The 230,686-nt window shown below is 59.9% G+C and carries 202 protein-coding genes, 6 tRNA genes and 1 other RNA gene (1 of these 209 cut by a window edge); 71 read left to right on the top strand and 138 right to left on the bottom strand.

The features are described 5' to 3' along the window. From rpoH to ftsY, 4 genes are all read right to left on the bottom strand, one after another. On the bottom strand, positions 1-24 hold the 5' portion of the coding sequence (rpoH, locus tag ACSBQV_RS20115) for an RNA polymerase sigma factor RpoH (RefSeq protein WP_004934345.1). It extends 834 nt beyond the left edge of the window; 24 of the gene's 858 nt are visible here — the first part of the coding sequence; its start codon is at positions 22-24; its stop codon lies beyond the left edge, outside the window. Positions 25-341: 317 nt separating this feature from the next. Beyond that, positions 342-1,295: a permease-like cell division protein FtsX gene (gene ftsX, locus ACSBQV_RS20110; protein ID WP_033636680.1), complete on the bottom strand. Its 954-nt coding sequence runs from the start codon at positions 1,293-1,295 to the stop codon at positions 342-344. After that, positions 1,285-1,956, bottom strand: a complete 672-nt coding sequence (gene ftsE / locus ACSBQV_RS20105; RefSeq protein ID WP_004934337.1) for a cell division ATP-binding protein FtsE — start codon at positions 1,954-1,956, stop codon at positions 1,285-1,287. Before ftsE ends, ftsX begins: the two co-directional genes overlap by 11 nt. A gap of 5 nt (positions 1,957-1,961) precedes the next feature. Continuing rightward, a complete protein-coding gene (gene ftsY, locus ACSBQV_RS20100) occupies positions 1,962-3,581 on the bottom strand; it encodes a signal recognition particle-docking protein FtsY (protein ID WP_099789500.1) in 1,620 nt (539 codons plus the stop codon). Between the two features lie 242 nt (positions 3,582-3,823). Here ftsY and rsmD point away from each other — a divergent pair, with 242 nt between their 5' ends. Both rsmD and ACSBQV_RS20090 read left to right on the top strand, forming a co-directional pair. Further along, positions 3,824-4,444 (top strand): 16S rRNA (guanine(966)-N(2))-methyltransferase, encoded by a 621-nt coding sequence (rsmD, locus tag ACSBQV_RS20095; RefSeq protein ID WP_042783457.1) that lies wholly within the window; start codon positions 3,824-3,826, stop codon positions 4,442-4,444. Beyond that, positions 4,434-4,706, top strand: coding sequence for a DUF1145 family protein (locus ACSBQV_RS20090; RefSeq protein ID WP_004934327.1), 273 nt, complete (start codon positions 4,434-4,436; stop codon positions 4,704-4,706). Before rsmD ends, ACSBQV_RS20090 begins: the two co-directional genes overlap by 11 nt. Positions 4,707-4,709: 3 nt before the next feature. Here the strand turns inward: ACSBQV_RS20090 and ACSBQV_RS20085 are convergent, their stop codons facing one another. After that, positions 4,710-5,066 (bottom strand): DUF2500 domain-containing protein, encoded by a 357-nt coding sequence (locus tag ACSBQV_RS20085; RefSeq protein ID WP_089192358.1) that lies wholly within the window; start codon positions 5,064-5,066, stop codon positions 4,710-4,712. Between the two features lie 166 nt (positions 5,067-5,232). Here ACSBQV_RS20085 and ACSBQV_RS20080 point away from each other — a divergent pair, with 166 nt between their 5' ends. Continuing rightward, positions 5,233-5,859, top strand: a complete 627-nt coding sequence (locus ACSBQV_RS20080) for a lysoplasmalogenase (protein WP_033644998.1) — start codon at positions 5,233-5,235, stop codon at positions 5,857-5,859. Positions 5,860-5,899: 40 nt separating this feature from the next. Here the strand turns inward: ACSBQV_RS20080 and ACSBQV_RS20075 are convergent, their stop codons facing one another. Beyond that, complete coding sequence (locus ACSBQV_RS20075; RefSeq protein ID WP_025304893.1) at positions 5,900-6,277, bottom strand: AprI/Inh family metalloprotease inhibitor; 378 nt, start codon at positions 6,275-6,277, stop codon at positions 5,900-5,902. Positions 6,278-6,331: 54 nt separating this feature from the next. Further along, positions 6,332-7,795, bottom strand: coding sequence for a serralysin family metalloprotease (locus ACSBQV_RS20070; RefSeq protein WP_033652421.1), 1,464 nt, complete (start codon positions 7,793-7,795; stop codon positions 6,332-6,334). A 680-nt stretch (positions 7,796-8,475) separates the two neighbouring features. Between ACSBQV_RS20070 and ACSBQV_RS20065 the strand changes: the two genes are divergently transcribed. After that, the gene (locus ACSBQV_RS20065) at positions 8,476-10,794 is read left to right on the top strand and encodes a zinc/cadmium/mercury/lead-transporting ATPase (RefSeq protein WP_099782453.1); all 2,319 of its coding nucleotides are present in this window, start codon (positions 8,476-8,478) and stop codon (positions 10,792-10,794) included. 80 nt (positions 10,795-10,874) lie between these two features. Here the strand turns inward: ACSBQV_RS20065 and tusA are convergent, their stop codons facing one another. Next, positions 10,875-11,120 (bottom strand): sulfurtransferase TusA, encoded by a 246-nt coding sequence (gene tusA, locus ACSBQV_RS20060; protein WP_025304890.1) that lies wholly within the window; start codon positions 11,118-11,120, stop codon positions 10,875-10,877. 221 nt (positions 11,121-11,341) lie between these two features. Here tusA and ACSBQV_RS20055 point away from each other — a divergent pair, with 221 nt between their 5' ends. The 3 genes from ACSBQV_RS20055 (at position 11,342) to ACSBQV_RS20045 (ending at position 13,121) form a co-directional block, all read left to right on the top strand. Continuing rightward, the gene (locus ACSBQV_RS20055; RefSeq protein ID WP_033652423.1) at positions 11,342-12,001 is read left to right on the top strand and encodes a 7-cyano-7-deazaguanine/7-aminomethyl-7-deazaguanine transporter; all 660 of its coding nucleotides are present in this window, start codon (positions 11,342-11,344) and stop codon (positions 11,999-12,001) included. A gap of 41 nt (positions 12,002-12,042) precedes the next feature. Beyond that, positions 12,043-12,477, top strand: coding sequence for a GNAT family N-acetyltransferase (locus tag ACSBQV_RS20050; RefSeq protein ID WP_099782455.1), 435 nt, complete (start codon positions 12,043-12,045; stop codon positions 12,475-12,477). Positions 12,478-12,557: 80 nt separating this feature from the next. Then, a complete protein-coding gene (locus tag ACSBQV_RS20045) occupies positions 12,558-13,121 on the top strand; it encodes a DcrB family lipoprotein (RefSeq protein WP_099782456.1) in 564 nt (187 codons plus the stop codon). A 34-nt stretch (positions 13,122-13,155) separates the two neighbouring features. On the opposite strand, the gene glpC is transcribed toward ACSBQV_RS20045, so the two are convergent. The 3 genes from glpC to glpA are packed head-to-tail and all read right to left on the bottom strand — an operon-like array spanning position 13,156 to position 17,259. Beyond that, positions 13,156-14,355, bottom strand: a complete 1,200-nt coding sequence (gene glpC / locus ACSBQV_RS20040; RefSeq protein WP_038874129.1) for an anaerobic glycerol-3-phosphate dehydrogenase subunit GlpC — start codon at positions 14,353-14,355, stop codon at positions 13,156-13,158. Then, positions 14,352-15,620: a glycerol-3-phosphate dehydrogenase subunit GlpB gene (gene glpB / locus ACSBQV_RS20035; protein WP_089195354.1), complete on the bottom strand. Its 1,269-nt coding sequence runs from the start codon at positions 15,618-15,620 to the stop codon at positions 14,352-14,354. The genes glpC and glpB overlap by 4 nt, the downstream gene beginning before the upstream one ends. Next, a complete protein-coding gene (gene glpA / locus ACSBQV_RS20030; protein ID WP_099782457.1) occupies positions 15,610-17,259 on the bottom strand; it encodes an anaerobic glycerol-3-phosphate dehydrogenase subunit A in 1,650 nt (549 codons plus the stop codon). Before glpA ends, glpB begins: the two co-directional genes overlap by 11 nt. 364 nt (positions 17,260-17,623) lie before the next feature. On the opposite strand from glpA, the gene glpT reads away from it, so the two are divergent. Beyond that, the gene (glpT, locus tag ACSBQV_RS20025; RefSeq protein ID WP_033645009.1) at positions 17,624-18,979 is read left to right on the top strand and encodes a glycerol-3-phosphate transporter; all 1,356 of its coding nucleotides are present in this window, start codon (positions 17,624-17,626) and stop codon (positions 18,977-18,979) included. Positions 18,980-19,061: 82 nt separating this feature from the next. Then, on the top strand, positions 19,062-20,141 hold the full coding sequence (gene glpQ / locus ACSBQV_RS20020) for a glycerophosphodiester phosphodiesterase (RefSeq protein WP_099782458.1): 1,080 nt from the start codon (positions 19,062-19,064) through the stop codon (positions 20,139-20,141). A gap of 32 nt (positions 20,142-20,173) precedes the next feature. On the opposite strand, the gene yigL is transcribed toward glpQ, so the two are convergent. Then, positions 20,174-20,971, bottom strand: a complete 798-nt coding sequence (yigL, locus tag ACSBQV_RS20015; RefSeq protein WP_033652427.1) for a sugar/pyridoxal phosphate phosphatase YigL — start codon at positions 20,969-20,971, stop codon at positions 20,174-20,176. A gap of 4 nt (positions 20,972-20,975) precedes the next feature. After that, a complete protein-coding gene (gene pldB, locus ACSBQV_RS20010; RefSeq protein ID WP_099782459.1) occupies positions 20,976-22,019 on the bottom strand; it encodes a lysophospholipase L2 in 1,044 nt (347 codons plus the stop codon). A gap of 147 nt (positions 22,020-22,166) precedes the next feature. Here pldB and rhtB point away from each other — a divergent pair, with 147 nt between their 5' ends. Further along, positions 22,167-22,787: a homoserine/homoserine lactone efflux protein gene (gene rhtB / locus ACSBQV_RS20005; protein ID WP_033645013.1), complete on the top strand. Its 621-nt coding sequence runs from the start codon at positions 22,167-22,169 to the stop codon at positions 22,785-22,787. A 48-nt stretch (positions 22,788-22,835) separates the two neighbouring features. On the opposite strand, the gene rhtC is transcribed toward rhtB, so the two are convergent. Both rhtC and recQ read right to left on the bottom strand, forming a co-directional pair. Next, entirely contained in the window at positions 22,836-23,456 is a 621-nt protein-coding gene (rhtC, locus tag ACSBQV_RS20000) for a threonine export protein RhtC (RefSeq protein ID WP_016929486.1), read from the bottom strand. Positions 23,457-23,468: 12 nt separating this feature from the next. Further along, complete coding sequence (gene recQ, locus ACSBQV_RS19995; protein WP_046688049.1) at positions 23,469-25,301, bottom strand: ATP-dependent DNA helicase RecQ; 1,833 nt, start codon at positions 25,299-25,301, stop codon at positions 23,469-23,471. Positions 25,302-25,500: 199 nt separating this feature from the next. Between recQ and ACSBQV_RS19990 the strand changes: the two genes are divergently transcribed. Both ACSBQV_RS19990 and rarD read left to right on the top strand, forming a co-directional pair. Further along, entirely contained in the window at positions 25,501-25,971 is a 471-nt protein-coding gene (locus tag ACSBQV_RS19990; protein ID WP_033645017.1) for a thioesterase family protein, read from the top strand. A 66-nt stretch (positions 25,972-26,037) separates the two neighbouring features. Then, entirely contained in the window at positions 26,038-26,925 is an 888-nt protein-coding gene (rarD, locus tag ACSBQV_RS19985) for an EamA family transporter RarD (protein ID WP_033645018.1), read from the top strand. A gap of 16 nt (positions 26,926-26,941) precedes the next feature. On the opposite strand, the gene corA is transcribed toward rarD, so the two are convergent. Next, positions 26,942-27,892, bottom strand: coding sequence for a magnesium/cobalt transporter CorA (gene corA / locus ACSBQV_RS19980; protein ID WP_004934262.1), 951 nt, complete (start codon positions 27,890-27,892; stop codon positions 26,942-26,944). 446 nt (positions 27,893-28,338) lie between these two features. On the opposite strand from corA, the gene ACSBQV_RS19975 reads away from it, so the two are divergent. Then, a complete protein-coding gene (locus ACSBQV_RS19975; protein ID WP_025160392.1) occupies positions 28,339-28,812 on the top strand; it encodes a WbuC family cupin fold metalloprotein in 474 nt (157 codons plus the stop codon). A 43-nt stretch (positions 28,813-28,855) separates the two neighbouring features. On the opposite strand, the gene uvrD is transcribed toward ACSBQV_RS19975, so the two are convergent. The 6 genes from uvrD to lptM all read right to left on the bottom strand — a co-directional run bounded on the left by uvrD (position 28,856) and on the right by lptM (position 34,533). Further along, positions 28,856-31,018 carry a DNA helicase II gene (gene uvrD / locus ACSBQV_RS19970; protein WP_033652429.1) on the bottom strand — a complete coding sequence of 721 codons (2,163 nt, stop codon included), beginning with the start codon at positions 31,016-31,018 and terminating at the stop codon, positions 28,856-28,858. A gap of 78 nt (positions 31,019-31,096) precedes the next feature. Beyond that, positions 31,097-31,813, bottom strand: a complete 717-nt coding sequence (gene yigB, locus ACSBQV_RS19965) for a 5-amino-6-(5-phospho-D-ribitylamino)uracil phosphatase YigB (RefSeq protein ID WP_033636653.1) — start codon at positions 31,811-31,813, stop codon at positions 31,097-31,099. Then, positions 31,813-32,724, bottom strand: coding sequence for a tyrosine recombinase XerC (gene xerC, locus ACSBQV_RS19960; RefSeq protein ID WP_033645020.1), 912 nt, complete (start codon positions 32,722-32,724; stop codon positions 31,813-31,815). The genes yigB and xerC overlap by 1 nt, the downstream gene beginning before the upstream one ends. Beyond that, entirely contained in the window at positions 32,721-33,434 is a 714-nt protein-coding gene (locus tag ACSBQV_RS19955) for a DUF484 domain-containing protein (protein WP_099782460.1), read from the bottom strand. The genes xerC and ACSBQV_RS19955 overlap by 4 nt, the downstream gene beginning before the upstream one ends. Then, positions 33,431-34,255 (bottom strand): diaminopimelate epimerase, encoded by an 825-nt coding sequence (gene dapF / locus ACSBQV_RS19950; RefSeq protein ID WP_004934244.1) that lies wholly within the window; start codon positions 34,253-34,255, stop codon positions 33,431-33,433. The genes ACSBQV_RS19955 and dapF overlap by 4 nt, the downstream gene beginning before the upstream one ends. Before the next feature lie 71 nt (positions 34,256-34,326). Then, positions 34,327-34,533, bottom strand: coding sequence for an LPS translocon maturation chaperone LptM (lptM, locus tag ACSBQV_RS19945; RefSeq protein WP_080273427.1), 207 nt, complete (start codon positions 34,531-34,533; stop codon positions 34,327-34,329). 78 nt (positions 34,534-34,611) lie between these two features. On the opposite strand from lptM, the gene cyaY reads away from it, so the two are divergent. Beyond that, on the top strand, positions 34,612-34,932 hold the full coding sequence (gene cyaY, locus ACSBQV_RS19940) for an iron donor protein CyaY (protein WP_033645025.1): 321 nt from the start codon (positions 34,612-34,614) through the stop codon (positions 34,930-34,932). 36 nt (positions 34,933-34,968) lie between these two features. Here cyaY and ACSBQV_RS19935 read toward each other — a convergent pair whose 3' ends face one another. After that, a complete protein-coding gene (locus ACSBQV_RS19935; RefSeq protein WP_019452546.1) occupies positions 34,969-37,521 on the bottom strand; it encodes a class I adenylate cyclase in 2,553 nt (850 codons plus the stop codon). A gap of 316 nt (positions 37,522-37,837) precedes the next feature. Here ACSBQV_RS19935 and hemC point away from each other — a divergent pair, with 316 nt between their 5' ends. The 4 genes from hemC to hemY are packed head-to-tail and all read left to right on the top strand — an operon-like array spanning position 37,838 to position 41,863. Beyond that, a complete protein-coding gene (hemC, locus tag ACSBQV_RS19930) occupies positions 37,838-38,779 on the top strand; it encodes a hydroxymethylbilane synthase (RefSeq protein WP_117187653.1) in 942 nt (313 codons plus the stop codon). After that, positions 38,776-39,516, top strand: coding sequence for a uroporphyrinogen-III synthase (hemD, locus tag ACSBQV_RS19925; RefSeq protein WP_033645028.1), 741 nt, complete (start codon positions 38,776-38,778; stop codon positions 39,514-39,516). Before hemC ends, hemD begins: the two co-directional genes overlap by 4 nt. Positions 39,517-39,538: 22 nt before the next feature. Beyond that, the gene (hemX, locus tag ACSBQV_RS19920; RefSeq protein ID WP_033645029.1) at positions 39,539-40,663 is read left to right on the top strand and encodes a uroporphyrinogen-III C-methyltransferase; all 1,125 of its coding nucleotides are present in this window, start codon (positions 39,539-39,541) and stop codon (positions 40,661-40,663) included. 3 nt (positions 40,664-40,666) lie between these two features. Continuing rightward, positions 40,667-41,863, top strand: coding sequence for a protoheme IX biogenesis protein HemY (gene hemY, locus ACSBQV_RS19915; RefSeq protein WP_033645031.1), 1,197 nt, complete (start codon positions 40,667-40,669; stop codon positions 41,861-41,863). Between the two features lie 705 nt (positions 41,864-42,568). Here hemY and ACSBQV_RS19910 read toward each other — a convergent pair. The 19 genes from ACSBQV_RS19910 to trxA form a co-directional block, all read right to left on the bottom strand. Beyond that, positions 42,569-42,645, bottom strand: a tRNA-Pro gene (locus ACSBQV_RS19910). 74 nt (positions 42,646-42,719) lie between these two features. Further along, positions 42,720-42,806 (bottom strand) — tRNA-Leu (locus ACSBQV_RS19905). 42 nt (positions 42,807-42,848) lie between these two features. Next, a tRNA-His gene (locus tag ACSBQV_RS19900) sits at positions 42,849-42,924 on the bottom strand. 63 nt (positions 42,925-42,987) lie between these two features. Then, positions 42,988-43,064, bottom strand: a tRNA-Arg gene (locus ACSBQV_RS19895). Positions 43,065-43,199: 135 nt separating this feature from the next. Continuing rightward, on the bottom strand, positions 43,200-44,603 hold the full coding sequence (gene thrP / locus ACSBQV_RS19890; protein ID WP_004934226.1) for a bifunctional threonine/serine APC transporter ThrP: 1,404 nt from the start codon (positions 44,601-44,603) through the stop codon (positions 43,200-43,202). Positions 44,604-44,968: 365 nt separating this feature from the next. Next, on the bottom strand, positions 44,969-45,709 hold the full coding sequence (gene wecG, locus ACSBQV_RS19885) for a lipopolysaccharide N-acetylmannosaminouronosyltransferase (RefSeq protein WP_033631482.1): 741 nt from the start codon (positions 45,707-45,709) through the stop codon (positions 44,969-44,971). Between the two features lie 14 nt (positions 45,710-45,723). Then, complete coding sequence (gene wzyE, locus ACSBQV_RS19880; protein ID WP_033631481.1) at positions 45,724-47,091, bottom strand: ECA oligosaccharide polymerase; 1,368 nt, start codon at positions 47,089-47,091, stop codon at positions 45,724-45,726. After that, positions 47,088-48,173, bottom strand: coding sequence for a TDP-N-acetylfucosamine:lipid II N-acetylfucosaminyltransferase (locus ACSBQV_RS19875; RefSeq protein WP_099782463.1), 1,086 nt, complete (start codon positions 48,171-48,173; stop codon positions 47,088-47,090). The genes wzyE and ACSBQV_RS19875 overlap by 4 nt, the downstream gene beginning before the upstream one ends. Next, the gene (wzxE, locus tag ACSBQV_RS19870) at positions 48,170-49,420 is read right to left on the bottom strand and encodes a lipid III flippase WzxE (protein WP_033645036.1); all 1,251 of its coding nucleotides are present in this window, start codon (positions 49,418-49,420) and stop codon (positions 48,170-48,172) included. Before wzxE ends, ACSBQV_RS19875 begins: the two co-directional genes overlap by 4 nt. Before the next feature lies 1 nt (position 49,421). Beyond that, on the bottom strand, positions 49,422-50,552 hold the full coding sequence (gene rffA, locus ACSBQV_RS19865; protein ID WP_033652432.1) for a dTDP-4-amino-4,6-dideoxygalactose transaminase: 1,131 nt from the start codon (positions 50,550-50,552) through the stop codon (positions 49,422-49,424). After that, positions 50,539-51,267 (bottom strand): dTDP-4-amino-4,6-dideoxy-D-galactose acyltransferase, encoded by a 729-nt coding sequence (gene rffC / locus ACSBQV_RS19860; RefSeq protein WP_042783442.1) that lies wholly within the window; start codon positions 51,265-51,267, stop codon positions 50,539-50,541. Before rffC ends, rffA begins: the two co-directional genes overlap by 14 nt. After that, entirely contained in the window at positions 51,245-52,126 is an 882-nt protein-coding gene (gene rfbA, locus ACSBQV_RS19855) for a glucose-1-phosphate thymidylyltransferase RfbA (protein WP_042783441.1), read from the bottom strand. The genes rffC and rfbA overlap by 23 nt, the downstream gene beginning before the upstream one ends. Before the next feature lie 49 nt (positions 52,127-52,175). After that, positions 52,176-53,243: a dTDP-glucose 4,6-dehydratase gene (gene rffG / locus ACSBQV_RS19850; protein ID WP_033652435.1), complete on the bottom strand. Its 1,068-nt coding sequence runs from the start codon at positions 53,241-53,243 to the stop codon at positions 52,176-52,178. Next, on the bottom strand, positions 53,240-54,502 hold the full coding sequence (gene wecC / locus ACSBQV_RS19845) for a UDP-N-acetyl-D-mannosamine dehydrogenase (RefSeq protein WP_033652436.1): 1,263 nt from the start codon (positions 54,500-54,502) through the stop codon (positions 53,240-53,242). The genes rffG and wecC overlap by 4 nt, the downstream gene beginning before the upstream one ends. Beyond that, the gene (wecB, locus tag ACSBQV_RS19840) at positions 54,499-55,629 is read right to left on the bottom strand and encodes a non-hydrolyzing UDP-N-acetylglucosamine 2-epimerase (protein WP_004934198.1); all 1,131 of its coding nucleotides are present in this window, start codon (positions 55,627-55,629) and stop codon (positions 54,499-54,501) included. Before wecB ends, wecC begins: the two co-directional genes overlap by 4 nt. A gap of 87 nt (positions 55,630-55,716) precedes the next feature. Next, positions 55,717-56,772, bottom strand: a complete 1,056-nt coding sequence (wzzE, locus tag ACSBQV_RS19835; RefSeq protein WP_033652438.1) for an ECA polysaccharide chain length modulation protein — start codon at positions 56,770-56,772, stop codon at positions 55,717-55,719. Positions 56,773-56,799: 27 nt separating this feature from the next. Next, positions 56,800-57,897, bottom strand: a complete 1,098-nt coding sequence (wecA, locus tag ACSBQV_RS19830) for a UDP-N-acetylglucosamine--undecaprenyl-phosphate N-acetylglucosaminephosphotransferase (RefSeq protein ID WP_025160399.1) — start codon at positions 57,895-57,897, stop codon at positions 56,800-56,802. Positions 57,898-58,193: 296 nt separating this feature from the next. Next, complete coding sequence (gene rho / locus ACSBQV_RS19825; protein ID WP_004934188.1) at positions 58,194-59,453, bottom strand: transcription termination factor Rho; 1,260 nt, start codon at positions 59,451-59,453, stop codon at positions 58,194-58,196. 400 nt (positions 59,454-59,853) lie between these two features. Next, positions 59,854-60,180, bottom strand: a complete 327-nt coding sequence (gene trxA, locus ACSBQV_RS19820) for a thioredoxin TrxA (protein ID WP_004934187.1) — start codon at positions 60,178-60,180, stop codon at positions 59,854-59,856. Positions 60,181-60,311: 131 nt separating this feature from the next. On the opposite strand from trxA, the gene rhlB reads away from it, so the two are divergent. Next, on the top strand, positions 60,312-61,598 hold the full coding sequence (gene rhlB, locus ACSBQV_RS19815) for an ATP-dependent RNA helicase RhlB (RefSeq protein WP_033645045.1): 1,287 nt from the start codon (positions 60,312-60,314) through the stop codon (positions 61,596-61,598). A 5-nt stretch (positions 61,599-61,603) separates the two neighbouring features. Next, positions 61,604-63,100, top strand: coding sequence for an exopolyphosphatase (ppx, locus tag ACSBQV_RS19810; RefSeq protein ID WP_099782464.1), 1,497 nt, complete (start codon positions 61,604-61,606; stop codon positions 63,098-63,100). Positions 63,101-63,132: 32 nt separating this feature from the next. Here ppx and rep read toward each other — a convergent pair whose 3' ends face one another. Beyond that, a complete protein-coding gene (gene rep / locus ACSBQV_RS19805; RefSeq protein ID WP_033645047.1) occupies positions 63,133-65,157 on the bottom strand; it encodes a DNA helicase Rep in 2,025 nt (674 codons plus the stop codon). Between the two features lie 109 nt (positions 65,158-65,266). On the opposite strand from rep, the gene ppiC reads away from it, so the two are divergent. Beyond that, entirely contained in the window at positions 65,267-65,548 is a 282-nt protein-coding gene (gene ppiC, locus ACSBQV_RS19800) for a peptidylprolyl isomerase PpiC (protein WP_099782493.1), read from the top strand. Between the two features lie 25 nt (positions 65,549-65,573). Here the strand turns inward: ppiC and ACSBQV_RS19795 are convergent, their stop codons facing one another. The 9 genes from ACSBQV_RS19795 to bcsR form a co-directional block, all read right to left on the bottom strand. Next, positions 65,574-67,079 carry a M16 family metallopeptidase gene (locus tag ACSBQV_RS19795; RefSeq protein ID WP_033645048.1) on the bottom strand — a complete coding sequence of 502 codons (1,506 nt, stop codon included), beginning with the start codon at positions 67,077-67,079 and terminating at the stop codon, positions 65,574-65,576. A 260-nt stretch (positions 67,080-67,339) separates the two neighbouring features. Further along, positions 67,340-68,626, bottom strand: a complete 1,287-nt coding sequence (locus tag ACSBQV_RS19790) for a dicarboxylate/amino acid:cation symporter (RefSeq protein WP_047025966.1) — start codon at positions 68,624-68,626, stop codon at positions 67,340-67,342. Positions 68,627-68,899: 273 nt separating this feature from the next. After that, complete coding sequence (hmsP, locus tag ACSBQV_RS19785; protein WP_206746836.1) at positions 68,900-70,906, bottom strand: biofilm formation regulator HmsP; 2,007 nt, start codon at positions 70,904-70,906, stop codon at positions 68,900-68,902. 228 nt (positions 70,907-71,134) lie between these two features. Next, positions 71,135-74,608, bottom strand: coding sequence for a cellulose synthase complex outer membrane protein BcsC (gene bcsC, locus ACSBQV_RS19780; protein WP_099782466.1), 3,474 nt, complete (start codon positions 74,606-74,608; stop codon positions 71,135-71,137). Beyond that, entirely contained in the window at positions 74,590-75,702 is a 1,113-nt protein-coding gene (gene bcsZ / locus ACSBQV_RS19775; RefSeq protein ID WP_099782494.1) for a cellulose synthase complex periplasmic endoglucanase BcsZ, read from the bottom strand. Before bcsZ ends, bcsC begins: the two co-directional genes overlap by 19 nt. 5 nt (positions 75,703-75,707) lie before the next feature. Beyond that, on the bottom strand, positions 75,708-77,996 hold the full coding sequence (gene bcsB, locus ACSBQV_RS19770) for a cellulose biosynthesis cyclic di-GMP-binding regulatory protein BcsB (protein WP_099817863.1): 2,289 nt from the start codon (positions 77,994-77,996) through the stop codon (positions 75,708-75,710). Positions 77,997-78,058: 62 nt separating this feature from the next. Then, positions 78,059-80,662 carry a UDP-forming cellulose synthase catalytic subunit gene (gene bcsA / locus ACSBQV_RS19765; protein ID WP_099782467.1) on the bottom strand — a complete coding sequence of 868 codons (2,604 nt, stop codon included), beginning with the start codon at positions 80,660-80,662 and terminating at the stop codon, positions 78,059-78,061. Then, the gene (bcsQ, locus tag ACSBQV_RS19760; protein ID WP_099782468.1) at positions 80,659-81,399 is read right to left on the bottom strand and encodes a cellulose biosynthesis protein BcsQ; all 741 of its coding nucleotides are present in this window, start codon (positions 81,397-81,399) and stop codon (positions 80,659-80,661) included. The genes bcsA and bcsQ overlap by 4 nt, the downstream gene beginning before the upstream one ends. 3 nt (positions 81,400-81,402) lie before the next feature. Then, positions 81,403-81,594 carry a cellulose biosynthesis protein BcsR gene (bcsR, locus tag ACSBQV_RS19755; protein ID WP_047573171.1) on the bottom strand — a complete coding sequence of 64 codons (192 nt, stop codon included), beginning with the start codon at positions 81,592-81,594 and terminating at the stop codon, positions 81,403-81,405. A 189-nt stretch (positions 81,595-81,783) separates the two neighbouring features. Between bcsR and bcsE the strand changes: the two genes are divergently transcribed. Genes bcsE through bcsG form a run of 3 tightly spaced genes read left to right on the top strand, consistent with a single transcriptional unit; the run spans position 81,784 to position 85,197 of the window. Continuing rightward, positions 81,784-83,352, top strand: a complete 1,569-nt coding sequence (bcsE, locus tag ACSBQV_RS19750; protein WP_099782469.1) for a cellulose biosynthesis protein BcsE — start codon at positions 81,784-81,786, stop codon at positions 83,350-83,352. Next, complete coding sequence (bcsF, locus tag ACSBQV_RS19745) at positions 83,339-83,545, top strand: cellulose biosynthesis protein BcsF (protein ID WP_033645228.1); 207 nt, start codon at positions 83,339-83,341, stop codon at positions 83,543-83,545. Before bcsE ends, bcsF begins: the two co-directional genes overlap by 14 nt. Beyond that, on the top strand, positions 83,542-85,197 hold the full coding sequence (gene bcsG, locus ACSBQV_RS19740; RefSeq protein WP_099782470.1) for a cellulose biosynthesis protein BcsG: 1,656 nt from the start codon (positions 83,542-83,544) through the stop codon (positions 85,195-85,197). The genes bcsF and bcsG overlap by 4 nt, the downstream gene beginning before the upstream one ends. A gap of 287 nt (positions 85,198-85,484) precedes the next feature. On the opposite strand, the gene dppF is transcribed toward bcsG, so the two are convergent. The 14 genes from dppF to ACSBQV_RS19670 form a co-directional block, all read right to left on the bottom strand. Beyond that, positions 85,485-86,474: a dipeptide ABC transporter ATP-binding subunit DppF gene (gene dppF / locus ACSBQV_RS19735; protein WP_015376237.1), complete on the bottom strand. Its 990-nt coding sequence runs from the start codon at positions 86,472-86,474 to the stop codon at positions 85,485-85,487. Next, positions 86,471-87,451 carry a dipeptide ABC transporter ATP-binding protein gene (gene dppD / locus ACSBQV_RS19730; protein ID WP_033645058.1) on the bottom strand — a complete coding sequence of 327 codons (981 nt, stop codon included), beginning with the start codon at positions 87,449-87,451 and terminating at the stop codon, positions 86,471-86,473. Before dppD ends, dppF begins: the two co-directional genes overlap by 4 nt. A 15-nt stretch (positions 87,452-87,466) precedes the next feature. After that, entirely contained in the window at positions 87,467-88,369 is a 903-nt protein-coding gene (gene dppC, locus ACSBQV_RS19725) for a dipeptide ABC transporter permease DppC (protein ID WP_033645059.1), read from the bottom strand. 11 nt (positions 88,370-88,380) lie between these two features. Then, positions 88,381-89,400: a dipeptide ABC transporter permease DppB gene (gene dppB, locus ACSBQV_RS19720; RefSeq protein WP_099782471.1), complete on the bottom strand. Its 1,020-nt coding sequence runs from the start codon at positions 89,398-89,400 to the stop codon at positions 88,381-88,383. Positions 89,401-89,568: 168 nt separating this feature from the next. Beyond that, positions 89,569-91,176: a dipeptide ABC transporter periplasmic-binding protein DppA gene (dppA, locus tag ACSBQV_RS19715; RefSeq protein ID WP_042783430.1), complete on the bottom strand. Its 1,608-nt coding sequence runs from the start codon at positions 91,174-91,176 to the stop codon at positions 89,569-89,571. Between the two features lie 601 nt (positions 91,177-91,777). Continuing rightward, positions 91,778-93,469, bottom strand: coding sequence for a glycosyl hydrolase family 18 protein (locus tag ACSBQV_RS19710; protein ID WP_033645062.1), 1,692 nt, complete (start codon positions 93,467-93,469; stop codon positions 91,778-91,780). A gap of 426 nt (positions 93,470-93,895) precedes the next feature. Further along, a non-coding RNA gene (locus ACSBQV_RS19705) (RtT sRNA) lies at positions 93,896-94,024 on the bottom strand. Positions 94,025-94,059: 35 nt separating this feature from the next. Then, a tRNA-Pro gene (locus tag ACSBQV_RS19700) sits at positions 94,060-94,136 on the bottom strand. 120 nt (positions 94,137-94,256) lie between these two features. Further along, positions 94,257-95,588 (bottom strand): MFS transporter, encoded by a 1,332-nt coding sequence (locus tag ACSBQV_RS19695; protein ID WP_033645063.1) that lies wholly within the window; start codon positions 95,586-95,588, stop codon positions 94,257-94,259. A gap of 95 nt (positions 95,589-95,683) precedes the next feature. Further along, positions 95,684-97,228: a signal transduction histidine-protein kinase/phosphatase UhpB gene (gene uhpB, locus ACSBQV_RS19690; RefSeq protein ID WP_099782473.1), complete on the bottom strand. Its 1,545-nt coding sequence runs from the start codon at positions 97,226-97,228 to the stop codon at positions 95,684-95,686. After that, entirely contained in the window at positions 97,225-97,815 is a 591-nt protein-coding gene (gene uhpA / locus ACSBQV_RS19685) for a transcriptional regulator UhpA (protein ID WP_033645065.1), read from the bottom strand. Before uhpA ends, uhpB begins: the two co-directional genes overlap by 4 nt. Positions 97,816-97,934: 119 nt before the next feature. After that, positions 97,935-99,629, bottom strand: coding sequence for a kdo(2)-lipid A phosphoethanolamine 7''-transferase (gene eptB / locus ACSBQV_RS19680; RefSeq protein WP_099782475.1), 1,695 nt, complete (start codon positions 99,627-99,629; stop codon positions 97,935-97,937). A gap of 226 nt (positions 99,630-99,855) precedes the next feature. Beyond that, on the bottom strand, positions 99,856-100,281 hold the full coding sequence (locus tag ACSBQV_RS19675; protein WP_004934114.1) for an organic hydroperoxide resistance protein: 426 nt from the start codon (positions 100,279-100,281) through the stop codon (positions 99,856-99,858). A gap of 160 nt (positions 100,282-100,441) precedes the next feature. Continuing rightward, a complete protein-coding gene (locus ACSBQV_RS19670) occupies positions 100,442-100,906 on the bottom strand; it encodes a MarR family winged helix-turn-helix transcriptional regulator (RefSeq protein ID WP_033645067.1) in 465 nt (154 codons plus the stop codon). Positions 100,907-101,003: 97 nt separating this feature from the next. Here ACSBQV_RS19670 and ACSBQV_RS19665 point away from each other — a divergent pair, with 97 nt between their 5' ends. Then, positions 101,004-101,603, top strand: coding sequence for an HD domain-containing protein (locus tag ACSBQV_RS19665; RefSeq protein ID WP_033652280.1), 600 nt, complete (start codon positions 101,004-101,006; stop codon positions 101,601-101,603). Here the strand turns inward: ACSBQV_RS19665 and ACSBQV_RS19660 are convergent, their stop codons facing one another. The 4 genes from ACSBQV_RS19660 to ACSBQV_RS19645 all read right to left on the bottom strand — a co-directional run bounded on the left by ACSBQV_RS19660 (position 101,604) and on the right by ACSBQV_RS19645 (position 107,427). Next, positions 101,604-102,974 (bottom strand): carbohydrate porin, encoded by a 1,371-nt coding sequence (locus ACSBQV_RS19660; protein WP_410176192.1) that lies wholly within the window; start codon positions 102,972-102,974, stop codon positions 101,604-101,606. 150 nt (positions 102,975-103,124) lie between these two features. Next, a complete protein-coding gene (locus tag ACSBQV_RS19655) occupies positions 103,125-104,528 on the bottom strand; it encodes a glycoside hydrolase family 1 protein (protein ID WP_099782476.1) in 1,404 nt (467 codons plus the stop codon). Between the two features lie 14 nt (positions 104,529-104,542). Continuing rightward, positions 104,543-106,408 (bottom strand): PTS beta-glucoside transporter subunit IIABC, encoded by a 1,866-nt coding sequence (gene bglF, locus ACSBQV_RS19650; protein ID WP_099782477.1) that lies wholly within the window; start codon positions 106,406-106,408, stop codon positions 104,543-104,545. Between the two features lie 260 nt (positions 106,409-106,668). Next, positions 106,669-107,427: an SDR family NAD(P)-dependent oxidoreductase gene (locus ACSBQV_RS19645; RefSeq protein WP_099782478.1), complete on the bottom strand. Its 759-nt coding sequence runs from the start codon at positions 107,425-107,427 to the stop codon at positions 106,669-106,671. Positions 107,428-107,541: 114 nt separating this feature from the next. Between ACSBQV_RS19645 and ACSBQV_RS19640 the strand changes: the two genes are divergently transcribed. Together ACSBQV_RS19640 and ACSBQV_RS19635 are read left to right on the top strand one after the other, a co-directional pair. Continuing rightward, positions 107,542-108,405: a LysR family transcriptional regulator gene (locus ACSBQV_RS19640; protein ID WP_099782479.1), complete on the top strand. Its 864-nt coding sequence runs from the start codon at positions 107,542-107,544 to the stop codon at positions 108,403-108,405. Between the two features lie 92 nt (positions 108,406-108,497). Beyond that, on the top strand, positions 108,498-109,247 hold the full coding sequence (locus ACSBQV_RS19635) for an NAD-dependent epimerase/dehydratase family protein (protein ID WP_099782495.1): 750 nt from the start codon (positions 108,498-108,500) through the stop codon (positions 109,245-109,247). Positions 109,248-109,279: 32 nt separating this feature from the next. On the opposite strand, the gene ACSBQV_RS19630 is transcribed toward ACSBQV_RS19635, so the two are convergent. The 5 genes from ACSBQV_RS19630 to ACSBQV_RS19610 form a co-directional block, all read right to left on the bottom strand. Continuing rightward, positions 109,280-110,446: an MFS transporter gene (locus ACSBQV_RS19630; protein WP_099782480.1), complete on the bottom strand. Its 1,167-nt coding sequence runs from the start codon at positions 110,444-110,446 to the stop codon at positions 109,280-109,282. A 175-nt stretch (positions 110,447-110,621) separates the two neighbouring features. Continuing rightward, positions 110,622-111,134: a DUF962 domain-containing protein gene (locus tag ACSBQV_RS19625; protein WP_099782481.1), complete on the bottom strand. Its 513-nt coding sequence runs from the start codon at positions 111,132-111,134 to the stop codon at positions 110,622-110,624. Positions 111,135-111,224: 90 nt separating this feature from the next. Beyond that, a tRNA-Sec gene (locus ACSBQV_RS19620) sits at positions 111,225-111,319 on the bottom strand. Positions 111,320-111,417: 98 nt separating this feature from the next. Then, on the bottom strand, positions 111,418-112,761 hold the full coding sequence (locus ACSBQV_RS19615; RefSeq protein ID WP_099782482.1) for an esterase-like activity of phytase family protein: 1,344 nt from the start codon (positions 112,759-112,761) through the stop codon (positions 111,418-111,420). Between the two features lie 75 nt (positions 112,762-112,836). Beyond that, entirely contained in the window at positions 112,837-114,036 is a 1,200-nt protein-coding gene (locus ACSBQV_RS19610; RefSeq protein WP_042783416.1) for a cyanate transporter, read from the bottom strand. A gap of 126 nt (positions 114,037-114,162) precedes the next feature. Here ACSBQV_RS19610 and ACSBQV_RS19605 point away from each other — a divergent pair, with 126 nt between their 5' ends. The 4 genes from ACSBQV_RS19605 (at position 114,163) to ACSBQV_RS19590 (ending at position 118,112) form a co-directional block, all read left to right on the top strand. Beyond that, the gene (locus tag ACSBQV_RS19605) at positions 114,163-115,017 is read left to right on the top strand and encodes a LysR family transcriptional regulator (RefSeq protein WP_099782483.1); all 855 of its coding nucleotides are present in this window, start codon (positions 114,163-114,165) and stop codon (positions 115,015-115,017) included. Between the two features lie 128 nt (positions 115,018-115,145). Next, positions 115,146-116,534, top strand: coding sequence for an amidohydrolase family protein (locus ACSBQV_RS19600; protein WP_099817859.1), 1,389 nt, complete (start codon positions 115,146-115,148; stop codon positions 116,532-116,534). A gap of 100 nt (positions 116,535-116,634) precedes the next feature. Further along, entirely contained in the window at positions 116,635-117,186 is a 552-nt protein-coding gene (locus ACSBQV_RS19595) for an isochorismatase family protein (protein ID WP_099782484.1), read from the top strand. Between the two features lie 2 nt (positions 117,187-117,188). Beyond that, positions 117,189-118,112, top strand: a complete 924-nt coding sequence (locus ACSBQV_RS19590; RefSeq protein ID WP_072626480.1) for a GlxA family transcriptional regulator — start codon at positions 117,189-117,191, stop codon at positions 118,110-118,112. Here the strand turns inward: ACSBQV_RS19590 and ACSBQV_RS19585 are convergent. Further along, a complete protein-coding gene (locus ACSBQV_RS19585) occupies positions 118,107-119,099 on the bottom strand; it encodes an acyltransferase (protein WP_033652295.1) in 993 nt (330 codons plus the stop codon). The two genes, ACSBQV_RS19590 and ACSBQV_RS19585, sit on opposite strands and share 6 nt — an antisense overlap. A gap of 217 nt (positions 119,100-119,316) precedes the next feature. Here ACSBQV_RS19585 and ACSBQV_RS19580 point away from each other — a divergent pair, with 217 nt between their 5' ends. Then, a complete protein-coding gene (locus ACSBQV_RS19580; RefSeq protein ID WP_434991479.1) occupies positions 119,317-120,564 on the top strand; it encodes an MFS transporter in 1,248 nt (415 codons plus the stop codon). A 180-nt stretch (positions 120,565-120,744) separates the two neighbouring features. Here ACSBQV_RS19580 and ACSBQV_RS19575 read toward each other — a convergent pair whose 3' ends face one another. From ACSBQV_RS19575 to fdnG, 10 genes are all read right to left on the bottom strand, one after another. Next, a complete protein-coding gene (locus ACSBQV_RS19575) occupies positions 120,745-121,020 on the bottom strand; it encodes a type II toxin-antitoxin system RelE/ParE family toxin (protein WP_033652296.1) in 276 nt (91 codons plus the stop codon). Then, positions 121,020-121,280 carry a CopG family ribbon-helix-helix protein gene (locus ACSBQV_RS19570; RefSeq protein ID WP_033639076.1) on the bottom strand — a complete coding sequence of 87 codons (261 nt, stop codon included), beginning with the start codon at positions 121,278-121,280 and terminating at the stop codon, positions 121,020-121,022. The genes ACSBQV_RS19575 and ACSBQV_RS19570 overlap by 1 nt, the downstream gene beginning before the upstream one ends. A gap of 82 nt (positions 121,281-121,362) precedes the next feature. Beyond that, entirely contained in the window at positions 121,363-123,204 is a 1,842-nt protein-coding gene (gene selB, locus ACSBQV_RS19565) for a selenocysteine-specific translation elongation factor (protein ID WP_099782486.1), read from the bottom strand. Continuing rightward, entirely contained in the window at positions 123,201-124,595 is a 1,395-nt protein-coding gene (gene selA / locus ACSBQV_RS19560) for an L-seryl-tRNA(Sec) selenium transferase (RefSeq protein WP_099782487.1), read from the bottom strand. Before selA ends, selB begins: the two co-directional genes overlap by 4 nt. Positions 124,596-124,664: 69 nt before the next feature. Beyond that, a complete protein-coding gene (locus ACSBQV_RS19555; protein WP_069100544.1) occupies positions 124,665-125,270 on the bottom strand; it encodes a glutathione S-transferase in 606 nt (201 codons plus the stop codon). Positions 125,271-125,310: 40 nt separating this feature from the next. Beyond that, complete coding sequence (locus ACSBQV_RS19550; protein ID WP_033645112.1) at positions 125,311-125,961, bottom strand: DcrB-related protein; 651 nt, start codon at positions 125,959-125,961, stop codon at positions 125,311-125,313. Positions 125,962-126,075: 114 nt separating this feature from the next. Beyond that, positions 126,076-127,005 carry a formate dehydrogenase accessory protein FdhE gene (fdhE, locus tag ACSBQV_RS19545; protein ID WP_099782488.1) on the bottom strand — a complete coding sequence of 310 codons (930 nt, stop codon included), beginning with the start codon at positions 127,003-127,005 and terminating at the stop codon, positions 126,076-126,078. Then, positions 127,005-127,640 (bottom strand): formate dehydrogenase cytochrome b556 subunit, encoded by a 636-nt coding sequence (gene fdoI, locus ACSBQV_RS19540; RefSeq protein ID WP_004934017.1) that lies wholly within the window; start codon positions 127,638-127,640, stop codon positions 127,005-127,007. Before fdoI ends, fdhE begins: the two co-directional genes overlap by 1 nt. After that, positions 127,637-128,539, bottom strand: coding sequence for a formate dehydrogenase subunit beta (fdxH, locus tag ACSBQV_RS19535; protein WP_004934014.1), 903 nt, complete (start codon positions 128,537-128,539; stop codon positions 127,637-127,639). Before fdxH ends, fdoI begins: the two co-directional genes overlap by 4 nt. A gap of 12 nt (positions 128,540-128,551) precedes the next feature. Continuing rightward, complete coding sequence (fdnG, locus tag ACSBQV_RS19530; RefSeq protein WP_099794354.1) at positions 128,552-131,599, bottom strand: formate dehydrogenase-N subunit alpha; 3,048 nt, start codon at positions 131,597-131,599, stop codon at positions 128,552-128,554. A 427-nt stretch (positions 131,600-132,026) separates the two neighbouring features. On the opposite strand from fdnG, the gene sodA reads away from it, so the two are divergent. The 4 genes from sodA to ACSBQV_RS19510 all read left to right on the top strand — a co-directional run bounded on the left by sodA (position 132,027) and on the right by ACSBQV_RS19510 (position 136,353). Next, complete coding sequence (sodA, locus tag ACSBQV_RS19525; RefSeq protein WP_004934003.1) at positions 132,027-132,647, top strand: superoxide dismutase [Mn]; 621 nt, start codon at positions 132,027-132,029, stop codon at positions 132,645-132,647. A gap of 125 nt (positions 132,648-132,772) precedes the next feature. Continuing rightward, positions 132,773-134,701: a methyl-accepting chemotaxis protein gene (locus ACSBQV_RS19520; protein WP_099782490.1), complete on the top strand. Its 1,929-nt coding sequence runs from the start codon at positions 132,773-132,775 to the stop codon at positions 134,699-134,701. Between the two features lie 99 nt (positions 134,702-134,800). After that, positions 134,801-135,472: a 6-hydroxyaminopurine reductase gene (yiiM, locus tag ACSBQV_RS19515; protein WP_033645117.1), complete on the top strand. Its 672-nt coding sequence runs from the start codon at positions 134,801-134,803 to the stop codon at positions 135,470-135,472. A gap of 101 nt (positions 135,473-135,573) precedes the next feature. Beyond that, positions 135,574-136,353 carry a class I SAM-dependent methyltransferase gene (locus ACSBQV_RS19510; RefSeq protein WP_099782491.1) on the top strand — a complete coding sequence of 260 codons (780 nt, stop codon included), beginning with the start codon at positions 135,574-135,576 and terminating at the stop codon, positions 136,351-136,353. 11 nt (positions 136,354-136,364) lie between these two features. Here ACSBQV_RS19510 and ACSBQV_RS19505 read toward each other — a convergent pair whose 3' ends face one another. Together ACSBQV_RS19505 and ACSBQV_RS19500 are read right to left on the bottom strand one after the other, a co-directional pair. Then, a complete protein-coding gene (locus ACSBQV_RS19505) occupies positions 136,365-136,727 on the bottom strand; it encodes a YibL family ribosome-associated protein (RefSeq protein WP_021504152.1) in 363 nt (120 codons plus the stop codon). A 73-nt stretch (positions 136,728-136,800) separates the two neighbouring features. Then, entirely contained in the window at positions 136,801-138,267 is a 1,467-nt protein-coding gene (locus tag ACSBQV_RS19500; RefSeq protein WP_033652304.1) for a PLP-dependent aminotransferase family protein, read from the bottom strand. Positions 138,268-138,415: 148 nt separating this feature from the next. Between ACSBQV_RS19500 and ACSBQV_RS19495 the strand changes: the two genes are divergently transcribed. Further along, entirely contained in the window at positions 138,416-139,024 is a 609-nt protein-coding gene (locus tag ACSBQV_RS19495; RefSeq protein WP_033652305.1) for a LysE family translocator, read from the top strand. Here ACSBQV_RS19495 and ACSBQV_RS19490 read toward each other — a convergent pair. The 6 genes from ACSBQV_RS19490 to glyQ all read right to left on the bottom strand — a co-directional run bounded on the left by ACSBQV_RS19490 (position 139,021) and on the right by glyQ (position 147,392). Continuing rightward, entirely contained in the window at positions 139,021-139,572 is a 552-nt protein-coding gene (locus ACSBQV_RS19490) for an MltR family transcriptional regulator (protein WP_016929575.1), read from the bottom strand. The genes ACSBQV_RS19495 and ACSBQV_RS19490 overlap by 4 nt on opposite strands. Before the next feature lie 94 nt (positions 139,573-139,666). Continuing rightward, positions 139,667-140,812 carry a mannitol-1-phosphate 5-dehydrogenase gene (locus tag ACSBQV_RS19485; protein ID WP_099782492.1) on the bottom strand — a complete coding sequence of 382 codons (1,146 nt, stop codon included), beginning with the start codon at positions 140,810-140,812 and terminating at the stop codon, positions 139,667-139,669. Between the two features lie 58 nt (positions 140,813-140,870). Continuing rightward, the gene (locus ACSBQV_RS19480; protein ID WP_042783401.1) at positions 140,871-142,790 is read right to left on the bottom strand and encodes a PTS mannitol transporter subunit IICBA; all 1,920 of its coding nucleotides are present in this window, start codon (positions 142,788-142,790) and stop codon (positions 140,871-140,873) included. A gap of 542 nt (positions 142,791-143,332) precedes the next feature. Further along, complete coding sequence (locus ACSBQV_RS19475; RefSeq protein ID WP_025304780.1) at positions 143,333-144,052, bottom strand: DUF3053 domain-containing protein; 720 nt, start codon at positions 144,050-144,052, stop codon at positions 143,333-143,335. 343 nt (positions 144,053-144,395) lie between these two features. Then, complete coding sequence (gene glyS / locus ACSBQV_RS19470) at positions 144,396-146,465, bottom strand: glycine--tRNA ligase subunit beta (protein ID WP_099785132.1); 2,070 nt, start codon at positions 146,463-146,465, stop codon at positions 144,396-144,398. Between the two features lie 9 nt (positions 146,466-146,474). Beyond that, positions 146,475-147,392, bottom strand: a complete 918-nt coding sequence (glyQ, locus tag ACSBQV_RS19465) for a glycine--tRNA ligase subunit alpha (RefSeq protein WP_004933966.1) — start codon at positions 147,390-147,392, stop codon at positions 146,475-146,477. A 474-nt stretch (positions 147,393-147,866) separates the two neighbouring features. Between glyQ and ACSBQV_RS19460 the strand changes: the two genes are divergently transcribed. Beyond that, positions 147,867-148,541: an acyl-homoserine-lactone synthase gene (locus ACSBQV_RS19460; protein WP_099785134.1), complete on the top strand. Its 675-nt coding sequence runs from the start codon at positions 147,867-147,869 to the stop codon at positions 148,539-148,541. Here the strand turns inward: ACSBQV_RS19460 and ACSBQV_RS19455 are convergent. Further along, positions 148,488-149,234 (bottom strand): helix-turn-helix transcriptional regulator, encoded by a 747-nt coding sequence (locus tag ACSBQV_RS19455; protein WP_033645125.1) that lies wholly within the window; start codon positions 149,232-149,234, stop codon positions 148,488-148,490. The two genes, ACSBQV_RS19460 and ACSBQV_RS19455, sit on opposite strands and share 54 nt — an antisense overlap. 592 nt (positions 149,235-149,826) lie before the next feature. After that, positions 149,827-151,839, bottom strand: coding sequence for an autotransporter outer membrane beta-barrel domain-containing protein (locus ACSBQV_RS19450; RefSeq protein ID WP_434991478.1), 2,013 nt, complete (start codon positions 151,837-151,839; stop codon positions 149,827-149,829). A 197-nt stretch (positions 151,840-152,036) separates the two neighbouring features. On the opposite strand from ACSBQV_RS19450, the gene ACSBQV_RS19445 reads away from it, so the two are divergent. The 8 genes from ACSBQV_RS19445 to ghrB all read left to right on the top strand — a co-directional run bounded on the left by ACSBQV_RS19445 (position 152,037) and on the right by ghrB (position 159,473). After that, a complete protein-coding gene (locus tag ACSBQV_RS19445) occupies positions 152,037-152,603 on the top strand; it encodes a DNA-3-methyladenine glycosylase I (protein WP_042783395.1) in 567 nt (188 codons plus the stop codon). Next, entirely contained in the window at positions 152,600-153,052 is a 453-nt protein-coding gene (locus ACSBQV_RS19440; RefSeq protein ID WP_033645128.1) for an N-acetyltransferase, read from the top strand. The genes ACSBQV_RS19445 and ACSBQV_RS19440 overlap by 4 nt, the downstream gene beginning before the upstream one ends. Before the next feature lie 248 nt (positions 153,053-153,300). Then, the gene (locus tag ACSBQV_RS19435; RefSeq protein ID WP_033645129.1) at positions 153,301-153,963 is read left to right on the top strand and encodes an OmpA family lipoprotein; all 663 of its coding nucleotides are present in this window, start codon (positions 153,301-153,303) and stop codon (positions 153,961-153,963) included. A gap of 124 nt (positions 153,964-154,087) precedes the next feature. Continuing rightward, positions 154,088-155,122 (top strand): LacI family DNA-binding transcriptional regulator, encoded by a 1,035-nt coding sequence (locus tag ACSBQV_RS19430; RefSeq protein WP_004933951.1) that lies wholly within the window; start codon positions 154,088-154,090, stop codon positions 155,120-155,122. A gap of 165 nt (positions 155,123-155,287) precedes the next feature. Beyond that, the gene (locus ACSBQV_RS19425) at positions 155,288-156,040 is read left to right on the top strand and encodes a sugar phosphate isomerase/epimerase family protein (protein ID WP_033652313.1); all 753 of its coding nucleotides are present in this window, start codon (positions 155,288-155,290) and stop codon (positions 156,038-156,040) included. Positions 156,041-156,047: 7 nt separating this feature from the next. Next, positions 156,048-157,013 carry a sugar kinase gene (locus tag ACSBQV_RS19420; RefSeq protein WP_099785185.1) on the top strand — a complete coding sequence of 322 codons (966 nt, stop codon included), beginning with the start codon at positions 156,048-156,050 and terminating at the stop codon, positions 157,011-157,013. Positions 157,014-157,153: 140 nt separating this feature from the next. Beyond that, complete coding sequence (locus tag ACSBQV_RS19415) at positions 157,154-158,422, top strand: MFS transporter (RefSeq protein ID WP_099785141.1); 1,269 nt, start codon at positions 157,154-157,156, stop codon at positions 158,420-158,422. A 73-nt stretch (positions 158,423-158,495) separates the two neighbouring features. Next, on the top strand, positions 158,496-159,473 hold the full coding sequence (gene ghrB, locus ACSBQV_RS19410; protein ID WP_099785143.1) for a glyoxylate/hydroxypyruvate reductase GhrB: 978 nt from the start codon (positions 158,496-158,498) through the stop codon (positions 159,471-159,473). Between the two features lie 67 nt (positions 159,474-159,540). Here the strand turns inward: ghrB and ACSBQV_RS19405 are convergent, their stop codons facing one another. The 5 genes from ACSBQV_RS19405 to ACSBQV_RS19385 form a co-directional block, all read right to left on the bottom strand. Beyond that, positions 159,541-160,491 carry a hypothetical protein gene (locus ACSBQV_RS19405; RefSeq protein WP_099785145.1) on the bottom strand — a complete coding sequence of 317 codons (951 nt, stop codon included), beginning with the start codon at positions 160,489-160,491 and terminating at the stop codon, positions 159,541-159,543. Next, a complete protein-coding gene (locus ACSBQV_RS19400; protein WP_099785147.1) occupies positions 160,481-161,743 on the bottom strand; it encodes an ATP-grasp domain-containing protein in 1,263 nt (420 codons plus the stop codon). The genes ACSBQV_RS19405 and ACSBQV_RS19400 overlap by 11 nt, the downstream gene beginning before the upstream one ends. 103 nt (positions 161,744-161,846) lie before the next feature. After that, positions 161,847-162,785 carry a phosphotransferase gene (locus tag ACSBQV_RS19395; protein ID WP_080273428.1) on the bottom strand — a complete coding sequence of 313 codons (939 nt, stop codon included), beginning with the start codon at positions 162,783-162,785 and terminating at the stop codon, positions 161,847-161,849. 5 nt (positions 162,786-162,790) lie between these two features. Further along, positions 162,791-163,930: a trans-sulfuration enzyme family protein gene (locus tag ACSBQV_RS19390; RefSeq protein ID WP_099785149.1), complete on the bottom strand. Its 1,140-nt coding sequence runs from the start codon at positions 163,928-163,930 to the stop codon at positions 162,791-162,793. 79 nt (positions 163,931-164,009) lie between these two features. After that, positions 164,010-164,789, bottom strand: a complete 780-nt coding sequence (locus tag ACSBQV_RS19385) for a 2OG-Fe dioxygenase family protein (RefSeq protein ID WP_033645137.1) — start codon at positions 164,787-164,789, stop codon at positions 164,010-164,012. Positions 164,790-165,816: 1,027 nt separating this feature from the next. Between ACSBQV_RS19385 and ACSBQV_RS19380 the strand changes: the two genes are divergently transcribed. The 3 genes from ACSBQV_RS19380 (at position 165,817) to ACSBQV_RS19370 (ending at position 167,742) form a co-directional block, all read left to right on the top strand. After that, positions 165,817-167,067: a valine--pyruvate transaminase gene (locus tag ACSBQV_RS19380; protein ID WP_099785151.1), complete on the top strand. Its 1,251-nt coding sequence runs from the start codon at positions 165,817-165,819 to the stop codon at positions 167,065-167,067. A gap of 73 nt (positions 167,068-167,140) precedes the next feature. Further along, entirely contained in the window at positions 167,141-167,362 is a 222-nt protein-coding gene (locus ACSBQV_RS19375; protein WP_025304767.1) for a ribbon-helix-helix domain-containing protein, read from the top strand. Continuing rightward, positions 167,362-167,742: a type II toxin-antitoxin system VapC family toxin gene (locus ACSBQV_RS19370; protein ID WP_025304766.1), complete on the top strand. Its 381-nt coding sequence runs from the start codon at positions 167,362-167,364 to the stop codon at positions 167,740-167,742. The genes ACSBQV_RS19375 and ACSBQV_RS19370 overlap by 1 nt, the downstream gene beginning before the upstream one ends. A 10-nt stretch (positions 167,743-167,752) precedes the next feature. Here the strand turns inward: ACSBQV_RS19370 and ACSBQV_RS19365 are convergent, their stop codons facing one another. From ACSBQV_RS19365 to ibpA, 3 genes are all read right to left on the bottom strand, one after another. Then, entirely contained in the window at positions 167,753-169,411 is a 1,659-nt protein-coding gene (locus ACSBQV_RS19365; RefSeq protein ID WP_042783386.1) for a putative transporter, read from the bottom strand. Between the two features lie 167 nt (positions 169,412-169,578). Further along, a complete protein-coding gene (gene ibpB / locus ACSBQV_RS19360; RefSeq protein ID WP_004933922.1) occupies positions 169,579-170,007 on the bottom strand; it encodes a small heat shock chaperone IbpB in 429 nt (142 codons plus the stop codon). A gap of 106 nt (positions 170,008-170,113) precedes the next feature. Then, positions 170,114-170,527, bottom strand: a complete 414-nt coding sequence (ibpA, locus tag ACSBQV_RS19355; protein ID WP_004933919.1) for a small heat shock chaperone IbpA — start codon at positions 170,525-170,527, stop codon at positions 170,114-170,116. A 309-nt stretch (positions 170,528-170,836) separates the two neighbouring features. Between ibpA and ACSBQV_RS19350 the strand changes: the two genes are divergently transcribed. Further along, positions 170,837-171,184 carry a YceK/YidQ family lipoprotein gene (locus ACSBQV_RS19350; RefSeq protein WP_016929593.1) on the top strand — a complete coding sequence of 116 codons (348 nt, stop codon included), beginning with the start codon at positions 170,837-170,839 and terminating at the stop codon, positions 171,182-171,184. A 30-nt stretch (positions 171,185-171,214) separates the two neighbouring features. On the opposite strand, the gene ACSBQV_RS19345 is transcribed toward ACSBQV_RS19350, so the two are convergent. Further along, entirely contained in the window at positions 171,215-172,495 is a 1,281-nt protein-coding gene (locus ACSBQV_RS19345; protein WP_099785156.1) for a DUF3748 domain-containing protein, read from the bottom strand. A gap of 462 nt (positions 172,496-172,957) precedes the next feature. On the opposite strand from ACSBQV_RS19345, the gene ACSBQV_RS19340 reads away from it, so the two are divergent. Both ACSBQV_RS19340 and ACSBQV_RS19335 read left to right on the top strand, forming a co-directional pair. Then, complete coding sequence (locus tag ACSBQV_RS19340; RefSeq protein ID WP_042783385.1) at positions 172,958-173,926, top strand: threonine/serine dehydratase; 969 nt, start codon at positions 172,958-172,960, stop codon at positions 173,924-173,926. After that, on the top strand, positions 173,913-174,854 hold the full coding sequence (locus tag ACSBQV_RS19335) for an ornithine cyclodeaminase family protein (protein ID WP_099785158.1): 942 nt from the start codon (positions 173,913-173,915) through the stop codon (positions 174,852-174,854). The genes ACSBQV_RS19340 and ACSBQV_RS19335 overlap by 14 nt, the downstream gene beginning before the upstream one ends. 25 nt (positions 174,855-174,879) lie before the next feature. On the opposite strand, the gene yidA is transcribed toward ACSBQV_RS19335, so the two are convergent. The 5 genes from yidA to dnaA form a co-directional block, all read right to left on the bottom strand. Continuing rightward, positions 174,880-175,695: a sugar-phosphatase gene (gene yidA, locus ACSBQV_RS19330; protein ID WP_025304760.1), complete on the bottom strand. Its 816-nt coding sequence runs from the start codon at positions 175,693-175,695 to the stop codon at positions 174,880-174,882. 124 nt (positions 175,696-175,819) lie between these two features. Further along, positions 175,820-178,234 (bottom strand): DNA topoisomerase (ATP-hydrolyzing) subunit B, encoded by a 2,415-nt coding sequence (gene gyrB / locus ACSBQV_RS19325; RefSeq protein WP_004933898.1) that lies wholly within the window; start codon positions 178,232-178,234, stop codon positions 175,820-175,822. 18 nt (positions 178,235-178,252) lie between these two features. Next, positions 178,253-179,338, bottom strand: a complete 1,086-nt coding sequence (gene recF / locus ACSBQV_RS19320) for a DNA replication/repair protein RecF (RefSeq protein ID WP_004933895.1) — start codon at positions 179,336-179,338, stop codon at positions 178,253-178,255. Positions 179,339-179,383: 45 nt separating this feature from the next. After that, positions 179,384-180,484, bottom strand: a complete 1,101-nt coding sequence (gene dnaN / locus ACSBQV_RS19315) for a DNA polymerase III subunit beta (protein ID WP_004933892.1) — start codon at positions 180,482-180,484, stop codon at positions 179,384-179,386. Between the two features lie 4 nt (positions 180,485-180,488). Further along, complete coding sequence (dnaA, locus tag ACSBQV_RS19310) at positions 180,489-181,883, bottom strand: chromosomal replication initiator protein DnaA (protein ID WP_004933889.1); 1,395 nt, start codon at positions 181,881-181,883, stop codon at positions 180,489-180,491. Positions 181,884-182,565: 682 nt separating this feature from the next. On the opposite strand from dnaA, the gene rpmH reads away from it, so the two are divergent. From rpmH to ACSBQV_RS19265, 9 genes are all read left to right on the top strand, one after another. Further along, complete coding sequence (gene rpmH / locus ACSBQV_RS19305; protein WP_000831330.1) at positions 182,566-182,706, top strand: 50S ribosomal protein L34; 141 nt, start codon at positions 182,566-182,568, stop codon at positions 182,704-182,706. A gap of 17 nt (positions 182,707-182,723) precedes the next feature. Further along, positions 182,724-183,083, top strand: coding sequence for a ribonuclease P protein component (rnpA, locus tag ACSBQV_RS19300; RefSeq protein ID WP_004933883.1), 360 nt, complete (start codon positions 182,724-182,726; stop codon positions 183,081-183,083). After that, positions 183,047-183,304 carry a membrane protein insertion efficiency factor YidD gene (yidD, locus tag ACSBQV_RS19295; protein WP_004933881.1) on the top strand — a complete coding sequence of 86 codons (258 nt, stop codon included), beginning with the start codon at positions 183,047-183,049 and terminating at the stop codon, positions 183,302-183,304. Before rnpA ends, yidD begins: the two co-directional genes overlap by 37 nt. Before the next feature lie 2 nt (positions 183,305-183,306). Continuing rightward, complete coding sequence (gene yidC / locus ACSBQV_RS19290) at positions 183,307-184,944, top strand: membrane protein insertase YidC (RefSeq protein ID WP_033645144.1); 1,638 nt, start codon at positions 183,307-183,309, stop codon at positions 184,942-184,944. 96 nt (positions 184,945-185,040) lie between these two features. Beyond that, positions 185,041-186,405: a tRNA uridine-5-carboxymethylaminomethyl(34) synthesis GTPase MnmE gene (gene mnmE / locus ACSBQV_RS19285; protein ID WP_117188756.1), complete on the top strand. Its 1,365-nt coding sequence runs from the start codon at positions 185,041-185,043 to the stop codon at positions 186,403-186,405. Between the two features lie 111 nt (positions 186,406-186,516). Beyond that, on the top strand, positions 186,517-187,830 hold the full coding sequence (locus ACSBQV_RS19280; protein WP_099785162.1) for a lysine N(6)-hydroxylase/L-ornithine N(5)-oxygenase family protein: 1,314 nt from the start codon (positions 186,517-186,519) through the stop codon (positions 187,828-187,830). 95 nt (positions 187,831-187,925) lie between these two features. After that, positions 187,926-188,651: a 4'-phosphopantetheinyl transferase family protein gene (locus ACSBQV_RS19275; protein WP_033645147.1), complete on the top strand. Its 726-nt coding sequence runs from the start codon at positions 187,926-187,928 to the stop codon at positions 188,649-188,651. 161 nt (positions 188,652-188,812) lie between these two features. Next, a complete protein-coding gene (locus tag ACSBQV_RS19270) occupies positions 188,813-189,379 on the top strand; it encodes an NADPH-dependent FMN reductase (RefSeq protein WP_033645148.1) in 567 nt (188 codons plus the stop codon). 76 nt (positions 189,380-189,455) lie between these two features. Continuing rightward, positions 189,456-190,508, top strand: coding sequence for a hypothetical protein (locus tag ACSBQV_RS19265; RefSeq protein ID WP_099785164.1), 1,053 nt, complete (start codon positions 189,456-189,458; stop codon positions 190,506-190,508). 35 nt (positions 190,509-190,543) lie between these two features. Here ACSBQV_RS19265 and ACSBQV_RS19260 read toward each other — a convergent pair whose 3' ends face one another. Beyond that, positions 190,544-191,881 (bottom strand): NCS2 family permease, encoded by a 1,338-nt coding sequence (locus ACSBQV_RS19260; protein WP_033652325.1) that lies wholly within the window; start codon positions 191,879-191,881, stop codon positions 190,544-190,546. 235 nt (positions 191,882-192,116) lie between these two features. Here ACSBQV_RS19260 and ACSBQV_RS19255 point away from each other — a divergent pair, with 235 nt between their 5' ends. After that, a complete protein-coding gene (locus tag ACSBQV_RS19255) occupies positions 192,117-192,521 on the top strand; it encodes an NUDIX hydrolase (protein WP_099785166.1) in 405 nt (134 codons plus the stop codon). A 46-nt stretch (positions 192,522-192,567) separates the two neighbouring features. After that, complete coding sequence (gene yieH / locus ACSBQV_RS19250) at positions 192,568-193,236, top strand: 6-phosphogluconate phosphatase (RefSeq protein WP_004933845.1); 669 nt, start codon at positions 192,568-192,570, stop codon at positions 193,234-193,236. Here yieH and ACSBQV_RS19245 read toward each other — a convergent pair. The 23 genes from ACSBQV_RS19245 to asnC form a co-directional block, all read right to left on the bottom strand. Next, positions 193,233-193,973, bottom strand: a complete 741-nt coding sequence (locus tag ACSBQV_RS19245; protein ID WP_099785169.1) for an amino acid ABC transporter permease — start codon at positions 193,971-193,973, stop codon at positions 193,233-193,235. The genes yieH and ACSBQV_RS19245 overlap by 4 nt on opposite strands. Position 193,974: 1 nt before the next feature. Further along, on the bottom strand, positions 193,975-194,688 hold the full coding sequence (locus ACSBQV_RS19240) for an amino acid ABC transporter permease (RefSeq protein ID WP_033645154.1): 714 nt from the start codon (positions 194,686-194,688) through the stop codon (positions 193,975-193,977). Positions 194,689-194,769: 81 nt separating this feature from the next. Next, the gene (locus ACSBQV_RS19235; protein ID WP_025304747.1) at positions 194,770-195,609 is read right to left on the bottom strand and encodes an ABC transporter substrate-binding protein; all 840 of its coding nucleotides are present in this window, start codon (positions 195,607-195,609) and stop codon (positions 194,770-194,772) included. Between the two features lie 168 nt (positions 195,610-195,777). Continuing rightward, positions 195,778-196,512, bottom strand: a complete 735-nt coding sequence (phoU, locus tag ACSBQV_RS19230) for a phosphate signaling complex protein PhoU (RefSeq protein ID WP_004933833.1) — start codon at positions 196,510-196,512, stop codon at positions 195,778-195,780. 11 nt (positions 196,513-196,523) lie between these two features. Beyond that, complete coding sequence (pstB, locus tag ACSBQV_RS19225) at positions 196,524-197,294, bottom strand: phosphate ABC transporter ATP-binding protein PstB (protein WP_016929614.1); 771 nt, start codon at positions 197,292-197,294, stop codon at positions 196,524-196,526. A gap of 54 nt (positions 197,295-197,348) precedes the next feature. Further along, positions 197,349-198,239 (bottom strand): phosphate ABC transporter permease PstA, encoded by an 891-nt coding sequence (pstA, locus tag ACSBQV_RS19220; RefSeq protein ID WP_019455481.1) that lies wholly within the window; start codon positions 198,237-198,239, stop codon positions 197,349-197,351. A gap of 1 nt (position 198,240) precedes the next feature. After that, complete coding sequence (gene pstC, locus ACSBQV_RS19215) at positions 198,241-199,197, bottom strand: phosphate ABC transporter permease PstC (protein ID WP_004933822.1); 957 nt, start codon at positions 199,195-199,197, stop codon at positions 198,241-198,243. Between the two features lie 91 nt (positions 199,198-199,288). Then, positions 199,289-200,329, bottom strand: a complete 1,041-nt coding sequence (pstS, locus tag ACSBQV_RS19210; RefSeq protein WP_046898750.1) for a phosphate ABC transporter substrate-binding protein PstS — start codon at positions 200,327-200,329, stop codon at positions 199,289-199,291. A gap of 335 nt (positions 200,330-200,664) precedes the next feature. Continuing rightward, positions 200,665-202,494: a glutamine--fructose-6-phosphate transaminase (isomerizing) gene (gene glmS / locus ACSBQV_RS19205; RefSeq protein ID WP_033652326.1), complete on the bottom strand. Its 1,830-nt coding sequence runs from the start codon at positions 202,492-202,494 to the stop codon at positions 200,665-200,667. Positions 202,495-202,643: 149 nt separating this feature from the next. Next, complete coding sequence (glmU, locus tag ACSBQV_RS19200; RefSeq protein ID WP_033652327.1) at positions 202,644-204,017, bottom strand: bifunctional UDP-N-acetylglucosamine diphosphorylase/glucosamine-1-phosphate N-acetyltransferase GlmU; 1,374 nt, start codon at positions 204,015-204,017, stop codon at positions 202,644-202,646. A gap of 290 nt (positions 204,018-204,307) precedes the next feature. Continuing rightward, complete coding sequence (locus tag ACSBQV_RS19195; RefSeq protein ID WP_004933814.1) at positions 204,308-204,727, bottom strand: F0F1 ATP synthase subunit epsilon; 420 nt, start codon at positions 204,725-204,727, stop codon at positions 204,308-204,310. A gap of 20 nt (positions 204,728-204,747) precedes the next feature. After that, complete coding sequence (atpD, locus tag ACSBQV_RS19190) at positions 204,748-206,130, bottom strand: F0F1 ATP synthase subunit beta (protein ID WP_004933813.1); 1,383 nt, start codon at positions 206,128-206,130, stop codon at positions 204,748-204,750. 32 nt (positions 206,131-206,162) lie between these two features. Continuing rightward, complete coding sequence (gene atpG, locus ACSBQV_RS19185) at positions 206,163-207,026, bottom strand: F0F1 ATP synthase subunit gamma (RefSeq protein WP_004933811.1); 864 nt, start codon at positions 207,024-207,026, stop codon at positions 206,163-206,165. A 59-nt stretch (positions 207,027-207,085) separates the two neighbouring features. Continuing rightward, positions 207,086-208,627 carry a F0F1 ATP synthase subunit alpha gene (gene atpA / locus ACSBQV_RS19180; protein ID WP_033652328.1) on the bottom strand — a complete coding sequence of 514 codons (1,542 nt, stop codon included), beginning with the start codon at positions 208,625-208,627 and terminating at the stop codon, positions 207,086-207,088. Positions 208,628-208,639: 12 nt separating this feature from the next. Continuing rightward, positions 208,640-209,173, bottom strand: coding sequence for a F0F1 ATP synthase subunit delta (atpH, locus tag ACSBQV_RS19175; RefSeq protein WP_025160298.1), 534 nt, complete (start codon positions 209,171-209,173; stop codon positions 208,640-208,642). 14 nt (positions 209,174-209,187) lie between these two features. After that, complete coding sequence (atpF, locus tag ACSBQV_RS19170; RefSeq protein WP_004933804.1) at positions 209,188-209,658, bottom strand: F0F1 ATP synthase subunit B; 471 nt, start codon at positions 209,656-209,658, stop codon at positions 209,188-209,190. Between the two features lie 57 nt (positions 209,659-209,715). Beyond that, entirely contained in the window at positions 209,716-209,955 is a 240-nt protein-coding gene (gene atpE / locus ACSBQV_RS19165; RefSeq protein ID WP_004093904.1) for a F0F1 ATP synthase subunit C, read from the bottom strand. A 49-nt stretch (positions 209,956-210,004) separates the two neighbouring features. After that, positions 210,005-210,784, bottom strand: a complete 780-nt coding sequence (gene atpB / locus ACSBQV_RS19160; protein ID WP_015376132.1) for a F0F1 ATP synthase subunit A — start codon at positions 210,782-210,784, stop codon at positions 210,005-210,007. Positions 210,785-210,806: 22 nt separating this feature from the next. Continuing rightward, positions 210,807-211,190, bottom strand: coding sequence for a F0F1 ATP synthase subunit I (gene atpI, locus ACSBQV_RS19155; RefSeq protein WP_004933796.1), 384 nt, complete (start codon positions 211,188-211,190; stop codon positions 210,807-210,809). A gap of 639 nt (positions 211,191-211,829) precedes the next feature. Next, positions 211,830-212,450 (bottom strand): 16S rRNA (guanine(527)-N(7))-methyltransferase RsmG, encoded by a 621-nt coding sequence (gene rsmG / locus ACSBQV_RS19150; RefSeq protein ID WP_099785173.1) that lies wholly within the window; start codon positions 212,448-212,450, stop codon positions 211,830-211,832. A 138-nt stretch (positions 212,451-212,588) separates the two neighbouring features. Continuing rightward, a complete protein-coding gene (gene mnmG / locus ACSBQV_RS19145) occupies positions 212,589-214,478 on the bottom strand; it encodes a tRNA uridine-5-carboxymethylaminomethyl(34) synthesis enzyme MnmG (protein ID WP_033645158.1) in 1,890 nt (629 codons plus the stop codon). A gap of 380 nt (positions 214,479-214,858) precedes the next feature. Then, the gene (mioC, locus tag ACSBQV_RS19140) at positions 214,859-215,299 is read right to left on the bottom strand and encodes an FMN-binding protein MioC (protein ID WP_099785175.1); all 441 of its coding nucleotides are present in this window, start codon (positions 215,297-215,299) and stop codon (positions 214,859-214,861) included. 100 nt (positions 215,300-215,399) lie between these two features. Next, positions 215,400-215,861: a transcriptional regulator AsnC gene (gene asnC / locus ACSBQV_RS19135; protein WP_004933786.1), complete on the bottom strand. Its 462-nt coding sequence runs from the start codon at positions 215,859-215,861 to the stop codon at positions 215,400-215,402. A 155-nt stretch (positions 215,862-216,016) separates the two neighbouring features. On the opposite strand from asnC, the gene asnA reads away from it, so the two are divergent. Next, complete coding sequence (asnA, locus tag ACSBQV_RS19130; RefSeq protein WP_099785177.1) at positions 216,017-217,009, top strand: aspartate--ammonia ligase; 993 nt, start codon at positions 216,017-216,019, stop codon at positions 217,007-217,009. 6 nt (positions 217,010-217,015) lie between these two features. Here asnA and viaA read toward each other — a convergent pair whose 3' ends face one another. Next, positions 217,016-218,479, bottom strand: coding sequence for an ATPase RavA stimulator ViaA (gene viaA, locus ACSBQV_RS19125; protein ID WP_004933781.1), 1,464 nt, complete (start codon positions 218,477-218,479; stop codon positions 217,016-217,018). A gap of 2 nt (positions 218,480-218,481) precedes the next feature. Beyond that, complete coding sequence (ravA, locus tag ACSBQV_RS19120; RefSeq protein WP_089197564.1) at positions 218,482-219,990, bottom strand: ATPase RavA; 1,509 nt, start codon at positions 219,988-219,990, stop codon at positions 218,482-218,484. Positions 219,991-220,273: 283 nt separating this feature from the next. Between ravA and kup the strand changes: the two genes are divergently transcribed. From kup to rbsR, 7 genes are all read left to right on the top strand, one after another. After that, complete coding sequence (kup, locus tag ACSBQV_RS19115) at positions 220,274-222,142, top strand: low affinity potassium transporter Kup (protein ID WP_015379467.1); 1,869 nt, start codon at positions 220,274-220,276, stop codon at positions 222,140-222,142. 170 nt (positions 222,143-222,312) lie between these two features. Next, a complete protein-coding gene (gene rbsD / locus ACSBQV_RS19110; protein WP_099785179.1) occupies positions 222,313-222,732 on the top strand; it encodes a D-ribose pyranase in 420 nt (139 codons plus the stop codon). A gap of 7 nt (positions 222,733-222,739) precedes the next feature. Further along, positions 222,740-224,245: a ribose ABC transporter ATP-binding protein RbsA gene (gene rbsA / locus ACSBQV_RS19105; protein ID WP_099785181.1), complete on the top strand. Its 1,506-nt coding sequence runs from the start codon at positions 222,740-222,742 to the stop codon at positions 224,243-224,245. Between the two features lie 6 nt (positions 224,246-224,251). Next, positions 224,252-225,220, top strand: a complete 969-nt coding sequence (gene rbsC / locus ACSBQV_RS19100) for a ribose ABC transporter permease (protein ID WP_025304730.1) — start codon at positions 224,252-224,254, stop codon at positions 225,218-225,220. Between the two features lie 24 nt (positions 225,221-225,244). Next, on the top strand, positions 225,245-226,132 hold the full coding sequence (gene rbsB / locus ACSBQV_RS19095; RefSeq protein ID WP_028128068.1) for a ribose ABC transporter substrate-binding protein RbsB: 888 nt from the start codon (positions 225,245-225,247) through the stop codon (positions 226,130-226,132). A gap of 61 nt (positions 226,133-226,193) precedes the next feature. Then, complete coding sequence (gene rbsK / locus ACSBQV_RS19090; protein WP_046898746.1) at positions 226,194-227,120, top strand: ribokinase; 927 nt, start codon at positions 226,194-226,196, stop codon at positions 227,118-227,120. Positions 227,121-227,124: 4 nt separating this feature from the next. Further along, entirely contained in the window at positions 227,125-228,126 is a 1,002-nt protein-coding gene (gene rbsR, locus ACSBQV_RS19085; RefSeq protein WP_099785183.1) for a ribose operon transcriptional repressor RbsR, read from the top strand. Here the strand turns inward: rbsR and mdtD are convergent. Next, a complete protein-coding gene (gene mdtD, locus ACSBQV_RS19080) occupies positions 228,123-229,538 on the bottom strand; it encodes a multidrug transporter subunit MdtD (RefSeq protein ID WP_033645165.1) in 1,416 nt (471 codons plus the stop codon). The genes rbsR and mdtD overlap by 4 nt on opposite strands. Before the next feature lie 67 nt (positions 229,539-229,605). Continuing rightward, the gene (locus ACSBQV_RS19075) at positions 229,606-230,295 is read right to left on the bottom strand and encodes a FadR/GntR family transcriptional regulator (protein WP_033652336.1); all 690 of its coding nucleotides are present in this window, start codon (positions 230,293-230,295) and stop codon (positions 229,606-229,608) included. Positions 230,296-230,686 lie beyond the last annotated feature (391 nt).

The following is a 230,686-nucleotide window of genomic DNA, read 5'->3' as shown; positions in this document are numbered from 1 at the left end:
TAAAGTTTGCATTTCTTTGGTCATTCAAACCCTCTCTATGAGAATACAAAATCATGCAGGTGATTATTACAGCGGGGAAATGATTGATTCTACGGCAGTTGCTGAAGCAAAAGCGGTTCCACACGCCGGGCACCTTAACATTTGCTGCAATTTTTGACCGTACCCCGCCCTAAAAGTTCACCCTTTTTTGCAAGCATTGTTGCTGACAATACGTGACGAGGGTGCAGGCCGATAGGGAATTTGTGCGCTAAGAAGAGAGGGATGGTGCTGACTTCGCTTGAGGTCACTCTTCTCCCGCAACGCGATCAAAAGCAGCAGGAGAAGAGTATACCAAAAAAATCTTACTGTGGTGTAAATCGGCGTAAATGTTGCACCGTCGCCAGCCAGGCGGCGATCCAGCCGATCATCGCGGAGATGATCAGCAGCAGCAGCGCCTCATCCCATCCCAGCCCGTGCAAGGTGAAGGTGGTGCCGAATACCTTGGCCACCCCGGCGACCACCGACTCCAGCTGCCACACCAGCGCGCCGGACAACACCAGCGACAGCAGCGCGCCGGCAAAGCCCAGCATCGCCCCGCCGTTGAGGAACGGCCGCAGGATAAAGCCGTCGGTGGCGCCGATCAGCTTCATCACGTTAATGGTGTCGCGGCGGCTGAAGATGCTCAGACGCACGCTGTTGCCGATCACCAGGAACACCGCCACGATCATCAGCACGCCGATGATCGCCGCGATCTGGCCCGCCAGCCCGGTCAGCGCCGCCAGGCGGGCAAACCAGCTGTCATCCATGCGCACTTCTTCCACGCCCTGCACCGCCGCTACGCGATCGCGCAGGGTGTTGAGGGTATCCGAACTCTGGAAGCTCATCTTCGGCGTGACGATCGCCACCGCCGGCAGCGGGTTCTCTTCCAGCATGTCCAGCGCGCCGCCAAAGCCCGACCAGTTGCGGAACTCGCCGCGCGCTTCTTCACGCGACAGGTAATTGACCTTCTCCACGCCGGCTTCCGCCTTGATGGCGTCGAGCACTTTCAGCGCGGCGTCGTCATCGAGCGATTTATCCAGATAAACGGTCAGCTGCGGCGTTGGATACCACTGGCTGGCCGCGGTGCTGACGTTTTTCCACACGATGTAGCACACGCTCGGCAGCGTCAGGGAAATGGCGATCACCATCACCGTCAGCAGCGTCGCCAACGGCTGACGCAGCATGTCTTTGATGGCGTTCATCCAGGCGTAACGCCACTGTTCGCGCCAGCCGCCGCGCAGCGCCTTGCTCTTGGCGGTTTTTGCGTTATTGGCCATGGTGAGCGCCCCCTTGCATGCGGCCCTGGCTCAGCGTCAGGATGCGGTAATTGCGGCGGGCGATAAGCCCGGTGTCGTGCGTCGCCATCAGTACGGTCACGCCGACGCGGTTGAATTCTTCAAACAGGCGCAGAATGCCTTCCGACAGCGCATCATCCAGGTTACCGGTCGGTTCATCCGCCAGCAGCACCGCCGGCTTGTTCACCACCGCACGGGCGATGCCCACGCGCTGCTGCTCACCGCCGGACAGCTGAATCGGGAAGTTTTTCGCTTTATCCAGCAAACCGACCTTGTCCAGCGCGGCGGAAACGCGGCGGCGGATATCTTCGGTGCTGGCGCCGGCGATGATCAGCGGCATCGCCACGTTGTCATACACCGTGCGATCCAGCAGCAGGTGGTGATCCTGGAAGATCATGCCGATCTGCCGACGCAGGAACGGCACCTCGCGGTTTTTCAAGCGACTGATGTCGTGACCGCCAAACCAGATGTGGCCGGCGCTGGGCCGTTCGATACCGCAAATCAGTTTCAGCAGGGTACTTTTCCCCGCGCCGGAATGGCCGGTCAGAAACGCCATCTCCGCCGGGCGCAGATGGAAATCAACCCCCTGCAGCGCTTGCCGTCCGCCCAGATAAGCTTTACTGACCTGTTCAAAGCGAATCATCCGTATTAATCCTCTCGGGCAAAAAGTGCCTCAATAAAATCGTCAGCCTTAAACGGCCGCAAATCTTCGATGCCTTCCCCGACGCCGATATAGCGGATCGGGATACCGAACTGATCGGCGATGGCGAAGATCACCCCGCCCTTGGCGGTACCGTCCAGTTTAGTCAGCGTGATGCCGGTTAAGCCCACGGCCTCATTAAATAATTTCGCCTGACTGACCGCATTCTGGCCGGTGCTGGCATCGAGCGTCAGCATAACCTCATGGGGGGCCTGGTCGTCCAGTTTTTTCATGACGCGGACGATCTTCTTCAGCTCTTCCATCAGGTGCGATTTGTTCTGCAGACGGCCGGCGGTATCGGCGATCAACACATCAATGCCGCGCGCCTTGGCGGCCTGCACTGCATCGAAGATCACCGAAGCGGAATCCGCGCCGGTATGCTGCGCCACCACCGGAATGCGGTTGCGTTCACCCCACACCTGCAGCTGCTCCACCGCGGCGGCGCGGAAGGTATCCCCCGCCGCCAGCATCACCGACTTGCCTTCCGCCTGGAATTGACGCGCCAGCTTACCGATGGTGGTGGTTTTACCCACGCCGTTCACGCCGACCATCAGGATGACATACGGGGTTTTCCCGCTGACATCCAGCGGCTGATCGACCTTGGCCAGAATTTCGGACATTTCCTCCTTCAGCTTGCCGTACAGCGCTTCGGCGTCTTTCAGCTGCTTGCGGCTGGCGTGCTGGGTCAGGGAGGTGATGATTTTGCGCGTGGTATCCACACCAACATCAGCGATCAGCAGCTGTTCTTCCAGCTCGTCGAACAGATCGTCGTCGATCTTTTTACCGCGGAACAGCCCCATAAAGCCGGAGCCGAGGTTTTGTTTGGTCTTCAGCAGGCTGCGCTTCAGGCGGGCGAAGAAGCCTTCTTTGGTCGGTCTTTCCTGTTCTTGCGCCGCGGCCGGCACCACCGGCTCAAGCGGTTCTTCTTCCACTTCCGGCACGGATTCAGGTTCAACGACCGACACAGGCTCGACGACCGGCTCTGGCTCAACGACCGGCTCTGGCTCAACGACCGGCTCAGGTTCAACGACCGGCTCAGGCTCAACCACCGGCTCTGGCTCAACGACCGGCTCTGGCTCAACGACCGGCTCTGGCTCAACGACCGGCTCTGGCTCAACGACCGGCTCAGGCTCGACGACCGGCTCAGGTTCAACGACCGGCTCTGGCTCAACGACCGGCTCAGGCTCAACGACCGGCTCAGGCTCGACGACCGGCTCAGGTTCAACGACCGGTTGCTGTTGCGCCGCCACCTGTTCAGTGACGCTGACGATCTCTTCGGCCAGCGCTTGCGCCGCCGGCTGTTCAGCCGCCGCCGGCAAATTTTCCGCGATTTGCTCGCCGGCCTGACCGTTATCCCACTCTCCCGGGGTGTCGACGGAGGCGGCAGGTTCAGATTCCTGGGCGGGGAGCTTGTCGTCCAGCTTGGCGGCGGCCGGTGCAGCCGGCGTCTGCGCGGCCTGAGCTTCCGCCTGCTCTACCGGCTGCTCAGGTTGCTGTTGCTCTTCTTCCTTTTCCTTCTGGCCAAAGCCCAGCCAGGAGAAAAACCCACGTTTCTTATCTTTTGCCATGTTATGACTCTACTCCGTACCGAAGGCTCGCTTACCCTACATACCTGAAGGATATATGCTGACAATAATCCGCCGAGTCTATCACTTTCCCTCGCGCAGCAACACGCATCCGGCATGCTTTCCGGTGTGAAATCAGACAACAAAGTTTTACCGTTCCCCCCGACGCCCGTCACCGGTAGAATAGGGACAACTTTTCGTTAACCTCTGCGGCCCCGCGCCGCAAAAGAAATCAAACAACGCTTATGACAAGACTCTCGCCACGGGCGGCGGCCAAAAAACCGCCCCAGGCCGCAGCCGGACAGATCCGCATCATCGGCGGCCAATGGCGCGGCCGTAAGCTCCCGGTGCCGAACAGCCCGGGGCTGCGCCCCACGACCGATCGGGTACGCGAAACCCTGTTCAACTGGCTGGCGCCGGTGATTCAGGGCGCGCGCTGCCTGGACTGCTTCGCCGGCAGCGGCGCATTAGGGCTGGAAGCGCTGTCGCGCTATGCCGGCAGCGCCACGCTGTTGGAATTCGAGCGGCCGGTGGCGCAGCAGCTGGAAAAAAATCTGGCGCTGCTGCAGGGCAAAGGGGTGGTTATCAACACCAACGCGCTGAGCTGGCTGGCGGGCGACGGTCAACCGTTCGACGTGGTGTTCCTCGATCCGCCGTTTCGCAAAGGCCTGCTGGCGGAGACCGTCTTGTTGCTGGAGCAGCGGGGCTGGCTGGCCGACGAGGCCTGGATCTATGTAGAAGCCGAGGCGGAAAGCGCCGCGGCAGACGTGCCTGCCAGCTGGCAGTTGCACCGGGAGAAGGTCGCCGGTCAGGTGGCTTATCGCCTTTATCTTCGTTCGCAAGAGAAAACCGACCATGCTGATTAATCTGGGCCGCCTGCTGATGCTGTGCGTATGGGGCTTCCTGCTCTCTAACCTGTTCCATCCGTTTCCCAAGCCGCTGAAGTATTTCATCGACGTGGCGCTGTTCTTTATGGTGGTGATGCACGGCCTGCAGCTGGTGCTGTTGAAATCCACCCAGCCGAAGGATCAGCCGATCAGCTACTGGCAAGAGGCCAAGATCTTTATCTTTGGCGTGTTCGAGCTGCTGGCCTGGCAAAAGAAACAGCCGCCCATCAAGAAGAAGTGACCGCTACGGCTGAACGGTGAACGAGACGAAGCGCGTGCCCTGCATGTTTAACGTGCCCTGCGCGCCTTTTTCTATCGGGTTGTACTGCCATTGCTTCAGCCGCAGCGTAATGTCTTCACCGCCCTGGTTCGGGCTGAACACCACCTCGTAATACATCGGCTCGTTGACCAACGGCTCGCGCTGCGGCGCACGGGTCTTGGCGACCGGCACCGCGCGTTTGTCGCTCACCGTCACCTGCAGACTGCGCATCGGCGCGCGATCGTTTTCCGCCTCCTGCTGGCGCTGTTTGAAGTAACGTTGCGTGGCCAGCACGGCGATCAACGCAATGACGGCGACAAAAAATAGCGGTGGCTTACTCATCGGTTTCCCATTTCCTTCATGGTCAAATCGGCGTAAACATAGCATTCTCAAGAAAGCATTGTCGATCGTCGGCAGGCTACCTACACTGAAATGAAGAAGTGACATGGGTGACAGTTTGGAGCCGGTGGTTGCGGCTCCCTCCTACATCTACATAAGGAAGACATAAATGAGTTGGCCGTTCCTTGCCGTATTCTTTTCCGGTTGGCTGTTCGTCGACGCCTCTTACCGTGGGCCGCGCTGGCAGCGTTGGGTGTTCAAACCCGTCACGCTGCTGCTGCTGTTGCTGTTGGCCTGGCAGGCGCCGGTGCTCAGCGCCGCGGGTTATCTGATCGTACTCGGCCTGCTGGCAACGCTGATCGGCGATGCGCTGCTTCTGTTGCCGCGCGAGCGGGTGCTGTACGCCATCGGCGCCTTTTTCCTGTCCCACTTGCTGTACACCCTGAGTTTCGCCAGCCAGATGACGTTCAGTCTGTTCTGGCCGCTGCCGCTGGCGCTGCTGGCGATCGGCGCATTGCTGCTGGCCGCCCTTTGGACCCGGCTGGAAGAGATGCGGTGGCCGATCGTCACCTATGTGGCGATGACGCTGCTGATGGTCTGGCTGGCGGGCGAGCAATATTTCCTGCGCAGCACCGATTTCGGCTTCTCGCTGCTGACCGGCACCTCGCTGCTGCTGCTGGCCAACGTGGTTTGGCTGCTCAACCGCTACCGCTTCACCTTCCGCGCGGCGGACGCCATCGTGGCTTTCTGTTACTTTTCCGGCCACTTCCTGATCGTGCGTTCGCTCTACCTGTAGAGACCTGCCGCGGGTTCGGCACGCCGAACCCGTTTCTTCATCAAGCCAGCGCTTTCAACGTCAGGGCATCGCCCGCCCCCAGCTGATTGCGGTACAGATCGCCGTCGCGCGAGAAGAACGCCAGCGTGCTGCCATCCGCCTGCAGCAGGGCGATGCCGTCCGGCGCCGGGCGCCAGCCCACCACCTCGGCCGCAAATACGCTTTGCAGACAACGCTGCCGATCCACCAGCTGGTAGCCGTTGGTCTCGCTTTGCTCATTGGCCAGAAACTCGATTTGGCATTGCCTTTCGCTGTCGGCTACCTGCCATTGCCCCGCCAGCGACTGCGCGGTCGGCAGCGCCAGACTGCCGGCCATCACCGCACTCGTCACCATCATGCCTCCCGCCGCCAGGGCGGCGCGCGTTAAAGTACCTTTCATACCGGCTCCCACATCACGCCCGGCCGAGACTGCACCGGGCGCTCCGTTGCTGCGTTACACGATAAAGTCAGTGGCGACGTCTACCTGACCGACGATTTTCACCAGGAAGTCCGGCGCCTGATGACCACCGATGTTCACCGACAAATCGGTCACGTTGTTGGACGCGTTGTAGCTCAGCAGCGCTTCACCGGCCGCGCCGCTGAAGTGATCGACGAAGTGAATGAAATCGCTGCTCTGCGCCTCTTTGTTGAAGAACGACAGATCAATCTTGTCGATCCCTTTCTGGAAGTCGCGGATCCAGTCTGAAGCGCCCGGCGCGGAATCGCTGGCGGCAGAGAACACGAAGATGTCTTTACCGGCACCGCCCCACAGCTCATCCGCCCCGCCGCCGCCGAACAGCACGTCGTTACCCGCGCCGCCTTTCAGCACGTTATTGGCCGCGTTGCCGACGATCACGTCGTTGCCGGAACCGCCAATGGCGTTCTCGATGGTCACACCGGCGGCGATCGAGACGTTGCCTTTCAGGCCGCCCACGTCGGAGAACGACTTCTCGTTCAGGTTGATGCGCTGGTTAGCGGTGTAACCGGAGAAGTCGAAGGTATCGTTGCCGCCCGCATCCCACACCGCAAAGATCAGTTTTTGCGCGTTGCTGGTGGTGCTGAGGAAGTCACGACCGGTGTTGGAGTTAAAACCGTACACGGTGTCGCCGGTGCGGGTCGACAGGTTGGCGCCATACAGATGTTGAATGGCGGCAATGTCATCCAGCAGCGGAGCTGCGGCGTAATGACCGCCGTTATCGCCACCGGTGTTGGTTTCGCTCCAGTAGCTCATCAGGCTGAACTGGCGGGTGTCTTCCGCATAAGTGACGTCGCGATAGGTCGGGTTGCCTTCACCGGCGTTGTAATCGCCCGGGTGGCTCAGACCCAGCGCATGGCCAATCTCATGGGTGAACGTCTGGCGGCCGTAGTCTTCGGTCGCCGGATGCTTCACGTTGGACTGGTTGACGTTGTACCAGGTCTGGCCTCCCAGATCCTGCCCCTGCCAAATGGTGTTCGGCAGGAAGGCGTAGGCCTGGGTGCCGTAATCATAGTGGCCGGGACGATCCTGGCTGTAGTTACCGAAGGTGATGTTGGCCTTTTGTCCGGCCGCCACTTCGGTAAAGGTGATATTGGCGACGTCGGCCCAGGACTGCAGCGACAGCTTAGCCTGCTGCTGCTGTTCCGCGCTGAACTTGCTCAGCCCGGTGTCGCCGGCGACGTTGGTGGAAGAGAACTTATAGTCCGGGAAGGAGAAGGTTAATTTGACCGGCTGGCCAAATACCTTGTAACCGTTCCAGGTTTGGTTCTCACGGGTAATAAACAGCCCAGCTTGCTCGTTAGAAAATGAATCCTTGCCATTAATCTGAATCCCGTTGCCCCGCTCATGATAATGCAACAGGTCGTCTACAGCATCGTAGCCGGTTGTGGCGGCCGCGAAGTTGGATTCAGTAATTTCAATTGCCTTTTTAGTAGATTGCATTGGTTCGATTCCACTCATTACCTGATTGATATCAATCAGACAGATAGACATAACCTCCCCGTAAGCCACGGTTAATGAACCTTAAGCTTGCTGGAAGGGGCTTATGCGCCGTTACCGGCAGTGTGTTTGGTAGAATTAATGCATATATATCAGCAAATAAGATCACCATTAAAAATGGTAATCGATTCCAATTATAGGCAGGACCGCAAAACTGCACATAAAATAATCAACCATTTATTATCGCAACGAAAGTTTGTTATGCTACTTTTTGCGCTTATTTACAAAACAAATGAAACTTAGAGAGGAGAAGTTGGCACCAAACTTCAATAGCAATGCGGCTTGCAGACACAAGCGAATCATGCTGGCTAATTAGGCGCCAAAAGATAAATTTTGCTAACGCGTTATAGATAAATAACTCTTTATTATTAGACCGGGCGACTTTTTAGTTTCTATAGGAATATTATTTTCTTATTTAAACTAACGGCGGCGAGACTTTTTCTCGAAATAGGTAATAAGAAAAAGCAATAGATTAAAATTCGCATTATTCATTATTGAATGAATCCCCCCATAACGCCTGAACGCCGTTAGCAATAATTCTCATCCGGCGCTTGACTCTGGAGTGGACTCCAGGGTGTAGAGTCAGCTGAGCAAACCCGGTTAACTGCCCGAAGGGGGACGTTATGCACAATCAGCAAAATCATAATCATCAGGAACATCACCACGCCGAAGGCGGATGCGGTTGCAACCACAGCCACAGCAAAACCCAGCATGGCTGCAGCAGCGAACCGAAAAACGCCGCTGCGCAGACCGAACACGCCCATCACCATCACGATCATGGCGAGAGCGGCTGCTGCGCCGCCGCCCACGACGATCCGGACGAGGAAAGCGACAGGCTGGCCGCCGCTCCCCCTTCCGGCAGCCAACGTTTCAGCTGGAAAGTCACCGGTATGGACTGCCCCAGCTGCGCCAAGAAAATCGAAAATGCCGTCACCGCGCTCCCCGGCGTTGACAGCGCACGCGTATTGTTCGCCACCGAAAAACTGGTGGTCGACGCACAGTCCGATATCAGCCTGCGGATCCAGGACGCGGTCGCCCAGGCCGGTTTTACCCTGCTCGGCGCTCAGACCGCCAAAGATGCCGCGCCAAAAGCCTCGCGCTTCGGCGAATTTGCGCCGCTGCTGTTGTTAACCACCCTGATGGTGGTCAGTTGGGTGCTGGATCGGATTAACCCGGAGCTGGGTCGCATCGCCTTTATCGCCACCACGCTGGTCGGGTTGGCGCCGGTCGCCGCCAAGGCGCTGCGTCTGATTCGCTCCGGCACGCCGTTCGCCATCGAAACGCTGATGAGCGTGGCGGCCATCGGCGCGCTGTTCATTGGCGCCACCGCCGAGGCGGCGATGGTGCTGCTGCTGTTTATGGTTGGCGAGCTGCTGGAATCCTACGCCGCCAACCGTGCGCGGCGCGGGGTGAAGGCGCTGATGGAGCTGGTGCCGGAAGATGCTCTGCTGCTGCAAGGAACGGAACGCAAACGCGTGCCGGTCTCCAGCCTGCGCCCCGGCGACGTGATTGAAATCGCGCCCGGCGGGCGTCTGCCGGCCGACGCCGAGCTGCTCAATCCGTTCGCCAGCTTCGACGAAAGCGCCCTGACCGGCGAATCGGTGCCGGTCGAGCGTCAACAGGGGGAAAAAGTGGCCGCCGGCAGCCTGTCCGTCGATCAGGCGGCACAGATGAAGGTGATCTCAGAGCCCGGCAAAAACGCCATCGACCGCATTCTGCAATTGATTGAAGAGGCCGAAGAGCGCCGCGCGCCGATCGAACGCTTCCTCGATCGCTTCAGCCGCTACTACACCCCGGCCATCATGCTGCTGGCCGTCGCGGTGATCCTGGTGCCGCCGCTGCTGTTCTCGCAGCCGTGGGAGACCTGGATCTATCGCGGCCTGACGCTGCTGCTGATCGGCTGTCCATGCGCGCTGGTGATCTCGACGCCGGCGGCCATCACATCCGGGCTGGCGGCCGCCACGCGGCGCGGCGCACTGATTAAAGGCGGTGCGGCGCTGGAGCAACTGGGCCAGATTCAAACCATCGCCTTCGATAAAACCGGTACCCTGACCGAAGGCAAGCCGACGGTCACCGACGTGCTGCCCATCGGCGCGCTCACCGAACAACGGCTGTTGCAGCTTGCCGCCGCGGTAGAGGCCGGTTCACATCACCCGCTGGCGCAAGCGATCATTAACCGCGCCGCCGCCAGCGGTGCCGAGCTGCCGCTGGCGCAGGCGCGCCGCGCCCTGGCCGGGGTCGGTGTGGAAGGGATCGTGGACGGCAAGACCGTGCTGATCAGCGCTCCGGGCAAGCTGGCGCCGGGCCTGCTCGCCACCCAATGGCAGAGCCAGGTAGACAAGCTGGAAAACGCCGGTAAAACGGCGGTGGTGGTGCTGGAAGACGGCGCGCCCATCGGCTTGCTGGCGCTGCGTGATACGCTACGCAGCGACGCCAAACAGGCGATAGCCGAACTGAACGAGCTCGGTATTCGCGGCGTGATGCTGACCGGGGACAACCCGCGCGCCGCCGCGGCGATCGCCGGCGAGCTGGGCCTCGACTATCGCGCCGGTCTGTTGCCGGAAGATAAGGTCGCCGCGGTTACCGAGCTGAACGAACTGCGCCCGACGGCGATGATCGGCGACGGCATCAACGACGCCCCGGCGATGAAAGCCTCCAACATCGGCATCGCCATGGGCAGCGGCACCGATGTGGCGCTGGAGACCGCCGACGCCGCCCTGACCCACAACCGGCTGGTGGGCGTCGCGGAAATGATCCGCATCTCGCGCGCCACCCACGCCAATATCCGGCAAAACATCACCATCGCGCTGGGATTGAAAGGGGTCTTTCTGATCACCAGCCTGCTGGGGTTAACCGGGCTGTGGCTGGCAGTGCTGGCGGACTCCGGCGCCACCGCGCTGGTCACCGCCAACGCGCTGCGGCTGTTGAGAAAGCGCAGCTAAGCTCTGAAACAAACACGGGCGCGGCATACCGCGCCCGTTGTCATTTGGGGGAGGGAACTTTTAACTCGGCCGCGCCGCCGTTAGACACCTTTCCGTAACAGATAACGGTATGGCGCCTGCTCGGTCTCCTGCGCCACCAGCGTGTGCTCCATAAAACGGCAAAACCCCGGGATATCGCGGGTAGTGGCCGGATCGTCGGCGATAATCAGCAGCGTTTCGCCGTTGTCCATATGGCGCACGGTTTTGCGCACCATCATCACCGGTTCCGGGCAACGCAGCCCCAGCGCGTCGAGCGTCTGGTCTGCCTGGGCAAATAAGTCAGTCATGCAATTTTTCTCGTTCAAAAACGATCGGCGAACGCTCGCCGCATCTCATTAGCGCCTAGTTTACGCCGGTAGTTTTTCTGCGCAAGATGCGTTAACGTTTGCGTTAAATTTAACCATTGCATTGGTTGCGCAAACGCGTATCATGCCGCCGCGCAGCGTTTTTTGCTGTTTTGACAAGACACACTGGGTTCCCTCACCCCACTGCTAAAAAGGCTACAAGTATGTATTCGTTTACCGCACAGCAGCGCTTCACGGCGTTGGTCTGGCTTTCGCTGTTTCATATCGCCATCATTACCTCCAGCAACTACCTGGTGCAGCTGCCGATCAGCGTTTTCGGCTTCCATACCACCTGGGGCGCCTTTACCTTCCCGTTTATCTTTCTGGCGACCGATCTGACCGTGCGCATCTTCGGCGCGCCGCTGGCGCGGCGCATCATCCTGGCGGTGATGGTGCCGGCGCTGTTCATCTCCTACGTGATCTCCACCGTCACCTATCAGGGAGAATGGCAGGGCTTCGCCGCGCTGAGCAGTTTTAACCTGTTCGTAGCACGCATCGCCGTGGCCAGCTTTATGGCCTATGTGCTCGGCCAGATCCTCGACGTACACGTCTTCAACCGCCTGCGTCAACGCAGCGCCTGGTGGGTGGCGCCGGCGGCGGCGATGTTCCTCGGCAACATCAGCGATACGCTGGCGTTCTTCTTCATCGCCTTTTATAAGAGCAGCGATCCCTTCATGGCCAACAACTGGGTGGAGATCGCGCTGGTGGATTACAGCTTCAAAGTAATGATCTGCCTGCTGTTCTTCCTGCCGATGTACGGCGTGTTGCTGAACATGCTGCTCAAACGCATCGCGGCGCGCAGCGGCAGCCTGCAGCCGGGCTGAGTCGTGTTATTCTGGGCGGCCTTATCCTTTGGAGGCCGCTCATGACCCCAATCGTCCGCACCGCCACGCTCGAAGAAATCCACCGCCTTTACCAACGCATCCCCGAATTCGGCGGCCTGCACAGCCTGGCCGATCTGCAGCAACGTATCGGCGCCGCCCCCGCCAGCCTGTTGATCGCCGAGATAGGCGGGCAGCCGGCCGGTTTCAAACTCGGTTATCAACGGCAGGAAACGGTGTTTTACAGCTGGCTGGGCGGCGTGCTGCCGGCATTCCGTCGCCACGGCGTGGCGCAGGCCTTGTTGGCCGAACAAGAGCGCTGGGCGCGGGCGCTGGGCTATCGCCAACTGACGGTCAAAACCCGTAACCGGTTCCGCGCCATGCTGACGATGCTGCTCGCCCATCACTATCAGATTGTTCATCTGGAAAAGAAAGGCGAAGTGGCTGATTATCGGCTATTACTGGAAAAAAACTTGTGACAACATCTGCCTTGCATTTCAACCTGGAATAGGTTGCGATACGACAGTGAATCCCTACCGGAAAGGAAGAAGGAAGCCCGATGCGTAAAGTAGCGAAATTGATGGGTATCAGCCTGCTGGCGCTTGGCCTCGCGGCCTGCGACGGCAACACCAAAGACACCAAGGCAGCGCCAGACGGCGCGGCGGCCAGCGCGCCGGCCGGGCAGCAGGTGAGCCTGCTGGACGGTAAACTGGCGTTCACCCTGCCGGTCGGCATGGCGGATCAGAGCGGCAAGCTGGGCAACCAGGCCAACAACATGCATGTTTACGCAGACAGCACCGGTCAGCGCGCAGTGATCGTCATCTTGGGCGACAAGACCGCCGACAGCCTGGAGACCCTGGCCAAGCGCCTGGAGAACACCCAGCGCGCGCGTGACGCCAACCTGCAGGTGATCACCAACAAAGCGCTCGACGTCAACGGTGTGCCGCTGCGTCAGCTGGACAGCATCATCACCAGCGGCGGCGAGAAAGCCTATTCTTCCGTCCTGATCGGTTCGCTGAACAACAACATGCTGACCATTCAGGTGACGCTGCCGGCGGACAATCAGCAGCAGGCGCAGACTGAAGCCGAAGGCATCATCTCCACCCTGAAGCTGAAACCATAATCCCGCAGGGGCCGGTTTGCCGGCCCTTTAGTTTTTATGCCAACGCCTGCGCCAGCAGGGTGATCGGGTGTTCGCAGCGCTTGCTGGTGGACATTTCTATCTGCCATTTGCAGGTCTCGCAGTCGGTCACCACCAGATCCACTCCGCTCTCTTCTATCTGCCGGAACAGCGGCGCGCCAATGCCTTGCGACGTGGCGTAGTTCTCCGATTTGAACCCGTAAGTGCCGGCGATGCCGCAGCACTGCGAATCCAGCACCACCAGCTCCAGTCCCGGTATCTGCCGCAGCAGCTCCAGGGTATAGGCGGTCCAGCCCATCTTCTCCATATGGCAAGGCGTGTGATAAGCCACCCGCAGCGGCGTGCGCTTGAGCGGCAGGCTGCGCCCCTGATTGATCAGGCGATAGAGATAGCGCGTCGCCAGCTCCACCCGATCGCGCACCGCAGTGGTGTCTACGTCCAGCAGATGAGGGTATTCGTCACGCAGGGTGAAGGTGCAGCTCGATGAGGTCGCCACCACCGGAATGCCGCGCTCCAGCACCGTTTCCTGCAGCGATTCGGCATTGACCCTGGCCTGCTTTTTAGCCTGGTCGATAAACCCGTTGGCGATCAGCGGCACGCCGCAGCATTTCTCGCGTTTCAGCAGTTGCACGCCGATATCCAGCGCGTTGAACACCCGGACCAAATCCTTGCCCAGCTGCGGGTGGTTATAGTTGACGAAGCAACCGTGGAAAAATGCCACCTGCTCGGCGTAACGCTGCTGAGCCTGCGCCTGTTGCCGGTACCAGCGGCGGAAGGTGCCGAAGGAATATTTCGGCAGTTCGCGCCGGTGATCGATCTTCAGCGCCTTGTCCAGCAGCTTGCGCACCGGTTTCAACCCGGTGGCGGCGTTGACGATCGGCGCAAACGGCGTCGACAGCGATCCCATGATATCGGTATGGCTGAGGATGGCATCGCGCAGCGTCGGCTTGCTCTGGGCGAAGTCGGCGCGGGCGCGTTGAATGATGTCGCCGATTTTGACGTCGGACGGGCAGGCCACTTCACAACGCTTGCAGTTGGTGCAGTATTTCAGCGCTTCGTCGTACAGCGCCGGGTCTTTCAGCCGCAGCCGCTCACCGTCCGGCCCCGCCTGTTTCGGTCCCGGGTAAAGCGGGTTCACTTTGGCGACCGGGCAGTAGGTGGTACAGACGGTGCATTTGATGCAGCTTTCAAAGCTGTGGTCCCGATGCAGGCTCATACGTTCTCCTCCGCGGCGATCTGCTGCGCGACGTGCAGCGCGCCGATCAATGACACGCCGGCGCCGCAGCCCTGCTGCAGCGGATCGTAGCCGCCGGCGACCGCACCGATGGCGTACAGGTTGTCGAACGGCACTCCCTGCTTCATCGCCCGCAGTCTGCCGTCGGTGCGCACGCCGAACTGCAGGTAAGGCTGCGGCGCGAACAGCTCACGTCGGCTCCAGTCGGCGCGATCCGCCCGGCTGTGAACGTCCAGCCCGAAGATCGGTTCGCGCACCCCGTCGAAATCGGCCACCAGTCCATTGCTGAAGAAGCTGCCGCTGGCCAGCACCACCTGCTGCGCCCGCAGCGGAATATCGCCGTGGTTGCGGGTGTACAAACCGGTGACGCGGCTGGCCTCGCTCTCGGCGCGCAGCACGCTGTCGCCCGGCATGAAAACGCCGCCCAACTGCTGGAAACGCCGCCGCAGCGCCTGATGCAAGCGCATGCCGGGCACCGAAGGCGGCAACGTCGGCAGCAGTCGGATCGGCTTGCCGACCGCATCCTGCAGCACCGCCAGCGACGCGTCGTCCTCCAGGCCCAGACAGGCCGGCAGGAAGAGCGCCTCGGCCTCGCCCGCCAGCCGCCGCAGCTCTTCGGCCATCGGCGGCAGGCTTTCCATCAAATCCAGTACCCGGGCGATGTTCACCGCGCGGAACTCGCTGGGGTTATTGCGCAATCTGTCCAGCGCCGGCATGTGCAGATAGGCCACGTCCGTCTGCACGCCGAGCTCGCGGCTCAGGGCGTCGGCGGCCATCTGCGGTTGGAAGTCGAGGAACCCTTCGATGCCGATCACCGCAATACGCCGCCACGGCAGTTGGCCGGTCAGCGGCAGCGTCGGGATCGCTTGCGGGCTGAGCCAGGTGGCGCGGCGCGTGCCTAGCGGCGTGATGCGCAGATGGTTGTTCACCCCCTCGCCCTGCAGATTCAACCCGCAGCGTTCCAGCAGCCGCTGCGCGGCGGCGGACAGCGCCGCCACCCGGCCGGGCCCGATCAGGGCGTACGGATGCTGCGGCGCCTGTTGCGCCAGCTGCGGCAACGCCGCCAGCGGCATCTCGACCGGCGTGCCGTCCGGCAATCTCGCCAGCAGATCGAGCGAGCCGGAGGAGAAGTAGAGCGCGCTCTGGCCAGAACTGACCACCGCACAGCGCTTGCCCTGTTCGGCCACGGCAATGGCGCAGCTCAGGCCCGCCAGACCACCGCCAATCACCACGACGTCAAATCGCATCATCCGCCTCCTGCTCCTGGTCGGCCTGGGCTTCAAGCCCGCATAATCCCTGGTAAACCCAGCTGGTGAATTCGCTCTCGCGCAGCGCATCGCCCCAGGCGATCGGCCGTACGCCTTTCCAGCGTTCGTTGAGGAACTGCGACAGCTGCGCGATGGATTGCTGCGGCGTGCTGACGTTAAAGCGCGTCAACAGCCCGGCGGCGCGGCAGGCGCAGAGTTCGCCTTGGCAGGTGCCCATGCCAACACGGGTGCGGCGGCGCAGATCCACCAGGTTATTGACGGTCAGCGAGTTGACCGCATAGCGCACTTCCCCGGCGGTCACCGCCTCGCATTCGCACACCAGGCTGGTGTCGAGCCGATCGGCCGCCGGCACCTGGCTGGCGCGATCGCCGTGGCGGTAAATTGCCGAGCCGCGAATGCTGGCGGGCAGAGAAACCACGCTGCGCACCGTTTCCTCCGCCGACTGACGGGATCCGGGCAGCGCGTCCTGCGCGGTGGTGCACGGACTATTTACGCCGAGCTTTTCGCATACCTTGTCGGTGGCCCACTCCGCCATCAGGCGGTAGGTCATCAGCTTGCCGCCGGTAATGGTGATAAACCCTTCCAGCCCGTCGCGGGCGGCGTGATCGAGCAGCACGATGCCGCGGCTGACGTTGCGCCCGCTGGGATCGTCGTCGCTGGCTACCAGCGGCCGCACCCCGGCATAGGCGCGCAAAATGCGGGTCTGCGCCAGGGTGGGCGCCAACAGCGCCCCTTCGCGGATCAGAATGTCCACCTCCTGCGGGGTCACCAGCATGTTGTCAATTTGGTCGTAGTCGATATGGGTCGAGGTAGTGCCGATCAGCGAGATGGTGTCGCCCGGCACCAGGATGTCGGCGTCCGCCGGTTTGCGGCAGCGGTTGATCACCATGTTGTTGATGCGATGGCCGAGGATCAGCAGCGCTCCCTTGGCCGGGAACATGCGGATGCGCAAATCGGCGTATTCGGCGATCTGCTGGCCCCAGATGCCGGCGGCGTTGACCACCACCGGCGCGTGCAGCTCATAGCGCCGCTGATTCTGATGGTCGTAAACGCGCACGCCCGTCACCCGATCGCCGCTGCGCAGCAACCCCACCACCTGATGGTAGGTCAGGATCTGCGCGCCGTGCTCGCGCGCGTCCAGCATATTGGCGGCGGTCAGCCGGAAGGGATCGACGGTGCCGTCCGGCACCCGCACCGCGCCGATCAGCGCCGGGTTAGCCGCCGGCTCCAGTCGCAGCGCCAGCTGCGGGTCGATCGCTTCGGCGTCGATGTCGGCCTGGCGACAGGCGGCGATAAACTGCTGCTGATAGTCCAGCGAGTCTTGCGGCAAGGTGATGAACAGCCCGTCGGTGCGCTCGATACAGTGATGCGCGATGCGTTTCAGGATGCGGTTCTCTTCTATGCATTCGCGCGCCGACTCGCCGTCGGTCACCGCATAGCGCGCGCCGCTGTGCAGCAAACCGTGGTTGCGGCCGGTGGCGCCGGTGGCGATGTCGTGGCACTCCAGCAAAATGCATCGCAAGCCGCGCCGCGCACAGTCGCGGGCAATGCCTGCGCCGGTGGCGCCGCCGCCGATGATGATCACATCCGTTTCGCCGCCGTCAAAATAGCTGCTCATGTCGCTCCCTCAGGATCGGTAGTTATGAGCCTATTGAGCCACGGTTATTAGGGTCTTTGTTTGATAAGGAACAATAACGAACATGAAACGAAATAAAAATGTCCACAAAAAACCATCAATGTGATCATAATCACGATTTTTGGACGTTTTTCTATTTCATAACGTTAACGAATCGCTCAAAATCCGCCGTGGTTTCATGAAAGTGTAACAATTGCGCCATTCGTCACAGCGACACCAGGCGTATTTGATGACAATGGCGCTCGTTATGGAACACAAAAACACCACATTCGATATCCGCTCAATCATCAAATGAACGTAAAAGGTCATATTGATGTGATAACAGATAAAGCCATCGGAGGCGCTCATGTTGAGTATTTTTAAGCCGGCCGCACACATCGCCCGTGTGCCGAGCGATAAGGTAGACCCGCTCTACCGTAAGCTGCGCTGGCAAATTTTCCTGGGGATCTTCTTCGGTTACGCCGCCTACTATCTGGTGCGTAAGAACTTCACCCTGGCCATGCCTTACCTGATCGAACAAGGCTTCAGCCGCGGTGACCTCGGCTTCGCGCTGTCGGGCATCTCCATCGCCTACGGCTTCTCCAAATTCATCATGGGTTCGGTCTCCGACCGTTCCAACCCGCGAGTGTTCCTGCCTGCCGGCCTGATCCTGGCGGCGGCGGTGATGTTGTTCATGGGCTTCGTGCCGTGGGCAACCTCCAGCATCGCCATCATGTTCGTCCTGCTGTTCCTGTGCGGCTGGTTCCAGGGCATGGGCTGGCCGCCGTGCGGCCGCACCATGGTGCACTGGTGGTCGCAGAAAGAACGCGGCGGCATCGTCTCCATCTGGAACTGCGCCCACAACGTGGGCGGCGGCCTGCCGCCGCTGCTGTTCCTGCTGGGCATGGCCTGGTTCAACGACTGGCACGCGGCGCTGTACATGCCGGCCTTCGGCGCCATCCTGGTGGCCCTGATCGCCTTCGGCCTGATGCGCGACACCCCGCAATCCTGCGGCCTGCCGCCGATTGAAGAGTACAAAAACGACTACCCGGACGACTACAGCGAAAAAGACGAAGAAGAGCTGACCGCCAAGCAGATCTTCATGCAGTACATCCTGCCGAACAAGCTGCTGTGGTACATCGCGGTCGCCAACGTGTTCGTCTACCTGCTGCGTTACGGCATTCTGGACTGGTCGCCGACCTACCTGAAAGAAGTGAAGCACTTCGCGCTGGACAAGTCTTCCTGGGCCTACTTCCTGTATGAATACGCCGGTATCCCGGGCACCCTGCTGTGCGGCTGGATGTCGGACAAAGTGTTCAAAGGCAACCGCGGCGCCACCGGCGTGTTCTTCATGACGCTGGTGACCATCGCCACCGTGGTGTTCTGGATGAACCCGGCCGGTAACCCGACCGTGGACATGATCTGTATGCTGGTCATCGGCTTCCTGATCTACGGTCCGGTGATGCTGATCGGCCTGCACGCGCTGGAGCTGGCGCCGAAGAAAGCCGCCGGCACCGCCGCGGGCTTCACCGGCCTGTTCGGCTACCTGGGCGGCTCGGTTGCGGCCAGCGCCATCGTCGGTTACACCGTAGACTTCTTCGGTTGGGACGGCGGCTTCATGGTGATGATCGGCGGCGGCGTGCTGGCGGTTATCCTGCTGCTGCTGACCATGCTGAACGAGAAGAAACACCACGCGGAAATCGCTGCCGGCAAGCGCGGCTAACCGTCACACGACTTTTGCATGATTTAAAGGCCGCCCTGCGGCCTTTTTACTACCCTGCCCCCAACAACACGGAGAAAACGGAATGCGGACTCAAGTCAAAGCCCTGCTGACAGGGATCATTCTCGCCACCTCAATGGTCAGCGCCGCACAGGCGACGGACAAAGTGGTGATCGCCCACCGCGGCGCCAGCGGCTACCTGCCGGAACACACCCTGCCGGCGAAGGCGATGGCCTACGCGCAAGGCGCCGATTACCTCGAGCAGGATCTGGTAATGACCAAGGACAACGAGCTGGTGGTGCTGCACGACCATTACCTCGATCGCGTCACCGACGTCGCCGAACGTTTCCCGAACCGCGCACGCAAAGACGGCCGTTATTACGCCATCGACTTTACGCTGGCGGAGATCAAATCGCTGAAGTTCACCGAAGGCTTTGACATCGAAAACGGCAAGAAGGTACAGGGCTACCCTGGCCGCTTCCCGATGGGCAAATCCGACTTCCGCGTCCACACCTTCCAGGAAGAGATCGAGTTCGTACAGGGTCTGAACCATTCGACCGGCAAAAACATCGGCATCTATCCTGAAATCAAAGCGCCGTGGTTCCACAAGCAGGAAGGCAAAGACATCTCCAGCAAAGTGCTGGCGGTGCTCAAGCAGTACGGCTACACCGGCAAGAACGACAACGTCTACCTACAGTGCTTCGACGCCAACGAGCTCAAACGCATCAAGAACGAGCTGGAGCCGAAGCTGGGCATGGATCTGAAGCTGGTGCAGCTGATCGCCTACAACGACTGGCAGGAAACCTACGAGCAGAAAGCCGACGGCAAGTGGGTGGAATACGACTATGACTGGATGTTCAAACCGGGCGCGATGAAGAAAATCGCTCAGTATGCCGACGGCATCGGGCCGGACTACCACATGCTGGTGGTGGCGGATAAATCCAAGCCGGGCCACATCGTGCTAACCGACATGGTGAAAGAAGCGCACGCCAGCAAGCTGGCGGTGCACCCGTTCACCATTCGCGCCGATGCGCTGCCGAAGTACGTGACCGACGTGAACCAACTGTATGACGTGATTTACAACCAGGCCGGCGTCGACGGCGTGTTCACCGACTTCCCGGACAAGGGCGTGCAGTTCCTGCAGAAGCAGGGCCAGCACAAGTAATAACAAGGGCGCCGCAAGGCGCCCTGATTATTTCAGAGGAACATCTTGCGCAGGTAGTGCGGCACCGCGTTGTCGGCATTGGAACCGATCACTTCCAGCTCCGGCAGCATATCCTTCAGGCGCTGATGCGCATCGCGCATGATGCAGCCCTTGCCGGCCATCGACAGCATCTCCAGATCGTTCATGCCGTCGCCGAAGGCGATGCACTCTTGCAGCGTATAGCCGATGATCTTGGCCACTTCTTCCAGCGCATGCCCTTTCGACACGCCGCCCGCCATCACTTCCAGGCAGGTCGGGAACGAGAAGCTGACGTTGACCCGATCGCCCCAGCGGGCGTTGATGGCGTCTTCCACCTGCAGCAACCGCTCGTGGTCTTCACAGGTGAAGTAAACCTTGCAGACGCCGTCGGTTTCCAGCAGGCCCGGCTCGAACAGCTGATATTTGAACACCGACTCCTGGAAGAACTCTTCCTGCTCCGGGCTTTCGCGGTTGGTAAACCAATCGTCGTTGCGGTAGACGTTGGTGGTGATCTGCGGATCGTCGTGCAGCATGCCGTACAGATCGCGGGCGATATCCCCGTCCAGGTTATGGCTGAAGATCAGCTCGCCGGCCGTGTTGTGCACCCGCGCGCCGTTGGAGGTGATCATAAAGGCGCTGATTTCCAGGCTGTCGCGGATCTGCGCCACGTCGATGTGGTGGCGGCCGGTGGCGAACACGAAATGCACGCCTCGCTGGGTCAGCAACTTCAGCGTTTCTTTGGCGTACGGCGACAGGGTATGGTCGGGAGACAGCAGCGTGCCATCTAAATCGGAAGCGACGACGTGATACATAGCGTTATGTTCTAACCTCTGATGGAGTTGTCGGCGGCAGCGCGCCGCCTAAGTGTTGAGCAAAGAAGCGCAGGATTGCGTTCAGTGCTTCGGCGCGCATCGCGTCCCGCTCGAACAGGATCTCATGGCGTGCGCCGTTGATAACCCACGGAAGCCCCCCTTCGCAAGGGCGCCCCGCGTCTGACAGAGCCTGACAAAAAGCCTGGTGCGAACGGTTGTCGACCACCCGTTCTTCACCGGCCTGCAAAAGCAACAGCGGCGTTGTGATGTTCCCGGCCTGCGCGATGATCTGCCGGCCGGCGCGGATGCTCTCACGCACCCAATGGTAAGTCGGCCCGCCCACCTGCAGCTCGGGATAGTCGGCGTAATAACGCAGGCTGCGCCGGTAGCGCTCGCGGCTGTGGGTCAACACGTTGACCACATAGGGCAGCGGACGCCACTGGCCGGTGCCCACCGCGTAATAATCACGGATCGCCGGGCGTGTCTCCACCCAGTCGAGAATGCGGTCGGCCAGCCAGCCCGGCATCGGCAGCTGGATGCCGAACATCGGCGCGCAAAACGCCGCCGCGTCGAACGCCTGCGGCCGGCGCTGCAGGAACTGCGCCAGGATCGCGCCGCCCATCGAATGCGCCAGCGCGAAACGCTGCCGGTAACCGCGCGACTCGACCTCGCGCAGCCACAGCTGCTCGAAATCGTCCACGTAGTCGGCAAAGTTTACCACATGACCGCGGTGCGTATCCGCCAGTAAACGCCCGGAGCGCCCCTGGCCGCGATGATCGACGATCACCACGTCGTAACCGCAGTGGAACAGGTCGTAGGCCACCTCAGGGTATTTCACGTAGCTTTCGATGCGGCCGGGGCTGACCACCACCACCCGCTGATGCCGCGCGGAACGGAAGCGCACAAAGCGGATCGGCACGCCGTCCACGCCGCGGAACTCGCCTTCTTCGCGCTGCCGCCAGAAATCCAGCAGCGGCCCGGTGGCGAAGGCAGCGAACTGCGTTTCACGCGTTAACCAGTCATCGGAGCTGAGAGTGAACGAGGTCATCGAGAGCGTTTTCCCTGTGGAGCCGGCGGAAAATGTGACCGCTGGCACAAGAAATCATACTAGCGTATTGTGATTCAATTCTGACAAAAAACGGCGCCGCCTCGGCGCATTGTGGCACAAAACGACACTTTCAGGGAGCCGAGAACCATGACCTTGGACTGGTGGTTAACTTACCTGCTGACCACGCTTATCCTTAGCCTGTCCCCCGGATCCGGCGCCATCAACACCATGAGCACCGGCATCAGCCACGGCTATCGCGGCGCCGCCGCGTCAATCGCCGGGCTGCAGGTCGGGCTGAGCGCGCACATCGTGCTGGTGGGCATCGGCCTCGGCGCGCTGATATCGCAATCGCTGCTGGCGTTCGAGCTGCTGAAATGGCTGGGCGCCGCCTACCTGGTGTGGCTCGGCATCCAACAGTGGCGCGCCGCCGGCGCGCTGGATCTGCATGCGCTGGCGGGCAGCATGCCGCGCCGCCGCCTGTTCCGCCGCGCGGTGCTGGTCAACCTGACCAACCCGAAAAGCATCGTGTTCCTCGCCGCGCTGTTCCCGCAGTTCATCTTGCCCCATCAGCCGCAGGCCGAACAGTATCTGGTGCTCGGCGTCACCACCGTGGTGGTGGATATTCTGGTGATGATCGGTTACGCCACCCTGGCGACGCGCATCGCCGGCTGGTTGAAGACCCCGCGTCAAATGCAGCTGCTCAACCGGGTGTTCGGTTCGCTGTTCATTTTGGTGGCGGGGCTGCTGGCGACCGCCCGCAAAGCCTGACAAAAAAGGCCGGGCATCGCTGCTCGGCCTTGGGCATTTCACTGCCGGTTAGCGGGTAAAGATCAGGTGTAACCCGAAGCCGGTAAACAGCACGCCAGCCACCCCGTCTATCCACTTGGCCAACCGCTGATAACCGCGGCGCATCGCCGGCAGCGCGAACACCACCGCCACCAGGCTGAACCAGACGAAGGTCTCGGCGACGATCAGCAAGAACAGCCCCCAACGCGCCCCGGCGCCGACGCTGTCGCCGACGAACAGCGAGAACACGCTGCCGAAATAGATCACCGCTTTCGGGTTGGACAGGTTGGTCAAGAAACCGCGAATAAAGCTGCGCCCGGCCTTCGGCAACGCCACCTGGGCCTCTGCCGCCGGCTGCGCTTGCTGCGCCCGCGCGGAACGCAGCAGTTGCCACCCCATCCAGCACAGGTAAATGCCGCCGCCGACCATGATTATCTGATGCAGCCAGGCCATCTTCTGCAGGATCAGATGCAGCCCCATCAACGCCACGCCGGCCCATACCACGATGCCGAGCGAAATGCCGACCACGCCCATCATCGCCTCGCGGCGCGAGCGGCTGGCGGCGGTCTGCGACACGAAAAAGAAGTCCGGCCCCGGGCTCATCAGCGCAATCAGATGCACCAGCGCCACGGTGAGAAACAGCATCAGCATGATTTATCGCCCTCAGTCTTCGTCATTGTCGAGATGGTCGCGGATCATCGCCATAAAGGGCGCGCCGAAACGCTCCAGTTTGCGCTGCCCCACGCCGTTGACGCTCAGCAGATCGCCGGCCTTGATCGGCATCTGTTCGGCCATTTCCAGCAGCGTGGCGTCGTTGAACACCACGTAGGGTGGAATGTTTTCTTCGTCGGCGATCGACTTGCGCAGTTTGCGCAGCTTGGCGAACAGCTTGCGATCGTAATTGCCGCCGTAGGATTTCTGGTTGGCGCTGCTGCGCGACTTCAGGCTCTGAATGCGCGGCACCGCCAGCTGCAGCGCCACCTCGCCGCGCAACACCGGACGCGCCGCCTCGGTCAATTGCAGCGCCGAGTGCATGGCGATGTTCTGGGTGATAAAGCCCAGGTGGATCAGCTGACGCAGCACGCTGGTCCAGTGCTCCGTGGTTTGATCGCGGCCAATGCCGTACACCGGCAGCTTGTCGTGACCGTATTCGCGAATGCGCTGATTGTTGGATCCGCGCAGCACTTCCACGATGTACCCGAGGCCAAAGCGCTGGCCGACGCGGTACACGCAAGACAGCGCCTTGCGCGCGTCCTCCAGCCCGTCGTAGCGCTTGGGCGGATCGAGGCAGATATCGCAGTTGCCGCAGTTTTCGTGCTTGCCTTCGCCGAAGTAGTTGAGCAGCACCAGGCGACGGCAGGTTTGCGCCTCGGCGAAAGCGCCCATGGCGTTCAGCTTGTGACGCTCGATGTCCAGCTGTTGCCCGGCGGGTTTCTCCTCCAGACAGCGGCGCAGCCAGGCCATGTCGGCCGGATCGTACAGCAGGATGGCTTCGGCCGGCAGGCCGTCGCGCCCGGCGCGGCCGGTCTCCTGATAATAGGATTCGATATTGCGCGGGATGTCGAAATGCACCACAAAACGCACGTTGGGTTTGTTAATGCCCATGCCGAAGGCGACGGTGGCCACCACCACCTGCAGATCGTCACGCTGGAACGCTTCCTGCACCTGGGCGCGGCGATCGTTGTCCAGCCCCGCGTGGTAAGCGCCGACGCTCAGCCCGCGGCTTTGCAGGCGCGCGGCGGTGTCTTCCACCTTGGCGCGGCTGTTGCAATAGATAATGCCGCTCTTGCCGCGCTGATCCTGCACGAAGCGCCACAGCTGGTCGAGCGGTTTGAATTTTTCCACCAGCGTGTAGCGGATGTTCGGCCGGTCGAAGCTGCTGACCTGCACCAGCGGATCCTGCAGCGACAGCAGACGCACGATATCGCCGCGCGTGGCTTCATCGGCAGTGGCGGTCAACGCGATCACCGGCATCGACGGGAAGCGCTGTTTCAACTGACCCAGCGCGCGGTATTCCGGCCGGAAGTCGTGGCCCCATTGGGAGATGCAGTGCGCCTCATCCACCGCCAGCATCGCCGGCGGGCAGTGATCGAGCAGGTTGAGGAAGCTTTCCATCATCAGCCGCTCTGGTGCGATGTACAGCATCTTGATGGTGCCGTTGCGGCAGCCGGCCATGACGTCCAGCTGCTCCTCGCGGGTTTGCGTCGAGTTGTAGCAGGCGGCGGAAACGCCGTAGGCCAACAGTTGGTCGACCTGATCCTTCATCAGCGAGATCAGCGGAGAAACGACCAGCGTCAGGCCGTCCATCACCAGCGCAGGGATTTGGTAACACAACGACTTGCCGCCGCCGGTCGGCATCACCACCAGGCAATCCTGCCCGCCGATCGCGGCATTGATAATCGTTTGCTGCCCCGGACGGAATTGCTGGTAGCCGAAGGTATCGCGCAATACCTGCTCGGCCAGCAACTCTCTGTTAATCACTGCTGCGGTTGACACACACTTCCCCATTTTTTCATCGGTACACACCCACCGGGTATGATTACACAATATCGTTCAGCATGACACCAACGCGCGCGTGACTCTTTTGCCTAAACGGGCTGGCAAGCAACAAAGGTTAAGCATAAAATCAACATTCCATTAACCTGGACTGACCAGTTAGCTCCCTTAAAACGCAAAAGAAAAACGGAAACCCGCTATGTCGACAACACCACTGACCCTGGAAGCCGCCCGCCGCAAGATCGGCGAAATTTTTGTCTACCACATGCCGTTCAACCGCGAGCTTGGCCTGGAGCTGCGCCGCTTCGACGATGACTACGTCGAGCTGAGCTTCACCAACCAGCGCAAGCTGGTCGGCAACGCCGCGCAGGAAATTCTGCACGGCGGCGTGATCGCCGCCGTGCTTGACGTCGCCGCCGGGCTGGCCTGCGCCGGCGGCGTGCTGACGCGCCTGGAGCCGCTGGTTGAAGAGGAGATCGCCGCCAAGCTGTCGCGCATGGGCACCATCGACCTGCGCGTCGACTACCTGCGCCCCGGCCGCGGCGAGCACTTCGTCGCCTCCGCCAGCGTGCTGCGCAGCGGCAACAAAGTCGCCGTCGCGCGCGTAGAACTGCATAACCACGACGGCCTGCATATCGCGACCGCCACCGCCACCTACCTGGTCGGCTGATGATTGTGTGCGGTGAGCGTCTTCAGTACACTCACCGCATCTTAAGTTCCCCACCAGAGTGACGTCATGGACGCAAAGCAAACGCGTCAGGGCATTTTCTTTGCCCTGGCCGCCTATTTTATGTGGGGCATCGCCCCGGCTTATTTCAAACTGATCCAGCAAGTGTCCGCGGATGAGATCCTCACCCACCGGATCATCTGGTCGTTTTTCTTCATGCTGGCGCTGATCACGCTGGGCCGCAACTGGCCTAAAGTGCGCGCCGCCTGCCAAAATCGCAAACGGCTGCTGTTGCTGGCGGTCACCGCGCTGTTGATCGGCGGCAACTGGCTGCTGTTCATCTGGGCGGTGAACAATCACCATATGCTGGAAGCCAGCCTGGGCTACTTCATCAACCCGCTGGTTAACGTGCTGTTGGGGATGCTGTTTCTCGGCGAACGTTTCCGCCGCATGCAGTGGGTGGCGGTGGCGCTGGCGTTCACCGGGGTGCTGGTGCAGCTCTGGCAGTTCGGGTCGTTGCCGATCATCGGTCTGGGGCTGGCGTTCAGCTTTGCCTTCTACGGCCTGCTGCGCAAGAAAATCGCCATCGACGCGCAGACCGGCATGCTGATTGAAACGCTGTGGCTGCTGCCGGTAGCGGCGGCCTATCTGTTCCTGTTCGCCGACAGCCCCACCAGCCACCTGAGCGCCAACCCGTGGTCGCTGAACCTGCTGCTGGTCGCCGCCGGCATCGTCACCACCGTGCCGCTGCTGTGCTTCACCGCGGCGGCTACCCGGCTGCGCCTATCGACGCTCGGTTTCTTCCAGTATCTCGGCCCGACGCTGATGTTCCTGCTGGCGGTCACCTTCTACGGCGAGACCGTCGGCCAGGACAAGCTGGTGACCTTCGGCTTTATCTGGGCGGCGCTGATCCTGTTCACCCTCGACGCGCTCTATACCCAGCGCAAGCTGCGCTGAGCCCGGCGCCGCCGGGTTACAGCCAGTTCTTGCGCTTGAAGTACAGGTAAGGGGCCAGGCCCGCCAGGATCATCAGCGTGATCGCGCCCGGGTAGCCGAACGACCATTTCAGTTCCGGCATGAATTCGAAGTTCATGCCGTAGCTGGAAGCCACCAGCGTAGGCGGCAGGAACACCACCGACACCACCGAGAAGATCTTGATAATACGGTTCTGTTCGATGTTGATGAAGCCCATCGCCGCCTGCATCAGGAAGTTCACCTTCTGGAACAGCGATTCGTTGTGCGGCAGCAGGGATTCGATGTCGCGCAGCACTTCACGCGCCTGCTCCAGCTGGCCGGTCGGCAAACGCGCCTTGCGCACCAGGAAGTTGAGCGCGCGCTGGGTATCCATCAGGCACAAACGCACCTTCCAGCCGATATCTTCCAGCTCCGCCAGCGTCGAGAGCGCGGCGTCGTATTCGTCACCCTGATGCCCTTCCATGATCACACGGCTGAGCTGTTCCAGATCGCTGTAGATATTCTCTATCTCGTCCGCCAGCTGTTCAATCTTGGTCTCGAACAGATCCAGCAGCAGTTCGTAAGCGTTGCCTTCGAGCATCGTCTGGTTGCGGGCGCGCATGCGGTACAGGCGGAACGCCGGCAGTTCGCGCTCGCGCAGGGTATACAGACGCCCGTCGCGGATGGTGAACGCCACCGTGGAGTTGCCGGCGTGATCTTCCGCATCTTCAAAGTAGAAAAAGGAGTGGATATGCAGACCGTCTTCGTCTTCGAAGAAACGAGCGGAGGCTTCGATGTCGTCCAGTTCAGGACGCGTCGCCAGGCTTTGTCCCAGCTCATTCTGCACGCGCTCACGCTCGCCCTCTTCCGGCTCGACCAGATCAACCCACAGCGATGACGTGAGATCATCTGAGTCGTCCAGTTCCAGACGGGACAAGCGGCGGTTATCTAATTTAAAAGCGCTCAGCATGTGCCAAAACTCCGTGAAGGTAACGGGTGCGGACAACGCGTTGAAGCACAGAAACAGAGGGAGATGCGTATCACCGATTTGTTTCAGACCATGAAGAGATCTGACTCATAGCGACACTTTGCGGGGTCGCCGACAACCACGAAGGCTATCAGCAAAAACGGAGAGCCTTAGAAGTTATACCTGCGGCGCAGGTCAGTGAGCCAGTATCTACTGGGTGTGTCCAAGGCGTCTGTCCTCAATGATAATAGTGCGCGCATGTTACGCCGAGAAGAAAAAGCCTGTCAACACGTTAGGCGGGATAATTGCGCAACAAATCATCACGATGATCAATAGCAGAAATGGGGCTTAAACCGTACTGAAAAAGTCGCGGCGATCGCTTACCGCCACCAAGAATGTTGCTAAGATGACATCACCCTAATGGTACGACAAGCATGCGGATTTAAATGATGAAACAGATTACCGCCCATGAACTGACCGCGATGAGCGAACAGGCCGCCAGCGTGGCCCGCCTGCGCGCGCACCGCACCTTACACGAAGAGCTGAGCGACCCGGTGCAACGCCTGGCGATCGCCATGGAACCCGGCACCTATATCCGCCCGCACCGCCACCCGCAAACCTGGGAGCTGCTGACGCCGCTGCGCGGCCGCTTTGTGGTGCTGCAGTTCAACGATGACGGCGTCGTAACACAGCGCACCCTGCTCGGCGAAGAAACTAAAGTGCTGGAGATGCCGGCCTTTACCTGGCATGCGGTGCTGTCGGTCGATGCCGGCGGCGTAGTGTTCGAAGTGAAGCAGGGCCCGTATCAGGCGCTGACCGAAGAAGACTGCATGCAGTGGGCGCCGCAGGAAGGCGGTGAAGGCACCGAAGCGGTGATGCGCTGGTATGCCACCGCACAGGTCGGCGACCGGTACCCTCACTGATCGTGAAAGGTTGCAGGGGCTGGCCCCTGCAACGCCTCTCTCTTTATACCGTTTCCAAACGCGCGTAGGCCGCCACCAGCCATTTGATGCCTTCACCCGGGAAGGCGATCTGCAGCCGGCTGTGCTCGCCGCTGCCCTCCAGATTGACGATGGTGCCTTCGCCAAACTTGGGATGACGCACGCGCTGGCCCAGCTTGTAACCGGTGTCGTTCTCGCTGATCGGCGTGCCCATGCGGCGATGATTGACCGGGCGCGACACGCTGGCGCGCAGGCGCACTTCTTCCACGCACTCCTCCGGCAATTCGCCGATAAAGCGCGACGGCCGGTGATAAACCTCTTTGCCGTACAGACGGCGCGTTTCAGCATAGGTCAGCGTCAGTTTCTGCATGGCGCGCGTCACGCCCACATAGGCCAGACGGCGCTCCTCCTCCAGACGGCCGCCTTCATCCAGCGACATCTGGCTCGGGAACATGCCTTCTTCCATGCCGACGATAAACACCAGCGGGAACTCCAGCCCCTTGGCCGAGTGCAGGGTCATCAGCTGCACCGCGTCCTGATAGGCGTCGGCCTGGCCTTCGCCCGCTTCCAGCGCCGCATGCGACAGGAATGCCTGCAGCGGCATCAGATCCTGATCTTCTTCCTGATAGCTGAACTGGCGCGTCGCCGTCACCAGTTCCTCGAGGTTTTCGATGCGCGCCTGTCCCTTCTCGCCCTTTTCCTGCTCATACATGATGAACAGCCCGGAGTCGCGGATCACCCGATCGGTTTGCACGTGCAGCGGCATATCGGCGGTTTCATGCGCCAGCGACTCCACCAGCTCGATGAAGCGCTGCAGCGCCGACGCGGCGCGGCCGGCCAGAACCTTGTCCTGCATCAGTTCGCGCGTCGCCTGCCACAGCGTCAGCTGGCGATCACGCGCCGCCTGGCGCACCACGTCGAGGGTGCGATCGCCGATACCGCGCGTCGGGGTGTTGACCACGCGCTCGAAGGCCGCGTCGTCGTTGCGGTTGGAGATCAGGCGCAGGTAAGCCAGCGCATCCTTGATTTCCTGACGTTCGAAGAACCGCTGGCCGCCGTAGATGCGGTACGGCATCGCCGTCTGCAGCAGCGCCTCTTCCAGCACGCGCGACTGGGCGTTGCTGCGGTACAAAATGGCGCAGTCGTTCAGCGCGCCGCCGTTGTCTTGCCAGGTCTTGATGCGGTTGACCACGAAGCGCGCTTCGTCGAGTTCGTTGAAGGCGCAGTAGAGGGAAATCGGCTCGCCTTCGCCGCCTTCGGTCCACAGGTTTTTACCCATGCGCCCGTCGTTGTTGGCGATCAGGGTGTTGGCCGCTTTCAGGATGTTGCTGGTGGAACGGTAGTTCTGCTCCAGGCGGATGGTTTCCGCGCCGGGGAAATCCTTCAGAAAGCGCTGGATGTTTTCCACCTGCGCGCCGCGCCAGCCGTAGATCGACTGGTCATCGTCGCCGACGATCATCACGTTGCCGTTGCCGCCCGCCAGCAGGCGGATCCAGGCGTACTGGATGCTGTTGGTATCCTGGAATTCGTCCACCAGCACGTTGGTGAAACGCTCGCGATAGTGGTTGAGGATATGCGGCTTGTTCAGCCACAGCTCGTGCGCGCGCAGCAGCAGCTCGGCGAAATCCACCAGCCCCGCGCGATCGCAGGCTTCCTGATAGGCCTGGTAGATGCGCAGCCAGGTGGCCTCTACCGGGTTGTTGTAGGTCTCGACGTGCTGCGGGCGCAGGCCTTCGTCTTTCTTGCCGTTGATGTACCACATCGCCTGACGCGGCGGCCACTGTTTCTCGTCGACGTTCAGCGCCTTGATGATGCGCTTGAGCAACCGCAGCTGGTCGTCGCTGTCGAGGATCTGGAAATCCTGCGGCAGGTTGGCTTCCAAATGATGAGCGCGCAGCAGGCGGTGCGCCAGACCGTGGAAAGTGCCGATCCACATGCCGCCCTGGCTGGTGCCGATCAGATGTTCGATACGGTGGCGCATTTCCGCCGCCGCCTTGTTGGTGAAGGTCACCGCCATGATCGAATACGGTGAGCAGTTCTCCACCGACAGCAGCCAGGCGATGCGATGCACCAGCACCCGCGTCTTGCCGCTGCCCGCTCCGGCCAGAACCAACAGGTTGCTGCGCGGCGCCGCCACGGCTTCACGTTGTTTTTCATTCAGGCTGTCGAGCAGATCGGAGACGTCCATAGGCACCACTAATGGTTAAGGAAAAACCCGCCGGCGACGGGTTTTTCACTGGAAATTTATACAGAGTTCTGGCAGGGATTATAACAATGCTGTCAGCGATGCCAACTGCGAAATCTCAATATGCGGCAGCAGGCGGCTGTCGGCGGCCTGCATCAGGCTGCGTTGCCGATCGTTGATCCAACAGGCCTGCAGCCCCGCGCGCAGCGCGCCGGCCACGTCGGTGGTCAGATCGTCGCCCACGTGCAGGATCTGCTCGGGCGCCACGCCCAGCCGCTCGACGGCCAGGTGATACATGTCCTGATACGGCTTGGCGCGCCCGTCCGGCCCGGAACGCAGCACAAACTGAAAGTAGCCGTCCAGGCCGCACTGCGCCGGATCGGCGTTGCCGTTGGTGATCGCCACCAGCGGGTAGCGCGCCGCCAGCGCCTTCAGCGTGGCATGGGTCGCTTCCGGCACCTCGATACGGCTGCGCCACAGCGCGAAATTCTGCATCGCCGCATCGGCCCCGATCGCCGCTTCGGCGTCGCGCAGCCCCTGCCGGCTCAACGCCAGATGAATGGCGCGCCAGCGCCACTGGGTGACGTCGTGGTAGATCTCCGGATCCTGCTCGCGCAGTTCCTGGCGCAGGCGGTGGAAATCCGCCGACTGGAAGCCGTTCAGGCCGGGATGGTAGCTCTGCAGGAAGGCCACCGACTGCTGCTCGGTTTGCCGGATCACCGGACGGTTGTCATACAGCGTGTCGTCCAGATCGAAAGTCAGCGCCGCCAGCGGACGCAGCGGGCGATAAAAATGCATCAGGATTTCCCCCGTTTGGCGCGCGGATGCGCGGCATCGTACACGTTCGCCAGATGTTGAAAGTCGAGGTGGGTATAAATTTGCGTGGTGGTCAGGTTGGCGTGGCCGAGCAGCTCCTGCACCGCGCGCAGATCGCCGCTGGACTCCAGCATATGGGTGGCGAAGGAGTGGCGCAGCTTGTGCGGGTGGATATGGCTGTTGACGCCCTGCTTCACGCCCCATTCGGCGAAGCGTTTTTGCACGTTGCGCGTCGAGATGCGTCGCCCCTGATTGGACAGGAACATGGCGTCGTCCTGCGGTCCAAACAGATCGCGCATCGCCAGCCAGTGTTCCAGCCAGGTGACGGCGGTGCGCCCGATCGGCAATTTGCGTTCTTTGCTGCCTTTCCCCATCACCCACACCTCGCCGGCCGCCATATCGACATGGCGGCAATCCAGCCCCACCAGCTCGGAGAGGCGCAGGCCGGCGCCGTACATCACCTCGAGCATGGCGCGATCGCGCACCGCCAGCGGATCGTTGAGATCGATCTCCAGCAGTTGGTTCATTTCATCGACGTCGATGTTTTTCGGCAGATGGCGGCCGCTGCGCGGCGTGCGGATGCCCTTCGCGGGGTTGGCGTGCAGCACGCCCTGGCTGACCAGCCAATCGAGGAAGCTACGCAACGAAGAGAGCCGCAGCGCCAGGCTGGCGGACTGCAGACCGGCGCGTTTGCTGCGCGCCGCCAGCATGCGCACCCGGGCGGCGTCCAGCGTCGTCCAGTCGGTGACGCCGATCTCCTGCGCCAGGCGCATCAGCGCCGTCAGCTGGCGTGAATAGCTGAGCTGCGTCAGCGGGCTGAGTTGCCGTTCTACCTTGAGATAACGCAGAAAAGCGTCCACCGGCTGCTGCAGGCTGGGCGCAATCGGCGTCATACGCGTTCGATCCAGCGTTCCAGCAGCGCCGGCAGCATGCGCGCCAGCTGATTGAGCATCACCGTGCCCATGCCCTGCTGATAATGTTGCGTATCGCGGCTGCTGAAGATCACCATGCCCAGCTCGCCGTCGTCGCCCAACATCGACAGCGCCACCGAACCAATCTGGCCTATCTGTTTGGCCTGCGGCAACAGCAGCAGCAGCTCGGGGCCGTTCAGGCTGCCGAGATAGTGTTGTTCGCTGCCCAGCCGCTGGATGCGGAACGGCTCGAACGCCGAACGCGTCAGCGCCAGATGGGTGAAATCGGAAGGCGCGCCGATATTCCAGCGCTCGGCGAACAGGCGCACCGTGGCGCCGGCCAAACCGAAGCCGCGCGCCCAACGCTGCAGCCGGTTGAGCATGTCCTGCAGGCTGTCGGCGGTGGCCAGATCGGCCTGCAGGTGCAGCAACCGGGCGAACAGCCCTTCGTTGGCGCTGGCCTGCTCCATCAACAGCGTGATCTCTTCTTCCAGCCGTTCGATGTGATTGCGCTGGCGAGCCAGATGCCATTCCACCAGCGAAACGGTGCCGCGCACCGGGTGAGGCACGCGCATCTGCTCAACCTGGCGCGCGTTGCGAATAAAGAAATCCGGGTTCTGCAGCAGGTACTGCATCACGGCGTCGTCATCCAGCGCCAGGCCGGCGACGCTCTGTTCTTCTACGCTTTTCATAGATGAATAAATCCGTCATAGACATGGGTTGCCGGACCGGTCATAAACAGCGGATTGCCCGGCCCTTTCCAGCGAATATGCAGGCTGCCGCCCGGCAGTTCTACATGCACCTCTTCTGACAGCAATTCCTGTTGGATCCCGACCGCCACCGCCGCACAGGCGCCGCTGCCGCAGGCCTGCGTTTCACCGGCGCCGCGCTCGTAAACGCGCAGCTTGATGTGATCGCGGCTGACCACTTGCATAAAGCCGATGTTGGCCCGTTCCGGGAAGCGCTCGTGCCCTTCCAGCACCGGCCCAAGCAGCTCCACCTTGGCGGTTTTTACATCATCCACCTGCAAAACACAATGCGGGTTGCCCATCGACACCACGCCGCACAGCACGGTATGTTCCGCCGCGCGCATGATGTAGGTCTTTTCCGCCTTGGCGGCGCGGAACGGCACCGCCTGCGGATCGAAATTCGGCTCGCCCATATTGACGCACACCAGATCGTCGTCGGTGACGCTGAGCACCATGCGCCCGGTTTGGGTGCTAACGCGGATATCGCGCTTGTTGGTCAGCCCTTTCAGCCGCACAAAGCGCGCAAAACAGCGCGCGCCGTTGCCGCACTGCGCCACTTCGCTGCCGTCGGCGTTAAAAATTCGGTAGTGAAAATCCAGCTCGGGATCGTAAGGCGGTTCTACCACCAGCATCTGGTCAAAGCCGACGCCCAGGTGCCGATCGGCCAGCCGGCGGATCAGCTCAGGTGAAAAATAGACATTCTGTGTAACGGCATCGACCACCATAAAGTCGTTGCCCAGACCGTGCATTTTGGAGAACTGCATATCATACTCCGCTATCTGGACGCGCTATCCGTCTTGATTTTGCGGCGGCGCTCGCCACCGCAAACCGGGTGTTACTGGGCAACCATCGACGGTTTTTGCTGAGAGCCAGACTGCTCCTGCTGGTTCTTTTGCACCTGATCGCCCGTTTGCACCGGCGGTTTGGCCGGTTTTTGGCCGGCGGAGTCGGCAGGTGGGAAGTAAAGCGGGCCTTTCAGACCACAGCCGGCGAGGCCGGTAACCAGAACGGCCATCAGCGCATAGCGTAGTTGTTTTTTCATTTGCATTAATGCCTGTAATTCATGCGTCCAAGGTCTCTATAATCGCAGGTGGATCATGAAAAGCAATAGGAATTGAATATGAACGACAGTGAGTTTCACCAGTTGGCCGACCAGCTGATGCTGAATATTGAAGAGACACTGGACGATTTTGACGGCGATGCGGATATCGATTACGAAACCAATGGCGGCGTGATGACGCTGAGCTTCGAAAACGGCACCAAAATCGTCATCAACCGCCAGGAGCCGCTGCACCAGGTGTGGCTCGCCACCAAGGCCGGCGGTTACCACTTCAACTACCGCGACGGCGTCTGGGTATGCGATCGCAGCGGGCAGCCGTTTTACCAACTGCTCAGCGAAGCGGCCAGCGCGCAAGCCGGCGAGGAACTGAGTTTTTCCTGAGGCTAAGCAGGGCTCGGCAACCGAGCCCTTGCGGCGTCAATGCAGCTGGAACTGCTGCTTCAGCGGCTGAGCGGCGCCGTCGGCCACCGTCACGCACAGGCTGGACAGCACGTTGCTGCGGAACGGGATCACCTGCGTGCGCCCGTCGAGCTGCACGATTTGATAGAACTGCGGCAGGTTGAAGTTGATGAAGCTGGAGCCGTAGGTAAAGCGGTCGTGCGACGAGGAATAGAAGCGGCTGACGTCGCGCACCAGCTCCTCTTTGCTGCCCTCGCAGTGGTGATACACCTCCACCCGATTCGACTCATCCAGAATATAGATGTTGAAGCCCTTGTCGTCTGAGGTGTCTTCGAAGAAGAACTGGATGATCCCCTCGCTGGCGAAGCCGTCCACCACCGGCGGCAGATGCACCTGATCGGTTTCCACCTTGATAGACAGGCCGTGCAGCTTGTTGTTGGAGATGGCGCCGTAAAACTCCACCGCGTTCTCCAGCTTCTGCACCGACACGCTCAGGCGCTCGAAGAACAGCCCCCAGGTTTGCCCGGCGACGCGCACCGCCTTGAAGCGGCCGGGTTCCAGCCGGGTGCTGGACAGGCGCAGCTCGATGCACTCCGACACCAGCTGCTGAATGCGGGTGCGAATAAGGCCGCGCAGGTGCTGACTGTAGCAGAACACTTCCACCGACTCCGGCGGCGCGGCGTCCTGGTGCATTTTGCCGAGAATGGTTTTCAATGCTTCCAGCACCGACTGCTCGCCGCTGAAATGCAGGGTGCGCACTTCGTTCCAGGAGTTGCGGTACAGCAGATCGATGCTGCCGACCAGGCATTGCTGTTGCTGACCAAAGCTGAACACGTCCAGCTTGCGGAAATCGAAGTGCACCACCTGATTGCGGAAGGCGGCGGTCGGATCGTTTTCCAGATTGACGATGATCGCCAGATGGCGAATCTCGCACGGGCTGTACAACGCTTTCGGCGTCGGCGCCGGCAGGCGCAGCGGGAAGTGATGGGAAACGTCGGCCACCAGCTCCTGCAGCTTGGCGGTGTCACACAGATTGCCGCTCTTGATGTGCAGGCGGGTCTGCGGCGTCAGCAGGCCGTTGAAATAGGCCCAGGCCACCAGCTTGTTCAGGTAGCGGTTATATTCCAGCGGCTGATGGCTGACGATCGAATCCATGGCCGGCGCCTGATTGTACAGGTACCAGCCGGTGCGGTTGGCGCGGCCAACCGGCACATGAATAAAGGTTAAATCGTTTTCCGACAGGTCCGGCGAGATCTGCGGGTTCACCAACGTCACCTTGCCGGGCAGCGCTTCGAACGCCGCATACAGTTTGCGGGTCAGCACGCCGATATCCTGCGGGCTGGCGCTGACGCTGAGGTTGTTGCGGCGGGCGAAACGGATCAGGTTGCGGTAGCTCTGCATCATCGCGTCAAGCAGTTCGTTGTGCGCTTCGCGCACTCGCTCGATCTTCCAGTTGGCGCGGTTGTCCAGCATCGCCAGACGCTCTTCGCTCCAGCCCCACTCGCTGACCAATTGGCTGAGGATCTCGCGCCGCCAGCCGACGCAGGCCTTGGCCAGCGACAGCTTTTCACACACTTTCAGGTAGAAACAGCGACGGGCCAAATCGAGGCGGGTGGTGTCGTTGATGTCGGTCAGGTAGCGGGTGACGCGCTCGAGCATCATGCAGTAGGCGTCGAGCCCGAAGCTGACGATCTCGCCCTGGTGCAGGCGATGTTTGATGTCCGTCGCCAGCAGTTGGGTATTGGGGTATTCCCAGGAATAGGCTTCCAGCAGCAGTGTTTTCAGCACCGCCTTGTAAGGCGAATCGATGCTCTTGTACAGCTGCCAAAGGCTGGCGCCGAAGTACTCTTCCGCCGACAGCGAACTCAGGCCGCCGAGATCCAGCCACTCGTTCGGCGTCAGCGCGCCCTGCGCGTACAGCGACAGCACGTATTCATCGTAGTGCGCTTCTTCTTCGCCCGGCACCATGTTCCACAGGATGCGTTTGCCGGCCAGGCGCACCGCGGTGCGGTAGAACTCGTCCAGCAACAGGATGTGCTGCGTCGAGCCGCAGTCTTCGCCGCCCAGGCTGCCGCTTTCATTATGGCGGAAACGGTTTTCGTCGATCAGGAAGAAGCTGACTTCCACCCCCATCGAGGCGGCCCACTTCTCAAGCAGGCTGCATTTTTGCTGCAGGCGGGTGCGTTCTTCGTTGTCCAGCCAGGACTGGTGGCAGACCCAGATGTCGAGATCCGAGCTGCAGCTTTGGCCGATAGACGAGGTGCTGCCCATCGAATAGACGCCGGTGATCGGCAGCTCGCCGCTGGCCGGTTTGTCAAACGGGCTGCCCCATTTGTCTTCTAGATCGTTCAGGTAATCTTGTTGAGTTTCATCAGGCGTGTAGAGGCAAATGCCGTGGGGAACGTTACCGTTCAGGTAACCCGGCATCAGCGGGTGGTGGTGGTGCAGTAAGGTGGGCAGCAGACTGTATACCCGTTGAAACGCGGGCTTCATAGCCGCCAGGGCGCGATCGACGCGTAGCTGATTGATCGCATCCAGTCTCTGCTTCAATGTCTCGATGTAGAGGTACAAGACGTCTCGCCTGATTATCCCGGTGTTTAGAAAAAAACCCGTATTCCATAAGCGCCGTTAGTGTAAGAAGAATATTTGGCGACTTATTGCTGGAAACGTGATCAATTTAACACCTTGCTGATTGACCGTAAAGGAGGTAACGCTTCACAATTATTGTAGCGCTTCCCTAAACGATTTACCCGCAGTGTTAACTGCCCCAAAGCACATCACACGTCCCTTTGATTCCGTTGTCCTTTTTCCGCCTCCGGCTTCTTGCACTGACAGTATTGACTCTCAGTGGTAGGATGGATGGCGAAATATAAAAACGGTAACAAGCATGTTAGACAAAATTATTCGAATTGCCACCCGACAAAGCCCGCTTGCACTTTGGCAAGCACATTATGTGCAGCAACGTCTGATGGCCTGCCATCCCGGCCTGCAGGTCGAGTTGGTGCCGATGGTCACCCGCGGCGACGTTATTCTGGATACGCCGTTGGCGAAAGTCGGCGGTAAAGGCCTGTTTGTTAAAGAACTCGAGCTCGCGCTGCTGGAAGGCCGCGCCGACATCGCCGTGCATTCGATGAAAGACGTGCCGGTCGATTTCCCTGCCGGGCTCGGTTTGACCACCATTTGCGAACGCGAAGATCCGCGCGACGCTTTTGTTTCCAATCGTTTCGCCTCGCTCGATCAGCTGCCGCTGGGCAGCGTGGTCGGCACCTCCAGCCTGCGCCGTCAGTGCCAGCTGCGTGAACGCCGCCCGGATCTTGTCGTGCGTGACCTGCGCGGTAACGTCGGCACTCGCCTGGCCAAGCTGGACAACGGCGACTACGACGCGATTATCCTGGCGGTGGCCGGCCTGAAGCGTTTAGGCCTGGAGCAACGCATCCGCAGCCCGCTGAGCGCCGAAGAGTGCCTGCCGGCGGTCGGCCAGGGTGCAGTCGGCATTGAATGCCGTCTCGACGACAGCGTCACCCGCGCGCTGCTGGCGCCGCTGAACCATGCGGCCACCGAAACCCGCGTGCGCGCCGAGCGGGCGATGAACACCCGCCTGGAAGGCGGCTGCCAGGTGCCGATCGGCAGCTATGCCGAACTGGATGGCGACAGCCTGTGGCTGCGCGCCCTGGTCGGCGCGCCGGACGGCAGCCAGATGGTGCGCGGCGAACGCCGCGGCCCGGCCGCCCAGGCCGAACGGATGGGCGTTGAGCTGGCGGAAGAGTTGCTGGCGCGCGGCGCGCGCGAGATCCTGCGCGAGGTTTATCAGGGAAATCCGCCGGCATGACGATCCTGGTAACCCGCCCATCGCCTTCGGGGGAGCTGTTAGTGAGCCGGCTGCGCGCACTCGGTCGGGTTGCCTATCATGCACCGCTGATCGACTTCGCGCCGGGCGGCGATCTGCCGAAGCTGCCGCAGGCGTTGCAGCAGCTTAGCGCCGGCGATCTGGTGTTCGTGCTGTCGCAACATTCAGTGAGTTATGCCGATTCGGTTATCGGCCGCGCCGGGCTGAGCTGGCCCGCTCACCTGGCTTATTACGCCATCGGCCGCACCACCGGGCTGGCGCTGCACCGCATCAGCAGTTTGCCGGTGGAATACCCGCGCGAACGCGAGATCAGCGAAACGCTGCTGTTGCTGCCGGCGCTGCAAAAATTGGCGGGCAAACGCGCGCTGATTTTACGCGGCAACGGCGGCCGCGAACTGTTGGGGTCGACGCTGAGCGAGCGCGGCGCCGACGTCAGCTATTATGAATGTTATCAACGCAGCCCGGTGCACTACGACGGCAGCGAGCAAAGCGCCCACTGGCAGCGCGCCGGTGTGGATACGCTGGTGGTGACCAGCGGTGAAATGTTACAACAGCTCTATACTTTAGTTCCTGATTACTATCGTTCTTCATGGCTGCTGCGTTGCCGCCTGGTAGTAGTGAGCGAACGCCTGGCTACCCTCGCCCGGGAATTGGGCTGGCGTACGATTCGGGTAGCTGACAACGCCGATAATGACGCGCTGATCCGCGCGCTACAATAATCTGACTATGGGATGTGCCACTATGACGGAACAAAATACCCCAGCCGCCCCGGTTGAAGAACCCACCACCGCGGTTGAGAGCTCCCAGCAGCCAGCCGCTGCCAGCCGCAAAGGCAAGAACACCGGCCCGGTGCTCGGCGCGATCGCTATCGTGCTGGTCATCGCCCTCGGCGCGGGCGGTTATTACCATACGCATAAGCAGGCACAACAGCTGATCGCCGCCAATCAGGCGCTGCAGCAGCAGCTTGACGGCGTGAAGCAGAGCCAGCAGCAGGAAAGAAATGCGCTGGAAGGCTTGTTGCAACAACAGGGTAAAACCCTGGACGCCGCCGATCGCGAGCAGGCGAACCTGGCGCGCCAACTGAGCGAGCTGCAGGAAAAAGTGGCGACCATCTCCGGCAGCGACGCCAAAACCTGGCTGCTGGCGCAGGCCGATTTCCTGGTGAAAATGGCCGGCCGCAAGCTATGGAGCGATCAGGACGTGACCAGCGCCGCCGCGCTGCTGAAAAGCGCCGACGCCAGCCTGGCGGACATGAACGATCCGAGCCTGCTCGACGTGCGCCGCGCCATTACCGAAGACATCAGCACGCTTTCTACGCTGACCCAGGTCGATTACGACGGCATCATCCTCAAGGTCAATCAGCTGTCCAATCAGGTGGATAACCTGCGCCTGGCCGATAACGACACCGACGAAGCGCCGATGGATCAAAACAGCAGCGAGCTCTCCGGCTCGATCGGCGAATGGCGGCAGAACCTGGCCAAGAGCTGGCGCAATTTCATGGCCGACTTCATCACCATCCGCCGTCGCGATACCAGCGCCGAACCGCTGCTGGCCCCGAATCAGGACATCTACCTGCGCGAAAACATCCGTTCACGCCTGCTGGTGGCCGCACAGGCCATTCCGCGTCACCAGAACGAGACCTACAAGCAATCGCTGGAAACCGTCTCCACCTGGGTGCGCGCCTATTTCGACACCACCGACCCGGCGACCAAGGCCTTCCTTGAAGAGCTGGACAGCCTGAGCCAACAGTCGATCTCGATGGACGTGCCGGATCAGCTGAAAAGCCAGCCGCTGCTCGAAAAAGTGATGCAGACCCGGGTGCGCAACCTGATGACCCAGTCCCCTGCCGCTCATCAGGAGGGTTAAGCCATGTTACGCGTGCTATTTCTGTTCCTGGTGGTGATCGCCAGCGTGGTGCTCGGGCCGATGTTGGCCGGGCATCAGGGCTATGTGCTGATCCAGACCGATAACTACAATATTGAAACCAGCGTCACCGGCCTGGTGATCATGCTGGTGCTGCTGTTCGTGGTGCTGCTGGCGATCGAGTGGATCCTGCGCCGCATCTTCCGTACCGGCGCCCGCACGCGCGGTTGGTTTATCGGCCGCAAGCGCACCCGCGCGCGTCAGCAAACCAAAGCCGCGCTGATCAAACTGGCGGAGGGCGACTACAAGCAGGTTGAAAAACTGATGACGCGCAACGCCGATCACGCCGAACAGCCGGTGGTGAACTATCTGCTGGCCGCCGAGGCTGCGCAGCAACGCGGCGATGACTTCCGCACCAACCAATATCTGGAGCGCGCCGCCGAAGCCGCCGATACCGATCAGCTGCCGGTGGATATCACCCGGGTTCGCATCCAGCTGGCGCAGGGCGAGAACCACGCCGCGCGCCACGGCGTCGATCGCCTGCTGAACCAGGCGCCGCGCCATCCGGAAGTGTTGCGCCTGGCGGAACAAGCCTATCTGCGCACCGGCGCCTATGCATCGCTGCTGGAAGTGCTGCCGTCGATGCGTAAAATCGAACTGCACAGCGAAGAGCAGCTGCAGGCGTTGCAGCAACAGGCTTACATCGGGCTGATGAATCAGGCGATGGCGGACGAAGGCAGCGAAGGCCTGAAGCGCTGGTGGAAAGATCAGAGCCGCAAGACGCGTCACGAAGTGCCGCTGCAAATTGCGATGGTGGAGCACCTGATCGAATGCAACGACCACGAACTGGCACAGGAGATTGTGCTCGACGGCCTGAAACGCCAATATGACGAGCGCCTGGTGCTGTTGCTGCCACGGCTGAAGTCCGGCAACCCCGAGCAGCTTGAGAAAGCGCTGCGTCAGCAGATGAAGCAGCACGGCGCGACGCCGCTGTTGAACAGCACGCTGGGGCAGTTGCTGATGAAGCACGGCGAGTGGCAGCAGGCGGCCGACGCCTTCCGCGAAGCGCTGAAACAGCGTCCGGACGCCTACGATTACGCCTGGCTGGCCGATACGCTGGAGAAACTGCATCGTTCGGATGAAGCGGCGCAGATGCGGCGTGAAGGACTGATGTTGACGCTGAAACAGAACGGCGGCGAATAACGGCCCGCCCGGCAGAGAAAGCGTGGCCTCGGTGCCGCGCTTTTTTTTGCCCGTTAGCTTGCTGAAGCGCAAAAAAAAACACTTGCCGCATGGCAAGTGTATAAAGAAGCAATCAGGTCTAGGACAACAGGGGCGGTGCCTCACTCAACGTTTTGCCCTGAGCGTGATGACGGGTTAGTCATCGTTCTCGTGGGCGATAGGCACCCTAAATCGGCTCTGCGTCATTCCCAGGGTTTATGAAGCCTAAGGCGAACATAAGAAATGGAATGAGCATCTACGCTGTAGGTATTGCACTTGGCGTGCCAACTTTCAGATTCAGGTAAGTCGCCATAAAAAATAGCATTCAATTGATTGAAAATATTGAATTTTTATTTACACCTAACTTTCTCTCAGCATGCCGTCCCCTGTCGTTCTTTACCCACGGCCGATCTGACGCTGTCGCCGCAAAACGACGACTTAAGCCAAAGCTACTTTTAATGTTTAAAATCAATGGATTATTTGTCTCAAACTGGCGACAACGTCGAACCACATTGTCGCTGAAAACCTACACACGTGCCGGTTGAGACAAAATGCCAATGTTCAGATACGCAAAAACCCGTGCAATGCTGCACGGGTTGGTCGCTATGCGTTTCGTCGCGGCGGGAAGGACTTACCCTCATAAACGGCGGACGTAAAAAAACCGACTTGCGTCGGTTTCTTTGAAAGTGGTCGGCGAGAGAGGATTCGAACCTCCGACCCACTGGTCCCAAACCAGTTGCGCTACCAAGCTGCGCTACTCGCCGATTTGTGTTGCTCATACTACCCGATTTATCAGACCGTTGTCCATATAAATCTTATATTTATCAGATATTTTGCGTGGTGCGAAGAGAGGGACTTGAACCCTCACGTCCGTAAGAACACTAACACCTGAAGCTAGCGCGTCTACCAATTCCGCCACCTTCGCACTGTCACAAAATACTGCTAAATCTTCACTTCGCTTAGGAAGTGGGGTGGCTAATGGGACTCGAACCCACGACAACTGGAATCACAATCCAGGGCTCTACCAACTGAGCTATAGCCACCATTACTACTTCTTCTTACTCACGCGGTAATATTACCACCGCAGCTCCTGCGCACAAACTTAATGGCGCGCCCGACAGGATTCGAACCTGAGACCTCTGCCTCCGGAGGGCAGCGCTCTATCCAGCTGAGCTACGGGCGCGTAGCGCCGTTGCGGGAGGGGATACTACGGATTTACGCCAATCCTGTCTAGTGCTTTTTCGCAGAAATGTTGCGTTTGATTACGCTTTGCTCACTCCTGCGCAGGAAAGCGCACTCCGTAGCCCCTTTTCATCGTTTATTGCCGCGTTTCTACCCGATTTTCAGCCGGATGATGTTTCTTATGCATGCCGAAAGCGAAGTAGCACAGGCTGACGCCCGCTAAGAAAATCGCCCCGACCAGCAGGGAAATTCGCGTATCCGGGTTGATTCCCATGCCGACCAGCACGCAAACCAGAAAAGCGATGGTCAGATAGTTCACATACGGGAACATGATCGACTTAAAGCTGTGGTTTTTGATCGCTTCTTTGTGCGCACGGCGGAAATAGAGCTGACTTATCAGCACCACGAACCACGGCACCATGCCCGGCAACACGCTGGCGCTGTAGACATAGACGAACACCTGCTCCGGATTAGGGATGATGTAGTTCAGCGCGGAGCCCACCAACAGGCAGCCGATGGTGACGGCGATGCAGTTGACCGGCACGCCGCTGGCGGAAAGCTTGGTCAGCGCCGCCGGCAGTTGGCGATTCTTGGCCAGGGCGTACAGCATGCGGCCGCCGCTGTACATGCCGCTGTTGCAACCGGAAAGCGCGGCGGTCAGTACCACGAAGTTAATGATGCCGGCAGCGGCGACGATGCCGATCTTGGCGAAGGTCAGCACGAACGGGCTGCCGGTAGTGCCGATGCCATTCCACGGGAAGATGGTCACGATGACGAAGATCGCGCCAACATAGAAGATCAGGATGCGCCACAGGATATTGTTGATCGCGCGTTTCAGCGTCACCTGCGGGTTTTTGGCTTCCCCGGCGGTAATGCCCACCAGCTCAACCCCCTGATAGGACGCCACCACGATGCACAGCGCAAACAGGAAGCCCTTCCAGCCGCCGGCAAAGAAGCCGCCGTGCGCCGTCAGATTGGCGAAACCGATAGGTTCACCGCCGTTGCCGAAACCGAAGAAGATCACCCCCAGCCCCACCAGAATCATCACGATGATGGTGGTGACCTTGATCATGGCGAACCAGAACTCCAGCTCACCGTACAGGCGCACCGCCGCCAGGTTGGCCAGCGCCACCATCGCCACGGCGATCAGCGCGGGGACCCACTGCGGTATTTCCGGGAACCAGAACTGCACGTACACCCCGATGGCGGTGATCTCCGAAATGCCGACGGCGATCCACATAAACCAGTACCCCCAGGCGGTGAGGTAGCCGAAATAGGGATTCATGTATTTATGCGCATAAACGGCGAACGACCCGGCGACCGGCTCGAGGAACAGCATCTCCCCCATCGAACGCATAATGAAGAACACGAACAGCCCGGCGATGATGTAAGCCAGCAGTACCGACGGCCCGGCCCATTTCAGCGTACTGGCCGATCCCATAAACAGGCCGACACCAATGGTGCCCCCGAGAGCGATAAGCTCGATGTGCCGGGCCTCAAGGCCTCGGTGTAGCCCTTGCGGTTTCTCTTTGTGTGCCATAAATCCTCAATAATTTTTCTCGGGTTGTGTTTGCCTGCCGGCCGCTGCCGGTCGTTATTGTCATTTTTAAAAGAATAAATCATCCCCTGCCGTTCGGGTTGGCATCAACGGGTAGTCGGAGCGAAGTTACCGTGAGAAGAACATCGTTCAGCGCTGTCGCATCAGGCTTCAGCGGCCAGGGATAATTTCCGGGCGGTATCGTTTCGCATTTCGTCGCTATAAGCAAACCGCAATTTAAAACTTTATGGAATAAATGCGGCGACGTTTAGGGCTGAGGGTTATAGATATGCGGGAGAAATAGGCAAAAGCAGATTATTGGTACAGCAGACCGGGGCGAACCGACACATTCCACCCCGGATAAGCGATTACATTTTGCCGCTGTAGTAGTAGCCGACAAACTTCAACAGCTTCAGCTGCCGGCCGATGCGGCTGGGCTGGCTGAGCAGGCGGTAAAGCCACTCCAGACCGAGGTTCTGCCACACCTTGGGCGCACGCTTCACATGGCCGGTAAACACGTCGTAGGTGCCGCCCACGCCCATATACAGCGCCTGCGGATGCACCTTGCGGCAGTCGCGCATCAGGATCTCCTGCTTCGGCGATCCCATCGCCACCGTCACGATGGCGGCGCCGCTGGCGCGAATACGCTCGAATAGCGCCTCTCGCTGCTCCGGTTTGAAATAGCCGTCCTGGCTGCCCACCAGGTTAACGTTCCACTGGCTGCGCAGCTTCCGTTCGGTTTCCGCCAGCACCTCCGGCTTGCCGCCGATCAGAAAGACCGGCGTGCCTTCACGGCCGGCGCGCTGCATCAAGGCTTCCCAAAGATCGGCGCCCGCGACGCGCGAAACGTCCGCCGCCGGGTATTTGCGGCGAATCGAGCGCACCATGCTGATGCCGTCGGCGTACTTGTACTCCGCTTCATCCAGCAACGCATGCAGCGCCGGGTCCTCTTCCGCCTTCAGGATCTTTTCCGCATTCATGGCCACCAACGTGCCCTGTTTGACCCGGCCGCCGTCGAACAGAAAGTCCATGCAGTGCGCCATATCGCGAAAGCCCCACAGGCTGAAACCGCGCAGCTCATACTGCGGCACCGAAATCTTTGTTTCCATCGTCGTCATTACCCTTACAAAAGACCGTCCGCCCGTGGGGGAGAGGCCAGCGCGCGGGCGCGCGTCACTCTGGCCTTGATGAGCCCGGCGGTATCGAACAGCCAATACAGCAACTTCGCCAGCACCAGACAGGCGCCGAAAATAATGCAGAAGAACACCACGCGCGAAACGAATGAGTCCACCCCTTCGCGCGCCAATACAATCATGTTGAACACCGCACCGAAGCAGAATCCTTGCAGGATAGCCGCCTTATAGCGGTTCGGTTCGGTTTTGCCCAACTCATACAGCCAGTCGAACCACTTGATGATCATGCCCACCAGAATCGCGCCGAGCGGGATGAACAGCGCGCCGCCCATCACCACCAGCGAACCGATCAGCGTCGGGGATATCGCCAGCCCGGAGTGGTTGTTCAGCACTTCCCAGGTAAAATAGTTGGCCGAGTTCAGCACCACGTCCGGCCGGCCCGGCCATAGCCACGTTGGGATAAAGACGTAGAAATCACGCAGGATCGGCGCCAGGCCCTGGAAATCGATCTTGTCGTAATTTTGCAGCAGCAGCGCCAGATTTTCCCACGGCGAGAAAGTGTCTCGGGTCAGATAGAGGAAGGTATAAAACGCTTCCGCGCCGCTGACGTCCAGGCTGTAGCGCTTCAACGCCAGCCAGAACATGCCGACCACGCCGAATATGCCGGCCGCCGCCAACATCCACAGCGTGATCCAGCCGCGCACGATGCCGATAAACAGGAACAGCGCGAAGGCGATGATGATATTCGCGCGGGTGCCGCCGACGATGACGTAGGTCAAAATGCCGAACGCCACCGTCGCCACCAGGAACAAGAACCAGGCGCGCAGATCCTGCCGCAGGAAATAGACCACCAGCATCGCCGGAATGAAGAAGTAGAAGAACCGTTTGAGCGCCACGCCGGACACGTCGCTGGAGAAGATCTGGCTGTAGGAATTGAGCTTGAACAGCAGGAAGCCGTTCTGCATGAAGAAGATACCCACGGTCCCGATCGCCACCAGCGCCAGCAGCACCCAGGTCATATGGGTTTCCACCCGGTTCATGGTGAACAGCGCCGCGCGCGGCTGAGAGCGGCGCTTGCGCAGCCGGGTCTTGTAGGTGACGTAATAGATGGCGTAAAACGCCGTCGCCGACAGCAAGGCGTACAGCAGAAACTCCACCGGCACCACCTCGACGTCAAACTGAAACACCAGCAGACAGGTCAGCGGGAAGCCGAAATAAAACGTCAGCAAATACAGCAGCGAGAAGAAGACGTTGAAGTTAAAGCGCACGCGCCGAAACTCCTGGTAGGTCAGCGTCAGAATAAACGTCAGGCTGACCAGGTAGACGACGAACAGACCGCCGAATTGCGCCAACGTCATGAGTGCTCTCCCGCCGCCAGCGCCAGGGCTTGCTGCCAGCCATCGACATAGTTCGGATTAAAGAAGGCGATCGTCTGCTTATCCACCGCCGCCAGCTGACGCTGCGCTTCGCGCACCACCGCCTCGTCGAGCGAGTCGCCGTAGAACAGCACCGGCAGGTGCTGTTCCGCCAAATCCTGCCAGAACGGGTTCTGCCGACTGAGCACGAAAGGCACGCCAAACTGAATCAGCAGACACAGGGTGCCTATCCCCTGCTGGCGATTGAAAATGAAATAACCCAGATCGCAGGCGCGCAGGATGTTGAGGTAGTCCTCAAACGCCACCTGCTGCGTGAGCAGCTGCAGGTTTTTCTCGCCAAACAGCGGCAACCCGGCGGCGCGCACCTGCTCGATGTAGGCGTCGTTATTGGCCGGATAGCCCATCGGCAGAATCACGCGCACGTCGGCGCCGAACTGCTGATGTATCGCCTGCAGCGCTTCGATATGCCGGTTGCTGCGATCGCCGGAGTTGCCCACCAGAATCGTCATCGGCCCGGCCAGATTTTTCTCGACGTGAACGTCGGTCAGCGCCGGATCCATCCGCGTCGGGAAGTACAACAGCGAGGCCGGCACCCGCGCATGGCGCTGCTGATAGTGGATCACGTCGCCGCGGGTGGCGAACACGTTCCCCACTCGCCCCTGAGCAATGCGGCGCAGCAGGTAAAACAGCCGAAACTTCCAGCTGGTGGCGTCTTCATACAGATCGGCACCCCAAATATGCCAACTGACCTGATGCGCCTTGATCTTGCCGCTCAGCAGCGCCAGCCACAGCCCCGGGTTAAACTGACCGTGCAGGAAGAAGCGCGCATCGCGATCGGCCTGGGCGCGGGCGATCACCGCCGCCGCCAGGCTCTTCTTGTCGGCGTAAGGCTCAATGTTCAGGGCGGGGAAATCCCCCAGTGCCGCCACATCCTTGGCCGCCACCATAAAATGCCGCGTCTGCTCAGCCGGCAAACGCGGCGCCAGCACGTCGTTGAAGAAGCGCAGCACCGTCTGGTTATGATGCGGGATATCGGATCCCAGAACGTGAATCAGTATGGTCATACTCGTCTACGATAAATAAGAAACACGCAGCTACAGAGCGCGAAATACACGATGTAGGTTGCCATATAGGCCTGAGCCGCCCCCAGCGCGCCGCGCAGCGGGATCAGCCAGTGCGAGAACAGCGTCAGCAGCAGAAACTGGCTGACTTCCGTCAGGATATAAAAGCGCAGCGACGCTTTGGCGATCACGAGATAGCCGAACACATAGGCCCCGACTTTCAGCACGTCGCCCACCAGCTGCCAGGCAAACAGATCGCGCATGGCGACGAACTTGTCCGAGAACAGCAGCCAGATGGCGAAATCACGCAGCAACCACACCGTAAAGCTCGCCGCCGCTACCGCCGGCAGCACGAATTTCAGCGAGCGCACGATCTCCCGCGAGATAGCGCCCTTGTCCGTCAACCGCGACAGCGTCGGCAGCAGATAGACGGTAAACGAGGCGGTGATAAACTGCAGATAGGCATCGGAAATGCTGCTGACGCCTTGCCAGATCCCCACTTCATCCCAACCGTAATGCGCGGCCAACAGGTTACGCATCATCACGTAAGCCACCGGCAGCGTCACCGAGGTGATCAACGCCATGAGGGTGAATTTGCCGAGATTGCCGGCCACCCCTTTGTCCCAGCGCGGAGCCAGGTAGCGCAGCGGCAACGTTTTGCGCCGCCACAGCATCAGCCCGGCCGGCAGCACCACCAACGCCGGCACCAACGCCAGCCCTGCCAGCGCGCCTTCATAGCCGCCCAGCTTGAAGCACAGATAATAAGCCACCACGCCGATCAGGCTACCGCCGATCACCGCCAACGCGTTGCCCATCGCGTCGCGATAGCCTTTCAGCACCGCCATGAACAGGTTGGCGTAAGCGATGCCCATCTGAATGAAGGCGACGGCGCGCACCACGCCGACGTAATCGGCATGCCCGAACAGCCCGATGCTGATCGGCTCGGCGGCGAACAAAAACACCAGCGCCAGCAAGGTCGAAAAGCCCAGCACGATGCTCGACGCGGTGCCGACCGCCAGACGCAGACGCTGCGAGTCCTGGTGGTACTCCGCCACGTATTTGGTGATGCCGTTAAAAATGCCCGCGCCGGACAGCACGCCCAGCACGGTGATCAACTGGCGAAAGTTACCCGCCTGCCCCACGCCGCTGGGGCCAAACGCCACCGCCAGCAGTTTCACCACCAATAGCCCCACGCCAATTTTGATCAGCGTGGAGCCGGCGGTCCATATCGATGCTTTTGCCAACGACATATCAGGCGAAGAAGCTCAGTATGCTATTGATAACCGTACGTTGATTGGCATCGGACAGATTGTAGAACAGCGGCAAACGCACCAGACGCGCACTTTCCTGGCTGGTATAGCGATCTTCACCGGCAAAGCGGCCAAACTGTTCGCCGGCCGGGCACGCATGCAGCGGGATATAGTGAAACACCGTCATGATCTCGGCTTCTTTCAAATAGTCGATAAATGCGGTGCGCTCTTCGATATCGCGCAGCTTGATATAGAACATGTGCGCATTGTGCTCGCAGTCCGCCGGCACAGTCGGCAGCTCGATACGGCCGGCCTGCGCTAACGGCAGGAAACTGTCGTAGTACTTCTGCCACAGCGACAGGCGGCGCTGATTGATGCGCTCCGCCACTTCCAGTTGCCCCCACAGGTAGGCGGCCTGCAGGTCAGACATCAAGTAGCTGGAGCCGATGTCGCGCCAGGTATATTTGTCGACCTGGCCACGGAAGAACTGGCTGCGGTTGGTGCCTTTCTCGCGGATGACTTCCGCCCGATCGATCAGGGCCGGATCGTTCACCAGCGTCGCGCCGCCTTCGCCGCCGGCGGTATAGTTTTTGGTTTCATGGAAGCTGAAGCAGCCGATATGGCCGATGGTGCCCAATGCCTTGCCTTTGTAGGTCGACATCACGCCCTGCGCGGCGTCTTCCACCACGAACAGGTTATATTTCTTCGCCAGCGCCATGATGGTATCCATCTCGCAGGCGACGCCGGCGTAGTGTACCGGCACGATCGCGCGGGTTTTATCGGTAATCGCCGCTTCGATTTTGGTTTCGTCGATGTTCATGGTGTCCGGACGCAGATCGACGAATACCACTTTGGCGCCGCGCAGCACAAAGGCGTTGGCGGTTGAAACGAAGGTAAAGCTCGGCATGATCACTTCGTCGCCCGGCTGAATATCCAGCAGGATGGCGGCCATTTCCAACGACGCGGTGCAGGAAGGCGTCAACAGCACTTTTGCGCTGCCGAAATGCTGTTCCATCCACTGCTGGCAGCGACGGGTAAAACCGCCGTCGCCGCACAACTTGCCGCTGCTCATCGCAGCCTGCATATATTCCAGTTCAGTGCCAACAACCGGTGGAGCGTTAAATGGAATCATGTCTACCTCTGTATAACCAATACGCGGTGCTTTCAATCACGGCACCCTGTCGTTGATAGAGTCTTAATGCGGCGATATTGCCTACCTGGGTCGCGACCCGCAGGCGCTGCATCCCCTGCCGCCGGCATTCGGCCAGCGCCGCCGCCATCAGTCTGGAGCCAATGCCCCGGCCTGATGCGCCGGGATAGGCCGCCAGCAAGCCGATACGCATTTCCTGGTCGCCAATGTCACGCAGGCTGACAAATCCTTCGGGTTGCCCCTGGTTGTCCAATACCAGCAAGCATTGATGATCAAAGGTGCCCAGCACCGCTTTTTCGATCCAGGCCGCATAGAATCGCCCGCTATCGGCGCGATCGTACCACGGTGCGCGAAATCGGCTGGCGGCGAACACGTCACCGGCGGCAGCCCGCAACGACGGGATGTCCTCGGGTACGGCCATCCGCACCCCGGCCGCAGCGGTATCGACCGTCTCCCGTCCAGTTGCAATGTTCACTGCCAGGTCCACTTCGCCTTCGACCAGCCGGAAGCCCAGCGCCGACAGCGCATCGGCCCACTCCAATCGGTAAGCGGGGATTTTAGCCTGCACCAACGCATAAGCATCCAAATCAGCGTGGCTGACGGGGGCCGCAGAGTCGTCGAAATGTAACTTGGCGCTTTTCAATTGGAAGAAGTCGCTCTCCCAATTCAGCGGTTCAATACTGGCGTGGACGCGCATGCAATAAATCCAGTAAGTATTTGCCGTAACCTGTCTTGGCCAGCGTCTGAGCCGCGCGTTTCACGCCCTCATCATCCAGCCAGCCATTGCGCCAGGCGATCTCTTCAAGACAGGCGATTTTAAAGCCCTGACGTTTCTCGACCGTCTGCACGAAGCTGCTGGCTTCCAGCAGGCTGTCGTGAGTGCCGGTATCCAGCCAGGCAAAACCGCGCCCCAGCAGCTCGACGGTCAGTTCTCCGCGCTCCAGATACATCTGGTTGATGCTGGTGATCTCCAGCTCACCCCGAGGTGACGGTTTGATCTGCTTGGCGAACTCCACAACCTGAGCATCATAGAAATACAACCCGGTCACCGCCCAGTTAGACTTCGGTTTAACCGGCTTTTCTTCGATCGATAATGCCCGATAGCGGTCATCGAATTCCACTACGCCAAAACGCTCGGGATCCATCACCTGATAGCCAAATACCGTGGCGCCGGCGGTGCGCGCCGCAACGCTTCTCAGCTTGGGACTGAATCCCTGGCCAAAGTAAATATTATCGCCCAACACCAGGCAGCTCGGCTCGCCGGCCAAGAATTCTTCGCCAATCAGAAATGCCTGAGCCAGGCCATCGGGGCTAGGCTGCTCGGCATAGCTGAGATTGATGCCAAACGCTTCGCCGCTGCCCAACAAACGCTTGAAAGAAGGCAGATCTTCCGGCGTGGAGATAATCAGAATGTCTTTGATCCCCGCCAGCATCAGCACCGACAGCGGGTAATAGATCATCGGTTTATCGTAAATCGGCAACAGCTGCTTCGATACGCCGCGGGTAATTGGATGCAGACGCGTCCCGGAACCCCCTGCCAGCACAATACCTTTCATACTTGCTCCCAAATCCGCCGCACCGCGCACAGGCCGCACGGCGTGACATTCAATCGGACAGCCCCAAACGCTCGCCGGCATAAGAACCGTCTTGCACCCGGCGCCACCAGACTTCGTTATTCAGGTACCAAACCACGGTTTTGCGAATGCCACTTTCGAACGTTTCCTGCGGCTGCCAGCCCAGTTCACGGTCGATCTTGCCGGCGTCGATGGCGTAACGCATGTCGTGGCCCGGGCGATCCTTAACGTAAGTGATCAGATCGCGGTAGTGCGCCACGCCCTGTGGTTTGTTTGGCGCCAGTTCTTCCAGCAGGTCACAGATGGTCTGCACCACTTCGATATTCTTGCGCTCGTTATGGCCACCGATATTGTAAGTTTCGCCCACCACACCTTCGGTCACCACCTGATAGAGCGCGCGCGCGTGATCCTCGACATACAGCCAGTCGCGCACCTGCGCGCCGTTGCCGTATACCGGCAGCGGTTTACCGGCGACGGCATTCAGGATAACCAGCGGGATCAGCTTCTCCGGGAAGTGATAAGGGCCGTAGTTGTTCGAACAGTTGGTGACGAGGGTCGGCAAACCATAGGTGCGCAGCCAAGCGCGCACCAGATGATCGCTCGACGCCTTGGAGGCGGAATACGGGCTGCTCGGCGCATAGGGCGTGGTTTCGGTGAACAAATCGTCAGTGCCGTGCAGATCGCCGTACACTTCGTCGGTGGAGATATGATGGAAGCGGAAAGCCTGCTTCTTCTCCGCCGCCAACGGCTGCCAGTAATGGCGCGCCGCTTCCAGCAGGGTGTAAGTGCCGACCACATTGGTCTCGATAAACGCCGCCGGGCCGTCGATAGAGCGATCGACGTGACTTTCCGCCGCCAGGTGCATCACCACGTCCGGTTGATAACGGGCAAACACCCGATCCAACCCGGCTCGATCGCAGATGTCGATCTGCTCGAAGGCATAACGATCGCTGTCGGCTACTACCGCCAGCGACTCCAGGTTACCGGCATAGGTCAGCTTATCCACTACCACCACGCTGTCGCCGGTGGCCTCGATGATATGCCGCACGACCGCAGAGCCGATAAATCCGGCGCCGCCGGTGACTAAGATACGCTTCAACGCCAAACTCCCTTGGTATCCACCACCCAGCTTTGCTTAATCTCTTCCGGCCGAATGGCCTTGAACTGCTGATGATCGACCAACATCACGATCACATCGGCCTGTTGCAACGCCTCCGCGATTGGCGTCAACGTCACATGGCCCGCCAGCGAAGTCGGCAACTGTTCGACGTTCGGTTCCACCGCCAGCGTTTCACCGACGTGCCATTCGGCGATCAGGTGGGCCACTTCCACCGCCGGGCTTTCGCGCAGATCGTCGATATTCGGCTTGAAGGCCAGGCCGAAGCAGGCGATTTTCACCTCTGACGCCCGCTTGTCGGTGGCGGCCAGGCAATCGGCCACCGCCGCTTTCACCCGGTCGACCACCCACAACGGTTTGCCGTCGTTCACCAGACGTGCGGTATGGATCAAGCGCGCCTGCTGCGGGTTCTGCGCCACGATAAACCACGGATCGACGGCGATGCAGTGGCCGCCGACGCCTGGGCCAGGCTGCAGAATGTTCACCCGCGGGTGACGGTTCGCCAGGCGAATCAGTTCCCAGACGTTGATCCCCTGTTCGGCGCAAATCAGCGACAGTTCGTTAGCAAAGGCGATGTTAACATCGCGGAAGCTGTTTTCCGTCAGCTTGCACATCTCGGCAGTGCGTGAGTTGGTGACCACGCATTCCCCCTCGAGGAAAATCTTGTACAGCTCGCTGGCGCGCGCCGAGCACTTCGGCGTCATGCCGCCGATCACGCGATCGTTTTGAATCAGCTCCACCATCACCTGCCCCGGCAACACGCGCTCCGGGCAATAGGCGATATTCACGTCCGCCGCTTCGCCCGCTTGTTGCGGAAAGCTGAGATCGCTGCGCGCCTGCGCCAACCATTCCGCCATCTGTTCAGTGGCGCCCACCGGCGAGGTGGACTCAAGGATCACCAGATCGCCTTTTTTCAGCACCGGTGCCAGCGATTTCGCCGCCGCCTCGACATAGGCCAGATCCGGCTCATGGTCGCCCTTGAACGGCGTAGGCACCGCGATCAGGAACGCATCGGCCGCCAGCGGTTTGGTCACCGCCTGCAGGAAACCGCCGTCGACGGCATCCTTGACCACTTTATCCAGATCCGGTTCGACGATGTGGATAGCACCGCGATTAATGGTATCTACCGCATGTTGGTTAACATCTACGCCCACCACTTTTTTCTTGCGGGAAGCAAACGCCGCCGCCGTTGGCAAGCCGATATAACCCAGGCCGATAACCGAAATAGTGTCAAAACTCATAGTGTCACCTGATGATTCTTTAAAGCTTCGAGGATACGCTGACAGGCATGCCCGTCGCCGTATGGGTTGTGCGCCCGGCTCATCGCGTGATATTCGCTTTCGTCCGTCAACAGCCGGGTCACCGCTTCAACAATTTTGGCCACATCGGTGCCGACCAGGCGCACCGTGCCCGCATCTACCGCCTCCGGGCGCTCGGTGGTGTCGCGCATCACCAGCACCGGCTTGCCTAACGAGGGCGCCTCTTCCTGAATGCCGCCGGAGTCGGTGAGGATCATGTAAGCGTGGGTCATCAGATAGACAAACGGCAAATAATCCTGCGGCTCGATCAGCATGACGTTGTCGATGCCTTTCAAAATGCGATTCACCGGCTCGCTGACATTCGGATTGAGATGCACCGGGTACACCACCTGCACTTCCGGGTGGCTGCGGGCGATCTCCGCCAGCGCGCTGCAAATCCGCTCAAAACCGCCGCCAAAGCTTTCCCGGCGATGGCCGGTGACCAGAATCAGTTTTTTGTCGGCATCGAGGAACGGGTAACGCTGCGCCAGGCTGGCGCGCAGCGCAGCATCGCTCATCACGCGATCGCGCACCCAGAACAACGCGTCGATCACCGTATTGCCGGTCACGAAAATGCGGTTGTCCGGCAGCAGCTCGCGCAGCAGATTTTGGCGCGAGTTCTCGGTCGGCGCGAAGTGGTACATAGCCAGATGGCCGGTCAGTTTGCGGTTGGCCTCTTCCGGCCAGGGAGAATACAGATTGCCGGTACGCAGCCCGGCTTCGACATGCCCAACGGGGATGCGTTGATAGAACGCCGCCAGGCTGGTCGCCAGCGTGGTGGTGGTATCGCCGTGCACCAGCACCACGTCCGGTTTGAAGTCTTCCAGCACCCCTTTCAGCCCTTCCAGGATACGACAGGTGATTTCCGTTAGCCCCTGGCCGGGTTTCATGATGTTCAGGTCGTAATCCGGCGTGATCTCGAACAACCGCAATACCTGATCCAACATCTCACGATGCTGTGCCGTTACGCAGACTCTTGCTTCAAAGGCCTCATCCTGGGCCAGTGCATGTACCAGCGGCGCCATTTTAATGGCTTCAGGTCTGGTGCCGAAAACAGTCAACACTTTCACAGCGAATCTCTTTTGGTCGGTTAATCGCAGGCCCCGCCTGCGAATGGGGCGCTCACGCGCCCTGCATCAGATTATTATATTATTTTTTTAACTACGCGGCCGACGCGCCAAGGCCACACCGGCGCCAACCAACGCGCCCATCGCGCCCCACAAAATCAGCCAGAAGACCCGGCGTGGGCTGTCGCGTTTTACCGGCTCTTCCGGCGTGCGCAAATAGCGATAGGTCTGGAACTTCTCATCCAACGTCGGGCCAACGTTCAGCGTCGCCAGCATTGCGCGGTTCTGATCGTAATCCAGATCGTAGGTCGGGCCGGAGGCCTGCAGGCCTTCCAGACGCGCCTGCAGCATTGGCCGGCCCAGCAAGAACAGATCCGAATCCGGCAACTGTTCGGCCGGAGTGTCGGTTTGCGTACGGCTGATCCCCTGGCTCTCGGCAATTTTCAACGCCTGTTGCGTGGTGTTCAGCTCGCGCTTGTAAACCGACTCCGCGACCGCTTCCTGACGCTTGACCTGTGCTTTCATCGAGGTGGTGCGAGCGGCCCACGCGCCCTGGATCTCTTCGTTCAGGTGCAGGGCTGCGCGGTGGCTGGCGAAGGCCACGTATTGGCGCAGCAGGCGGTTGGCGTCCGCGGCGGTTTCCGCCGTCAGCTTCACGCCGTCGTTCGGGACTTTTTTGTCGTCGCGCGGCGTGAACAGGATGTTATTGATCAGCTCGTCGAGCAATGCCGCATCGGCACGGGCATCCCCTTCCTGACGCTGTTTGTAGTAATCGCTCTGCAGCCAGAAGTCGCGACGCGTGTCGTAAGCCGCGAGCTGCATGATGAATTCATTGTACGCTTCATCCGCGATGCTCGGCTGATCGCCGGCCGCCGCCGCCGGCAGCGTGCGCACATCCAGATTGCGCAGGAACTGCTGCTGGGAGTAATAACCGCCCAACGCATTCACCGTCGGCCTGTCGGTGATCGCGGTGGCGCTCCACTCTTGCTTAACCAGGTAAGAAACGATCAGCGCGACCGCCGCGAACAGCACCGCAATGCCGATAATCCACGGTTTGCCGCGCCACAGGGTGCAGCACAGGCCGCGGATATCGAGTTCGTTATCCACCGCCGGGGTATGCTTGTCAGACGTTGTTTCTGGATTCATCACAGCCAAAAAGCCTCTGGTCTCTGGTTAAGGTACTTGCTTGTTATCGCCCGAACGCCGCAGCCGGCGCTTGATACGCTTAATGTACCGCGCAACCCGCCAGGCGCGCTTGATGCAGTAACCGTACAGGAAGAAGGCAAGCAAGAATAATGCCAACATAACCCACTCAGGGATAAAAGTCAGGCGTTCGCCGATCACGCCCACCGCAGCCAGCAACGCGGCCGCCAGGGTGATCAGCACGAAAGCCTGCCGCGGCGTAAAGCCGGCGCGCATGATCAGGTGGTGAATATGTTGACGATCGGGAGAGAAGGGACTCATCCCCTTGCGTAAACGACGATACATGATTGCTATCATGTCCATCAGCGGAATAGCGATGATCCACAGCGCGGTCACCGGGTTGATCGAGTGCGCCTTTCCCTGTGAACTTTGCAGCAGCAGCCAAATGGCGGTAAAGCCGATCAGGGTGCTGCCGGCATCTCCCATAAACACCTTATAACGGCGGCCGAGGATGCCGAGATTGAGCAAAATATAGGGAACGATAGTGGCGATCATCGCAAAGCACCAGAACGCCAGCTCATGATGGCCGCTCAGGTACAGCAGCAGGCCCAGCGCCCCGAAGGAGACGCACGACAAACCGCCCAGCAGACCATCGATGCCGTCGACCATATTGAAAGCGTTGATCGCCGCCCATACCGCGAACAGCGTCACCAGATAGCCGAACGGCCCCAGCAGCATCTCCCAGTCACCCAGCACATGGCCGAAGCTGCGCAGATACAGACCGGCGAACACCATCATGGCGATGCCGACCAGCGCCTGCACCAGGGCGCGAATTTTAACGCTGATATCGAAACGATCGTCGAGCGCCCCCACAAACACCAGAATACCGGCGCAGGTGAGATAAAGCTTGGCGTGTGCGATGGGTTGTTCAGAGATCCAAAACGCGAAGCACAACCCGGCATAAACGGAAATACCGCCGACCAGAGGAATCAGCCCCTGATGGCGTTTGCGATAATTGGGTTTATCTACCAGACCAATACGTTTTGCCGCCTTGCGGGCAACAAAGAGAAAAGCCAAAGAAAACAGGAAAACAAATAGAATTTCAGTACTCATAGTGAGTAAGTTCACAGTTAACAGATCTCTGTAGAAGATAAGGCAGCTTACCACGGGCTAAGGCTTGTGCCATCGGCCCCCGCTACCTTTCGGTCATTTCCTATGACAACGGTGATTCATGCCTATTTTCTTCGCATCGACTGACAAAATGACAGCAGCAAAGCCGACCGGCGCGAAACCGACCGACAAACAAGATGAATTCTCAATAAGTCGAGGAAACAACTTACTTTTCCATTACTGCTACTTATCGTATCCGCCAAAAGCGAAAAACGCCACGACTAGGCGTGGCGTTCAGCGAATTTTTTAACGAATTATGAGCGTTTCATCATATCGAAGAATTCATCGTTGGTTTTAGTCATCGCCAACTTATTAATGAGGAACTCCATCGCGTCGATTTCACCCATCGGATGAATGATTTTGCGCAGGATCCACATTTTTTGCAGCTCTTCAGAGGTGGTGAGCAGCTCTTCTTTACGGGTACCGGAGCGGTTGTAATCGATAGCCGGGAATACGCGTTTCTCGGCGATTTTACGCGCCAGATGCAATTCCATGTTGCCGGTACCTTTAAATTCTTCGTAGATCACTTCGTCCATCTTCGAACCGGTATCAACCAGCGCGGTCGCGATGATGGTCAGGCTGCCGCCCTCTTCCACGTTACGCGCCGCACCGAAGAAGCGCTTCGGACGATGCAGGGCGTTGGCGTCCACACCACCGGTCAGCACCTTGCCCGAAGCCGGCACCACGGTGTTGTAGGCGCGCGCCAGACGGGTGATGGAGTCGAGCAGAATGATCACGTCTTTTTTGTGCTCAACCAGGCGCTTGGCCTTCTCGATCACCATTTCGGCCACTTGCACGTGACGCGAAGCCGGCTCGTCGAAGGTCGATGCGATCACTTCGCCTTTCACCAGGCGCTGCATCTCGGTCACTTCTTCCGGACGTTCGTCGATCAGCAGCACCATCAGCACGCAGTCTGGGTGATTGTAGGCGATGCTCTGCGCGATGTTCTGCAGCAGCATGGTTTTACCGGCTTTCGGCGGTGCCACGATCAGGCCACGCTGGCCGCGGCCAATTGGCGCCGCCAGATCCAGTACGCGCGCCGTCAAGTCTTCGGTCGAGCCGTTGCCGCGCTCCATCCGCAGACGGGAATTGGCGTGCAGCGGCGTCAAGTTCTCGAACAGGATCTTGCTGCGGGCGTTTTCCGGCTTGTCGTAGTTGACTTCGTTGACTTTCAGCAGGGCAAAATAGCGTTCGCCTTCTTTTGGCGGACGAATCTTACCGGAAATGGTGTCACCTGTGCGGAGGTTGAAGCGGCGGATTTGGCTAGGGGATACGTAGATGTCGTCGGGACCGGCGAGGTAGGAACTGTCTCCAGAGCGGAGGAAACCGAATCCATCCTGCAATATCTCGAGCACGCCGTCGCCGAAGATATCTTCTCCGCTTTTCGCATGTTGCTTCAGAATGGAGAAGATGATGTCCTGCTTGCGCATGCGGGCAAGGTTTTCCAGCCCCATATTTTCGCCGAGAGTAATCAGCTCAGAAACCGGCGTATTCTTTAATTCGGTAAGATTCATAGTGGTGGGTTCTTAAACTCGGGGTATGTCTCGAACTTGTATCGTGAATGGTATGGCAGCGAGATGCGTGCCTGTTTACTGGACGTTCGATCACCGGGCGCAGAGCCGTCGCGGTAAGAAATGGCTTACATCGGGCGCACGCATTGACGGTTGAAGATCGAAGGTACCTTAAAAATGATTTTTGCAAAACCGTTTGATTGCCAAAACACGGGTTGAGTTCAGTTTACTTTCAACGCCGGTGGTTCGACACAGAGTATAGCTTTAGATTCAAACTCTTTAGATTTAAAACTTCGGGCAAGTTCTATATGCAGTGTGGTTAAACTTAACACGCTTCTTGGCAGGCGTCTAGCGGTGAATTGAACATCACCGCCAGGCGCCTGATACTGGGCTTCCCGCCCGATTACAGATTCGCGTTCAGGAAATCTTTGAGCTGACCTTTGGACAACGCGCCAACCTTGGTCGCGGCCACTTCACCGTTCTTGAACAGCAACAGCGTAGGGATGCCACGGATACCGTACTTAGGCGCGGTAGCCGGGTTCTGATCGATATTCAGCTTGGTGATGGTCAGTTTGCCTTCGAACTCTTCGGCAATCTCATCCAGAATCGGAGCAATCATCTTGCACGGCCCACACCATTCAGCCCAGAAATCGACCAGGATCGGCCCTTCCGCTTTCAGCACGTCAGCTTCGAAGCTGCTGTCAGTCAGGTGAATAATTTTATCGCTCATGTTCTACTCCACAGGATTATGTCTACCTTGTTGGTGTAGCATTAACCAACTCAAGGTGATTTTATTGCACCGCGTTTATTTCAACGGATGTGCTTTCGTAAAGCAATAGTTAGCTGATATTCTACCACACTATGAGCAAAACACACTTGACCGAACAGAAGTTTTCCGACTTCGCCCTGCACCCGTTAGTCCTTGAAGCCCTTGAGAAAAAAGGGTTTCACAATTGCACGCCCATCCAGGCGTTAGCATTGCCGCTCACGCTCTCCGGGCGTGACGTTGCAGGTCAGGCGCAAACCGGTACCGGAAAGACGCTGGCGTTTTTGGCGTCTACTTTTCACTATTTGCTGACCCACCCGGCGAAACAGGATCGCCAGACCAATCAGCCGCGCGCCTTGATCATGGCGCCTACGCGTGAACTGGCGGTGCAAATCCACTCCGATGCGGAAGCCCTCTCCCAGAGCACCGGCCTGAAGCTGGGCCTGGCCTACGGCGGCGACGGCTACGACAAACAGCTGAAAGTGCTGGAAAGCGGCGTGGACATTCTGATTGGCACCACCGGCCGTTTAATCGATTACACCAAGCAGAACTATGTCGATCTCGGCGCGATGCAGGTCGTCGTGCTGGATGAAGCCGATCGCATGTACGATCTCGGCTTTATCAAAGACATCCGCTGGCTGTTCCGCCGCATGCCTGCGGCCGATCAACGCCTGAACATGCTGTTCTCCGCCACGCTGTCCTATCGCGTACGCGAACTGGCCTTCGAGCAGATGAACAACGCCGAATATGTTGAAGTGGAACCGGAACAGAAAACCGGCCACCGCATTAAAGAAGAGCTGTTCTACCCGTCCAACGAAGAAAAAATGCGTCTGCTGCAGACGCTGATCGAAGAAGAGTGGCCGGATCGCGCCATCATCTTCGCCAACACCAAGCACCGCTGCGAAGACATCTGGGGCCACCTGGCCGCCGACGGTCACCGCGTCGGCCTGCTGACCGGCGACGTGGCGCAGAAAAAACGCCTGCGCATCCTCGACGACTTCACCAAGGGCAATCTGGATATCCTGGTCGCCACCGACGTCGCCGCGCGCGGTCTGCACATTCCCGCCGTCACGCACGTCTTCAACTACGATCTGCCTGACGACTGCGAAGACTACGTGCACCGCATCGGTCGTACCGGCCGAGCAGGCGCCAGCGGCCACTCCATCAGCCTGGCTTGTGAAGAGTACGCGCTCAACCTGCCGGCGATCGAGACCTATATCGATCACAGCATTCCGGTGAGCAAGTACAACAGCGATGCGCTGCTGACCGATCTGCCGGCGCCGAAGCGCCTGTCGCGTCCGCGCGGCGGCAACGGCCCACGTCGCAACTCCGCGCCACGTCGCGGCGGCGCGCCGCGCAGCAACCGTAAACGCTCGAGCTGATCGCCATGCTCAGCTCCAGCACGCTTTATGCTGCCATCGATCTCGGCTCCAACAGCTTCCATATGTTGGTGGTGCGCGAGGTGGCCGGCAGCATTCAGACTCTGGCGCGGATAAAGCGCAAGGTGCGCCTGGCGGCCGGGCTGGATCAGCACAATCACCTGTCGCATGAGGCCATGCAACGCGGCTGGCAGTGCCTGCGGCTGTTCTCCGAACGCCTGCAGGACATCCCGCGCGAGCAGATCCGCGTCGTCGCCACCGCCACCTTGCGCCTGGCGTCCAACGCCGATGAGTTCCTGCAGGCCGCCGAGCAAATCCTCGGCTGCCCGGTGCAGGTCATCAGCGGCGAAGAAGAAGCGCGGCTGATTTATCATGGCGTCGCGCACACCACCGGCGGGCCGGATCGGCGGCTGGTCGTCGATATCGGCGGCGGCAGCACCGAACTGGTCACCGGCACCGGCGCACAGGCATCGCAGCTGTACAGCCTGTCGATGGGCTGCGTCACCTGGCTGGAGCGCTACTTCAGCGATCGCAACCTCGGGCAAGAAAACTTCGAGCGCGCCGAACAGGCCGCGCGCGAAATGGTGCGGCCGATCGCGCCGCAGCTGCGCCAGCACGGTTGGCAAATCTGCGTCGGCGCTTCCGGCACCGTACAAGCGCTGCAGGAAATCATGGTGGCGCAAGGCATGGATGAACGCATCACCCTGCCCAAGCTGCGCCAGTTGAAACAGCGGGCCATTCAGTGCGGCAAGCTGGAAGAGCTGGAGATCGAAGGGTTGACGCTGGAACGCGCGCTGGTCTTCCCGAGCGGCCTGTCCATTCTGCTGGCAATCTTCCAGGAGCTGGGCATCGAAAGCATGATGCTGGCCGGCGGGGCGCTGCGTGAAGGCCTGGTTTACGGCATGCTGCATCTGCCGGTGGAGCAGGATATTCGCATCCGCACCATCCGCAACCTGCAGCGTCGCTACCTGATCGACACCGAGCAGGCCGAGCGCGTCAGCCAGCTCGCCGCCAACTTCTCGCAGCAGGTCGCCAACGAGTGGCAGTTGGATGCGCGATGTCGCGAGCTGTTGCACAGCGCCAGCCTGATCCACGAACTCGGCCTCAGCGTCGATTTCAAGCAGGCGCCGCAACACGCCGCCTACCTGATCCGCCACCTGGACTTACCCGGCTTTACCCCCGCGCAGAAAAAACTGCTGGCCACCCTGCTGCAAAACCAGAGCAACACCCTCGACCTGTCGCTGTTGAACCAGCAAAACGCCCTGCCGCCGCGCACCGCGCAGCGTCTGTGCCGCATTTTGCGGCTGGCGATCATCTTCGCCAGCCGCCGCCGCGACGACACGCTGCCGGCGGTGCGTTTACGCGCCAATCAGGACGATGAACTGACGGTGATCTTGCCGCCGGGTTGGCTGGAGCAGCATCCGCTGCGCGCCGAGGCGCTGGAGCAGGAAAGCCACTGGCAGAGCTACGTCCACTGGACGCTACGATTGGAAGAACAACGTTGAAATAGCAAGGGCGCGATGAGCGCCCTTTCTTTTTAATTCCCGCCTTTGGCCTTGGCCAGCTGGGCGCGGATATTGGCCAGATGGCTCTGCCCCTTCTGCATCCGCTCCTGCGGGCTCACCACTTTGCGCTCGGTTTCCCACGCCAAATCGTCCTGCGGCAGCTCCAGCAGGAATCGGCTCGGCTCCGGCCGCACCAACTCACCGTACTGACGGCGTTCGCGGCACAGGGTGAAGATCAGCTCTTTTTGCGCGCGGGTGATCCCCACATAGGCCAGACGCCGCTCTTCATCGACATTGTCTTCGTCGATGCTGCTCTGGTGCGGCAGCAGCCCCTCTTCCATGCCCACCAGGAACACGTAAGGGAACTCCAACCCTTTGGAAGCGTGCAGCGTCATCAGCTGCACCTGATCCAGCTCCTCTTCGCTTTCACCGCGCTCCATCATGTCGCGCAGGGTGAAACGCGTCACGACCTGGGTCAGCGTCATCGGCTCGTCCAAATCGTTGCCTTCCAGCATCTCCGTCATCCAACCGAACAGCGTATTGACGTTCTTCATCCGCATTTCGGCGGCCTTCGGACTGGTCGAGGTTTCAAACAGCCAGCTTTCATAATCCACGCCGCGGATCAGATCGCGCACCGCCGCCACCGGCTCACGCTCCGCCTGCTGGGCGATGCCGCCCAGCCAGTGGGTGAAGCGCTGGAGCGATTCCAGCCCGCGCCCGGTCAAGTGCTGGCTCAGCCCCAGATCGAAACTGGCGTGGAATAAACTCTTGTTGCGCTGGTTGGCCCATTCGCCGAGCTTCTGCAGCGTCGCCGGACCGATCTCGCGCTTGGGGGTATTGACGATGCGCAGGAAGGCGCTGTCGTCGTCCGGGTTGGTCAGCACCCGCAGGTAAGCCAGCAGATCCTTGATCTCGGGGCGAGAGAAGAACGACGTGCCGCCGGAAATCTTGTACGGGATGCGGTTCTGCATCAGCATCTTTTCAAACACCCGCGACTGGTGGTTGCCACGGTAGAGAATCGCATAGTCGCCGTAGTTGGTTTTTTTCACGAAGTGGTGGGCGATCAGTTCCCCCACCACGCGCTCGGCTTCGTGATCCTCGTTGTTGGCGGTCACCACCTTCAGCTCTTCGCCATACCCCAGCTCGGAAAACAGCCGTTTTTCAAACACGTGCGGGTTATTGGCGATCAGGATATTGGCCGCCTTCAAAATGCGCTCGCTGGAACGGTAGTTTTGCTCCAGCTTGATCACCTGCAGCGCCGGGAAATCTTCCTTCAGCAGCACCAGGTTCTGCGGCCGCGCGCCGCGCCAGGAGTAAATCGACTGGTCGTCGTCGCCCACCACGGTAAAGCGCGCGCGATGGCCCACCAACAGCTTCACCAGCTCGTATTGGCTGGTGTTGGTATCCTGATACTCATCCACCAGCAGATAGCGGATGCGCTGCTGCCAGCGTTCGCGCACCTCTTCGTTGCGTTGCAGCAGCAGCGTCGGCAACAGGATCAAATCGTCGAAGTCCAGTACGTTGCACGCCCGCATATGGGCGTGGTAAAGGCCGTAGCAGTGGGCGAACAGCTTGTCGCGCTCCGAGCGCGCCAGCTCCGCCGCGCGCTGGGGATCGATCAGGTCGTTTTTCCAGTTGGAGATGGTCGAAATCAGCTGCGCCACCAGCGTCTTATCGCTTTCCAGCCACTTTTCGGTCAGCTCTTTCAACAGCGCCAGCTGATCCTGGTCGTCGAACAGCGAGAAGTTGGACTTCATGCCCAGCGCCACATATTCCCGCTTGATGATCTCCAGCCCCAGGGTGTGGAAGGTGGAAATCATCAGCCCACGCGCCTCTTTGCGTCCCAGGGTTTGCGACACGCGCTCTTTCATCTCGCGCGCGGCTTTGTTGGTAAAAGTCACGGCGGCGATGTGCCGCGCCTGATAGCCGCAGTGGTGGATCAGGTGGGCTATCTTGTTGGTGATAACGCGCGTCTTGCCGGAACCGGCACCGGCCAACACCAGGCAGGGCCCGGTAACGAATTCGACGGCTTGTTGTTGGCTGGGGTTTAATCGCATGGCGCTGACTTGCTCGACTGTAAAACGTGGAAGGGAATTGTAGCAGAAAGCGCCGATGAGATTTAGCGGGTATAATCAGCGCAATTTTCGCATCGACAAAGGCAATACCATGGCAAAAACGGCGTGCGCCCTGCACATTCTGGTAGACAATGAAAAGCTGGCCAACGAGCTGCTGGCCAAGCTGAAACGCGGCGTCAGCTTCGACACGCTGGCGCGCAAATACTCGAGCTGCCCGTCAAAACGCAACGGCGGCTCGCTGGGCGAATTCAACAAAGGCACAATGGTGCCTGCGTTCGATAAAGCGGTGTTCAGCATCCCGCTGCTCAAACCTTACGGCCCGGTCAAAACCCAGTTCGGTTACCATATCATCAAGGTGCTGTACCGCAACTGAGGGGGCCTGAGCCCCCTGCCACGAATTACTGCGCGCCAGCGGCGTCCGTCGCCGGCGAAGCGACTGCGGTGTCCGCCGGTTTGGCTTCTTCCGTCACCACCGCCGGCGGCGGCATCATGATGCCGTTATAGGTATCCTGCAGCTGCTTCATGCTCATTTCCGGCTCGCCCTTCGGCTGCATCAGCACCAGCGTCGCGTCCTGAGACAACTGCAGCTTCAGCGCCTGATTCAGCGTCTCCAGCGTCAGGCTGGACAGGAACTCTTGGCGCAGCTTCTGGTACAGTTCCGGCGCGATATCCACCACCCCGCTCTGCTGCGACCGCAGACGCTGGCTCATCAACACGTCGGTGTCGGTACGGGCGTAGGTCGCGAACAGCTTGCTCAGCTGATCGTTTTTCTGCGCCAGCAGCGCATCGAATTCCTCTTTCGACAGGCCGTTGTCTCGCACGTTGGCCAGTTCGCGGGCAATGAAGCCCAGGCTGCCGTTCAGATTGTTGTTCGGCGTATCCAGGTGGATGGCGCACTGCCCGCGCTGGTACTGCACGCGGCAGTCAAAGCCCAAATGCAGGTTTTTCTGGTCGCTTTTTTCCAGCGTCTGCTGGAGGTGCCAGAACAACGCCTCGCGGGCGAGATCGCCACGCCAGTAGCGCAGCAGGCTTTGCGAATCGCGAATCGGATGCCACGGCGAATCCCACATGATCGACAGCGTATCCTGCTTCACCTGCTCGCTGATCAGGCTCACCGGCTGCTGCGGCAGCGGCGTCAGGGTCGGCATCGGAGCCGGAGTTTCACGTTTGCCCTGCAGCGGCGAGAAGGCCTTGTTGATCTGCTCGCCCAGGCTGCGGCTGTCAACCTTGCCGACCACGAACAGCGTCATGGCGTCCGGTGTGTACCACTGCTGATAGAATTTCTTCAACTGCTCAAGGTTGACCGGCCGTTTCGCCGGCTGCGCCGGATCGTGCGCCAGCAGCGTCGAGCCTTTCAGGCGGTAACGCCACCAGGCGTCTTTGGTATTGGGTGGGAAAGTGCCGACCGGATTGATGCTGGAATTCATCACCGCGTGCACCGTGTGCTCGTCGATCGCCAGTTTGCCGGTCGTGTCCGCCAGCCAGGCCAGCGCTTCTTTCAGCAGATCGGGCCGGTTGTTCGGCAAGCTGAGGTTATACATGGTGAAATCGTACGAGATGATAGCCGGCGGCAGCGGCCGCTCGTTATCTACGCTCTGCTGCCACAGCGCCCGCAGCTGCGGCGCCGTGAAGCTTTCGCTGCGCGTCAACGCCAGCCGCGGCAGCAGGTGGGCAAAGCCGGTCTGCTGCGAAGACTCCACCAAAGAGCCGGTATTGACGATCAGCCGCAGTTCCACGCGGTCGCTCGGCCGCTGCGGCGTATCGAGAATCTGCCATGAAAACCCGTTGGCCAGCGCCCCCTGCTGCCAGGCAGGATCGGGTTGTAGTGCTTCAGCCTGCACGCTGCCACTGGCTGCCGCCAGTAGCAGCCCACCAACTATAAGATGAATTCTGGTGCCCTGCATGTGAACCCCTACTTAATGACTATCCAATTTCTTATGCAAATGCGTGTATTCCATTCAATGGAATCATAAAAATACGCCCTGAGTTTCACGGTGGGGCGGAAAGCAGAAAGTGTACCACCGTGTTAGACCGCGCGCCTTTGCGGATGTCACTCATTAGAGTGAAAAATAATAGATTGCGGGGTTTTTAATGCAAAAAATCGTTACGAGGCAGGGGAAGAAGCTCACCGGCCGCGGATGCGGCCGGTGATTTACCGCCGAAATCAGGCGGAAGGCAGCGTTTTGTCCGCGCCGGCGTTTTTGTTGTTCAGGGTGTCTTTCAGCTGCTTCTCATCCAGCTGATTACACCATTTGGCCACGACCACGGTCGCCACGCCATTGCCCACCAGGTTGGTCAGCGCGCGGGCTTCCGACATAAAGCGGTCGATGCCGAGGATCAGCGCCAGGCCGGCCAGCGGCAGGTGGCCTACGGCGGAGATGGTGGCGGCCAACACGATAAAGCCGCTGCCGGTCACGCCCGCCGCCCCTTTGGAGGAGAGCAGCAACACCACCAGCAGGGTAATCTGATGCATGATATCCATGTGGGTGTTGGTCGCCTGCGCGATAAACACCGCGGCCATGGTCAGGTAGATAGAGGTGCCGTCCAGGTTGAAGGAGTATCCGGTCGGGATCACCAGACCCACCACCGATTTCTTGCAGCCCAACTTCTCCATTTTATCCAGCATGCGCGGCAGCGCGGATTCAGACGACGAGGTCCCCAGCACGATCAGCAGCTCTTCTTTGATGTAGTTGACAAATTTGAAGATGCTGAAGCCGTTGGCGCGGGCGATGCTGCCCAACACCACCACCACGAACAGGATGCAGGTGATATAGAAGCACACGATCAGCTGGCCGAGTTGCACCAGCGTACCGACGCCGTATTTACCGATGGTAAACGCCATGGCGCCGAAGGCCCCCAGCGGCGCCAGGCGCATGATCATGTTGATGATGCCGAAAATCACCCGCGAGAAGCTGTCGATCACGTTGTAGATCAGCTGCCCTTTGTCGCCCAGACGATGCAGGGCGAAGCCGAACAGCACCGCGAACAGCAGCACCTGAAGAATGTTGCCGCTGGCGAACGCGCCGATCACGCTGCCGGGGATGATGTCCAGCAGGAACGGAATGATGCCCTGCTGCTGCGCTTGCTCGGCGTAGATCGCCACCGCTTTGGCGTCCAGCGTACCGGGATCGACGTTCATGCCGGCGCCCGGTTGCACCAGGTTTACGATCACCAGGCCGATAATCAGCGCGAGGGTGCTGACGATTTCAAAATACAGCAGCGCGATGGCGCCGGTGCGCCCCACCGCCTTCATGCTTTCCATGCCGGCGATGCCGGTCACCACGGTGCAGAAAATCACCGGGGCGATAATCATCTTGATCAATTTGACGAAGCCATCACCCAAGGGTTTCATCTGGGCGCCGAGGTCAGGGTAGAAGTGGCCAAGCAGGATACCCAGCGTGATCGCCGTCAGCACCTGAAAATAGAGGCTCTTAAAAATTGTTGTTTTCATATGAACATCCTATGGGGGGAAGACACGCACCAGGCGGCAGTCTAAAAATCCAGCCTGTTCATTGCTTGCGCGGAAAATAACACCCACTTAACAACATGGAAATAATTTGTTGCACCCACCCCTCAGGGTTGATGTGAATTTAAGAGCTGAAACGCGTCAGTCCGGGTGCAAAGCTGAAAATTGCGTAAGCCTTTGTTTGCACTAACGCAAAAGAGGTATGAGGGGAATAGCAATTTTCGGACGGGGAAAAGTACCGGAAAGGTAACGCGGCGCTCACGGCGCCGCGCGGCAAAACTCGGTTTCGAACGCTTCACGCGGCAGCGGCCGAGCGAACAGGAACCCTTGCCCGCTGCGAATGCCATGCTTCAGCAGCCAGTCGCGCTGCTCGGCGTTTTCCACGCCTTCGGCCATCACCGGCAACGCCAGCACTTCAGAGATTGAACTGACGATGCGCACCATCGCATCGTCGGCCGGCAGTCCCTGAATGAAACTGCGGTCGATTTTAATCAAATCGATCGGCAGGGATTTCAACCGGTTCAGGTACTCCAGGCTGGAGTAGCCCATGCCGAAGTCGTCCAGCGCGATCGACAGCCCCAGATCGTGCAGCTCGCGCAGCAGCGCCAGCGCGCGGTCGAGATCGTCGATGCGTACCGTCTCGGTGATCTCCAGCAGCAGCTTGCGCGGATCGATCCGATACTGCGCCAGCAGATTTTTCAGATGCGGAACAAACGCCTCGTCCTGCATCTGAATGCCGGAAACGTTGACCGCCAGCGGCAGCGCAATGCCGCGCTGCTGCCAGTCCGCCAGGATACGGCAGGACTCTTCCAGCACCCAGTTGCCGAGCGGCACAATCACGCCCAGCTCTTCCGCGAGCGGAATGACGTCGGCCGGCAGGGTATAGCTGCCGTCGTACTGCTGCCAGCGCAGCAACGCTTCTGCGCCAATCACCTCGTTGGACTGCATGTCGATCTGCGGCTGCAGGAACAGCGTGAAATGCCGCTGCTCAATGCCGTGCAGGATCTCGCTCTCCTGCGTCAATCGTTTCTGCGTGCGCTCCGTCAGGCTGGGTTCGAAGAACAGGATCTGATTTTTCCCTTCGCGATGCGCGGACATCATCGCCGAGGTAGCGCTGCGCAGCAGCTGTTCCGCGCTCTCCCCCTGATTGAGGTAGTGGGCGATGCCGATGCTGGCGTTGGGCCGCAGCGCCAGGCCTTCCAGCGTCAACGGCGCGTTGATCTCCGCCATGATGCGCCGCGCCAGCTGCATGGCGTGGAACGGCCGCTCGATGCCCTTGGCCAGGATGGCGAATTCGGTATTGCTAAGCTGTGCCAGCACGCCGTTTTCGTCGATGCAGCCGCGCAGCTTCTTCGCCAGCGCCAACAGCAATGCCTCGCGCATCGCCGGGCTCATCACGCCCGACGCTTCATGCAGCGTCTCGATGCCGATCACCAGCAGGTTAAAACGCTCGGGGCGCAGGCTTGAGGCGATATGCTGTTCCAGCAACGCGTTCAGCAAGGCCGGGTTGGGCAGTTCAGTCACCGGGTGGCAGGTGCTCAGGCGGCTCATGTCGGCATGCGCCTTGGCCAGCGTCTGTTGATTGCGGTTGTAGTTGCGCACCAGCAGGCCGAGCTCGTCGTCCTGGTGCAGCGCCGGCAGCATCAGCTGGTGATAAGGCGCTTCGTCCTGCGAGATGTTTTCCAGCTCTTTGGCCATCGCGCGCAGCGGATGCACCATCAGCCGGTTCATGCACCAGGTGATGGACACCGACAGGATCAGCGCCAGCAGCAGGTAGGTCGACAGCATGGTCGACAATATGCTGAGGATAAACTGATACATGCGGAACGAATCGGCCTGCAGCACCAGGTAGGCCAGCGGCTGCTGGTTGGCCGGCACCCGTTCCAGCGAATAGAGCGGCACGGATATTTGGATAGGCAGCTCAAACAGCCGGGCGATCAGCGTCGGCACCGGCCGCTCTGGCGGGAAATTGGCGTGCAGCGCCTGAAACTCGTTCGGCAAGACGATATCCGCCCGGCTCAGAATGCCGACCGGCAACAGCGTATTCAGCACCTTTTTGGCTTCCGGCACGTCCATGCGCAGCACCGCTTCCGCCAGCGGCTGGCGTACGGAGTGAGCGATATTCTCCAGTTGCTGGGCGTAGTCATCCCTGCGCTGCTGCACAAAATGGAACAACTGAATCACGATAAAGATACAGATCGTGACCAGCGCCACGCCGGACACTGTCGCCATCTGCTTAATCGTTAACGAACGCCTGACCCGCAAACCTGCTCTCCGTAAAATCGGGCTGAAACAAAAAGGGGGCTGACTCTCACCCGCCCCCTCGAACCGGGCTGAGTATACTCGATCATCGGCTGTTTTTATCTGGCTATGCCGCAGGCATAACCAAGAAAATCGCGGGTTTCAGTCTTTTCCTAGAGCGAACAAACACGACCCGGACACAGGGTAACAAAACTCCCCGGTGTCCGACACTCCGAATCTCTCTCCTCCCGGTTACTTGAAGTCGGCATAAGGCGTCAGCGGCTGCGGCGGTAAATCGAGGTCCCCCTGCCAGCCGGCCAGGGAATAACGCAGATAAATCAACGCGTGGCTCGGCGTATAGTTCTTCGCCTGCTGAATATCGATGCCCGCGCCGAGCGTCCAGTGCGAACTGAGACGGCGTTCGACGATCGCCCGCAGGGTATAACCGACGCCGCTCGAGGCGCTGCCGTCCTCGACGGCGAACTTATCGGGCAGTGAATCCGGGATCAGGCCTTGCAGCGGATAACGGCGCTGGCTGTCGGTTTTCGAATGCGACAGCGAAACCGAACCGCCCAGCTCCCACGACCAGTTCTCGGTGCGCTGACGATAGTTGACCGGCAGCGACAGCGACAGATATTGCTGCGGGCTGTAATAGCCGCCCTGTCCCAGCGAATAGCCACTCAAGTCTTTCTGGTAGTGCCACAGCATGGTATTGAGCCCAACGCTCAGGCGGCGATTGTCTTCGTTGATCACCTTGTAGTAATAGCCGGCCATCAACCGCTGCCGCTGGTTGTCCGCCACGTTCTTGCCGGTGATTTGGTGCGCGCTGAGATCGGCCCACACGCCGTTCGCCTCGCCGCGATCGTAGCTGGCGCTCAGGCTGACGCCGGTGGCGCGCACGCCGCCCCAGGTAGTGCCGGTATTCGGATCCTTGGCGCCGCCAAACGCCAGCAACGAGCTGGAGATCGGCCGCCGCGAGGCCGCCAGCGTCCAGCCGATGTGGTTCCAGTCGCCGCTGTAGGCCAGGCCGCCGCTCCAGTCGACCACCTCGAAGCCCATCGGCGTCGTGCCGATATCGGCGGCCCAGCGATCGTTTTTCCAACCGGCCGCCACGCTGGTGCCGGTGGTTTTCTGGTGTTCATCGCCGCGGCACCCTTGCGTGTGGCAGGTGCCGAAGGTTTCGTAGTATTTGCCGCTGCCGTCGGTCGAGAAGCGGCCGGCATCCAGCTGCACGGTGTCGGTGCGCAAGAAGGCGCGCCCGTCATACAGCGGCATATCCACCTGCAGCATGGTGTCGTGCGCGTTGAAGTCGGAAATGCCGCCGGTGCCGCTCGAGCGCCAGTAATCGTGATCGAGCGTGACGTTCACGTCCTGCTGCCGATACAAATCAGCGGCATCGGAGCGGATGCCGCGTTTCAGCCAGTCGTCGTTCGGGTTATTGCGCGTCAAATAGGTGTAGCGGTCATTGTCCTGCGGCAGCGTCGGCGTGATGCCGCCGGCCACCATCGCCTGGCGGTAATCCTGCTGCGCCCGCTCCGGCTGTTGCTGAGCCCGCTCCAGGCGGGCGGCGTCGCGGTAGATCAGCGCTTTGGTCTGCCCGACGGGTTCTGAAGCCGCCGCCGTTTTCAACCGGCCGAAGAGCGCGTCGGCCTGCTGCGCATCGCCCACCGCGCCCCAAGCATTGGCGACCCGCCGTTGGCTGTTGAGCGAAGCGTCTTGCGGCTGCGGTTCGGTTTTCAGCCGCTGGCGCGCCGCGTCCAGATCCCCCTGCGCCACATAGGCTTCGATCTCGCCCAGCTGCGCATCCGGATTGTTCGGTTCACGGCGTTTCACCCGCTGATAGTCGTCCAGCGCCGCCGCATACTCCCCGCGCGCCAGCGCCCAGTCGGCGAGCAGCAAATCGATGCGCGTGTCCGCCGGCTGCCGGCGCAGATAGGCTTCCGCCGCCGGTTCGTCACCCGCCGCCCGCAGCCCTTCGGCATGTGCGATCGTCGCCTGCATTTTCAGCCGCTGCGCCAGTTCGCGCATGTTGTCGTTCCACTGCGCCGCCGGCAGCGTATTGAGCTGCGCCAGCGCCTGCCTGTCGCGATCGCTGCCGGAAAGATAGAGCGCATAGGCGTAGGTCAGCTGCGGATTGGGGTGCTGGCGCTGCGTCAGCTGCCGGAATAAGGCGTCCGCCTGTTGCGGCTGCCCGGCCTGACGCAGCGCCTGGGCATAGCGATAGGTCAGCCAGACATCGTCGGGCGCCAACGGCTGGGCGCGCCGATAGATTTCCGCTGCCTGCTGCCACTGTTGCTGCTGCGCCAGCGTCTCCGCCTGCTGTTTCAGCCTGTCGAGCCGCAGCCCATCGAGAGTGCTGCGCAGCTTGGCCTGCTGGCTGCGCGGCAGGCCGTCAAGGTAGGCCAGCGCTTTTTCCGGCGACTGGCGCTGATAGATATTCACCAGGCCGCGCAGCGCGCTGCCGTTGCCGGGATCGCGCCGCAGCGCCTGCTGATAAAACCCTTCCGCCGCGGCGTCATCCTTGCTCGCCACCGCCACATCGCCCAGGCCGATAAACGCGTCGCCGTTGCTGTCGTCGAGCTGGCGCGCCTGCTGATATTTCTGCCGTGCCAGCGCGAGATTGCCGGCCTTGAGCGCTTTGTCGCCCTCGTCGATCGCCAGCCAGTAGCCGGTGCTCTTGATCAGGCTCTGCCATTTGCCGCTGCCGTAGCCATTCTTGTCGGCCGCCAGCGCCTGGCGAAACAGCTTCAGCGCCTGCGGGCGGTCACCGGCGCGCGAGTAGGCCTGGCCGAGCGCCCCCAGCACCTCGGCGTCGTTCGGCGTCGCCGCCAACGCCTTTTGCAACTCAGGAATGGCCGCCCGGCTGCCGCCTTTATCCACCTGCGCCAGGCCGCGCACCCGCGCCTGATAAGCCGGATCGGCCAACAGTTTCTGCTGTCTGGCCAGCTCTTCACGGGCGCTGGTCGCCTGATCGCCGGTGTCGAACACGCCGAGGAAACGGTTGAGCGCCGCTACGCTCTGCGCGCTGACCGGCATCGCTTTGACCTTGTCCAGCCACAGATCGGCGGCATCGCCGCGCCCGGCCGGATCGGCGGCGATCTTCTGCAGCAGTTCATAGGCCTGCGCGTCCTGGTTCTGGCTGAACAGCATGCGCGCCAGCGACATGCGCAGCGCCGCGTTGCCGGAATATTGCTGATCCAGCGCCTGCAGCTGCTTTAACGCCTTCGCCTCCTGCCCCGGCAAACGCGCCACCAGCCGCCAGTATTCCACCGCCAGATCGAGCGTCGGCGGCTCGCCGTGGAACAGCGCATCGTACTGCGCCTTGGCCTCCGGCAACCGGCCGGCGGTCGCCATCAGGCGCGCCTGCTGCAGCTTTTGCCGGGTTTCCGGCTGGGTCAGCAGCATGTTCATTTGCGCCTGGCGATAAGCGCTGGACTGCGGCGCGAGCGTTTTCAGCTTGTCCAACTGCTGCTGCGCCAGCGCCATGTTGCCCTGCCGCAGCGCCAAACGCATGCGCGCGGCGATCACGTCCGGGTTGTTCGGATCCATCAGTTCGAGCCGGTACAGCGATTGGCGCACCAGATCGTCCTTGTTGCCGGCCTCGCCAATGCGCACCTGCTCCAGCAGCCACTGCTCCGGCGCCACGGCCTCCGCAGCGCGCGCCTGCGGCAGCATCGCCAGACTCAGCGGAATCAAATTCAGCCAGTTTATTTTGAAGTTGTGCATTGGCCGTCCCACGAGGGTTGCAATTCACCCTGACGATTAAAGCGATAACGTTGTTGATCCCACCCCTGGCCGAACAGCGTCAGCGAGGCGCTGAAATAGGCGTCGTCACCCGGCGGGTGTTCGCCGATCCGTTGCCGCTGTGTCGCCAGCGCCTCGGCCTGCGTCGCCAACATCGGCAACATCGCGGCGGAAAAGCCGACCGGGCCGTCGCCGGTGGTTTTGCCGCTGGCGGTATCGGTTTTCTCCGGCGGCACGCCCTGGCTGGCGGTGAGCTGCGCCATCGGCTGGAAGCGTTTGAGCAGCGCCGCCTTGTGTTCATCGTCGTCCGCCAGCATGCCGGCCCACAGATAGACCCGAATGGCGTCGTAGCTGCCGACGTTCGGCTTGACGGTGTCCGGCTGCCAGCCGGCGCCGACCCGCCATACCACCCAGTCCGGCGAGAAGCCGTGCGGCGCGGTCTCCAACCACAGCCGCTGATTGATCTCGCGCATCGCGCGCCACGGGCCGTTCAGCGCCGCAAAACGCGTCAACAGCTGCGGCGGCAGGTAGCTGGGGTTCAGCCGCCAGCGATCTTCCGCCACGAACCCGACTTTGCCCGGCAGCAGCATCAGCCCCAGGCCGGGGATGTCGGCCACTTCCTCGCGGCCGATGCGCTGCAACAGCAGCGTCCCCAGGGTTTGATAACGCCGGCTTTTCCACAGGCGGCCGGCTTCGAGCAGGTTATAAGCGATCCACAGATCGGCGTCCGACGCCGAGTTGGCGTCCAGCACCTTCCACTGCTTGTCGTCGCCCTCGCCCCACAGCCAGGCGGGTAAACGGGCGCTGAGATCGCCCGCCGCCAGGTTGTTCTCCGTCCAGGTCAACAGCTGGTCGAAGGTCGGCCGGTCATTGGCCACCAGGGCGAAGAACAGGCCGTAACTCTGCCCCTCCGACGTGGTGATTTTGTTCGGGCTGCTCGGATCGATCACCCGCCCCTGCGGGCTGATGTAGAACTGCTTGTACTGTTGCCAGCCCGGCCATTCGCAGGCCGCCGCCGCGCTGAAAGCGCACAGCAGCAGCATGCCGAGCGACAGGCGTTGCAGCATCGCGTTCACCGCCGTCAATCCCGATCTTCAGGCGCCAGACGCCGCCGGCTGAAGGCCTTCAGGCCGCGCCACAGCATCAACCCCAGGATCACCACCAGCACCACCGCGAGCACCGCCAGCAGAACCGGATGCGTGGAGAGGGCATACCAAAGCCGCTCCCACCAAGGCAGGTGGCCGACATAGTAAACATCACCGACGCGCAGGCTGTTGACCCCCGATTCGCGGATCACCGCCACCGAGCCGAACACTGCGGCGCGCTTGCCGCTGTCCAGCAGGGCATTGTTCAGCAGCTCATAGCCGCGCGGGCTGTCCGCCAACAGCGCCACGATGCTGCGCTGGTCGTTGAACGGCGACTGCACGCCAATGATCGCCGACATCGCCCCCTCGGAACTGACGGTGGTCTTGCTGTCCGGCTTGGCGTCCTCCGCCAGCACTTCCGAGCTGGGCAGCGGCGGTTGGCGCGTCGGCTGTTTCACCCAGCTTTGGGTCGCGTCCACCAGCAGACTGATTTTCTTGTCGTCGCGCAGCGCCTGCGGAATGGTGCCGACCATCAGGATGTCGTCGTCGCGATCCTTGGCCTGCGACCAGTCGTCGCTCAGCGTGAAGGCCAGCGCCGGATAACCGGTTTGCGCGCCGATCACGCCGAGCGCGTTCAGCAGCGCGCTGACCTGCGCCGGCTGCGGTTTCTGGTTCACCAACACCAGCGTTTGCGACAGATCCGCCAGGCGGCTGAACGGGAAACCGGCGTTGGCGAAAGCGCGCAGGTCCGGCATCGCCATAAAGTGGCGGTAGCCGGAGAAATCGATGGTAGACGCGCCGTCAATCACCGCGTGGTTTGGCGTGAAGGAGTAGGTTTCGCAGCGCCCTTCCGCGCCGCTGGCCAGCAGCGTGGTGTAATCGAAGTCAAAGCGCAGCTGGTTGGTGGCCCCGAGCCGCAGCGCCGGAATGCTGACGTTTTTGTCGGAATCGAGCAGCCCCTGCGTCAACGGCAAACGCAGCAGCTGTGCGCCCTGTTCGTGTTCCGGCACCAGCGAGTAGGCCTGCACGAACTGGTTGTTCAGGCTGACGCTCAGCCGCGAACCGTCCTGAATGCGCGGCGCGGTATAACGGTACTTGAGGTGCATATCGATGCCGGTGCTGCGGATCAGGAACAGATCCGGCGGCAGGTTCATGGTCAATGAAATCGGGCCGGGCTCGATGCCGCTGGTTTGCAGCTGTTCGGCGTATTGCTGCAGTTCGGCGAAGGTCATCGGCCGATCGGTGCGCACCCAGTTCGGCGCGTCGTAAGGCTGGCGCGGCGCCAGCTGTTCCACCTTGTCCACCGTCACGTTCTGGCCGCGGAACAGAATGTCGCCCTGCGCGATGCCTTTCACCGCGGTGATCAAATCGTTGTCGTCACGCCCCTGAATCAGCAGCAGTTTGACGTAGGGATTGTCGGGGTGGCTGATCATCTCCACCGTCGGGCCGTTGACCGCCGGGTAATCGCGCAGGAAATCCGGGCGCTGCTTATTGGTGGCGAACACCACCGCGTGCTGCGTCGGCAGCGCGTTATACAGCGCCGGGAAGGATTGCCCGCGCCATTGCGCCTTGCTGCCGAACCACGAGGCCAGAATGCCCGCCGCGCGCTGCTGGGCCAGATCCGGCTGGCCGGCGAACACCATCGGCAGCGTCAGCGGCCGATTATCGCGGCTGTCGAAGAACGGTTCAGGGAAGTGCGACAGCTCGTTTTTCACCGGCAGCGTCTGGAAGCGCAGCTTCAGCGCGCTGGATTTGCTGACGTCGAGCCACAGCGAGGTGCTGGCCGGGTTTTCGCAGATGTTTTGATAATGGCCGACGAACACCAGCCGGACGCGGTTAAAATCGGTGATATAGCGCGGATCGATCGCCATCTGGATGCGATTGGGCTTGCCCAACTGCTCCTTGGCGATCGTGGTCACGCCCATCAGCTCGTCGTTGAGATAGACTTTGACGTGCGACTCCACCGGGATCAGCGCCGGCGACGGCGTAAATTCCATGTCGAGCATCGCCTGCGAGACCACCTCATCGCTGCGCACGCCGAATTCGATCTGCCCGTCCGGCCGGGTGCCGCGCAGAACAAAGGCGCCCGGCGGCGGCGCTATCTGCGCGAACGGCAGCGACACATCGCGCACCGGCGCATTCGGATCCTGCGGCGCGGTCGCCGTATCGGCCGCCGCAGCGATCGGCGGCTGGGCCGCCACGGTCGGCGCGGTGGCGGTTTCGGCCTGCGACAGGGTGCTGATGCCTAAGGCCAGAGCAGTTAACCAGGTTATTTTTCTCGTCATCGTATCATCATCAATGTTGGAGCCTGTTCACCGGGCGAGTGAGCGGGCGGTTGAACTCGCAGCTAACCCACGGTTTCTTGTTGACCCAAGGTCGGATCCCTGCCGACGCCGCGCGGAATAAACGACACTACCCAGGCGGTCAGCGACGTGACCCCGACCAGCAGACCGCGCACCAGCGGCGGCGCGTAGTCCGCCATGCGCACATAGCCGCGGAAGCCCAGCGCCAGCACGTCGCGCAGGCTTTCGATCGGCCGGTCTTCAGGGAACCCGTCCTGCCACAGCGCCCAGGTATCGGCGCGGGCGAAGGTGCACTGAATAAAATCGATGTGTTCGCGGGTGGAAAGACTGACCAGACGCACCCCCACCTTGTTGCCGAAGGCGCGCGTCACCACGCAGGGGAAGCTGTACTCCTGCTGGCCGCGTTTGAGCAGCAGCGAGGCCTTGTCGCCCTCTTTCAACGTGTCCGCCACCCGCATCTCGATGCCCACGCCGCCATCGGAGTAATCGCGCAGCGTGCAGGGGTAGAGGTGGCCGTCGGCACGCGCGATCGCCGCCGGCATGGCGATCTCCACGCGGTGCGCCTGACGCACCTGTTTGGCTTCCACCGCCACCGCCACCGCGCCGCCGAGAATGGTCATGTTGTACAGCACCCACACCAGGCTGATGATCACCGTCATCACCTCGTCCGTCGGGCCATAGGCCAGCCGCCAGGCGCCGAACGCCAGCCCGGCGAGGTTAAGAACCACCAGGAACATGTAAGGCCGGGTGATCACCCAGTCGACGTGCTCCTCCTCCACCAGCCCGCCCTTGGCGGTGACGTTGAATTTGCCCTTGTGCGGATTGAACAGCGCCACCGTCGTCGGCCGCGCGATATACCAGGCCAACACCGTTTCATAGATTTCGCTCCAGAACGAATGGCGGTATTTCCCCTGGATGCGCGAGTTGGTCAGGCTGGCGTGGATCATGTGCGGCAGCACGTAAAGCGCGATAGCCAGCGCCGGCGCGAAGATGATGTAGGCATGCAACAGCAAAAACGCCAGCGGCGCGGTGAGGAAGATCAGCCGCGGGATGCCCGACAGGAAGTGCAGCATGGCGTTGGCGTAGCACAGGCGCTGCGCCAGTTTCAGCCCCTTGCCCAGCAACGGGTTGTCGAGCCGGAAGATCTGCACCATGCCGCGCGCCCAGCGAATGCGCTGGCCGATGTGCGCCGACAGGCTTTCGGTCGCCAGCCCGGCGGCCTGCGGAATGCGGATATAGGCCGAGGTATGCCCGCGCCGGTGCAAACGCAGCGAGGTATGGGCGTCTTCGGTGACGGTTTCCACCGCGATGCCGCCGATTTCGTCCAGCGCGCTGCGGCGCAGGATGGCGCAAGAGCCGCAGAAGAAGGTGGCGTCCCACATATCGTTGCCGTCCTGCACCAGCCCGTAGAACAAAGTGCCCTCGTTGGGCGTCTGACGGAAGCGGCCAAGGTTGCGCTCGAAGGGATCCGGCGAGAAGAAGTGGTGCGGGGTCTGCAGCATCGCTAGCTTTTTGTCTTTGAAGAACCACCCCATGGTCAGCTGCAAGAAGGAGCGCGTCGGGACGTGGTCGCAGTCGAAAATCGCCACGAACTCGCCAGTGGCCTGCTTCAGCGCGTTGTTGATGTTGCCGGCCTTGGCGTGTTCGTGAGTCGGCCTGGCGATGTACTTCACTCCCACCTCGGCGGCGAACGCCCGGAACTCGGGGCGATTACCGTCATCAAGGATATAGATGTTCACTTTCTCTTTCGGCCAGTCGATGCCCAGCGCCGCATAGAGGGTGGGCTTCACCACCCCGAGGTCTTCGTTGTAGGTCGGCACCATCAGATCGATGGTCGGCCAGGTGGCGCTGTCTTCGGGCAACGGCACCGGCTGGCGGTTAAGCGGCCAGATAGTCTGGAAATAGCCCAGCACCAACACCACCCAGGCGTAGGTTTCCGCCACCAGCAACAGCAGGCCGCATACCAGGCTGAGCGGATCGTCCCAGTTCAGCGTGGCGGTATAGCGCCACCACAGGTAACGGCAAGAGACGGTCAACGACAGCACGATCAGCATCAACGCAGGCAAGCGCCCCGGCACCCGGCGCACCACCATCGCGATCCCCCACAGCAGCAGAACGAACACGAACTGCGCCGACAGATCGAACGGTTGCGAGATGCACAGCATGGCGAGGATCGCCGCCAGCACGCCGACCAGAATGAACAGCGCGCGCCGTAATCCGCGGTTCATGCGGCCGAGTCGCTCTACCGAGCGCTGTTCCACGCCGGCGTTTTTCAGCCGCTGCGGCAAGCCCTGCAGCCAATCGGCATAGCGCTGCTGCAGCCGCCGCCAACCGGCGAAATAATCGCGCTGCACCGGCGCGCGGCCGCTGCGGAACAGCAGCAGCCACACCCCCTGCAGCAAATAGCGCAGCGCATCCGCCGGGCGGGGGCGTTCGGCGGACAGATGCGGGAACCAGTAAGCGCGGCCGGCGCGCACGCGCCGCCAGGCCGGTGACTCCAAACGCAACAGCATCCACCCCAGCGCCACCAACAGCGTAGTGAAAAAGGCGGTCAGCGCCGACGCCCCGCTGCGGCGATAGGCGCGGTAACGCGCCTGCACCGCCTGGCGCACCGGCGGCACCAGCAGCAGGCTCAGCACCCGACTCATGGCGCAACGCCCCGTTTGAGGTTGATCAGGCACCAGTTGGCCAGCGTCAGCACTTCATCCGCCGCCAGGCTCTCGGGGCGGTACTCGCCCAGCGGCTGTTTGGCCGCCAGCGCTTCCGCCAACGCTTCATCGCGGTGGATAACCACCGGCAACAGGCCGCTCAGCGTTTGCAGCCACAGCTGATGCAAATCCTGCTGCAGCCGGCTGGCCGAAGAGTAATGGTTAATCAGGAAATGACTTTCGTGCGGCAGCGCCTGCTGATGGAGCCGCACCTGGCAGTTGGCGTCGGGGTTCAACAGCACGAACACGCTGTCGGCCAGTTGCAATGCCTGCTGCGCCAAAACGCCGTCCCCGACCGGGACGTCCAGCAGGACCCAGCGCTGCGGATCGCCGGCCATCAGCTGACGCAAATTATCGCGCCAGCGATCGGGATGCGCCTGACACCGATGTTGCACTTCCAGCCGTTCCGCCGCATTCAGGCGGCCAAACGGTAAAAAGTCGAGGTTTTCGCAATAACGCAGCGCGCCTTCCCGCCAACCGCCGCCGTCCTGTTCCGCGCGTGCCCAGCCGCGCGCCAGTTCGAACGGCGTGTTGAAATGCAGGCGCAGCAGATTGTCCGGCGTAAAGTCTATCGCCAGCACCGACTCGCCAAGCTGGCGCAACGCCCAGGCGAGCGCCGCCGTGACTGACGTCGTCCCCATTCCACCCCGCAACCCTTGCAGCGCGATCGCCGGCATAGATCAGTGGCTCCCCGCGTTCTGCGCCAATTCGGCCAGCAGCGGCCAGCGCGCCATCATTTGCGTTAACCGCTCCTGCCGCGAAATATCGACATAGCTTAATTTTGGTAATGAAAAAGCCTGGCTGAGCGCCTGCAGGTCATCCTGGCTCTCCTCCGGCGCCGCTGCACGAAAATGGCTGGGTGCGTTATTCATTCTTCCGCCTTGGCGAAAATAGGCTATGTTAATTAACTATAGCAACGATACAAAAAGAGACAGGCAATAAGATGATTCTCAACAAATATTATTGAAGAGCATCGGAGATTTGTTATTGCCAGCGTAAAAATGGCTATCTTTAAATATAAACGCCTTTAGTCGGCTTTCAACGAAAGTAGAACACATCCTATGGCGCACTCTTTTTCTCTAGGCATTCGGCAGATTTGGGAAGAGCTGTCGGTGATGCAGGCCCCCGGGCTTTATTGGATCAATATCGACAGGCAAAGCGACGCCGCGCTGCTGTGTCGCCAGGCCATAGCCGCCCAGCCGGCCACCCGCAAGCTCGCCCTGATCTGCAGCGGAGACAAACCCGATCGCCTGCTGGCCGAGCTGGCTGCGCCCGCTTTGCAGAAGCTGCCGCTGTATCAACTACCGGAGAAAAAAGCCGCGCTGGCGCAGTTGAGCGACGATCTGATGCGCGCCCTGCGGCCGCAAAATCGCTTACTTATCCTGCTGGCCCACGCCAGCCTGTGGCAAACCTTCACCACCGAAGAACTGCGCGAATGGACGCGCACCCTCGCCGCCTGGCTGCGGCGGCAGGGGTGTACGCTGTTGATCCTCAGCCACGGCGGCGGCATCAATAAGCTCAAAGGGCAGCTCAGCACACAGCACCGCATCCTGAACGGCCTGTCCAGCCTGCAATGGCAGCAGGACAGCGCGCAATACCTGGTGAACTGGTGGAGCACCGAAAACGGCATCAACGCCAATCAGCTGCTGACGCTGTATGCGGCGGAAGGCGGTTGGCAGGGCGAGGAGGAAAATAGCCAGCCCTCCCCCACCGCCTTGCGCAGCGACGAAGGCCAGTATCTGGCCGAGCGCAGCATCCTGGAAGGCGCGCCGCCGCTGTCCGCCAACTGGCAGCTGTTGGAGAGCAACGACGAACTGGCGCAGCACGGCATGCTGAGACTCTCGGCGACGTTGATTTTCGCGTTGTATCAAAGCGACCAAATCGATCATCTGGCGCACCAAATCCACACCCTGCGCCGCAGCCGCGGCAACGGCCTGAAAATCGCGGTGCGCGAGATGAGCGCCAGCCTGCGCTACAGCGACGAACGGCTGCTGCTGGCCTGCGGCGCCAACCTGATCGTGCCGCACGTCGCGCCGCTGTCGCGTTTTCTGACCATGCTTGAAGGCATCCAGGGGCAGCGCTTCTCACGTCACGTGCCCGCCGACATCGATGCGCTGCTGGCCGGGCTGCGTCCGCTGCAGCTGAAAGGCTACATGCGGCCGGAACCGTTTAGCCAGGCGGTGCTTTCGCTGATGGCCAACACCTTGCTGCCCGAGGACGGCAAAGGCGTGATGGTGGCGTTGCGCCCGGCCACCGGCCTGCGCGCCGAACAGGCGATGACCCTGTGCCACCTGCGGCGTTTCGGCGACGTGATGACCGTGGTGCAGGGGCGCCTGGTGCTGTTCCTCTCCACCTGCCGCATCAACGATCTGAACACCGCGCTGAAGTTCATCTTCCGCCTGCCGGTGGATGAAGCCTTCAGCAACCGGGTGGTGTGGCACCAGGATGTCGATATCATTTCGGAAATCAAACGCATGGCTCAGGGGCGCTGGCAGCTTACCGCCACCGGCGCCGGGGGCGTCGCGCCGCCGCCCCCCGTGGTGACGGCCGCAGAGCCCGCAGAACGCCGCCAGCCGATCGCTTTCACGCTGCCGCTTGGCCCGCAGGAGGAAAAGCATGCTGAACCTTAACGACATCCTGCAACTGATCTTGCTGTGCGCGCTGGTCTTCATTCCGCTGGGCTACGCCTTTCACAGGCGTTTTCCGCATTTGCGTCAATACTGGCAAAACCTGTTGTTATCGCCGCGCTATTTGAAATCCGCCGGTTTATGGGTGCGCACAGGCTCATCCTCCCAGATTAAACGTCATAAGAAGCAGCCATGAATCCAAACTCAAATACGCAATCCGATAACGCTCTGTGGCGCTACTGGCGCGGGCTGGGTGGCTGGAACCTCTACTTTCTGGCGAAATTCGCCCTGCTGTGGTTCGGCTACCTGAATTTCCACGCGCTGCCGAACCTGGTGTTCATGGCCTATCTGCTGATGCCGATCCCCTCGCCGCGGCTGCACCGCTGGCGCCATTACCTCGCCATCCCGATCGGCATCGCGTTGTTCTACCACGATACCTGGCTGCCGGGCATCAACAGCATTCTCAGCCAGGGCTCTCAGCTGGCCGGCTTCAGCGCCCAGTACCTGCTGGAGCTGGTCAGCCGCTTTATCAACTGGCAGATGGTCGGCGCCGCCTTCGTGTTGCTTATCGCTTATCTGTTCGTCGCCCAGTGGGTGCGCGTTACGGTGTTCACCGTGGCCGCGCTGGTGTGGCTCAATATCGTCAACATCGCCGGGCCGGCGGTCTCACTGCTGCCCGCCAGTTCCACGGCTGCCGCCGGCGGCGCCGGCACGCCGGCCACGGCCGCGCCGACGGCAGGAGATAATGCGCCGGCAGACAGCCTGCCGCCGACCAGCGCCAACCTGACGGCCTATCTGAACCAGTTCTACGAGCGGGAAAAAGGCCGCGCCACCGCGTTCCCGGCCACTTTGCCCGCCGACGCCCAACCGTTCGATCTGTTGGTGATCAACATCTGCTCGCTGGCCTGGGCCGATATGGAGGCGGTCAACCTGCAGAATCATCCGCTGTGGTCGAAGATGGATATCATGTTCGACAGCTTCAACTCGGCCACCGCCTACAGCGGCCCGGCCTCGATACGGTTGCTGCGCGCCAGCTGCGGCCAGCTTTCGCATCACGATCTGTACCAGCCGGTGAACCAGCAGTGTTACCTGTTCGACAACCTGGCGAAGCTCGGCTTCAAGGAACAGCTGATGCTCGATCACTCCGGAGTGTTCGGCAACTACCTGAAAGAGCTGCGTGAACAGGGCGACATGCAGGCGCCGCTGATGTCGCAGGCCGGCGTCGGCAACGAGCTGACGTCGTTCGACGGCGAGCCGATTTATAACGATCTGGAATTGCTGACCCGCTGGCTGGATCAGCAGCAAAAAGCCGGAGACGCCCGCACCGCCACCTTCTTCAACGTCATTCCGCTGCACGACGGCAACCGCTTCGTCGGCTCTAACAAGAGCGCCGACTATCAGCCGCGCGCGCAGAAGCTGTTCGATCAGCTGAACACCTTCCTCGATCAGCTGGAAAAATCCGGCCGCAAAGTGGTGGTGGTGATCGTGCCGGAGCACGGCGCGGCGTTGGTGGGTGACAAGATGCAAATGTCCGGCCTGCGCGATATCCCCAGCCTGAACATCACCCATACGCCGGTCGGCATCAAACTGATCGGCATAAAGGCGCCGCATCAGGGCAGCCCGCTGCAGATCAAAACGCCGAGCAGCTATCTGGCGCTGTCGGAGCTGGTATCACGTCTGGTGGACGGCAAAGTCTTCAGCGAGTCCAGCGTCGACTGGCAGGCGCTGACGCAAGGGCTGCCGCAGACGCCGGTCATCTCCGAAAACGACAACGCCATCGTGATGCAATATCAGGGGAAACCTTACATTCGCCTGAACGGCGGCGATTGGGTGCCTTATCCGCAATAAGCGCGGCCTTATCGACCCAAAGCACGCCGACGGCGTGCTTTTTTTATTGAGCAAGTCCGACAAAAGGCGAAGTTAAACGTCTGGCAAAAATATTATTACTCACCTCCCGTTAAATTTTTTATTCGCTTATTAATTAATTGCGAAAATTCCTATAAAAATAAGCATTCGTCAGATTTTCGTTAAGCATTCAATAACGCCCTGAAAAGCGATTCGATTAACTGATTGATTAAATAATAAAAAACGCCGGCGTTAAGCCGGCGTGGGTTTATGCGGTGAAATCCGACGCTTTACGCCCCCGGATGTTCGTCCTGATCGACCGCAAAACAGGCCACCATCTGCTCACCGTACTGCTTCAGCTGCGGCTGCAGCTGTACGCAGGTGCCGAAGGCGCGGCGGCAGCGGGCATTGAATGCGCAGCCCGGCGGCGGGTTCATCGGGCTGGGCAGTTCGCCGGTCAGCTTGATGCGCTCGCGGCGCATATCCGGGTTTAACCGCGGCGTCGCGGACAGCAGCGCCTGGGTATACGGATGGCGCGGGTTGTTGAAGATCGCCTCTTTGCTGCCCTTTTCCACGCAGCGGCCCAGGTACATCACCATCACTTCATCGGCGATGTGTTCCACCACCGACAGATCGTGCGAGATGAACACGTAGGACAGCCCCAGCTCCTGCTGCAGATCCATCATCAGGTTCAGCACCTGAGCGCGCACCGACACGTCCAACGCCGACACCGGCTCATCGGCGATCACCACGTCCGGATTCAGCATCAGCCCGCGGGCGATGGCGATACGCTGACGCTGGCCGCCGGAGAACATGTGCGGATAGCGATCGTAATGCTCGGTCTTCAAGCCGACCTTCGCCATCATCTCCAGCGCTTTTTCCCGCCGTTCAGCGGCGCTGAGCGAGGTGTTGATCAACAGCGGCTCCTCGAGGATCTGCCCGACCTTCTTGCGCGGGTTGAGCGATCCGTAAGGATTCTGGAACACGATTTGGATCTTCTGGCGCCGCAATTTCTCGGCGGAAACGTCCGGCTTCAGCAGATCCTGTCCCTGGTAGTACAGCTCGCCGCCGGTCGGTACTTCGATCATCGTCAGCAGGCGGCCAAGCGTGGATTTGCCGCAGCCCGACTCACCGACCACCGCCAGCGTTTTACCGCGCTCCAGAGTGAACGACACGCCGTCCAGCGCCTTGACCAGCCGCTCCGGCGCGAACAGGCCCTTTTTCACCGGGTAATGCTTTTTCAGGTCGATCGCCTGCAGTAAAGGTTGATTCTGGCTCATACGGTCGGCCTCCCCGCATCATCCAGCGGTGTGTGACATTTAACCTGACGGCCGGGAATGCTGCGCAGTTCCGGCTCCTCGTTACGGCAGCGCTCGTTGGCGTACGGACAACGCGGATTGAGCAGGCAGCCGGTCGGGCGATCGTATTTGCCCGGCACCACGCCCGGCAGCGAAGCCAGCCGCGCCTTGTCGGCGGCGAACTCCGGCAGCGCGCGCAGCAGCGCCTGGGTGTACGGGTGGCGCGGCGCGCGGAAAATCTCCGCCGCTTTGCCGGATTCCACCACCTGGCCGGCGTACATCACGATGATGTGATGCGCCGCTTCCGCCACCAGCGCCAGATCGTGGGTGATCAGCAACAGCGCCATGTTCTCGCGCTGCTGCAGATCCAGCAGCAGTTCGATGATCTGCGCCTGGATGGTCACGTCGAGCGCGGTCGTCGGCTCATCGGCGATCAGCAGCTTCGGCCGACAGGCGATAGCCATGGCGATCATCACGCGCTGGCTCATGCCGCCGGAAAGCTGGTGCGGGTACACGTCCAGCCGCGAGGCCGGATCGGGAATCCCCACCTGCGTCAGCAGGTCGATAGCGCGCTGGCGGCGGGTGCGGCGGTTGCCGCCCTGATGCACCTTCAGCGCCTCCATAATCTGATAACCGACGGTGTAGCACGGGTTCAGGCTGGTCATCGGATCCTGGAAGATCATCGCCACTTCGGAGCCCACCAGCTGGCGGCGCTCTTTTTCGGAGATCTTGCGCAAGTCCTGGCCGTTGAACTCCAGCTTGTCGGCCATCACTTTGCCGGGAAAATCGATCAGGCCCATGATCGCCAGCGAACTGACGGATTTGCCGGAGCCGGATTCACCGACGATGCCGACCACCTGACCTTGATCCACGCTGTAACTGATGCGGTCTACCGCGCGGAACGGGGTGCCTTCGTCACCGAAGTGCACCGAAAGCTTGTCTACATTCAATAACGCCATCTCTCTCGTCCTCTGTTACTGCTTGAGTTTGGGGTCGAGAGCGTCACGCAAACCGTCCCCCATCAGGTTGAATGCCAGCACCGTCAGCAGGATCGCCAGGCCGGGGAAGGTCACTACCCACCAGGCGCTTTGCGCGAACTGCAACACGTCGGAGAGCATGGTGCCCCACTCCGGCGTCGGCGGTTGCGCGCCCATGCCCAGAAAGCCGAGAGCGGCCATGTCGAGAATGGCGTTCGAGAAACCGAGAGAAGCCTGAACGATCAAGGGCGCCAGGCAGTTAGGCAGAATATTGACGAACATCTGACGCAGCGCGCCGGCGCCCGCCACCCGCGAAGCGGTGACGTAATCGCGGTTCACCTCCGCCAGCACCGCCGCGCGCGTCAGACGCACATAGTGCGGCAAGGCGACGAAGGTGAGCGCCAGCGAGGCGTTGACGATCGACGGTCCGAATACCGCCACCAGCACCAGCGCCAGCAGCAGGCTCGGCAGGGCCAGCATGATGTCGACGACGCGCATGATCACCGCGTCCACCGCGCCGCCGAAGTAGCCGGCCAGCAGGCCGAACACCACGCCCATGACCAGCGACAACACCACCACCAGACAACCGACCAGCAGCGACAGGCGCGCGCCGTACATCAGGCGCGACAGCACGTCGCGGCCCACGTCATCGGTGCCCAGGATGTATTGCCAGCTGCCGCCCTCCTGCCACACCGGCGGCTTGAGCAGCGCGTCGCGGAACTGGTCCGCCGGCGCATGCGGCGCCAGCACCCCGGCGCCGAGCGCGATCACCAGCATCAAAACGATATACACCAGGCCGACCACGGCCCCTTTATTGCGCTTGAAATAGTGCCAGAACTCCTGAAACGGGGTCATCGGCTTCGGCGCACCTTTAACTGCAGACTCAGTGATTTGAGACATGAGAGCGCCCCTTATTTCTTGTGGCGAATACGCGGGTTGACCACGCCGTAGAGCACGTCTACCAGCAGGTTAACCAGAATGATCATACAGGCGACCAGCAACACCCCGCCCTGCACTACCGGGTAATCACGGCGCTGCAGCGCGTCGATCAGCCAGCGGCCCAGACCCGGCCAGGAGAAGATGGTTTCGGTCAGAATGGCGCCGGCCAGCATAGTGCCGACCTGCAGCCCGATCACCGTCACCACCGGCAGCAGCGCGTTGCGCAGCGCGTGAACGACGATCACCCGCAGGCGGCTCACGCCCTTGGCGCGCGCGGTGCGGATATAGTCTTCGCCCAACACCTCCAGCATCGAGGAGCGGGTCATGCGCACGATCACCGCCAGCGGGATGGTGCCCAGCACGATGGCCGGCAGAATCATGTGCATCACCGCATCGATAAAGTCGCCCGGTTCGCCCCAGATCAGGGTGTCTATCAGCATGAAGCCGCTCAGCGGATGGCTGTCGTCGAGGAATACCGTGTCGCTGATGCGCCCCGACACCGGCGTCAGGTTAAGCTGCACCGACACCAGCATGATCAGCATCATGCCCCACCAGAAAATCGGCATCGAATAGCCGGTCAGCGAGATGCCCACCGCCGTGTGGTCGAAGACCGAGCCGCGTTTGACCGCCGCCAGCACCCCGACCGGGATGCCCACCAGCACCGCGAAGATCATCGCGCACAGGCCCAGCTCCAGCGTGGCCTGAAAGCGCGGAACGAACTCGCTCCAGACGGAGATGCGGCTTTTGAGTGAGGTGCCCAGATCGCCGTGCAGCACGTTGGACACATAGGAGAAGTATTGTTGATAGAGCGGCTTGTCCAGCCCCATTTCCGCCATCAGCTGCGCGTGGCGCTCGGCGGAGATACCGCGTTCCCCGGCCATGATGGTCACCGGGTCGCCGGGGATCATATGGACGAATGCAAAAGTCAGCAATGTAATGCCGATAAACGTTGGGATAACTAACCCCAAACGTCGGAGTATGAACTGCAACATATCCCGAACTCTCTGTATCAATGCCCGGCAGCTCATCGTCCGCCAGGCTTATTAACGCTCACATGCCTTTGAACGATCCAACGGCCATACGCCGGAGACTGGTCAGCAGAGGCGCAAACCTGTTGCGCCCCTGCAAGTCCATTCGTGCATCTCCGGTTTAGGTCGGAATCAGTCTACAGAGACATTCTCGAAGTGATGCTTGCCGAGCGGATCCACGACGTAGCCCTTCACTTCCTTACGCACAGGCTCATACACGGTGGAGTGCGCGACGATCAGCGCCGGAGCCTGATCGTGCATCACCACCTGCGCCTGCTTGTACAGTTCGATGCGTTTGTCGTGGTTGGACTCGGCGCGCGCCGGTTGAATCAGATCTTCAAACGGCTTGTAGCACCAGCGGGAGTAGTTGGAGCCGTCTTTCGCCGCCGCGCAGCTGAACAGCGTGGCGAAGAAGTTGTCCGGATCCCCGTTGTCGCCGGTCCAGCCCATCATCACCGTCTGGTGCTCGCCCGCTTTGGCGCGCTTGAGGTATTCACCCCACTCATAGGTCACGATTTTGGCTTTCACGCCGATCTTGGCCCAGTCGGCCTGGATCATTTCCGCCATGCGGCGCGCGTTCGGGTTGTAAGGACGCTGTACCGGCATCGCCCACAGGTCGATGCTGAAACCGTCGGCCATGCCCGCTTCTTTCAGCAGTTCTTTCGCCTTGGCCGGATCGTAAGCGTAATCCTGCACCGCGTCGTTATAGCCCCACATGGTCGGCGGGATCAGGTTCTTGGCCGCCTGGCCCGCGCCCTGATAAACCGCGTCGATGATCGCCTGCTTGTTGACCGCCATGGTCAACGCCTGACGCACCTTCACGTTATCCAGCGGTTTTTTCTCGGTGTTGAACGACAGGTAACCCACGTTCAGCCCCGGCTGCTCCATCAGGTTGATGGATTTGTCCTGCTTCATGCGGGCGATATCGGCCGGGTTCGGGAACGGCATCACCTGGCATTCGTTTTTCTGCAGCTTGGCGTAACGCACGGAAGCGTCAGGCGTGATGGAGAACACCAGACGATCGATCTTCGGCTTGGTGCCCCAGAAACCGTCGAACGCCTTGTACAGGATTTTGGAGTCTTTCTGGTATTGCAGCAGCTGGAACGGGCCGGTGCCGATCGGGTTCAGGTCGACTTTTTCCGGCGTACCGGCTTTCATCATGACGTCAGCGTATTCGGCGGACAGGATGGACGCGAAGTCCATGCCCAGGTCAGCCAGGAACGGCGCCTCCGGGCGGTTCAGCACGAAACGCACGGTGTTGTCGTCTACTTTTTCGATCTTGGCGATCAGCTTCGGCATGTCCATGCCTTCAAAGTATTCGTAACTGCCGCCGGACACTTTGTGGTAGGCGTTATTGGCATCCAACTGGCGTTCGAAGGAGAACACCACGTCGTCGGCGTTGAAGTCGCGCGTCGGTTTGAAATCTTTGCTGCTCTGCCACTTCACGCCTTTGCGCAGGTGGAAGGTATAGGTTTTGCCGTCTTCGCTGACGTCCCACTTCTCAGCCAGGCCCGGCTGCAGTTCGGTGGTGCCGACTTTGAATTCGACCAGGCGGTTGTAGATCGGTACCGAACTGGCGTCGTAGGTGGTGCCGGAGGTGAACAGCTGCGGGTTGAACCCTTCCGGGGAACCTTCAGAACAGTAAACCAACGTCTTGGCCTGTACGCTGGCCGCCACGGTCAGCGCGATCAGCCCAATGCCGAATTTCAGAACCCCCGATTTACCCAAGGAACGTGTCATCGTTAGTGCTCCATTGTGTGATGTGATGTGTGTAATTGCCGCCAGACCTGTATTTTTTATTGCGTGGCCTGTGCGGTCAGCGCCCGAAGGCAGAAGGCGTACGATGAGAGGATGCCGGATGGAACGCATCGCGACGGGGACGTCTGAGCGCGTGGAATTCACTCAAACAACTCTCGCTCTTACCCCTGAGGCTATCAAGTTGCCAACTGTTTGGGGTGTCGTCAATATAACCAGTGGGGATTTACGCAGACTGTGAGAAACAGCAAACAAACATAAAAAAAACCTTTTGTTAACAGTTCCAGCATGAAAATTTATGCTAAGCGGTCATTTTTAGCGCATTGGTCTGACCCTGATAAATTTACTGGTTTTAAACTCCGCTAAAAAACCCCAAAACTTTGTTGCTGAACGATGAATATCTGAACGGTTATTTTTGTGATCGCCGTTAAAGACAGAAGGAAATGCTGAAGGATTACCCAAAAGGGTGAGTCCGATGAGCGCATTTTTCGCCGGGCAGGCCCACAATCTGTGCGGCGTAAAAAAACTTTCGGCGGCGAAAAAGCCGGGGGCGAAAGGATATCCCCCGGCAACGCACTGCAACCGATTATTGAACGCCGGCGCTGTTGCCCAGGCTGGCGTTCATGCTGTTGAGAATATCGCCGTTATCCGCGTCGATCTCCCAGGAGAACAGGCCGCCCAGCTGCTTATCCAACACGTACTTGCCTTTGGCCTGCACCGAGCGGGCATCGTCAAAGGTGATCAGATCGCCGGTGGAAGGTTTGAACACGTAAGGCGCTTCCGCCGTGGCGTCGTAGGTGTACTGCCACTCGCCGCTCATGAACTGGCTGGCGATCTGGCGGTAGTCCACGATGCCGTTCTCCCAGGTGCCTTTGACCGGTCCGGTGGCGGTGCCGGTGAACGGAATGTTGTTCTGGTAGCCGTTCACCCCGGTCCAACCGCGGCCATACATGGCGGTGCCGACCACGATCTTGCCCGGCTTGACGCCCTGCGCCAGCAGCGCATTCACGCCGTTCACCGTGGTGTAGGCGGTGTCCGGTTTCCAGGCTGGCGCATTCAGCGCGGTCTGATGCCCCAGGTTTTTCAGATCGAAGGCGCCGTAGAAGTCGTAGCTCATCAGGAAGATGTGATCCATCGAGTTCTGCGCGACGTTGTATGCCACCTTGTCGATCTTGTCCTTGCCGGCGCTGATGGCGGAGGTCAGCTCATACTTGCGGCCGGTTTCCGCCGACAGCTGATCCAGCATCGCCCGCAGTTCTTTCATCAGCAGCACATAAGTTTCCCCGTCCTGAGGGCTGCCCAGATTCGGGTTGGCGCCTTTGCCGCCCGGGAATTCCCAGTCGATATCCACGCCGTCGAAGAACTTCCAGGTCTGCAGGAACTCTTTCACCGAGCCGACGAAGCGATCGCGCTTCACCTTGTCGCCCATGAAGAAGAACGGGTCGGACAGCGTCCAGCCGCCGATCGACGGCAGGATTTTCAGATCGGGACGCGCCTGCTTCAGCGCCATCAGCTGGCCAAAGTTGCCCTTGTAGGGGTCATCCCAGGCGGTGACGCCCTTCTGCGCTTTTTGCAGCGCGGCGAACGGATCGTGGATGGAGACTTTGAAATCCTCGCGGCCCTGGCAGGAGCGCTGCAGCGCCTGGAAGCTGCCTTCAATCTCTTTCAGGCTGTCGTTGATGCCGTTGCCGCCGCAGATCGGGATAAAGCCGTACAGCAGGTGGGTCAGGTTTTGCGCCGGGATCTTATCGACGGTGAAATTGCGCCCGTAAACGCCCCACTCGACGAAATAAGAACCGACGACTTTGCCGGAATTCTGTTTATACGGTTTGTTCTTTTCCAGCAGCGGCTCTTTCAACGGCGCCAAATGGCTGCCGTCGGTGTCGGCCACCACAATTTCGGTGGCGTCGCTGGCGGTACAGCCGTCGGCATTGCACAATGCCACCTGCATTTGATAACGGCCGCCTTTATTGACTTTAAAATTCGCCGTACCGGAAGAACCGGTTGAAGGGCCGCTCCACGCCTCTTTGCCATTTAATAAAATCTTGGCCGTCGTGCCCGCGTCGCCATTCCATAAATTCCAGGAGACGGAAACATCGGCGGCATTTTTTACCTTCACCAAATTATTATAAGCGGTAGCCGCCTGGTCAACTTCAACGATGGCGAACTTGGTGTTGCCCCAGGCGATGGTCGGCTTGCCCGGCGCGGCGGCCTGCGCCGCGGAACACAGCGTGCTGCCGATCAACAGCGCCAACAGCGGTTTATTAAATTTGCGCATAACTGATTCCTTTATTCCGAGAGGATAAACATAAAAGAGTTAATCGTCGCTACGCATTGCCGAAGCGAAAAAATTCCGCAATAATCCACGAAGATTAAAGTCAACAAATAAAAACAGCGTTTTTCCACGTAACGGAAAAAAATCATTCCCGCCGCGTACATTCAGACTATAAATAAAAAAGGCGTGAAAACAAGAGCGCTATCAACTGGGTTTTATTTAGCAAGCGTGAATTTATTTAAATATGAAAAAAAGAACCTAACTGGAATAAGGAGTTTGAATTAATTAAGCGTAAAGGATAAATATATTTCACGAGGCTGGCGGATTGACACGTGCCATAAAGCGAAGCCGGTCGTATCGTAGGAGGTGCTCATCCTCATAAACCGCAGGCGAAAAAAAACCTGCTTTAAAAGCAGGTTTTTCGAATGGTGGTCGGCGAGAGAGGATTACGCGCATCGTTGATGCGCGCCCTGCGGGCCGTTGCTAAAGCAACGTTGTCTCGCTTCGCGAGGCTCGAACCTCCTGCGGAGGTACTCATCCTCATAAACTGCAGGCGAAAAAAAACCTGCTTTAAAAGCAGGTTTTTCGAATGGTGGTCGGCGAGAGAGGATTCGAACCTCCGACCCACTGGTCCCAAACCAGTTGCGCTACCAAGCTGCGCTACTCGCCGATGCGGGGCGCATCTTACTGCTGGCGGTTATAGGCGTCAATCACTTTTTTTCCCCTGCATTTCAAGTGGTGATAAAAGCGCCATAATGCGCTGCGCCGGGGGTTGCGCAGCGCATTTTACTCAGGCTTTGGCGGTTTTCAGCACCGGCGTCTGCGCACGCAGGAACGGCAGCAGGAACAGCGCCGACAGGCAGGCGGCGATGGAAATCACCACGAAGAAACCGTTCCAGTGCCAGATTTCCATCACCCGCGCGATCGGGTAGCCGGACAGCGCCGCGCCCAGGTAGGCGAACAGGCCGACGAAACCGGTCGCCGCGCCCGCCGCATCTTTATGCGAGCACTCCGCCGCCGCCATGCCGATCAGCATCTGCGGGCCGAAGATGAAGAAGCCGATGGCGAAGAAGCAGCAGGCCTGCAGCAGGTAGGTGACGCCCGGCATCAGCCATAGCGCCGCCACCGACAGGAAGATGCCGATGGCGAAGATCAGGTTCATCGGGCCACGGTTGCCGCGGAACAGCTTGTCGGAACCCCAACCGGCCACCAGCGAACCGATAAAGCCGCCCACTTCAAACAGCGAAATGGCCGAGTTGGCGGTCATCAGCGAATAGCCCTTTTCCTGCGTCAGGTAGAGGTTGCCCCAGTCGTTGATCGCGGTGCGCACGATGTACACCAGCACGTAAGAGACCGCCAGCAGCCAGATGTACTTGTTGGTCAGCACGTAGCGCTTGATGATCTCGCGGTTGCTCAGCCCCTGGCCTTCCGATTCCTGCACCAGCTCCATAGCGTCGTTACGCCATTTGCCGACGCTCGGCAGCCCCAGGGTGGAGGGCTTGTCGCGCAGGCGCCAGCACATCAGCAGGCCGAGCACCACGCCGATGATGCCGGGGATGATCATGCCGTAACGCCAGCTGAAGTGCAGCGAGATAAAGCCCACCAGCAGCGGGATCAGCGCGCCGCCGACGTTGTGCGAAGTGTTCCAAATCGCCCACCAGCTGCCGCGCTCGGAGCGCGAATACCAGCTGGTGAGGATTTTGGAGCACGGCGGCCAGCCCCAGCCCTGGAAGAAGGCATTGAGGATCCACAGCGTGCCGAGCATCAGCAGCGAAGAACTGAGGCCGAAGAAGATATTCAGCACCCCGGTCATGATCAGGCCCAGTCCCATAAAGTAACGCGGGTTGGAACGATCGCTGATCATGCCGGAAATGAATTTCGAGCAGCCGTAGGTGATGTAGAACAGCGTGCCGAGGATGCCGACGTCGGACATCGTCAGGCCCAGATCGCTCAGCATCGCCGGCATGATGAAGTTGAAGCTTTTGCGCGTGAAGTAAAACGCGGCGTAGCCGATGTACATGGTGCACATCAGCTGGATGCGCCAGTATTTGTAGCTGGCGTCGATCTGCCGTTGATCGGTGACCTGCGGCGCATCCGGGCGGCTTTTAAGGAAAGACCACATGTGGAACCTCAGAGGATTGAATAAAGTGCCGCTATGATGCTCCCCGCGCGCGCGGGAGGCTTACGCCGGATTCCCGACGCGGTTAGGAGTTTTTCCTAGTTTTGCGCTTGCGCCGGTGAAACTGTGGGCAAGATCACACTCAAACAGGCGCCCCGCTCAGAGGTGAGCCGCAGGCTGCCGCCGAGAGCGCTGATGCGCTCCTGCATGCCGCGCAGGCCGTACCCCGGCTGATGGTGGTCCGCATCGAAGCCCACGCCGTTATCGCGGATGGTCAGGGCAATCTGCGGCGCAGCGCCTTTGCGCGGCTGCAGACGCGCGTCCAATTCCAGGCGGCTGGCGCCGGCGTGGCGGCACACATTGGTCACCCCTTCCTGACACACCCGGTACAGCGTGATTTTCAGCGTTTCATCCAGCAGTTCGTCCGGCACCTGCCACTGCATGCTGCTCACCAGCGAGGCGTCCTGCGGCAGCGACTCCCGCAGCATCGCCGCCACCGCCGCCGACAGCGGCAGGTTGTTCAGCGCCGCCGGCCACAGCTGGGTCAGCACATCGTGCACCCCATCGTAGACCCGCAGCGCTAACGCATCGATGGTGTCGGCGCAGCCGATCACCGCCGGCTCCGGCGCCAGGCGCTTGACGATGCTGGCCTGTGTGCGGATCACGGTGATGGTCTGCCCCACTTCATCGTGCAGCTCGCGCGCCACCTCGCGCCGGGTTTGTTCCTCCGCCGTCACCAGCGCCCGCGCCAGCTGCCGGTTCTCCGCCAGCCGCAGCCGCAGCTGCTGATTCAGTTCGCGCTGGCGCTGAATACCGGCGCCCAGCAGCAGCCCGGTCAGGCTTTGGGCCAGCAACGACAACAGCAAGTCGCGGTGCGACTCGGGCTGCGGCGGCTCGTTGACCATCAGCGCCACGCCGTTGAGCAGCGTCGCCAACAGCGCGCCCTGCCAGCCATAGCGGTAAGACATGAACACGATCGGGATCGCCAGGCAGAAAGGCGCAAAGCGGCGCAGCTCGGCGGCGTTAACCTGCTGCTGCAGCCAGATGCTGAATGCAAACAGCAGCAGATAGCTGGCCAGGTGGCCCAGGCGCAGCTCCACCGGCTTGTGGATCAGCCCCGGCTCCAGCGGCACCCAGATTTGGCGCGCCAGATAGTGCCACAACAGCAGGCAGGTCGGCGCGATGGTGAAACCGCCGGTCAGGCCGAGCAGCAGCGCGCGGGCGCCTTCGCCGCTCACCAGCTGCCACACAAGCGCCTGCAGCAAGGCGGCTATGGCGACCACCGCGCCCTGCAACAGCGGCCAGCGCCATTCGCTGTCGCTCTGCTGATGGCGCAACAGCCACGGCGAGGCCAGCAGGCTGAGCAGCACCGTCAGCACCAGCACCGCCACCGACGCCCACAGCGCCGGGCCGTAGCCGTACTGGTCCGCCAGCAGCGCCATCAGCAGCAGGTCGGCCAGCAGGATCCCCGGCCAGAAACGGTACGGGCTCTGCAGCAAAATGCCCATGCGCAGGCCGAACGGGAACAGCAACAGCGCCTGCCAGGGCGGGTCGATCAGCGCGGTGCCGATGCCCCACAGGCAAAATGCGCTGGCGGCATAAATGAAGAACAGCGCCAGCTGGGTGATCAGACGCTGCGTCACAGGTTCAGCATCCGTCTGGCCAGCTCAACGTTATTGGTGATGCCCAGCTTGGCGAACAGGTTGGCACGATGCACATGCACCGTCTTCGGCGACAGCCCCAGCGCGGCGGCGATCTCGCGCACCTCCTGGCCCTGCGCCAGCAATAGCGCGATCTCGCGCTCGCGGCGGGTCAATGGATCCACCTTCACCCGCGCCAGCTGCTGGGCGATTTCCGGCATCAGATAGACGCCGCCGCCGGCGACGGTGCGCACGGCGGTGATCAGATCTTCCGGCTTGCAGCGCTTGGAGAGAAAGCCGCTGGCGCCGCGTTCCAGCGCCATTTCCACCAGCGCCGGATTATCGTGCATCGACAGCATCACCACGCGGATGCCGGAGGGAATGTCCGCCAGCAGATCCAACCCGCTGCCGTCGGGCATCGAAATGTCGCAAATGCAGATTTCCGCCTCCAGCCCCGGCAGGCCGGCACGCGCCTGCGCCGCGCTGCTGAACTCGCCCACCACCTGAATATCGGCCTCCAGCGACAGCAGCTGCACAAAGCCCGAACGCACAATGTCATGATCGTCGATAAACGCCACGCGCAGGGTCATGGAAATCTCCGGTTAGAAGGGGAAGTGCGCAAGTATACCGTATGCACACACCGGAATAATTGATGAAGAGAATGTATTGGCGGAAATTACCGGGTGCGCAAGGCACCCGGCGGGAGGGATTACAGGCTGGCAGGCGCCGTTTTATTCTGCGGGAGATGGCACCAGTTGTTTTTATCCACGATGCCGCCGTTCGGCGAGGTGTAGCCGAGGCAACCGAGGACGGTGTCGAACAGCTCGACGTGGCGATGCGTTCTGCCGATGCGTTGCTGCGCCTGCAGTTGCTCAAAGGCGCTGAGGTGCTGCGGGTTCTCGAGGAACTTGTCCGACGCCCACACCATCATTGGCACGCGGAATTGTTCCGGCGGCGCCATTTCGCGCGGCGTGCCGTGCAGGTGCGTATTCTCGCCGATCGACTCGCCGTGATCGGCGGCATAGAACACGATGGCCTTCTTGTCCCGCACCTGGTCGATCACATTACTGATAAAGCTGTCGGTATACAGCACCGTATTGTCGAAGGCGTTGATCAGCTGCGCCTTGGTGCAGGAGTCATCCACCCCCATGCACTCCGGCTGATAGCGCGCATAGCTGCGCGGATAACGCTGCGAGTACAGGTAGTGCGAGCCTTTGGTATGCAGGATCACCAGGTGTTTGCCCTTCGGATAACGCGCCAGCGACTCCTTCATTTCGTCCACCAGCAGCATATCGTCGACCGCCTTGCCGTCGTTGCGCTTCTCGGACGCGATCATCTCGCGGAACGAATAGTTATTCACCTCGGTGTTGTTGTAGAACCACACCTCACTCTGCATGGCGAACAGCTCGGAAGAGAAGCCCAGTTCCTTCATCACCGCGAACACGTTTTGCTCTTTCAGCGTGCGCTGCGGGTTGTCCTCGGTACCGCCTTCGCGCACGAACATGCAGCGCAGCGACAGCTTGGTGGCGGTGTCGCACGACTCGCCGCGGAACGCCACCAGATTCTTCTCTTTCGACAGGCGCGGCGTAGTATCGCGCTCGTAGCCCAGCATGCCCATGTGATCCCAGCGCGTGGTCTCGCCGATGATGAACACCACGTAGGTATCGTCGATGTCCGCCGGCGGCACATAGGTAAAGTGTTTGCCCGGATCGAACAGCGTGCTCTGATCCTGACTTTCGTCATAGCGGGTATAGGCGAACAGCCCCAGCGCCGACAGCCAGTTAGACGGCAGGTACGAGTGCGCCACCACGCCGCCGTAGCTCGGCAGATCGACGTTGGAAAGCTTCTCCTGCACGCTTTGCTCGTCGTCCAGCATGCGCAGCGGCAGCCAGACCAACGCTACCACCGCCAACAACACCAGCAGCGGTTTGATGCGGTGACCGGGGGTTTTCAGCTGTTCGATCAGGGTGAAGCGCAGGCTGTTTTTCCAGATCAGCAGCAGCGGCAAGGCGCTGAGCGCCACCATCCACAGCACGAAATGCAGGCCGACCACCTCTTTCGACAGATCGATATCGGTGGTCATCACCGACACCACGATGCCGTAGCCGATCACCACGTTGAAAAACGTCATGTAGTAGCTGGCGGCAACCGAAATCAGCACCAGCAGCGAGGCGACGATGCGATAAAACAGCCGGCCGCCGAGCGACACCAGCCGCATGATGAAGAACGTGAACAGGACGATAGCGATGACTTCCGTCACCGCCGAAATAAGCTTAATTCCCTGAATGCCGTGCGCCAGCGAATCAAAACGGCGATAAAAAACGGACAGGTTTAGAAAGATGCCGATATAGATCGCTAACAATAACGATAAATTCTGCTGTGATAGCGATTTAACTTTGTTCATGTAACGCGGTGGCTCCGGGGACGGTGTAGCGGTTCTGACTCAGTCAGACACTGATTGCGGCTTCTGGTTCAGCCAACCGGCAATAAGCGTTATTTTGCGAGTAATAATCAAGAGAATTCTCACAAAACGGGCAAAATTTACCGCTTTTTTGAGCACTTTTCAGACGGGATATCAAAGAAAATGGAGGGATAAACCCTCCATTTTTTCCATGGTGTCGGCAAAAAACTTACTTAACGTTCAGCGTAACGTCGATATTGCCGCGGGTGGCGTTGGAATACGGGCACACCACGTGCGCCTTTTTCACCAGATCTTCCGCCACGCTGCGCTCGATGCCCGGCAGCGAAATATCCAGCTGCACTTCGATGCCGAAGCCGTTCGGGATTTCACCGATGCCGACGGTGCCGTCGATCTTCGCTTCGGCCGGGATTTTGACCTTTTCTTTCGCCGCGACAAACTTCAACGCGCCGAGGAAACAGGCCGAGTAACCGGCGGCGAACAGCTGCTCGGGGTTGGTGACTTCGCCGCCGGCGCCGCCCATCTCTTTCGGTACGCCCAGTTTCACGTCCAACACGCCGTCGGAGGAGGTCGCACGGCCGTCGCGGCCGCCGGTTGCGGTGGCGTGAGCGCGGTAAACCACTTTCTCAATAGACATCGTTCATTCCTTCTTGCTGGTTGGCGAGATGACAACGGCCCCCGCGAGGGGTAGCCGGTCACATATATATCTTTTACGATTAAATCGTGCACTACTTATTTTTGACGCTTATTAACTAGTGTAGACCACCCCTGCCGTTCTTGCGTCCGGCGTCGGTGGGTCAAATCTGATCGATCAGGCTGCCGCGCAGCTTTTCCAGCTGCTGTTTGAGCGAGACGATCTCGTCCAGGCTGCAGTCGGTGGCGCACATCACTGCCTCGGGCACCGACTGCGCCCGTTCACGCAGCGCGCGGCCGGCTTCGGTGAGCGCGATGATCACCTGGCGCTCGTCGGTGGTGGCGCGATAGCGCACCAACAAACCGGCGGTTTCCAGCCGTTTCAGCAGCGGCGTCAGCGTGGCGGAATCGAGGAACAGCCGCTCGCCGATATCCGATACCGTCACCCGATCGCGTTCCCACAGCACCATCATCACCAGATACTGCGGGTAGGTGAGCTCGAGCTGATTCAACAGCTTGCGGTAGACTTTGTGCAGCGCCAGGTTGGCGGAGTACAGCGCGAAACAGAGCTGCTGATCGAGCAGCAGCAGGTTCTTCGCGTTGGGTTGTTCGGTATCGGTGCTTTTCATGTGAGTGAATATAGATAGCGCACGATGTAATCGCAAGCTATTTCTTGTGAGGTATGCTACATTTTTTTCATGCAGAGGATGCCGGGAGGGAAAGGAAATGACGAATACGCTTGCAGAACGCGCGCGCCGCTACGCCACCAAGGCGCATGCGGCCATCGATCAGCGCCGCAAATACACCAACGATCCGTACATCGTCCACCCGCAGGCGGTCATGGAGCTGGTGCGCAGCGTGCCGCACACCGAAGAGATGCTGGCGGCCGCCTGGCTGCATGACACGGTGGAAGACACGCCCACCACCCTCGGCGATATCGAAAGCCACTTTGGGCCGCAGGTAGCGGAGCTGGTGCGGATGTTAACCAACGTCAGCCACGCCGAGGACGGCAACCGCTTCGAGCGTAAAAACCGCGATCGGCGCCACAGCGCCGGCGCATCGCCGCAGGCCAAAACCATCAAACTGGCGGATCTGATCGACAACACCCGCTCGCTGCTGGACTACGACAGCCACTTCGCCCAAACCTATCTGATCGAGAAACAGCGCCTGCTGGAAGTGCTGACCGAAGGCGACCCGACGCTGTGGCGCCAGGCCAGCCATATCGTCGAACAGGGGCTGCTCAGATTACAGCAGCCGCCGCACAACGTGCCGGCCAGCTGGTTTGAGCACGCACGCCGGCGCTACCGCGAGAACGACGCGGCCTGATCAGAAGGTCACCACCGTTTTCAACGCCGTCACCCAGGCGTCCTGCGTCTCGCTGACGCCCGCCGGATGATGCCAGTATTGCAGGCCCGGCTGCAGCTGCAGCCACGGCGTGACGTTAACGCGGTAGTACAGCTCCGCCGTCACCGAGTGGCCCGGCACCGGCCGGTAGTTCGGATCGTGATAATCGCTGATGCCGCTCATCTCGTTGAGGTAACGCTGATTGTCTTTATAGCGGTCGCTCAGTTTCACCACCGAAACGCCCAGCCCCAGCCAGTCGTCCGGCCGCGCATCGAACAGCCCGCGATAGCGGATGCCGGTCGAAGTGGACCAGTGCAGGTAGTTGCTGCGCTGATCCCCCAGCCCCAGGCTGTAGAACACGCTCAGGCCACGGTTGACGTCATCCGCATGGCGCGTCACCTGCTGGTTGAAACCGGTATACAGGAACCAGGTGCGATCGTGGCTGCGATAGCCCTGCGGATCGCTGGCGCCCGGCCCGCCAGATACCCCTTCATAAAGATCGCGCTGACGCGCATTGGTAAACAACACGCCCAGGTTATACACCCCCGGCAGCTGGTTGACGGCGTGGGTTTTCAGCTCCACCTCCATCGGCAGCAGGAAGCCTTTGCTGCCCTTGGTGGACCAACTCCAGGCGTGGCTGCGGCTGGGGGCGCTCGGGTTCTGCTCCATCACGCCGCCCTTGAGCGTCAGGCCGTCGGTCAGCTTGTATTGCAGCGTGGTGCCCCAGTAATGCACGTTCCAGTTGTACCAGGTCAACGAGTTGGCGGACTTGCCGCCACACAGCGTCAGCGTCTGAAAATCGCAGGGGATAATCTGATCGAAATCCTGCACCTTGTTCATCATGCCGATACGCCATTGCAGCCGGCTGTCGAGGAAGGAACGGCTGAAGGTCAACCAGCCCAGCCGGGTGATCGACTGCCCGCCAAAGCTCTCCTGCGACAGATCGGTCAGGCCGACGCGCGGATCCTGCAGCCGATCGCGGGTCAGGTTGTTGTCATGGTTGCGGTTGACGATATTGCCTTCGATCGCCGCGTCCGGAATGCCGGTCAGCGCCTGCAGATCCTGGCTGAAGGTCAGCGAAAATTGGTCGATGTACGACGCCTGTTTATCGTGGTTGTAACCGCCGCCGGCGTTATACGACAGCTGGCTGAGGTAGCCGAGATTATAGTGGAAACCGTGATCCTCCAGGATCGGCCTGATCCCCAGCATATCCCCCAACAGCCCAGGCTGCGGCGGTTCAAAGCCGAGCGCCACCCCTTCCCATTTGGCGGTGGGAGCTTCAACGTCCTTGCCGGTTTGCAGCGTTTCCGCCTGCGCCTGGCTACAGAGCAGCGCCAGCGCCGCCAGGGTCATGGAACGAGGTAATAAGCTTTTCATCATTATTATATTTCTCCGCATAACGGCTGACTGCGGGCAACAGCATTCCCTGGGAGAGAATTTCCCATCATGAACAGCAGCGAATAAGGTTAATTAACGCCCGGCGTTTGCCGCCGGGCTGAAGGGTTAGCGCCGGTCTTTCAGGCTGGCGCCGTTGCTGTGGATCACATCGCGATACCAGTAGAAACTCTTCTTGCGGCGGCGCTCGAGGCTACCGTTGCCGGCATCGTCTCTGTCGACGTGAATGAAGCCGTAGCGCTTCGACATTTCGGCCTTTGAGGCGCTGACCAGATCGATCGGCCCCCAGCTGGTGTAGCCCATCACCTCGACGCCATCGTCGATCGCCTCGGCCACCTGTACCAGGTGGTCATTGAGGTAGTTGATGCGGTAGTCGTCGTTGATGCTGCCGTCGGCCTCGACGCGGTCTTTGGCGCCCAGCCCGTTCTCGACGATAAACAACGGCTTCTGATAGCGGTCGTACAGCACGTTGAGCAGGTAGCGCAGCCCAATCGGGTCGATTTGCCACCCCCACTCCGAACTGGCCAGGTGCGGGTTCGGCACCATATCGAGAATGTTGCCGCGCGCCGTTTCGTACTGCTCCGGGTCGGCGGTAACGCAGCCGCTCATGTAGTAGCTGAACGAGATGAAGTCGATGGTTTCGCGCAGCGTTTGCCGATCTTCCTCGGTGATCGCCACCTGAATGCCGTTTTCACGGAAGAAGCGCTGCATGTAGGCCGGGTAATAGCCGCGCGCCTGCACGTCGCCGAAGAACAGCCAGTCGCGGTTTTGCCGCTGGGTTTCCAGCAGATCTTCCGGCTTGCAGCTCAGCGGATACAGAATGCCGCCCAGCAGCATGTTGCCGATTTGCCCCTCCGGCACGATCTCGTGACAGGCCCTCACCGCTCTGGCGCTGGCCACCAGCTGATGGTGGATCGCCTGATAGACGGCGCTCTTGTCGCTCTCTTGCGGCAGGCCAACCCCGGTGAAGGGCGCGTGCAGCGACATGTTGATCTCGTTGAAGGTCAGCCAGTGTTTAACCTTGTGCTTATAGCGTTCGAACACGGTGCGCGCATAGCGCTCGAAGAAATCGATGGTGCGGCGATCGCCCCAGCCGCCGTAGCGCTTCACCAGACCGTAAGGCATCTCATAGTGCGACAGCGTGATCAGCGGCTGAATGCCGTATTTCGCCATCTCATCGAACAGCCGATCGTAAAACGCCAGCCCGGCTTCGTTCGGGGTCTCTTCATCGCCCTGCGGGAAAATGCGCGTCCAGGCGATCGAGGTGCGCAGGCACTTGAAACCCATCTCGGCGAACAGCGCGATATCCTCCGGGTAACGATGATAGAAATCGATCGCCACGTCCTTGATGCCGCTGTCGCCCGCCGTGCGCGGCGTGATGGCGCCGAAGATGCCCTGCGGCTGCAGATCGGAGGTCGACAGCCCCTTGCCGTCGGCCTGGTACGCGCCTTCTACCTGGTTCGCCGCTACCGCGCCGCCCCACAGAAAATGTTGCGGAAACTTGCCGTTCATCGCTTGCTCCTCAATTAACGTAATAAAGTCAGCAGCGGCGCCTGTTCCTGCACCGGAGACAGGCCGCTGGTCAACACGTCCACGTAGTCATCGCTGTTGCTGATGATGATCGGCGTGGTGGTGTCATAGCCGGCGGCATGGATCGCCGCCTGGTCGAACTCGATCAGCAGATCGCCCGGCGCGATCCGCTCGCCTTCCCGCACGTGGGCGGTGAAATGCGCCCCGTCGAGCTTCACGGTATCGATGCCGACGTGGATGAGAATCTCCGCGCCATCGTCCGATTCGATGCCGATGGCGTGTTTGGTTTTGAACAGCGACGCCACGCTGCCGCTCACCGGCGCCACCACCCGCCCCTGCTGCGGCGCGATCGCCACCCCTTTCCCCAGCAGGCCGCTGGCGAAGGTCGCGTCGTTCACCTGATCCAGCGGCACGATGTCGCCGGCGATCGGGCTGAGGATGGCCTGTTTGCGGTTAAGCGGCGCGGCGGCTTCAGGCTGCGCCGTCTCTTCCGCCGGCGCGACGCCGAACAGGTAGCTGGCCAGCGCGGCGAACACAAACGACAGCAGAGTGCCGCCGATCGCGCCCCACACCGTGGCGTCGATGCCGCCGTTGGGAATGATTTGCGCGAAGGTGAACACGTTCACCAGGCCGAACGAGTAGACCGAGGTATGGAAGTAACCGATCACCGCCCCGCCCAGCGCGCCGCCGATGCAGCCGAAGATGAACGGACGCTTGTTCGGCAGGGTGACGCCGTACACCGCCGGTTCGGTGATGCCGAAAATCCCGGCGCCGATGGCCGAACCGGACAGCGCCCGCAGTTTGGCGTCGCGGGTGCGCAGCATCACGCCCAGCGTGGCACCGACCTGCCCCATCACCGCCGGCAGCAGCAGCGGCACCATGGTGTCGTGCCCCAGTACGCTCAGGTTGTTGATCATCAACGGCACCAGCCCCCAATGCAGGCCGAAGATCACGCACACCTGCCACATCGCCCCCATGAAAGCGCCGGCGATGATCGGGTTAAAGGCGTAAATGGCCTGATAGCCGTTGGCCAGCAGATGGCTGAGCCAGGTCGCCGCCGGGCCGATCAGCAGGAAGGTCAGGGGCACGGTGATCGCCAGACACAGCAGCGGCGTGATGAAATTGCGCAGCGCGCTGTGGATCACCCGGTTAAACAGCGGCTCCAGACGGCAGGACACCCAGGCCGCAAAGATGATGGGGATCACCGACGAGCTGTAGTTGATAAAAGTCAGCGGAATGCCGAAGAAATATTCGCGCACCGCGCCCGGCTGTTGCGCCGCCTCGAACGCCGCCATCATCAGCGGATGCGTCAACGCGCCGCCGATCGCCATGGTGACGAACGGGTTGCCGCCGAATTTTTTCCCGGCGGTGTAGCCGAGCATGATCGGGAAGAAATAGAACAATGCGTCGCTGGCGGCGAACAACATTTTAAAGGCGCCGCTGCTTTCCAGCAGCCAGCCGCAGGCCAGGCTCAGCGCCAGCAACCCCTTCAATACCCCCGAGGCAGCCATCACCCCGAGCAATGGGGTGAAGATGCCGGAAACCACGTCGATAAAGCGGCTGAGCAGATTGTCTTTTTTACCGTCCGCATCGCTACCGCTCGACGCGCCTTCGGCCAACCCGCCGACCCGGTTGACCGCGTCGAACACCTCGGCCACGTGGTTGCCCACCACCACCTGAAACTGGCCACCGCTCTCCACCACCATGATGACGCCCGGGTTTTTCTTCAGCGCTGCCGCGTTGGCGCGGCGGTCGTCACGCAGCTTGAAACGTAGGCGGGTGGCACAATGCACCAGGCTTTTCACATTGTCGCGGCCACCGACGCCGGCCAAAATCTCACTGGCTAATGTGTCATATTTCATACGGTTATCCTTAGACTTCGCGTTCTGCCGATCCCGCCTTTGCGCTGGCCTGGCGCAGGAGCGAAATTCGGCGCAAAAAAAAACCTAAACCTCGCGGCCTCTGCCCCATCGGGGAACAGAAACGCGAGGTTTAGGTTTTGCCTGCCGCAGCAGTAACAACCCTAAATCGGTTGAGTTATGACGTTAACACCGCGGATTTTGCCGGGGCAAGGCTTTGCGCCGGCAAATTGCCGAACTGTGATCGCAAAGGCAAAACGGCCTCAATGCGCGAAATAATGCATGCCGCCATCTACCGGGATCACCGCGCCGGTGATATATCGCGCGAGCGGGGAGCAAAGAAACGCCGCCAGATAGGCCATGTCTTCCGGTTCGCCGAAGTAGCCTATCGGGATGTGTTGTGCGATGAAGGCCTGGCGCGCTTCATCGCTAGCGTATAAGCGCTCGCGGATCTGTTCACTATTGATGCGCCCCGGCTGTAACGTATTGACGGTAATCCCCTGCGCAGCCACGTCGCCGGCCAGCCCTTTGGCCCACAGATGCAGCGCGCCCTTGGCGGCGCTGGCGGCGCTCAGACTGCGCGGCTCCATCGATCCGCTGATGTTGATAATCCGGCCCCAGCCTTGCGCCTGCATGGCCGGCAACAGCGCCTGAGTCAACCGCCGGGCCGGCGTGAAGTTCAAAGCGAAGGCGTCATCCCAACCGCGATCGCTCTCGTCCAGCGCCGTGGGGTGAAATGCGCCGACCGCGTTGATCAGAATATCGACGGTCCCCACCTGGCGCAGCGCCTGCGCCGCCAGTTCGGTGAGTGCGTCGGGGTCGGTCACGTCGGCAGCGATCACCTGCGGGCGCACCGCCCCTTGCCGCTCCACTTTATCTGCCAGCGCCAGCAGCCGGTCACCGCGTCGTGCGGTCGCCACCACCGTGACGCCTTGAGCAGCCAACACCCTGACCATGCCGGCGCCGATCCCTTCGCTGGCGCCCGTAACCAATGCCGTGCGTTGCTGCAAGCGCAAATTCATAAGAACTCCTAATATAATGATTCAACTTTAAAGGAAACGTTCACACATTGAATCACGGCGCTCTCTGTGTGAATATTCCTGAAAATTACGTCGATAATGTGCAGGAATTCACCGATGTTTGACTGGCAGGACTTAAAACACTTCGTGGCGCTGGCGCGCACCGGTTCATTGTCGGCGGCGGCACGAGAGTTGGGTTGCGATCACGCCACCGTAGGTAGGCGCGTGGCGGCGCTGGAACAGGCGCTCGGCCTGCGTTTGATCGTACGCCTGCCGCGCAGCACGCCGTTGACTCAGGACGGGCAGGCAATTGCCGGGTTGGCGGCTGAGATAGAGGCGCAAAGCCAGGCTATCGCCCGCCATGCGCGCAGCGCCGGCACCACGCCCCAGGCCAGCGTGCGCATCAGCGCGCCGCCGTCGATCGCCGCACATATTCTCGCGCCGCGCATCGCCGAATTTAATCAGGCTTTTCCACACATCGTCGTGACGCTGGCGGGTGAATCCGCGCTCGCCGAGCTGGATCGCGGTGAAGCGGACATCGCCGTGCGCATGGTGCGCCCACAACAGCCGGAACTGCTGACGCAGCGCATCGGCATGATGCGCTACGCGCTGTATGCCGCGCCTGCGCACGCGGCTCTGCCTGAGGCGGCGCGCCGCTTTATCGCCTATGACCTTCACTACCGACAGCAGCCGCATCAACAATGGTTGCAGCAGCTGCTACAGGGGCGCCCGGTCGTTTTTCAGGCCAGCGATCTGTTTTCGCTGCAACAGGCGGCGCGTTCAGGACTGGGCGCCGCCGTTTTGCCGACGTTTGTCGCCGATGGCGATTCGGCTTTGGTCGCGTTGCCAACGGCCAGCGCCGCGCCAACGCGCGAGCTTTGGCTGGTGACGTATCCCGATTTGGCACGCACCGCAGCCGTGCGCGCCGTAATGACTTTCCTGGTCGAGACGCTGGGAAAAACATGCCCACTTCCGGCATAAAGCATCATATTTTCTAATATAAATACTGGACAAAAGTCACGCGGGGGATTATTACTGGTCAACACCTAATGATTGTAGGGATGACAGCGGCCATGACGTTGCGGACTGAGTTGGGACGGATTCTGATCACCGGTGCCGGCGGCCGGGTAGCCACGGCGTTTCGTCAGGCAATGGGCGATCGCTACGCGCTGCGCCTGGCGGAGCGGGACATCAGCTTGCTGAGCGATCTGCAGCCCGGCGACGAAGTCATCAGCTTCAACATCGCCGATCTCGACGCCTGCCGTGCGGCCTGCGCCAATATCGACACCGTGTTGCACCTGGCGGCCGATCCCTCTCCCGACGCCGATTTTTGCGGTTCGCTGATGGACAACAACATTCTCGGCACCTTCAATATCTTCCGTGCCGCGAAAGACGCCGGCTGCAAACGGGTGGTGTTCGCCAGCAGCGCACAGGCGGTGGAAGGCTACCCGCTCGATTATCAAATCCGCCCGGATGACGCGCCGAAGCCGAAAAACCTGTACGGCGCCAGCAAAGCCTTCGGCGAAGGCATCGCCGCCTATTTCGCCCATCAGGAGGGGCTTTCCGCCCTGTCGGTGCGCATCGCCAACTTCACCACCCTAACCCGGGGCGAACAGCTTAGCGCCCGCGACATGAGCGCTTTTCTCAGCCATCGCGACGCCGCCGATCTGCTGGATCGCTGCATTCGAATCGAAGGGGTGCAATATGCGGTGGTGCACGGGGTTTCCAATAACCGCTATACGCGTTTGTCGCTGGAAGAGACCCGTCGCCTGCTCGGCTACGCCCCGCAGGACGATGCGTTCAGCCTGCTCGGCTTTGAGTGAACGCGGCGGGGAACCCCGCCGCACGCTATCGTTTAACCGTTGGCGTAAGCCACCTTTTCAGCTCGGCGACTGGTGAACAATACCAACAGCAGCGCCAACCCGGCGATAATCGCCCCCATCACCGGCACGAAGCTGTAGCCCAGCCCGGCGGAGACCACCGCGCCACCGGCGGCGGCGCCCAACGCATTGCCCAGGTTGAAGGCGCCGATATTGACCGATGACGACAGGCCCGGCGCTTCACCGGCGACACGCATCACGCGCATCTGCAGCGGCGGCACCACGGCAAAGGTCGCCGCGCCCCAAATCACCATGCTGACCGCGGCGCCGATTTCACTGCGCGCCAGGAACGGGATCACCAGCATGATAACCACCAACAGCAACAGGAAACCCTTCAGCGTCGCGCTCTCCGAACGGTCGGCGAATTTGCCGCCGAGGTAGTTGCCGATCGAGAAACCGACGCCGATCAACACCAGCATGGTCGTCACGAACAGCGGCGTCGCCTCGGTGATGTGCTGCAATACCGGCGAGATATAGGTATAGAGCGTGAACATCGCGCCCGCGCCCAACACGGTCGTCAACAACGCAGTCAGCACCTGCGGCCGCACCAGCACCGATAGCTCACGCTTGACGTCAGGGCGCGCGCCGGCGCTGCCTTGCGGCAACGAGAACCACAGCCCCAGCATGGCGATCACGCCCAGCCCGGCCGTCGCCAGGAACGACATGCGCCAGCCGATGGTTTCACCCAGCCAGGTGGCGGCGGGCACCCCGCCGATATTGGCGATGGTCAGCCCCATAAACATGGTCGCCACGGCGCTGGCCTGTTTCTCCTTCGGCACCACGCTGGCGGCCACCACCGATCCGAGGCCAAAGAACGCGCCGTGGTTCAGGCTGGTGATGATGCGCGACAGCATCAGGGTGGTGTAGTCAGGCGCAATTGCCGACAACACGTTGCCCAGGGTAAAAATCGCCATCAGGAAGATCAGCGCGCTTCTGCGCGCCCGGTGCGACAGCAGCAGCGTCATCAGCGGCGCGCCGACCATCACGCCAACGGCGTAGGCGCTGATCAACATGCCGGCCATCGGGATGGAGACGTCCACCCCTTTGGCGATGGTCGGCAGCAACCCCATCGGGGAAAACTCGGTCGTGCCGATGCCGAACGCCCCCACCGCCAGGGCTAACAAGGGATAATTCACTTTCATGCAACAACTCCGGTTTACCGCTGCCGAAGCGCGGGAACAGTTAAGATGCCGAAAGTATGACATTGATCACAACAAAGATAAGCAGGCGGGAGGCTAAAAGACTTTTGCGATTTTGTTAAAAGTGCGGCGGGAGGGGGCGGACATCAGCGTCCGTCACCGTAGGAATCAAGCCACCTCATGCCCTCCCGCTACGCACGTTGCCCGAGCGTAGTTCGATATTCCGCTGCAGTTCGCGCAGCCCGCCGGCCAGGAAGCAGGCTTCCGCCAGCACGAACAGCGGACCGATGATGAGGCCCGTCACGTCGTCCATAAACGCCGGTTTTCTCCCCTCCCAGAAATGTCCGATAAACTGAAACAGCCAGCCGATGACGAAGCCGCCGGTGCCGACGCTCAGCCACGCCGCCGTCGACAGCGACGCCACCCAGGCGCCGAACACGAGGCACAGCAGCAACAACGCCAGCATCATGACGCCAAGGCGCAGATTCAACCGCAGGTAATAGAGCGCCGCGACAATAACCACCGCGCAGGCCGGCGAGAACGGCAGCCATCCTGCGCCCCACGCCGGCCGGGAAAGCAGCGCCAGCAGGCTGACGACGATCAGCGGAATGCCGATGAAATGCGTGGCGATATTGCGCGCATCGCGGTGATAGGCGGCATAAGCGGCAAGTTGATCTTCCAGACTTCGCATGTTGACCTCCGAATGGTGCGCGCACGGCCGAGCCGGCTCCATTGCATTAAAGATAGCCGTATCGTTCAGCATAGGAAAATGATCAGGGATTGGCGGAAGATCACAGGAGTCGAACCTGCCTAGGACCGCTGGCGGCCCCAACCGGATTTGAAGTCCGGCCGCCCCACCGGGGACGAGGATCTTCCTTGGAGAAGAGAAGAAGCAAGGCGCTGATTATAGCGCAGTTTGTTCGCTGCGCTAAGCGGGAAATGGCGGCCGCCGGCGATTCGGCGGCCGGGGAGTGCTACTTCAGGAAATCCTTCACGTCCAGCAGGATGAACTCGTTGTCATCCGCCATATTGGGCTGGCGGCTGGAGGAGAACGGGAAGTTGTTGTCGTTGCCGACGATGATGTGGTTGGCGTCCACCACGTCCACGTTCTCGATGGTGAAGAACGGGAAGGTCAGCACGCCGTCGTTCAGCGGCTTGCGCGCCAGCTTGTTCGGATCCTGAATGTTCATCAGGTCGATATAGCCCAGTTTTTCGACCGGTTTGCCGACGTTGGCGTCCGAAAAAGCGATTTTGTACACTCGTTTGAACTTGGCCACCTGGCTGAAGCAGTTGTCGGTCGGCGCACCGGCGGCGCAGGCTTTATCCGGCGTGCCTTCGCCGTTGTCGCGCTCGATCACCAGCCCGTGGGTGGCGTCGATCATGTTGAAGTCGCCGATGGCGTTCTGGTTGTCTTCCAGTACATACTGCCAGCTGCGGCCGGTCCAGGCCTGCTGTTTGACGTCGAACTCCAGCACCCGCAGGTAGCGTTTGCCGCCGACGTTCTCGAACTGATCCCCGTCCCACAGCGCCCCTTCCAGCAGCGGGTACAGCTTGCTGCCGTCCGGCGAGGCGGCCATGCCTTCAAAGCCCTTGGAGCGCGCCACCTGGAAGTTCTGCTTGCCGTCCGGCGCGCCCGGCAGGGTCAGCGTCGGGTTGTCCGGCGATTTCACTACTTTGCCGTCCACCTGGGTGTCGAATACCGCCAGCACCTTGCCGTTCAGGTCGGCCTTGATCAGGTAAGGCCCGAACTCTTCGCCGATCCATAAGGCATCGTCGGCAAACTGGAAGCTTTCCGGATCGAAATCGCTGCCGGTCAGATAACGCTTCTCCGTGCTCTCGTTGATGATGTGGAACGGCACCTTTTTATCCGGATCGTGCAGGAACCCCGTCTTCAGCGGCGCGACCGTGCCGTCTTTGAAATCGATCTTGTAGTGGTTGAGGTACAGCATGGCGTCCGGGGAGTTGGCCTTGCTGCCGAAACCATTGTCGGTCAGCACCCAGTAAGTGCCGTCGGGCATGTGTTTGATGCCGGAGTGGCCCTGCAGCGGCTGGCCGTTGATCGGCAAGCCGATGCCGGTCAGGCGATCGGCGGATTTACCCGCCACGCTGCCCAACTCGGTGACGCGTTTCCCGCTGGTGTATTTGCCGCTCTGCTGCAGATCGCTCGGCGCGTCCTTCGGTGTGGAAACGGCGGATTTCACCGGCAGCAGCGCATGCCCCGCCAACGTCGCCGGCACCGGCTGCGCGTCGGCCCACAGGTTGGCGCTCAGCGCCATGCAGCCGACCAGCAGCGCCAGCCGGGTTTTGGTGTTGTGCATGTCATTGTCCCTTTTCGTTGTTATCGCCCAGAAGTAAAAGCAACGTCACTATAGGGAGCGGCAATGACAGAAATATTATTCGGCGAACGCCCGCCGGTAGCTGTGCGGGTGGAAGCGCCAGGTAATAGCGATCAGCACCACCACCAGCAGCGCGTGGATCTGCCAGTCCAGCACGAAGCCGCCGCTGTAGTCGCGCAGCAGGCCGGAAAGGTAAGGCGTGACGCCCGCCAGCAGGAAGCCGACGCCCTGCATAAAGGCCACCAGTCGCCCGGCCGCCGCCGGCTGGTGCAAGTGATCGAGCGCCAGCACCAGGCACAGCGGGAACGCGCCGCCCAGCCCCAGCCCGGAAAGCAACACCCACAGCCACGGCAGCGTCTGCGGCAGGTAAATCAGGCCGATAAAACCGATCAGTTGCATCATCAGCGCCAGCAACAGCAGCGGCCGCCGGTCATGATTGCGCGCCAGCGCCGGCAACAGCAGCGCCCCCACCACCTGGCCGAAGGTCATCAGCGCCAGCAGCGAACCGCTGGCCTGCGGCTGCCAGCCGAGCTGCATGTAATACGGCGGCAGCCACGCAATCAGGCTGGTATAACCGCCGTTGATCAGGCCGAAATAGGCGCCGAGCAGCCAGGCGCGCCGGTTGCGTAGCAGGCCTGGCTCGCGGTGTTCGCCCGCCGCGCTAAGGCGAGACAGCCCCCGGCTGACCGGCCACCAGGCCACTAGCGCCACCAGGGCCGGCAACGCCCACCAGGCCAGTGCGCTGTGCCAGTCGTGCCCTACGCTCATCAGCCACGGCGTGATCGCCGCCCCCAACCCGCCACCGCCCATCAGCGCCGCCGACCACAGCCCGGCCACCAGCGCCATGCTTTTGAGGAAGTGATGCTTGATGATGCCGGGCATCACCGCCTGGATCACCCCGATGCCGAGCCCACCCAGCACCGCGCTCATCAGCAGTTGCACGCTGCCGGGGGCCAGTTCGCGCCAAAGCGCGCCCAGCCCGATCGCCAGCAGGCTCAACGCCACGGCGCTGCGTTCGCTGAACAGTCGGTTGATGGCGCCGCCCGCCAGCGCCATCAGGCCCATCATCAGCACCGGCAGCGTGGTCAACAGCGCCGCGCCGCCAAAACTCAGCCCGGTGGCCTGGCGCAACGTCGGCAGCAACGGGCCGATCGAGGTTAACAGCGGCCGCATGTTCAGGCCGATCAACACCAGCGCCAGCAGCAGAGGGTTGAGCCAGCGGCGTGGAGAAGGTGAATTAACAGAATGATTTAACACGGCATATTCCTGGTACTGCGAAATGAAGAGTGCGGCGTCACAGCGCGATCGCCGCAGCGTTGCGTTACTGTAGGCAACGCCGCTAGTATTGGGAAATTAAATAATAAAATAGCCAACAGTGGGAAAATGAATCGCTACCCGATGTTCAATCCGCAGCTGCTGCTCAGCTTCGTCGCCGTGTGCGACAGCAACAGCTTCACCCGCGCCGCAGAGCGGGTGTTTTTGTCGCAGTCCACCGTCAGCCAGCAGGTGCGCCGGCTGGAAGAGATGCTGGGCAAACCGCTGTTTGAGCGTTCCTCGCATCAGGTGCTGCTGACCGAAGAAGGCGTCAAGCTGTTGAGCTACGCGCGCCGCATTATCGCGCTGAATGAAGAAGCCCACGATGCGCTGACCGGCATCTGGCGCGACGGCGTGCTGCGGATCGGCATGCCGGAGGATTTCGCCGTGCCCACCACCGGGCTGCTGGCCGACTTCAGCCGCGAGCACCCGCACCTGCGGCTGGACGTCGCCAGCGGCCTGAGCGCCGATCTGCACAACGCCTACGCGCGTGAAGAGCTGGATCTGATCCTGGTGAAGCAGCGCCGCCGGCAACCGCCGCGCGCCGCGCGGCCGGAACCGCTGCTGTGGCTGGACAGCCTGGCCTTCCCGGCCATCGAGCAATCGCCGGTGCCACTGGCGGTATTTCCACTGAACGGCCTGTACCGCGACGAGCTTTGCCAGGCGCTGGATACCCTCGGCAAACGCTGGCGCATCGGCTACAGCAGCGCCAGCCTGGCGGCGCTGACCGCCGCTTCGGCCGCCGGGCTGGGCGTCACCCTGCTGCCGGCCGGCTGCCGTCTGGCGACGCACCGGGTGCTGGGCGCGGCCGAAGGATTGCCGCCGATAGACAGTTTCGAACTGGCGCTCTACTACCGCGACGGCGCCCCCGCCGCCACGCTGGCCCTGGCCCAGCGGCTGGCGGCGTTTTGCGGGTTGATATAAATGCCGGTGGACGCCGGTCATTACCAAATCGAATAGTCACTAGTGGCAAATGTCGCTGCCAACCGGCCGGTTCCTCTCCTAAATTGGGGTATGTTTTCACCCCTCACCTCTGGATTAAGGAACCGAACGTGGAAAACCCTCAACAACCGGGCCGCAGAGCCTTCCTCAGCCAAACCGGAAAACTCACCACCGCTTGCGCGGTGATCGGCCTGACCGGCGGCATGGCGCAGGCCGCTTCGCCTGGCGGCGAGCCGTGTGCGCCAACGCCGATGACCCTGACCGATCGTCACTACTGCCTGAGCGAGGTGCGGCTGGAAGACGGCTTTGAATACGACGGCGAAACGGTGATCGGCACCCGCACCGCGCTGTACACACTGGAGATCAAAGACGGCAAGATCGCCGCCATTCACGCCGCCAACGACGCGTTGCCGGCCGGCGTGCCCCGCTATAAGGCGCAGGGCCAGCTGCTGCTGCCGGCATTCCGCGATATGCACATCCACCTGGACAAAACCTTCTACAGCGGCCCGTGGCAGGCGCCGCGCCCGCGCCAGGGCAAAACCATCATGGACATGATCGCGCTGGAGCAGACGCTGATCCCGAAACTGCTGCCCACCTCGCAGCAACGGGCGGAAAACCTGATCGCCTTGCTGCAGTCCAAAGGCAGCACCGTGGCGCGCAGCCATTGCAATATCGATCCGGTCAGCGGCCTGAAAAGCCTGGAGCACCTGCAGCGCGCGCTGGAAAATCACCGGGCGGATTTCAGCTGTGAAATCGTCGCTTTCCCGCAGCACGGGCTGCTGCACTCCAGGGTCGACGCGCTGATGCGCGAAGCGATGCAGATGGGCGTGCAGTACGTCGGTGGGCTGGATCCGACCAACGTCGACGGCGCGATGGAGAAATCGCTCGACGCCATGTTCCAGATCGCCCTCGATACCGGCAAAGGCGTGGATATCCACCTGCATGAAACCAGCCCGGCCGGGGTCGCCGCCATCAACTACATGATCGCCACCGTGGAGAAAAACCCGGCGCTGCGCGGCAAGGTCACCATCAGCCACGCTTTCGCCCTGACCACGCTGACGCCGGGCGAACTGGCGGAAACCGCCACCCGGCTGGCGGCGCAGCAGATCACCATCGCCTCCACGGTGCCAATCGGCGGCCTGATGATGCCGCTGCCGCAGCTCAGTGAGAAAGGAGTGTTCGTGATGACCGGCACCGACAGCGTGATCGACCACTGGTCGCCGTTCGGCACCGGCGACATCCTGGAGAAGGCCAATCTGTACGCCCAGCTGTACCGCGGTTCCGACGAGTATCACCTGTCGCGCGCCATGGCCATCTCCACCGGCGGCGTGCTGCCGCTGGACGATAAGGGGCAGCGCGCCTGGCCGAAAGCCGGCGATGCCGCCGAGTTCGTGCTGGTCAACGCCAGCTGTTCCGCCGAGGCGGTCGCCCGTCTGCCGGCGCGCCGCGCCACCTTCCATCAGGGGCGCCTGGTCGCCGGCCAGGTGAGCAAAGCCTAAGGTCGGTCCGTTGTTGTCATCATGATGGCCGTTTTTGGCCTTCTGCCAGAGTAAGGCGCGGCGCAAGATGGTCGCTACACACACTGGCGGAGGGCCGAAAATGTCACAGAGCGCGTTATTGATCATCGATGTCCAGCAATCATTCCAGCACCGTCCATTCTGGCAGGAGGACGATCTGCCGGCGTTTCAACAGGCGCTGACCCGCCTGATTGCGGGCTGCCGACAGCGCGGCGCGGCCCTGGTCGACGTGCTGCACGTTTCGCCGCAAGGGCCGTTCTCACTGGCTTCAGGCCATGTGCAGCGCCTGCCGTTCCTCACCCACCAGGCGGATATCACCGTATACAAGCATGTGCACAATGCGCTGACCGAATCCGGCCTCAACGCCTGGCTGCGCGAGCGGGACATCAACCACCTGATCGTCTCCGGCATCCGCACCGAGCAGTGCTGCGAAACCACCACCCGGGTGGCGTCCGACCTCGGTTATCGGGTGACTTTCGTCACCGAGGCGACGTTAACCTTCCCGATGCGCCATCCCGACGGCGAAGTCTTTACCCCCGCGCAGTTGAAGCGGCATACTGAAACCGTACTGGTCGATCGTTTCGCCCGCATCGCCAGCGTGGATGAGGCGCTGGCGCAACTCGCACAGGAGTAACCATGTCGCAGGCCGTCTATTTTCTGCTGTTGCCCAACGTGCTGTCGCTGGACGTCAGCGGCCCGGCGGAAACCCTGCGCCTCGCCGGGCAGTTCAGCCTGCGTTACCTCAGCCCGGCGCCGCAGATCGTCTGCTCCATCGGCATGACGCTGAGCGGCCTGCAGCCGTTGCCCGAGCGCCTGGAAGACGGCGCCATCCTGGTGCTGCCGGGCGTCGGCGATTCGCAGCGCTATTTCGCCGGAGAGGAGGCCGAGCAGGCGCGCCGCTGGCTGGCGACGCTGCGGCCCGATCTGCAACGGCAGCGCATCACCCTGGTGTGCATCTGTTCCGGCGCGCTGCTGGCGGCGCAGGCCGGGCTGCTCGACGGCTATCAGTGCACCACCCACCACGACGTCATCGAACGTATCCGCCTCCAGGCGCCGGCGGCGCAGGTGAAAGAGAACCGCATCTTCGTCGAAGACCGTGGCGTCTACACCAGCGCGGGCATCACCACCGGCATCGATTTGGCGCTGCACCTGGTCCACCGCCACTGTGGCTCCGGCCGGGCGCGCGACGTCGCACGCGACATGGTGGTTTATTTCCGCCGCGCCGGCGACGATCCGCAGCTGTCGCCCTGGCTGCGCTACCGCAACCACCTGCACCCGGCGGTGCACCGCGCGCAGGACGTGATGGCCGCAGAGCCGGAGGCCGACTGGTCGGTGCCGCAGGTGGCGGAGAAGGCGCACGTCAGCAGCCGCCATCTGGCGCGGCTGTTTCGCAGCCACGTCGGCATCAGCGTGCGGGAATATCATGAGCAGCTGCGGTTGGCGGTGGCGCAACAGCGCCTGCAGCAAGGGTATGGCTTGGAGAAGGCCGCGCTGGCAGCTGGGTTTTCTTCCGGGCGGCAGCTGCGCCGCGCCCAGCAGCGCCAGCGCTCGCCGCTATGACACCAGCCGGCGGGTATCCAGCCGCTGCAGGCCGACAGACAGCAGCAGGCTGCCCCCCAGCGCCACGCCGAACACCCAGAAGATATCCAGCAGCGGGTGGCCGGTGAAATCAAGGTGCCGATTGCGCATCACGTTGACGATAAGGGCGTGAAAACCGTAAATCGCCAGCGAATGACGGGAAAATACGCTCAGCCAGCCGATCGGCTGCGGCAGACAGTGTTTCACCCACACCAGCAGCGCCACCGCCGCCATAAACACCAGCGGGCCGCTGTAGATGTAATAGGTATCAGCGAAGTTGCCGTTGATGAACAGCTGATGTTTGGTGCCGCGCGCGATCAGCGCCACGCACAGCGCAAATCCCAACGCCGCCAACCAGCCCACGGCGCGCCCGCGCGCCTCCATCATGCCAATCGCCCGTCCGGCCAACGCATACAGCAGGTAGTAGAAGGTATCGCCGTAGATATACAGGTTAACCGGCAGCAGATGCGCGTTGCCGAAGGTCAGCTTATCGGTATTCGGGTTGGCGATCGCCGCCAACACCACCAGCGCGGCGGCCAGGTAGCGGCGCGATACCGGTTTGACGCTAATCAGCGGCGACAGCAGGTAAATCACCGCGATGGCGTAGAAAAACCACAGATGATAGAACACCGGCTTTTGCAGGATGCCGCGCAGCGACGGCCAGAAACCGATCTTGGTGAAAGCCGCGATATAGATCAGCGCAATGGCGCTGTAGAACAGAATGCAGCAGAGGATGCGGGTGAAATGCCGCCGGCCGGCGCTCTTTTCGCCGAAGAACAGGTAGCCGGAAATCATGAAGAACAGCGGCACCGACACGCGCGACAGTGAGTTCAGCACGTTGGCGATGTCCCAGTTGTGCAACCCTATCGCCGCGCCGTTGGTGACGTAATAGGTGGTGGCGTGGATCATCACCACCATCATGCACGCCATCGCCCGCAGGTTGTCTATCCAGCCGATTTTCTCGCTCAAACGCTCGCCCGATCTTGTGTCATATTGATATGTTAAGAAGAGGTTATCGGGCACGGCGTTCGGCGACAACCCAAAAGCGAAATATCAGAATGCACTTAAACAACACCTTATGATTGCGAAGGTGAACAATTGGCGGCAAAATAGCCGCCATAACTCGCTCAGTTTGCGCTTCCCGCCCTGGCAGTTCCTTTTTCTCTTTTACTATCAGTACAATAATATGAAAACAACATTACCACCTGCGGCACGTTTGGGCCGGCAGGCGCTTTTATTCCCTCTTTGTCTGGTGCTGTTCGAGTTCGCCACCTATATCGGCAACGATATGATTCAGCCGGGCATGCTGGCCGTTGTGGCGGATTTCAACGCCGGCGAAGAGTGGGTGCCCACCTCGATGACCGCCTATCTGGCCGGCGGCATCTTCCTGCAGTGGCTGCTCGGGCCGCTGTCGGATCGCCGCGGCCGTCGCCCGGTGATGCTGGCCGGGGTGGCGTTCTTTATCGTCTCCTGCCTGGCGATCCTGCTGGTCACCACCATCGAGCAGTTCATCGCCATGCGTTTCCTGCAGGGCATCGGCCTGTGCTTTATCGGCGCGGTCGGTTACGCCACGATCCAGGAGTCGTTCGAAGAGGCGGTGTGCATCAAAATCACCGCCCTGATGGCTAACGTGGCGCTGATCGCCCCGCTGCTGGGGCCGCTGGCCGGCGCGGCGCTGATCCACGTCGCGCCGTGGCAAAGCATGTTCGTGCTGTTTGCGGCGCTGGCGGCCATCGCCTTCTACGGCCTGTGGAAAGCCATGCCGGAGACCGCTACGCTGCAGGGCGAGGCGTTCTCCGCCGCCAACCTGTGGCGCGACTACCGCCAGGTGCTGGGCAATCGCCGCTTCCTGTGCGGCGCCCTGGCGATCGGTTTCGCCAGCCTGCCGCTGCTGGCCTGGATCGCCCAGTCGCCGGTGATCCTGATCAGCGGGGAGTCGTTGTCGACGCTGGATTACGGCCTGCTGCAGATCCCGGTGTTCGGCGCGCTGATCCTCGGCAACCTGACGCTGGCGCGCCTGACCGGCAAAAACAGCGTGGAGCGCCTGATCAAGCTGGGCGCGGGCCCGATGCTGTTGGGGCTGCTGATCACCGCGCTGGCGACTCAGTTCTCCAGCCACGCCTACCTGTGGATGACCGCCGGCCTGAGCCTGTACGCCTTCGGCATCGGCCTCGCCAACGCCGGGCTGTACCGCCTGACGCTGTTCTCCAGCAACGTCAGCAAAGGCACCGTGTCCGCCACCATGGGCATGCTGAGCATGATGGTGTTCACCGTCGGCATCGAGCTGGCCAAGGTCGCCTACGTCTGGGGCGGCAGCGGGCTGTTCAACCTGTTCAACCTCATCAGCGGCCTGTGCTGGCTGACGTTGGTGGCGCTGTTCCTCGCCAAACGCCGCAACGGCGACCCCACGCCGCAGCCGAACGGCGCGGCATAAGCGCGGCGATAAAACGCCGGTCCGGTTTCCCGACCGGCGTTTTTTATGCGGCTTCAGCCGAGCAGCCCCCACAGCGCCTACCCCGCTCCCACCACCGCTACCGCCAACAACAGCAACGCCGACAGGACGGAGATCGCCCGCCGGGCACGGCGTCAGGTTTATCGGGTAGGGGAATTCGGCCTATCGCTCTTCGCGGGTATGCCAAATACGCAGAACATAAATCGTTGCCGGCTGCACCTGGTAACGTATCTCATAACGGCCGACCAGAATACGCCTCACTTCCTGCGGTAAAAACTCGTCCAGTCTTTCACCCAGGCGAGGATTATCGAGCAACGCTTTAGGCGCGGCGACCAAGGCCTTCACCGAATTCGCTGCCGCAGTGCGGTTAGCCAAGGCAAGAAACTCAAACAAACGCGCCAAATCCGGTAGCGCCTTACTCGTCCATTTTAACTCCATCAGCGCGGTACCGGCAGCGGCTCGTCACTGTCCAGGCTGGCCGCCCAGGCTTCTACCGACTCATGATCGATAACGTTTTGCTGTTCGACATCGGCCAGCGCCGCCAGCGTTAACCGACGGCGCTCTTCCTCTTGCTCAAGCCAGGCGGCGAGGGCTTGCTTCACTATCCATCCCCGTGAGCGTTCAAGTTTGGCGGCCATTTCATCCACCTTTTCAGCCAAAGGCAGCGGGACATGAGCGGTGATGACTTTCGTATTCATCGTCTTGCTCCTCAGTACAATCAATATCAATCAAAGTGATTAAAGCTGATTACACCGCCATCAGAGAACAAAAAAAACGCAATCAGTTGCCGAACAGCCCGCCGTCTCTCAGCAGATGCTCGTTGCCCTTGCGGCGGGTAAAGCCGCTGCGATCGAAGAACTCCAGCACCTGGATCGCCAGCTTGCGGCCGACGCCGAGCCGATCGCGGAAATCGGCGGCGTTGGCGCCCCCGCGCTCCGCATCCAGCTCGCGGATCAGCGCCGCGAACTGATCGATGCGTCGGCTGAGGTAGTAGCGATCCACCACCACCGCCGTCACATGGCCCAGCTGAGCCGCCTTGCGCAGCAGCGCGCGCACCCGGCTCTCCTCTTCGCCCAGCTCACTCGCCAGATCGCGCACCCACCACGGCTCGTCGCCGAACAGCGGTTCGATGCGCGCCCACAGCGGCGCCTCTTCGGCGCTGAACGCCAGGCCGTGTTCCGGCAGGTGCAGCCAGCCGCGCGTATTGCGCAGCGCGCCGGCCTTCAGCAGCCGATCGATCATCATAAACACCAGCGTTTCCGGCTGCTGAGGCAGGGCCATGCGCCGCAGGCGGGCGCGCCCTAAGCCCAGCTGATCGGCGTGCTGTTGGTGATACTCCGCCAGCATCTGCAACAGGCGGCTTTCCGCCTGTTGCACCTGATCCTGCGCCAGCGCCCGGTCACCGACGATCAGCAGATCGCGGTTCGCCAGCAGTGCCGCCAGGCCGTCGTCGGTCAACTGACGCGCCCAGGCAAACGCCGCCAGCGACAGCGCGCCGTGCGGCAGCTCAAGCGCCAGCGCCTGCGCATCGTCTTGCGCCTGCGCCAGGGCCTGCAGCCAGGTCAGGTAGCTCGGCTGGCGCTTGCCGCGCTTGGGCGCGCTCAGCCTGAGCACCCGGGCCGCGCCCAGCGTTTGCCGCGCGCCGATATCGCGCAGCACCAGCCGATCGTTCTGTGCCAACCACAGCGGACGATCGAGGATCAGTTCCGCCAGCCCGTCGTTCAATAGCGAAATGCGCCCGGTGATGTGGCTGGCGGCATGGTGCAGATGCAGCGGCTGCCAATGGCGGATCGGCCGATCCGTCTCAAGCGCCACCAGAATGCGTTCCGCCGCCTCCGGCGGGCGCTGCGCCAGCAGCCAATCGCCGCGCGCGATCCGGTCTTTATCGACATCGCCGCTGATGTTAAGCGCGATGCGTTGCCCGGCCTGCGCCTGTTCCACGGTCTGATTCTGGGCATGCAGGCCGCGCACCCGCACCGGCGCGTCGGCGCCGGTCAGCCACAGCGTATCCCCCACCTTCACCCGGCCGCCGAGCGCGGTGCCGGTCACCACCAGCCCCGTCCCTTTGACGCTGAACGCACGGTCTACCGCCAGACGAAAACGGCGCGTCAGCGCATGCTCGCCGGGCGACAGCGCCAGCAAATGCGCGCGCAGCGCCTCAATGCCCTCGCCCGCCGCCGCCGCGGTGACAAACAGCGGCGCATCGGGCCAGCCCTGGCGCGCCAGCTCGTCGCGCACCTGAACGCGCACCTCATCGATACGTACCGCCTCCACCCGGTCGGCCTTGGTCAGCGCCACCGTCAACGCCGGGCGCCCGCTCAGGCGCAGGATCGCCAGATGCTCGCGGGTCTGCGCCATCACACCATCGTCGCAGGCCACCACCAGCAGCGCATGGTCAATGCCGCCGACGCCCGCCAGCATATTGGCGAGGAATTTTTCGTGGCCGGGCACGTCGATAAAGCCCAGCACCCGGCCGTCCGGCTGCGGCCAATAGGCGTAGCCCAGATCGATGGTCATGCCGCGGCGCTTTTCTTCCGGCAGGCGATCCGCGTTGATCCCGGAGATCGCCTGCAGCAGAGTGGTTTTGCCATGATCGACATGGCCGGCGGTGGCGATGATCATGATGCGCTCAACGCGTCGATCAGCGCCCCTTCCTGTTCCAGACAGCGCAGATCCAGCCACAGCCGGCCGTCGCCAAGGCGGCCGATCACCGGCTGCGGCAGGCGGCGCCAGCGTTCAGCCAGCGCTTCCAGCGTGGCGCCGCGGCCGTCGCGCGGCGTGAAGGTCAGCGCATAGCTGGGCAGGCGATCCACCGGCAGCGAACCGCTGCCAATCTGCGACCAGCACGGTTCGGCGCGCAGCTCGAAATCGGCGGTGAACCGTGACGTCAACGCCGTCAGCAGCCGCTCGGCCGCCTGTTGCATCTCCTGCTGCGGGCGGGTCAGCAGCCGCAGCGTCGGCAGCTGCTCAGCCAGTTTTTCCGGCTGCAAATAAAGCCGCAGCGTGGCCTCCAGGGCCGCCAGCGTCAGCTTGCCGACGCGCAGCGCGCGCTTGAGCGGGTGCTGCTGCAGGCGCGCGATCAGTGCCTTTTTGCCGACGATGATGCCGGCTTGCGGGCCGCCCAGCAGCTTATCGCCGGAGAACGTCACCAGATCGACGCCGGCGGCCAGCAACCGCTGCGGCATCGGTTCGGCGGGCAGGCCGTACTGCGCCATATCGATCAGCGAGCCGCTGCCCAGATCGGTGGCGGTCGGCACGCCCTGTTCGGCCCCGAGCAGCGCCAGTTCGGCCTCATCGACCGCCGCGGTAAAGCCCTGAATGCTGTAGTTGCTGGTGTGCACTTTCATCAACAGGCCGGTCTGCTCGTTGATGGCCTGGCGGTAATCCTTCAGATGGGTGCGGTTGGTGGTGCCGACCTCAACCAATTGACAGCCTGCCTGGCGCATCACGTCGGGAATGCGGAACGCGCCGCCGATCTCCACCAGCTCGCCGCGCGACACCACCACCTCTTTGCCGGGGGCGATCGCCGCCAGCATCAGCAGCACCGCCGCCGCGTTGTTATTGACGATGCAGGCGTCTTCCGCGCCGGTCAGCCGGCACAGCAGACTCGCCACCGCCCGATCGCGATGGCCGCGCCCGGCGCCGTCCAGATCGTACTCCAGCGTCACCGCCTCCCCCATCACCGCGCTCACCGCATCCTGCACCGGCTGCGCCAGCAGGGCGCGCCCGAGGTTGGTGTGCAGCACAGTGCCGCTGAGGTTGAACACCGGCAATAACGCCGGGCGTTGCTGCCGGGCCAGCTCGGCCCGCAGCGCCTGCGGCCAGTCGCCGCACCAGGCCGGTAAACGTTGCTGCTGTTTTATCGCGTCGCGCGCCTCGGCCTGCAGCCGGCGCAGCAGTTCGCCGATCAGCGTCTGGCCATGCTGCGCCACCAGCGGTTCAATCGCGGGTTCACGCAGCAGGCGGTCGATGGCGGGCAGTTGGCTGTAAAGAAGGTGGGATTCAGTGCTCATGGTCGCTCGGTTTTCAGTTTAGACGTATCGGCATAGCAAAACCCCGCCGCGGCGGGGAGAAAAGAACGTTCAGGGCGGCGCCGTGCGGGCGAAACTTTCGCGGGCGAACAGGCGTTCGGCCAGCTTGACCAGCGCCGGACGTTGGACGCACCAGTTGGGCAGGATGCGGCGGAAATTCAGGTAGCCCAGCGCGCAGCCGGTGGCGATATCCGCCAGCGTCAGCCGCTCGGCATTGAGCCACGTTTTTTCCTGCGCCAACGCCTCCAGCGCATCCAGACCGTGCGTCAGCTTGTCACGCTGGCGCAGCATCCAGTTTTCGTCCTGCTTTTCCGGCGCGCGCCGGCTTTCGCGATACAGCGTCGCCGCCGCTTCGGTCACGCCGTCCGCCAGCGCCGCCACCTGGCGGACGCGCAGCGCTGCGGCGCGATCGGCCGGCAAAAACGCCGGCTCCACCGTCAGCAGTTCGAGGTATTCGGCCACGATCGGCGAGTCGTAAAACACCTCGCCGTCATCGGCGATCAGCACCGGCACTTTGCCGAGCGGGTTCTGCTCCTTCACCCGGCTGCCGGGCTCATACGGCGGATCGTTGACGAATTCAAACGCGATCCCCTTCTCCAGCAGCATCACGGAAATCTTGCGCACAAAGGGGCTGGTGTAACTGCCGATAAGCTTCATCCGGTCTCCTCCGCTTCGTCCTGGCCGCGGCGCAATGCCCTTACTTCACCGCCAGAGTATCGATAATCCGCTGCACCAGCGCCTGATGCACTTCCGGCGTTTTGGCCGGCGACAGCATTTGCAGCGTTACCACCCGTTTGTTGAACACCGTCAACACCAGGGTGGACACCACCTTTTGGCCGTTGACGGTCTGCTCGGTATCCACCCGGCGAAACTTCTGTTTGCCGACGGTGAAGTTCTCTTCTTTGGTGGTCTGGATATTCTGATAGCGCTCGGCCAGCACCGTAATGGCGCTCTGCGTCAGCTCTTTCAGCATTTTGTCGCTGGTATTGATCTTCATGCCGTCCGGCGGGATCACTTCGGACGAAACCGCGCTCTGGCGCGACTTGCCGTCGAGGAAGCGCTGGATGGTGGAGGTGCTGTCATTGACGATGCCGCTGTTCAGCGTTTGATCGCTAAAGCCCGGCGGCAACTCGAAGGTGATCTTGCCCTTCTGCAGCGACACGTTCAGCCCCGGCGGCGCGGGTGGGGCCTCTACCGGCGCAGGCGGCGGCGGTGGCGCGGGCTGCGTCACGGTCGGCTTGGTGTCCGGTGGCGGCACCGCCGGTTTGGTGTCGTCCTTGTTGTCGCAGGCCGCCAGTCCGATCGCCAGCACGGCGACCGCGGTCAGTTTTGCCAGGGTGTTTAACATCGTGGTTCCTTTCGCTTGGCGCGTCATGGCCTAAACGTAGCAACTCGCCCGGGCGAATGCCAGAAGCCCGTTCTGAAATTGCTTGTCCGGCCCCGCGCGAACGGGGCCGGGCGGTTACTCCGCCGGGAACAGGAACGGATTGATGCTGCTGCGGCCGAAGCCTTCCTCTTCCATGCGGGCGTCCAGCACCAGCGAAGCCAGATCGTCGGCCACCGCTTCGACCTGCGGGTCTTTTTCCTGATAGAGGATCTTCAGGTAAGTGCCGCAGTCGCCGCAGCTTTCCGCCTTCACCGCCGCCTGCTCGCTGCCCAGCGACCAGTAGTTGAGATCGCGGGTCTGCTCGCAGTTGCTGCACTTCACCCGCACCACGTGCCATTCGCTTTCGCACAGGTTGCAGTGCAGGTAGCGTAGGCCGTTGACGGTGCCGATATGCACCATGCTGGAAACCGGGATGCTGCCGCACACCGGGCAGAACTGGCGCTGCTCGCCGTATTCGGCGCGCGCCTTGCCGGGGATCAGGCTGGCCATCTGCGCCCAATAGAGCGACAGTGCGGCCCAGAGGAACGGCGCCTTCTCGCTGCCCACCTTGCCGAACTCGCGGTTGAGCAAGGCGTCGGCCATCAGCTCCAGCTCGTGCGCCGAGGCCTTCTCCAGGTTGTCCAGCACCACCAGAATGTGTTCCGGCGCCTGCGGACGCAGCTCGGCGATCAGCGACGTCAACAGCTTGCGCCAGTGCTCGCTGCGCGGGAACACGCTCAGATCGAGCGGCGGTTTGCCGCTGGCGGCGCCCTGCACCAACGCTTCACTCAGATCGAGCTGCAGCGGGTTATCGTGCAACGCATGCTGCTGCGCCTGCGCCAGCTCGGCGGCAAAGTTCAGGTAGTCGCCCAGCGGGTTGTCGACCGCCAGCTGACGCAGACGATCGGCGCGGCGGCTGTACAGGCTTTTCAGGTTGGCGAAAAGTAACGGCGGGATGTTCTCCGCCGTTGTGGACTTCTCACGCTGTGCCCCTAACTGCTCTTTAGGAACGATGCGGATACTCATCAGGGTTTATCTTCCTGTCGTTTCTCGCGGACCTCACGGTACCAGCGCGGATGATGTTTCTTGGCCCAGGCCGCCGGTACCCAGCCTTCCACCATCGCGGTAATGGTGCCTTTTACCCACAATGCGGCGTAAATGTGCACCATAATCACGATGATAAGGCCGACCGCGGCCAGCGAATGCACCAGCAGCGCGATGCGGATCAGCGGGATGGAGAACGACGGCGCAAAATACGGCCGCCAGATCACCACGCCGCTGGCCAGCAGCAGCACCAGGCTGATAATCGCCGCCCAGAACACGCACTTCTGGCCGAAATTATAGCGCCCGGTATCACCCACTTCCTCGTTCATGGCGATTTTGTGGATGTTCTTGGCCCAGACGATATCTTCCCGGTTGATCAGGTTATGCTTCCAGTAGCGCAGGAACATCAGCAGGAACGCGGCGAACATGATGACCCCGACAAACGGGTGCAGAATGCGCGCCAGCTGCGGCGTCCCGAAGATGTTCATCAGCCAGTTGAAGGAGGGGAAGAAGAACCCCAGCCCGCTGATGGCGGCGAACACGAAGCAGAACGCCACTATCCAGTGGTTGATGCGCTCCGGCGCGCTGTAACGCTGAATGGGCTTTTCCTTTCTCATTTGCGCGTCTCCTCGTCGTGCGACTCGTCGTGCTCGTCCTCATCCTCGACGCGGTTAGGCCCGACGCCGACATAGTGGAACACGCTGGCCGCGAAGGTGGCGGCAAAGCCGATGGCCGCCAGGGGTTTCCACACGCCCTTCCAGAAGGTCACCGCCGGGCTGATGCTCGGGTTGTCCGGCAAACCGTGGTACAGCTGCGGTTTGTCGGCGTGGTGCAACACGTACATCACGTGCGTGCCGCCCACCCCCGCCGGATCGTACAGACCGGCGTTCTGGTAGCCGCGGGTGTTCAGCTCGCTGACGCGATCCGCCGCCACCTGCTTCATCGCTTCCTTGGTGCCGAAGTGAATGGCGCCGGTAGGGCAGGTTTTCACGCAGGCCGGTTCCTGCCCGACGTCCACGCGGTCGACGCACAGGGTGCACTTGTACACCCGGTTGTCGTCCTTGTTCATGCGCGGCACGTCGAACGGGCAGCCGGCGATGCAGTAGCCGCAGCCGATGCAGTGCTCGGACTGGAAGTCGACGATGCCGTTGGCGTACTGAATGATCGCGCCTTCCGACGGGCAGGCCTTCAGGCAGCCCGGATCGGCGCAGTGCATGCAGCCATCCTTGCGGATCAGCCATTCCAGCTTGCCGTTTTCCTCCACCTCGGAGAAGCGCATCACCGTCCACGACTTGGCGGTCAGATCGGCGGGGTTATCGTACACCCCGACGTTGTGCCCCACTTCGTCGCGGATGTCGTTCCATTCGGAACAGGCCACCTGACAGGCTTTGCAGCCGATACAGGTGGTGACATCGATCAGTTTGGCCACTTCTTCCTGGTGGTCACGGGCGCGCGGCGCCGGCGTGAAGCCATTGGTGGCGGATTTACGAATGATGTCTTGAGATTGCATGGCCATAATTCGTCTCCGTTACACCTTTTCCACGTTGACCAGGAACGCCTTGAACTCCGGCGTTTGCGTATTGGCGTCGCCGACGAACGGCGTCAGCGTGTTGGCGATAAAGCCTTTCTTCGCCACCCCTTCGTAACCCCAGTGAATCGGGATGCCGATGGTGTCGACTTCCTGGCCGTGCACCTGCAGCGTACGAATTCGCTTGGTCACCACCGCCTTGGCCTTGATGTAGCCGCGGTTGGAACTGACCTTCACGGTATCGCCCTGCTTGATGCCCTTCTTCTCCGCCAGCTTTTCGCCGATCTCCACGAACTGTTCCGGCTGGGCGATGGCGTTCAGCCGCGCGTGCTTGGTCCAGTAGTGGAAGTGCTCGGTCAGACGATAGGTGGTGCCGACGTAAGGGAACTTGTCGGATTTGCCCATCGCCGCCAGATCGTCCTTGAACACGCGCGCCGCCGGGTTGGACACCACGTTCGGGTGCAGCGGGTTGGTGCCGAGCGGCGTTTCGAACGGCTCGTAGTGTTCAGGGAACGGCCCTTCCGCCATCTTGTCGGTGGCGAACAGGCGGCCCATGCCTTCCGGCTGCATGATGAACGGCCCGACGTCGCTGCCCGGCGCAGCGGTGCTGTAGTCCGGGATATCGGCCCCGACCCACTTGGCGCCGTCCCACTCCAGCAGCTGGCGTTTCGGATCCCACGGTTTACCCTGCGGATCCGCCGAGGCGCGGTTGTACAGAATGCGGCGGTTGAGCGGCCATGCCCAGGCCCAGCCCAGCGTGTTGCCGAGGCCGGACGGATCGGCGTTGTCGCGCCGCGCCATCTGGTTGCCGGCCGGCGTCCAGCTGCCGGCGAAGATCCAGCAACCGCTGGCGGTGGTGCCGTCGTCGCGCAGCTGCGCGAACGAGCTGAGCAGCTCGCCTTTTTTCACCACCACTTTGCCGTCGGCATCCAGCAGATCCGCCAGCGCCTTGCCGTTGTTCTCCTGCGCCACCTCTTCCGGCGCCGGGTTGTCCGGCGTCAGGTAGTCCCAGCGCATGTTCAGCACCTGTTCCGGCACCGCGCCGCCGTCGCGCGCATACATCTCGCGCAGGCGGCTGAAGATGCCCGCCAGGATCTCGCCGTCGTTCAGCGCTTCACCCGGGGCGTCCGCGCCTTTCCAGTGCCACTGCAGCCAGCGGCCGGAGTTGACGATCGAGCCGTTCTCTTCGGCGAAGCAGGTGGACGGCAGGCGGAACACTTCGGTCTGGATCTGCGAGGAATCCACCTCGTTGAACTCGCCGTGGTTCTGCCAGAAGTTGGAGGTCTCGGTGTTCAACGGATCGATGGTCACCAGGAACTTCAGCTTGGACAGCGAAGCCACCACCTTGTTTTTGTTCGGGAACGACGCCACCGGGTTAAAGCCTTGGCAGAAGTAGCCGTTGACCTTGCCCTGCGACATCATCTCGAAGTACTGCAGCACGTCGTAGCCCTTGTCCCACTTCGGCAGCCAGTCAAAGCCCCAGCTGTTGTCCTTCTGCGCCTTGTCGCCGTAGAAGGTCTTCATCATGCTGACGAAGAATTTCGGGTAGTTGCCCCAGTAGTTCACCTGGCCCGGCAGCAGCGCTTTCGGCGTGTTGGCCTTCAGGTAGGTCTCGAGATCGGTCTGTTTCTCCGACGGCAGCGTCAGGTAGCCCGGCAGGCTCTGCGACAGCAGGCCGAGATCGGTCAACCCCTGGATGTTGGAGTGGCCGCGCAGCGCGTTGACGCCGCCGCCCGCCATGCCCATGTTGCCGAGCAGCAGCTGGATCATCGCCATGGTGCGGATGTTCTGCGCGCCGACCGAGTGCTGAGTCCAGCCCAGGGCGTACAGGAACGAAGCGGTCTTATCCGCGACGCAGGTTTCGGCGATGTATTCGCACACCTTGAGGAAATCGTCCTTCGGCGTGCCGCAGATGTTGGTCACCACGTCAGGCGTGTAGCGGCTCACGTGCTGCTTCAGCAGGTTCCACACGCAGCGCGGATCCTGCAACGTGACGTCGCGCTTGGCGAAGCCGTTCTCGTCGAACTGGTAGTTCCAGGTGGTTTTGTCGTACCTGCGGTTTTCCGCGTCGTAGCCGCTGAACAAGCCGTCTTCGAAGGCAAAGTCTTCCCGCACCAGCAGGCTGGCGTTGGTGTAGGCCTCGACGTACTCGCGGTTAAACTTGTTGTTGGTCATCAGATACAGCAACACGCCCGACAGGAAAGCAATGTCGGTCCCGGAGCGGATCGGCGTGTAGAAGTCCGCCACCGATGCGGTTCGGGTAAAGCGCGGATCGATCACGATCAGCTTGGCATTGTTGTGTATTTTGGCTTCCATCGCCCAGCGGAACCCCACCGGATGCGCTTCCGCCGCATTACCGCCCATGACGATAATCAAATTCGCGTTCTTGATATCAACCCAGTGGTTGGTCATCGCACCGCGACCAAATGTTGGAGCAAGACTTGCTACCGTTGGTCCGTGTCAGACACGCGCCTGGTTGTCTACGGCAAGCATGCCGAGAGCGCGACTAAATTTTTGCGACAGAAAACCGGTTTCGTTGCTGGCGGCCGAGGCGCACAGCATGCCGGTAGTCAGCCAACGGTTGACGGTAACGCCCTGGTCGTTGGTTTTGATGAAGTTAGCGTCACGGTCTTCTTTCACCAGCTTGGCGATGCGGGTAAAGGCGTCGTCCCAGCTGATGCGCTGCCATTTGTCCGACCCCGGCGCCCGGTATTCCGGGTACTTGAGGCGGCTTTCGCTGTGGATAAAGTCAACCAGGCCAGCGCCTTTCGGGCAAAGCGCGCCGCGGTTTACCGGGTGATCCGGATCCCCTTCGATATGGAAAATGCTTTCTTTGGCGTTTTTGGCGCCATCACCAAGGCTGTACATCAACAGCCCACAGCCGACGGAACAATACGTACAGGTATTACGGGTCTCGCGGGCGCGCAGCAGTTTGTACTGCCGGGTTTCCGCCAATGCCACTTCGGGGGCAAAGCCCAGCGCGGCTACCGTCGTTCCTGCCATACCGCCAGCGCAGATCTTAAAGAACTGCCTTCTGCTGACCTGCATGGGGGTCTCCTTTACTCTCGATTGTCACATTGTTCAAATGGCGCTCCTCGCCAAAACGGCGGAGCGCTAATGTCACTGTTGTTATGCTGATACGCGACGCGGCGATATTACCACAGCGTGCTTGTGGTTGTTACACACTCGTGCTCATTCAGTGAACGCATTGGCACATTTCGATACATTTCGGCGTCGCAGCAGGCTCGGCGCTCTCTACAGTATAGAGAGTAACCAACGCATCGGCGCCAAGGCATGAAGAGGCGCTCAAGGCTTCTTTTCTATCAGTATGTTAACGCAGCGATTTGTTCATTAACCACACAGTAAGCAGGGCATTGATAATCATTTTCAATATCATTTAATTAACTATAATGATCCGACTGCTTACGCGGTGCTCGCCCTTTGCGCCGCCCATACACCACTGGAGATGATGATTATGAGTTATTCACTGCCATCCCTGCCGTACGCTTACGACGCACTGGAACCGCATTTCGACAAGCAGACGATGGAAATCCATCACACCAAACACCACCAGACCTACGTCAACAACGCCAACACCGTGCTGGAAGCCTACCCTGAGCTGGCCAAATACAGCGTTGAAGAGCTGATCCAGGATCTGGATAAAGTGCCTGCCGACAAACGCACCTTCATGCGCAACAACGCCGGCGGCCACGCCAACCACAGCTTCTTCTGGAAAAACCTGAAAACCGGCACCACGCTGGGCGGCGATCTGAAAGCGGCCATCGAGCGCGATTTCGGCAGCGTTGAGAAATTCCAGGAAGAGTTCGAGAAAGCCGCAGCCACCCGCTTCGGTTCCGGTTGGGCCTGGCTGGTGCTGAAAGACGGCAAACTGGCCGTGGTGTCTACCGCTAACCAGGACAGCCCGCTGATGGGCGAAGCCGTCGCCGGCGCTTCCGGTTTCCCAATCATCGGTCTGGACGTGTGGGAACACGCTTACTACCTGAAATATCAGAACAAACGCCCTGACTACATCAAGGCGTTCTGGAACGTGGTCAACTGGGACGAAGCGGCCGCACGCTTCGCCGCGAAGAAGTAATTCGCCCCCGTTGATGAAGATGCCCGCCACCGGCGGGTATTTTTTTGCCTGAAATCCGCTAAAGTTTGACCACTTCTTGCCGATGGTTTGTTCAATTGACGTTCGCCCGGAGAAGGAAAAACGCTATGGCGGCATTGCAAGCATTGGCAGGAAAGTTCACCCATCTCACCGTAGGTAAAAAGCTCGGCCTCGGCTTCGCGCTGTTGCTGCTGTTGGCGGTCGTCATCGCCGGCACCGGGGCGCAATACCTGCACATCATCGAATCCCGCGCCGATCGCATCGACTTCAGCAACCGGCTGAACGAGGAGATCAACCAGGCCAAATACAACCGCGCCATGTACGGCCAGACCTACCAGCCGGAGTATCTGCAGAACAACCGCGCCAATATCGATAACGCCGTCAAACTGATAGACCAGGGGCAGGCGCTGGACTGGGACGCCCAAAGCCGCAAGGACCTGCAGCGCCTGGTGACGCTGATCGGGGAATATCAGCAGCAGCAAAAAATCTTTGAGCAGGCGGTCTCAGCGAAAGACGCGGTGCGCCAGAGCTGGAACATGTCGGAAGTGCAGGCCAGCCTGAGCCAGGTGGAGCGCCAGCTGACCAACGGCGATCTGCAGCTGGCCTTCATTCAACTGAACCAGAAGCTGACTCAGGTGCGCTACGGCGCGCGCGGCCTGCTGCTGAGCCTAAACAAGGAAACCGAAGCGCCGCTGATGGCGGCCATCGACGACGCGCGCGACGCGGCCAACGCCTTGAGCCGCCGGGTCAGCGACGCGCAGCGCCCGCAGCTGCAACCGCTGCTGGCCGCCCTGGACGATTACAAAAACCGTATCGCGGCCTACCTGCCGGCCTATGAGCACGAGCAGCAGATCAGCCGGCAACTCGGTGAACGCGCGCATGAGATCGGCACGCTGGTGAACGCCTTTATGCAGGACGAACTGGCGCAGACGCGCAGCAACATCAACCTGGCGCAGCTGCAGATGGGCATCACCACCCTGATCGCGATTATCGCCGGGGTGCTTATCGCCTGGCGCATCACGCTGCAGATCACTCGTCCGCTGCACAGCACACTGGCGATGGCGGAACGCATCGCCGGCGGCGATCTGCGCCAGGCGCAGACCAGCACCCGCCGCGATGAGTTGGGGCAATTGCTGAACGCGGTGGCGGCGATGAGCCAAAATCTGCGCACCATGATTGAGAAGATCCAGATGGGGGTCAGCCAGGTCTCCACCGCCTCCGCGGAAATCGCCGCCGGCAACACCGATCTCTCCTCCCGCACCGAACAGCAGGCGGCGGCGGTCGAAGAAACCGCCGCCAGCATGGAACAGCTGACCGCCACGGTGAAACAGAACGCCGACAACGCCCATCACGCCAATCAGCTGGCCACCGACGCCTCACAGACCGCGCAACAGGGCGGCAAGCTGGTGGAGAACGTGGTCAGCACCATGCGCGATATCTCCAGCAGTTCGCAGCGTATCGCCGAAATTACTACCCTGATCAACGGCATTGCCTTCCAGACCAACATCCTGGCGCTCAACGCCGCGGTGGAAGCGGCGCGCGCCGGCGAACAGGGACGCGGCTTCTCGGTGGTCGCCAGCGAAGTGCGCAGCCTGGCGAGCCGCAGCGCCCAAGCGGCCAAGGAGATCGAAGGGCTGATCGCCGAATCGGTCAGCCGGGTGAAAACCGGCACCGAACTGGTGGAAAGCACCGGCAATACCATGGAGCAGATCGTCCGCTCGGTTACCCACGTGCGCGACATCATGGCCGAGATCGCCGCCGCCTCCGATGAACAGACGCGCGGCATCGCCCAGATTGGCCAGGCGATCGTCGAAATGGATCACACCACCCAGCAGAACGCCGCGCTGGTGGAAGAGTCCGCCGCCGCCGCCGATTCGCTGGAAGAGCAAGCCGACATGCTGTTGCAGAGCGTTTCGGTGTTCCGTTTGGCGGAGCAGACCGAACCCGCCGCCGTGAAAGCCGCCGCGCCGAAAGCGCCGGCCGTAAAACCCGCGGCCGCCAACGCCGCAGCGGAAGAGAACTGGACCACCTTCTGACGCCCCGCCGCCCGCCCGACGATTTTCGGGCGGGTTGTTATGTCTCCCCGGCACAACTCAGGCTATGCTGAGCCCTCGACGCGAGACACGGAGGCGCACATGCATCACCCAGACGTTTACATCGGCAGCATCCAACCCTATGAAGGCGGGCGCCCCAGCGCCATCGCCAAACGCCAGGTGGATGGCGCCATCCGGCTCACGCCGCTCGGCCTGGAAGGCGACGAACAGGCCGAAAAAAGCTACCACGGCGGGCCGGACCGCGCGCTGTGCCACTACCCGCGCGAGCATTATGCCCACTGGCGCGAGCAGTTTCCGGCGCAGGCCGAGCAATTTTGCGCCCCGGCCTTCGGCGAGAATATCTCCACTGAAGGGCTGACCGAACACAATGTGTTTATGGGCGACATCTTCCGCTGGGGCGAGGCGCTGATCCAGGTCACCCAGCCGCGCTCGCCGTGCTTCAAGCTTAATTATCACTTCGCCATCGAGGACATTTCGGTGCTGATGCAGCAAAGCGGCCGCTGCGGCTGGCTGTATCGGGTGGTGTCGCCGGGCGCGGTCAGCGGCGATCGTCCGCTGGCGCTGGCGGCGCGCAACAGCGATGTGTCGGTGGCCGAAGCCATCGCCATCGCCTGGCACATGCCGTTCGATGCGGAACAGTATCGCCGCCTGTTGGCGGTGGCCGGCCTCTCCGCCAGCTGGAGCAAGACCATGCTCACGCGGCTCGCCGAAGGGCGCCTTGAGGATTTCAACCGCCGCCTGCTCGGCCATTGAAAGCGCGGGCGGAAAAATGAAAAACGTGCGCCGAATGCCGCGTTAACCCTTTTCTTCCGCCTATACTGTAGCCGCACGTTTTTTCAGCCAGGAGCCAGGTTATGACCACCCCGACCCATTCGATTCATCACGCCGCCGCCGAGGGCTATCAGGCCAATGCCGATCGCTATGTGAAAGGCCGGCCGGATTACCCGCCGGAAATCGCCGCCTGGCTGCGTGACGTCATCGGCCTGCACGCCGGCATGACGGTCATCGATCTCGGCGCCGGCACCGGCAAGTTCACCCCGCGCCTGCTGGAAACCGGCGCGCAGGTGATCGCCGTCGAACCGGTGCCGCAAATGCTGGAAAAACTGTCGGCGGCGCTGCCGCAGGTGAAAACGCTGGCGGGCACCGCCGACGCGATCCCGCTACCGGACGAGTCGGTGGATGCCGTGGTGTGCGCCCAGTCCTTCCATTGGTTCGCCACGCCGCAGGCGCTGGCGGAAATCCAGCGCATTCTCAAGCCCGGCGGCAAACTCGGCCTGGTGTGGAACATGCGCGATGCGCGCGTCGGCTGGGTGCGTAAACTGAATCAGATCGTCGATAGCCACGAAGGCGATGCGCCGCGTTTCTATACCGGCGAATGGCGCAAGTTCTTCCCGTTCAAAGGCTTTGAACCGCTGCAGGAGCAGGTGTTTATGCTGGGCCACCGCGGCGCGGTGGAGGACGTGATCTACAACCGCGTGCGTTCAACCAGCTTTATCGCCGCGCTGCCGCAGGTGCAACAGGAGCAGGTTATCGATCGGTTGCGCCAACTGGTGGCGGAAGAAGAGGAACTGCGGGGCAAGGACACGGTCACCGTGCCCTATCAGACCAAGGCGTATTTCACCACCAAGGTCTGACGCCCGGGGATTCAGAACGCTTTCTTGGCGTAGCCGGTGACCGCTTTCAGGCCCATCTCGCGGCCCAGCGCGGTCATCGGGTGCACGACGATCAGCCCGCGCGCGCTTTTCTTCAGCGCGCCCATATCGGCCTGCTCTTTCTTGGTGATCTCGCGGCTGAACGGCAGCTGGCTCAGCTTCTGCGCTTCGGCGCTCAGCTTCTCGCCGCGCACGTTTTTCAGGCGCTCGATCTCCGTCGCCAGCTTCTCTTTTTCTTTGGTGTGCTGCGCGATCAACTCAGGATTGCCCTGTTGAATCACGGTGGCGTCTTTGTGGTTCAAGGCGTCCAGCAGGTCGCTCAGGCGCTTAATCTCTGCCTTTTCTTTCTCTTTCATGGTCTCTGGCCCGTTGTGCCCAAAATGGCACGCTAATCAATGATACCGGCATTGTAGCAAAAGGCGCGCGCCGTTACCCGTCCTGCGCAATGCCGGGCGGCAGGCCGCTCATCTCGCAGGCCCTGGCGCCGAGCCGAGCCAGCGCCTGGGTGTAGCGCGCGTTGAACGGGTAGCAGCAGGAGAGCCGCAGCGCGTTGCGGTAGCGCCCGCTCGGGGAATACAGGGTGCCCGGCGTCAAACAGATCTGCTCCTCCAGCAGCTGATGGAACAGCGCCACGCTGTCCACGCCGGGAGGGAATTCGACCCAGAACACGAAGCCGCCCGCCGGCTGCGTCGCCAGCGTGCCGCGCGGGAAATGCCGGGCGATCAGCGCCCTCGCCTCGTCGACCTGCGCCGCATAGCGCTTGCGCAGGTTGCGCAAATGGTGATCGTAGCCGCCGCTCTCCAGGAAGGTCGCCAGCGTTTCCGACAGCAGCTGCGACTCGGACATCGACGACACCGCCTTCAGCTTGCGCAACGCCTCGTGAAAACGGCCGCCGCAGATCCAGCCGACGCGAAAATCCGGCGCCAGCGTTTTGGTAAAGCTGGAGCAAAACAGCACCCAGCCGTCGCGATCGAACGCCTTCACCGCCGGCGACAGCGCGCCGCCGAACTGGATCTCGGCATACAGCCCGTCTTCAATCAACGGCACCTGATGATCGTTCATCAGCCGCGCCAGCCGCTTTTTCGCGGCCAGCGGCATGGTGCAACCCAGCGGGTTTTGCACCGTCGGCATGGCGATCACCGCATTCAGCCGCTTCTCGTTCAGCAGCAGCTCCAGCGCGTCCAGCGACAGCCCCAGCTGGGGATCGGTAGGGATTTCCAGCGCTTTCAGCCCCAGGCTGGCCAGCAGCGGCAGCAGATAAAAGTAGGTCGGTGACTCCAGCCCGACGCAGTCGCCCGGTTTGGTGGTGACGCGCAGCGCCAGCTGCAGCGCCTCCATGCAGCCGTGGGTCAACACCACGTCGCCCGGCTCCAACAGCATGCCGAGCGTCATTGAGCGGCGGGCGATCTGCTGACGCAGCCGCAGGCTGCCGGGCGGCAACGGATATTGTCCGATCAGACCCGGCTGGCGGCGCAGTTGGGAAGACAGCATGCGCCCCAGTTTGCCGCCGGGATAGAAATCGCTGGTCTGCGGGCAGGCCAGCGCAATGTTGGTGAAGGCCGGGTTCTGCTGGGCGGCGAACACCGTATCGATCAACGCCAGCACGTCGTCCGCCGGCGGCTCGATGCGGCCGCTGGGCGCCGAGGCCATCTTCAGCGCCGGCAGCGTGCTGCGGACATAAAACCCCGACTGCGGCCGCGCTTCGATCAGCCCGCGATCCTCCAGCGTGCGGTAAGCCGACACCACGGTATTGATGCTGACGCGATGGGTTTGCGCACAGCGCCGCACCGAAGGCAAGCGATCGCCGGGCTGCAGCGTGCCGCGGCGAATGGCTTCGGCCAGCGTATCCGCCAGCTGCAGGTAACGGGTATCCGGGGTTTCATCGAGCAGGGTCACAGTTTCTCTCCAGGCAATGGGTACAGTTTACATTTCATACAACTGTAACCATGACAATATCCGATTTGTGATTCTGTCACCATCCCATCGCAGCGATTATGCTGATCCTCTCGTTATTACAGTCATTTTCACGTTCAAGGAACCTGCCATGCTGGACTCCGCCTTTGTCAGCTACGTCACCGTCATGTCGATCACCCCCGGCCCCAACAACCTGCTGCTGGCCTCGTCGGGCGTTAACTTCGGCCTGCGCCGCACCCTGCCGATGCTGTTCGGCATCTGCGTCGGTTGTGCGGTGCAGCTGGCGATCATTATCCCGCTGCTGGCGCTGGCGCTGAGCTGGGCCGGCGTCATCCGCCTGCCGCTGGCGGTGATCGGCTGCGCCTATCTGCTGTGGCTGTCATGGAAGCTGTTTCAGGCGGCCTCGCCGGACGCCAAAGAGCAGGCGCAGCCGATGAGCCTGCTCAGCGGCGCGCTGTTTCAGGCGGTCAACCCCAAGGCCTGGCTGATGGTGATCAACGTGGCGATCCTGTTCACCCCGCGCGAAGGCGCCACCTTTGTCCATACGCTGTCTATCATCGCCGGTTTCGCGCTGCTGAACTTGCCGTGCGTGCTGCTGTGGGCGGTGCTGGGCGACCGCTTGCGCAACGCGCTGCGGGTCACCTGGAAGCTGCGCGCCTTCAACGGCGTGATGTCCGGGCTGATGGCCGCCACCGCGCTGTGGTTGCTGTTCGACGAATGGCGCGCGGCCTTCGCTTAGCCGCGGCCGAGAGGAGAGAGTCGGGAAGGTTGTTTGGCGCCGATGCCGGCGATCAGGTCGGTAATGGACAGCACCATGGTGGAGCGCACCATCTGCTGATAGCGCTGGCGCTGCATGGCGATCAGCGCTTCATCCGCCTCACCCGGCTGCAGGAAGGTCGGCACCGGCGGCAGCGCGGCCACGCAGTGCAGCTCGCCGAACGGCCCGAGGATTTCGTCGTCAACGAAGCGGTATTCCGAACCGTCGTGGTTCAGCTCTTCGCGCATCGCCATCAGCAGCTCGGCGTCTTCATATTCGTGGCGGGAGATCACCCCCAGCCCGTACATCAGCTTCAGGCGTACCGACAGCTCCCCCAGCGGGCCGCTGCCGGACAATAGTGGTTCGACGGCGTATTTCACCGCATAGTCGTCCTTGCGGAATACCTGCACCACCAGCACGTTGAGCGCTTCCGCCAGCAGCTCTACCGCCGCGATCAGGAAGCTGCGCACCGTTTTGCCCGCGTTCAGCTTTTCCAGAACCTGGTTTTCAAATGCCTGTGCTTCTTCCATCGTCGCTTTTCGAAAGGCGTGGGGAGGGCCGTCGATGCCGAACTCGGGTTGCAGGAGCGCAGCAAGCTGCGCTCGGGTGTTCATCATCACGATTCTACTTGTGCATGGCGTTATACACAGCAACGGCCTCTTCTACAACCTCGCTTTCCGCCGGCAGGCCGGAAATTTGCGCCAGCGCGGCTTTCGGCCCGAGCGTGTTCAGCAGTTCCGCCAGTTCCTGCGCCTGCGGATCCTGTTCGCTGCGGTAGCTCATGGCGGCGGCGATGCCCTGGATCAGGTTGGCATGCGGCAGGCCGTATTCCAGCGTGCCCAGCAGCGGTTTGATCAGGCGATCGCCGGCGCTCAGTTTGCGCAGCGGCTGGCGCCCTACGCGCTCGACGTCGTCGTGCAGATACGGATTTTCAAAGCGGCCGAGGATTTTGTTGATGTAGGCGGCATGCTTGTCGGCGTCGAAGCCGTAACGCTTGATCAGCACCGCGCCGCTCTCTTCCATCGCCCCTTTCACCACGCGGCGGATCGCCGGCTCGAGAATGGCGTCGCGAATGGTTTGCAGCCCGGCCCGTTGGCCGAGGTAGGCGGTGATGGCGTGGCCGGTGTTAAGGGTGAACAGCTTGCGCTCGACGAACGCCATCAGGTTGTCGGTCAGTTCCATGCCGGCGATCGCCGGAGGCTGGCCTTTAAACTGCGTCTGATCGACGATCCATTCGCTGAAGGTTTCCACCGTCACTTCCAGCGGATCGCTGCTGTCCGCCGGCGGCACAATGCGGTCGACCGCCGAATCGACGAAGCCGACGTGCTGTTCAACCCATGCCTGCTCGTCCTGCGGCAGCGCGGCGAACACGTGCTGCTTCAGCTGGCTGGTGCCGCGCACCATGTTCTCGCAGGCGATGATGTTCAGCGGCTGCACATTGCCCTGCTGATGGCGCAGCACCAGCCCTTTGGCGATCGTGCCGGCGATTTTGGCGAGAATTTGCGGGCCAACGGCGGTGGTCACCAGATCCGCCTCGGCGATCAGCGCCGCCGCGGCCTCGCTGCCGCTGTTGACGGCGCTGACGTTGTTGACGCGCTCCACGCGCTCTTGCTCGCCCACCACGTGCACCGAGTAGCTTTTTCGGCTGTTCAGCAGATCCAGCACCGTTTGATTGACGTCGGCGAAGGTCACCTCAATCCCCGCGTCCGCCAGCAGCTTGCCGATAAAACCACGGCCGATATTCCCTGCGCCAAAATGTAATGCTTTCATAACTCTACCTTCTTAATGTCGAAGGGTGCAGCAAGCTGCACCCTTTAAAATGATTCCGTTATCCGGCTTTTTTGCCGCCGAGCAGGTCCAGCACTTCCTGAACGCTGGTGGTATTCGCCAGCCGCTCGATCACGCTCTCGTCATCCAGCGCGTTGGTCAGGCTGGTGATCACCTGAATATGCTCGTTGTTGCGCGCGGCGATGCCGATCACCAGACGGGCCACTTCATCCTCTTCATCGCCGAAGCGCACGCCCTGCGGGTACTGACAGAACACCACGCCGGTGCGCAGCACCCGGTCTTTGGCCTCGATGGTGCCGTGCGGCACGGCGATCGACTCGCCCAGGTAAGTGGAGGTGAGCTTTTCGCGCTCCAGCATCGCCGGCACGTATTCCGCCTCGACGTAGCCGCCCTTCACCAGCTGCTCGCCGGCGAAGCGGATCGCCTGCTCTTTGTCGCTGGCCTGCAGATTGAGGAACACGTTGCTCTCGCTCAGCTTGAACAGGTTCGGTTCCCCGGCTTCAAAGCTGTCGTCCAGCGCGCCCAGCACCTTCTGCTGGTTGTCGGTGGTTTTGTTGACCGCCACCAAACGCTCGACCAGATCGCTGTACAGCTTGCTGTCGAGGAAGTTGGTCAGCGAGATGTGCTGGGCCTGCGGTGCATGGCGCATCGCGCGCTCGGTCAGATCGCGGTGGGTGATCACCAGATCCACGTCGTCCGGCAGGCTGTTGATGGCGCTGTTGGTCACCGAGATGTTCTTCAGCCCAGCGTCGGCCACTTTCTTGCGCAGCACCCCGGCGCCCATGGCGCTGGAACCCATGCCCGCATCGCAGGCGACGATGATTTTGCGGACGGTGCTCAGATCGCCGTCGACCGATGCCGGCGCCGCCGCGCCGCCTTTGGACTGCGATTTCATCTCTTGCATGCGACGGGTCGCGGCTTCCAGATCGTCATCCTCTTTCACCTTGGAGGTTTTCAGCAGGAAAGCGGATACCACGAAGGAGACGGCGAAGGCTGCGCATACCGCCGCAATGTTGGCGAAGTAAGCGCCTTTCGGCGTCATCGCCAGCACCGCCAAAATCGAACCCGGGGAAGCCGGAGAAACCAGGCCGCCGTTCAGCATCGTCAGGGTGAATACGCCGGTCATGCCGCCCAGGATCACCGCCAGCAGCAAGCGTGGGTTCATCAGCACGTAGGGGAAGTAGATTTCGTGGATGCCGCCCAGGAAGTGAATGATCGCCGCACCGCCGGCGGATTGCTTGGCGCTGCCGCGGCCGAAGAACATGTAGGCCATCAGCACGCCCATGCCCGGGCCTGGGTTGGCTTCTATCAGGAAGAACACCGATTTGCCGGCTTCCGTGGCCTGCTGAATACCCAGCGGCGAGAAGATGCCGTGGTTGATGGCGTTGTTCAGGAACAGGATTTTCGCCGGTTCAACGAAGATGGAGGCCAGTGGCAGCAGGTTGTTCGTCACCATCACGTGCACGCCCGCGGCCAACAGTTTGGAGAGCACCTCCACCAGCGGCCCGATGCCCAGGAAGGCCAGGATCGCCAGCAGCATGCCGATGATGCCGGCGGAGAAATTGTTCACCAGCATTTCAAAGCCGCTTTTGATCTTGCCGTCCACCCAGCGATCGAAATGCTTGATGGCCCAACCGCCCAGCGGGCCGGCGATCATCGCGCCGAGGAACATCGGCATGTCGGCGCCGACGATGACGCCCATGGTGGTGATGGCGCCGACCACGCCGCCGCGATCGCCGCCCACCAGCCGCCCGCCGGTGTAGCCGATCAGCAGCGGCAGCAGGTAGGTGATCATCGGGCCGACCAGCTTGGCCAAGGTCTCATTCGGCAGCCAGCCGGTTGGAATGAATAGCGCGGTGATAATCCCCCAGGCGATAAAGGCGCCGATGTTGGGCATCACCATGTTGCTCAGGAAGCGGCCAAAGTTTTGCACTTTAACCTTGATGTCTGGTGAAAACATAAAACACACCCCTATTGTTACGCGCTGACAATAGAGCGCGTGATTATTGTTGTGACGATCCAGCCTTGTTGCCGCTGTATGCGAAACGGACTCTATCACGCTGTTTTTGTCACGCGAACTTCACGGATTTTTTGTGATACAAATCACACACAGCACCCCAACAAACCCTCATTTATAGTGATTTAGATCACACTTATGACGTGTAAAAAAAGCACAGTGAGAAAAAAGTCGCCACAAAACCCCCAATAAGGTGACTATGATCACATTTTTAAATTGGCGTTTTGTTTTTGAATTGTGACATTAGTCACAATTTATTTTTAGCGGCAGCGCCGATCGCAACGCTCTGTTTGATCATCCCTGTGAGCACTCATCCCGCCGGGAACTAGCAAAGTGATGAATGAAAGAAAACTACATTGCCTAATGAATGGATTAATTGAAGTGTAGTACAGAAGCCTGTGCAATAAGCCAGCAAGCGATTGGAAACGCTGAGGGGAAATAAAACAGGCCGGCAATGCCGGCCTGTTTCGCGCCTGGACGCGTTATTATTGCGTCACGCTTTGAATGGTTTTCTGCGCATTCATCAGGTTCTGCTGCTTAGCCACCAGATTCGACATCATGGTGTTGTATTGCGCCACCTGCTGCGCAGTGCGGAACTGCACGCCGTTGTTGTTGAAGCTGACCTGATTGCCCTGGCTCTGCAGGAAGTCGCCGACCTGCACCAGATCCTGCACAAAGCTGGCGGTAGTCGGGATCGCCGGCATCAAGGCGTTGGCCGGGGCGGTGACGATCTTGTCATAGGCCTGGTTGTACACCGCCTTCAGATCGTCAGGCTGCTTCAGCGCCGCGTGGGCAGTATCCGCCTGCGATTTGGCCGACTGGATCTGCTGGCCCAACAGGTTCAACGCCCCGACCGATTGCTGCAGCGCGTCGCGTTTGTTCAGGTAGTCCTGCGCGGTGCGGATCTGGTTAATCTGATCCAGCGCCGGCGTCAGGCTGGCGCCGACCGACTTGGACAACTGCTGCGAAAAGCCGACCAATATCGCGTAATCACCGGCATAGTTGCCGAACTTCTGTTTCTGGTCTTCGCTCAGCGTGGGGATGTTCGCCCCGCTGCGCATCACGGTATTCTGTAAGTAATCGATAAATGCTTTGCGCTGTTCCGGCTCTTTATCGCCGCAGGCGGTCAATTGCATGACCACCAACAATGCCAATACCGGTGCCAACCAACGCGCGAAACCTCTGCTCTGGATCCCTACCGCCATGTGACATAACTCCTGTTATAAACCTGCTTTTTCATTGGACTCCGCCCCTTTTTGCGCACTCCGTGCGCCTATAAGAATAGATCAACTGGCGGCGTTCCGATACGCGATTCCGCTTGCGGTGAACATTGGCTCGGCCGGAGGCGGTTGAACATCGTGCGCAAAACGCACTGAGGTTCATTGCCGTCAGCGACCGGACGCTTCAATTTCCCCAAGTCGCCCCCCAAGTCGCCCCCCAAGTCGCCCCCCAAGTCGCCCCCCAAGTCGCCAGGCGACCTTGCCTTCGCCCCCAGGAAACGGAAATAAAAAAGGCGCCCGCAGGCGCCTTTTCACAGCAAAGAACCGCTTACTGCAGCACGGAGATATCCGCCACCTGCAGGAACAGCTCACGCAGTTTGCTCAGCAGCGTCAGACGGTTAACGCGCACTTCCGCATCGTCCGCCATCACCATCACGTTGTCGAAGAACGCATCCACCGGCTCACGCAGCGCGGCCAGTTCCACCAGCGCTTCTTGGTAGTTGCCCGCCGCGAAATACGGCTGCAGCTTGTCGCGCAGCACCACCAGGTGAGTCGCCAGCTGGATCTCCGCCGCATCCTTCAGCACCGAGGCGCGCACGCTGTCGTTCAGCGTTTCGGTAGACTTGGCCAGAATGTTGGAGACGCGTTTGTTGGCCGCAGCCAATGCCGCCGCCTCGTCCAGCGTACGGAAATGGGATACCGCCTTGACGCGCGCGTCGAAGTCGGCCGGTTTGGTCGGACGGCGCGCCAGCACCGCCTGAATGGTATCGACCGCGTGGCCTTCTTCCTGATACCAGGCACGGAAACGACCCAGCATGAATTCCACCACGTCGTCGACCACATTGGCATTGGTCAACTTGCTGCCGTACAGGCGCACGGCCTCTTCGGTCAGAGTCTGCAGATCCAGCGGCAGGTTTTTCTCGACGATGATGCGCAACACGCCCAGCGCGGCGCGGCGCAGCGCGAACGGGTCTTTATCGCCCTTCGGATGCTGCCCGATGCCGAAGATGCCGGCCAGGGTGTCCATCTTGTCGGCGATCGCCAGCGAGCAGGCCACCAGCGACTGCGGCAGCGCATCACCGGCGTAGCGCGGCTGATACTGCTCGTTCAGCGCAACGGCGACGTCTTCCGCCTCACCGTCGTGGCGCGCATAGTGCATGCCCATCACACCCTGGGTGTCGGTGAATTCGAACACCATGTTGGTCATCAGGTCGCACTTCGACAACAGGCCAGCGCGGGTGGCGTGGTTGACGTCGGCGCCAATCTGGCCGGCAACCCAGCCCGCCAGCGCCTGGATGCGATCGGTTTTGTCGCGCAGGGTGCCCAGCTGCTGTTGGAACAGCACGGTTTCCAGGCGCGGCAGGTTGTCTTCCAGACGTTTTTTGCGGTCGGTGTTGAAGAAGAACTCGGCGTCGGCCAAACGCGGACGCACCACCTTCTCGTTGCCGGAGATGATCTGCTGCGGGTCTTTCGACTCGATGTTGGCCACGAAGATAAAGTTAGGCAGCAGTTTGCCTGCGGCGTCGTACACCGGGAAATACTTCTGGTCGCCCTTCATGGTGTACACCAGCGCTTCCGCCGGCACCGCCAGGAATTTCTCTTCGAATTTGGCGGTCAGCACCACCGGCCATTCCACCAGCGAGGCCACTTCTTCCAGCAGGCTGTCGCTCAGATCGGCCTTGCCGCCGATCTTCTGCGCCGCCAGTTCGGCGTCGCGTTTGATAAGGGCTTTGCGCGCTTCGTAGTCAGCGACCACTTTGCCGCGCTCCAGCAGGATCTGCGGGTATTGGTCGGCATTGTCGAGGGTGAACTCGGCTTCGCCCATGAAGCGGTGGCCGCGCACGGTGCGCGCGGATTCGATGCCCAGCACGGTGCCCGGGATCAGATCGGCGCCCAGCAGCATCGTGACGGTGTGCACCGGACGCACGAACTGCACGTCGGAATCGCCCCAGCGCATCAGTTTCGGGATCGGCAGCTTGCCGAGCGCGGTGCTGACCATGCCGGCCAGCAGTTGTTGCGCCGACTGGCCTTTGACATGGGCGCGGTACATCAACCACTCGCCCTTGTCGGTCACCAGGCGCTCCGCCTGATCGACGGTGATGCCGCAGCCGCGCGCCCAGCCTTCGGCCGCTTTGCTCGGTTTGCCTTCGGCGTCGAACGCCTGAGCGATCGCCGGGCCGCGTTTTTCAATTTCGCGATCGGCCTGCGCCGCGCTCAGGTTGGCCACTTTCAGCGCCAGGCGGCGCGGTGCGGCGAACCAGCTCACGTCACCGTGTTCCAGGCCGGCGTTGTCCAGCTCGGCGGTGAAGTTGGCGGCGAAAGATTCCGCCAGGGAACGAAGAGCCTTCGGCGGCAGCTCTTCCGTGCCGATTTCCACCAGGAAAGTCTGTTGAGTCATGGCTGCCTCTTAGTTCTCGTTCTTCTTGTTGCACATCGGGAAGCCCAGCGCTTCGCGGGAAGCGTAGTAGGCTTCGGCAACGGCTTTGGTCAGCGTGCGGATGCGCAGAATGTAGCGTTGACGCTCGGTCACCGAAATCGCCTTGCGCGCGTCCAGCAGGTTGAAGGTATGGCCCGCCTTCAGGATGCGTTCGTAGGCCGGCAGCGGCAGCGGTTTTTCCAGCGCCAGCAGCGATTGGGCTTCTTTCTCGTACTGCTCGAAGCAGGAGAACAGGAAGTCGACGTCGGCGTATTCGAAGTTGTAGGTAGACTGCTCCACTTCGTTCTGATGGAACACGTCGCCGTAGGTGGTGACGCCCAGCGGGCCGTTGCTCCACACCAGATCGTACACGCTGTCCACGCCCTGGATGTACATCGCCAGACGCTCCAGGCCATAGGTGATCTCGCCGGTCACCGGCTTGCACTCCAGGCCGCCGACCTGCTGGAAGTAGGTGAACTGCGTCACTTCCATGCCGTTCAGCCACACTTCCCAACCCAGGCCCCAGGCGCCGAGCGTCGGGTTTTCCCAGTTGTCTTCCACGAAGCGGATGTCGTGGATAGTCGGATCCAGACCCAGCTCTTTCAGCGAGCCCAGGTAGAGTTCCTGAATGTTGTCCGGCGATGGCTTAATCACCACCTGGAACTGATAGTAGTGCTGCAGACGGTTCGGGTTTTCGCCGTAGCGGCCGTCGGTCGGGCGACGGGATGGCTGCACATAAGCGGCGGCCATCGGCTCCGGCCCCAGTGCGCGCAGGCACGTCATCGGGTGTGAGGTTCCCGCGCCGACTTCCATGTCCAATGGTTGAACGATGGTGCAGCCCTGGCGCGCCCAATAATCCTGCAGTGTCAGGATCAGGCCCTGGAAGGTCTTGGTATCAAACTTTTGCATGTTGAATTCGCACGCGATACAAGTGGATTTATATGGAATGCGCCAGTATACCCTTTGACCGTAAGATATACAGCCAGAATCCGGCAACAAGTGCGAATCGGGGCAAGAAGCGCTGGATTTTCACCCGTCGGCCAAGAAAACCGTCGGCGACATCGGCGCCGCAGAAGGCGAGGTACCGTACCGCTTTCGCAGGCTCGGGTATCGGCTGGCTTTAAAGAAACGCCGATTCATCCCCCGCATGCTTCCACTACCGGCAGCTTGAGGCTTCTTCGACAAACAACAGGCGTGTTGAACAATATTCAAATAAGTGAATGGAATGAAAAAAAACATAACTCAGTGTTATATATTTACTTTATTCTCACCAACGCGGCATCGACTGAAATTTACTTGCCATAGTGACTCTGGTAGTATAACAAGAACAAATAACAGCCGCAGCTAAAAAGCCATTTAAGTCGCTTAGGAAAAAGATTGAAAATGATAGAGCTCTTTGACGTAGACTATAATTTGCTGCCAGATAACAGATCGAAAGAACTATTCTCTTTAAGAAAAAAAACGTTTAAAGACCGTTTAGACTGGCTCGTTAATTGCGAAAATAACATGGAGTTTGACGAATACGACAACCGTCACGCCACCTATATTTTCGGCACCTACCAAGATCACGTCATTTGCAGCTTGCGATTTATCGAAACGAAATACCCAAACATGATCAGCGATGGCGTATTCGACAATTACTTTAACGATATAAAACTCCCCGAAGGGAATTACGTTGAAGCCAGCAGATTATTTATAGACAAGGCGCGCATTCAAGCACTTCAACTCCATCAAGCGCCAATTAGCACCATGCTTTTCCTGTCGATGATAAACTATGCAAGAAGCTGCGGCTACGAAGGCATATACGCCATTATCAGTCACCCGATGCGCATTATTTTCCAACGCTCGGGCTGGCATATCTCGGTGGTAAAAACCGGATGCTCCGAAAAGAATAAAAATATTTATCTGATCTATCTGCCGATAGACGATGCCAACCGGAACAGATTGCTGGCGCGCATCAACCAACACGCCACAAAGTGGGATAACTCGTTGGATTCCTGGCCATTATCCTTCCGAGTCAGCGAGAAGCGGCCGGATGAGCTGCAGCTCCACACCTAACCTGATGGCATGTTTGGCATTGGTGACGCCAAGCTTTTTGACGGCGTTGCCGATGTGATATTTTACGGTGGTGAGTTTTATTCCCAGGATAAGGGCAATTTCTTGATAGGATTTACCTAAGCTCGCCCAGTAGATGATCTCATTTTCACGCTTGGAGAAAAACTCTCGCTGGTTCATTTTTTCAAAGTCAGCAGGCGTGCTCATTTCCTGGTAGAGCGCCGTCATTTTGCCGTGCATGGTAATCAGCAGCATTTGAATTTCGGCCTTATTATTGTCAATCTGCTGTTCAACATCCGCATCACAATGCTTATCCAACATAATGGATAACACCACCAGATTATGATGATGATCGTGCAAGACGAAAGTATACCCATTAATAATATTGTAGTTCTTGGCCATATCAAAAATCTTTGGCAATTTTAATCCTGCACCAATTTCCAAATCTTTATCCCAGGTAAACGGGGTAATTCTATGCGATGCGGTAATCAAAACGGGATCAATAAACTGATAGTTGTTTTTGATATAAAACTCGAACCACTCCGTTCTATTGGAAATGATTGAAAAGCTAGTCGGATTTCTTTTATTCATTATAGCATAGGCATATTTTATATTATTGTATTTGCTCAGCCCGCGTTCCAACTCTTCTTTTATAGAGGCATTAATGGTTTCATTATTGAAAAAAAAGTTAGACACTCACCAATCCTCTTCAAGAAATAACATCACTATAAAACTGAGAAGAGTATAACCCGGTTGCGCCGCCAAGTAAATTAAACCGACAGGCATAATAGGAAGCGTTAATAATCAACAGGCGTTTTAAAGAGTCAATTAAAATAATTTCGGAGGGGAAATTAATTTAATCGAGAAATAAGCGCGTCGCTGAAGAAGGGGCGGCAGAGGGCATTATCCGGCAAAGAAACACAAAGAAAACAAAATCATAACAACTCGGCATCATGACATGCATCTGACAAAAGCGTTCTGTCGCGTTGAAGATGAGAGGGGGCCAGACAGGCAGGCGAAAACGCCCCGCATCCGATGATGAAGGGAAAAAGCCATTGACAGTGAAGATTTGGATATACAATAATAACCAAAATTTTCCCTGGTGTTGGCCAAGTGGCTACCTGATCCTTTATAGGATCAGTTTTTTTTTGTAGCGCTGTATTTTATCGTTATGCAATAACGATAAGAACTTTCAGCGATAAATGATAGTTGTACTAAAGTACAGTCTCATCCGCCCACATCGCCTCGCCATCTCGCCGTCACAGGCTCCATCCTCTCCCGAGAGTTCTCAGAAGCGCGCGCTGACGCCGACGTTATACATAAACTGCTCGCCGCTGCTCAGGCCGCCGGTTTGCGAGACGGTGGCGAAGGCCGACACTCTGTCCGTCAACGGCATGTTGGCCCCCAGCGTGACATCCACCCAGTTTTTGTCCTGACCCGCACCGTCGCGAGTAAATGAGGTTTGCGTCGATTTCAGGCCGCCGCCGGCGCGGTAGACGTCATCGCCGAACTGATGCTGATAACTCACTTCCGCATAGGGGTTAAACACGCCGAATTGCGTATCCAACCGCCAGCCCAACGCGCCGATCTGCGAATGATAGGTTTGATCGTTGAAGCGCATGGCGGTGCTGTCATCACCGTCTTCACTGTAGCCGGACACATGACTGTAATCCCAGGCGAACTGCGCCACCGGCCCGGTGGTGAGGTAAGCAGCGATAGGGAAGTCATAGCCGGCGGTCACGCGCGCGCCCCACTGCTTGCCGGAGGTCGAACCGGTTTCGGTGCGCGTCAGCGGCCCCAACCGCATGCTGCGACGGATGTCGTCATAATCCATCGTCGCATAGTGCAGATCGGCATTGACCCACCCCTGCTCGAATATGGCCAGCGAACTGAAGGCCGACAGCAGCACCCCACGCGCCTTGTAGTCATAGCGGCTGGAAGGATGCTGATCGTCGTTGGAACCGGCGATCAACGCACCGATCAACCAGCTGTCGGTCAGCTGATAGTCCACGCCGACGGTCAGGTTGTGGGTGGTGGCGTTGCCATCTCCCGCCGCCCGGTTATCGGCATAGTCATAGTGCTGGCCTGCGTAGCCGCCGAACACGCCCAGCGAGCCCTGCGGATTGTCGCCGTTGCGCAGCTGCTGGAAACGGCTGTCGAGCGTGGCGCGGCTGTCACGCGCCATCGCCGCCGTCGCCTGATTCAGCGCCACCACCTGCGCCGGGCCATCCAACACCGCCTGGATATAATCCGCAATCAGCAGGTGCGCCTGCGGGCTGGGGTGGAAATGGTCGGAGAACAGATAGGACTGGCCGGCGTCGAAGCCGGGCATGTCGGAACGGCAAACCGCCGAGGAAACGCCCGCCGGACAAGCCATGCCGGCCGTGTTGGCGAAGCCGAACTGCGCCGGATTGGCGAAGCCGAACTGCGCCGGATTGGCGATCGCTTCGGCGAACAGCTTGTTCACGTCCACCCGCACGATATTGCCGCCCCCCTGCGCCAGCAAACGGTCTTCGCTTTGATTATAGAAATCGGTCAGCTGAGCGGCCTGCGCGCTCAGGCTGTCATACGCCGCCACAAGCTGGGCGGCGATCGCCTGCTGCACCTGAGGGATCGCGCTGCCCTGCTTCGCCGCGGCGGCCAACGCCGCGTGGATCGCCTGCGTGCGCGAAGCGTTGTCCGGGGTAGCCACCGAATTGAGCGTGGCATAGGCCGCCTGAATCGCCGCCCCCTGTACCGGCGGCAGCGCCTGCTGAATGATTAGCTCCATCAGCTGCGGCGTGGAGCCGATGTTCGGCACCGTCGGCACGATCACCGTGCCGGCGCCGGCGTTCAGCAGCGAATGCACCTGCGCGGCGGCGGCCGCGGCGCTGTTATAGGCCACGCCGGGCGCGGTAGCGGCGTTCAACGCCGCCGCCGCCAAATCGTTACCGCCGATCCAGTGAATATACAAACCGTCGCCATCGGCCTGGCCGTTAACCCGATTCAGGTAGCGCTGCACCTGATCCTGGGTGTTGTCGACCGGGTTCAGGCCCGGCACCGCCACGGCGCCGCCGGCGGCGTAGTTTTCACCGCCGTTGTCCGAGGCCACCAGCGCCGCGCCGATGCGTTGCGCCAACGCTTCGTCGTACAGCAGGTGCTGACTGCCGTCATAGGTGAACCGGCCGTTGTTGCCGGTATCGCTCAGGCTGTCGCCAAAGACGTAGAGTTGGTCATACGCCTGAACCGGAAGGGTCACACTGCAAAGTAACGCCACTGCAAGCGCCGCCGGGCGGGGCATGCATGTTATTTTTAGAGGCATGAATCGACTCCTGAGAGCCTGCAAATGAAGGCAATGTCGTTTTTATCGTTGGCCGGTTTTCCACCGGCCATGTAGTAACTATTGTCGGCTTTTTCGTCACGTCAAGCGGGGCTGCGGACAAAACAATCAGAGGCTTGCCAAGTTCGCCGCTTCGAGCGATGATTACTGTTCATAAATACAGCATAAGGACATTCAGGATGGCAGACGAACGTTGCGGTTGGGTGACGGCCGATCCGTTGTATCTCGAGTATCACGACAAGGAATGGGGCACGCCCACCACCGACGCGCGCGAGCTGTTTGAAATGCTGTGTCTGGAGGGACAACAGGCCGGTCTTTCCTGGATCACCGTGCTGAAAAAGCGCGAGAACTACCGCCGCGCCTTCCATGATTTCGATCCGCAGCGGGTCGCCGCCATGACCGAACAAGACGTGGAAAGGCTGCTGCAAGACAGCGGCATCATCCGTCACCGCGGCAAGATAGAAGCCATCATCACCAACGCCAAAGCCTATCTGGCGATGGAGGCGGCCGGCGAGAATTTCGTCACCTTCATATGGGACTTCGTCGGCGGCAGGCCGCAGCTCAACCGCTGGCAGGCGCTGAACCAGGTTCCGGCCAAAACCGAGCAGTCCGACGCCATGTCCAAGGCGTTGAAAAAGCGCGGCTTCAAGTTTATCGGCTCCACCATCTGTTACGCCTTCATGCAGGCCAGCGGGCTGGTGAACGATCATCTCACGGGGTGCATGTGCTACCCAAAGCCACGGTGATCCGCCCCTGTGGCCCGGCGGATATCGACCGGCTGATGGCGCTGTGGCTGCCCAGCACCATCGCCGCCCATCCGTTCGTGGCGGAAAAATACTGGCGTGAAAGCGCCGCACTGGTGCGGGAAAATTACCTGCCGCGCGCGCAGAGCTGGGCCTGCTGGCATGAAAACGAGATCGTCGGCTTTATCAGCGTGCTGGACGAACAGTTCATCGGCGCGCTGTTTGTCGATCGGGCATATCACGGCCGCGGCGTAGCCCGGGCGCTGATGACGCACGTGCAGCAGCGCTACCGCCGGCTCAGCCTGGAGGTTTATCAGCAAAACCTGCGCGCCTGCGCGTTTTACCACAAGCACGGTTTTCAGGTAACGCAGCGCCTGTTTAACGACGAAACCCAGGCCTATACGCTGATCATGAACTGGCCGGCAATCGAGAATTCAACCGGTTACGGTTAAAAAAGGCGCATTCGCGCCCTGGCGGCGCGCAATTAGGAATCCGCTGCATGGCGCCGCCCGGCGTTTTGTCGCATAACTCCCCCAGCACTTACCCGCGCTCATCATTTGTCACGTTTTTCTCCGGAACTGCCGGCGAGCCAACGCGTCATAGTAGCGCGGTGATGCGGGCCCCACCTGCGTCGCCTACTTTTTTGCGCCCCCGTGTTGGGCCGGCGCGTACAGATATTGATGCCATTAAGGACAAGAACATGAAAAAACGCATTGCAATTATTGCCGGCGCAGTGAGCGTCGCGCTCACGCTGTCGGCCTGTACCACCAACCCTTACACCGGCGAATCCGAAGTCGGCAAGTCCGGCATCGGCGCGGGCCTCGGGGCCGCACTGGGCGCCGGCGTCGGCGTACTGTCCTCTTCCAAGAAAGATCGCGGCAAGGGCGCGCTGATCGGCGCGGCGGCCGGTGCGGCGCTCGGCGGCGGCGCTGGCTATTACATGGACGTGCAGGAAGCCAAACTGCGCGACAAGATGAAAGGTACCGGCGTCAGCGTCACCCGCCAGGGCGACAACATCGTGCTGAACATGCCGAACAACGTGACCTTCGACAGCAGCAGCGCCACGCTGAAACCGGCGGGCGCCAACACCCTGACCGGCGTCGCCATGGTGCTGAAAGAGTATCCGAAAACCGCAGTCAACGTCATCGGCTACACCGACAGCACCGGTTCCCGTTCGCTCAACATGAACCTGTCGCAGCAGCGCGCCGATGGCGTAGCCAGCGCGCTGATCACCCAGGGCGTGGCGGCGAACCGTATCCGCACCGCCGGTGCCGGCCCGGACAACCCGATCGCGTCCAACAGCACCGCGGAAGGCAAGGCGCAAAACCGCCGCGTCGAGATCACCCTCAGCCCGCTGCAATAATCCCGCGCGGGGCGCCACCGGCGCCCCGCCGCTTCCCTGGGATTTTCTCCTTATCCTTCAACATTCCCGCCCGCACGCCGGGTATGGTAGTCTCCTTGGCAATTAACCGCAGGAGGGATCGGCTGTGAGCACTGTCAAGGCAACGCGCGCCTCAGGACGCGCCACCATCAGCGATGTAGCGAGCATCGCCAAAACCGGCAAGACCAGCGTGTCACGCTATCTGAATGGTGAACAGCACCTGCTTTCCGACGATCTCAAACAGCGCATCGAACAGGCGATCCAGCAGCTCGACTACCGCCCAAGCCAGATGGCGCGCAGCCTGAAGGGCGGCCAAACGCGCCTGATCGGCCTGATCCTCGCCGATATCACCAACCCCTATTCGGTGGACGTGATGCGCGGCATCGAGGCCGCCTGCCGCCAACACGGCTTTACCCTGCTGGTGTGCAACACCAACAACGAAGTCAATCAGGAACAGCACTACCTGCAGCTGCTCAGCAGTTACCGGGTGGAAGGCATCGTGGTCAACGCGGTCGGCATGCGCGAGGAAGCGTTATCCACGCTGCAACAGTCGATGCTGCCGATGGTGCTGATCGACCGCAAAATCCCCGACTTCGCCTGCGACGTAGTGGGCCTGAACAACCGTGAAGCCGCCACCGTCGCCACCGAGCACCTGCTGCAACAAGGCTTCGAAGCGATCCTGTTCCTCAGCGAACCGCTCGGTACGGTCAATACCCGCCTGGAACGCCTGCACGCCTTCAGGCATACCATGGCGCAGCACCCTGCACTGCTGGCGGAGCAGGCCGAAACGCCGCTCAACGATCGGCAAAAACTGGAACAGGTGCTGAGCGATTTCAGCGGCCGTCATCGCGGCATGCGCAAGGCGGTGATCTCCGCCAACGGCGCCCTGACGCTGCAGGTGGCGCGCGCCATGCGCCGGCTCGGCATCCAGTGGGGCAACGACATCGGCCTGCTGGGCTTCGACGAGCTGGAGTGGGCGGAACTGGCGGGCGTCGGCATCACCACGCTGAAACAACCCACCTACCAAATGGGGCACGCGGCGCTGGAGCGGCTGGTGCAGCGTATTCAGGGTCTGGCCGCCCCCAGCGGCGAGCAGATGTTCTCCGGCGAGCTGATCGTCCGCGGCTCCACCACCCGCTAACCCGCCTTCTCCGGGGCCTTAACCGCCCCGCCTTCATCGGCTGTTTTTTGCTCAGCTTCGTGATTGCGATCATATTTTTACACTCTGTCGCTTTCTACTGGAACCGGTTCCATTTAACGTACCGGTAACAGCAGCGGCGGCGACAATGCCGCCTCAGGAGTCAAAATGAAAACAGAAATCATCGTGGTCACCGGCGCCTACGGCGCCGATACCGTCAAACAACAGGGCGGCCAGCGCGCGCTGTTGCCCATCATCGCCGGCGCGGGCGCCGACGGGGTGGAGATCCGCCGCGAACTGTTCGCCGCCGGCGAACTGGACAGCCTGCCTGCGCTGGCCCAGGAGATAGAACGCCAGCAGCTGTTCGCCGTCTATTCCGCCCCTGAGGCGCTGTTCACTCCGCAACATACGCTGAATCCCAACCTGCCGGCGCTGCTGGCGGAAGCGCAGGCGCTGAACGCGCGCCAGCTGAAGCTCTCCCTCGGCCATTTCCGCCCCGGCTTCGATTTTACCGAGCTGAAAGTGGCGCTGGAGCAACATCCGGTCAAACTGGTGGTCGAGAACGACCAAACGCCGGACTGCGGCATTTTGTCGATGCTGAACGCCTTTTTCCATGCAGCGGAAGATAGCCACCTGCCGGTCAGCATGACCTTCGATATGGCCAACTGGCTGTGGGTGGGGCAAGACGCCTTCGCCGCCGCCGAGCGCCTGGCCCGCCACGTCGGTTACGTGCACGTCAAGGCCGCGACGCAAGGCCCGCGCGGCTGGCGCGCCATTGCGCTGGACGATACCGACGGCAGCTGGCGCGATCTGCTGGCCCGCCTGCCGCACGATGCGCCGCGCGGCATCGAATTCCCGTTGCAGGGTGATGACCTGGAAGCCGTCACCCGCCATTACGTCAATATTTTGCGTGCGGAGTAACCCCATGATGACAACGTTAACGGCAACGACGGCGCAGCAGGCGCCCCTGGATGTGGTCACGCTGGGTGAAGCCATGGCGATGTTCGTGGCGGCGCAGACCGGCGATTTGGCGGAGGTGGAAACCTTCACCAAACGCATCGCCGGCGCCGAACTGAACGTGGCGATCGGCCTGGCCCGTCTGGGCATGAACGTCGGCTGGGTCAGCCGCGTCGGCAACGACTCGTTTGGCCGCTTCACCCTGCAGCAGCTGAAAAAAGAAGGCATCAACTACCGGCAGGTGACGGTCGACGGCCACTATCCGACCGGTTTTCAGGTGAAATCCAAGACTACCGATGGTACCGATCCCAGCGTGGAATATTTCCGTAAAGGCTCGGCGGCCAGCCGCCTGTCAGTCGCCGATTTCAACCGCGAGTATTTCGGTTCCGCGCGCCACCTGCACCTGAGCGGCGTGGCGGCGGCGCTGTCCGGCGAATCGCTGGCGCTGTGCCACCATGCGGCGCGCGAGATGCGCGCCATGGGCAAAACCATTTCGTTCGATCCCAATCTGCGCCCGGTGCTGTGGCCCAGTCGCGAGGTGATGATCGAGCAGCTGAACCAGCTGGCGTTCGCCGCCGACTGGGTGCTGCCGGGGTTGAAAGAGGGACAGATCCTCACCGGCCAGTCGACGCCGGAAGGCATCGCCGATTTCTATCTGGAGCGCGGCGTGCAGGCGGTGATCATCAAAACCGGCCCGGACGGCGCCTGGTTTAAAACCGCCGCCGGCGATAAAGCGACGGTGGCCGCGGTCAAGGTCGACAACGTGGTGGATACCGTAGGGGCGGGTGACGGCTTTGCCGTCGGCACCCTCAGCGCCCTGCTGGAAGGCAAAACGCTGGTACAGGCGGTGCAACGCGGCAACAAAATCGGCTCGCTGGCGATCCAGGCCATCGGCGACAGCGAAGGCCTGCCAACCCGCGCGGCGCTGGCCGAATAACAATAAAAAAAACGACTTCTCCGCATGACGTCAGCCTCTGGCCCTACAACCAGGACGCGTCGGGAGAGCATCTGCCCCTTCGTCTTTCACGCCCAGGGCGCCGGGCGAAGGGGATGCAACACCACTGAAGGATACTGAACATGAACAAAGCGACTGTCGCGGCCAAACGCTGGTGGTACATCATGCCCATCGTGTTTATCACCTACAGCCTGGCCTATCTCGATCGCGCCAACTTCAGCTTCGCCTCTGCCGCCGGCATCAATGACGATCTCGGCATCACCAAGGGCATGGCCTCGCTGCTGGGTGCGCTGTTTTTCCTCGGTTATTTCTTCTTCCAAATTCCCGGCGCCATCTACGCCGAGCGCCGCAGCGTCAAAAAACTGATCTTCTGGTGCCTGATCCTGTGGGGCGGCTGCGCCTCGCTGACCGGCGTGGTGAGCAATATTCCGATGCTGGCCGCCATCCGCTTTATCCTCGGCGTGGTGGAAGCGGCGGTGATGCCGGCAATGCTGATTTACATCAGCAACTGGTTCACCAAATCGGAGCGTTCACGCGCCAATACCTTCCTGATCCTCGGCAACCCGGTGACGGTGCTGTGGATGTCGGTGGTGTCCGGTTACCTGATCCACGCCTTCGGCTGGCGCGAAATGTTCATCATCGAGGGCATTCCGGCGGTCATCTGGGCGTTCTGCTGGTGGGTGCTGGCGAAAGACAAACCGGCGCAGGCCGGCTGGTTGAGCGCCGATGAGAAACAGGCGCTGCAACAGCAGCTGGACGAAGAACAGAAAGGCATCAAGGCCGTGCGCAACTACGGCGAAGCCTTCCGTTCGCGCAACGTGATCCTGCTGTGCGTGCAGTACTTCGCCTGGAGCATCGGCGTATACGGCTTCGTGCTGTGGCTGCCTTCCATCCTGCGCAGCGGCATGCAGATGGGCATGGTGGAAGCCGGCTGGCTGTCGGCGGTGCCTTACCTGGCGGCGACCATCGCCATGATCGTGGTCTCCTGGGCGTCGGACAAAATGCAAAACCGCAAGCTGTTTGTCTGGCCGCTGCTGCTGATCGGCGCGCTGGCGTTCTTCGGCTCTTACGCCGTCGGCACCAACCATTTCTGGATCTCTTACGGCCTGCTGGTGGTCGCCGGCGCCGCGATGTACGCCCCCTACGGGCCGTTCTTCGCCATCATTCCGGAAATGCTGCCGAAAAACGTCGCCGGCGGCGCCATGGCGCTGATCAACAGCATGGGCGCGCTGGGTTCGTTCTTCGGTTCCTGGTTCGTCGGTTACCTGAACGGCGCCACCGGCAGCCCGGCGGCTTCCTACATGTTTATGGCCATCGCACTGGTGGTGGCGGTGGTGTTGACGCTGATCGTCAAGCCCGCCCGCAACGAGATCCAGCCGCAGATGGCTTGATCCGGTTATACTTTTTCTCTGTCAATCAACCCGAGGGGGCGCCATGCCCCCTTTGGCCCAGCTGGAGTTCGTGATGAAACCTTCTATCGTATTGTACAAAAGCCTGCCCGCCGACCTGCGTGAACGTCTGGAACAGCACTTCACCGTACACGCGTTCAACGGCCTGCAGCCGGAGAACCGCGAGGAACTGCGCCAGGCGTTGCAGCAGGCCGAAGGGATCATCGGTTCCGGCGGCAAAATTGACGAAGCCTTCCTGCAGCAGGCGCCCAAACTGCGCGCGGCCTCGACCGTTTCCGTCGGCTACGACAACTTCGACGTCGAGGCGCTCAACGCCCATAACGTGCTGTTGATGCACACCCCGACGGTGCTGACCGAAACCGTCGCCGACACCATCATGAGCCTGGTGCTGGCGACGGCGCGCCGGGTGGTGGAAGTGGCGGAACGGGTCAAGGCCGGCGAATGGCGCGGCAGCATCGGGCCGGACTGGTTCGGCGTCGACGTGCACCACAAAACCATCGGCATCCTCGGCATGGGCCGCATCGGCCTGGCGCTGGCGCAGCGCGCGCACTTCGGCTTCGGCATGCCGGTGCTGTACAACGCCCGCCGCACGCACGAAGAGGCAGAGCAACGCTTCAACGCCCGTCGCTGCGATCTGGATACCCTGCTGGCCGAGTCGGATTTCGTTTGCATCACGCTGCCGCTGACCGAACAAACTTTCCATCTGATCGGCCGCGATCAGCTGGCGAAGATGAAGAAAAGCGGCATTCTGATCAACGCCGGCCGCGGGCCGGTGGTGGATGAGCAGGCGCTGATCGAAGCGCTGCAAAACGGCGTGATCCACGCCGCGGGGTTGGATGTGTTCGAGAAAGAACCGCTGCCGGCCAACTCGCCGCTGCTCAGCATGCCGAACGTGGTGGCGTTGCCGCACATCGGCTCCGCCACCCATGAAACGCGCTACGGCATGGCCGCCTGCGCGGTGGATAACTTGATCGCGGCATTGACCGGCACGGTGAAAGAAAACTGCGTCAACCCGCAGCTGTTGCAGAAATAACTTATCGAGGCCGGCGATCTGCGGATCGCCGGCCTCGCCGCTTTTTGCGGCTATCGACGGAGTATCTTCACTCCGTCAACCTCACGGGCTTCCCCCTTATCTTGCTGACGACAAATTTGCCCACGTCGTCATTGGCGATCAGCATGACCAGCAGCAGCATCACCAACACCGCCAGTTTCATATGGCTGTAGGCTATCGACGGGTCAAAAACCTCCAGCAACAGCGTAATGCAGGGTGAAACATTCACAATAATGTTGGTGGTCAAGGCGCTGGTGAGTTCAATACCCTTTTGCAGCATCCATAGCGGCAATATATTCCCTAATATGACGATGATCGGCAGGTACATCCAGAAGCTGGATTGCGTCGTTGCCAATACGCCTTCGCTCGGCAACATCAGCGCGCAAACGCCAATGAGCAAGGGAAATCTGAACGACTGAATATTGACGGCGTTAAACGCTTTTTTGGACAATGATTTTGCAATATAGGTGCCGACAGCCATACAGGTTGAGGTGACGAGACACACTAAGCCAAGCGCCAGAACAAATAGGGTGTTTGAATCGAAGGGGTTAAAACGCTGCCCTTTCACGGCCAATATCATCAGCACGGCGACAATAAAAGCCAGCATCACGGCTATAACGATGTTTTTTACACCCACCGAGTTTCGGTTATAAATCTCAATGAAAACAGAAATGATCGGGCTCAGTCCAAAAAGCATCGCCACCAGAATGGAGGGCTCCGTCCATTTCAACCCAACGAAAAGCCCAACCCAAGCTCCCAGCGTAGAGATATTCAATAATAGAATTAACTTCCAGGCGTTGAGGCAAGCTCGCAGCTTGACGGGGAAAAACAGCACGGAGATCACAAAGAAACCGAGCCAGGTCAAGGTGAAAGTCCAAAACAATAATACGAACAGATCGATGCTCTGCAACAAACCTGAGAGAAAAACATCTATGGCCGCACCCAGGATGCAATATCCAAGAATGTACGTTGGGCCGGACGCCTTGATTTTACTGTTCATAGACTTCAAACATGCCCTTACTTTCAAGGCCAACGATATATTGATAGTCGGCATTGAGCTGATCGGCGCAACGGTGGCTTAACGCAATCCAGCCCGGAGAGCTGTAAACGTCCGTCGTGAGTTTTATTTCCTGATCAACATCCGGCAGATTTGATTTCTTGTAGGATGGCAAACCGGCGATGGTATCGACATGCTTAACGGCCTTGATAGTGCCAGCGCTGAAAGATATCAGCTCTTTAATTTTTAAATAGTTTAACGGTTTATATTCCTCTGCGACCGCTTCCAGGAATGCCTCGGTTGAACACACGCTCAGTACCAGTTCGTCAATCTGCGTGCGCTTCAACGCCAGGGATGACAACGCCGGAAAACCCGCGCCGTGCGGTCTGGCCCCGGTTTCAATTAGCGTCCAACCGTCTTTGGTTAAAAACAGTTCCGAGTGCGCTGCGCCAAACGTGATCCCTAAAGCATCCAGACAGCTAAAGATGTAATCTTTGAGCTGAGCGTGATTCTGCGCATCGAAGGAGGTCAGTTCGGTGAACTCACAGATGGAATCGGCCCCGTTGTAACTGCCCTTGCCCATCTTCCATATTGCACAGATCTTGTGACGGCCTTGATAACTGACAGTATCGACGACGTACTCTTCCCCCTCAATAAAAGGCTGCAGAATAATGACTTCATTTTTTAAATTGAGCTGATTGCTTTTTTTGAACAAATCACCTGCATGAGCTTCAACTTCTTCAACCGTTTTGCAAACAAAAACGGAGTCCGTGCCTGCGCTGTCAACGGGTTTTAGGACCAGCTTCCGGTATTTTTTAAACAGCTCGGTCGCATATTGCGTGGCGTCGTTAAGGGTAGTTAACCGGTGCGTGGGGATATGATTGATCGCGCTATTTTTCAGGCACTCCTGCATCAGGTATTTATTTCTGCGAGAACGGCTCGTGCCGGTATCGTTACCGGGCAGGCCCAGAAGCTCAGCCAGATGATCTGCGAGTTCAATGCCTGTTTCACAGCCTGCAATCACCGCGATAACATCATACTCTTGCAATTGATTGAGGATCTCATCCCCCGTGTATTGCAAACTGATAAAGAAATCATCCCCTCTGTAGCTATTCAGCAGCTTCGCCGGGATATCTTCTCGACTTTGAATGTGCGCGCACCCGTATCCTTTTTTATTGAATTCCGGTGCCACATCATTTCCGGATGAGTAGGCGTCAACGAGGATGACGATTTTTTTCGTGTCTTTGATGTCCATGCAGCGGGTTACTCCATACTATAATCAGGGCCGAATATTAACGTTCGATTGTCTTGGCGTCGAATTTACGCTCGACGCCCTTTTACTTTATGAAGGGAACGTGTCAGCAAATTTGTGAGAAGTCGGTGCGTTCAATACTTTTAGCCAGGCTTGTCATTTCGCGATATTTATCAGATTTATCACCACCCGGCTGATAGATTCTATACCGCCAATAACGCCAAAGAGATGTCAGGATGGCGGCGTATTCCGTATAGGTTTTCAACACCTTAATTTCGCGCGCTTCAAGCATTCTTATAGAATTATAACCCGCGATGATATGCTTCGCTTTTTCCGGCGACAGCGTCCCATTGATGCCGCAGGTGCCGACAATCGCCATGGCGATATCGAAAACGGAGTGATAAATACAGGTCAACTCAAAATCTATCATGCCGACGAACTGCTCGCCTTCAAACAGCATATTGTCGTAGAAAAGATCGGAGTGGATGACAGAGGTAGGTAAGCCGCTGATGCGTTCTACGGCAAGATGCCTGAGTCTGTCTTTGGCCCAGCGCTCATAATCCTGATCGATATTGGCATCGAGGGCATCCATGAACTTTTTCTGCTCATAGAAGACTGAGTCTGTTAAGAAATTAGGGACGGGGATCGTATGCAGTTTCGCCATGGCAACGCCGAGCTGCCTGAGCATATGTTCGTTAAAATCCCGGCGGACGGCGCCATCCATATAGGTTCTTAATAGAGAGTGCTTACCCCTTAATATAATTGAATAGCTTTCTTGCCCTTTGGGTTTGACCAGCAAGGAGGTCTCATAATCATGTGCTTCCAGCCATACCAGCGTCTTTGCCATGATCTCAACGTCATCACGGCTTTGCTCTTCAATAATGCTGAAAACACAGCGGCCGATATCCGTTTCGAGGCAGTAATTGGTATTGCCGGATCCCATCCCCAAGAAGGCGCTGCTTTTTACCGTCAGCCCATAAAGAGATTCTATGCGGTGAACTTCATCACTATTCAACGTTGAGCCTGTTTGCATTTCTAATTCCATATCATTCACTTGAGCGCTTGATGCAAATCTTCATACAAGTCATTAACGTCTTCGATGCCGACTGACATTCGTATTAATTGCCTCGTAATCCCTGATTTTTTCTGCTCCTGCTCGCTAAGACTTCTGAACGACGATGAGGCCTGATAAGGCGAGTTCAGCGTGGTCTCCAAATCCCCCAAACTGTTGGAAGGGACGATGAGATTTAACTTCTTCTGAAAACTTGTCGCGTCAAACCGCGGGGCGATTTCAAAGCTGACCATGCCGCCGAACCCCCTCATTTGTTCGCGGGCTACGCTATGATTATGATGACTCGGCAACCCCGGATAGAACACGTTCGTCACATTAGGGTGCTCATTTAAACGGCTGGCCAGTTCCATCGCGTTGCGGTTAATGGCATTCATTCGAATGGCCAACGTGCGCAAGCTTCGCTCAAGCAGATGACATGACTGCGCGTTCAGACACCCGCCAAAGTCATTCATATATTCGGCCATTGCAGCAATGGACTCTTCACTGCCGACAGCCACGCCGCCTGACACATCGCCGTGGCCGCCCAAAAACTTGGTGGCGCTGTGCAATACCAAATCGACGCCATATTCCAGAGGGTTTTGGTTGATAGGCGTCGCCACGGTGTTATCAATAATGGTGAACACCCCCCGACTCTTGGCGAATCGGATCAGTAGCTCAATGTTCAGGATTTTAAGCAATGGATTCGTCGGTGTTTCGATATATATCATTCGCGTATTCGAATTGACTAATGCGATGATGCTCTCTACTTCACAACTCTCCGAAACGCTGTATGTGATACCTAATTTTGCAAAATGATTCTGTACAAACTTGAGCGCGCCTGAATACACGCCGTTTTGTAAAACAATATGGTCACCGGCTTTTAAATGCGAAAGCATCGCCGTCGCGAAAGCCGCCATACCGGAACTGAATACCAGAGCGGCCTCACCACCGCTTTCCAATGCGCACATCTTCTCGGCAACGGCGCGCTGATTGGGTAAGTTACCATGTCTTGGATAGACATCTTCTGTCATATCAAGATGCTTGTGAGAACTCGCGGAGAATAGCGGAGAAAGAATGCCACCATGCATTTCGTCGATAATGGTTCCGCTGTGAACGGCAAGAGTTTCTTTTGCTAACACGGTTACTGCCTATTTTCGAGTATCAGGAAGTGGGGGGCATGCCTTGAATAAAGGCTCCCCCCGTTCATGTGAGTCTTTATTACGATGGGTTATTTGGCACCGCGAACATCGGGGTGAAATCGATTAATATGACATCGCGGAAGCCCACCTTACCGTGCCCATCCACATGAACCGGTTTCACCTGGTGCCAGACTAGATCATCAACGATGCCGATGGAGTCCAGCGGTTTGAGCATCGCCTCATTACACAGGATGTTCGTCTTGGTGTTATCTGTAATGATGTTCTCACCGCCAGAAACACCATCACGATTGATCAAATGTATCCAGGTGCAAGGCTCGCCATCCTTATGAAGTCGATTCGGTACGGAAATCCCCGGCGCATCAACCGTCGCTTTCATTCTGATGAAGTGAATGCCGACCTCCATGGGAATCGTGGAAGCATACTCATGTAACGGAGAGTTTTTAAAATCATGCAGGACAAGCGACGTGATCAGATTATTTGACAAAATTTCGTTTGGGACAGGCTGAAACTTCCTTGCCTCCTCAACGACTTCATCATTAAATCCGACATCTTGTTTGTAACTGTAGGCGTGTTCGGAAGATTGAGGAATCAAGAGATTAAAGCAAGGTAAGAGCACATATTTACTGTGCTGCCGATAGCGCCCCGCATTTTCACCGTAGGGATCCAGAGCAAGCGTATCGAAATGCCGCTGAATAATACTTAAGTCTGATTTTTGCGCATCGGTAAGGTTAAAGTCATCCGAAGCCAATTTGCAATACCCTACATCTGTCATCATGGGGTATGCGCTCACACGGCACTCAAGTGTGTTCTCAAACTCTTTAATGTTACCACGAATCATCGTGCAATCTTCCTTTTTACTCTGATTGGAATAACGACATATTGATGTTCACCGCAATGCTCATGAACATTGAACAGCAAATGCTTCCCTGTTTTTCATGTGAAGTAATTCATCTCACAAATAAAAGAGCTTGATTATTTATTCTTTAAACTTCCTGCACGCTAAAAAGTGCGAAAGAGAATTTTATAGATTTCTTTTCCACTTATTTATCGAAACCAGACTTGCGCTGTTTTTCATTGCTACCTGACCTCATCTCACTTGTACGCGGTGAGCGAAAGTCTACGCTGCATACGGGTTTTCAAATGACGCCAGGTGAATCGGCGCAAAACCTTTATCCTCCAACCCTACCCGCCTAATGGGCTGCGATGCCTGGCGATGCGCATCTGCCGGACACAGAGCGCCCTCCCCTGGCGTTACGCCGCTGAATGCTATTTGCGGCTCCCTCGCGGGCAGTATGATTAGTAATTTTTATAAAAAATAGCCAATTTTCGGCAACGGCAACGTACATGCCCCATGCCGGCCAGCAGGAGACACCGCTCATCAAACCGATTACTCTGTAGAGAGACAGGGACGAAACTGGCAACCAAACTATGGTCAGGCAAGTAAAATCGCCTTGAAAGCCGTGCTTTTGGCATGGCTTCATCCACGCTACCGCACTACTCATCCCTTTCCGAGCATTAGTTTAGACAATCTTTATTGTTAAGATAAATTTAACGGATGCGGAAGTTACTCGATATGGTTATAAATTGCCATAGTGTTAATGAAATGCAGCGAAAAAGTGTGATCTGGGTCGGGACCGCAAAACCTGTGCCAACCCTAAGATCGCGTGGCTGAATCGCGTGGCTGAAAGGTTGAGGCGATAATGACGTGGGCCGGCGAACGGTCATAATAATCCAGCGTAATATGCTGCTAATCGAACGCAGGGCAAAACTTGTGCCCACCGGTCGATTTGTCAGCCGCATTGCAGCGGGGTTTATCTGGCGGTATGGTGGGTGATTACCTGCTAAAAAACAGTACTGCTGCACCTATGACTTTCTCACTTTTCGGCGAAAAATTTACCCGTTATGCGGGCATTACCCGTTTGATGGACGACCTGAACGAAGGCCTGCGCACCCCCGGCGCCATCATGCTCGGCGGCGGCAACCCCGCACAGATCCCAGAGATGGAAGCGTATTTCAAACAGCTGTGCCAGGAGATGCTCGACCAGGGCAAACTGACCGAAGCGCTGTGCAACTACGACGGCCCGCAAGGCAAGGACGCGCTGCTGAAAGCGCTGGCCAATCTGCTGCGCGACGAGCTCGGCTGGGAGATCTCGCCACAGAATATTGCACTGACTAACGGCAGTCAGAGCGCGTTTTTCTACTTGTTCAACCTGTTCGCCGGCCGCTACGCCGACGGCTCGCACCGCCGCGTGTTGTTCCCACTGGCGCCGGAATATATCGGCTATGCCGATGCCGGGCTGGATGAAGGGCTGTTCGTCTCCGCCAAACCGAACATCGAGCTGCTGCCGGACGGCCAGTTCAAGTATCACGTCGATTTCGAACATCTCACCATCGGCGATGACATCGGCATGATCTGCGTTTCACGGCCGACCAACCCGACCGGCAACGTGATCACCGACGAAGAGCTGATGAAGCTCGATCTGCTGGCGCAACAGCGCGATATTCCGCTGGTCATCGACAACGCCTACGGCGTGCCGTTCCCCGGCATTATCTTCAGCGACGCCACGCCGCTGTGGAACCCGAACACCATCCTGTGCATGAGCCTGTCCAAGCTCGGCCTGCCCGGCTCACGCTGCGGTATCGTGATCGCCGACGAGAAGGTGATCACCGCGCTGACCAACATGAACGGCATCATCAGCCTGTCTCCAGGCAGCATGGGGCCGGCGATGGCGACGGAAATGATCGCGCGCGGCGATCTGCTGCGCCTGTCGAACGAGGTGATTCGCCCGTTTTACAAACAGCGCGTCGAGCACACCATCGAGATCATTCGCCGCTACCTGTCGCCGGAACGCTGCCTGATCCACAAACCGGAAGGGGCTATCTTCCTCTGGCTGTGGTTTAAGGATCTGCCGATCACCACCGAAGTGCTGTATCAGCGCCTGAAAAAGCGCGGCGTGCTGATGGTGCCCGGCCACTACTTCTTCCCGGGGCTGGAGCATGAATGGCCACATACCCACCAGTGCATGCGCATGAACTACGTGCCCGATCCGGAGAAAATCGAGCGCGGCGTGGCTATTCTGGCGGAAGAGATCGAACGCGCACATCAGGAAGGCTAACGCCGACTGATTGAAAATCGACCGACAAAGATATACGATGCATATATCGTATATCTTTTTTGGAGGGCCAACGATGACTCGCATCGTGATCGATTTACCTGAAGAAGACCTGCGGCAGCTCGATAATCTGAAAAATATCCGCCACGTTCCCCGGGCCGAAATCATTCGTCAAGCAGTCTCCCGCTATCTGACGGAGAACCACGTGGAAGATCCCAGCAACGCTTTCGGACTCTGGTCCGGGGCGATGGGAGATGGCGTGGAGTACGAAAATCGTCAGCGCGAGGAGTGGGAATAATGGTGGCTCAACGGGCGTTATTCGACACCAATATCCTGATCGATTATCTCAACGGCATTCCTCAAGCCAGGGACGTTCTGGTCGAGTATCACATCAATCCGGCCATCAGCGCCATCACCTGGATGGAAGTGATGGTAGGTGCTAAAAAACAGGGTCCGGCACTGGAGCTGAAAACACGTCAGTTTTTAGGGCAATTTCTGCTGCTGCCTATTACCGATGAAGTCGCCGAACGCGCCGTAGAACTGCGCCACTCACAGCATGTGAAACTGCCAGACGCCATTATCTGGGCCACAGCGCAGGTGGGATTCCGGATGCTCATCTCCCGCAACCCCAAAGATTTCGGCACTGACAATGGCGTGTTGATGCCTTATCGGCTGTAGACGATCCGCACTACAACGTCCAGAACAGCACCGCCAGCAGCTGCGGCGACATGATGCGCAGGAACATCGCCAGCGGATATACGGTGGCGTAAGACAGCGCGGCGGCGCCGCTGGTGGGATGCAGGCCGTTGGCGAAGGCCAGCGCCGGCGGATCGGTCATCGATCCCGCCAGCATGCCGGACAGCGTCAGATAGTTCATCTTGCCCACCGTGCGCGCCAGAATGCCGACGCTCAGCAGAGGAATGGCGGTGATTAACGCGCCATAACCAATCCATGTCAGCCCCTCGCCGTGCAGCAACGTATCGATAAAATTGCCGCCCGACTTCAATCCGACCACCGCCAGAAACAGCACGATGCCCAGTTCGCGCAGCGCCAGGTTGGCGCTCGGCGGCATAAACCAATACAGCTTGCCGATACTGCCGATGCGCCCCAGGATCAGCGCCGCCACCAACGGCCCGCCGGCCAGCCCCAGCCGCAATGCCGCCGGGAAGCCGGGCACAAACAGCGGAATGGAGCCCAGCAGCACCCCGAGGCCGATACCGATAAAGACCGGCAGCATCTGCACCTGCTGCAGCTTTTGTTGGGCGTTGCCGACGATTGCCGTCACCGCGTCGATGGCCTCCGGCCGGCCGACCAGGTTGAGAATATCGCCAAACTGCAGCGTCACGTTGCTGCCGGCCACCAGCTCCACGCCGGCGCGGTTGAGGCGTGAAATCACCACGTCATATTTCTGCTTCAGGTTCAGATCGCGGATTTTTTTCCCCAGCACCTGCTCGTTGGTCACCGCCGCCCTCACTACCTGCAGCGCAGTGCCGCGCGTGGACAGCGAAGCGTCGACCTCTTCGCCGATCACCAGCCGGGCGTTCTCCAGATCTTCGCGTTTGCCCACCAGGTGCAGATAGTCGCCGAGCTCCAGCCGCTCATGCGGCGCCGGCACCATCAACATCTCGCCGCGTTTGAGGCGCGAACAGACGATCGCTTCACCGTTGAGCAGCGGCACGCTTTTGATCGCCATGCCCTGCAGATTGGGGTTACGCACCGCCACGTTCATGGCGTGCAACAGCTCGCGCTGATTGCCCAGGCTGCTTTCAAACGCCTGCGCCTCGCGCTCGATGTTGATGCGAAAAACCAATCGGATCAGCCACATCACCAGCAGGATGCCGCAAATGCCGAACGGATAGGCCATGGCGTAACCCATGCCCATGCCGTCCACCAATGCCGGATCGGAACCGAGATCGGTCAGGATTTGCTGACCGGCGCCCAGCGCCGGCGTGTTGGTGACCGCGCCGGAGAACACGCCGAGGATGATCGGCAGCGGCACGTCGAACAGCTTGTGCACCGCCGCCGCCACTGCGCCGCCGGTCAGCACCAGCAGCACCGCGAAGGCGTTGAGCCGCAGACCGGAGACGCGCAGCGAAGAGAAGAAGCCGGGGCCAACCTGAATGCCGATGGTGTAAACGAACAGGATCAGGCCAAACTCCTGGATGAAGTGCAGCATGTCCCCGTTCAGGCTGATTTGCCCGCTCTGGGCGAAGTGGCCGACCAGGATGCCGCCGAACAGCACGCCGCCAATCCCCAGCCCGACACCGTACAGCTTCCAGTTCCCCATCCACAGCCCAATGACGGCCGCCAACGCCAACATGCTGACGGTCAGGGCGATATCGCTCATAGGTCACATCCTTGCCAAAGTTGAACATGGGATTTGCGGATATAGACACACAATTAACAAGGATTATGGCATCGGGCAGACGGGGGGACTGTGGCGTGCGCCACATAACGCAACGGGGGAGATCCGTCTGGATCTCCCCCGCATGATGATGACCGTTTTTCAGTCGGTTATTTGGCTTCCAGCTCCGGCGTCGCGCCGATGGCGATGCGCTGAGGCTGCAAGGCTTCCGGAACCTGACGCACCAGATCGATGTGCAACAGGCCATTTTCAAATTTGGCCTCGGACACCTGCAGGTGTTCCGCCAGAGTGAAGGTCAGCTGGAACTCTTTGCACACCAGCCCCTGATGCAGGTACTCGACCTGTTTTTCCGGCGGCGTGGGTTTACCACTGACGGTCAGCCGCGGCCCTTCCACTTCGATATTCAGTTCGCTCTGCCGGAAACCGGCCAGCGCCAGAGAAATGCGGTAGTGATTGTCATCGCTTTTCTCGATGTTATACGGCGGGAACCCCTGGGGTTCCTGGCCCCCCATGGAACTGGCCAGTTTATCAAAACCAATCCATTGACGCAGAAGCGGGGATAGATCGTAATTACGCATAGGAACAACTCCTTTCATTAAGCGAGATGTGTTTATTCAGCCCCCTGACGGCAGGCGGATTATTACTGCATATTTGCCGACAGCGTTCCTGCCGGCGAAAACGGAATTATTTAATTTCGATACGGCGCGGTTTTAATGTTTCCGGCACGATGCGCTGCATATCGATATACAGCAGACCGTTTTCCAGTTTGGCGCCTTTAATTTGAATATGTTCGGCCAGCTGGAATTTACGCTCGAAATTACGCTCAGCGATGCCCTGATATAAATAGGTTTTTTCTGCCGGTTCGTTATTGTGCGCACCGCGCACGATCAGCAGATTATCTTGCGTGGTGATCTCCAGCTCCTGCTCGGCAAACCCGGCTACCGCAATGGCGATGCGATAATGATTTTCGTCCACCAGCTCGACATTATAAGGGGGATAACCGCCGTTGCCCTGGCTCTGGCCGGCCTCCAGCGCGTTGAACAGGCGATCGAAACCAATGGCGGAACGGTATAGCGGAGAAAGATCGAAATTACGCATAAAACAGCCTCCTAAGGCACTTCAGCGAGGTTGAAATAAATACGCCTTCCATTCTGGACAGGCTAATTAAGCCAGAATTCCCTTACGGCAAATTCTCAATCCGGCTCTGATGATAAAATGGGGGTTGATTTCATCAATTCAACGGGCGAGGATCAAAAAAAGCGCTTTTCGGTTAGGTGAAAGTTTTTTTACCACTTACACTAAAGTGAGAGAGCCGCCACAGAGCGGGATTTTGCTTCTTTTAAAGCAGCAACAGGATGTTATAAATCAGCTTAATTTAGGGGCACAGCAACCCTGCAGGATGGATTAATGACGACGATGAAAGCGATAGCGACGGGCTGCATGTTGTTGGCGACCAGCGGTTGCTCCAGCGTGATGAGCCATACCGGCCCGAATCAGGGTTACTATCCCGGCACCCGCGCCAGCGTGGACATGCTGAAGGACGACAACACCAGCTGGGCGATGATGCCGCTGGTGGCGCTGGATCTGCCGTTCTCCGCAGTGATGGATACCGTGCTGCTGCCTTACGACTATCTGCGTTCAGGCAATGACGCCACCGCAGACTCGCCAAAAGCGCGCATCCTGCGCAGCGAGCAGCAGAATCTGGCGGCAACCGGCAACCCCGGCGAGGGCAACGACAGCACCGCCACACACTAATCTCGCACGCAGCGGGCCATCAGGCCCGCCTTACGCCTCAACCACAAAGATCTGGTTGAATCCGGCAATCTCGCGCATAAATGCCACTTTCTTGCCATCCGGCGAAAACACCACGGCATCCGCCGACGGCGGCTGCACGCTGCGCTGCGTTAAACGCTGCAGGCGGCCGCTGGCGACCTCACACAGCATCACGCTGTTGTCACACACCAGGGCTATCGTCCCGCCCTGCGGGTGCCAGCTGAACGCCGACTGGATGTCATGCTCGCCGCGGCTGACCTGGCGCGGCTCACCGCCGTTCGGCGACACCGTCCACAATTGCACCACGCCGCCGTCATCCTTCATCAAAAATGCGATTTGGCTGCCGTCCGGCGAGCTGCGCAGCCAATGGCGCGGCGCACCGGCGACGCCCGGAAAACGACGCTCCCCGGTAAAGGTTACCCGCCGCTGCCTGACGCCAAGCGGCGGCGCCGGCAGCTCGCTTTCCGTCCCCTGCAGCGGCAGAGCACCCGCCCTGGCGTAGTCGGCGTCGTTCTCCGGCAGATCGACGATAAACACCTCCGGCAGCTTCTCACCGGCGGCGGACAGCGTATCGCCGATAAATGCCAGCGCCCAGCGCTGCCGGCGGCCGTCGGCCTTACGGTAACCTTCGCGGCCAATCCAGCCCTCTTCGTAGGCGCGATTGATCTGATCGCTGCCCGGCTGCGGCTGCGGCACGGTCTCGCTAACCAGCACGCAATAGTGGCTGCCGTCATATTCACGGGGATGCTGTTTCGGCGGATTGACCCCGTGCAGCGGCACGGCCACGCCGACGTTGCGCAGATCGCGCGCCGGATCGCATTCATGCATCACGTGATCGTTGTAGGTAAAGCTGAGGCGGCTGCCGTCCGGGCTGAAAACGTGCACATGGCTGCCGCCGCGCAGCGCGCCGGGCGTGTAGGGCGCCGTGATATCCAGCGCGTCGAGGGTAATGGCCAACTCGCGATCCGGTTCGCTGACGATCACCCCGCGGCGGTGATGAAAATCATACTGCCAGGCGCTGTCCGGGTGTTCCGGGCCGTGGATGAAGACGTAACGCGCCGGCGCATCGGGGCTGACCGTGACCACGCCGACGTGTGCGCCGTGCTGGGCGCGATAAACCACTTCCACCGCGCCGCTGGCGACGTTAACCCGCTCGATGCTCAGGCCGGTGAAAGAGGCGCCGCGCGGGCGCACGTCATAAGCCAGCCATTGGCTGTCCGGCGTCCAGACGTTGATATTGGTTAACTGATGCCCGCGTGGGTCGAAAGTCAGTTGTTTTTCCCGATGGCTCATGGCGGCTCTCCTGCGCATGCTGGCACTGAACGGCCATCTTACCGGATCGGCAGCCGCGTTTCATATGGCCGGCGAGGACGAGCCGGGGGCTTTCCCGCGTCGAAATTTCCATGAGACTTATCCGTTAAGCCTATCGACGACGCCGGCAGGAAATAAACGCCCGGCAAGCCGGCCCCATTCCTGATGGGGAAACTCAACGACGCCCAAACGGTATAAGTAAAGGAAGCGAGCATTATTTTATTGATTATCCTTCTCCTCATTAAATACGCCCGCAGCGACACCTTACTTAACGCAAATAAATAAAAAATTGTGCCGCTAAACGCCAGGTAATGTTTATTTTCACCGCATACGCGATGCGTACCCCCGGCCATTTCCGCTTTCTGGCCGGGTTGCCCGACGGGGTTTACAATCCATACAAAAAAGTACAAACTGGATTTTAAGTCTAAAAAATCCGGAGCCGGTATGAACCCCCTTTTCGATGCCATTGTTTCTGCCCATCAGCAACTGCGCCCTCAGGTGCGAGTCACGCCATTGGAGCGCAGCGTGCTGCTTTCTCAGCAATTGGGTTGCGAGCTGTATTTGAAATGCGATCACCTGCAGCACACCGGTTCCTTTAAATTTCGCGGCGCCAGCAACAAGCTGCGGCTGCTGGATAACGAGCAACGCCGGCGCGGCGTGATCGCCGCCTCTACCGGCAACCACGGTCAGGCCGTCGCTTTGGCGGGGCAACTGATGGGCGTTGGCGTCACGGTTTATGCGCCGGAGACGGCGGCGAGCATCAAGCTCGACACCATTCGCGCGTTGGGCGGCACCGTGGAATTGGTGCCGGGCGATGCGCTGAACGCCGAACTGGCGGGGGAACAGGCCGCACGCGAACAGGGGAAAACCTATATCTCGCCGTATAACGACGAGCAGGTGATCGCCGGCCAGGGCACCTGCGGCATGGAGCTGGTTGAACAGCTCACCGATCTGGACGCCGTGTTCGTGGCGGTCGGCGGCGGGGGTTATATCGCCGGCATCGGCACCGTTCTGCGGCAACTGTCGCCGAACACGCAGCTTATCGCCTGCTGGCCGGAAAACGCCACCAGCCTGTACAGCGCGCTGGAAGCGGGCCATATCTTCCCGGTGGAAGAGCAAGAAACTCTGTCCGACGGCACCGCCGGCGGCGTCGAGCCGGGCGCCGTGACCTTTCCGCTGTGCCAACAGCTGATCGACCGCAAAGTGCTGGTCAGCGAGGCGGAGATTAAACACGCGATGCGCCGGATAGCCGCCAGCGATCGCTGGATTATCGAAGGCGCGGCCGGCGTGGCACTGGCGGCGGCGATCAAACTGGCGCCGGAATACCAGGGTAAAAAGGTGGCGGTGGTGCTGTGCGGCAAGAACATCGTGCTGGAGAAATACCTCAAGGCCATCGCCGATGCACATCCTTAATCGGCAGCAAATCCTCGCCGCGTTCGACGCCGAGACCATAACGCCGCTGCTGAAGCAGGGTTTTATCGCCTACTCGCAACAGCGGGTGCAACAGCCGCCGGTGCAGCATTTCCTGTTCGAGCGGGCCGACGGCGACTGCTGCATCAAGTCCGCCTGGTTGGAAGGCGACGAACTGTTCGTGGTCAAGATCTCTACCGGTTTCTATCGCAATGCCGAACACGGCCTGCCGAGCAATCAGGGGCTGATGATGGCGTTCTCCGCCCAGACCGGTGAGCCGCAGGCGCTGCTGCAAGATGAAGGTTGGCTGACCGCGCTGCGCACCGCCCTGGCCGGCCGCATCGTCGCCGAGCTGTGCGCGCCGCCGCATATTCAGGCGATCGGCATTGTCGGCACGGGCCTGCAGGCGCGGCTGCAGCTGCAATGCCTGAAACCGGTGACCGATTGCCGCGAGGTATGGGTGTGGGGGCGAGACGAACAGGCGCTGGCGGCGTATCGGCGCGATGCCGAAGCCGAGGGTTTTCGGGTGCGGGTTACGCAGAATGCGGCGGAACTGGCGGCGCACTGTCAGCTGATCGTGACCACCACGCCCAGCCGCGAACCGATATTGCAGGCGGCGGATATTCGGCCCGGTACGCACATCACCGCCGTGGGCGCCGACACGCCCGGCAAGCAGGAACTGGCGACCGAGCTGGTGGCCCGCGCAGACGCGCTGCTGGTTGATGCCCTGGCGCAGTGTGCGGACTATGGCGAGATCGCGACGGCTTATCGGCAAAATAGGCTGATTTCAACGCCAATCGTCGAAATTGGCGCCGTCTTGGCGCAGAGAGGGCGGGTACGACGCGAGCCGCAGCACATCACCATCGCCGATCTCACCGGCTTGGCGATTCAGGATCTGCAGATCGCCAAAGGGGTGTTGGCGAAAGTATAAAGGGGCGCCGCAGCGCCCCGCGTTATCAGGCGTTGAGCACAAACTTCTCGATAGCGCGCGCCACGCCGTCTTCGGTATTGGCGCTGGTGACAAACTGCGCCACCGCTTTCAGTTCGGGAATGGCATTGCCCATCGCCACGCCGACGCCGGCATATTCGATCATCGCCGTATCATTGGCCTGATCCCCCAGCGTCATGATGTTCTCCCGCGCCACGCCGAGATGCTCGGCCAGCATTCTCACCCCGGCGCCTTTATCGACGTTTTTGTGCAGGATCTCGAGGAAATAAGGCGCGCTTTTCAGGATGGTGTAACGCTCGCGCGTTTCCGCCGGGATGCGCGCGATGGCGCGGTCCAGCAGCTCCGGCTCGTCGATCATCATCACTTTCGGGAAACGCATCTGGCGATCCATCTCTTCCACGCTGCGGTATTTCAGCGGAATACCGGTCATTTCCGCCTCGTGTATGGTGTACTTGCCGATGTCCTTGTTCGGGGTATACAGGGTATCGAAATCAAACGCCTGATAGTGAACGCCGAACTCGCGCGCCATCTGCTCGAAATGCAGATAATCCTCAAAGCCCAGCGTTTCTTGCAGAATGCAGGCGCCGTCGACCGCACGCAGCACCAGCGCGCCGTTATAGGTGATACAGAAATCGCCGGGGCCCTGAATGTCCAACTGGCGCAGATAATCCTGCACGCCGACATAAGGCCGCCCGGTGGCCAGCACCACGTGCACCCCTTTGCGCCGCGCCGCCGCGATAGCCTGCTTTACCGCCGGCGTGATTTGATGCTGCGGATCCAGCAACGTGCCGTCCATGTCGATCGCAATCAGTTCAATAGCCATTCAACGCTTCTCCCAGTGGTTTTTGCCCATGCTAACGCGTTTCAGCCTTGGCTGTCAGCGCCAAAAAAGGCCAAAAAAAATCCGCGCGGGTCGCCCGGCGCGGATTTTCACAGCCATTAACGCATCAGATATCGATGTTCGCCGCTTTCAGGGCGTTTTCTTCGATAAAGGCGCGACGCGGTTCAACCGCATCGCCCATCAGCGTGGTGAACAGCTGATCGGCAGCGATGGCGTCCTTGACGGTCACGCGCAGCATGCGGCGGCTTTCCGGATCCATGGTGGTTTCCCACAGCTGCTCCGGGTTCATCTCGCCCAGACCTTTATAACGCTGCACCGACAGGCCGCGGCGCGACTCTTTCACCAGCCACTCCAGCGCCTGTTCGAAGCTGTCTACCGGCTGACGACGTTCGCCGCGCTCGATGAACGCGCCCTCTTCGATCAGCCCGCGCAGCTGCTCGCCCAGCTGGCAGATCTTGCGGTATTCGCCGCCGTGGATGAAGTCGAAGTCCAGCTTATAGTCGGTATCCACGCCGTGGGTACGGATGCGCAACGCCGGCTCGAACATCTGGCGCTCGCGATTCTCGAAGATCACGAAGTCATAGCTGCTGCCGTGCTGCTCTTTGTCGTTCAGCGCCTGCACCAGCGACGCGATCCAGGTTTTCACCTTGGCTTCATCGCTGAGATCGCCTTCGTTCAGCGTCGGCTGATAGATCAGGCTGTTCAGCAGCGCGCGCGGGTAGCGGCGCTCCATGCGGCCAATCAGCTTCTGCACGCCGTAGTGCTCGGCCACCAGTTTCTCCAACTGCTCGCCGCCGAGCGCCGGTGCGCTGGCATTGGTGTGCAGCGTAGCGCCGTCCATCGCGATGGCGATCTGATACTGATCCATCGCCTCGTCATCTTTGATGTACTGCTCCTGCTTGCCTTTCTTCACCTTGTACAGCGGCGGCTGTGCGATGAACACGTGGCCACGCTCGATGATTTCCGGCATCTGGCGGTAGAAGAAGGTCAACAGCAGCGTACGGATGTGCGAACCGTCGACGTCGGCATCGGTCATGATGATGATGCTGTGGTAACGCAGCTTGTCCGGGCTGTACTCGTCGCGGCCGATGCCGCAACCCAGCGCGGTGATCAGCGTCGCCACTTCCTGCGAAGAGAGCATTTTGTCGAAACGCGCTTTCTCGACGTTGAGGATTTTCCCCTTCAGCGGCAAGATAGCCTGATTCTTGCGGTTGCGCCCCTGCTTGGCAGAGCCGCCCGCGGAGTCCCCTTCCACCAAGTACAGTTCGGACAGCGCAGGATCGCGTTCCTGGCAGTCCGCCAATTTGCCCGGCAGGCCGGCCAGATCCAGCGCGCCTTTGCGGCGGGTCATCTCACGCGCTTTACGCGCCGCTTCGCGCGCGCGCGCCGCGTCGATGATTTTGCCGACCACGATTTTCGCGTCGCCCGGATTCTCCATCAGGTAATCCACCAGCTTCTCGTTCATCAGCGTTTCAACCGCGGTTTTCACCTCGGAAGAGACCAGCTTGTCCTTGGTCTGAGAAGAGAACTTCGGATCCGGCACCTTCACCGACACCACGGCGATCAGGCCTTCACGCGCGTCATCGCCGGTGGCGCTGACCTTGGCCTTCTTGCTGTAGCCTTCCTTCTCCATGTAGCTGTTCAGCGTACGGGTCATCGCGGTACGGAAACCGACCAGGTGCGTGCCACCGTCGCGCTGCGGAATGTTGTTGGTGAAGCAGTAGATGTTTTCCTGGAAACCGTCGTTCCACTGCAGCGCCACTTCCACGCCGATGTCGTCTTTCACTGTGGAGAAGTAGAACACGTTCGGGTGGATCGGGGTTTTGTTCTTGTTCAGGTACTCGACAAACGCCTTGATGCCGCCTTCGTAATGGAAGTGGTCTTCACGGTCGGTGCGCTTGTCCTTCAGGCGAATAGACACGCCGGAGTTGAGGAAGGACAGCTCACGCAGGCGCTTGGCCAGAATGTCGTACTCGAATTCGGTCACATTGGTGAAGGTCTGGTGGCTCGGCCAGAAGCGCACCATGGTGCCGGTCTGCTCGGTTTCACCCACCACGTTCAGCGGCGCCTGCGGCTCGCCGTGGCTGTAAGTTTGTTCGTGCACTTTGCCTTCGCGGCGGATCACCAACTCCAGTTTCTCCGACAGGGCGTTAACCACCGAGACGCCCACACCGTGCAGGCCGCCGGAAACTTTATAGGAGTTGTCGTCGAATTTACCGCCGGCGTGCAGCACGGTCATGATGACCTCTGCGGCTGAAACCCCTTCTTCCGGGTGAATGCCGGTCGGAATGCCGCGGCCGTCATCCTGCACCGATACCGAGTTGTCGGCATGGATGGTGACCTGAATGTCACTACAGTGGCCCGCGAGCGCTTCGTCGATAGCGTTGTCCACAACCTCGAATACCATGTGGTGCAGACCGGTGCCGTCATCGGTATCGCCGATATACATGCCCGGGCGCTTGCGCACCGCATCCAGCCCTTTTAATACCTTGATACTTGAGGAGTCATAAGAATTCGACATCAACGTTTCTCGCTCATTTTAGTCCTGTGGTTGAACCTCTATTTTACCCTGTTCCACGCGGAACATCTTGCCCTTTTCACCGGCCATGTCGGTCACTTGTTCAGCGCTGACCGCGCTGACAAAAACCTGGGCCTGAGTGGCTTTCAGGCGATCGGCCAGCAACCGGCGACGGCCGGTGTCCAGCTCGGAGGCAAAATCATCAATCAGATACAGGCAACGCCGCCCGCTCTGCCGGGTGAGAAACTCACCCTGCGCCAAGCGCAACGCGCACATCAGCAGCTTAAGCTGACCGCGCGATAACAAATCCTCTACCGGCGTGCCGTCGGCACGAATGCGAAAGTCCGCTTTATGCGGCCCCACCGCGGTATAGGTCAACGCCCTGTCGCGCTCAAACTGGCGCTCCAGCAGCTCGCCGTAGTCGCTCTCTTTGTCCCAGCCGCGCTGGAAGGAGAAGCTCAGGGCGAATTCAGGCAGAAACTGCGCGCAGGTCGCGGTGATATCCGCGGCAATCGCGTCGCTGTATTCCGCCCGCCATTCGCTGATGCGCTCCGCGAGCGGGATCAGTTCCTGATCCCAGGCGCGGATCTGCGCATAGCGACTCACCTGGCGCAGCGCGGCATTGCGCTGCTTCAGTAACCTTTTCAGGTTGCTCCAGGCGGTGAAAAAACCGGGTTCGTTATGAAAACAGCCCCAGTCCAGGAAAGCGCGCCGGAATTTCGGCCCGCCGTTCAGCAGGGTAAAACCTTCGGGGGTAATCAGCTGCATGGGCAGCAGTTGCGCCAGCTCGGCCACCTTGTGGCCGTCGCTGCCATCGATGCGTACTTTGCTGTCACCCTGACGGCTCTTGCTCAATCCTACCGACAGCTCGCGCTCCGCGCCTTCGATGCGGCCATGCAGCACGAACTCCGGTTGGTCGTGGCGGATCACCCGACCGGCCTGCAAACTGCGAAAGGCGCGGCCATGGCCGAGCGTATACACCGCCTCCAGCACGCTGGTCTTGCCGCTGCCGTTAGCGCCGACCAGGAAGTTGAATCCCGGCGCCAGCGCCAAATCCGCCGCCTCGATATTGCGGAAATCTTTAATCAATAAACGCGTCAGAGCCATGCAATCTCTTTACCGATGACGGTGCTGTAATTCAAGGTAACGAGACTACAACCGCATTGGCATGACAACGTAGGCCGCCGCCTGGCTGGCGCCGTCTTCGATCTGCACGCTGGAGACCGAGTCGGTCAACAGCAAGCGCACGTCTTCACACTTGAGCGCGTTCAACACGTCCAGCACGTAGCTGACGTTGAAGCCGATCTCCATCTCCGCGCCGTCGTAGCTGACGTCGAGGATCTCTTCCGCCTCTTCCTGTTCCGGGTTGTTGGCGGTGATCTTCAGCTGATTCTGGCTGACGTACAGCCGCACGCCGCGGAATTTCTCGTTCGAGAGAATGGCCGCGCGGGCGAACGCCTGCTTGAGCAGATCGCAGCCGGCTTCCAGCGTTTTGTCCGGGTTCTTCGGCAAGACGCGGCGATAGTCCGGGAAACGGCCGTCAACCAACTTGGACGTGAAGATGAAATCGCCGACGTGGGCGCGAATGTTGTTGCTGCCGATCTGCAGCTGCAGCAGCGAATCGCCGCCGTCCAGCAAGCGCACCAGCTCCATCACCCCTTTACGCGGCACGATCACCGAATGCGACGGCAGCTGCTGGCCGATCGGCATCGAGCACACCGCCAGGCGGTGGCCGTCTGTCGCGACAGTGCGCAGCTCTTCGCCTTCGGTTTCAAACAGCATGCCGTTCAGGTAGTAACGCACGTCCTGATGGGCCATCGAGAACTGGGTGGCTTCGATCAGGCGTTTCAGCGTCGCCTGCGGCAAGGTGAATTCCACCTCGCTCTGCCAGTCGTCCAGGTTCGGGAAGTCCGCCGCGGGCAGCGTGGACAGCGAGAAACGGCTGCGGCCGGATCGCACCAGCATGCGCTCGCTCTCCAGCGTGACGGCGATCTCCGCCCCTTCCGGCAGGCCACGGCAGATATCAAAGAATTTGCGCGCGGGCACGGTGGTCGCGCCCGGCTCATGCGGCTGGGACAGGGCGACGCGCGCCACCATTTCCATCTCCAGATCGGTGCCGGTCAGCAGCAGGGAGCCTTCCGTCACCTGCAACAGCAGGTTGCCCAGGATCGGCAAGGTCGGGCGGCCGCCCAGCGGGCTGCTCACCTGTTGCAGCGGTTTTAGCAGATGCTCACGTTCAACGATAAATTTCATAGCGCTATGAAGATAATGTTCTGATTAAATTGGAGAAATCTTCTTTGATGTCGTGACTTTCCTCACGCAGCTGCTCGATCTTCCGGCAGGCGTGCAACACCGTGGTATGGTCGCGGCCACCAAACGCATCGCCGATTTCCGGCAGGCTGTGGTTGGTGAGTTCCTTCGCCAGCGCCATCGCCATCTGGCGCGGGCGGGCAACGGATCGCGAACGCCGCTTGGACAGCAAATCCGCGACTTTAATCTTGTAATACTCCGCCACCGTCTTTTGGATATTGTCGATGGTGACCAGCTTTTCCTGCAGCGCCAACAGATCGCGCAGCGCTTCGCGCACGAAATCGATGGTGATGGCCCGGCCGGTAAAGTTGGCGTTGGCGATCACGCGGTTCAGCGCCCCTTCGAGCTCACGCACGTTGGAACGCAGGCGCTTGGCGATGAAGAACGCCACTTCGCCCGGCAGGCGAATGTCGTTTTCGTCGGCCTTTTTCATCAGGATCGCCACGCGGGTTTCCAGCTCCGGCGGCTCGATCGCCACCGTCAGCCCCCAGCCGAAGCGGGACTTCAGACGATCTTCCACCCCGTTGATCTCTTTAGGGTAGCGATCCGAAGTCAGGATGATCTGCTGATTGCCTTCCAACAGGGCGTTAAAGGTATGGAAGAACTCTTCCTGCGAACGCTCCTTGTTGGCGAAGAATTGGATGTCATCGATCAGCAACGCGTCGACCGAACGGTAGTAGCGCTTAAACTCTTCGATGGCATTGTTCTGCAACGCTTTGACCATGTCTTGTACGAAGCGTTCCGAGTGCATGTAGACCACTTTGGCGTTAGCCTTGCGCGCCATGATGCCGTTGCCGACCGCGTGCAGCAGGTGAGTTTTACCCAGGCCGGTGCCGCCATACAGGAACAAAGGGTTGTAGGCGCCGCCAGGATTGTCCGCCACCTGGCGAGCCGCCGCGCGCGCCAGCTGGTTTGACTTACCCTCGACGAAGTTGTCGAAGGTGTGTTTGGGGTTGACGTTGGAGCGGTAAGAAAGCTCGGGCTGCGCCGCCGCGTTGTCCCAGCTCGGGCGCGAAGGCGCGGCCGTGCGCGCCGCCGGGGCCGCAGGGGCGCTGCTGACGCTGGCGGTCACGGTCTGGCTGATCACCTGCGTGATCGGCTTGCTGCCGACTTCAAAACGCAGCAAAGGCGCATCCGTGCCGCAGAAATCATTCAGCAGACCATTGATATTGTTTAAGTACTTATCGCGAACCCAATCCAGCACAAAACGGTTAGGCGCGTACAGCGCCAGGGTGTTGTCACTCAGTTCCGCCTGCAATGGGCGAATCCACATACTAAATTCTGTGGCAGGTAACTCATCCTGCAATCGGGCAAGACACTGCTGCCAAAGCGAAAGTGACACGGCGGACTCCACTCGAACAAGATCAATAAAGAAAAGAAACGGGCAACTTTTTTATAACTCATGATTTTTGACACATACCCGGCATCGGCTGTTTGCCTGTGGGGGATGCGAACCGCCTTTCACGGTTTGTGTCCCTCACGATCCCGGCATGAGGGATCGCGATCGGAATGACGGATCATAGCGCAATCCGCGCAAGAGATCCTCCCCTTCCTCACAGATTAGATCCATTTTATCCACAGGCCGCGGCCGGCGGCGATCTTTTCGCCGCCGGCGCCGCATGACCACGCAGATCCCGGCCGCTGCGCCGCATTTTTTACATTGTCAACCGGTTATACCCTGTTATCCACGTCGGATCCTGGGATCGCGCGCAAAGGATCTCACGGGGATCCTTGCGATTTCACCCCGAGTCCGTATAATCTTCGCCCTACGTGTGATACCTGGTTCCTTATGGTGCGTCATTAGCCAGACAGGATTCTGCGGTGACCACGGGCCAAGACCGGATTTTGTTCCGTTATTGGCAGACAACCAGGTAGGCTGGCGCGATGCGAATTGACTCAGGACTGTACAATTATTACAATCCCGCTTCTTTATGTATTGCGATTGAGGCGTCGGTCATCTTCACGCCGAGTAGCCAAACGCGTTTACTGATCAGTAATTATTTTAAGTTTAGGTAGAAATCGCTATGAAACGCACTTTCCAACCGTCCGTATTGAAGCGCAACCGTAGCCACGGTTTCCGTGCTCGTATGGCCACCAAAAATGGTCGTCAAGTTCTGGCCCGCCGTCGTGCGAAAGGCCGTGCTCGTCTGACTGTTTCTAAGTAATAAAGCTAACCCGCTGAGTGGTTAAGCTCGCTTTTCCCAGGGAGTTACGTTTGTTAACTCCCACTCATTTCACTTTCGTCTTCCAGCAGCCACAACGGGCTGGCACGCCGCAAATCACCATCCTCGGCCGCCTGAACCAGCTGGGGCATCCCCGCATCGGTCTTACCGTCGCCAAAAAACACGTCAAACGCGCGCACGAGCGTAATCGGATCAAACGCCTAACCCGCGAAAGCTTCCGCCTGCGCCAGCACGAATTACCGGCGATGGATTTTGTCGTGGTGGCCAAAAAGGGGATAGCGGATTTGGATAACCGCGCGCTGACGGAAGCTTTGGATAAATTATGGCGTCGCCACTGTCGCCAGGCTCCCGCATCCTGATCGGGCTGGTGCGGGCCTATCAGCTCGTCATCAGTCCGCTGCTAGGGCCTCGTTGTCGCTTCCAGCCGACATGCTCTCATTACGCAATTGAGGCATTAAGCAGGTTTGGCATGATAAAAGGCAGTTGGTTAGCATTGAAACGCGTATTAAAATGCCACCCTTTGAACCCAGGTGGCGATGATCCGGTGCCGCCAAAAACCGACGATAACAGAGAACACTAACGATGGATTCGCAACGCAATCTTCTCCTCATCGCTCTGCTGTTCGTGTCTTTCATGATCTGGCAGGCATGGCAAACGGACAACGCTCCGCAGCCGGCCGCACAGACCACGCAACAGACTTCGAACGCAGTAGCCGGTGATGCCGCCAGCCAGGCCGTGCCAGCCAGTGGTCAGGGTAAGCTGATTACCGTGAACACCGACGTGCTGTCACTGACCATCAACACCCGTGGTGGCGATATCGAGCAGGCTAAACTGTTGGCCTACCCGGAAACTCTGGGTTCATCGACTCCGTTCCAACTGCTGGAAACCACTCCGTCGTTCGTCTATCAGGCGCAAAGCGGCCTGACCGGTAAAAACGGCCCGGACAACCCGGCCAACGGCGAACGCCCGCTGTACCAAGCGGCGCAGGACAGCTACACCCTGCCGGAAGGCCAGGACGAGCTGCGCATCCCGCTGACCTACACCGATAAAGACGGCGCGGTCTACACCAAGACCTTCGTGCTCAAACGCAACCACTATGCGGTCGGCGTAGATTACAGCATCGACAACAAAGGCGCGGCGCCGCTGGAGCTGACCCTGTTCGGCCAACTGAAGCAGACCACCGAATTGCCTAAGCACCGCGATACCGGCAGCAGCAACTTCGCGTTGCACACCTTCCGCGGCGCGGCATACTCGTCCAGCGAGGACAAGTACCAGAAATACGCGTTCGACAAAGACGAAAACCTGAGCGTCACCACCAAAGACGGTTGGGTCGCCATGCTGCAGCAGTACTTCGCCACCGCGTGGGTACCGGCGACCAAGGGTGACAACACCTTCTACACCGCCAAACCGGGTGACAACCTGTCCACCATCGGCTTCAAATCTACCCCGGTCGTGGTGCAGCCTGGCGCTCAGCAGCAGCTGAACGCGACCCTGTGGGTCGGCCCGGAGCTGCAGGACCAGATGGCCCAACTGGCGCCGCACTTGGACCTGACCGTGGATTACGGCTGGCTGTGGTTCATCTCCCAGCCGCTGTTCAAACTGCTGAAGTTCATCCACGGCTTTATCGGCAACTGGGGCTTCTCCATCATCATCATCACCTTCATCGTGCGCGGCATCATGTACCCGCTGACCAAGGCGCAGTACACCTCGATGGCGAAAATGCGCATGCTGCAGCCGAAGCTGCAGGCGATGCGCGAACGCATCGGCGATGACAAGCAGCGCATGAGCCAAGAGATGATGGCGCTGTACAAGGCGGAGAAAGTGAATCCGCTCGGCGGCTGCCTGCCGCTGATCATTCAGATGCCGATCTTCCTGGCGCTGTACTACATGCTGATGGGTTCGGTCGAGCTGCGCCACGCGCCGTTCGCCCTGTGGATCCATGACCTGTCGGCGCAAGACCCGTACTACATTCTGCCAATCCTGATGGGCGTGACGATGTTCTTCATCCAGAAGATGTCGCCGACCACCGTGACTGACCCGATGCAGCAGAAAATCATGACCTTCATGCCGGTGATCTTCACAGTGTTCTTCCTGTGGTTCCCGTCCGGTCTGGTGCTGTACTACATCGTCAGCAACCTGGTGACCATCCTGCAGCAGCAGCTGATTTACCGTGGTCTGGAAAAACGCGGTCTGCACAGCCGCGACAAGAAAAAAAGCTAAGCGTATTGTAGGGGTTCGGCGCGCCGACCCTTGCAGTCACCCCAAAGGCGGTCATTAGACCGCCTTTTTGCATCTTAATCGTCAGAGAGAACCGTTATGAGCACCACCGATACCATCGTAGCCCAAGCCACCCCGCCGGGACGCGGCGGCGTCGGCATTCTGCGCATTTCCGGCAGCAAGGCCAAAGACGTCGCCCTGGCGTTGCTCGGCAAGCTGCCGAAGCCGCGCTACGCTGACTATCTGCCGTTCCGCGACGCTACGGGCGCCACCCTCGATCAGGGCATCGCGCTGTGGTTCCCGGGGCCGAACTCCTTTACCGGCGAAGACGTGCTGGAACTGCAGGGCCACGGCGGGCCGGTGATCCTCGATCTGCTGCTCAAGCGCGTGCTGGCGCTGCCCGACGTGCGCATCGCGCGGCCGGGCGAGTTCTCCGAGCGTGCGTTTCTCAACGACAAACTCGATCTGGCGCAGGCCGAAGCGATTGCCGATCTGATCGACGCCAGCTCCGAGCAGGCGGCGCGTTCGGCGATGAACTCGCTGCAAGGCGCGTTCTCCACCCGCATCCACCAGCTCGTGGAAGCGCTCACTCACCTGCGAATCTATGTGGAAGCGGCGATCGACTTCCCGGACGAGGAAATCGACTTCCTGTCCGACGGTAAAATCGAGGCGCAGCTCAACGACGTGATGGCGGATCTGGACAACGTGCGCGGTGAAGCGCGCCAGGGCAGCCTGCTGCGCGAAGGGATGAAGGTGGTGATCGCCGGGCGCCCCAATGCCGGCAAATCGAGCCTGCTCAATGCGCTGGCCGGACGCGAGGCGGCGATCGTCACCGATATCGCCGGCACCACCCGCGACGTTCTGCGCGAACACATCCATATCGACGGCATGCCGCTGCACATCATCGACACCGCCGGCCTGCGCGACGCCAGCGACGAAGTGGAACGCATCGGCATCGAACGTGCATGGAACGAGATCGAACAGGCCGACAGGGTGCTGTTTATGGTTGACGGCACCACCACCGCCGCCACCGAGCCGGCGGAGATCTGGCCGGAATTTATGGCGCGCCTGCCGGACACGCTACCGATCACCGTGGTGCGCAACAAAGCCGACATCACCGGTGAAACGCTGGGTATAACGGAAGTGAATAACCACTCACTTATTCGCCTGTCGGCCCGCACCGGCGAAGGCGTCGATGTGCTGCGCGATCATCTTAAACAGAGCATGGGCTTCACCAGCAACATGGAAGGCGGCTTCCTGGCGCGCCGTCGCCACCTGCAGGCACTGGAACTGGCGGCGCAGCATCTGGTACAGGGCAAAGAACAGTTAGTGAGCGCTTACGCGGGGGAGCTGCTGGCCGAGGAACTGCGCCAGGCGCAGCTGGCCCTGAGCGAAATCACCGGCGAATTCACCTCCGACGATCTGCTGGGCCGCATCTTCTCCAGCTTCTGTATCGGGAAATAATCGACTGCGAGCGCCGTATCCTACTCGGCGCCCGCATGTTACTTCTCCCGGCTGCATCAAAACTCACCTAAGCTTATCTCATCAATTTTGATGCTTGAGAGATAAGCTTACATGAACGAACCTTTAGACTTGATCGGCGTGGGATTGGGGCCTTTCAATCTCAGTCTGGCCGCTCTGGCCGCCGAAAGCAACGCCGTCAATTATACCTTTCTCGATCGTAACGCCAGCTTCCGCTGGCATCCCGGTATGCTGTTGCCCTCAGCTTATATGCAAACCTATGTACTGCAGGATCTGGTTACCGCCGTCAGCCCACGCAGCCAATTTTCATTTATTAATTACTTGGTCGAAAAGAAAAAAATTTATCGTTTTTTAATCACCGAGCAGCAAATTATCAGCCGGGAAGAATTTTCCGACTACCTGAGTTGGGCCTGCGAAAGGTTAGACGGACTACAGTTTTCACAGTCCGTAGAGCGTATTGATTTTGACGATGAAAAGGGTTTGTTCAAGGTAAGTACCCACAACCAGACTCTGTGGGCGAAAAATATCTGTCTGGGTACCGGACATGACCCTTGGTTGCCGGAAGCATTTTACCCGGCGCTGGGTGAAAACTGCATGCATGCCGCTGAAATAGCCCTGCGCAATCCAGACTTCAGCGGCAAGCGGGTTATGGTAGTGGGCGGCGGCCAAAGCGGCGCCGATGTTTTTTTGAACGCGTTGCAGGGACACTGGGGCGAGCCGGCACAGCTGGATTGGCTCTCGCGCCGTCCCAATTTTCAGCCGCTGGATGAGTCCCCCTTCACCAACGAATATTTCACTCCTGAGTACGTCGACTATTTCTATACGCTGCCGGCCGAGATCCGCGCACGTGAAATCAAAACACAGAAATTGCCGGCAGACGGCATCAGCAATCATACGCTGCGAACCTTGTACCGTGAGCTTTATATGCGTTTTGACGTGATGCGCCAGACACGCAATGTGCGTTTACTGCCCCATCGCACTCTACTGACCGTAGAATCAAAGGATGGGGCTTTTCATCTGCGCACGCTTCACGGTCTGGAAAATCGCCAGGAAAGTTTCAGAGCCGATATCGTCATTCTGGCCACCGGCTATCGCGCCACTCTGCCCGCTTATCTGAAACCCCTGGTGCCACGCATCCCGCTCGATTCGAAGCAGCATCTACCGCTGCTGCCGAATTTTAATCTTGAATGGCTCGGCCCGGAACAAAATCGAATTTATGCGGTAAATGCCGGGATACACAGCCATGGCAGCGCAGAAGGCGGACTGAGCCTGATGGCCTGGCGTTCAGCGCGCATCCTCAATCACTTGCTGGGCAAGCCATACTTTGATTTGGCACCGAACACATCAATGATCCAATGGTGGAGCGATGCCGCGTCGGACGATATCTCTTCCATCGTTAATAAATAGGATAATCCGCATAGTGTTTTTTGATGATAAATCCTCAACTTAGTCTTAATCTAACACCCCTGCGTTCTTAGCGACCCTCTGTCATGGAGTGAACAATGGCGTGTCATTTTGCCCGATGGACCCCGGCCTCCGCTGTCCTGGATACCCAGAGACTCTCCGACGAAGTGATAGCCGCCACCCGCACCTTTTCCGTTAAGCGCCGCACGCGTTACCTGCAAGGGCGCATTCTGCTCGCCGAAATGATGTTTTACCTGTACGGCCTGCCGACGCTTCCCCCTATAGCCACCACCCCGACCGGCCGCCCCTGCTTCGCCGATCATCAGCTGCCCGATTTTAGCCTCGCCTACGCCAGCAACACCGTGGGCGTGCTGCTCAGCGACGAAGGCAAAGTCGGACTGGATATCGAAGTGATGCGGGCGCGCGGCACCCGGCAAAGCGCGCTGCAACACGCGCATCAGACGCCCGCGGAAAGTGCCTGGATCGGCGCGCAGGACGATCGGCTGGAGGCGGAAACTCAGCTGTGGAGCATCCGGCAAAGCGTGCTGAAAATTTCCGGCCTGGGCAATAGCGGCCAGTCTACGCTGCGTCTGCATCCGTTCTCCGGGCACCTGCGCTCCAGCGCCACGCCGGACGTTCAGGTGATGAGCGACGCCGATGAATACCTGAGCTGGGCCTGCGCCGGCAGCCCCGGGCTGGATCGCCTGCTGTGCTGGCGCTACGAAGAGCGCCGCGGCCTGCACAAAGACGGGGAAATCTCGCCCCGCAGCCCGGCGGCGTCCTCGCGCTTCGTCAAACTGACGGGCCTGAAGACGCCCGGTTAACGTGGCGCAAGGCGGATAAAGCCGTTTTTACCGCACGAATTTCTGCCGTAATTTGTAAAAACAGCTAAATGTTGAGCAATCGCCTATTCTCGACCCGAGCTTTAGCCTACTATTCGCCCATGTTGTCCGCTGAATCTGCTCATTCGAAAGGGAGAATCATCATGTCAGACCAAGCCTTAAAAATCGTCACTCTGCTCGGCAGCCTGCGCAAAGGCTCCTACAACGCCATGGTGGCCCGCGCCCTGCCAGGCCTGGCTCCGCAGGGCGTCACCATTGAAGCGCTGCCTTCCATCCGCGATATCCCGCTGTACGACGCCGACATGCAACAGGGTGAGGGTTTCCCTGCCGCGGTCGAAGCGATAGCAGAGCAGATCCGCCAGGCCGACGGCGTGATCATCGTCACCCCCGAATACAACTATTCCGTGCCCGGCGGGTTGAAAAACGCCATCGACTGGTTGTCTCGCTTGCCGAATCAACCGCTGGCCGGCAAGCCGGTGGCCATTCAAACCAGCTCGATGGGGCCCATCGGCGGCGCGCGCTGCCAGTACCACCTGCGCCAGATCCTGGTGTTCCTGGATGCGATGGTGATGAACAAGCCCGAGTTTATGGGCGGCGTGATCCAGAACAAGGTCGATGAACAGGCCGGTGAACTGAGCGATCAGGGAACGTTGGATTTCCTGACCGGCCAGCTGTCCGCGTTCAGCGATTTCATTCGCCGCGTGGAATGACGGTCTCGCGGCGCCCGCAGGGCGCCGCAACAGGACATGAAGTCCGCCAATTTATTGAAATTAAAGCCATAGCATCATGTATTTTTTCATTTTAGCGTTATTTTTCGTTTCCATCACCAGTCCCGCTTTCGCCGCAGACATGCGTTATCCCGCCGGTGAAGAGCCGCTGGAGCTGCCTGCGCACAGTGCGCTTAACGCCCAACTGTCGCGATCCGCGCAAAACCAGGAAGATAAAAAGCTGGGCGCCATGTCGCTGTACCTGACGCTGATGCGCGAAGACGGCCGCAACGTCTGGGCCCCCTACCAGCTGGCGGTATCGTCGGCGGAGAAAGGGCAAACCGAGCTGGCGGAGCGCTATCTGCAGCTGAGCGCCGATCGCGGCCTATGGTACTACTACAATCTGCTGGAGGACGACGCCTTCAACAGCATCCAGCACTCCGCCACCTACCAATCCATTCTGGCCGCCACCAAAGCGCGCTATCTGCAGCACGCCCGCCGCTATGAAGGCAAAGCCAGCTACGCGATACCGGACGGCGAAGCGCCGCCCGAAGGTTGGCCAACGGTGATCTTCCTGCATACCTACGGCAAGGCCGCCGCCATCAGCCCCGAGGAACGGCTGCTGTTCGGCGAAATGGGCGTGGCCTATATCGAGATCAACGGCACGCAGATGTTGTCGGAAAACAGCTTCCGCTGGTCGAATTACAGCGACGAGAGCACCCAGGCCGCCCTTCAGCGTACGGTGCAACAGCTGGCTCCACAGTTAAAGCTGAACCCCCAACGGATTTATCTCAGCGCTCGCGGCCAGGGTGCGCTGCACGCCGCCAATCTGATCGCGAAGTACCCGCAGTTTTACGCCGGCGCGCTATTGATCGCCCCCAACGGCGAGATCAAGCCGGCCCAGCAGTCGCTGGCGGCGAAAAAGAAAATCGTGATGGCGTATTACGATCGGCAGAACTTCAGCGAGCAGGCGCTGGCGTTGCACTTCGCCAATCTGTTCGGAGAGGATAATCTGGTGCAAACGCTGCACTTCGCCCAGGGGGAGGATGCCGCCGGCAGTTGGCAGGCGCGCTTCAGGCGGCCATTGCAATGGGTGCTGGATCGGGCGCCGGATGCGACGCCGGGAGTCTAGGGTTTCAGGGCCGACGGACGTCGGCCCTTTGGCTGTCAATGGCCGTCGACGAAAACGATCTTCAGCACGAACAGCAGCGCCACGACCACCACGCACGGGCTGATTTCACGCCAGCGGCCGGTACCGAGCTTCATCACGCAGTAGGAGATAAAGCCGAGCGCAATGCCTTCGGTGATCGAGAAGCTGAACGGCATCATCACCGCGGTGACAAACGCCGGTACCGCTTCGGTCAGATCGTCCCATTTCACCCGCGCCAGGCTGGAGGTCATCAGCACGCCGACGTAGATCAGCGCGCCAGCGGCGGCATACGCCGGCACCATACCCGCCAGCGGCGACAGGAAGATCACCAGCAGGAACAGCAGGCCGGTGACCACCGCCGTCAAACCGGTGCGACCGCCCACGGCGACGCCGGATGAGCTTTCGATGTAAGCGGTCACGGAAGAAGTGCCCGCCAGCGAACCGGCCACCGAGCTGATGCTGTCAACGTACAGCGCCTGCTTCATGCGCGGGAACTTGCCCTGATTGTCGGTCAAACCGGCTTTATCGGTGACGCCGATCAGGGTGCCGGAGGAGTCGAACAGGTTCACCAGCATAAACGAGAAGATGACCCCGGCCAGCCCGATGTTCAGCGCGCCGGCCACGTCGACCTGGCCCACTACCGAGGTGATGCTCGGCGGCAAGGAGAACAGGCCGCCGTATTTCACGTCGCCCAGCATCCAGCCGATCAGGGTAGTGACCACGATCGATACCAGCACCGCTGCGTGGAAGTTGCGCGAAGAGAGCACGGCGATGATGAAGAAGCCGAGTGCCCCCAGCAGCACATTGTGCGAGGTCAGGCTGCCAATGGTCACCAGCGTGTCCGGGTTGGCCACCACGATGCCGGCGTTTTTCAGCCCCATCATGCCGATGAACAGACCGATGCCGCTGGTGATGCCGACCCGCAGGCTGACCGGAATGTTGGCGATCATCCAGTAGCGAATGCGGAAAATGGTCAGCAGCAGCAGGCCGACCGCGCCCCAGAAGATGGCGCCCATGCCCACCTGCCAGGAGATGCCCATCGCGCCGACCACCACGAAGGCGAAGAAGGCGTTCAGGCCCATCGCCGGCGCCAACGCCACCGGCAGGTTCGCCAGCAGGCCCATAAGGATGCTGCCGAAGGCGGCGATCAAACAGGTGGTGACAAATACCGCCTGGGTATCCATGCCCGCCGCGCCCAAAATTTGCGGGTTAACGAACACGATATACACCATGGTGAGGAAAGTGGTGATACCGGCAATCGTTTCCGTACGCGCCGTCGTGCCATGTTGCTTGAGTTTAAACACGCGCCCAAGCAAGCCTTGCTCAGCGTCAAGGCCAGATACTGGTTTGGTCATTATCAGAATTCCGAAAATGGGAATGGACAGTCGCCGGCTATCCTATAACAAAAAATGGGGCTTTTGACGCCGGTCACAGGTTTTTTTCGCCGTCTTTACGGCTAAACGCATCAACGGCTTGTATTTACAGGCATTCATTCTCCATCACAGCCCGCCGCGTTGCCGTTTGCCGGCACGGCCGATAAAATGGCCTATCGCATCTCTTACCCTACCCGCTAAAAAAACAGGAACCCGCATGTCTTCGACCTTTATCGATAAACTGGCGTTGATCGCGCTGAAAGATGACAAAGTGGCGCTGGTGCGCTCGCACAACAAGACGCTGTTTTATGTACCGGGCGGAAAGCGCGAAGCGGGTGAAACCGATGAACAGGCGCTGTGCCGCGAAATCGACGAAGAGCTGACCGTTGCGCTGCAGCCGCAATCCATCGCGTTTTACGGCGAGTTCACCGGCCCGGCGGACGGCAAGCAGGACGGCACCCAGGTGCGTATTCGTTGCTACCAGGCCGACTTTACCGGGCGGTTGCAGCCGGCCGCCGAAATCGCCGAGCTGAAGTGGTGCGACAGCCGCGATCTGCCACAGTGTTCACACGTCGCCGCGCTGATTTTGCACGATCTCAAGGCGCGTAGCCTGATCAAGTGATCGCTGAGCGGCCTCAGCGGCGTTAACCCGAAGGAACCTGTCCCGCATGAATCAGATTGACTGCATTTTGTTCGACTGCGACGGCACGCTGGTGGACAGCGAAGTGCTGTGCAGCAAAGCCTATGTCCATATGTTCGCCCGCTACGGCATTCATCTGTCGCTGGAAGAGGTATTCAAGAAATACAAAGGGGTGAAGCTGTACGAGATCATCGATCGGGTCAACGCCGAGCAGGGCACTGACCTGGCAAAAGAGACGCTGGAGCCGCTGTATCGGCAAGAAGTGGCGCGGCTGTTCGACAGCGAACTGCAACAGATTGCCGGCGCCCGCGAGCTGCTGGCGCAGGTGACGGTGCCAGTCTGCACCGTCTCCAACGGGCCGGTCAGCAAGATGCAGCACTCGCTCGGCCTGACCGGCATGCTGCCTTATTTTGATGACCGGTTGTTCAGCGGCTATGACATTCAGCGCTGGAAGCCGGATCCGGCGATCGTGTTTCACGCCGCCGAACAGATGCAGGTGCCGGTGACGCGCTGCATCCTGGTGGACGATTCGCCCGCCGGCGCGCAGGCCGGCATCAATGCCGGCATCCCGGTCTTTTACTTCTGCGCCGATCCGCATAACCCGCCGATCGACCACCCGCTGGTGACAACGTTTGACGACCTGGCTCAATTGCCCGCGCTGTGGCGCGAACGCGGCTGGCGGCTGACGGCCGATTAACTGGCCGGCAACGGCGGCTTGTTGCGCCACCAGCGCCAGGAGCGCTTCAGGCCGCGGGTTTGCGCGCCGAAACGGCGGTTGACCGCGTTGGCCAGCAGATCGAGCGCCAGGCAGAACACGAAATAGACCAGCGCCACGAACAGGAAGACTTCCATCGGGTAGACCATGCTGCGGTTGTTGACCTGGGTCGCCAGGAAGGTCAGTTCGCCAACGCCGACGATATAAGCCAACGAGGTGTCTTTGATCAGAGAAATCCACTGATTGATGAACGACGGCACCATCATGCGCAGCGCCTGCGGCAGCACGATCATGCGCAGCGTCTGCCAGCGGGTCAGCCCCAGAGAAAGCCCGGCCTGCCACTGGCCGGGGCCGATCGCGGCGATGCCGGCTTTCACCGCATGGGCCAGATAGGCCGAGGCGATCAGCGCCAGCGCGCACACGACGGTGGTGATTTCCGGGATCTCGACGCCAAACACCATCGGCAACAGGAAATAGGTCCAGAAGATCAGCATGATGACCGGAATGGCGCGGAAAAAGCCCAACACCGCCGCCAGCAGCCCGGCGGCGATGCCGCGCGACATCGCCAGCGCCACGCCGAGCAGGGTGCCGAACACCGCCGAGGCGACCCCGGCCATCAGGCTTATCGCCAACGTCAGCGCCGCGCCGCCCAGCGGCCCATCCGGCCAGGTGCCCCACAGCAGGTAGCCCAGGTTGTCGTGAATCACGCTGAAATCCATCTCAATGCCCTCCCAGCGGTTTACGCTGTTGTCGCCACATGCCCCAGCCTTCCAGCAGCGCGATGATGGCGATATACAGTACCGTCGCCACGCCGAACGCCTGGAAAGTGCGCAGGGTTTCGGTTTCGACCTGACGCGAGGCGTAAGAGAGTTCGGCCACGCCGATCGCCATGGTCAACGACGAGTTCTTGATCACGTTCATGTATTGGCCCAGCAGCGGCGGCAGCGCGATTTTCAGCGCCTGCGGCAGCACCACATAGCGCATCGCCTGCCAGCCGGTCAGCCCCAGCGCCTGAGCGGCATATTTCTGCCCGCCGGCGACGCCGCGAATACCGGAGCGGATCTCTTCGGCGATAAAGGCGGTGGAGTACAGCGTCAGGCCGAAGAAACCGGCGAGAAACTCGAACGACGGCCACTCAAGCGGGCCAACCTGATGGGCGCTGTTCAGCCACTGCATGGCGGCGGACGGCAGGATCTGCCCGGCGGCGAAGTACCAGAAGAACAGCTGCACCAGCAGCGGCGTATTGCGAAACAGCGAACTGTACCCCATCGCCAGCCAGCGCAACGGCCGCAGGCTGCTGTCGCGCATCGCCGCCAGCACAAAGCCCAGCAGCGTAGCCGCCAGCCCCGCACAGGCGGAAAGCCACAGCGTCAGCAGAAAACCGTGCCACAGCCAGCTCAGGTATTGCGGCGCCAGCAGCCAGTCCAGGTTCATGTTCAATCCTTGTCTTGCAGAATGCATCAGGGGCGCAGCAAGCTGCGCCCCTCCGTGCCTATCTCACCGCAAGCGGTTAAGTCAGGCTTTTGGTTGCTGATCCAAAGGCGCGATTTTGAAATCGCCGCGCGGTTGAGCGGATTTGGTTTCCGGCCCGAACCAGCGATCGTAAATCTTAACCGCTTCGCCGTCTTTTTCCAGCTTGATCAGCGTCTCGTTCACCGCGGCGGTCAGGCGATCTTCACCCTTGGGAATGCCGACGCCCTGATACTCTTTGGTCAGGCTGAACGGCGAAATTTCAAACTCCGCCTTTTGCGCCGCCGGCAGGTTGCCGAGCAGGCCGACCAGCTTGGCGTCGTCCTGAGTGATCGCCTGCACGTTGCCGTTGCGCAGCGCCACGAACGCCAGCGGGGTATCATCGTAGGAGATCACTTTCGCCGTCGGGAAACGCTCGCGCAGGGTGATTTCCTGCACCGTGCCCTTATCCGCGCCGATGCGCAGCTTCTTGATGTCTTCCGGCGTTTTCAACACGCCTTTGCGGGCGATGAATTTCTGGCCAGTGGCGAAGTACGGCACGCTGAAGTTCACTTCCTTGGCGCGCTCGTCGGTAATGGTGAAGTTGGCGGCAATCAGGTCAACCTTCTTCGACACCAGCAGCGGAATGCGGTTGGCCGGGTTGGTGGCGCGCAGCTCCACTTTCACCCCCAGCGCTTTGCCGATCGCGTCGGCGACATCCACATCGTAGCCCACCAGCTTCTTGCTCTGCGGATCGATGTAGCCGAACGGCGGGTTGCTGTCGAACACCGCGATGCGCACCACGCCGGCTTGCTTGATATCGTCAAGTTTGTCCGCGTGCGCGGCGCCGGCGGCGAAACCGGTCAGACTGGCTAACAACGTTAAGGCCAAAGCGCGATGTTTCATAGAAAGCTCCTAAGTGGTTGATGTCCTGCTGGCGGATAAGCTAGCAAGCGCCACATAGGTCAGGAAATAATATAAAAAGCTATATTTATAACCTTTTTATCTTTACGAGCTTAAGATGGAATAAAGGCGCGGGAAACCGCGCCTTGGAAGGATATTACCCGGAAAGGGTTAGTCGTCTTTTTCGTCTTTACCGCCCGGAGACAGCAGCTTTTCCAGGGCGTCGCCGCCCAAATGACGGAAATCCTGTCCTTTGACGAAATAGAAGATAAATTCGCAGATGTTCTGGCAGCGATCGCCGATACGCTCGATAGAACGGGCGCAGAACAGCGCGGTCAGCACGCTCGGAATGGTGCGCGAATCTTCCATCATGTAGGTCATCAGCTGACGTACGATGCCTTCGTATTCCTGGTCGACCTTTTTATCTTCACGGTAAATACGGATCGCTTCGTCCAGATCCATGCGCGCGAACGCGTCCAGCACGTCGTGCAGCATCTGCACGGTGTGGCGCCCCAGCGACTCCAGGCTGACCAGCAGCGGCTGGTGCTGGTGCGAGAACTTCTCCAGCGCGGTGCGGCAGATCTTGTCCGCCACGTCGCCGATGCGTTCCAGCTCAGAAATGGTTTTGATGATCGCCATCACCAGACGCAGATCGCTGGCGGTCGGCTGGCGCTTGGCGATAATGCGCACGCAGGCTTCGTCGATCGCCACTTCCATCATGTTGACCTTGGCGTCGCCTTCGATCACGCGCTTGGCCAGCTCGCCATCCTGATTGTGCATCGCGGTGATGGCGTCGGTCAGCTGCTGCTCCACCAGCCCGCCCATGGTCAGCACCTGGGTGCGGATATGCTCGAGCTCTGCGTTGAACTGGCCGGAAATGTGTTTGTTTAAATTCAGGTTATCCATGATGCTTCCTATCAACCATAACGGCCAGTGATGTAGTCTTCAGTCTGCTTTTTCTGCGGCGCAGTGAACAGGTTATCAGTATCACTGAACTCGATCAGCTCGCCCAGATACATAAATGCGGTAGAGTCGGAACAGCGCGCCGCCTGCTGCATGTTGTGCGTCACGATCACCACGGTGTAATCAGCCTTCAGCTCGCTGATCAGCTCTTCAATCTTGCCGGTGGAGATCGGATCCAGCGCTGAGCAAGGCTCATCCAGCAACAACACTTCCGGACGAATGGCGATGCCGCGGGCGATGCACAGACGCTGCTGCTGGCCGCCGGAGAGGCTGTAGCCGCTCTGGTGCAGCTTGTCCTTAGTTTCGTTCCACAGCGCCGCTTTGGTCAGCGCCCACTGCACGCGCTCGTCCATATCGGCGCGCGACAGCTTTTCAAACAGGCGAACGCCGAAGGCGATGTTGTCGTAAATCGACATCGGGAACGGCGTCGGCTTTTGGAACACCATGCCGACCTTGGCGCGCAGCAGCGCGATATCCGAGTTGTCGGTCAGGATGTTCTGGCCGTCCAGCAGAATGCCGCCTTCCGCACGCTGTTCCGGGTACAGCTGGTACATCTTGTTGAAGGTGCGCAGCAGGGTGGACTTGCCACAGCCGGATGGGCCGATAAACGCGGTGACCTTGTTCTTGGCGATATCCAGCGTGATGTTCTTCAGCGCATGGAATTTGCCGTAGTAGAAGTTCAGATCGCGTACCTGAATTTTGCTGCTGGAAGCGTCAGTAACCATACTCATCAAGACTTCTCTCTTTTCATCAGCGCCGCCAAAGCGGCGCTCAAAATTTTATGAATGCTTTTTCTTGGCGAAAATCACGCGCGCCAGGATATTCAGTAACAGTACGCACAGGGTGATTAACAGCACCCCGGCCCAGGCCAGCTGTTGCCATTCGGCGAACGGGCTCATGGCGAATTTGAAGATGGTCACCGGCAGGTTGGCGATCGGCTGCATCAGGTCGGTGCTCCAGAACTGGTTCGACAGCGAGGTGAACAGCAGCGGCGCCGTTTCCCCCGCAATACGCGCAATCGCCAGCAGCACGCCGGTGATGATGCCGGACACCGACGCCTTCAGCGTGATGGCGGAAATCATGCGCCATTTCGGCGTGCCCAGCGCATAAGCGGCCTCGCGCAGCGTATCCGGCACCAGCTTCAGCATGTTCTCGGTGGTGCGAATGACGATCGGCACCTGCAGCAGCGCCAGCGCCACGATGCCGGCCCAACCGGAGAAGTGTTCCATCTTCGCCACCACAATGGTGTAAACGAACAGGCCCACCACGATCGACGGTGCGGACAACAGAATATCGTTGATAAAGCGGATCACTTCCGCCAACCAGGATTTACGTCCGTATTCCGCCAGGTAAATACCGGCCATGATGCCCAGCGGCGTGCCGAAAATGGTCGCCCACAGGATCAACAGGCCGCTGCCGGCGATGGCGTTGGCCAAGCCGCCGCCCGCGGTGTTCGGCGGCGGGGTCATCTCGGTGAACAGCGCCAGCGACATGCCGTCGAAGCCTTTGGTCACGGTGGCGATAAGGATCCAGATCAGCCAGAACAGCCCGAACGCCATGGTCGCCATCGACAGGAACAGCGCGAGGCGGTTTTTCTGCCGGCGCCAGGCCTGCATTTTGCGGCGGCTTTCCGCCAGAACGACTGCGTTTTGCATATCCATCGTCGCCATGTTAACGCCCCTCATTCTTGGCCAGACGCATGATCATCAGTTTCGACAGCGCCAGCACGATAAAGGTGATAACAAACAGAATCAGGCCCAGCTCCATCAGTGCGGCGGTGTGCACGCCGGATTCGGCTTCGGCGAATTCGTTGGCCAGCGCCGAGGTGATGCTGTTGCCCGGCATGTACAGCGAAGCGCTGTCGAGCTGGTAGGTGTTGCCGATGATAAAGGTTACCGCCATGGTCTCCCCCAGCGCTCGGCCCAGACCCAGCATCACGCCGCCAATGACGCCGTTTTTGGTGAACGGCAGCACGATGCGCCAGATGACTTCCCAGGTGGTGCAGCCGATGCCGTAGGCCGACTCTTTCATCATCACCGGGGTCTGTTCGAACACGTCGCGCATCACTGCGGCGATGTAAGGAATGATCATGATAGCCAGGATCACCCCGGCGGCCAGAATGCCGATGCCGAAGGCCGGGCCGGAGAACAGCTCGCCGACGATAGGAATGCCCGACAGCACTTCGCCCACCGGCGTCTGGAAATATTCGGCGAACAGCGGGGCGAACACGAACAGGCCCCACATGCCGTAGACGATGCTCGGGATGGCCGCCAGCAGCTCAATGGCGATGCCCAGCGGCCGCTTCAACCAGTTCGGCGCCAGTTCGGTCAGGAACAGCGCGATGCCGAAACTCACCGGCACGGCGATAATCAGCGCGATGAGCGAGGTGACCACGGTGCCGTAGATAGGCACCAGCGCGCCGAACTGCTCCGCCGGCGCGTCCCACTCTTTGGTCCACAGGAAGGCGAAGCCGAATTTCTGCATGCTTGGCCAGGAGGCGAAGATCAGCGAAACGATGATGCCGCCCAGCAACAATAGGGTAATCAGCGCAGCCAGTCTCACCAGCGCGCTGAAAATGATGTCACCGTTTTTGCCCGGTGCTTTGATGGTCGGCTTGTACTCAGCCATAGATTACTCTCTGTTTGAACCCTGGCAGCCCCAACCGGGATCGGAGCCTGAAGAACTGTGTGGGGCGCGGCGAACCCGCGCCCCTGCGTTGTTAGTACAGCGCTTTACCTGAACTGTCTTTTACGTTGGTTTTCCAGGCCGCACGCACCTGCTCAACCACTTCTTTCGGCAGGGTGGCGTAATCCAGTTCGTTAGCCTGCTTGCCGCCGGTTTTGTAGGCCCAGTCGAAGAACTTCAGCACTTCGGCGCCCTGAGCAGGGTTTTTCTGCTCTTTATGCACCAGGATGAAGGTGGTGGAGGTGATTGGCCACACGTTGTCGCCTTTCTGGTCAGTCAGATCCTGAGCGAAGGTTTTGCTCCAATCCGCACCCTTGGCGGCGTTGCTGAAGCTCTCTTCGGTCGGGCTGACCGGTTTGCCGTCGGCGGACACCAGCTTGGTGTAAGCCAGGTTGTTCTGCTTGGCGTAAGCGTATTCTACGTAGCCGATAGAGCCAGGCAGACGCTGAACGAAGGCGGCGATGCCGTCGTTGCCTTTGCCGCCCAGACCGGTCGGCCAGTTAACGGTAGAACCGGCGCCGATCTTCTCTTTCCACTGCGCGTTCACCTTGGACAGGTAGCTGGTAAACACGAACGAGGTGCCGGAACCGTCGGCGCGGCGCACCACGGCGATGTTCTGGTCAGGCAGTTTCACGCCTGGGTTCAGCTTGGTGATAGCCGGATCGTTCCACTTTTTGACGTTGCCCAGGTAGATATCGCCCAGGGTTTTACCGTCCAGCGTCAGTTCGCCGGATTTGATGCCCGGGATATTCACAGCCAGCACCACGCCGCCGATCACGGTCGGGAACTGGAACAGGCCATCGGCCGCCAGTTTGTCGTCAGACAGCGGGGCGTCGGAAGCGCCAAAGTCAACGGTGTTGGCCACGATTTGCTTCACGCCGCCAGAGGAGCCGATGCCCTGATAGTTAACTTTGTTGCCGGTTTCTTTCTGATAAGAATCTGCCCACTTGGCGTAAACCGGAGCGGGGAATGTCGCACCTGCACCGGTCAGGCTGGCAGCAGCGAACGCGGACACGGTGGTCAGGGAGAAGGTCGCTGCCACAATACTGGCGACGGTGGTACGCATCAGTTTCATAATCCCTCCTAATGGGATACTTAAAATCGACTTCGAGTCGTTTTAATCAGAGTAAGTATTGCTGCAGGAGGGAAAATAGGACAGTTTGGTGACAGAAAAATGTACGCAATATGACAGTTATATTACAGCGTGCTTGAGAGGGGTTTGTTTAATTAAAAATCAATAAGTTAAATAAAAAATAGCGCAATTGCCAAACAACAAAAAACCGTTTGGGCACGGCCTATCCGCTTGAATATGACAATGTTTATCGCCGAATCGGTCGCGCTGTCATCTTTAAGGTCACTCATGAAAAAAGCCGGCGCGAAGGCCGGCTTTTGCAGTTTACCTGCGGCAAATTACTCTACGGTGACAGACTTCGCCAGGTTGCGCGGCTGGTCAACGTCGGTGCCCTTGATCAGCGCCACATGGTAAGACAGCAGCTGCAACGGCACGGTGTAGAAGATCGGCGCCACGATTTCCTCAACGTGCGGCAGAGGAATGATGGTCATGCCTTCGCTGCTGACGAAGCCGGCGTCCTGATCGGCGAACACGTACAGCTGACCGCCGCGCGCGCGCACTTCTTCAATGTTGGACTTCAGCTTTTCCAGCAGTTCGTTGTTCGGCGCCACCACGATCACCGGCATATCGGCGTCGATCAGCGCCAGCGGGCCGTGTTTCAACTCACCCGCCGCATAGGCTTCAGCGTGAATATAGGAGATCTCTTTCAGCTTCAGCGCCCCTTCCATGGCGATCGGGTACTGATCGCCGCGGCCGAGGAACAGCGCATGATGTTTGTCCGAGAAACCTTCCGCCAGCGCTTCGATTTCTTTATCCATCGACAGCATCTGCTCAATACGCGCCGGCAGCGCCTGCAGGCCGTGCACAATCTCCTGCTCCACGCTTTCCGCCATGCCTTTCAGACGGCCCAGGCGCGCCACCAGCATCAACAGGACGGTGAGCTGCGTGGTAAAGGCTTTGGTCGAAGCAACGCCGATTTCCGTGCCCGCTTTGGTCATCAACGCCAGATCGGATTCGCGCACCAGCGAAGACCCCGCAACGTTACAAACGGCCAGCGAACCGAGATAACCCAGCTCTTTGGACAGACGCAGCGCCGCTAACGTGTCGGCGGTTTCGCCGGACTGCGACAGGGTGATGATCAGGCTGCCCGGACGCACCGCCGATTTGCGGTAACGGAATTCGGACGCGATCTCGACATCGCACGGCACGCCGGCCAGCGCTTCGAACCAGTAACGCGCCACCATCCCGGAGTGGTAAGAAGTCCCACAGGCGATGATCTGCACGTGCTGCACCTTGGCCAGCAGCTCGTCGGCGTGCGGGCCCAGCTCGCTCAGGTTGATTTGGCCATGACTGAAACGCCCTTCCAGGGTGTTTTTCAGCGCCAGCGGCTGTTCGTAAATCTCTTTTTGCATGTAGTGGCGGTAAGCGCCCTTGTCGCCGGCGTCATACTGCACCTGGGATTCGATCTCAGGGCGCTCGATGGCGTTACCCTGTTTGTCGAAGATGTTGACGGTGCGGCGAGTCACCTCCACCACATCGCCTTCTTCCAGGAAGATGAAGCGGCGGGTGACCGGCAGCAACGCCAGCTGATCGGAAGCGATGAAGTTTTCCCCGACGCCGCGGCCGATAACCAGCGGGCTGCCGGAGCGCGCCGCGACCAATACGCTCGGATCGCGGCTGTCCATCACCACGGTGCCGTAAGCGCCGCGCAACTGTGGGATCACGCGCTGAACCACTTCGAGCAGCGTACCGCCCTGCAGCTGTTCCCAGTGCACCAGGTGCGCGATCACTTCGGTGTCGGTTTCAGAGTTGAAGCGGTAACCGCGTTCGATCAGCAGTTCGCGCAGCGGCTCGTGGTTTTCGATGATGCCGTTATGCACCACGGTAATGTAGTCGGAAACATGCGGGTGCGCGTTCGCCTCGGTCGGTTCACCGTGCGTTGCCCAACGGGTGTGAGCGATGCCGGTGCCGCCGTGCAGATCGGTCTGCTCCGCCGCTTCGGCCAGTTTTTGCACCTTGCCTACGCGGCGCAGGCGACTGACGTTACCCTGCGAGTCGACCACCGCCAGACCGGCGGAGTCATAACCGCGGTACTCGAGACGGCGTAAACCTTCCAACAGAATTTCTGCGATATCACGTTGCGCTACTGCGCCTACAATTCCACACATCAGTTGTATTCCTAATGAACGTCCTTCGTGGACGCTTTCGATGCCTTGACCTGATTTTTGCCGGTTTTACCGTGCGTCCCCGAGCCTGTAGATGGTGGGGTTATTATGTTTTGTATTGGGCTCGTGAATAGAGCCCAACGCAAAACACACTATGGCTTCTTCTTCACCGGGCGCTGCCAGCCCTGAATGTGCACCTGCTTGACGCGGCTCAGGACCAGTTCGTTTTCGGCGATATCTCGCGTCACCGTGGTGCCGGCGGCAATGGTGGAGCCTTTGCCGACCGACACCGGCGCCACCAGCTGAGTATCGGAACCGACGAACACGCCATCGCCGATCAGCGTCTTGTGCTTGTTGGCGCCATCGTAATTGCAGGTGATGGTGCCGGCGCCGATATTCACGTCATCGCCAATGTCGGCATCGCCCAGGTAGCTGAGGTGACCGGCCTTGGAGCCTTTGCCCAAACGCGCCTTTTTCATTTCCACGAAGTTACCGACGTGGGCCCCTGTTGCCAGCTCCGCGCCAGGGCGCAGGCGGGCGAACGGCCCCACGGTGCAGTCGGCTTCCAGCACGCTGTCTTCCAGTACGCTGTAAGGACTGATCTCGCAGTCATCACCGATCACGCAGTTTTTCAGCACGCAGCCGGCGCCGATTTTCACCCGGTCGCCCAGCTTGACGTGACCTTCGATAATCACATTCGCATCAATAGTGATGTCGCGGCCGTGAACAAGTTCACCGCGCAGGTCGAAACGCGCCGGATCCAACAGCATTACGCCGGCCAGCAGCAGTTTTTCAGACTGTTCCGACTGGAACACGCGCTCCAGGGTCGCCAGCTGCAGACGGTTGTTCACGCCTTCTACTTCGCTCAAACGCGACGGGTGCACGGCTTCGATTTTCTTGCCGTCGGCATGCGCCAACGCAATGATATCGGTGATGTAAAACTCGCCCTGTGCGTTGTCGTTGTTCAACATCCCCAGCCAGCGCTTCAGATCGCGCCCATTCGCCACCAGGATGCCGGTATTGATCTCATTGATCTGACGCTGCGCTTCGCTGGCGTCCTTGTGTTCGACGATGCCCACCACGTCACCCTGCTCGCGCACGATGCGGCCATAGCCGCTCGGGTCGTCCAGCTTGACCGTCAGCAGGCCAATGCCGCCCTGCGGCTTGGCCGCCAACAGGCGCTGCAGCGTATCCACGGAGATCAACGGCACGTCGCCATACAGCATCAATACGTCTTCATCGTCGGCAAAATGCGGCGCCGCCTGCTGCATCGCATGGCCGGTACCCAATTGCTCGGCCTGCAGCACCCAGTTCAGCGCGCCCTCGGTCAGCGTGCTTTTCAGCAGATCGCCGCCGTGGCCGTATACCAGGTGTACATGTTGCGCGCCCAGTTTCATCGCGGCATCAATGACGTGTTGCACCATCGGCTTGCCGGCCAACGGATGTAAGACCTTGGGAAGATCGGAATACATGCGTGTTCCCTTGCCCGCGGCGAGGATAACCACGCTCATTGCGCTGTTCGACATAAGCAACCTGATAACTCCATTTTGATAGACGAAAGTAAAACCGTTTAGCGGCGATATTACTACATATTTCTCTGCACGAACCCGGCGCAGGCCGCGTGGGCCTTGGCCTGCCGCTATCGCGGCCAATTCGACGCTGGGACGAAAAAACTGTCGGCGATCGGCGACGTTTCTTTCCCGATATCAGGGGTTATACACCACTCTGTACGCCGGGCTGAAATGCTTATTTTAAAGTAAAAAAAAAGCGACCCTATAGGCCGCTTTCTTAAAGTTGGGTGCTCTGCACCCAAACATTACATCGCTTTTCTGGTGAGCTCGATAACGCGCAGTTTTGCGATCGCTTTCGCCAGTTCAGCGGATGCCTGAGCATAGTCGACATCGCCATGAGAGCTGCGAATGTGTTCTTCAGCTTTACGCTTAGCTTCCAACGCTCTCGCTTCGTCGAGGTCAGTACCACGGATAGCAGTGTCCGCCAGCACGGTAACCACGCTCGGCTGCACCTCGAGGATGCCGCCGGACAGGTAGATGAACTCTTCTTCACCGTGCTGCTTAACAATACGCACCATGCCAGGCTTGATGGCAGTCAGCAGCGGCGCATGGCCAGGGAAGATCCCCAGTTCACCTTCGCTGCCTGTCACCTGGATCTTCTGCACCAGGCCGGAAAACATCTGTTTTTCCGCGCTGACTACATCCAGATGGTAAGTCATAGCCATATCACCCTCCTCTCAAGGCGTTACAGTTTCTTGGCTTTTTCCACTGCTTCTTCAATGGTGCCAACCATGTAGAACGCCTGCTCCGGCAGGTGGTCATAGTCGCCGTCCATAATGCCTTTGAAACCACGGATGGTGTCTTTCAGCGATACGAACTTGCCCGGAGAACCGGTGAAGACTTCTGCCACGAAGAACGGCTGAGACAGGAAGCGTTGGATCTTACGCGCACGGGATACGACCAGTTTGTCTTCTTCAGACAGCTCGTCCATACCCAGGATCGCGATGATATCTTTCAGTTCCTGGTAGCGTTGCAGAATGGACTGCACGCCACGCGCTACGTCGTAGTGCTCCTGGCCAACAACCAGCGGATCCAGCTGACGGCTGGTAGAATCCAGCGGGTCAACGGCCGGGTAGATACCCAGAGAAGCGATGTTACGGCTCAGTACCACGGTTGCGTCCAAGTGCGCAAAGGTGGTGGCTGGAGACGGGTCAGTCAAGTCATCCGCAGGAACGTAAACGGCCTGTACGGAAGTGATGGAACCGGTCTTGGTCGAGGTGATACGTTCTTGCAGAACGCCCATCTCTTCCGCCAGCGTTGGCTGATAACCTACCGCGGATGGCATACGGCCCAGAAGTGCGGACACTTCGGTACCGGCCAGGGTATAACGGTAGATGTTGTCAACGAACAGCAGAACGTCACGGCCTTCGTCACGGAATTTCTCCGCCATGGTCAGACCGGTCAGCGCAACGCGCAGACGGTTACCTGGTGGCTCGTTCATCTGGCCGTAAACCAGGGATACTTTGTCCAGAACGTTGGAGTCGGTCATTTCGTGGTAGAAGTCGTTACCCTCACGAGTACGCTCGCCCACGCCCGCAAACACGGAATAACCGGAGTGCTCGATCGCGATGTTACGGATCAGCTCCATCATGTTTACGGTTTTACCTACGCCCGCACCGCCGAACAGACCGACTTTACCGCCCTTGGCGAATGGACAAATCAGGTCCATTACCTTGATACCGGTTTCCAGCAGTTCCTGGGAGCTGGACAGCTCTTCGTAGCTTGGCGCCGCGCGGTGAATCGCCCAACGCTCTTCTTCGCCGATGTCGCCTTTCATGTCGATGGGTTGACCCAATACGTTCATGATACGGCCCAGGGTAGCTTTACCCACCGGCACTTCAATCGGGTGGTCCAGGTTGTTCACTTTCAGACCGCGACGCAGACCGTCGGAGGTCCCCATTGCGATACAGCGAACCACGCCACCGCCCAGCTGTTGCTGAACTTCCAACACCAGTTTTTCGGTGCCGTTTTCTACCTCAAGGGCGTCGTACACTTTTGGTACGGCATCCTGAGGGAACTCGACGTCCACCACGGCGCCGATTACCTGGATAATCTTTCCAGTAGCCATCTTGAATCCTCTACGTAATTCGTAAACCTAGCTTAAACCGCGGAGGCTCCCGAAACGATCTCGGTGAGTTCCTGAGTGATGCTGGCCTGACGCGCCTTGTTGTATACCAACTGCAGCTCTTTGATCAGGCTACCGCCGTTATCGGTTGCGGCTTTCATCGCGACCATTCGTGCGGCCTGCTCGCTGGCCAGGTTTTCCACGACGCCCTGATAAACCTGCGACTCCACATAGCGGCGCAGCAAGGTATCAAGCAGCACTTTTGGATCCGGTTCATACAGGTAATCCCAAGGCGTTTTCTTCAGCTCTTCGTCATCGGCTGGCGGTAACGGCAGCAGCTGAAGCACCTGCGGCTCTTGGGACATCGTATTAACAAATTTGTTGCTGACAATGTACAGCTTGTCCAAACGACCTTCGTCGTAGGCCTGCAGCATCACTTTCACCGGCCCGATCAGATCCGACAGGGAAGGTTTATCCCCCATGCCGGTCACCTGGGCAACCACGTTGCCGCCCACGGAACCAAAGAAAGAGGCCGCTTTAGAGCCAATCAGCGCCAAATCGGTTTCGACGCCTTTTTCGGACCAGGCTTTCATCTCCGCCAGCAGCTTTTTGAACAGGTTGATGTTCAAGCCGCCGCAGAGACCACGGTCAGTAGACACCACCAGATACCCAACGCGCTTAACGTCACGCTCATCCAGGTACGGGTGCTTGTACTCCAGATTCCCTAACGCAAGGTGACCAATCACTTTGCGCATGGTCTCTGCATAAGGACGGCTGGCCGCCATGCGATCCTGCGATTTACGCATTTTGGAGGCGGCGACCATTTCCATCGCTTTAGTGATCTTTTGCGTGTTTTGCACGCTAGCGATCTTACTACGTATCTCTTTTGCGCCGGCCATCTCTGCTTCTCCTCAGTGCCAGACGGCCTGCTGTCTTTCAACAGCAGGACCGTTCGGCGTTACCAGGACTGGGTTTTCTTGAAGGTCTCGAGGACGTCTTTCAACTTGCCCTCGATCTCATCATTGAAGTTGCCAGTTTGGTTGATGTGGTTCAGCAGTTCGGCGTGCTCGCGGTCCGCATAGGCCACCAGCGCGGCTTCGAAGCTCACCACTTTGGCGACTTCGACGTCGTTCAGGTAACCGCGTTCTGCGGCAAACAGCACCAGAGACTGTTGTGCAACCGACATCGGCGCATACTGTTTCTGTTTCAGCAGCTCGGTCACTTTCTGACCGTGGCTCAGCTGTTTGCGGGTCGCGTCGTCCAGATCGGAGGCGAACTGGGAGAACGCAGCCAGTTCACGATACTGCGCCAGCGCGGTACGGATACCACCGGACAGTTTCTTCATGATCTTGGTCTGCGCGGCGCCACCAACACGGGATACGGAGATACCCGGGTTAACTGCCGGCCGAATACCGGAGTTGAACAGGTTGGATTCCAGGAAGATCTGACCATCGGTAATCGAGATTACGTTGGTCGGAACGAACGCGGAAACGTCACCCGCCTGGGTTTCAATGATCGGCAGAGCGGTCAGTGAACCGGTTTTACCTTTAACTTCACCTTTGGTGAAGGCTTCAACGTACTCGGCGTTAACGCGCGCTGCACGCTCCAGCAAGCGGGAGTGCAGGTAGAATACGTCGCCTGGGTAAGCTTCACGACCTGGCGGACGACGAAGCAGCAGGGAAATCTGGCGGTAAGCAACGGCCTGCTTGGACAGGTCATCGTACACGATCAGCGCATCTTCACCGCGGTCACGGAAGTATTCGCCCATTGCGCAACCGGCGTATGGCGCCAGGTATTGCAGTGCAGCGGATTCGGAAGCGGTCGCCACCACCACGATGGTGTTGGCCAGTGCGCCGTGCTCTTCCAGTTTGCGCACCACGTTAGCGATGGTGGACGCTTTCTGGCCGATAGCCACGTAAACACATTTGATGCCGGAGTCGCGTTGGTTGATGATCGCATCGATCGCCAGCGCGGTTTTACCGGTCTGACGGTCACCGATCACCAGCTCACGCTGGCCGCGGCCGATTGGAATCATGGCGTCAACGGATTTGTAGCCAGTCTGAACCGGCTGATCAACGGACTGACGCTCGATAACGCCTGGGGCGATAGCTTCTACCGGAGAGAAACCGTCGTTTTCAATCGGGCCTTTGCCGTCGATTGGCGCGCCCAGGGTGTTAACGACGCGGCCCAGCAGACCACGACCGACTGGAACTTCCAGGATACGGCCGGTGCATTTAACCTTCATGCCTTCGGCCAGATCCGCGTACGGACCCATGACCACGGCACCAACGGAGTCGCGCTCCAGGTTCAATGCGATTGCGTAACGGTTGCCAGGCAGCGCGATCATTTCGCCCTGCATAACTTCGGCCAGGCCGTGTACGCGGATGATCCCGTCGCTGACGGAAACGATAGTACCTTCATTGTGAGCTTCGCTCACTACATTGAACTGAGCAATGCGCTGCTTGATCAGTTCGCTGATTTCGGTGGAATTCAGTTGCATGCTCCAGTCCCCTTAAGACTGCAAGACGTCTGTCAGGCGTTCAAGACGACCGCGAACGCTGCCATCAATCACCATATCGCCGGCGCGAACAACGATGCCGGCCAGTACAGACTTGTCAATTTTGCAATTCAGCTTAACTTTGCGTGACAGACGTTTTTCCATCGCAGCGGCGATTTTCGCCTGCTGTTCGTCGCTCAGCGCGCTCGCAGAGAGCACTTCGACTTCGACGGTGGATTCCAGCGAGGCGCGCAGTTCGATGAACTGCTGCAGCACGGCAGGAAGAACCAGTAAACGTCCATTTTCGGCCATTACACGGATAAAGTTCTGGCCATGTTCGTCGAGCCGATCGCCACAAACCGCGATGAACGTCTTGGACAGCGTTTCTGGCGCAACCGCGCCAGACAGCAGTTCAGAAATCTGTTCATTGCGAGTGACTTCAGCCGCAAACGCCAGCATGTCCTGCCAGCGCTCTACGCTTTGGTGCTCAACGGCAAAGTCAAAAGCTGCTTTGGCGTAGGGGCGAGCTACAGTTACAAATTCAGACATCAGCCCCTCCCTCCTTACAGTTCAGCGACCAGTTTATCAACGATGTCGCTGTTAGCAGCTTCATCCACGGAACGTTCGATGATCTTCTCGGCGCCGGCAATTGCCAGCATCGCGACTTGCTTACGCAACTCTTCACGAGCGCGCTTACGTTCGGCTTCGATCTCAGCCTGAGCCTGCGCCACGATTTTGTTACGTTCCTGCTCGGCTTCGGCTTTCGCTTCATCCATGATCTGAGCTTTGCGTTTGTTCGCTTGCTCGATGATCACCTGAGCTTCTGCTTTGGCAGTTTTCAGCTGGTCGGTCGCATTGGCTTGCGCTAAGTCCAGATCTTTTTTGGCACGCTCTGCAGAAGCGAGGCCGTCAGCAATTTCTTTCTGACGTTTCTCGATGGCAGCCATGATCGGCGGCCATACGTACTTCATGCAGAACCAGACAAACAGAACGAACGCGATGGCCTGGCCGAGGATTGTTGCGTTAAGATTCACAGCACAATGCCTCTTTAAAAGTTAATAGTTTGGTTACGTCGTAGAGGGTTACTCTACTTACGCGACGGCGAACATCACGTACAGACCCAGACCTACAGCGATCATCGGGATGGCGTCGACCAGACCCATAACGATAAAGAACTGTGTACGCAGCAGAGGAATCAGGTCAGGCTGACGAGCAGCGCCTTCCAAGAATTTACCACCCAGGATGCCGATACCGATCGCAGCACCGATTGCCGCTAAACCCATCATCACAGCGGCAGCCATGTACAGCAGATCCATACTCAGGTTTTCCATGACAGTCTCCAGTTTGTTTCAGTTTAAAAGTGCAAGTGTTTTAAGAAAATCAGTGCTCTTCAGATGCCATCGACAGATAGACGATCGTCAGAACCATGAAAATAAAGGCTTGAAGCGTAATGATCAGGATGTGGAAGATAGCCCAAGGCAAGCTCAGGACCCACTGTGACCACCACGGCAACAGGCCGGCAATCAGGATGAAGATCAACTCACCCGCATACATGTTGCCGAACAGTCGCAGACCCAGTGAAACAGGTTTGGACAGCAGGCTGACACCTTCAAGAATCAGGTTGATAGGAATGAATACAGGGTGGTTGAACGGCTGCATGGTCAACTCTTTAACGAACCCGCCAACGCCTTTCATTTTGATGCTATAGAACAGAATCAGGATAAACACGCCCAGCGCCATCGACAGCGTGACGTTCACATCGGCGGTAGGCACTACGCGCAGCGCAGGCAGGCCGAGGATGTGTTCGCCAACGTAAGGCAGGAAGTCGATGGGCAGCAAGTCCATCAGGTTCATCAGGAACACCCAGACGAACACGGTCAGCGCCAGCGGCGCAATCACCTTGCTCTTGCCGTGGTACATGTCGCGCACGCTGCTGTCGACGAAACCGACTACCAGCTCCACGGCGGTTTGCAGTTTACCCGGCACGCCGCTGGTGGCGTTTTTGGCCACTTTGCGGAAGATCACCAGGAAAAGCGCCCCGAGGACGACGGAGAAAAACATCGAGTCGATGTTGATCGACCAGAACCCAGTCCCGACCTGAAGCTGCGTCAGGTGGTGACCGATATACTCCTGTGGAGTCAAGACTTCTCCTGCAGACATGATGCCTCTTACCCTTATTTAGTTAAGTTCGGTAACTGTTAATCACGGCCGGTGCCACTATCTGCACCACTAACACCGCTAAATAGGTCAGGCCAAGCGGTATAAACTCCGCCTTGAACACCCCCAGCGCCACGATCAGCAAAACGATGGTGATCACGACCTTTAGCCCCTCGCCGATGGCGAACGACCAGGCAACCCTACCGGGCGCCGGCGTTTGCGCCTGATGGCGCAAGGCAAACAGCATAAACATTGCACTCGGCAACCAGGCGGCGAGACCGCCTGCCAACGCCGAAGCGCTCCATTCCGGGCTTTTCAGCCAGAAAGCAACGCTGATCAGAACAAAAGTCATTAACTGCAAAAACAGCAGTTTGCGTGCGACTTTCCCGCTGTATAGGGACACAGACATGACGTTTGTTCTCTCCGTACCCCAGAGGGGGTATGCTGAGTGACGTATACAACTGTTTTTGCTGTCCTGAGTCAAGCAGCAAAAAACGAGCAAATTATACGGGGCATACCAACGAATTCAATCGATAAGTAGCGAAAAGGTGAACAATTATTTAAATTTCCCTATTCCAGCCTATTTTCACAAGAAAACGGTCGGAATAATAGGGCGCATTTAATTGTCTGATTATTCCAGCGTTGCGTTTAGAAACGCGAAGCCGATCACAATAATGCCCTTCACTGATTTATAGCCGATGGACAATCAAACCGTCTTTAGCAATTTGAGCGATCAAAAGATTATATAAATCAAAACATTATCAGTTAACTGTTCAAAAACAATCCGTATACCCGATGAAAACCTTTTATTGACAAGCAACGGGGCAATATTCCAACAGCCAATTAACATTAGCAGCAAAGGCCACTCTTTCGCACATGATTGCTAACGTGACTATTTCTAATTGCAATTACTCTATTGTCGCTAATTAGCCGCGTTTTTTGTGTTAATAGAAAGTAAATTAACTAAAAAAAGCGACCAATTAATTAGCCTGCTTACCTTTACACACCGTACTACCGTTAATTCACGCTTGTTTGATCAAAAACAAACTCAGTTTGCCTTAAGCACCACCAGATGGCGTTCGCCTTCCAGTTCAGGCACCTGCAACCGCACGATAGACTCCAGGCTAATGCCCTCCGGCAGGTGCGCCAATTCTTCATCCGGGCGCACGCCTTTCAATGCGTAAAAACGCCCCTGCCCTTTCGCCGGCAGGTGATGGCACCAAGACAGCATATCCTGCAGCGAAGCGAACGCCCGGCTGATCACGCCGTCGAACGGCGGCTCGGCCGGAAACGCTTCAACGCGGCTCTGAACCGGCTCGATATTGTTCAGGCCTAGTTCATGCTGCACCTGGCGCAGAAAACGCACGCGCTTGCCCAGGCTGTCGAGCAGCGTGAAATGCGCATCCGGGCGCACGATCGCCAGCGGAATGCCCGGTAAACCGGGGCCGGTGCCGACATCGATAAAACGCGATCCCTGCAGATGCGGGTTGACCACGATGCTGTCGAGGATGTGGCGCACCAGCATTTGCTGCGGATCGCGCACCGACGTGAGGTTATAAGCCTTGTTCCACTTATCCAGCATGCCGACATAGCCCAGCAGCTGCTCTTTCTGCTGATCGGGCAGCTCAATGCCTGCTGCCGCGAGCAGCGAGTCTAATTTTTTTTGCACAACGGATCCTCTGGCAGGCGCTGAACGACCAGCGGATGGTTAGCTGGCGCAATGAGGCGCCTATGATAATTCAGCACGCAGGTGATGTCAGCGGCCGTTTGGCTACGGGTTGAGCAAACGGCAGCCTGGACGCGGGATTTATGCGCTGCGGCGCAGCAGCCCCTGCTTTTTCAGCCAAATCAGCAAAATCGAGATCGCCGCCGGCGTAATGCCGGAGATGCGTGAAGCCTGGCCGATGGAGTTCGGTTTGTGATCGTTCAATTTGGCGATCACTTCGTTCGACAACCCCGAAACCTGACGGTAGTCGAGATCCAACGGCAACACGGTGTTCTCGTTGCGCTGCTGTTTTTCGATCTCTTCCTGCTGACGAGCGATGTAGCCTTCGTATTTGACCTGGATCTCAACCTGCTCGGCGGCTTGTACATCGTCCAACGGCGGCGCGAAGGCCTCGGTGGCGGTCAATTGCGCGTAGTCCATTTCCGGACGGCGCAGCAGCTCTTCGCCGTTTGCTTCGCGTGACAGCGGCGCTTTCAGCAACGCATTGACCTGTTCGACGTTCTCGGCGTGCGGGTGCATCCAGATGTCGCGCAGGCGCTGACGCTCACGTTCGATCCGCTCCAGCTTCTCGCTGTAGCGCGCCCAACGCACGTCGTCCACCAGGCCGAGTTCACGGCCTTTTTCCGTCAGGCGGAGATCGGCGTTGTCTTCGCGCAGCATCAGACGATACTCGGCGCGTGAGGTAAACATGCGGTACGGTTCTTTGGTGCCGAGGGTGCTGAGGTCGTCCACCAGCACGCCGAGATAAGCCTGATCGCGACGTGGCGCCCAGCCTTCTTGTTCGGCGGCGAAGCGACCGGCGTTCAGACCGGCCAGCAGCCCCTGTGCGGCGGCTTCTTCATACCCGGTGGTGCCGTTGATTTGACCGGCAAAGAACAGCCCCTGAATGAATTTGCTTTCCAGCGTCGGTTTCAGGTCGCGCGGATCGAAGAAATCGTACTCGATAGCATAACCAGGGCGAATAATACGCGCGTTTTGCATCCCTTCCATCGAACGGACGATCTGCATCTGCACATCGAACGGCAGGCTGGTGGAGATCCCGTTAGGGTAAATCTCATTGCTGGTCAGGCCTTCCGGCTCGAGGAAGATCTGGTGCGCGTTGCGATCGGCAAAACGCATGACCTTGTCTTCGATCGACGGACAGTAACGTGGGCCGATCCCTTCGATGATCCCGGCATACATCGGGCTGCGATCGAGGTTATTGCGGATCACGTCATGGGTTTTTTCATTGGTATGGGTGATATAGCACGCCATTTGTTCCGGATGCTGGCTGGCATCGCCCAGGAACGAGAATACCGGCACCGGCGTATCGCCGTGTTGCGGCGCCAGTACGCTGAAATCGATAGTGCGGGCGTCGATGCGTGGCGGTGTCCCGGTTTTCAAACGGTTGACGCGCAGCGGCAGTTCACGCAAACGCTGAGACAGCGAGATCGAAGGCGGATCCCCGGCGCGGCCGCCGCTGTAATTTTCCAGGCCGATATGGATCTTGCCGTCCAGGAAGGTGCCTACGGTCAATACCACCGCTTTGGCGCGGAATTTCAGGCCCATTTGGGTGACGGCGCCCACGACGCGATCGTTTTCGACGATCAGATCCTCAACCGGCTGTTGGAAGATCATCAGATTGGGCTGGTTCTCCAACGCGGTACGGATAGCCTGGCGATACAACACGCGATCCGCCTGAGCGCGAGTGGCGCGAACGGCAGGGCCTTTGCTGGCGTTTAGTATCCTAAACTGGATGCCGGCGTGGTCGATCGCTGTCGCCATCAGGCCGCCGAGTGCATCAATTTCCTTAACCAGATGCCCTTTACCAATACCGCCAATCGCCGGGTTACAGGACATCTGTCCCAGCGTGTCGATATTGTGTGTCAATAATAAAGTCTGACGTCCCATGCGCGCCGCGGCCATGGCGGCCTCGGTACCTGCATGGCCACCACCGATGATGATGACGTCAAATTGATCTGGATAAAACATGGAACTGCACCTCGCCGTATTGCGAACGATCGTATTTGCCCTGGGGTCGGGGATTCTACTCAAGTTTAGACGATCGACCAAGTGGTCAGGATCGTCGGTAATTAAAAGAAGATCTTTTTTATTTAAAGATCTCTTTATTAGATCTCTTATTAGGATCGCGATCCTCTGTGGATAAGTGACTATTCACGATGAAGATCAGCAGATTAAGGAGGATCGTTTGCTGTGAATGATCGGTGATCCCGACGCAGATAAGCTGGGATCTAAAAGGCTTGTTATGCACAGGACAAAAAGCGCACTACGGTTGTTATTGGGATAACTACGGCTTTTACCCTGCTTTTAAGCTTAGTTATCCACAATCGTTCGCGCGATCTTTAGACGAATCAGAGTAAATTAATCCAGTTTTTTACCCATTCCTCGGCCGGATCCTCGGGAATTTCATGCTCGGTCACGTCGATCTCGAGACGATCGTCGATCCTTTTAGCGCCTCTGGCGATCAATAGATCGTCGATCTGTTTGATCGCACCGCAGAAGGTGTCATATTCCGAACTGCCTAAACCGACGGCGCCGAACTGCACCTCGGAAAGATCCGGCTGCTGCTCAGCGATCTGTTCCAACAGCGGCTGAAGGTTATCCGGCAGTTCGCCGGCGCCGTGCGTGGAAGAGACCACCAGCCAGCGGCCGTTCAACGGCAGTTCATCCAGTTCAGGGCCGTGCAGCATCTCGGTAGAGAAGCCGGCGTCTTCCAGCTTTTCAGCCAAATGTTCAGCCACGTATTCGGCGCTGCCAAGCGTACTGCCACTGATCAGAGTAATGTCTGCCATGAACCAACGATCCCAACCTTCTCACTCAAAGTGGCTGCATTGTACGCTGTGAATCGGCTGGGATCTACCTGTGGATAATGTGGGTATGCAATTTGGCGGGTTACGGCACGATGGTGCGCATAATGGGGTTCTGCAGCGAGATCAGCGTTTCGGTGGACTGGATCTCGTCGATGGTCTGGATCTTGTTGATAAGTACCTGTTGCAACGCGTCGATCGAGCGGCACATCACTTTAATAAAGACGCTGTAGTGGCCGGTGGTGTAATAGGCTTCCACCACTTCTTCCAGGCTTTCCAGCTTCTTCAGTGCCGAAGGGTAGTCCTTGGCGCTCTTTAATATGATGCCGATAAAGCAGCACACGTCGTAACCCAGCTGTTTGGGGCTGACGTCGATACGTGCGCCGGTGATGATCCCGGCCTGTTTCATCTTCTCCACCCGCACGTGAATGGTGCCGGGGCTGACGGCGAAGTTTTTCGCCAGTTCGGCGTATGGTGTGCGCGCATTGTCCATCAGGGCGTTGAGGATGCCGCGATCGAGATTATCGATCTGATAAATTTCCGCCATTTAATCCCCCATTAATTAACGATTGTTGAATTCAGTCCGGGTAAAAATGAACGATTAAAAGTGAAAAGGCAATATTGATTAACGGATATTGAATTGGCGTATCATTTTGTTGCTTAATCGATGGCAACAGAGACAGGTTTACAAGAGATACGGCAATGAAAAAACAGTTTATCCAAAAACAACAACAAATCAGCCAGGTCAAATCCTTCTTCTCCCGCCAGCTGGAACAGCAGCTCGGTCTGATCGAAGTGCAGGCCCCGATCCTTAGTCGCCTGGGTGACGGCACGCAGGATAACCTCTCCGGCAGCGAGAAAGCGGTGCAGGTCAAAGTCAAAACCTTGCCGGACGCCACCTTCGAAGTGGTGCACTCACTGGCGAAATGGAAACGCAAAACCCTGGGCAGCTACGATTTCGGTGCCGGCGAAGGCCTGTATACCCATATGAAGGCGCTGCGCCCGGATGAAGACCGCCTGACGCCAATCCACTCGGTGTACGTCGATCAGTGGGACTGGGAGCGGGTGATGGGCGACGGTGAGCGCAGCCTGGACTATCTGAAAAGTACCGTGCGCAGCATTTACGCCGCGATCAAGGCGACGGAAGCGGAAGTCAGCCGTGAGCATGGCCTGACCCCGTTCCTGCCGGAACAGATCCACTTCGTGCACAGCGAAACCCTGCTGCAGCGCTATCCGGATCTGGATGCCAAAGGGCGTGAGCGAGCGATCGCCAAAGAATTGGGCGCGGTGTTCCTGATCGGCATCGGCGGCAAGCTGTCGCACGGCAAATCGCACGATGTGCGTGCGCCGGATTATGATGACTGGACCACGCCGACGGCGGATGGCCTGGCGGGCCTGAATGGCGATATCGTGGTGTGGAACCCGGTGCTGCAGGACGCTTTCGAGCTTTCTTCCATGGGCATCCGCGTCGACGCCGCGGCGCTGAAACATCAGCTGGCGCTGACCGGCGATGAAGATCGCATGAAGCTGGAATGGCATCAGTCGTTGCTGCGCGGCGATATGCCGCAGACCATCGGCGGCGGCATCGGTCAGTCGCGTTTGGTGATGTTGCTGTTGCAGCTGTCGCATATCGGCCAGGTGCAGTGCGGCGTGTGGTCACCGGAAGTGCGCGGCGCGGTTGAAGGCCTGCTCTGATTCTGCCTAGCGCCGCCAGCGGCGCATCAACCGGCTTTTCAACCCGGTATCGAAGCGCCAGATGTGATCGAAGATGCGCATGATGCCGGGTTTGCCGTAGGCGGACATCGCCACCGCGTGGAAACGCTGCTGGTGGCTTTGCTGCTGCTGTTTCACCTTCTTTATTACCTCCTCCGGCAACCGCTGGGCGATAAAATCAGAAATGATCACCGCATCGGCATCGAACCAGCCGCTCTCCGCCATTTTGGTGACGGTGGCGTTCAGGCAGGCCGCCAGATCGGTGCCGCCGCGAAACTGCTGGCCGAGAAAACGCACTGCCTGCTCAATGCCGCTGGCGGCGGTGAGTTCGTAATGTACGATCTGGTTGGCGAACAGCATGATGTAGCAGCGGCGGTTGTCCGCCAGCGCAATGCGCAGCAGCGCCAGACAGAACGCCTTGGCGCACTGTTCGTTGAAGCCGCCCATCGATCCTGAGGTGTCCACGCAGACGATAAACGGCCCGCGCGGCTGCTGATCCTGCTGCTGGTGGGTGACCTGACGGATCAGGATCTGTTCCTGCCAGACGTCGCCCTGCAGGCGGTAGCTCAGCAGTCGTTTTTCCAGCAGGCGGCGATAAAACTCGAATTCCAGCTCTTCAATCCCCAGCGTCGCCAGCTCCGGCGGCAGCAGGCGCAGAATGTCGTCGCTTTGATGAATGCCGCTCACTTCTTCCGGCAGCGTGGCCGGCACCTGCACCATAACCCTGAACGGCTCCGGCTGCGCGTCCTGTTGTTGCACCGCTTTGGCCTGATAGCTGCGGCCCAGCTGCTGCGCCAGCTTTTTCAGCTCCGGCTGCTGCTGCAAAAAGTTGCCGTACTCCACCAGCCGCTGGTAATCGCCGCGCTGCAGCTGGCCTTTGCTCATGTCCCACAGCCTGCCGGCGGCGGTGTCGTTTTCCGACAGCAGCGGTTCCAGCGCGCCGCTCAGCGCCAGGCGTTCCTGCAGTTCCGCCATCAGCTGCTCACGCTCTTGTTCCAGCAGCTGGTGGTGCAGCATGGTGGCCTGCAGCGTCAGGCTGATGCGCCAGCGCTGCAGAAACAGCGTTTGAAAACTGTCGTCCAACGGATGATTGGGCAGATCGGCGGCGTCCACCAGCGCGCGCGCCTGTTCATAAAACGGGGAAACCAGCTGGCGCAGCAGCTCCATCGTGTCGTTGAGGTTGTGATAGAACTGGGTATTGTTCTCCAGCTGGCACTGTTGGTAGCGGTAAAATTCCTGCGCCAGCGCCGGCGGCACCATGGCCTCCTGCAAACGCTCCTTTAGCTGCAGCTTCCAGCGCGGCAGATCGCGATCCAGCGCCCGCCGTAGGGCCGGAAACTTTTTAAAGAATACCGACAGCTGCGGCGCGGCCAGCATGCCGACGATCATCTCCTCGATCATCTCGCCTTCGGTGATCGCCAGCAGCAGATCGAGCGTCTCCAGACTGAGCATGGTTACTGGCCGCGCATTTGCTGCTGTTGCTGTTTAACCTGTTCCGCGACCTGCAGCAGACTGGCTTCGATCTTGGCCAGACCGGCGGCGGACGTGAACAGGCAGGGCTGATGTTGGCTGAAGGCGCGGCGCTGCTCCGCCAGGCGCTGGGCCAATGCGTCCATTTCATCCAGCAGCGCCTGCGGCGTAGCGGTAGCCTGTTTGCCCGGCAGCGCCAGCAGCGACGGCTGACGGCTGACGTCCAACACCGTGAGGTGCAGTTGATCGTCCACTTCCAGGTCGATCGGCTGCGCAAAGCCGATGCCGTTCAGCTTGGCGCGCACGTCGCCGCCTTTTTGCAGCCAGTTGTCCAGCGCGCTGCTTTCGATGCTCAGATGATTGACCTGAATGTCATGCAGCTGCAGCGGTTTTTGCAGCAGCAGGGTGAGGGTGCCGCCGGCGAACGGCGTGGCCGGCGCGTATTGCGGTTTGCGGCTGAACATCCCGCCTTTTTTCACCAGGCTGATGGCCTGTCGGTCGCTTTGTTGCTGCTGGTCCTGCATCCAGCGGGTATGGATCTGTTGCAGTTGGATCAACATCGACTGCTGCTGATAGGCCGATTCGGTCAGCAGTTGATCGATCTGCTGTTGCAGTAGCTTCAGCGAGGTGAGATCGTGCCACAGGCAGTCTTTCAACAGCATCAGATCGAGCGGGGCGATGGCGTCGCGCCCGCTGAAGAAGGCGCAGGCCTGCAGCAGGCGCAGGGCTTTCTTCCAGCGCCGATCGGAGACGTACGGCGCCTGTTCCAGCGCGTCCAGCCGCTGGCGCAGTTGGAAAATCAGCTCAAAGCAGGCTTCCGGCAGCGCCACCTTATCGATCTGCGGCTGCCACTGCAGAAACTCTTCGTCGCTGACGCTCAGCGCCGCCGGCACCGGGTTTTGGCTTTCGCTCTGGCGGTTGACCAGCAGCGAGCGGAAATTCTGCTTATCCTGCACCTTGTCCAGCCACAGGCGAATCAGCATGCGGTCATACAGGGCTTCGAGGCTGTTGTCCGCTTCGGGCAGTTCGTTGGAAGCGGTGACCAGCAGGCGCAGCGGGATCGGTTCTTCGCTGTTGCCGTTGCGAAAGCGCCGTTCATTGATCGCCGTCAGCAGGGTGTTGAGGATCGCCGGGCCGGCCTTCCAGATCTCGTCCAGAAACACGATCTCCGCTTCTGGCAGATAGCCGGCGGTCAGGCGTTGATAGCGCCCTTCATCTTTCAGCGCCTGAATCGAGAGCGGGCCGAAGACCTCTTCCGGCGTGGAAAAGCGCGTCATTAGGTATTCAAAAGAGCGGGCGTTGCGGAAGGCAAACTTCAGCCGGCGCGCGATCAGGCTCTTGGCGATGCCGGGCGGGCCGAGCAAGAATACGCTTTCGCCGCTCAGCGCCGCCAGCAGGCACAGGCGGATCGCCTCTTGCCGCTCATAAAGGCCGCTCTCCAGCGCGCTGCTGAGGCGGGAAATTCGTTCTGCCAGAAGGGATGATGGCGTCATATAATCGTCGTATTGTCCGAGAGTTAGCCAATCTTGGTCGATAATTCGATGATAAACCACCATTATTTTTAATGGTATAGCTTATTGATTAGTAAAAATTTTCTCAGTTGAGTCGGATATCCGGTTCACATTTTGTTTATTTTTCGGCTCTGATATAAGGGTAGGCAAGCCGTATAAATGGTGCATACTGTGCGGCTTTCTGGTGGGCGTGACGGATCTTTGAGCCCGTATTTTGCCTGATGCGGATGCATCGCTAACGGATGTTCTGATAAAGAAACGAATTATGAGCGCAGAGCATAAGCAGTCCCTATCGGCGGTAACCCTGGCTGCCATCGGCGTGGTCTACGGTGATATCGGCACCAGTCCTCTCTATACGTTGAGAGAGTGTTTCTCCGGCCATTACGGCTTCGATGTTCGTCCAGATGTGGTTTTCGGCTTCCTGTCGCTGATTTTCTGGATGCTGATCGTGATCGTTTCCCTCAAATATCTCACCTACGTGATGCGGGCGGACAACGCCGGCGAAGGCGGCATTTTGACGCTGATGTCGCTGGCCGGGCGCAATACCTCGGCGCGCACCACCGCAGTGCTGGTGATACTGGGCCTGATCGGCGGCAGCTTCTTCTATGGCGAGGTGGTGATCACCCCAGCGATCTCGGTGATGTCGGCGATAGAGGGGTTGGAAATCGCCGCGCCCGCGCTCGACGCCTATATCGTGCCGCTCTCGATTCTGGTGCTGACCCTGCTGTTCGTTATCCAAAAACACGGCACCGGCAGCGTCGGCAAGCTGTTCGCCCCGGTAATGCTGTTGTGGTTCATCGTGTTGGCGGTGCTGGGCGCGCGCAGCATCATTTCGAACCCGGAAGTGCTGCAGGCGCTGAATCCCAAATGGGCGCTCAACTTCTTTATGGAATATAAGAAGGTGTCGTTCTTCGCGCTGGGGGCGGTGGTGCTGTCGATCACCGGCGTTGAGGCGCTGTATGCCGACATGGGGCACTTCGGCAAGTTCCCGATCCGCCTGGCCTGGTTCACCGTGGTGCTGCCTTCGCTGGTGCTCAACTACTTCGGCCAGGGGGCGTTGCTGCTGAAAAACCCTGAAGCGATCAAAAACCCATTCTTCCTGCTGGCGCCCGACTGGGCGCTGATCCCGCTGCTGATTCTGGCAACCCTGGCAACGGTCATCGCCTCGCAGGCGGTGATTTCCGGCGTCTTCTCGCTGACTCGCCAGGCGGTGCGCCTGGGGTATTTGTCGCCGATGCGCATCATTCACACCTCGGAAATGGAATCCGGCCAGATCTACATTCCGGTGATCAACTGGACGCTGTATATCTCGGTGGTGCTGGTGATCATCGGCTTCGAGCACTCCAGCAACCTGGCGGCGGCGTACGGCATCGCCGTTACCGGCACTATGGTGCTGACCAGCATACTGGTCACTTCGGTGGCGATTAATAACTGGCACTGGAACCGCTTCCTGGCGATCGGCATCGTAACCATCTTACTGATCATCGACGTGCCGATGTTCTCCGCCAACGCCCTGAAGCTGTTCTCCGGCGGCTGGCTGCCGCTGACCCTGGCGCTGGTGATGTTCATCATTATGACTACCTGGAAGAGCGAGCGTTTCCGCCTGTTGCGCCGTCTGCATGAGCACGGCAACTCGCTGGAGGCGATGATTGCCTCGCTGGAGAAATCGCCGCCGGTACGGGTGCCGGGCACCGCGGTCTTCTTGTCGCGCGCCACCAACGTCATTCCTTTTGCGCTGTTGCATAACCTGAAACACAATAAGGTGCTGCACGAGCGCGTGGTGCTGCTGACGCTGCGCACCGAGGATGCGCCTTACGTGCACAACGTGCGCCGGGTGACCATCGAGCAGCTGTCGCCGACCTTCTGGCGGGTGGTGGCCAGCTACGGCTGGCGCGAAACGCCGAACGTGGAGGAAGTGTTCCACCGCTGCGGGCTGGAAGGGTTGCCGTGCCGCATGTCGGAGACGTCGTTCTTCATGTCCCATGAATCGCTGATCCTCACCAAGCGGCCATGGTACCTCTACCTGCGTGGCAAACTGTTCGTTGCTCTGAGCCGCAATGCGCTGCGCGCGCCGGATCAGTTCGAAATCCCGCCGAACCGGGTCATCGAGCTCGGCACGCAGGTCGAGATCTAACCCGCCTGACAGGGGCTCAGCTAGGCTGAGCCCCTTTTGTTTGCGCTTTCTCCGTGCGCGAACGAAACGTTTCGATGACGATCACACTTCTGCATTGTCCGGGTTGCCTTCCCCTGCCGTTTTTTTACACTCCTCCAGAGAGCGAAACGTTTCGCTAGCGGAGTGAGAAGATGAAAAAAGGCGTATTACTGAATTCCGACGTGTCTGCCGTGATTGCCCGGCTGGGGCATACCGATCAGCTCACCCTGTGCGACGCGGGCCTGCCGATACCGGCGGCGACGCAGCGCATCGATCTGGCGCTGACGCAGGGCGTGCCGGCCTTCATGCAGGTGTTCGCGGCGGTCACGCAAGAGATGCAGGTAGAAAGCGCCATCCTGGCGGAAGAAATCGTGAAACAAAATCCGTCGCTCCACGAGGCATTGTTGGCTGAACTGACCGCACTGGGCCAACGCCAGGGCAATACCATCGGCGTGCGTTATATCAGCCATCAGGCGTTTAAAGCGCAAACCGAGCACAGCCGGGCGGTGATCCGCAGCGGGGAGTGTTCGCCTTACGCGAACGTGATCCTGTGCGCCGGCGTAACTTTCTGAGGCGTTTATGCAACCTTTACTGCAACTGAAAGGGATTGATAAAGCCTTTCCCGGCGTGAAGGCGCTTTCCGGCGCCGCTCTCAGCGTTTATCCCGGCAAGGTGATGGCGCTGGTGGGGGAAAACGGCGCCGGGAAGTCCACCATGATGAAAGTGCTGACCGGCATCTACCAGAAAGACACCGGCAGTCAGTATTTTCTCGGTAAAGAGGTGGCGTTCAACGGGCCTAAAGATTCGCAGGAAGCGGGCATCGGCATTATTCATCAGGAGCTGAACCTGATCCCGCAGCTGACGATTGCGGAAAACATCTTCCTCGGCCGCGAGTTCGTCAACCGTTTCGGCCGCATTGACTGGAAGCGCATGTACGCCGAGGCCGATCGCTTGCTGGCGCGCCTCAACCTGCGCTACAGCAGCCACCGGCTGGTGGGCGAGCTGTCGATTGGCGATCAGCAGATGGTGGAGATTGCCAAGGTACTGAGCTTCGAATCGAAAGTGATCATCATGGACGAACCGACCGATGCGCTGACCGACACCGAAACCGCCTCGCTGTTCAAGGTGATCAACGAGCTGAAGGCCGAAGGGCGCGGCATCGTCTATATCTCGCACCGTCTGAAAGAGATCTTTGAAATCTGCGACGACGTGACGGTATTTCGCGACGGGCAGTTCATCGCCGAGCGGCCGGTGAGCGAGCTGCAGGAAGATTCGCTGATTGAGATGATGGTCGGTCGCAAGCTGGAAGAACAATACCCGCGCCTTGATTTACCGCGCGGGGAAAAGCGGCTGGAAGTCAGTCATCTTTCCGGACCCGGCGTTGAAGACGTCAGCTTTACGCTGTATCGCGGTGAGATCCTCGGCGTGGCCGGCTTGATGGGCGCCGGGCGCACCGAATTGATGAAGATTCTGTACGGCGCCGCGCCGCGCAAGGCCGGCACCGTCAACCTCGACGGCCGCGAGGTAGTCACCCATTCGCCGCAGGATGGATTGGCGAACGGCATCGTCTATATCTCGGAAGACCGTAAGCGCGACGGCTTGGTGCTGGGCATGTCGGTAAAGGAAAACATGTCTCTGACTGCGCTGCGCTACTTCAGCCGCGCCGACGGCAGCCTGAAACAGGCCGACGAGCGGCAGGCGGTGGGGGACTTCATCCGCCTGTTCAATATCAAAACGCCGTCGATGGAGCAGCCGATAGGTCTGCTTTCCGGCGGCAATCAGCAGAAAGTGGCGATCGCCCGCGGCCTGATGACCCGGCCGAAGGTGCTGATCCTCGATGAGCCGACGCGCGGCGTCGACGTCGGGGCGAAAAAAGAGATCTATCAGTTAATCAACCAGTTCAAACAGGAAGGGCTGAGCATCATTCTGGTGTCTTCGGAAATGCCGGAGGTGATGGGCATGAGCGATCGCATTCTGGTGATGCACGAAGGGCATCTCAGCGGCGAGTTCCCGATTGAACAGGCCACCCAGGAAGCGTTGATGGCGGCAGCCGTCGGCAAGCAATACGGCGTAAAGCAGGAGTAATCAGATATGAGTTCCCAGACTATCGCAGCTAAGCGCTGGTTCAGTAAAGAATGGCTGTTAGAGCAGAAGTCGTTGATTGCGCTGCTGGTGCTGATCGCCGTGGTCTCTTCCATGAGCCCGAACTTCTTCACCCTGAACAACCTGTTCAATATTCTGCAGCAGACCTCGGTCAACGCCATCATGGCGGTGGGGATGACGCTGGTGATCCTCACTTCCGGCATCGATCTGTCGGTGGGATCGCTGCTGGCCCTGACCGGCGCGGTGGCTGCGTCGATCGTCGGCTTTGAAGTCAACGCGCTGGTGGCGGTGGCGGCGGCCTTGGCGCTGGGCGCCGCGATTGGCGCCTGCACCGGGGTGATCGTCGCCAAAGGCAAGGTGCAAGCCTTTATCGCTACGCTGGTGATGATGCTGCTGCTGCGCGGCGTCACCATGGTGTACACCAACGGCAGCCCGGTCAACACCGGTTTCACCGACGTGGCCGACACCTTTGGCTGGTTCGGCATCGGCCGCCCGCTGGGCGTGCCTACGCCGATCTGGATCATGGCGATCGTGTTCATCGCCGCCTGGTATATGCTGCACCATACGCGCCTGGGCCGCTATATTTATGCCCTGGGCGGCAACGAAGCGGCGACCCGCCTGTCCGGCATCAGCGTCGATAAAGTGAAGATTATCGTCTACTCGCTGTGCGGCCTGCTGGCGGCGCTGGCTGGGGTAATCGAAGTGGCGCGCCTCTCGTCGGCGCAGCCGACCGCCGGCACCGGCTATGAGTTGGACGCCATCGCCGCCGTGGTGCTGGGCGGCACCAGCCTGGCCGGCGGCAAGGGACGCATCGTCGGCACGCTGATCGGGGCGCTGATCCTCGGTTTTCTGAACAACGGCCTGAATTTACTGGGTGTTTCTTCCTACTACCAAATGATCGTGAAGGCAGTGGTGATACTGCTGGCGGTTCTGGTAGATAACAAAAGCAACAAGTAACCTCCCCCTACAGGAATCACGATGATGAAAATGAAAAAACTGGCAACCTTAGCTTCCGCCATCGCGTTGAGCGCCACCCTGAGCGCCAATGCCATGGCCAAAGACACCATCGCGCTGGTGGTGTCCACCCTCAACAATCCGTTCTTCGTCTCGATGAAGGATGGGGCGCAGCAAGAGGCCAACAAGCTGGGTTATAACCTGGTGGTGCTGGATTCCCAAAACAACCCGGCGAAAGAGCTGGCCAACGTGCAGGATCTGATGGTGCGGGCGCCCAAGCTGCTGTTGATCAACCCGACTGACTCCGATGCGGTGGGCAACGCCATCAAGATGGCCAACCAGGCTAAGATCCCGGTCATCACGCTGGACCGCGTGGCGAGCAAGGGTGAAGTGGTGAGCCATATCGCTTCGGATAACCGCGTGGGCGGCAAAATGGCCGGCGACTTCATCGCCAAGAAAGCGGGCGCCGACGCCAAGGTGATTCAGCTGGAAGGCATTGCCGGCACCTCCGCCGCGCGTGAACGCGGCGAAGGCTTTAAACAGTCGCTGGATCAGAATAAATTCAAGCTGCTGGCCAGCCAGCCGGCCGATTTCGACCGCACCAAGGGCCTGAACGTGATGCAGAACCTGCTGACCGCTCACCCGGATGTGCAGGCGGTATTTGCCCAGAACGATGAAATGGCGCTGGGCGCGCTGCGTGCGCTGCAAACCGCCGGTAAAACCGACGTGATCGTGGTAGGCTTCGACGGCACCGCCGACGGCGTGAAAGCGGTTGAAGGCGGCAAGCTGGCGGCGACCGTGGCGCAGCGTCCCGATCAGATCGGCGTGATAGGCGTGGAAACCGCCGATAAAGTGCTGAAAGGCGAAAAAGTGCCGGCGACCATTCCGGTCGATTTGAAACTGGTCACTCAGTAAGTCATACCAGCGCCATCGGGACGGGGCGTTTACGATGGCGCGCAATTCAGGAATCAATGCGATGGAAACAGGTAAGCTGGTGGTTCTGGGCAGCATCAATGCCGACCATATCCTCAATATTGAACAATTCCCCCACCCGGGCGAAACGGTGATCGGGAAGCAGTATAAGGTGGCGTTTGGCGGCAAGGGCGCGAATCAGGCGGTGGCGGCCGGGCGCAGTGGGGCGGAGATCGCCTTTATCGCCTGCGTGGGCGCCGACGATATCGGCGAGCGTGTCCGCCGGCAGCTGGCGAGCGATCGCATTGATACCCAACCGATTGAAGCCATCGCCGACAGCACCACCGGCGTGGCGCTGATCTTCGTCAATGCCGAAGGCGAGAACGTGATCGGCATCAATGCCGGCGCCAACGCCGCGGTGACGCCGGATTACCTGGCGCGCTACCGGCAAAAAGTCATCGACGCCGACGCCCTGCTGATGCAGCTGGAGTCGCCGCTGGAGACGGTGATCGCCGCCGCCCGCTTGGCCAAGCAACATCAAACGCAGGTGATCCTCAACCCGGCCCCGGCGCGCGAGCTGCCGGACGAGCTGCTGGGGATGATTGATATGATCACCCCGAATGAAACCGAAGCGCAGCGCCTGACAGGCATCGCCGTGGACAGCGACGCCGATGCGGCGCGCGCGGCGCAGGCGCTGCACGACAAAGGCATCGCGACGGTGATCATCACCCTCGGCAGCCGCGGCGTGTGGCTGAGCGAAAACGGCAACGGCAAACGGGTGCCCGGCTTCAAAGTGCAAGCGGTGGATACCATCGCCGCCGGCGATACCTTTAACGGCGCGCTGGTCACTGCCCTGTTGGAAGGCAAGATCATGGCCGACGCGGTGCGTTTCGCCCATGCGGCGGCGGCGATCGCCGTCACCCGCCCCGGCGCGCAGCCTTCGGTGCCGTGGCGCGAAGAGATCGACGCCTTCTTGCAGCAACAGGGGTGATCCTTTGGCCACCATGAAAGATGTCGCCCGCCTGGCGGGCGTTTCAACCTCTACCGTTTCGCATGTGGTCAACAACAATCGCTTCGTCAGCGACAGCGTGCGCGACAAGGTCATGGCGGCCGTGGAACAGTTGAACTATGCGCCTTCTGCGCTGGCGCGCAGCCTGAAGCTCAATCAGACCCGCACCATCGGCATGCTGGTGACCGCCAGCAACAACCCGTTTTATGCTGAAGTGGTGCGCGGCGTGGAGCGCAGCTGCTATGAACGCGGCTACAGCCTGATCCTGTGCAATACCGAAGAAGACGCCGCGCGCATGAACCGCAGTATGGAGACGCTGCTGCAAAAGCGCGTCGACGGTTTACTGTTGATGTGCACCGAAAATCACCGGCCATCTCAGGATGCCCTGAGTCGCTACCCGTCATTGCCGATCGTGATGATGGACTGGGCACCGTTCGAGGGCGCGAACGACATTATTCAGGATAACTCGCTGCTGGGCGGCGAGATGGCGACCGATCATCTGATCGCCCGCGGCTACCGCAAGATCGCCTGCATCGCCGGCCCGCAGGACAAAACCACCGCTCGTCACCGGCTGGAAGGCTATCGCAACGCGATGCGTCGCGCCGGATTACCGGTTCCGACAGGGTATGAAGTGCATTGCGACTTTGAGTTTGAGGGCGGCGTGACCGCCATGCGCCAGCTGCTGGCGCTGGAAGAGCCGCCGCATGCGGTGTTCGCCGGCAACGACGCGGTGGCGGTAGGCGTTTATCAGGCGCTGTATCAGGCCGGGCTTTCCGTGCCGCAGGATATGGCGGTGATGGGGTACGATGACATTGAATTGGCGCGTTATCTGGCGCCGCCGCTGAGCACCATTCATCAACCGAAGGATTCGCTGGGCGAGCTGGCGATCGATGCGCTGATCAACCGCCTGCAAAATCCGGAGCGCGCGCCCCAGGTGCTGGTGCTGACGCCCGAGCTGGTGGAACGCGCCTCGGTGGGCCGCCGTTAACTGGCCGCCTTCGCTTCTTTCTTGCTTTCCTGGCCGCTGATCAAGTTGCGGCCATCTTTCCTTCTCAGCAACATAAATACCAGCGCCGACGCCACGGTGACGATCCCCATGGTGATAAAGGTGTAATGGAAGTGGTCGATCATCGTGCCTAACGACAGGGATTCGTAAAAACGCAGCACCGCCGCGCTGATCGCTACGCCGAAACTGATGGACAGCTGTTGGGTGACCGCCAGGACGCTGTTGCCGGCGCTGGCGTTGGCGTCGTTCAAATCCGCCAGGCTGATGGTATTCATGGCGGTGAACTGGGTGGACATCGCCATGCCCAGTACGAACAGCGGCAGGATCATCAGCCACAGCGGCATGCCTGGGCTCTGCAGGGCGAACTGCGCGATCAGCGCTCCGATGATAACGGTGATGCCGACCAGCGTTTTACGGTAGCCGAACCAGCGCAACACTTGAGTGACGGTGGATTTCGCCATCAGCGAGCCGATGGCGGTCGGCGCCATCATGCAGCCGGCGACGATCGCCGTGTAGCCAAATCCCACTTGCAGCATGAGCGGCATCAAAAACGGCACGCAGCCGGTGCCCAACCTGGATGCGACGTTGCCGGCGATGCCGACCGAGAAGGTGCGGGTTTTGAACAGGTCGAGGCCGATCAGCGGCTGAGGATGACGGCGGGCGTGCGCGATGTAGCCGAACAGCATCACGAAGCCGCTGAGCAGAATGCCCAGCGAAACGTAGCTCGCCAGCACCCGCTCGCCAAACAGTTCCAGCCCGGTGGAGATCAGCACCAGGCTCAGGCCGAACAGCATAAAACCCAGAAAATCGAAGCGGCGCTTGGGCGTGGTGAAGTCCGGCATGTATTTGCGCGCATAGAAGATGCCGAGCAGGCCGATAGGGATATTGATCAGGAAAATCCAATGCCAGGTGGCGTAGGTCACCAGCCAGCCGCCCAGCAGCGGCCCCAGAATCGGCCCGACCAGGCCGGGCATGGTGACGAAGTTCAGCACCGGCAGCAGTTCGCTGCGCGGGTAGGCGCGCAGCAGCGCCAGTCGCGCGACCGGCATCATCATCGCGCCGCCGATGCCCTGCAGCACGCGAGAGGCAACCAGTACGCTCAACGTGGGGGAGAGGGCGCACAACAGTGAACCGAGGGTGAATAACGTGACGGCGAAGATGAACACGCGGCGGGTGCCGAAGCGGTCCGCCAGCCAACCGCTGACCGGGATTAGCATCGCCACCGTCAGCGTATAGCTGATGACGGCAGATTGCATCGCCAGCGGCGAGTGCCCGAGGCTGTGGGCGATCGCCGGCAGCGCCGTGTTGAGGATGGTGGCGTCCAGCGCCTGCATAAAGAACGCCATTGCGGCGATCCACGGGAGTCCTGCCATACTGCGCGCGGATTGGGTCATGGTCGGTCCTGGTTAAATGGTCGTCTCTCCCTCATCTCTTTCTTCTATCTATAAGCGGGGAGCGTGTCTAGTCTTTCTCTTTCAGCAAAACTTGGCAGGCGACAAGGGCGCCTGCGCTGTCTCCGGCGAGTATCGCATCGACGATAGCCTGATGGTGGCGCAGCTTGATCACTTCATTGCCGGTGATGGCGCGGAAGTAACTCTGATACACCGAACTGAACAGGTTGGCGAACGAGGTCAGGAACGGATTGCCGCTGGCCTCGTAGATGAGCTGGTGGAATTGGGTATCGACCTGGATCCAGCGCTCGCGATCAAACTGGGTATGCAGCGCGCGCATCTCCGCCATCAGTTCCGCCAGCAGTTTGGTTTGCTGCGGGCTGGCGTGGTCTGCTGCCAACGCGCAGGCCTGCGGTTCCAACGAGGTGCGCAATATAAGGAAGTGTTGCATCACCTGATCGAAGTTTTCCCGCGTCATCCACCAGGTCAGTAAATCCTGATCGAGGAAATTCCATTGGCTTTGCGGCATCACGCGGGTGCCAATGCGCGGGCGCGGCAACAACATGCCTTTGGCGGCTAACATCTTTACCGCTTCGCGCACCGCGGTGCGGCTGACGCCGAATTGCTCGCCCAGTTCCATTTCACCGGGCAGGATGCTGCCGGCCTGATAATCGCCTGCCAGAATTTGTTGGCCGAGTTTCTCTGCAAGCAGATAAGAAAGATTGCGTTGGGCGGCCTGTTGTTGTGCATTTAATGGCATGGCTGCGGATCCTTACTGACTTCGTTTCTTCTATTTTACTCCAGTGATCGCCAGCTTTTATGGCTGTTTGCCTGAAAAAGTGACATAAATTCGCCGCTTTTTCGCTCTTTTGCCGAAAAAATCCGCGCTTGAAAAGTTTTTTGCATTTAGGGGTTGCGGCCTGCCGAGAACTCCCTATAATGCGCCTCCACTGACCGGGAACAACGACTGACAAGCCGCCGGGTCAGCGAGAGGAAAGCGAAATAAACGCTTGACTCTCCGGGTGAAAAGCGTAATATACGCCACCTCGAGTTAGCAAGCGAAAGCGCCTAACTCACTGCTCTTTAACAATTTATCAGACAATCTGTGTGGGCACTCCACAAGACGATATCCAGCATCTTCGGATGCAAAA

Origin of the sequence: Serratia sp. B501, from assembly GCF_051172315.1 — a bacterium.
In the GTDB taxonomy this organism is placed as follows: domain Bacteria; phylum Pseudomonadota; class Gammaproteobacteria; order Enterobacterales; family Enterobacteriaceae; genus Serratia; species Serratia ureilytica.
The sequence above is the reverse complement of the archived record's forward strand: the minus strand, read 5'-3'. Positions and strand labels throughout refer to the sequence as shown.

What these genes read in the sequence shown, in the direction of transcription:
- yigL (WP_033652427.1), bottom strand. Translation starts at nt 20,971, where the DNA reads ATGTATCACGTCGTCGCTTCCGATTTAGATGGCACGCTGCTGTCTCCC.
- ACSBQV_RS19520 (WP_099782490.1), top strand. Translation starts at nt 132,773, where the DNA reads ATGGCGGCATTGCAAGCATTGGCAGGAAAGTTCACCCATCTCACCGTA.
- recF (WP_004933895.1), bottom strand. Translation starts at nt 179,338, where the DNA reads ATGGCTCTGACGCGTTTATTGATTAAAGATTTCCGCAATATCGAGGCG.
- atpE (WP_004093904.1), bottom strand. Translation starts at nt 209,955, where the DNA reads ATGGAAAACCTGAGTATGGATCTGCTGTACATGGCTGCCGCTGTGATG.
- tusA (WP_025304890.1), bottom strand. Translation starts at nt 11,120, where the DNA reads ATGACTGACTTATTTGCCCAGGCAGACCAGACGCTCGACGCGCTGGGG.
- ACSBQV_RS19605 (WP_099782483.1), top strand. Translation starts at nt 114,163, where the DNA reads ATGAATCGCTACCCGATGTTCAATCCGCAGCTGCTGCTCAGCTTCGTC.
- ACSBQV_RS19875 (WP_099782463.1), bottom strand. Translation starts at nt 48,173, where the DNA reads ATGACCATACTGATTCACGTTCTGGGATCCGATATCCCGCATCATAAC.
- ACSBQV_RS19790 (WP_047025966.1), bottom strand. Translation starts at nt 68,626, where the DNA reads ATGAAAACAACAATTTTTAAGAGCCTCTATTTTCAGGTGCTGACGGCG.
- ACSBQV_RS19975 (WP_025160392.1), top strand. Translation starts at nt 28,339, where the DNA reads ATGAAACAGATTACCGCCCATGAACTGACCGCGATGAGCGAACAGGCC.
- lptM (WP_080273427.1), bottom strand. Translation starts at nt 34,533, where the DNA reads ATGAAAAAACAACTACGCTATGCGCTGATGGCCGTTCTGGTTACCGGC.
- ACSBQV_RS20085 (WP_089192358.1), bottom strand. Translation starts at nt 5,066, where the DNA reads ATGAGTAAGCCACCGCTATTTTTTGTCGCCGTCATTGCGTTGATCGCC.
- ACSBQV_RS19575 (WP_033652296.1), bottom strand. Translation starts at nt 121,020, where the DNA reads ATGGAGTTAAAATGGACGAGTAAGGCGCTACCGGATTTGGCGCGTTTG.
- rbsB (WP_028128068.1), top strand. Translation starts at nt 225,245, where the DNA reads ATGAAAATGAAAAAACTGGCAACCTTAGCTTCCGCCATCGCGTTGAGC.
- ACSBQV_RS19415 (WP_099785141.1), top strand. Translation starts at nt 157,154, where the DNA reads ATGAACAAAGCGACTGTCGCGGCCAAACGCTGGTGGTACATCATGCCC.
- hemD (WP_033645028.1), top strand. Translation starts at nt 38,776, where the DNA reads ATGACGATCCTGGTAACCCGCCCATCGCCTTCGGGGGAGCTGTTAGTG.
- ACSBQV_RS19245 (WP_099785169.1), bottom strand. Translation starts at nt 193,973, where the DNA reads ATGGATTTCAGCGTGATTCACGACAACCTGGGCTACCTGCTGTGGGGC.
- ACSBQV_RS20055 (WP_033652423.1), top strand. Translation starts at nt 11,342, where the DNA reads ATGTATTCGTTTACCGCACAGCAGCGCTTCACGGCGTTGGTCTGGCTT.
- ACSBQV_RS19335 (WP_099785158.1), top strand. Translation starts at nt 173,913, where the DNA reads ATGCACATCCTTAATCGGCAGCAAATCCTCGCCGCGTTCGACGCCGAG.
- ACSBQV_RS19505 (WP_021504152.1), bottom strand. Translation starts at nt 136,727, where the DNA reads ATGAAAGAGAAAGAAAAGGCAGAGATTAAGCGCCTGAGCGACCTGCTG.
- asnA (WP_099785177.1), top strand. Translation starts at nt 216,017, where the DNA reads ATGAAAAAACAGTTTATCCAAAAACAACAACAAATCAGCCAGGTCAAA.
- ravA (WP_089197564.1), bottom strand. Translation starts at nt 219,990, where the DNA reads ATGACGCCATCATCCCTTCTGGCAGAACGAATTTCCCGCCTCAGCAGC.
- ACSBQV_RS19615 (WP_099782482.1), bottom strand. Translation starts at nt 112,761, where the DNA reads ATGCACAACACCAAAACCCGGCTGGCGCTGCTGGTCGGCTGCATGGCG.
- ACSBQV_RS19075 (WP_033652336.1), bottom strand. Translation starts at nt 230,295, where the DNA reads ATGCCATTAAATGCACAACAACAGGCCGCCCAACGCAATCTTTCTTAT.
- ACSBQV_RS19670 (WP_033645067.1), bottom strand. Translation starts at nt 100,906, where the DNA reads ATGAAAAGCACCGATACCGAACAACCCAACGCGAAGAACCTGCTGCTG.
- trxA (WP_004934187.1), bottom strand. Translation starts at nt 60,180, where the DNA reads ATGAGCGATAAAATTATTCACCTGACTGACAGCAGCTTCGAAGCTGAC.
- ACSBQV_RS19450 (WP_434991478.1), bottom strand. Translation starts at nt 151,839, where the DNA reads ATGCCTCTAAAAATAACATGCATGCCCCGCCCGGCGGCGCTTGCAGTG.
- ACSBQV_RS19710 (WP_033645062.1), bottom strand. Translation starts at nt 93,469, where the DNA reads ATGCGCAAATTTAATAAACCGCTGTTGGCGCTGTTGATCGGCAGCACG.
- ACSBQV_RS19555 (WP_069100544.1), bottom strand. Translation starts at nt 125,270, where the DNA reads ATGAAGCTTATCGGCAGTTACACCAGCCCCTTTGTGCGCAAGATTTCC.
- ACSBQV_RS19275 (WP_033645147.1), top strand. Translation starts at nt 187,926, where the DNA reads ATGGCGTGTCATTTTGCCCGATGGACCCCGGCCTCCGCTGTCCTGGAT.
- ACSBQV_RS19630 (WP_099782480.1), bottom strand. Translation starts at nt 110,446, where the DNA reads ATGAAAGTGAATTATCCCTTGTTAGCCCTGGCGGTGGGGGCGTTCGGC.
- eptB (WP_099782475.1), bottom strand. Translation starts at nt 99,629, where the DNA reads ATGAACAAAGTTAAATCGCTATCACAGCAGAATTTATCGTTATTGTTA.
- ACSBQV_RS19385 (WP_033645137.1), bottom strand. Translation starts at nt 164,789, where the DNA reads ATGATTCGTGGTAACATTAAAGAGTTTGAGAACACACTTGAGTGCCGT.
- rep (WP_033645047.1), bottom strand. Translation starts at nt 65,157, where the DNA reads ATGCGATTAAACCCCAGCCAACAACAAGCCGTCGAATTCGTTACCGGG.
- ACSBQV_RS19375 (WP_025304767.1), top strand. Translation starts at nt 167,141, where the DNA reads ATGACTCGCATCGTGATCGATTTACCTGAAGAAGACCTGCGGCAGCTC.
- ACSBQV_RS19655 (WP_099782476.1), bottom strand. Translation starts at nt 104,528, where the DNA reads ATGAACGGCAAGTTTCCGCAACATTTTCTGTGGGGCGGCGCGGTAGCG.
- bcsC (WP_099782466.1), bottom strand. Translation starts at nt 74,608, where the DNA reads ATGCACAACTTCAAAATAAACTGGCTGAATTTGATTCCGCTGAGTCTG.
- ppiC (WP_099782493.1), top strand. Translation starts at nt 65,267, where the DNA reads ATGGCAAAAACGGCGTGCGCCCTGCACATTCTGGTAGACAATGAAAAG.
- ghrB (WP_099785143.1), top strand. Translation starts at nt 158,496, where the DNA reads ATGAAACCTTCTATCGTATTGTACAAAAGCCTGCCCGCCGACCTGCGT.
- rffC (WP_042783442.1), bottom strand. Translation starts at nt 51,267, where the DNA reads ATGCGCGTCCACGCCAGTATTGAACCGCTGAATTGGGAGAGCGACTTC.
- mnmE (WP_117188756.1), top strand. Translation starts at nt 185,041, where the DNA reads ATGAGCACCACCGATACCATCGTAGCCCAAGCCACCCCGCCGGGACGC.
- atpB (WP_015376132.1), bottom strand. Translation starts at nt 210,784, where the DNA reads ATGTCTGCAGGAGAAGTCTTGACTCCACAGGAGTATATCGGTCACCAC.
- mdtD (WP_033645165.1), bottom strand. Translation starts at nt 229,538, where the DNA reads ATGACCCAATCCGCGCGCAGTATGGCAGGACTCCCGTGGATCGCCGCA.
- bcsG (WP_099782470.1), top strand. Translation starts at nt 83,542, where the DNA reads ATGAATCCAAACTCAAATACGCAATCCGATAACGCTCTGTGGCGCTAC.
- ACSBQV_RS19990 (WP_033645017.1), top strand. Translation starts at nt 25,501, where the DNA reads ATGTCGACAACACCACTGACCCTGGAAGCCGCCCGCCGCAAGATCGGC.
- ACSBQV_RS19580 (WP_434991479.1), top strand. Translation starts at nt 119,317, where the DNA reads ATGAAAACAACATTACCACCTGCGGCACGTTTGGGCCGGCAGGCGCTT.
- ACSBQV_RS19675 (WP_004934114.1), bottom strand. Translation starts at nt 100,281, where the DNA reads ATGTCTATTGAGAAAGTGGTTTACCGCGCTCACGCCACCGCAACCGGC.
- yidC (WP_033645144.1), top strand. Translation starts at nt 183,307, where the DNA reads ATGGATTCGCAACGCAATCTTCTCCTCATCGCTCTGCTGTTCGTGTCT.
- dppC (WP_033645059.1), bottom strand. Translation starts at nt 88,369, where the DNA reads ATGTCTCAAATCACTGAGTCTGCAGTTAAAGGTGCGCCGAAGCCGATG.
- wzyE (WP_033631481.1), bottom strand. Translation starts at nt 47,091, where the DNA reads ATGACGTTGGCGCAATTCGGCGGTCTGTTCGTCGTCTACCTGGTCAGC.
- ibpB (WP_004933922.1), bottom strand. Translation starts at nt 170,007, where the DNA reads ATGCGTAATTACGATCTATCCCCGCTTCTGCGTCAATGGATTGGTTTT.
- ACSBQV_RS19380 (WP_099785151.1), top strand. Translation starts at nt 165,817, where the DNA reads ATGACTTTCTCACTTTTCGGCGAAAAATTTACCCGTTATGCGGGCATT.
- thrP (WP_004934226.1), bottom strand. Translation starts at nt 44,603, where the DNA reads ATGGCACACAAAGAGAAACCGCAAGGGCTACACCGAGGCCTTGAGGCC.
- atpD (WP_004933813.1), bottom strand. Translation starts at nt 206,130, where the DNA reads ATGGCTACTGGAAAGATTATCCAGGTAATCGGCGCCGTGGTGGACGTC.
- ACSBQV_RS19395 (WP_080273428.1), bottom strand. Translation starts at nt 162,785, where the DNA reads ATGGAATTAGAAATGCAAACAGGCTCAACGTTGAATAGTGATGAAGTT.
- glyS (WP_099785132.1), bottom strand. Translation starts at nt 146,465, where the DNA reads ATGACTCAACAGACTTTCCTGGTGGAAATCGGCACGGAAGAGCTGCCG.
- bglF (WP_099782477.1), bottom strand. Translation starts at nt 106,408, where the DNA reads ATGAAATATGACACATTAGCCAGTGAGATTTTGGCCGGCGTCGGTGGC.
- selA (WP_099782487.1), bottom strand. Translation starts at nt 124,595, where the DNA reads ATGAGCACTGAATCCCACCTTCTTTACAGCCAACTGCCCGCCATCGAC.
- ACSBQV_RS19195 (WP_004933814.1), bottom strand. Translation starts at nt 204,727, where the DNA reads ATGGCTATGACTTACCATCTGGATGTAGTCAGCGCGGAAAAACAGATG.
- wzxE (WP_033645036.1), bottom strand. Translation starts at nt 49,420, where the DNA reads ATGTCGTTGGCAAAAGCATCGATATGGACCGCCGGCTCCACGCTGATC.
- ftsX (WP_033636680.1), bottom strand. Translation starts at nt 1,295, where the DNA reads ATGGCCAATAACGCAAAAACCGCCAAGAGCAAGGCGCTGCGCGGCGGC.
- rarD (WP_033645018.1), top strand. Translation starts at nt 26,038, where the DNA reads ATGGACGCAAAGCAAACGCGTCAGGGCATTTTCTTTGCCCTGGCCGCC.
- atpA (WP_033652328.1), bottom strand. Translation starts at nt 208,627, where the DNA reads ATGCAACTGAATTCCACCGAAATCAGCGAACTGATCAAGCAGCGCATT.
- dppF (WP_015376237.1), bottom strand. Translation starts at nt 86,474, where the DNA reads ATGAGCCAGAATCAACCTTTACTGCAGGCGATCGACCTGAAAAAGCAT.
- uhpA (WP_033645065.1), bottom strand. Translation starts at nt 97,815, where the DNA reads ATGACCCTGCGCGTGGCGTTTATCGACGATCATGACATTGTGCGTTCG.
- ACSBQV_RS19340 (WP_042783385.1), top strand. Translation starts at nt 172,958, where the DNA reads ATGAACCCCCTTTTCGATGCCATTGTTTCTGCCCATCAGCAACTGCGC.
- ACSBQV_RS19665 (WP_033652280.1), top strand. Translation starts at nt 101,004, where the DNA reads ATGACGAATACGCTTGCAGAACGCGCGCGCCGCTACGCCACCAAGGCG.
- ACSBQV_RS19625 (WP_099782481.1), bottom strand. Translation starts at nt 111,134, where the DNA reads ATGCGAAGTCTGGAAGATCAACTTGCCGCTTATGCCGCCTATCACCGC.
- rfbA (WP_042783441.1), bottom strand. Translation starts at nt 52,126, where the DNA reads ATGAAAGGTATTGTGCTGGCAGGGGGTTCCGGGACGCGTCTGCATCCA.
- fdxH (WP_004934014.1), bottom strand. Translation starts at nt 128,539, where the DNA reads ATGGCCATGCAATCTCAAGACATCATTCGTAAATCCGCCACCAATGGC.
- rhlB (WP_033645045.1), top strand. Translation starts at nt 60,312, where the DNA reads ATGAGCAAAACACACTTGACCGAACAGAAGTTTTCCGACTTCGCCCTG.
- ACSBQV_RS19255 (WP_099785166.1), top strand. Translation starts at nt 192,117, where the DNA reads ATGTCTTCGACCTTTATCGATAAACTGGCGTTGATCGCGCTGAAAGAT.
- ACSBQV_RS19475 (WP_025304780.1), bottom strand. Translation starts at nt 144,052, where the DNA reads ATGGCGGTAGGGATCCAGAGCAGAGGTTTCGCGCGTTGGTTGGCACCG.
- bcsR (WP_047573171.1), bottom strand. Translation starts at nt 81,594, where the DNA reads ATGAATAACGCACCCAGCCATTTTCGTGCAGCGGCGCCGGAGGAGAGC.
- bcsA (WP_099782467.1), bottom strand. Translation starts at nt 80,662, where the DNA reads ATGAGTCGGGTGCTGAGCCTGCTGCTGGTGCCGCCGGTGCGCCAGGCG.
- ACSBQV_RS20065 (WP_099782453.1), top strand. Translation starts at nt 8,476, where the DNA reads ATGCACAATCAGCAAAATCATAATCATCAGGAACATCACCACGCCGAA.
- ACSBQV_RS20050 (WP_099782455.1), top strand. Translation starts at nt 12,043, where the DNA reads ATGACCCCAATCGTCCGCACCGCCACGCTCGAAGAAATCCACCGCCTT.
- ACSBQV_RS19645 (WP_099782478.1), bottom strand. Translation starts at nt 107,427, where the DNA reads ATGAATTTGCGCTTGCAGCAACGCACGGCATTGGTTACGGGCGCCAGC.
- ACSBQV_RS19795 (WP_033645048.1), bottom strand. Translation starts at nt 67,079, where the DNA reads ATGCAGGGCACCAGAATTCATCTTATAGTTGGTGGGCTGCTACTGGCG.
- yieH (WP_004933845.1), top strand. Translation starts at nt 192,568, where the DNA reads ATGAATCAGATTGACTGCATTTTGTTCGACTGCGACGGCACGCTGGTG.
- wecG (WP_033631482.1), bottom strand. Translation starts at nt 45,709, where the DNA reads ATGGAAACAAAGATTTCGGTGCCGCAGTATGAGCTGCGCGGTTTCAGC.
- yigB (WP_033636653.1), bottom strand. Translation starts at nt 31,813, where the DNA reads ATGCATTTTTATCGCCCGCTGCGTCCGCTGGCGGCGCTGACTTTCGAT.
- ACSBQV_RS19435 (WP_033645129.1), top strand. Translation starts at nt 153,301, where the DNA reads ATGAAAAAACGCATTGCAATTATTGCCGGCGCAGTGAGCGTCGCGCTC.
- rbsC (WP_025304730.1), top strand. Translation starts at nt 224,252, where the DNA reads ATGAGTTCCCAGACTATCGCAGCTAAGCGCTGGTTCAGTAAAGAATGG.
- pstC (WP_004933822.1), bottom strand. Translation starts at nt 199,197, where the DNA reads ATGGCTGAGTACAAGCCGACCATCAAAGCACCGGGCAAAAACGGTGAC.
- kup (WP_015379467.1), top strand. Translation starts at nt 220,274, where the DNA reads ATGAGCGCAGAGCATAAGCAGTCCCTATCGGCGGTAACCCTGGCTGCC.
- ACSBQV_RS19445 (WP_042783395.1), top strand. Translation starts at nt 152,037, where the DNA reads ATGGCAGACGAACGTTGCGGTTGGGTGACGGCCGATCCGTTGTATCTC.
- rffA (WP_033652432.1), bottom strand. Translation starts at nt 50,552, where the DNA reads ATGATTCCATTTAACGCTCCACCGGTTGTTGGCACTGAACTGGAATAT.
- glmU (WP_033652327.1), bottom strand. Translation starts at nt 204,017, where the DNA reads ATGTCGAACAGCGCAATGAGCGTGGTTATCCTCGCCGCGGGCAAGGGA.
- glyQ (WP_004933966.1), bottom strand. Translation starts at nt 147,392, where the DNA reads ATGCAAAAGTTTGATACCAAGACCTTCCAGGGCCTGATCCTGACACTG.
- cyaY (WP_033645025.1), top strand. Translation starts at nt 34,612, where the DNA reads ATGAACGACAGTGAGTTTCACCAGTTGGCCGACCAGCTGATGCTGAAT.
- fdhE (WP_099782488.1), bottom strand. Translation starts at nt 127,005, where the DNA reads ATGAGTATCCGCATCGTTCCTAAAGAGCAGTTAGGGGCACAGCGTGAG.
- ACSBQV_RS19640 (WP_099782479.1), top strand. Translation starts at nt 107,542, where the DNA reads ATGTTTGACTGGCAGGACTTAAAACACTTCGTGGCGCTGGCGCGCACC.
- rbsK (WP_046898746.1), top strand. Translation starts at nt 226,194, where the DNA reads ATGGAAACAGGTAAGCTGGTGGTTCTGGGCAGCATCAATGCCGACCAT.
- asnC (WP_004933786.1), bottom strand. Translation starts at nt 215,861, where the DNA reads ATGGCGGAAATTTATCAGATCGATAATCTCGATCGCGGCATCCTCAAC.
- ACSBQV_RS19350 (WP_016929593.1), top strand. Translation starts at nt 170,837, where the DNA reads ATGACGACGATGAAAGCGATAGCGACGGGCTGCATGTTGTTGGCGACC.
- hemY (WP_033645031.1), top strand. Translation starts at nt 40,667, where the DNA reads ATGTTACGCGTGCTATTTCTGTTCCTGGTGGTGATCGCCAGCGTGGTG.
- rbsD (WP_099785179.1), top strand. Translation starts at nt 222,313, where the DNA reads ATGAAAAAAGGCGTATTACTGAATTCCGACGTGTCTGCCGTGATTGCC.
- ppx (WP_099782464.1), top strand. Translation starts at nt 61,604, where the DNA reads ATGCTCAGCTCCAGCACGCTTTATGCTGCCATCGATCTCGGCTCCAAC.
- bcsQ (WP_099782468.1), bottom strand. Translation starts at nt 81,399, where the DNA reads ATGCCGGCGATCGCGCTGCAAGGGTTGCGGGGTGGAATGGGGACGACG.
- wecC (WP_033652436.1), bottom strand. Translation starts at nt 54,502, where the DNA reads ATGAGTTTTGACACTATTTCGGTTATCGGCCTGGGTTATATCGGCTTG.
- dppD (WP_033645058.1), bottom strand. Translation starts at nt 87,451, where the DNA reads ATGGCGTTATTGAATGTAGACAAGCTTTCGGTGCACTTCGGTGACGAA.
- glmS (WP_033652326.1), bottom strand. Translation starts at nt 202,494, where the DNA reads ATGTGTGGAATTGTAGGCGCAGTAGCGCAACGTGATATCGCAGAAATT.
- ACSBQV_RS20075 (WP_025304893.1), bottom strand. Translation starts at nt 6,277, where the DNA reads ATGAAAGGTACTTTAACGCGCGCCGCCCTGGCGGCGGGAGGCATGATG.
- atpI (WP_004933796.1), bottom strand. Translation starts at nt 211,190, where the DNA reads ATGTCTGTGTCCCTATACAGCGGGAAAGTCGCACGCAAACTGCTGTTT.
- ACSBQV_RS19425 (WP_033652313.1), top strand. Translation starts at nt 155,288, where the DNA reads ATGAAAACAGAAATCATCGTGGTCACCGGCGCCTACGGCGCCGATACC.
- rbsA (WP_099785181.1), top strand. Translation starts at nt 222,740, where the DNA reads ATGCAACCTTTACTGCAACTGAAAGGGATTGATAAAGCCTTTCCCGGC.
- ACSBQV_RS19955 (WP_099782460.1), bottom strand. Translation starts at nt 33,434, where the DNA reads ATGAAAAGCGTAGAAGAACAGAGCGTCGCCGGCCTGGCGCTGGATGAC.
- ACSBQV_RS19510 (WP_099782491.1), top strand. Translation starts at nt 135,574, where the DNA reads ATGACCACCCCGACCCATTCGATTCATCACGCCGCCGCCGAGGGCTAT.
- ACSBQV_RS19460 (WP_099785134.1), top strand. Translation starts at nt 147,867, where the DNA reads ATGATAGAGCTCTTTGACGTAGACTATAATTTGCTGCCAGATAACAGA.
- hemC (WP_117187653.1), top strand. Translation starts at nt 37,838, where the DNA reads ATGTTAGACAAAATTATTCGAATTGCCACCCGACAAAGCCCGCTTGCA.
- ACSBQV_RS19270 (WP_033645148.1), top strand. Translation starts at nt 188,813, where the DNA reads ATGTCAGACCAAGCCTTAAAAATCGTCACTCTGCTCGGCAGCCTGCGC.
- glpQ (WP_099782458.1), top strand. Translation starts at nt 19,062, where the DNA reads ATGCGGACTCAAGTCAAAGCCCTGCTGACAGGGATCATTCTCGCCACC.
- ACSBQV_RS19480 (WP_042783401.1), bottom strand. Translation starts at nt 142,790, where the DNA reads ATGTTTTCACCAGACATCAAGGTTAAAGTGCAAAACTTTGGCCGCTTC.
- ibpA (WP_004933919.1), bottom strand. Translation starts at nt 170,527, where the DNA reads ATGCGTAATTTCGATCTTTCTCCGCTATACCGTTCCGCCATTGGTTTC.
- ACSBQV_RS19240 (WP_033645154.1), bottom strand. Translation starts at nt 194,688, where the DNA reads ATGAACCTGGACTGGCTGCTGGCGCCGCAATACCTGAGCTGGCTGTGG.
- ACSBQV_RS19365 (WP_042783386.1), bottom strand. Translation starts at nt 169,411, where the DNA reads ATGAGCGATATCGCCCTGACCGTCAGCATGTTGGCGTTGGCGGCCGTC.
- atpG (WP_004933811.1), bottom strand. Translation starts at nt 207,026, where the DNA reads ATGGCCGGCGCAAAAGAGATACGTAGTAAGATCGCTAGCGTGCAAAAC.
- ACSBQV_RS19490 (WP_016929575.1), bottom strand. Translation starts at nt 139,572, where the DNA reads ATGGAAGAAGCACAGGCATTTGAAAACCAGGTTCTGGAAAAGCTGAAC.
- ACSBQV_RS19345 (WP_099785156.1), bottom strand. Translation starts at nt 172,495, where the DNA reads ATGAGCCATCGGGAAAAACAACTGACTTTCGACCCACGCGGGCATCAG.
- bcsF (WP_033645228.1), top strand. Translation starts at nt 83,339, where the DNA reads ATGCTGAACCTTAACGACATCCTGCAACTGATCTTGCTGTGCGCGCTG.
- ftsE (WP_004934337.1), bottom strand. Translation starts at nt 1,956, where the DNA reads ATGATTCGCTTTGAACAGGTCAGTAAAGCTTATCTGGGCGGACGGCAA.
- dppB (WP_099782471.1), bottom strand. Translation starts at nt 89,400, where the DNA reads ATGTTGCAGTTCATACTCCGACGTTTGGGGTTAGTTATCCCAACGTTT.
- rsmD (WP_042783457.1), top strand. Translation starts at nt 3,824, where the DNA reads ATGACAAGACTCTCGCCACGGGCGGCGGCCAAAAAACCGCCCCAGGCC.
- yidD (WP_004933881.1), top strand. Translation starts at nt 183,047, where the DNA reads ATGGCGTCGCCACTGTCGCCAGGCTCCCGCATCCTGATCGGGCTGGTG.
- dapF (WP_004934244.1), bottom strand. Translation starts at nt 34,255, where the DNA reads ATGCAGTTCTCCAAAATGCACGGTCTGGGCAACGACTTTATGGTGGTC.
- ACSBQV_RS19265 (WP_099785164.1), top strand. Translation starts at nt 189,456, where the DNA reads ATGTATTTTTTCATTTTAGCGTTATTTTTCGTTTCCATCACCAGTCCC.
- ACSBQV_RS19280 (WP_099785162.1), top strand. Translation starts at nt 186,517, where the DNA reads ATGAACGAACCTTTAGACTTGATCGGCGTGGGATTGGGGCCTTTCAAT.
- ACSBQV_RS20090 (WP_004934327.1), top strand. Translation starts at nt 4,434, where the DNA reads ATGCTGATTAATCTGGGCCGCCTGCTGATGCTGTGCGTATGGGGCTTC.
- rpmH (WP_000831330.1), top strand. Translation starts at nt 182,566, where the DNA reads ATGAAACGCACTTTCCAACCGTCCGTATTGAAGCGCAACCGTAGCCAC.
- rho (WP_004934188.1), bottom strand. Translation starts at nt 59,453, where the DNA reads ATGAATCTTACCGAATTAAAGAATACGCCGGTTTCTGAGCTGATTACT.
- bcsB (WP_099817863.1), bottom strand. Translation starts at nt 77,996, where the DNA reads ATGACGAGAAAAATAACCTGGTTAACTGCTCTGGCCTTAGGCATCAGC.
- mioC (WP_099785175.1), bottom strand. Translation starts at nt 215,299, where the DNA reads ATGGCAGACATTACTCTGATCAGTGGCAGTACGCTTGGCAGCGCCGAA.
- ACSBQV_RS19370 (WP_025304766.1), top strand. Translation starts at nt 167,362, where the DNA reads ATGGTGGCTCAACGGGCGTTATTCGACACCAATATCCTGATCGATTAT.
- glpB (WP_089195354.1), bottom strand. Translation starts at nt 15,620, where the DNA reads ATGCGATTTGACGTCGTGGTGATTGGCGGTGGTCTGGCGGGCCTGAGC.
- phoU (WP_004933833.1), bottom strand. Translation starts at nt 196,512, where the DNA reads ATGGATAACCTGAATTTAAACAAACACATTTCCGGCCAGTTCAACGCA.
- glpT (WP_033645009.1), top strand. Translation starts at nt 17,624, where the DNA reads ATGTTGAGTATTTTTAAGCCGGCCGCACACATCGCCCGTGTGCCGAGC.
- pstA (WP_019455481.1), bottom strand. Translation starts at nt 198,239, where the DNA reads ATGGCGACGATGGATATGCAAAACGCAGTCGTTCTGGCGGAAAGCCGC.
- gyrB (WP_004933898.1), bottom strand. Translation starts at nt 178,234, where the DNA reads ATGTCGAATTCTTATGACTCCTCAAGTATCAAGGTATTAAAAGGGCTG.
- ftsY (WP_099789500.1), bottom strand. Translation starts at nt 3,581, where the DNA reads ATGGCAAAAGATAAGAAACGTGGGTTTTTCTCCTGGCTGGGCTTTGGC.
- ACSBQV_RS19695 (WP_033645063.1), bottom strand. Translation starts at nt 95,588, where the DNA reads ATGTGGTCTTTCCTTAAAAGCCGCCCGGATGCGCCGCAGGTCACCGAT.
- ACSBQV_RS19550 (WP_033645112.1), bottom strand. Translation starts at nt 125,961, where the DNA reads ATGTTAAACACCCTGGCAAAACTGACCGCGGTCGCCGTGCTGGCGATC.
- ACSBQV_RS19570 (WP_033639076.1), bottom strand. Translation starts at nt 121,280, where the DNA reads ATGAATACGAAAGTCATCACCGCTCATGTCCCGCTGCCTTTGGCTGAA.
- corA (WP_004934262.1), bottom strand. Translation starts at nt 27,892, where the DNA reads ATGCTGAGCGCTTTTAAATTAGATAACCGCCGCTTGTCCCGTCTGGAA.
- ACSBQV_RS20045 (WP_099782456.1), top strand. Translation starts at nt 12,558, where the DNA reads ATGCGTAAAGTAGCGAAATTGATGGGTATCAGCCTGCTGGCGCTTGGC.
- glpC (WP_038874129.1), bottom strand. Translation starts at nt 14,355, where the DNA reads ATGAGCCTGCATCGGGACCACAGCTTTGAAAGCTGCATCAAATGCACC.
- glpA (WP_099782457.1), bottom strand. Translation starts at nt 17,259, where the DNA reads ATGAGCAGCTATTTTGACGGCGGCGAAACGGATGTGATCATCATCGGC.
- fdoI (WP_004934017.1), bottom strand. Translation starts at nt 127,640, where the DNA reads ATGAGAAAGGAAAAGCCCATTCAGCGTTACAGCGCGCCGGAGCGCATC.
- yiiM (WP_033645117.1), top strand. Translation starts at nt 134,801, where the DNA reads ATGCATCACCCAGACGTTTACATCGGCAGCATCCAACCCTATGAAGGC.
- selB (WP_099782486.1), bottom strand. Translation starts at nt 123,204, where the DNA reads ATGATCATCGCCACCGCCGGCCATGTCGATCATGGCAAAACCACTCTG.
- ACSBQV_RS19405 (WP_099785145.1), bottom strand. Translation starts at nt 160,491, where the DNA reads ATGAACAGTAAAATCAAGGCGTCCGGCCCAACGTACATTCTTGGATAT.
- viaA (WP_004933781.1), bottom strand. Translation starts at nt 218,479, where the DNA reads ATGCTCAGTCTGGAGACGCTCGATCTGCTGCTGGCGATCACCGAAGGC.
- uvrD (WP_033652429.1), bottom strand. Translation starts at nt 31,018, where the DNA reads ATGGACGTCTCCGATCTGCTCGACAGCCTGAATGAAAAACAACGTGAA.
- sodA (WP_004934003.1), top strand. Translation starts at nt 132,027, where the DNA reads ATGAGTTATTCACTGCCATCCCTGCCGTACGCTTACGACGCACTGGAA.
- dppA (WP_042783430.1), bottom strand. Translation starts at nt 91,176, where the DNA reads ATGACACGTTCCTTGGGTAAATCGGGGGTTCTGAAATTCGGCATTGGG.
- ACSBQV_RS19590 (WP_072626480.1), top strand. Translation starts at nt 117,189, where the DNA reads ATGTCGCAGGCCGTCTATTTTCTGCTGTTGCCCAACGTGCTGTCGCTG.
- ACSBQV_RS19485 (WP_099782492.1), bottom strand. Translation starts at nt 140,812, where the DNA reads ATGAAAGCATTACATTTTGGCGCAGGGAATATCGGCCGTGGTTTTATC.
- xerC (WP_033645020.1), bottom strand. Translation starts at nt 32,724, where the DNA reads ATGACGCCGATTGCGCCCAGCCTGCAGCAGCCGGTGGACGCTTTTCTG.
- ACSBQV_RS19260 (WP_033652325.1), bottom strand. Translation starts at nt 191,881, where the DNA reads ATGACCAAACCAGTATCTGGCCTTGACGCTGAGCAAGGCTTGCTTGGG.
- yidA (WP_025304760.1), bottom strand. Translation starts at nt 175,695, where the DNA reads ATGGCTATTGAACTGATTGCGATCGACATGGACGGCACGTTGCTGGAT.
- ACSBQV_RS20080 (WP_033644998.1), top strand. Translation starts at nt 5,233, where the DNA reads ATGAGTTGGCCGTTCCTTGCCGTATTCTTTTCCGGTTGGCTGTTCGTC.
- pldB (WP_099782459.1), bottom strand. Translation starts at nt 22,019, where the DNA reads ATGACCTCGTTCACTCTCAGCTCCGATGACTGGTTAACGCGTGAAACG.
- bcsE (WP_099782469.1), top strand. Translation starts at nt 81,784, where the DNA reads ATGGCGCACTCTTTTTCTCTAGGCATTCGGCAGATTTGGGAAGAGCTG.
- hemX (WP_033645029.1), top strand. Translation starts at nt 39,539, where the DNA reads ATGACGGAACAAAATACCCCAGCCGCCCCGGTTGAAGAACCCACCACC.
- pstB (WP_016929614.1), bottom strand. Translation starts at nt 197,294, where the DNA reads ATGGTTACTGACGCTTCCAGCAGCAAAATTCAGGTACGCGATCTGAAC.
- ACSBQV_RS19635 (WP_099782495.1), top strand. Translation starts at nt 108,498, where the DNA reads ATGACGTTGCGGACTGAGTTGGGACGGATTCTGATCACCGGTGCCGGC.
- ACSBQV_RS19660 (WP_410176192.1), bottom strand. Translation starts at nt 102,974, where the DNA reads ATGACCCTGGCGGCGCTGGCGCTGCTCTGTAGCCAGGCGCAGGCGGAA.
- ACSBQV_RS19495 (WP_033652305.1), top strand. Translation starts at nt 138,416, where the DNA reads ATGCTGGACTCCGCCTTTGTCAGCTACGTCACCGTCATGTCGATCACC.
- atpH (WP_025160298.1), bottom strand. Translation starts at nt 209,173, where the DNA reads ATGTCTGAATTTGTAACTGTAGCTCGCCCCTACGCCAAAGCAGCTTTT.
- pstS (WP_046898750.1), bottom strand. Translation starts at nt 200,329, where the DNA reads ATGAAACTGATGCGTACCACCGTCGCCAGTATTGTGGCAGCGACCTTC.
- mnmG (WP_033645158.1), bottom strand. Translation starts at nt 214,478, where the DNA reads ATGTTTTATCCAGATCAATTTGACGTCATCATCATCGGTGGTGGCCAT.
- ACSBQV_RS19595 (WP_099782484.1), top strand. Translation starts at nt 116,635, where the DNA reads ATGTCACAGAGCGCGTTATTGATCATCGATGTCCAGCAATCATTCCAG.
- wzzE (WP_033652438.1), bottom strand. Translation starts at nt 56,772, where the DNA reads ATGAATCCAGAAACAACGTCTGACAAGCATACCCCGGCGGTGGATAAC.
- ACSBQV_RS19420 (WP_099785185.1), top strand. Translation starts at nt 156,048, where the DNA reads ATGACAACGTTAACGGCAACGACGGCGCAGCAGGCGCCCCTGGATGTG.
- ACSBQV_RS19235 (WP_025304747.1), bottom strand. Translation starts at nt 195,609, where the DNA reads ATGAAACATCGCGCTTTGGCCTTAACGTTGTTAGCCAGTCTGACCGGT.
- rhtB (WP_033645013.1), top strand. Translation starts at nt 22,167, where the DNA reads ATGACCTTGGACTGGTGGTTAACTTACCTGCTGACCACGCTTATCCTT.
- rhtC (WP_016929486.1), bottom strand. Translation starts at nt 23,456, where the DNA reads ATGCTGATGCTGTTTCTCACCGTGGCGCTGGTGCATCTGATTGCGCTG.
- dnaN (WP_004933892.1), bottom strand. Translation starts at nt 180,484, where the DNA reads ATGAAATTTATCGTTGAACGTGAGCATCTGCTAAAACCGCTGCAACAG.
- ACSBQV_RS20070 (WP_033652421.1), bottom strand. Translation starts at nt 7,795, where the DNA reads ATGCAATCTACTAAAAAGGCAATTGAAATTACTGAATCCAACTTCGCG.
- ACSBQV_RS19400 (WP_099785147.1), bottom strand. Translation starts at nt 161,743, where the DNA reads ATGGACATCAAAGACACGAAAAAAATCGTCATCCTCGTTGACGCCTAC.